General features: G+C 51.7%; 122 protein-coding genes and 1 pseudogene (1 of these 123 running past the window's edge). 84 read left to right on the top strand and 39 right to left on the bottom strand.

From position 1 onward, the window contains the following. Nucleotides 1-182 (top strand): adenine deaminase C-terminal domain-containing protein (locus tag KK083_RS12515; protein WP_317195226.1); only part of this gene is annotated, 182 nt, incomplete at its 5' end. 378 nt (nucleotides 183-560) lie between these two features. Further along, nucleotides 561-1,670, top strand: a complete 1,110-nt coding sequence (locus KK083_RS12510; protein WP_254163576.1) for a methyltransferase — start codon at nucleotides 561-563, stop codon at nucleotides 1,668-1,670. On the opposite strand, the gene KK083_RS12505 is transcribed toward KK083_RS12510, so the two are convergent. The 4 genes from KK083_RS12505 to KK083_RS12490 form a co-directional block, all read right to left on the bottom strand. Further along, nucleotides 1,656-2,750: a sensor histidine kinase gene (locus tag KK083_RS12505; RefSeq protein ID WP_254163575.1), complete on the bottom strand. Its 1,095-nt coding sequence runs from the start codon at nucleotides 2,748-2,750 to the stop codon at nucleotides 1,656-1,658. The genes KK083_RS12510 and KK083_RS12505 overlap by 15 nt on opposite strands. A gap of 212 nt (nucleotides 2,751-2,962) precedes the next feature. Next, nucleotides 2,963-4,051, bottom strand: a complete 1,089-nt coding sequence (locus KK083_RS12500; RefSeq protein ID WP_254163574.1) for a Gfo/Idh/MocA family protein — start codon at nucleotides 4,049-4,051, stop codon at nucleotides 2,963-2,965. A gap of 201 nt (nucleotides 4,052-4,252) precedes the next feature. Next, nucleotides 4,253-4,894 carry a hypothetical protein gene (locus KK083_RS12495; protein ID WP_254163573.1) on the bottom strand — a complete coding sequence of 214 codons (642 nt, stop codon included), beginning with the start codon at nucleotides 4,892-4,894 and terminating at the stop codon, nucleotides 4,253-4,255. Further along, complete coding sequence (locus tag KK083_RS12490; RefSeq protein ID WP_254163572.1) at nucleotides 4,891-5,232, bottom strand: PadR family transcriptional regulator; 342 nt, start codon at nucleotides 5,230-5,232, stop codon at nucleotides 4,891-4,893. Before KK083_RS12490 ends, KK083_RS12495 begins: the two co-directional genes overlap by 4 nt. A gap of 241 nt (nucleotides 5,233-5,473) precedes the next feature. Here KK083_RS12490 and KK083_RS12485 point away from each other — a divergent pair, with 241 nt between their 5' ends. From KK083_RS12485 to susR, 3 genes are all read left to right on the top strand, one after another. Then, nucleotides 5,474-7,978 carry a DUF5686 and carboxypeptidase regulatory-like domain-containing protein gene (locus KK083_RS12485; RefSeq protein ID WP_254163571.1) on the top strand — a complete coding sequence of 835 codons (2,505 nt, stop codon included), beginning with the start codon at nucleotides 5,474-5,476 and terminating at the stop codon, nucleotides 7,976-7,978. Nucleotides 7,979-8,283: 305 nt separating this feature from the next. Further along, complete coding sequence (locus tag KK083_RS12480) at nucleotides 8,284-9,915, top strand: sodium/sugar symporter (RefSeq protein WP_254163570.1); 1,632 nt, start codon at nucleotides 8,284-8,286, stop codon at nucleotides 9,913-9,915. A 180-nt stretch (nucleotides 9,916-10,095) separates the two neighbouring features. Next, nucleotides 10,096-11,676: a SusR family glycan utilization regulator gene (gene susR / locus KK083_RS12475; protein WP_254163569.1), complete on the top strand. Its 1,581-nt coding sequence runs from the start codon at nucleotides 10,096-10,098 to the stop codon at nucleotides 11,674-11,676. A gap of 145 nt (nucleotides 11,677-11,821) precedes the next feature. Here susR and KK083_RS12470 read toward each other — a convergent pair whose 3' ends face one another. Beyond that, nucleotides 11,822-12,304, bottom strand: a complete 483-nt coding sequence (locus tag KK083_RS12470; RefSeq protein WP_254163568.1) for a winged helix DNA-binding protein — start codon at nucleotides 12,302-12,304, stop codon at nucleotides 11,822-11,824. Between the two features lie 245 nt (nucleotides 12,305-12,549). Between KK083_RS12470 and KK083_RS12465 the strand changes: the two genes are divergently transcribed. Together KK083_RS12465 and KK083_RS12460 are read left to right on the top strand one after the other, a co-directional pair. Then, on the top strand, nucleotides 12,550-16,905 hold the full coding sequence (locus KK083_RS12465) for a DEAD/DEAH box helicase (protein WP_254163567.1): 4,356 nt from the start codon (nucleotides 12,550-12,552) through the stop codon (nucleotides 16,903-16,905). Nucleotides 16,906-17,113: 208 nt separating this feature from the next. After that, nucleotides 17,114-18,463, top strand: a complete 1,350-nt coding sequence (locus tag KK083_RS12460; RefSeq protein WP_254163566.1) for an Nramp family divalent metal transporter — start codon at nucleotides 17,114-17,116, stop codon at nucleotides 18,461-18,463. 138 nt (nucleotides 18,464-18,601) lie between these two features. On the opposite strand, the gene KK083_RS12455 is transcribed toward KK083_RS12460, so the two are convergent. Next, nucleotides 18,602-20,188 (bottom strand): sensor histidine kinase, encoded by a 1,587-nt coding sequence (locus tag KK083_RS12455; protein ID WP_254163565.1) that lies wholly within the window; start codon nucleotides 20,186-20,188, stop codon nucleotides 18,602-18,604. A 168-nt stretch (nucleotides 20,189-20,356) separates the two neighbouring features. Beyond that, on the bottom strand, nucleotides 20,357-20,701 hold the full coding sequence (locus tag KK083_RS12450) for a TerB family tellurite resistance protein (protein WP_254163564.1): 345 nt from the start codon (nucleotides 20,699-20,701) through the stop codon (nucleotides 20,357-20,359). A 419-nt stretch (nucleotides 20,702-21,120) separates the two neighbouring features. Between KK083_RS12450 and KK083_RS12445 the strand changes: the two genes are divergently transcribed. From KK083_RS12445 to KK083_RS12435, 3 genes are all read left to right on the top strand, one after another. After that, nucleotides 21,121-23,763 carry a DUF5916 domain-containing protein gene (locus tag KK083_RS12445; protein ID WP_254163563.1) on the top strand — a complete coding sequence of 881 codons (2,643 nt, stop codon included), beginning with the start codon at nucleotides 21,121-21,123 and terminating at the stop codon, nucleotides 23,761-23,763. A gap of 274 nt (nucleotides 23,764-24,037) precedes the next feature. Then, nucleotides 24,038-26,335: a GH92 family glycosyl hydrolase gene (locus KK083_RS12440; protein WP_254163562.1), complete on the top strand. Its 2,298-nt coding sequence runs from the start codon at nucleotides 24,038-24,040 to the stop codon at nucleotides 26,333-26,335. A 226-nt stretch (nucleotides 26,336-26,561) separates the two neighbouring features. Further along, complete coding sequence (locus KK083_RS12435) at nucleotides 26,562-29,075, top strand: ABC transporter permease (protein WP_254163561.1); 2,514 nt, start codon at nucleotides 26,562-26,564, stop codon at nucleotides 29,073-29,075. 70 nt (nucleotides 29,076-29,145) lie between these two features. On the opposite strand, the gene KK083_RS12430 is transcribed toward KK083_RS12435, so the two are convergent. Further along, nucleotides 29,146-30,018 carry an inositol oxygenase family protein gene (locus KK083_RS12430; protein ID WP_262899509.1) on the bottom strand — a complete coding sequence of 291 codons (873 nt, stop codon included), beginning with the start codon at nucleotides 30,016-30,018 and terminating at the stop codon, nucleotides 29,146-29,148. Nucleotides 30,019-30,201: 183 nt separating this feature from the next. On the opposite strand from KK083_RS12430, the gene KK083_RS12425 reads away from it, so the two are divergent. After that, nucleotides 30,202-31,206, top strand: coding sequence for a LacI family DNA-binding transcriptional regulator (locus KK083_RS12425; RefSeq protein ID WP_254163560.1), 1,005 nt, complete (start codon nucleotides 30,202-30,204; stop codon nucleotides 31,204-31,206). A gap of 84 nt (nucleotides 31,207-31,290) precedes the next feature. On the opposite strand, the gene KK083_RS12420 is transcribed toward KK083_RS12425, so the two are convergent. After that, nucleotides 31,291-32,064: a LytR/AlgR family response regulator transcription factor gene (locus KK083_RS12420; protein WP_254163559.1), complete on the bottom strand. Its 774-nt coding sequence runs from the start codon at nucleotides 32,062-32,064 to the stop codon at nucleotides 31,291-31,293. Then, the gene (locus KK083_RS12415) at nucleotides 32,061-35,081 is read right to left on the bottom strand and encodes a ligand-binding sensor domain-containing protein (RefSeq protein WP_254163558.1); all 3,021 of its coding nucleotides are present in this window, start codon (nucleotides 35,079-35,081) and stop codon (nucleotides 32,061-32,063) included. Before KK083_RS12415 ends, KK083_RS12420 begins: the two co-directional genes overlap by 4 nt. A 287-nt stretch (nucleotides 35,082-35,368) precedes the next feature. Between KK083_RS12415 and KK083_RS12410 the strand changes: the two genes are divergently transcribed. From KK083_RS12410 to KK083_RS32765, 9 genes and pseudogenes are all read left to right on the top strand, one after another. Continuing rightward, nucleotides 35,369-38,374 (top strand): SusC/RagA family TonB-linked outer membrane protein, encoded by a 3,006-nt coding sequence (locus KK083_RS12410; RefSeq protein ID WP_254163557.1) that lies wholly within the window; start codon nucleotides 35,369-35,371, stop codon nucleotides 38,372-38,374. Nucleotides 38,375-38,398: 24 nt separating this feature from the next. Beyond that, nucleotides 38,399-40,042, top strand: a complete 1,644-nt coding sequence (locus KK083_RS12405; protein WP_254163556.1) for a RagB/SusD family nutrient uptake outer membrane protein — start codon at nucleotides 38,399-38,401, stop codon at nucleotides 40,040-40,042. 123 nt (nucleotides 40,043-40,165) lie between these two features. After that, nucleotides 40,166-42,373: an alpha-N-acetylglucosaminidase gene (locus KK083_RS12400; RefSeq protein WP_254163555.1), complete on the top strand. Its 2,208-nt coding sequence runs from the start codon at nucleotides 40,166-40,168 to the stop codon at nucleotides 42,371-42,373. A 7-nt stretch (nucleotides 42,374-42,380) separates the two neighbouring features. Further along, nucleotides 42,381-43,562 carry an acyltransferase family protein gene (locus KK083_RS12395; protein ID WP_254163554.1) on the top strand — a complete coding sequence of 394 codons (1,182 nt, stop codon included), beginning with the start codon at nucleotides 42,381-42,383 and terminating at the stop codon, nucleotides 43,560-43,562. A 30-nt stretch (nucleotides 43,563-43,592) separates the two neighbouring features. Next, the gene (locus KK083_RS12390) at nucleotides 43,593-43,796 is read left to right on the top strand and encodes a hypothetical protein (protein WP_254163553.1); all 204 of its coding nucleotides are present in this window, start codon (nucleotides 43,593-43,595) and stop codon (nucleotides 43,794-43,796) included. 90 nt (nucleotides 43,797-43,886) lie between these two features. Continuing rightward, complete coding sequence (locus KK083_RS12385; RefSeq protein ID WP_254163552.1) at nucleotides 43,887-44,543, top strand: PAS domain-containing protein; 657 nt, start codon at nucleotides 43,887-43,889, stop codon at nucleotides 44,541-44,543. Nucleotides 44,544-44,686: 143 nt separating this feature from the next. Beyond that, on the top strand, nucleotides 44,687-45,181 hold the full coding sequence (locus KK083_RS12380) for an RNA polymerase sigma factor (RefSeq protein WP_254163551.1): 495 nt from the start codon (nucleotides 44,687-44,689) through the stop codon (nucleotides 45,179-45,181). Beyond that, nucleotides 45,168-45,356 carry a hypothetical protein gene (locus tag KK083_RS12375; protein ID WP_254163550.1) on the top strand — a complete coding sequence of 63 codons (189 nt, stop codon included), beginning with the start codon at nucleotides 45,168-45,170 and terminating at the stop codon, nucleotides 45,354-45,356. The genes KK083_RS12380 and KK083_RS12375 overlap by 14 nt, the downstream gene beginning before the upstream one ends. Before the next feature lie 16 nt (nucleotides 45,357-45,372). Next, nucleotides 45,373-46,056 (top strand): annotated as a pseudogene (locus tag KK083_RS32765) (prolipoprotein diacylglyceryl transferase); the annotation flags it as partial. 147 nt (nucleotides 46,057-46,203) lie between these two features. On the opposite strand, the gene KK083_RS12360 reads toward KK083_RS32765, so the two are convergent. Next, nucleotides 46,204-46,698, bottom strand: a complete 495-nt coding sequence (locus tag KK083_RS12360; protein WP_254163547.1) for a VOC family protein — start codon at nucleotides 46,696-46,698, stop codon at nucleotides 46,204-46,206. Nucleotides 46,699-46,787: 89 nt separating this feature from the next. After that, nucleotides 46,788-47,603, bottom strand: a complete 816-nt coding sequence (locus tag KK083_RS12355; protein WP_254163546.1) for an AraC family transcriptional regulator — start codon at nucleotides 47,601-47,603, stop codon at nucleotides 46,788-46,790. A 141-nt stretch (nucleotides 47,604-47,744) separates the two neighbouring features. On the opposite strand from KK083_RS12355, the gene KK083_RS12350 reads away from it, so the two are divergent. The 9 genes from KK083_RS12350 (at nucleotide 47,745) to KK083_RS12310 (ending at nucleotide 60,749) form a co-directional block, all read left to right on the top strand. Then, nucleotides 47,745-50,273 (top strand): glycosyl hydrolase family 95 catalytic domain-containing protein, encoded by a 2,529-nt coding sequence (locus KK083_RS12350; protein WP_254163545.1) that lies wholly within the window; start codon nucleotides 47,745-47,747, stop codon nucleotides 50,271-50,273. 42 nt (nucleotides 50,274-50,315) lie between these two features. Further along, nucleotides 50,316-51,542 (top strand): exo-beta-N-acetylmuramidase NamZ family protein, encoded by a 1,227-nt coding sequence (locus tag KK083_RS12345; protein ID WP_254163544.1) that lies wholly within the window; start codon nucleotides 50,316-50,318, stop codon nucleotides 51,540-51,542. A 415-nt stretch (nucleotides 51,543-51,957) separates the two neighbouring features. Continuing rightward, on the top strand, nucleotides 51,958-52,428 hold the full coding sequence (locus KK083_RS12340; protein WP_254163543.1) for an RrF2 family transcriptional regulator: 471 nt from the start codon (nucleotides 51,958-51,960) through the stop codon (nucleotides 52,426-52,428). Nucleotides 52,429-53,315: 887 nt separating this feature from the next. Next, nucleotides 53,316-55,694, top strand: coding sequence for an ABC transporter permease (locus KK083_RS12335; RefSeq protein WP_254163542.1), 2,379 nt, complete (start codon nucleotides 53,316-53,318; stop codon nucleotides 55,692-55,694). A 182-nt stretch (nucleotides 55,695-55,876) separates the two neighbouring features. Then, the gene (locus KK083_RS12330) at nucleotides 55,877-57,469 is read left to right on the top strand and encodes a sensor histidine kinase (RefSeq protein ID WP_254163541.1); all 1,593 of its coding nucleotides are present in this window, start codon (nucleotides 55,877-55,879) and stop codon (nucleotides 57,467-57,469) included. Next, entirely contained in the window at nucleotides 57,459-58,148 is a 690-nt protein-coding gene (locus KK083_RS12325) for a response regulator transcription factor (protein ID WP_254163540.1), read from the top strand. Before KK083_RS12330 ends, KK083_RS12325 begins: the two co-directional genes overlap by 11 nt. A gap of 186 nt (nucleotides 58,149-58,334) precedes the next feature. Next, nucleotides 58,335-59,390 carry a beta galactosidase jelly roll domain-containing protein gene (locus KK083_RS12320; RefSeq protein WP_254163539.1) on the top strand — a complete coding sequence of 352 codons (1,056 nt, stop codon included), beginning with the start codon at nucleotides 58,335-58,337 and terminating at the stop codon, nucleotides 59,388-59,390. A 22-nt stretch (nucleotides 59,391-59,412) separates the two neighbouring features. After that, complete coding sequence (locus KK083_RS12315) at nucleotides 59,413-60,432, top strand: beta galactosidase jelly roll domain-containing protein (protein ID WP_254163538.1); 1,020 nt, start codon at nucleotides 59,413-59,415, stop codon at nucleotides 60,430-60,432. Beyond that, complete coding sequence (locus tag KK083_RS12310; protein WP_254163537.1) at nucleotides 60,420-60,749, top strand: DUF6958 family protein; 330 nt, start codon at nucleotides 60,420-60,422, stop codon at nucleotides 60,747-60,749. Before KK083_RS12315 ends, KK083_RS12310 begins: the two co-directional genes overlap by 13 nt. Before the next feature lie 218 nt (nucleotides 60,750-60,967). Here the strand turns inward: KK083_RS12310 and KK083_RS12305 are convergent, their stop codons facing one another. Continuing rightward, nucleotides 60,968-62,011, bottom strand: coding sequence for a nucleoid-associated protein (locus KK083_RS12305; RefSeq protein ID WP_254163536.1), 1,044 nt, complete (start codon nucleotides 62,009-62,011; stop codon nucleotides 60,968-60,970). A gap of 299 nt (nucleotides 62,012-62,310) precedes the next feature. On the opposite strand from KK083_RS12305, the gene KK083_RS12300 reads away from it, so the two are divergent. The 9 genes from KK083_RS12300 to KK083_RS12260 all read left to right on the top strand — a co-directional run bounded on the left by KK083_RS12300 (nucleotide 62,311) and on the right by KK083_RS12260 (nucleotide 73,939). After that, nucleotides 62,311-62,640: a PadR family transcriptional regulator gene (locus tag KK083_RS12300; RefSeq protein WP_254163535.1), complete on the top strand. Its 330-nt coding sequence runs from the start codon at nucleotides 62,311-62,313 to the stop codon at nucleotides 62,638-62,640. After that, on the top strand, nucleotides 62,637-65,279 hold the full coding sequence (locus tag KK083_RS12295) for an ABC transporter permease (protein WP_254163534.1): 2,643 nt from the start codon (nucleotides 62,637-62,639) through the stop codon (nucleotides 65,277-65,279). The genes KK083_RS12300 and KK083_RS12295 overlap by 4 nt, the downstream gene beginning before the upstream one ends. A gap of 330 nt (nucleotides 65,280-65,609) precedes the next feature. Then, nucleotides 65,610-66,845 carry a porin gene (locus KK083_RS12290; protein WP_254163533.1) on the top strand — a complete coding sequence of 412 codons (1,236 nt, stop codon included), beginning with the start codon at nucleotides 65,610-65,612 and terminating at the stop codon, nucleotides 66,843-66,845. A 61-nt stretch (nucleotides 66,846-66,906) separates the two neighbouring features. Then, entirely contained in the window at nucleotides 66,907-69,120 is a 2,214-nt protein-coding gene (locus tag KK083_RS12285) for a methyl-accepting chemotaxis protein (protein WP_254163532.1), read from the top strand. Nucleotides 69,121-69,144: 24 nt separating this feature from the next. Continuing rightward, nucleotides 69,145-69,597, top strand: a complete 453-nt coding sequence (locus KK083_RS12280) for a chemotaxis protein CheW (RefSeq protein ID WP_254163531.1) — start codon at nucleotides 69,145-69,147, stop codon at nucleotides 69,595-69,597. A gap of 5 nt (nucleotides 69,598-69,602) precedes the next feature. Then, the gene (locus KK083_RS12275) at nucleotides 69,603-69,968 is read left to right on the top strand and encodes a response regulator (protein WP_254163530.1); all 366 of its coding nucleotides are present in this window, start codon (nucleotides 69,603-69,605) and stop codon (nucleotides 69,966-69,968) included. After that, complete coding sequence (locus KK083_RS12270; RefSeq protein ID WP_254163529.1) at nucleotides 69,965-72,001, top strand: chemotaxis protein CheA; 2,037 nt, start codon at nucleotides 69,965-69,967, stop codon at nucleotides 71,999-72,001. Before KK083_RS12275 ends, KK083_RS12270 begins: the two co-directional genes overlap by 4 nt. A 1-nt stretch (nucleotide 72,002) precedes the next feature. After that, on the top strand, nucleotides 72,003-72,878 hold the full coding sequence (locus KK083_RS12265; protein WP_254163528.1) for a CheR family methyltransferase: 876 nt from the start codon (nucleotides 72,003-72,005) through the stop codon (nucleotides 72,876-72,878). An 11-nt stretch (nucleotides 72,879-72,889) separates the two neighbouring features. After that, nucleotides 72,890-73,939 (top strand): protein-glutamate methylesterase/protein-glutamine glutaminase, encoded by a 1,050-nt coding sequence (locus tag KK083_RS12260; protein ID WP_254163527.1) that lies wholly within the window; start codon nucleotides 72,890-72,892, stop codon nucleotides 73,937-73,939. Nucleotides 73,940-74,050: 111 nt separating this feature from the next. Here KK083_RS12260 and KK083_RS12255 read toward each other — a convergent pair whose 3' ends face one another. Next, on the bottom strand, nucleotides 74,051-74,770 hold the full coding sequence (locus KK083_RS12255) for a DUF2541 family protein (protein WP_254163526.1): 720 nt from the start codon (nucleotides 74,768-74,770) through the stop codon (nucleotides 74,051-74,053). A 554-nt stretch (nucleotides 74,771-75,324) separates the two neighbouring features. On the opposite strand from KK083_RS12255, the gene KK083_RS12250 reads away from it, so the two are divergent. Next, on the top strand, nucleotides 75,325-76,116 hold the full coding sequence (locus KK083_RS12250) for a 3-keto-disaccharide hydrolase (protein ID WP_254163525.1): 792 nt from the start codon (nucleotides 75,325-75,327) through the stop codon (nucleotides 76,114-76,116). 671 nt (nucleotides 76,117-76,787) lie between these two features. On the opposite strand, the gene KK083_RS12245 is transcribed toward KK083_RS12250, so the two are convergent. Together KK083_RS12245 and KK083_RS12240 are read right to left on the bottom strand one after the other, a co-directional pair. Next, on the bottom strand, nucleotides 76,788-77,501 hold the full coding sequence (locus tag KK083_RS12245; protein WP_254163524.1) for a LytR/AlgR family response regulator transcription factor: 714 nt from the start codon (nucleotides 77,499-77,501) through the stop codon (nucleotides 76,788-76,790). Next, complete coding sequence (locus KK083_RS12240; protein WP_254163523.1) at nucleotides 77,491-78,534, bottom strand: sensor histidine kinase; 1,044 nt, start codon at nucleotides 78,532-78,534, stop codon at nucleotides 77,491-77,493. The genes KK083_RS12245 and KK083_RS12240 overlap by 11 nt, the downstream gene beginning before the upstream one ends. 390 nt (nucleotides 78,535-78,924) lie before the next feature. Here KK083_RS12240 and KK083_RS12235 point away from each other — a divergent pair, with 390 nt between their 5' ends. The 4 genes from KK083_RS12235 to KK083_RS12220 all read left to right on the top strand — a co-directional run bounded on the left by KK083_RS12235 (nucleotide 78,925) and on the right by KK083_RS12220 (nucleotide 85,920). Further along, nucleotides 78,925-79,794: an AraC family transcriptional regulator gene (locus tag KK083_RS12235; protein WP_254163522.1), complete on the top strand. Its 870-nt coding sequence runs from the start codon at nucleotides 78,925-78,927 to the stop codon at nucleotides 79,792-79,794. A gap of 329 nt (nucleotides 79,795-80,123) precedes the next feature. Beyond that, on the top strand, nucleotides 80,124-81,260 hold the full coding sequence (locus KK083_RS12230; RefSeq protein ID WP_254163521.1) for an efflux RND transporter periplasmic adaptor subunit: 1,137 nt from the start codon (nucleotides 80,124-80,126) through the stop codon (nucleotides 81,258-81,260). Nucleotides 81,261-81,331: 71 nt separating this feature from the next. Further along, nucleotides 81,332-84,475 carry an efflux RND transporter permease subunit gene (locus KK083_RS12225; RefSeq protein WP_254163520.1) on the top strand — a complete coding sequence of 1,048 codons (3,144 nt, stop codon included), beginning with the start codon at nucleotides 81,332-81,334 and terminating at the stop codon, nucleotides 84,473-84,475. Nucleotides 84,476-84,495: 20 nt separating this feature from the next. Further along, the gene (locus KK083_RS12220; protein WP_254163519.1) at nucleotides 84,496-85,920 is read left to right on the top strand and encodes an efflux transporter outer membrane subunit; all 1,425 of its coding nucleotides are present in this window, start codon (nucleotides 84,496-84,498) and stop codon (nucleotides 85,918-85,920) included. 344 nt (nucleotides 85,921-86,264) lie between these two features. Here the strand turns inward: KK083_RS12220 and KK083_RS12215 are convergent, their stop codons facing one another. Continuing rightward, the gene (locus tag KK083_RS12215; protein ID WP_254163518.1) at nucleotides 86,265-88,628 is read right to left on the bottom strand and encodes an ABC transporter permease; all 2,364 of its coding nucleotides are present in this window, start codon (nucleotides 88,626-88,628) and stop codon (nucleotides 86,265-86,267) included. Between the two features lie 220 nt (nucleotides 88,629-88,848). On the opposite strand from KK083_RS12215, the gene KK083_RS12210 reads away from it, so the two are divergent. Then, complete coding sequence (locus KK083_RS12210; protein WP_254163517.1) at nucleotides 88,849-89,778, top strand: helix-turn-helix domain-containing protein; 930 nt, start codon at nucleotides 88,849-88,851, stop codon at nucleotides 89,776-89,778. A 111-nt stretch (nucleotides 89,779-89,889) separates the two neighbouring features. On the opposite strand, the gene KK083_RS12205 is transcribed toward KK083_RS12210, so the two are convergent. Next, the gene (locus tag KK083_RS12205; protein WP_254163516.1) at nucleotides 89,890-90,303 is read right to left on the bottom strand and encodes a DUF1801 domain-containing protein; all 414 of its coding nucleotides are present in this window, start codon (nucleotides 90,301-90,303) and stop codon (nucleotides 89,890-89,892) included. A 45-nt stretch (nucleotides 90,304-90,348) separates the two neighbouring features. Between KK083_RS12205 and KK083_RS12200 the strand changes: the two genes are divergently transcribed. Then, nucleotides 90,349-90,582, top strand: a complete 234-nt coding sequence (locus KK083_RS12200) for a hypothetical protein (protein ID WP_254163515.1) — start codon at nucleotides 90,349-90,351, stop codon at nucleotides 90,580-90,582. Nucleotides 90,583-90,584: 2 nt separating this feature from the next. Here KK083_RS12200 and KK083_RS12195 read toward each other — a convergent pair whose 3' ends face one another. Further along, complete coding sequence (locus KK083_RS12195; protein WP_254163514.1) at nucleotides 90,585-91,622, bottom strand: hypothetical protein; 1,038 nt, start codon at nucleotides 91,620-91,622, stop codon at nucleotides 90,585-90,587. A gap of 402 nt (nucleotides 91,623-92,024) precedes the next feature. Between KK083_RS12195 and KK083_RS12190 the strand changes: the two genes are divergently transcribed. Further along, the gene (locus tag KK083_RS12190) at nucleotides 92,025-94,922 is read left to right on the top strand and encodes a ligand-binding sensor domain-containing protein (protein WP_254163513.1); all 2,898 of its coding nucleotides are present in this window, start codon (nucleotides 92,025-92,027) and stop codon (nucleotides 94,920-94,922) included. Between the two features lie 10 nt (nucleotides 94,923-94,932). Here the strand turns inward: KK083_RS12190 and KK083_RS12185 are convergent, their stop codons facing one another. Beyond that, a complete protein-coding gene (locus KK083_RS12185; protein ID WP_262899508.1) occupies nucleotides 94,933-95,583 on the bottom strand; it encodes a response regulator in 651 nt (216 codons plus the stop codon). A 184-nt stretch (nucleotides 95,584-95,767) separates the two neighbouring features. Here KK083_RS12185 and KK083_RS12180 point away from each other — a divergent pair, with 184 nt between their 5' ends. The 4 genes from KK083_RS12180 to KK083_RS12165 all read left to right on the top strand — a co-directional run bounded on the left by KK083_RS12180 (nucleotide 95,768) and on the right by KK083_RS12165 (nucleotide 102,672). Then, nucleotides 95,768-96,760: a hypothetical protein gene (locus tag KK083_RS12180; RefSeq protein WP_254163511.1), complete on the top strand. Its 993-nt coding sequence runs from the start codon at nucleotides 95,768-95,770 to the stop codon at nucleotides 96,758-96,760. Between the two features lie 235 nt (nucleotides 96,761-96,995). Beyond that, nucleotides 96,996-97,994: an aldo/keto reductase gene (locus tag KK083_RS12175; RefSeq protein WP_254163510.1), complete on the top strand. Its 999-nt coding sequence runs from the start codon at nucleotides 96,996-96,998 to the stop codon at nucleotides 97,992-97,994. A 213-nt stretch (nucleotides 97,995-98,207) separates the two neighbouring features. After that, on the top strand, nucleotides 98,208-99,074 hold the full coding sequence (locus KK083_RS12170; protein ID WP_254163509.1) for a phosphate/phosphite/phosphonate ABC transporter substrate-binding protein: 867 nt from the start codon (nucleotides 98,208-98,210) through the stop codon (nucleotides 99,072-99,074). 547 nt (nucleotides 99,075-99,621) lie between these two features. Further along, a complete protein-coding gene (locus tag KK083_RS12165; RefSeq protein ID WP_254163508.1) occupies nucleotides 99,622-102,672 on the top strand; it encodes a family 10 glycosylhydrolase in 3,051 nt (1,016 codons plus the stop codon). A 46-nt stretch (nucleotides 102,673-102,718) separates the two neighbouring features. Here KK083_RS12165 and KK083_RS12160 read toward each other — a convergent pair whose 3' ends face one another. Beyond that, nucleotides 102,719-104,197, bottom strand: a complete 1,479-nt coding sequence (locus KK083_RS12160) for a preprotein translocase subunit SecA (protein WP_254163507.1) — start codon at nucleotides 104,195-104,197, stop codon at nucleotides 102,719-102,721. Continuing rightward, entirely contained in the window at nucleotides 104,145-105,008 is an 864-nt protein-coding gene (locus KK083_RS12155) for a DEAD/DEAH box helicase (protein WP_254163506.1), read from the bottom strand. The genes KK083_RS12160 and KK083_RS12155 overlap by 53 nt, the downstream gene beginning before the upstream one ends. Before the next feature lie 346 nt (nucleotides 105,009-105,354). Between KK083_RS12155 and KK083_RS32515 the strand changes: the two genes are divergently transcribed. After that, entirely contained in the window at nucleotides 105,355-105,477 is a 123-nt protein-coding gene (locus tag KK083_RS32515; RefSeq protein ID WP_262899507.1) for a hypothetical protein, read from the top strand. A 367-nt stretch (nucleotides 105,478-105,844) separates the two neighbouring features. Beyond that, complete coding sequence (locus KK083_RS12150; RefSeq protein WP_254163505.1) at nucleotides 105,845-108,004, top strand: xanthine dehydrogenase family protein molybdopterin-binding subunit; 2,160 nt, start codon at nucleotides 105,845-105,847, stop codon at nucleotides 108,002-108,004. An 84-nt stretch (nucleotides 108,005-108,088) separates the two neighbouring features. Here the strand turns inward: KK083_RS12150 and KK083_RS12145 are convergent, their stop codons facing one another. Further along, nucleotides 108,089-109,459, bottom strand: a complete 1,371-nt coding sequence (locus tag KK083_RS12145; protein ID WP_254163504.1) for a Gfo/Idh/MocA family protein — start codon at nucleotides 109,457-109,459, stop codon at nucleotides 108,089-108,091. 257 nt (nucleotides 109,460-109,716) lie between these two features. On the opposite strand from KK083_RS12145, the gene KK083_RS12140 reads away from it, so the two are divergent. The 5 genes from KK083_RS12140 to KK083_RS12120 all read left to right on the top strand — a co-directional run bounded on the left by KK083_RS12140 (nucleotide 109,717) and on the right by KK083_RS12120 (nucleotide 116,394). Continuing rightward, on the top strand, nucleotides 109,717-110,973 hold the full coding sequence (locus KK083_RS12140) for an Hsp70 family protein (RefSeq protein WP_254163503.1): 1,257 nt from the start codon (nucleotides 109,717-109,719) through the stop codon (nucleotides 110,971-110,973). A 97-nt stretch (nucleotides 110,974-111,070) separates the two neighbouring features. Beyond that, entirely contained in the window at nucleotides 111,071-111,544 is a 474-nt protein-coding gene (locus tag KK083_RS12135) for a hypothetical protein (protein WP_254163502.1), read from the top strand. 275 nt (nucleotides 111,545-111,819) lie between these two features. Continuing rightward, nucleotides 111,820-115,281 carry a HEAT repeat domain-containing protein gene (locus KK083_RS12130; RefSeq protein WP_254163501.1) on the top strand — a complete coding sequence of 1,154 codons (3,462 nt, stop codon included), beginning with the start codon at nucleotides 111,820-111,822 and terminating at the stop codon, nucleotides 115,279-115,281. Between the two features lie 458 nt (nucleotides 115,282-115,739). Next, nucleotides 115,740-116,198: a DUF6934 family protein gene (locus KK083_RS12125; RefSeq protein WP_254163500.1), complete on the top strand. Its 459-nt coding sequence runs from the start codon at nucleotides 115,740-115,742 to the stop codon at nucleotides 116,196-116,198. A 31-nt stretch (nucleotides 116,199-116,229) separates the two neighbouring features. Then, complete coding sequence (locus tag KK083_RS12120; RefSeq protein WP_254163499.1) at nucleotides 116,230-116,394, top strand: hypothetical protein; 165 nt, start codon at nucleotides 116,230-116,232, stop codon at nucleotides 116,392-116,394. Between the two features lie 221 nt (nucleotides 116,395-116,615). On the opposite strand, the gene KK083_RS12115 is transcribed toward KK083_RS12120, so the two are convergent. Further along, on the bottom strand, nucleotides 116,616-117,785 hold the full coding sequence (locus KK083_RS12115) for a Gfo/Idh/MocA family protein (RefSeq protein ID WP_254163498.1): 1,170 nt from the start codon (nucleotides 117,783-117,785) through the stop codon (nucleotides 116,616-116,618). Between the two features lie 273 nt (nucleotides 117,786-118,058). Between KK083_RS12115 and KK083_RS12110 the strand changes: the two genes are divergently transcribed. Next, nucleotides 118,059-118,478 (top strand): hypothetical protein, encoded by a 420-nt coding sequence (locus KK083_RS12110; protein ID WP_254163497.1) that lies wholly within the window; start codon nucleotides 118,059-118,061, stop codon nucleotides 118,476-118,478. After that, the gene (locus tag KK083_RS12105) at nucleotides 118,475-121,498 is read left to right on the top strand and encodes a T9SS-dependent choice-of-anchor J family protein (protein WP_254163496.1); all 3,024 of its coding nucleotides are present in this window, start codon (nucleotides 118,475-118,477) and stop codon (nucleotides 121,496-121,498) included. Before KK083_RS12110 ends, KK083_RS12105 begins: the two co-directional genes overlap by 4 nt. Nucleotides 121,499-121,730: 232 nt before the next feature. Here the strand turns inward: KK083_RS12105 and bamG are convergent, their stop codons facing one another. Then, a complete protein-coding gene (gene bamG, locus KK083_RS12100) occupies nucleotides 121,731-122,975 on the bottom strand; it encodes a BamG family beta-barrel-assembly machinery protein (protein WP_254163495.1) in 1,245 nt (414 codons plus the stop codon). A 402-nt stretch (nucleotides 122,976-123,377) separates the two neighbouring features. Here bamG and KK083_RS12095 point away from each other — a divergent pair, with 402 nt between their 5' ends. From KK083_RS12095 to KK083_RS12075, 5 genes are all read left to right on the top strand, one after another. Further along, a complete protein-coding gene (locus KK083_RS12095; protein WP_254163494.1) occupies nucleotides 123,378-124,634 on the top strand; it encodes a DUF4270 family protein in 1,257 nt (418 codons plus the stop codon). Between the two features lie 10 nt (nucleotides 124,635-124,644). After that, nucleotides 124,645-125,664, top strand: a complete 1,020-nt coding sequence (locus KK083_RS12090) for a Kelch repeat-containing protein (RefSeq protein WP_254163493.1) — start codon at nucleotides 124,645-124,647, stop codon at nucleotides 125,662-125,664. 237 nt (nucleotides 125,665-125,901) lie between these two features. Then, nucleotides 125,902-126,990, top strand: a complete 1,089-nt coding sequence (locus KK083_RS12085) for a sensor histidine kinase (RefSeq protein ID WP_254163492.1) — start codon at nucleotides 125,902-125,904, stop codon at nucleotides 126,988-126,990. Then, nucleotides 126,987-127,727, top strand: a complete 741-nt coding sequence (locus KK083_RS12080; RefSeq protein WP_317195225.1) for a LytR/AlgR family response regulator transcription factor — start codon at nucleotides 126,987-126,989, stop codon at nucleotides 127,725-127,727. The genes KK083_RS12085 and KK083_RS12080 overlap by 4 nt, the downstream gene beginning before the upstream one ends. Nucleotides 127,728-128,370: 643 nt before the next feature. After that, entirely contained in the window at nucleotides 128,371-128,742 is a 372-nt protein-coding gene (locus KK083_RS12075) for a hypothetical protein (protein WP_254163491.1), read from the top strand. A 91-nt stretch (nucleotides 128,743-128,833) separates the two neighbouring features. Here the strand turns inward: KK083_RS12075 and KK083_RS12070 are convergent, their stop codons facing one another. The 6 genes from KK083_RS12070 to KK083_RS12045 all read right to left on the bottom strand — a co-directional run bounded on the left by KK083_RS12070 (nucleotide 128,834) and on the right by KK083_RS12045 (nucleotide 134,339). Next, nucleotides 128,834-129,532: an outer membrane beta-barrel protein gene (locus KK083_RS12070; RefSeq protein WP_254163490.1), complete on the bottom strand. Its 699-nt coding sequence runs from the start codon at nucleotides 129,530-129,532 to the stop codon at nucleotides 128,834-128,836. A 245-nt stretch (nucleotides 129,533-129,777) separates the two neighbouring features. Beyond that, the gene (locus KK083_RS12065) at nucleotides 129,778-130,146 is read right to left on the bottom strand and encodes a hypothetical protein (protein WP_254163489.1); all 369 of its coding nucleotides are present in this window, start codon (nucleotides 130,144-130,146) and stop codon (nucleotides 129,778-129,780) included. A gap of 75 nt (nucleotides 130,147-130,221) precedes the next feature. Next, nucleotides 130,222-131,394, bottom strand: coding sequence for an STN domain-containing protein (locus KK083_RS12060; RefSeq protein WP_254163488.1), 1,173 nt, complete (start codon nucleotides 131,392-131,394; stop codon nucleotides 130,222-130,224). Then, on the bottom strand, nucleotides 131,354-132,358 hold the full coding sequence (locus tag KK083_RS12055) for a FecR family protein (RefSeq protein WP_254163487.1): 1,005 nt from the start codon (nucleotides 132,356-132,358) through the stop codon (nucleotides 131,354-131,356). The genes KK083_RS12060 and KK083_RS12055 overlap by 41 nt, the downstream gene beginning before the upstream one ends. Nucleotides 132,359-132,371: 13 nt before the next feature. Beyond that, nucleotides 132,372-132,950 (bottom strand): RNA polymerase sigma-70 factor, encoded by a 579-nt coding sequence (locus KK083_RS12050; protein WP_254163486.1) that lies wholly within the window; start codon nucleotides 132,948-132,950, stop codon nucleotides 132,372-132,374. Between the two features lie 186 nt (nucleotides 132,951-133,136). Continuing rightward, nucleotides 133,137-134,339, bottom strand: a complete 1,203-nt coding sequence (locus tag KK083_RS12045) for an MFS transporter (RefSeq protein WP_254163485.1) — start codon at nucleotides 134,337-134,339, stop codon at nucleotides 133,137-133,139. A 427-nt stretch (nucleotides 134,340-134,766) separates the two neighbouring features. Between KK083_RS12045 and KK083_RS12040 the strand changes: the two genes are divergently transcribed. The 3 genes from KK083_RS12040 to KK083_RS12030 all read left to right on the top strand — a co-directional run bounded on the left by KK083_RS12040 (nucleotide 134,767) and on the right by KK083_RS12030 (nucleotide 137,833). After that, nucleotides 134,767-135,294 (top strand): hypothetical protein, encoded by a 528-nt coding sequence (locus tag KK083_RS12040; protein WP_254163484.1) that lies wholly within the window; start codon nucleotides 134,767-134,769, stop codon nucleotides 135,292-135,294. A gap of 203 nt (nucleotides 135,295-135,497) precedes the next feature. Beyond that, on the top strand, nucleotides 135,498-136,199 hold the full coding sequence (locus KK083_RS12035; RefSeq protein WP_254163483.1) for a gamma-glutamyl-gamma-aminobutyrate hydrolase family protein: 702 nt from the start codon (nucleotides 135,498-135,500) through the stop codon (nucleotides 136,197-136,199). 248 nt (nucleotides 136,200-136,447) lie between these two features. Further along, nucleotides 136,448-137,833 carry an aldehyde dehydrogenase family protein gene (locus tag KK083_RS12030; protein ID WP_254163482.1) on the top strand — a complete coding sequence of 462 codons (1,386 nt, stop codon included), beginning with the start codon at nucleotides 136,448-136,450 and terminating at the stop codon, nucleotides 137,831-137,833. A gap of 144 nt (nucleotides 137,834-137,977) precedes the next feature. On the opposite strand, the gene KK083_RS12025 is transcribed toward KK083_RS12030, so the two are convergent. Continuing rightward, on the bottom strand, nucleotides 137,978-138,175 hold the full coding sequence (locus tag KK083_RS12025) for a hypothetical protein (RefSeq protein WP_254163481.1): 198 nt from the start codon (nucleotides 138,173-138,175) through the stop codon (nucleotides 137,978-137,980). Between the two features lie 329 nt (nucleotides 138,176-138,504). On the opposite strand from KK083_RS12025, the gene KK083_RS12020 reads away from it, so the two are divergent. Further along, nucleotides 138,505-140,541 (top strand): glycoside hydrolase family 127 protein, encoded by a 2,037-nt coding sequence (locus KK083_RS12020; RefSeq protein WP_254163480.1) that lies wholly within the window; start codon nucleotides 138,505-138,507, stop codon nucleotides 140,539-140,541. A gap of 73 nt (nucleotides 140,542-140,614) precedes the next feature. Here KK083_RS12020 and KK083_RS12015 read toward each other — a convergent pair whose 3' ends face one another. Further along, complete coding sequence (locus KK083_RS12015; RefSeq protein ID WP_254163479.1) at nucleotides 140,615-141,892, bottom strand: acetyl-CoA C-acetyltransferase; 1,278 nt, start codon at nucleotides 141,890-141,892, stop codon at nucleotides 140,615-140,617. Nucleotides 141,893-142,087: 195 nt separating this feature from the next. Here KK083_RS12015 and KK083_RS12010 point away from each other — a divergent pair, with 195 nt between their 5' ends. Beyond that, nucleotides 142,088-143,047: a sterol desaturase family protein gene (locus KK083_RS12010; protein WP_254163478.1), complete on the top strand. Its 960-nt coding sequence runs from the start codon at nucleotides 142,088-142,090 to the stop codon at nucleotides 143,045-143,047. Nucleotides 143,048-143,293: 246 nt separating this feature from the next. Here KK083_RS12010 and KK083_RS12005 read toward each other — a convergent pair whose 3' ends face one another. After that, the gene (locus tag KK083_RS12005) at nucleotides 143,294-145,264 is read right to left on the bottom strand and encodes a glycosyltransferase (protein ID WP_254163477.1); all 1,971 of its coding nucleotides are present in this window, start codon (nucleotides 145,262-145,264) and stop codon (nucleotides 143,294-143,296) included. A gap of 516 nt (nucleotides 145,265-145,780) precedes the next feature. Here KK083_RS12005 and KK083_RS12000 point away from each other — a divergent pair. From KK083_RS12000 to lspA, 4 genes are all read left to right on the top strand, one after another. Next, complete coding sequence (locus KK083_RS12000; RefSeq protein ID WP_254163476.1) at nucleotides 145,781-147,208, top strand: alpha-L-fucosidase; 1,428 nt, start codon at nucleotides 145,781-145,783, stop codon at nucleotides 147,206-147,208. A 283-nt stretch (nucleotides 147,209-147,491) separates the two neighbouring features. After that, nucleotides 147,492-150,305, top strand: a complete 2,814-nt coding sequence (locus KK083_RS11995) for a TonB-dependent receptor (protein ID WP_254163475.1) — start codon at nucleotides 147,492-147,494, stop codon at nucleotides 150,303-150,305. Nucleotides 150,306-150,471: 166 nt separating this feature from the next. Further along, the gene (locus KK083_RS11990) at nucleotides 150,472-151,107 is read left to right on the top strand and encodes a cadmium resistance transporter (RefSeq protein WP_254163474.1); all 636 of its coding nucleotides are present in this window, start codon (nucleotides 150,472-150,474) and stop codon (nucleotides 151,105-151,107) included. Nucleotides 151,108-151,233: 126 nt separating this feature from the next. Next, on the top strand, nucleotides 151,234-151,749 hold the full coding sequence (gene lspA, locus KK083_RS11985) for a signal peptidase II (RefSeq protein WP_254163473.1): 516 nt from the start codon (nucleotides 151,234-151,236) through the stop codon (nucleotides 151,747-151,749). Between the two features lie 37 nt (nucleotides 151,750-151,786). Here lspA and KK083_RS11980 read toward each other — a convergent pair whose 3' ends face one another. The 4 genes from KK083_RS11980 to KK083_RS11965 all read right to left on the bottom strand — a co-directional run bounded on the left by KK083_RS11980 (nucleotide 151,787) and on the right by KK083_RS11965 (nucleotide 159,336). After that, a complete protein-coding gene (locus KK083_RS11980; protein WP_254163472.1) occupies nucleotides 151,787-152,422 on the bottom strand; it encodes a LuxR C-terminal-related transcriptional regulator in 636 nt (211 codons plus the stop codon). 145 nt (nucleotides 152,423-152,567) lie between these two features. Continuing rightward, a complete protein-coding gene (locus tag KK083_RS11975) occupies nucleotides 152,568-152,999 on the bottom strand; it encodes a hypothetical protein (protein WP_254163471.1) in 432 nt (143 codons plus the stop codon). A gap of 79 nt (nucleotides 153,000-153,078) precedes the next feature. Then, nucleotides 153,079-158,784: an MBG domain-containing protein gene (locus KK083_RS11970; RefSeq protein WP_254163470.1), complete on the bottom strand. Its 5,706-nt coding sequence runs from the start codon at nucleotides 158,782-158,784 to the stop codon at nucleotides 153,079-153,081. 297 nt (nucleotides 158,785-159,081) lie between these two features. Next, entirely contained in the window at nucleotides 159,082-159,336 is a 255-nt protein-coding gene (locus KK083_RS11965; protein ID WP_254163469.1) for a hypothetical protein, read from the bottom strand. 274 nt (nucleotides 159,337-159,610) lie between these two features. Here KK083_RS11965 and KK083_RS11960 point away from each other — a divergent pair, with 274 nt between their 5' ends. Together KK083_RS11960 and KK083_RS11955 are read left to right on the top strand one after the other, a co-directional pair. Beyond that, nucleotides 159,611-160,585 (top strand): AraC family transcriptional regulator, encoded by a 975-nt coding sequence (locus KK083_RS11960; protein ID WP_254163468.1) that lies wholly within the window; start codon nucleotides 159,611-159,613, stop codon nucleotides 160,583-160,585. A gap of 219 nt (nucleotides 160,586-160,804) precedes the next feature. Then, nucleotides 160,805-163,504, top strand: a complete 2,700-nt coding sequence (locus KK083_RS11955; RefSeq protein WP_254163467.1) for a GH92 family glycosyl hydrolase — start codon at nucleotides 160,805-160,807, stop codon at nucleotides 163,502-163,504. 338 nt (nucleotides 163,505-163,842) lie between these two features. On the opposite strand, the gene KK083_RS11950 is transcribed toward KK083_RS11955, so the two are convergent. Then, on the bottom strand, nucleotides 163,843-164,073 hold the full coding sequence (locus KK083_RS11950; protein WP_254163466.1) for a hypothetical protein: 231 nt from the start codon (nucleotides 164,071-164,073) through the stop codon (nucleotides 163,843-163,845). Between the two features lie 43 nt (nucleotides 164,074-164,116). Between KK083_RS11950 and KK083_RS11945 the strand changes: the two genes are divergently transcribed. From KK083_RS11945 to KK083_RS11905, 9 genes are all read left to right on the top strand, one after another. Continuing rightward, the gene (locus KK083_RS11945; protein ID WP_254163465.1) at nucleotides 164,117-165,466 is read left to right on the top strand and encodes a hypothetical protein; all 1,350 of its coding nucleotides are present in this window, start codon (nucleotides 164,117-164,119) and stop codon (nucleotides 165,464-165,466) included. Between the two features lie 828 nt (nucleotides 165,467-166,294). After that, entirely contained in the window at nucleotides 166,295-169,444 is a 3,150-nt protein-coding gene (locus tag KK083_RS11940; protein WP_254163464.1) for a SusC/RagA family TonB-linked outer membrane protein, read from the top strand. Between the two features lie 19 nt (nucleotides 169,445-169,463). Continuing rightward, entirely contained in the window at nucleotides 169,464-170,933 is a 1,470-nt protein-coding gene (locus tag KK083_RS11935; protein ID WP_254163463.1) for a RagB/SusD family nutrient uptake outer membrane protein, read from the top strand. 44 nt (nucleotides 170,934-170,977) lie between these two features. After that, nucleotides 170,978-171,811 carry a lipocalin-like domain-containing protein gene (locus KK083_RS11930; protein ID WP_254163462.1) on the top strand — a complete coding sequence of 278 codons (834 nt, stop codon included), beginning with the start codon at nucleotides 170,978-170,980 and terminating at the stop codon, nucleotides 171,809-171,811. A gap of 190 nt (nucleotides 171,812-172,001) precedes the next feature. Beyond that, on the top strand, nucleotides 172,002-173,189 hold the full coding sequence (locus tag KK083_RS11925) for a DUF5005 domain-containing protein (protein WP_254163461.1): 1,188 nt from the start codon (nucleotides 172,002-172,004) through the stop codon (nucleotides 173,187-173,189). Between the two features lie 46 nt (nucleotides 173,190-173,235). Then, entirely contained in the window at nucleotides 173,236-174,606 is a 1,371-nt protein-coding gene (locus KK083_RS11920; protein WP_254163460.1) for a sugar porter family MFS transporter, read from the top strand. A gap of 106 nt (nucleotides 174,607-174,712) precedes the next feature. Then, entirely contained in the window at nucleotides 174,713-176,506 is a 1,794-nt protein-coding gene (locus KK083_RS11915) for a class I mannose-6-phosphate isomerase (RefSeq protein ID WP_254163459.1), read from the top strand. Between the two features lie 269 nt (nucleotides 176,507-176,775). Next, a complete protein-coding gene (locus KK083_RS11910) occupies nucleotides 176,776-178,758 on the top strand; it encodes a sialate O-acetylesterase (protein ID WP_254163458.1) in 1,983 nt (660 codons plus the stop codon). An 83-nt stretch (nucleotides 178,759-178,841) separates the two neighbouring features. Further along, nucleotides 178,842-179,443, top strand: the 5' portion of a protein-coding gene (locus KK083_RS11905; protein WP_254163457.1) for a GntR family transcriptional regulator. Its footprint extends 160 nt past the window's final position; 602 of the gene's 762 nt are visible here — the first part of the coding sequence; it begins with the start codon at nucleotides 178,842-178,844; its stop codon lies beyond the right edge, outside the window.

Raw genomic sequence — 179,443 nt, 5'->3', positions numbered from 1 at the left:
ACGAGATCGCCCGGCAATACAAGGAGATCGACAGGATGGCCAAAGCCATGGGAAGTACCCTCAGCGCACCCTTTATGACCCTCTCATTCATGGCGCTGCTCGTGATCCCCACACTCAAGCTGAGCGACAAAGGCCTGTTCGACGGCAGCAAGTTCGAGTTCACAGAAGTCTTTTTCGACTAATCCCGCGAATCCTCAAAATCATCATCCAATCAATCCTGTAAATCTTGTTAATCCTGTAAATCCTGGTCAATCCTGGTCAAAGAAAACCCGCCCTTTTGGGGCGGGCTCTTATTTAGCTATAGAATCCGGAACCCGTACTTCCGGACATTGTTGTTCTGAACGAATATAGTGAATTTTAACCAGGATTAAAGGATTTGTTGGATGGACAGGATTAAACCGGATTTAAAGTATTTGCTGGATTGAATTTCTCCGAAGGAGCATCGTCGTCAGACCACTGCGCCCCGGCCCGCGCGCAAGGCAGTGGTCCGACGACTAACCCGTCCAATGCTGGTATAGGGATTTTAACCCGTTCAGCTGTCACACACCATATCTGGCATCATGAACATCGGTCCCTTGGCAGAAAATCTTCTCGAATGGCTGGCGCTGAAAGCTAACCTGGCGCCTGTGCCGCTGGTTCATACGCAGGTGTATTTTGTGTTCTCGCGCGCCATCCTCAGTGCCTTTAACCTGGAGATCTTCGAAACGATGAAGCGTGGGCCACAAACGCTCCATACTATAGCAACCACCGCGGGTCTTGATCAGCGGGCGTTGAGAAGCCTGCTCGAAGTGCTGGTAGCCGCCGGGTATCTGCGTTACCACGATGAGCGTTACAGCCTCACCCGGTTGTCGCGCAAGTGGTGCCTGAAAGACAGCGCCTCCGGTGTTGCCCCGCAGCAGGAATTCAACCGCATTGCCTGGCAGTGGATGGATCACCTGGACGTTTTTCTCAAGACGGGTGCCAGCGTCCGGTTCCATGAGTCGTTTGGACCCGTAGAATGGAAGCTGTACATGGAAGGTATGGAGTGCCTGGCGCGCAGTTTCTCAAAAACTGCTGTGGCCATGGCCCCCGATCTGTCGGGCGCTTCTGCTATGCTGGACGTGGGTGGTGCGCACGGGATCTATGCCGCAGCGTTCTGCGAAAAGTATCCGTCGCTGAAGGCTACCATCCTCGACCTTCCTGAAGCCGTGGAGACGGGTTCCCTCATCCTGAAAAAATATTACAACGGCAACCGGATCGTATACCGCAAGGGCGATGCTACCCGCGACGATTTTGGCGAGCAGTGTTATGACCTCGTCTTCGTGGCCAACGTGATCCATCACCTGAGTGACGCTGAAACAAAGGAGCTGGCAGCAAAAGCAAGAAAGGCACTCCGTGTCGGAGGTTACTTGATCATTCACGAATACCTGGCTCCCGAAGGTCAGGGCCACGCCGAAATCACCGCTGCCACCCTCAACCTTTTCTTCGGCCTCACCAGCGCCTCAGGATGCCGCACCGAAGCGGAGATCAGGAAATTATGTGAGTCAGGAGAATTGAAATTTCTTAAGTCCAGCAGGTTCATCGGAACGAATGGCTATGCGCAGATGGTGTTTAGTCGTCAGACCACTGCGCGCATAGCAGGCACGCGAGACAGTGGTCCGACGACTAGCTCGGTTTCAATTCAACGGTAAACTGAAATAGAACGTCGCGCCCTTTGCCAGCTGTGCTTCGGCCCAGATCCTTCCGCCATGGGCTTCGATTATTTTTTTGGAGATCGCAAGACCGGCGCCCGTTCCTTCAAATTCTTTTTTGCCGTGCAGGCGTGAGAATACTTTGAACAACTTATCCGAATAAACGGGGTCAAAGCCTACACCGTTATCCTTGACCCAGTAAATGTGTTCCGTATTTTGGCGGGTGTAGCCGATCTCGATCACGGGTGTTTCCGTCTTGGACGAGAACTTGATGGCGTTGCTGATCAGGTTGTCCCACACCTGCCGCAGCAGATACGAGTCTGCGAACGTTTCGCCCATCGGCAGCACATTGAGCTTTGTATTCGATTTTAGTTTTTGATTCAGCAGCACGTGCTCCACCAGTTGATGCATATTGAACCGCTGTTTGCTCACGGCGAGCGTGCCCAGCCGCGTGAGCTCCAGCAGGTCGCTGATGAGCTCATCCATTCGGTTGGAGTTCTGTTGGATGATGTTGATGGCGCGTTTAGCGCTGTCATCTAGTTTGGGATAATGCTCTTCCAGCAAGATGGCGCTGTAACCATTGATCGCTCTGAGGGGAGCCCTGAGATCGTGCGAAACGGAGTAGGAGAAAGCATTGATCTCATCGTTTGCCTTTTGCAGGGCCTGAGTCACCTGCTGCCGCTTGGTTTCCGATGCCTGAAGTGACTCCTTCAGCTTTTCAAGGGCGGTGTTGCTGGAAGCTACCCGTTGACTTACATCGGAAAGCTGATGTTTTAGTTTTTTGATCAGGTTGTGATAACGGATAATAATAACGATCAGCGCCATTGATAATACACTGGCGAGGGCCAGCATAATGACAAAGGGAGCGTTCAATACCGGACCATCATTATCAATCTGTTGCTGATTTAAACGGGCTTGTTTTCCATTGGCACCGCCAACCAGCGCCATCTGTTGCGATTTTTCTACGCTATAAAATGGAGACGACAACAATTGTGCGCCAGCATCCGGAGCAGGGCACATCATGGCCAGCATGTAAAATACGCCGATGTATAGAATCCGCCGCAAATACCTCTTTTTCATGAATGAATACCGCAAGCTAATCACGGTACCAGCTATCCGGCAAAAAATCACGCGCCTGATTAATGAGTTACCGGTTGCCAGTTGCCGGGTAGCCAGTTCGGTGCGGTGCAATTGTCAAGTAACAGTGATACGCTCAAGCCTTGAGCTTACCTCGGCTCGTTGACATTAACACGAACCCAACCGGTAACAGGCAACTGGTAACTGGCAACCTTTCATCCTATCTTGACTTTCCTGTTCTCCGCCACCGACCTGTAGATCGCTTCCACCACCCTGATATCTTTTAACCCTTCTTCGCCGGGTACCATCACCGGGGTTTTGTTGATGATGGCCAGGGCATCGTCGTCCATCTGGCGGGCTTGTTGATTGGGAATGGTTGCGTTGAGGTTCTTTCCATCGCTCGTCGTGCCCCTCACACCGTTGTAGGCCTGGAAGGGTGAAAGTTTGTACCATCCTTTTTCGCAGGTCACCAGCAGGTCGTTCATTCCTTTGCCGAAGCTTGTTTCACACTTCGCCGTGGCGCCGCCAGGAAACTCGAGCTCGAACGCCATGGTCTCATCCACCTCTTTATAGATCTCCGGACGTGTGGTCGACTTGTGAGCGGTGACGGCTATGGGCTCGAGGCCTGTGCTGTAGCGCGCCGCGTTGAGCGGATACACGCCCATGTCGTACATGGAGCCGCCACCCATGTTCTTTTTTTGCTTCCAGTGATCGGTGCGCGGATCGAAGTAGCCGGCAGCAGCTTCCACCTTCAGTATTTTGCCATAGGGGAGGTCTTTCCTGAACTGGATGATCTGCTTCGTATTCGGTTCGTGCTGTACGCGATAGCCGATGCTGAGCTTCACCTTGTTCTTGTTGCAGGCGTCGATCATACGCTTGCATTCCGCTTCGGTCATCGCCATCGGTTTTTCACACCACACGTGCTTCCCGATGCCGGCGGCGCGCACTGCGTATTCAGCATGCATCGACGGTGGAAGCACAATGTAGATCACATCGATATCGGGATTGTTGGCGATGGAATTGAAATTCTCATAATTGTAAATGTTCTTATCGGGAATGTTGTATTGCTGCTTCCACTTTTCAGCTTTGGAAGGCGTACCGGTTACGATACCGGCCAGATAACAATGTTGGGTGAGCTGCAGCGCCGGTGCAAGCAGGTCTGTGCTGTAGTACCCCAGGCCTACCAGCGCCACGCCAAGCCGTTGCTTCTGATGCTGCCGGAGGATGCCGAATGCATAAGGACTGACGGCCATCGCGGCCATACCCGAAAAGGCGTGCGAGATAAATTTTCTTCTGCTTGTCATGATGTCGATCTTTTAAGTACGGTTAAGGAGAAACCGGTCAACGGTTCATGACAATAATTTACGAAAACAAGTCCATAGTACATAGTCTGTTAGTCCACGATCCACAGTCGACAGTCCACGGCCGTATCCCCAGTGATCTCCATTCGGCGCGAGGAATCCCCAGATGACGGTCTTCGAAGGCGAACTGCTGTGGACCGTGGACTAAACCGCTACCCGGTACTTCCTTACACAATAGAACGGCACGTAGATCATGCCGAGGATGGCCGTGATGATGAAGAGCTGGTCTCCACCGGGCATGTGCATCATCTTGAAGAAAACCGCGTTGACGAACGATTCGGTGCAAAGGAAGCCGATGATGAATGCAAAACGGGTGATGGCCAGGCTCATGCTTTCGCCGGATTCACGCACGGCCATCCTGTAATGGTGAAGCCAGTACCGGGGCAGGATGAACAGGCACATAGCGTACTGGTTGACGAAAGCGAGCTCCGCGATAAACGGCCACGCATATTGATTGAGCAACCTGATGCCCTGAAGCAGGGTGGTGACAAAGAAAAGGATCATTACCAGCGATTCGGCGATAACAGCAAATTTTTTCATGATGATGGTTTTTTTTAGTGATATATAATTGACTTCAACCTGAATGCGCTTCAGGCCTCCGGTGGGAGCGAAGTCCTCAAATACTTTTTCAAAGGCATCCTCGAAATTTCCGCCGCCCTCCATTTCCGCTTCAATGAGGCAGCAGAGATGATCCAGGATGTCGTGTTCGAGGTCTGTGCGGTTTATACCTTCCTGCCTGACCCTTTCGCGGATGTACTGGATCTGTGCTTCGGTTAACATGTTCATATGCTCAGGTCGGTCTTTGCCTTAAACAAGGTGTTCATGGTCTTCAGAAACCGGGAGAACTCCGCGATCTGCTCTTTTGCTTCGGCGTTCCCCTGGCGCGCCAGTGAGTAGTATTGCCTGTCACGCCCGCCAACTTTCACCGTTTCCACCTTGAGCAGCCCGTCTTCCTTCAGCTTGTACAACGCCGGGTACAGCGATCCTTCCTTGATGATCAGCTGCTCGCGGGTCATCGACCGGATGGTCTGACATATCTCGTAACCATACATTTTGCCGTGCTCCGACAGCAATTTCAAAATAATCGGCCGCAGCGTGCCCCGGATCAGTTCTTTTGAATACATAGACGAATATACTATGGTTGTCTGGGTATTGCAAGGTTAGCCAAAGTTTTTTTAGGTCCATGGTCGATAGTCGATAGTCCATAGCCATAACGCGTAAAGTCCACGTGGCGTGTGACACCGCATGCCATGGACTATGGTCCATCGACCATGGACTTTCCCCTCATGTTTCAAAAAGAGTCTTCATCCCGTACAATAATTTTCTATCGAAGTAGTTTTCATATCAAAAGAAACCCTAACCCCTTTGAAGATCTCTCTCAGTCGTTGCAGGCGATTGCTCGTGAGCAGTTCGATCGTCTCTTTTTTATCCACAGGTGCAGCCGCACAAAACATCAGCGGCTACGTCACCGATGAGCACAACAATCCCGTTCCGTTTGCCAACATCTTTATCAAAGAGCTGCAAAGTGGTGTAGCCTCCGATGACAAAGGACATTACTACCTCACCATCGATCCCGGCATTTACAACCTTGTGGTCACTTCTGTCGGCTTTCACACGCAAACCGCCCAGGTCATTGTGAGGGATAAGCCGGTGACCCGGGATTTTAAACTGCAATCTTCCAGCGTAGAGCTTAACGAGATCGAGATCAGGGTGCGCAGGAGAGACCCGGCGTATGAGATCATACAGAAAGTGATCGATAACAAGGAGAAATACCTGAAACAGGTGAGCAGCTCCAGGGTCAATGTTTATGTGCGTGCAGGCGAAACAGTAGACGATCGCAAGAAGAAAAAGGAACAACCCGAAGAAGCCGACGACCTGAAGAAAGAAGGCCCGCCGGAAGATCCCTTTGAAGTGGCCAGGAAAAAAGAGGAGGCGCGGTTGCAGAAGATCAACCTTGTGGAAATGCAGCTCGTTCTGAATTACCGTTACCCGGATCAGTATAAAGAGGAGCGCACCGCATTCAAGCAGTATGGCACCAGGGATGGACTCTTCATTCCGGTTTTTAGCCGCACGGATTTCAATTTCTATCACAACCTCGTAGACCTCAAGGGCATCTCGGAAATTCCCATGATCTCGCCCGTGAGTCGCACTGCCATACTTTCGTACCGGTTCAGGCTCGAGCAGACTTTGAAAGAAGGGAACCAGACGGTTTATAAGATCAGGGTGACTCCCCGGAAAACCGGTGACGCTACCGGCAGAGGCTACCTGTTCATCAACGACAGCACCTGGAACATCAACAGGCTCGAGCTCACGCTGCACAAAGGCGCGTTAAAATTCTATGATGACTTCACCATCAGGCAAACCTATCAGGAAATGGATAGTGGCCTCTGGATCCCCACACGCCAGGAGTTTGTGTACGAGACCACATCCGGTGCGAAGCTGTTCAGGGGAAACACCGTGCTGATCTATTCGGATTATAAAAAAGATCATGTCTTCCCGCCAAGGTTCTTCGGCAATGAAGTGGCTGTTACTACGAAAGAAGCCTATGAGCGCGATTCAACATACTGGAACGATACAAGGCCTGAACCGCTTACCGCCGATCAGCAGAAAGTAGTTGCTTACAGAGACAGCATCGAGGCTGTGCGCAAAAGCAAGGCGTATATCGATTCCATGGCAGCGCGCTACAACAGGATCACGGTGGGAGAGGTGTTGTATCACGGTGTGGGGTTCCGCAATGAAGGGAAGAAAAGCAACCTATTCCTTCCTTCGTTGGCCAACCTCATCGGCTTCGAGATCATCGGTGGCTTCAGGATCGCTCCCTATAGCCGGTATTTTCGCAGCTTTGAGAATGGAAGAATGTTGAACATCGGCACCAGTGTGAGCTTCGGCCTCAAGAACAAAGACGTGAATGGCAACCAAGGTATATGGGTGCGTTATAATCCTTACCGCCTTGGCGATGCGTCTATGCGGTTTGGCAGGGAGTTCCAGTCTATCAACAGTTTTGACGCCTACCTCAACCAGCTCCGCATTTCGAATTACATTCTGCATGAGCACGTCAACCTGTTTCACCGCATCGAGCTGCTCAATGGACTTTACGTGAGCAACGATCTTGTGTTCAGCAACCGGCGATCATTGCATGGTTATGACAACACGTCCATCATCAACGAGGTGATCAAGGAAACAGACCCGCTGTTGTTCGAAGACTACCAGGCGCTCATCACCAACACCCGGCTGGCCTATACGCCGGCACAGAAGTTCATGACGGAGCCCAACCGCAAGGTGGTGCTCGGCAGTCGGTATCCCACCTTCATCTTCAATCACCGCAAGGGCTGGGACAGGGTCCTGACCAGCGATATCGATTTTGATTATATCGATTTTACCATTGACCAGCGTTTGCTGCTCGGCACGTTGGGAAACTCGCGGTATACCCTGATGGCCGGAAAGTTTGTGAACAAACGCGACCTGCGTTACGTCGATGTGAAACGTTTCCGGCAATCGGACCCATACCTGTATTCCGATCCGATGTATTCCTTCCAGTTGCTGGATACATCGCTCTTTGCCACAGACTGGTTTGTGGAAGGGCATTACATCCATCACTTTAACGGCGCCATGATCAACAACATTCCCCTGGTGAAAAAACTCAAGTTACGAACTGTTGCCGGCGCGGGTTTTATGTGGATCAAGCAGAACGGTTTTCGCCACGAGGAGGTATTCGGTGGCGTGGAGCGCGTCTTTAAGATCGGCGCCCGGCGCAGGCTCAAGCTCGGCTTCTACGGTGTGCTTGCCCAATCCAACTTCCTGCCACCCCGTGCAGACTGGAAGATCTCGTTTGATATTATTGATACCTGGAAACGGGAGTGGAGCTATTGAAGAGTCCACGGTCGACGGTCCACGGACCACAGCATTCGCTCCTCGCGGAACGAGCCGTCATGCTGAGCGAGGAATGCAGGTAGCATGTGGGAGCGAAGCATCCCCTTCAGGCGAAGTGCTCAAGTTGAGGCAGATGCAAGAATTAAGTATGCGGTAAGCACGCGCAGCCCATCGCTTGTTCAACGCTCAAGGATGAACAACTTCGAAGGGACAAATGCCGTGGACCGTCGACTGTCGACCGTGGACTCTTGTGGACTTTTTAAAAAAGATCATTATCTTTAAAAAATCCACTAACGCCACTTTGAATGCACCAGCTCCACTTTGCCGACTACACGGTTTTCCTGATCTACTTCATCGTCGTTGCTACCTACGGCGTGTACATTTATTACAAGAAAAAAGCGAAGCAGACCAGCTCCAAAGATTTTTTCCTGGCTGAAGGCTCGCTTACGTGGTGGGCTATCGGGGCATCGCTCATCGCCTCTAACATTTCAGCAGAGCACTTCATCGGTATGTCGGGTTCCGGTTTTGCGCTGGGGCTGGCCATCTCCACCTATGAATGGATGGCGGCGGCCACACTCATCATCGTGGCGGTGTTCTTCATTCCCGTATACCTGAAGAACAAGATCTACACCATGCCGCAGTTCCTTTCGGTGCGGTACAATGATACCGTGAGCACCATCATGGCCATTTTCTGGCTGCTCGTGTATGTGTTTGTCAATCTTACCTCAATCATATACCTCGGCGCGCTCGCCATCAACGCCATCACGGGCATCGCTTTCAGCACCTGCATTGCAGGCCTGGCCCTGTTCTCCATCGCTGTTACGCTCGGCGGAATGAAAGTGATCGGTTACACAGACGTGATCCAGGTGGCTGTGCTCATCCTCGGCGGCCTGGTAGCAACTTACCTTGCGCTGAACCTTGTTTCCGAACAGTTCGGATATGGATCGGATGTGCTGATGGGATTCCAGCTCATCGCCGAGAAGGCACCCTCTCATTTCCACATGATCTTCGATTCAGACCATGCTTATTATAAAGACCTTCCGGGATTATCAGTGCTGATAGGAGGGATGTGGATCAACAACCTTAACTACTGGGGATGCAACCAGTACATCATTCAGCGTGCCCTGGGCGCCGACCTGAAGACAGCCCGCAGCGGCATTCTGTTCGCGGCCTTTCTGAAGTTGCTCGTGCCTGTTATCGCCGTGCTTCCAGGTATCGCAGCGTACGTGCTCTACCAGCAGGGAATGTTCCAGGCAGAAATGGTCAATGCCGAAGGTGTGCTCAAACCTGACCACGCGTATCCCACATTGCTCAACCTGCTGCCGATAGGTTTGAAAGGACTCGCATTTGCCGCGCTCACGGCCGCCATCGTGGCTTCGCTCGCCGGCAAGGCCAACAGCATCGCCACCATTTTTTCGCTCGACATCTATCACAAATACTTCCACCGCGATGCAACCGAGAAACAACTGGTGCTCACAGGACGCTGGACTGTAGTGATCGCCATGTTGCTGGCGTGCCTCGTGGCCCCGGCCCTGAGCACGCTCGACCAGGCTTATCAGTTCATCCAGGAGTACGTTGGGTTTATTTCTCCCGGCGTGCTGGCCATCTTCCTGTTGGGATTCTTCTGGAAACGGACCACGGCTACGGCAGCCCTCGCCTCCGCACTGCTTACCATCCCGCTCTCGACCCTGCTGAAATTCCTCCCGTACTGGACAGACGGCGCTTTCCCCGATTACCCTTTCCTCGACCGCATGTCCATCGTCTTTGTATCGCTCATTGTGCTCATGGTATTGATCAGCCTGCTTGACAAGAGAAGCAAAGACCAACCCCGCATCATCGTGATCGACAAATCCATGTTTCGGACCTCACCAGGATTTATTGTTGGCGCTGTCCTGATCGTAGGGATATTGACGGCTTTGTATACGGTATTCTGGTAAGAAAAGGAGTAAGGAGCAAGTAGTAAGTAGTAAGTCGTAAGTAGGCTACGAACGGAAGCTGTCACAAGTTCATTTCGAGAGCTACGAACGCCCTTCGTACAGCGCTCAACGATGAACTCACACCGCGCTCCTTACTCCTTAATTCTTACTCCTTACTCCTTTTTAATTTCACTATTAACTATGTATTTAAGTAGCAAAACGATAAACTCACCGAAGATCTTTTTTTTAGTACTGATCTATATCTCTGCCACTTCCTCACTGTGGGCTGCGCAGACCGACTCGTTGCTTCAGGCGCTGAACGAAGTGATCGCTGAAAAAGAATCATTTACAGAAGCGAAGGAAGAACGGATTGCGGCGTATCACCGCGCGCTCCGGTCGGGCAACGATCACAACCGGTTCCAGATCTTACAGGGGCTGTCGGAAGAATACAAAACCTTCATTTATGATTCCGCTTTCGCCTATACCATCAGGTTGCAGCAGGAAGCTTACCGGCTGGGCAGTGCCGAGAAGATCGCTTACGCCAAGGTGAAGCTGGCGTTTATCCTGCTGTCGTCTGGTATGTTCAAGGAGACACTCGATTCGCTCGCCACCATCCGGGTGAAAGGTCTTCCGGACAGCATCCGCATGGATTATTATTCCATTCTCGCGCGTGCCTGCTATGACCTGGGCGATTTTGACCGCGACCGGTTTTACACACCCATTTATATAGCCAAGGGAAACGCTTATGTAGACTCCGCCCGCAGCCTTTCGAAGCCCGGGGACTACGCTTATCTCTATCTGAACGGATTGAAGAGCCTGAAGAATGAGAACACCGCGATGGCGCTGGCCGACCTCACTGAGCTGCTGGACAGTTACACGCTCACGCACCACCAGCTGGCGGTCACAGCATCCACGCTCAGCTATTATTATGTGCTTCACAACGAACCCGAGAAGGCGATCGATCTTCTGGCGCAGGCGGCGATGGCCGATATCAGGTCAGCTACCCGCGAGACGTCGGCGATGTCTGCCCTGGCCGAGCTGCTTTACAAAAAAGGCGATATTCTGAATGCATACAACTATATCCAGCAGGCCATGGAAGATGCTGTGTTCTATGGGGCCCGGCAGCGCAAAGTGCAGGTGGGATCGATCCTGCCCGTGATCGCGGCAGCCAGGCTTACCAACGTGGAGGAACAGCGCAGAATGTGGCTCGTCTACTCCACAGCGATCACCCTGCTTTCCGTGCTGGTCATTGTGTTCGCCGTCATCACGTATAAGCAGCTGAAGAAACGAAAGGTGGCGGAAAAAGCTCTACAAGAGGCCAATAAGATCAAGGAAGAGTACATCGGCTATTATTTCAACGTCAATTCAGAGTACCTCGGAAAGATCGAAGCCATCAAGAAAGCGGTGGAGATGAAGCTGATGACGAAGAAGATCGACGACATCCGCTTCGTCATCAATGACATCAACCTGAAGAAGGAGCGGGAAGCGTTGTACAACAGTTTCGACAAGGTGTTCGTGAAGCTGTTCCCCGACTTCGTCACCATTTTTAATTCCTATTTCCGGGACGAAGACAAGGTTGTGCTGAAAGAAGGGCAGCTTCTCAACGCCGAGCTGCGCATCTTCGCGCTCATCCGCATGGGTATCCACGACACCGAAAAAATTGCCCGCATCCTGGACTACTCCATCAACACCATTTACAACTACAAAGCCAGGATCAAGGGGAGATCGATCGTTCCCAATGAAGAGTTTGAGAAAAAGATCATGATGATACACGCGTTGTAAGGAAGCACGAGGTACGAAATACGAGGTACGAGGGAAATGCACGCACCTTACATTGTTCGTGCTGCTACATCGTACCTACTTTCTATACAATGAAACCCGCCGGTACTCACGTACCGCGTACTTCGTACCTCGTACCTTTTCGAAATCACACCATTAGTGTAAACGAAGACTTCGCACCCCTCTGATAGCACCTTTGGCCTTCTTCGGTCAATTGAATAACGATGGAGTCTTTGGGATGGCGGATCTCGATCAGTCCCAGCTGTTCGAGCTGGCGCACGGTGTCGAGCGCTATGGAATATTGTTCGATCTTGTGTTCAAGAATGTTGATCAGCGGTTTCGAGCCCCCGGCTTCTCCCAGGCCCCCGATGAGCTGGCGAAGCTTTTCGCGTACATATACGGGATTGATCTGCTCTATGCCCATGATGGAGACCTTGCAGGCGACGTCGCCGTTTTCATAGATCCATCGTTCTCTGATCCAACCATTGTCCGATAAATAGTCGCTGAACTCAACCGGGTCGATCCTGTATTTCCGGGAGATCTTGTTGATAGGATATATAACCGCCGGCCCTTTCAGGTATTCGGAAAATAAATACGTGAGCGCCTCCCGGGCGGCTTTTTCCAAGATCATAGGCTAGGGGTTACGGGGCTTACCAGGCGAATATCGTGATCTATCTTCAATTTTTTAAATCTTCTCGCCGAATATTCTGGTCCATCCTCCTAAAGTAGGATGTATTTATGCCCTGATGGCAGATTCCCTGAACTTTGAAGTTTAAACTTTAAATTTTAAACCTTAAACCTTAAACTTAAAACTAACCCCACTTGCTCGCCCGCTCAATGAAATTATTCCTGCCTTATTTTTGTAATTTAGAAATCATGTCCCTTACGCTGTTTCATAGTGCAGTGGCTGCGTGGTTTGAAAGGAGCTTCAGGCAGCCTACAGAGGTTCAAAACCAGGCGTGGAAGGCTATCAAGTCTTCACAGAATACGCTTATTGCCGCGCCCACAGGATCAGGCAAAACACTTTCCGCCTTTCTTTCGGCCATCGACGACCTGGTACGCCAGGGTATCGCCGGAACGTTGCAGCCCGGTACACAGGTAGTATATGTTTCACCACTCAAAGCGCTGAGCAACGACATTGAACGCAACCTTCAGTTTCCCCTGGATGGCATCAAACAAGAGCTTGAAAGCCGGGGACTACCCGGTGCCGATATCAGCGTGATGGTGAGAACAGGCGATACACCGATGGCAGACCGGGCCGCCATGGTCAAACATCCGCCCCACATTCTTGTCACCACCCCCGAATCGTTGTACCTGCTGCTCACCAGCACCAACGGTCGCAAAATGCTCAGCACGGTTCATACGCTGATCCTCGACGAGATCCACGCCATGGTAGGCGACAAGCGGGGCTCGCACCTCTCGCTTTCAGTGGAACGTCTTGAAGCCCTCATCGGCAGAAAGCTCCACCGCATCGGCCTCTCCGCCACGCAGAAGCCCGTGGAGCAGGTAGCGCAGTTCCTTTCCGGCAACACTGCCGATTGCCACATCATCGACGCAGGCCATGCGCGCAAGCTCGACCTCTCCATCGAGATCCCGCGATCGCCGCTCACGGCCGTGATGGCCAATGAAGTATGGACGGAGATCTACGACAGGCTCATCAACCTCATCTCAAGCCACGAGACCACGCTCATCTTTGTCAATACACGCCGGCTCGCGGAACGGTTGTCGCATAACCTCAACGAAAAGTTGGGACCGGGTTTTGTGCTGGCGCACCATGGCAGTATGTCCAAAGACCTGCGCTTCGACGCGGAACGCAGGCTGAAGTCGGGCAACCTGCGCGCGCTGGTGGCCACCGCTTCCATGGAGCTGGGCATAGACGTGGGTTCTATCGACCTCGTATGTCAGATCGGCTCGCCACGCTCCATCGCTGCTTTTTTACAGCGGGTGGGGCGCTCGGGGCACAGCGTGAACAAGACACCCAAAGGCAAACTTTTTCCCCTCACCACCGATGAGCTGGTGGATTGCGCCGCCATCATGGACGCCATTCAGCGGGGTGAGCTCGACCGGATCATCATGCCCGAAAAACCACTCGATGTGCTGGCACAGCAGATCGTAGCGGAGACCTCTTGCCAGGAATATACCGAGGATGAATTGTTTACCCTGGTTAAAAAAGCATATCCTTACCGTGATCTGAGCCGTTCGGAGTTTGACGAGGTGATCGTTATGCTGTCAGAAGGTTTTACAGGCCGCAACGGCAGGAGAGCAGCGTACCTCTACCACGACATGGTGAACGGACGCATCAAAGCCCGGAAGGGCGCACGCCTTACCGCGATCATGTCAGGCGGCGCCATCCCTGATAACTTTGAATACGAGGTGATGCTCGAACCCGGCAACGTCTTCCTCGGGACGCTCAATGAAGACTTTGCCATCGAAAGCATTCCCGGCGATATTTTTAAACTTGGCAACAACTCCTGGAAGATCCTGAGGATCGAGAGTGGCAGGGTACGTGTGGAAGACGCTGCAGGCCAGCCTCCGAACATCCCGTTCTGGCTGGGGGAGGCGCCGGGGCGTACGAAAGAGCTTTCTTTTGCTGTCTCACGCTTGCGCGAAGAAGTGATCTCCAGGCTGGGCAACCTTGAAGCCCTGGAGCAGGACCCGGACCACCCGGATAACACCTGGAAAAAAGATGCCGTAGACTGGCTGGTGCATGAAAAGAAACTGACGCCCGAAGCGGCAGACCAGCTAACGGATTACCTCGGTGCGGCCAAGGCGGCGCTGAAGGTGATGCCCACGCAGCAGAATATTGTGATGGAGCGTTTCTTCGATGAAGCGGGTGACATGCACCTGGTGATCCATTCACCTTTCGGCAACCGCATGAACAAGGCCTGGGGACTCGCCCTGCGCAAAAAGTTCTGCCGCAAGTTCAACTTCGAGCTGCAGGCCGCCGCCAACGACAATGCCATCATCCTTTCGCTCGGGTCTACCCATAGCTTTCCGTTGGAAGAGGTCTTCAGTTATCTCAGTCCCGAAACCGTGCGCGACGTGCTGGTGCAGGCGATGCTGGATGCGCCCATCTTCGGTATTCGCTGGCGCTGGAATGCATCACGTGCACTGGCCGTGATCCGCAGAAGGGCAGACCGCAAAGTGCCGGCACAACTTCAGCGCATGCAGTCTGAAGACCTGGTGGCACAGGTATTCCCCGATCAGCTGGCATGTCTGGAAAATATTCCCGGTGAGCGTGAAGTGCCCAACCATCCGCTGGTAAGGCAGACCATCCACGATTGTCTGTATGAGGCCATGGATATCGAAGGACTGGAGGACCTGCTGCGCAAGATCAAAAAGAAACAGGTGAACCTGGTGGCGCGCGACCTGAAAGAACCTTCGCCACTCGCCTACGAAATTGTGAACGCAAGGCCCTATGCCTTCCTCGACGATGCGCCACTGGAAGAGCGCAGAACACTGGCCGTGAGAAGCAGGCGGTCGCTTTCACCTGCAGAAGCCAATGACATCGGCAAGCTCGATCCCGAGGCCATTGAAGCAGTGCAACGCGAAGCATGGCCGGAAGCCACCACCGCAGACGAGCTTCATGATGCGCTCTTGTTATCAGGATTTATTACCCGGCAGGAGGGAATTGAAAACCAGTGGGAGACCTACTTCTATGAGCTGGTGACCGCGGGCCGGGCTACGGCGCTCGCGGGCAAACAGGTGCTGTGGGTAGCGACGGAACGTGTTCCCTATATGACCGCCGTGTACCCTGACCGTACGCTCGAACATGCCGTAACAGTACCGGAAAAGATCAGGCAGGTGCCGGCCGACAAAGATGCGCTGACGGAGCTGATTCGCGGAAGGCTGGAGATCATGGGCCCTGTAACGGCCGAGACACTGGCCGGCCTCATGGACCTTTCCACCGGCACCATCGACCTTGCGCTGCTCAGGCTCGAGAACGAAGGTTTTGCTTTCAGGGGAAGCTTCAGCGGCCCCAATACCAACGAATGGTGTGAGCGCAGGTTGCTGGCACGCATTCACCGCTATACCATCAGGAAACTTCGCAGCGAAATCCAACCTGTTTCCGCTTCGGACTATATGCGCTTTCTCTTTTCGTGGCATCAGCTGGGAGAGGGAAAACAACCCCAGGGCCCCGTGGCGCTCGAGCACGCCATCCAGAAGCTCGAGGGGTATGAAGCTCCGGCGGTGGCGTGGGAAGCCGACATCCTGCCGGCGCGCATCGATGCGTACGACCACCAGTGGCTCGATATGCTCTCCATAGCCGGAAAGATCTCATGGGGGCGCTTCCGGATCGCCTCTTCTGCCGGCAAAGACAAAAAGGCAAGCAGTCCCATCCGTACCACGCCGGTAGCCTTTGTAAACAGAGCGCACCTCAACGTATGGAAGAACATCCAGTTCCACCCCGACGACTCCGAAAGCAACGGCCTTTCAACGAAAGCACAGCAGGTGCTGGCCGTGCTGCAAAAGCATGGCGCTTCATTCTTCGACGACATCGTTTACAAAACGAAGCTCTTCCCGTCACAGGCCGAAGATGCCCTCGGTGAGCTGATCGGCGCCGGCCTCATTACGTCTGATTCTTTTACAGGATTACGTGCCTTGCTGGTGCCCGACAAATACAAAACTAATGCAGGCCATAGACGCGATGTGGAGATCTTCTCCATGAACTATGCCGGCCGTTGGTCGTTGTTGCACGATGTGCATGAGCCTGAAGCGCAGAGAGATGAACGCGGCGCACAGCAGGATATCGAGACCATTGCCTGGGCCTTGCTCCGCCGGTATGGTGTGCTGTTCAGGAAGCTGGCCGAACGTGAGAACCTGGCGCCGCCCTGGCGTGACCTTGTGCGCGTGCTCAGAACCATGGAAGCACGTGGCCAGATCCGCGGCGGACGATTTGTGGAAGGGGTCTATGGTGAGCAGTTCGCGTTGCCCGAAGCCATCGTGGAGCTGCGCAACACCAAAAAGGATACGAAGAAAGACGTGCTGATCTCCATCAGTGCTGCGGATCCGCTGAACCTCACGGGCATCATCACCCCCGGAAGACGCATCCCCGCATTCTCCGGCAACAGGATCCTGTACCAGGACGGTGTGCCCGTAGCCATCCGCGAAGCCAAAGAGATCCAGTTCCTCATCGAGCCCGATGCCGAGAAGAAGTGGCCGCTGCAACACGCGTTGGTGCAGCACCATGTATCACCCAAATTGAGGAAGTACCTGGGAGTGAGCTCTTAGAAACGAGGGAGGATTTGGTTGCCAGTTGCCAGTTACCGGATAGCCGGTTTGGGAGTGCTTCGGCGTTCGCGATATCATCTACGATCTATACACCATGAACAGAAACTGAGTAGATAAAAACTAACACCCGCCCAGAACCGGCAACTGGCAACCGGTAACCGGCAACAACTTCAAACTTCAAACTTCAAACCTTAAACCCCCACCTCCTTTGACCCCAGACCCCTACCACATCACGGAGAAGACCATCAAACCTCCGCCAACAACTTTTATTGGAAAGCTCAAGCACCTCGGTCCGGGATTTATTCTTTCTGCCTCCATTGTGGGGTCGGGTGAGTTGATCGCAACCACCACGCTGGGCGCGAAGGCGGGCTTCACGGCATTCTGGATCATTGTGATCAGTTGCCTGGTGAAGGTGGCCGTGCAGCTCGAGTTCGGCAAGCACACCATCACCACCGGAGAAACTGCCATGCAGGCACTGGGTAAGCTTCCCGGCCCCAGGTTCGGCAAAGGGCGCTGGACGGTGTGGATGATCCTGCTCCTGATCATCTCCAAGGTTATTCAGCTGGGCGGCATGATCGGCAGCACGGCCATTGTGCTGAACATGCTGTTCGGTGATGTGCCTGTTTATGTGTGGGTGTTCATCGCCGCGCTCATCACGTCCATCCTCATTTACAAAGGTTATTACGCCATGGTTGAAAAGTTCTCGCTTTTTATGACGGCCATGTTCACGCTGCTCACGGTCACGGCGGTATTCGCGCTTCGGTACACACAATTCAGTTTTACTTTTGCCGATGTATGGCATGGCCAGCAGTTCTCGCTCTCGGGTGCTATTGTGGGGGTGGCGATCGGCGCTTTTGGCATCACGGGTGTTGCCAGCGATGAGATCCTGGCTTACAACTACTGGTGCCTGGAGAAAGGATATGCGGCTTACACAGGTCCCCGGCAGAACAGTGAGGAATGGCGAAGCCGCGCCCGGGGCTGGATCAAAGTGATGTACCTGGATGCCATCATGGCCATGGTGATCTACACGCTGGTGACCGCGGCATTTTACCTGCTCGGCGCTGCCGTACTGCACAGCATGGGCGTAGTGCCTGAGGGCAATGCGCTGATCGAGACCGTTGCCCTGATCTACACAAAGTCACTTGGGCCGGGCATCAGGACCGTTTATCTCGTGGGGGCCTTCTTCGTGCTTTACTCGAGCCTCTTCGCAAGCCTCGCCGCCTGGACCCGTATGTACTCCGATATTTTCGGTCAGCTTGGCTGGATCGATTTTTTCGATCTGCGGCAACGCAGCAAAGTGATCGCTGTGCTGGCGTGGATATTTCCACTCTGCTGGGCGTGCATCTATCTTTTCATCAAGCTGCCCGTGCTCATGATCCTTTCCGGAGGATTGGTAGGATCGGTGCTGCTGTTCCTGATCGTTTTTGCCGCCCTGCATTTCCGCTACAAACGACAGCAGATCGCAAGACCTGGTGTGCTGTACGACATCGCCCTGTGGATCAGCATCATTTCGATCTTCGGCGTGGGAGTATATGGCGTGGTGAAAATCGTTGGCTAGTTGCCAGTTACCAGGTAGCCGGTTTAGGAAGCGCTTCGGCATTCGCGTGACAGCGATGATTCTATACGCCCACGAACAGAATCTGAAATAGACTAAGTTAACACTGGCCAGAACCGGCGACTGGCAACCGGGAACCAGTCACAACTCCGCTTCATTGCATGGAAACAACAACCTGAACACAGCACCTGACCCCGGTTTTCCTTCTGCCATCACGTAACCATGGTGGATCTCCATCACTTTTTGAACAATGGATAGGCCTACGCCGGAACCTGCATACTCCTTGTGTCCGTGGAGCCGGTGGAAGAGCTGAAAGATCTTGTCGGCATCGTCGCTACTGAACCCGATGCCATTATCGGCGACGGTAATGCACTGGAATTGTTTTTGATTGAGCTCCGGCGCCAACCTGAAGCCGGAGTTTGCCCCGGTGACCAGCTCCGCCGTGATGGTGATCCGTGGCGCAGTATCATGCTTCGAGAACTTGATGGCATTGCTGATCAGGTTTTGAAACAACTGTCTCAGCTTTACAGCGTCTCCGCTGACGGGATATAATCTCCCGACCTCCACGCGCGCATTTTTTTCGAGCATGGTTGTCTCAAGGTCTGTAAGCACATCGGTGATGATGGCAGCGGGATCCACAACTTGCCGGCTGTGCGCGTTACGCGATATTTTTGCATACGCAAGCAGGTCATCGATCAGCTGGCGCATTCTTTCCGAAGCCGTCTGCATTCTTCTAACGATGTCTTCCCCGGCTGTGCCAAGCGATGCACCGTGGTTGTTCTTCAGCACCTCACCGAATGATCTGATCTTGCGCAGCGGTTCCTGCAGGTCGTGGCTCACAACATAGGCAAACTGCTCGAGCTCCTGGTTGGAGCGTTCGAGATCGGCGTTTGCTTCGGTCAGCTCCTGTGTACGTTCCTTCACTCGTTTCTCCAGCTGCGAGGCGATCTGTTTCTGATCATCTATATCGGTCGTTGTGCCGAACCATTTCAATACGTTCCCTCCGGCATCCCGGTAAGGATAGGCCCGGCTGAGATGCCACTTTACAGCGCCATCTTTCATCGGCATGCGGTGTTCCTGTGCGTAGCTTTCACCCGTGGAAATGGCGCGCTTCCACGCTGTGTCCACCAGAGGTTTGTCTTCGCCATAAACGAGATCCTGCAGAGCTACGCTGCCCGGCACAAAGCTTTTCGCGGCGGCGAATTCCCAGATCCTTTTGTTGATGTAGGTTATCGCTCCGTTAGCATTTGTGATCCAGACGAGCTGTGGCATGGCGTCAGCCATCTGGATGAGCTCCAGCCTGCTCTCCTCCGTTTTTTTGCGGGCAGACACGATGTCCGTTACGTCATGGCCGAAGATCATCACGCCGTCGATCCGGCCCGGAGAAGGGAAGAATGGCGTGAATACGAAATTGAAAAAGAAATGGCTCGTTATATTCTCTTTGATCACCTCCGCCCTGAACTCGTTGAGGTAGTGGGTTTGGCCGGTGTCATAAACCTTTTCTACTATTTCAAAAATGTGCCTGCCTTCAAGCTCAGGCCAGGCCTCCCGCATGGTTCGCTGCATCACATCGCGATAGCCCCACCATTTCGCCAGGGGAGGGTTGAATATCTCGCACCTGCCTTCTCTGCCCCGCAGCACGCAGATCAGCGCCGGGGCATGTTCGAACAGGTTGCGCACATTACTTTCAATGGCATCGCCCGCGGGCGACTTATCCACACTTTCCATTTTGACGTAGGTGTTTATGACAGGTTGTCGTAAGAAATAAAGATCCGGCAGCATCGGGCATTGACGAGGTAAAGCCGCTGCCGTAAAGGATTTGAAAAAAATAATGCCCGGTAAAAAAGGCAGACTATCCGTGATGGTGGCTGTGGACGTATTGCCGAAGAGCGCTGATCATCCCTTGTATTTTTTCAGGATCACATCGAAGTCTTCCCTGCTGAAGCCCAGCTTGCCGGCAACCATGCCGATAAGATCGAGCTCCGCGGGCGCAAACTCTCCGTCTACCATCGCAACTTCGATCATTTCACCGAGCTGTTTCTCCCGTTCTTTCTGGTTTTGCGGGATGAGGTATTTGTATTCGTTGGCCTTTTGCAGCATCACATTGAACCGGTCAAGCGGAATGCCCTGCTCGTAGGCGATCTTCGAAAGTGCGGCTTTTTCAGTATCCTGGATCTTGCCATCTGCGGCCACTAGCGAGACGAGATTGCGGAAATGCTCAATTCTGGTGGTGTCTGTCATAGGAGTGGGTTTGGGGTTTACTTAAAGATAGGGATATTAAACGATTGATTTATATCGGTTGAAAATTTGAAGTTTAAAGTTTAAAGTTCAGGTCAGGTGTTTTCTCGACGGAATGCATCCAATGGATGAACAAAACAGTCATGCAGACACCACAAAACTTGAAACCTTAAACCTTAAACTTGAAACTTGAAACCTTAACTTTAAACTTGAAACTTGAAACTTTAAACCCTAACCTTCCGATTTCAAACCTTATCCGGTTCTTCCACAATAAACTTCCTCATTCATTATACTAACCACCCCGCCATCCCGTTAAAGCAAAAGAATAGTTCGCAGGTCTGACAACTTCCCTCCGTTGTTATGATGAAGATGATTTGTAGCTGCTAAAGGAGCCAGATAAACAGCACAAGGAAAATCCTTTCATGACCCTAAACCCCCTCATCGCCGGGCTGCTCATAGGCTGCAGCCACCTGTTACTTGCACAGGCGCCCGACACCCTCAAATCTTATACAACAGCGCATGTGCAGGGCGAGCCACCGCACATCGACGGACAACTCAACGATGCCGCCTGGCAGCAGGTGCCCTGGGGTGGCGGTGATTTCAAACAGATCTTCCCCAATAAGAACAAGCCAGCTTCGGTAAAAACACTTTTCAAGATCCTCTACGATGCCAAAAACCTCTACGTAGCTTTCAAATGCTACGACCCCGAGCCGGACAAGATCGTCAGCCGGATGTCGCGCCGCGATGGCTTTGAAGGCGACTGGGTGGAGATCAATATCGACAGCTACTATGATAAGCGTACGGCGTTCTCTTTCACCCCTTCTGTGTCGGGCGTGAAAGGTGACCAGTATGTATCCAACAACGGCGATATCTGGGACAACAGCTGGGACCCGATCTGGTACCTGAAGACCAGCATCGACGCCGAAGGCTGGGTAGCCGAGCTTCGCATACCACTCAGCCAGCTTCGGTTTGCCAACAAACCTGAGCTTATCTGGGGCCTGCAGATTCAGCGTAATTTTTTTCGCAACCAGGAAAACTCGGTGTGGCAGTACATTCCGCCGGAGATCGGGGGCTGGGTGCACCTGTTCGGCGACCTGAAGGGCATAAAAGGTATCAAACCCCAGAAGCAGTTGGAGATCCAGCCGTATGTGCTGGCCAAGACAGAAACGTTTGCCGAAGAAGAAGGGAACCCGTTCAGAACAGGTCACGCGTCAGCGGTAGATGTAGGGCTCGACGCCAAGATAGGCATCACCAGCGATATTACGCTTGACCTCACCGTGAACCCTGACTTCGGCCAGGTGGAGGCAGACCCTTCGCAGGTAAACCTCTCCGCCTTCGAGCTCTTCTTCCAGGAACGGCGGCCATTTTTCATCGAAGGCAACAACATCCTCGATTTTCCCCTGAACCCCTGGTTCAACAGCAATAATATTTTCTACTCACGCCGCATAGGCCGCACACCGCAGACACCTGCTGAAACGGATCCCGAGGATGATGACGATGACGTGACGGAACATACGCAGGTGATCCGGCAGACCACCATACTGGGCGCGGCCAAGCTCACAGGCAAGAATAAAAAAGGATTTTCGTGGGGGCTGCTGGAAACTGTTACCGCTCCGGAGTTTGCCAAAACCGACAGCCTGGGCGTGAGAGGAAGGCAGATCGTGGAGCCTACAACAAATTATTTTGTGGCACGGGCACAGCAGGACATCAACAAAGGCAATACCGTAGTGGGCGGAATTTTCACCGCTGTAAATCGCGATATCAAAGATCAACGCCTGCGCTGGCTCCATGACGATGCCTACACCGGCGGACTGGACCTGGTGCATCACTGGAAAGCGCGCACGTACTATGTCAACGCCAGAACGTTCACGAGCCATGTGCGGGGAAGCGCGGAAGCCATTACCAGCACGCAACGATCGTCGGAGCGTTATTTTCAGCGACCCGACAACGATCATGCTACTGTGGATGAGCAGCGTCGTTCGTTGACGGGAACCGGAGGCACGCTGGTGATCGGCAAAAAGAACGGCAACCTGATCTCAGACCTGGGCCTTGCCTATTCGTCTCCCGCGCTGGAGCTGAACGATGTCGGGTTCCTGGCCCAGACCGACAACATCACGCAATGGTGGTGGATGCAATACCGCGTGCAGGAGATACGTGGCTTTGCGCGATGGCAGCGATACAATGTGAACCAGTCGGCGGAGTGGGATTTCGACAGGCGTAACCTGAATGAATGGTACAACCTGAATGCGCATGTGCAGTTCAAAAATTTCTGGCGCCTCAGCATGGGCTCCACTTACCAGGTGCGTCGCGCTTCCAATGCCGACCTGCGCGGTGGTCCTGCGCTTCGTTACCCCGGATCGCTCGATTACTGGATCTTTGCCACCACTGATTCACGCAAGAAGTTCTATGTGGTGGTGAATCCGCAATGGCAATGGGGTTTCGAACATTATTTACGAAGTGCCAACCTCGATTTCGAATTTGTGTACAGGCCTGTGAATGCCCTCAACATCTCTCTGGCGCCGAGCCTGGGCTTTAACAACAACCAGATGCAGTATGTGGCCACCAGCGATGTGAATGGTGAGAACAGGTATGTGGTGGGAGAGATCGATCAGACCACAGCGCGTCTCACCATGCGCCTGACGTACATGATCACACCCAACCTTTCATTGCAGTATTACGGGCAGCCCTTCGGTACCTCGGGAAAGTACGACAGGTTCAAGTACATCACCAATTCTACCGCCCGCGCCTATACGAGCCGTTATGAGCAGATCTCCAGCCATTGGCTTACGCCGGATGAGGATGAATATCAGGTGGATGAGAACAGCGATCTTGTGGCCGATTATAATTTCGACAAACCCGATTTCAACTTTGGTCAGTTCCGCTCCAACATGGTGATGCGGTGGGAGTACATTCCGGGATCCACTTTCTTCCTTGTATGGACCACCGAAAGGAACGGCGAATTCTATGATCAGTCCGGCCCGCTCTACGAACGGTACCGGTTCAACTTCAGCGAGAAGCCGTACAATATTTTCCTGTTAAAGTTTACGTACCGGTTTGTGTTGTGAATTGGTCCACGGTCGAATCATATCACCAGGCTCAAGACGAATTCACTTTCAACTTGTTGCCAGTTGCCGGTTGCCGGCGTGCAGCGTGGACCACTCCTGCGATTTTCAGTTCATTGGGTGCTGCTTCTACCTGCAACTTGTCTCTCACGGTTATTTGAAATGAACACCAAACGCGGATGCCTACCCCCACCTCAACTGGCAACCGGTAACCGGCAACCGATCACCGGCAACTGCATTTTTTCACTACCTTCGTCCCCAAATAAAAACCCTGTACATGAAAATCATCGCCATTGTTCTTTCCTGTTTATGTTTCATAACACTCAAGGCTCAGACCACAGACCCAGCCGACCTGGTAAATCCTTTGATGGGCACGGCGTCGAAGCCCAGCCTCTCGACCGGTAACACTTATCCGGCCATCGCGCTGCCCTGGGGAATGAACTTCTGGATGCCGCAGACGGGCAGAATGGGCGACGGCTGGGCTTATACTTATAACGCTGACCGCATCCGGGGTTTCAAGCAAACACATCAGCCCAGTCCCTGGATCAACGACTACGGACAGTTTGCCGTGATGCCCGTTACCGGAAAGCTCCGGTTCAGTGAAGACGAACGCGCAAGCTGGTTTTCGCATAAAGCAGAAACTGCGCGACCTTATTATTACAGTGTTTACCTGGCTGACCATAACGTGACCACGGAGATCGTGCCCACCGAACGCGCCGCCATCTTCAGGTTTACCTTCCCGCAAACAGACAGCGCTCATATCGTGATTGATGCCCTCGATAAAGGATCATACATCAAAATCATTCCGGAGGCGAACAGGATCATCGGCTTCAGCACAAAGAACAGTGATGGTGTGCCTGACAACTTCAGGAATTATTTTGTGATCGAGTTCGACAAACCTTTCAACGCCACCGCAGTATGGCGCGGAAAGCAGGTGCAAAAAGATAAACGCGAATATGCACTCGAAAGGAATTTGCTGGAATACGAAGGAGATCAGGCAGGAGCCGTGCTCACGTTCAGGACTAAAAAAGGGGAGAAGGTGCACGCCCGCATCGCCTCGTCGTTCATCAGCCATGAGCAGGCAGCGCTGAACCTGAAAGAGCTCGGTCGCGATGATTTCGAGACCCTGAAACAGAAGGCGAAAGCTGCCTGGAACAAGGAGCTCTCACGCCTGCAGCCAGAGGGAGGTTCTGAGGAGCAGGTGCGCACGTTTTATTCGTGCCTCTACCGCGTGCTGTTGTTTCCCCGCAAATTTTACGAAACAGATGCGGCAGGAAAAATAGTGCATTACAGTCCTTACAACGGCAAAGTACTGCCCGGATATCTTTTTACCGATAACGGATTCTGGGACACGTTCAGGGCTGTGTTCCCCTTCTTCAACCTGATGTATCCTTCCCTGAATGCACAGATCATGGAAGGCCTTGTGAACACCTACAAAGAAAGCGGGTGGCTGCCGGAATGGGCGAGCCCGGGCCATCGTGATTGCATGATCGGATCGAACTCAGCCTCCATCATCGCAGATGCTTATTTGAAAGGAGTCAGAGGTTACGACATCCAGGCGCTGTACGAGGGTATTTTGAAGAACACCGAGAACGAGGGCCCCCTGAGCTCGGTGGGACGCGAGGGCGTTGCTTATTATAACAAGCTCGGCTACATACCTTACGATGTGAAGATCAATGAGAATGCAGCACGTACACTGGAATATGCATACGATGATTTTACCATCTGGCAGCTTGCGAAAGCATTGAACCGCCCGCAGGAGGAGATCGACCGTTTTGCCAAACGTTGCCAGCACTACCGGAACCTGTTCGACGCCGAGACGAAGCTCATGCGTGGCCGCAACAGCGATGGCACCTTTCAGAAGCCCTTCAATCCGTTCAAGTGGGGCGATGCCTTTACCGAAGGCAACAGCTGGCATTACACCTGGAGCGTGTTCCATGATGTTGAAGGACTGATCGGGCTGATGGGTGGAAAGAACGAGTTTGTGAAGATGCTCGATTCGGTCTTTGTGGTGCCACCCGTTTTTGATGAATCGTATTACGGCTTCGTCATTCATGAGATCCGTGAAATGCAGATCATGAACATGGGCAACTACGCACACGGCAACCAGCCCATCCAGCACATGACCTACCTCTACAACTATGCGGGCCAGCCGTGGAAGTCGCAATACTGGCTGCGTGAAGTGATGAACCGTTTGTATGCAGCAACGCCCGATGGCTATTGTGGCGATGAAGACAACGGCCAGACCTCGGCGTGGTATGTGTTCTCTTCGATGGGCTTTTATCCCGTATGCCCGGGAACAGACCAGTACGTGATCGGTGCGCCGCTCTTTAAAAAGATGACCTTACAGCTGGAGAACGGGAAGAAGATCGTGATCAGGGCACCCGATAACAACGCCGCCAACCGCTATGTGAATTCCGTTTCGGTTGACGGGAAGCCTTATTCGAAGACCTGGCTGAGCCATGCCGCGCTCATGAAAGGGGCTGTGATCGATTTTGGCATGTCAGCGAAGCCTAACCTGCAGCGTGGCACCCGGCAGGAAGATGTTCCTTATTCATTTTCGGGACAGCGGTGATGCAGTTAACCTATTGTTACCCGCCTGTGGTCGCCAACCTGTAAAACCGTTCCTTTATTTTAGTAGGAGATTTTAGTTAACGTGTGCCCAGGATAACGCCTTTACGGGATCCTGGGTACGCGGTTTTTTATAGATGCCCTCCCACAACTCTTTGGGCGTCCGCGCGTTAGAACGAGAATCCGGCTGTTTCATTCTTTGGGTTATCACGTTAAATCCCCCTCAAGCTATGATCTCCAGTTATCTCAAACTCGCGTTGCGCCTGCTGGCCAGGAGCCCGCTCATGTCATTGATCAACGTGCTGGGCCTCGCCGCCGGCTTCACCGTGTTTTTTGTGCTGTGGCCTTATACGCGACATGAGCTCGCCAGCGAGCAGTTCATCCGCGACTACGATCGCATCGTTCGTTTCGGCATCGTATGGAATCAGCTGAACAAAAACGATGAATGGAGCAGCGATGTGATGGCAACCTCACATCCCGGGGTGGCGCATACCATCGGGTCTGAGTTCACTGAAGTAGAATCGTTCACCCGTGTATTCTACCAGCAGAATTTCACCCGCGCCGGCATGCCGCACGGCAAGGACTTTACGGCCGCTGTTATCAACACAACAGGAGAGAAGGTATTGTTTCAGGGTGAGCATTTCGCATACGCCGATCCTAACGTGTTTTCCTTTTTTGGCCTGCCACTGGTTTCAGGCGATCCGGAGCAGGTGCTGGCCGAACCGGGGTCGCTGGTGGTGTCTGAAGATTTTGCCCTCCGTCATTTTGGTCATGGATCGCCCATAGGCAGACAGTTATTCATACACGATACCGTGGTGTTCCACATTACCGGTGTTTTCAAAAACCTTCCGGCCAACACACACATGAAGCTCGAGGCGGTGGCATCGGACATGCTCATCCGGAAAAAGATCGATGTAACTCCTTTCACGGCGGAGGCGCACACTTATTTTAGATTGCGGACGGGAACAGATCGCCTCGCGTTGGAGAAGAGACTTAACGGATTTAACACTCAACACTGGGAACCGGTGGTGCGTGAGTCAGGATATAATACGTCACGGGTAAAGCTGAGCTCGTATCTTCAGCCGCTGCAAGACATACCTTTTTCAAAATTCTCGGGCGACCATCACTTTGCCAAATCACGGGACACGTTGCGCTTCCTCAATGTGGTGCCGCTCATCATCCTGGCGATGGCCTGGATCAACTATGTGAACCTGATCATGGCATCCCATGGAAAAAGGATCAAGGAGCTGATCACGCGAAAAAACGCGGGCGCGCGCCCCTTGGATTTTATCAGGCAGTTTGCGCTGGAGTCATTGCTGATCAACGTTATCGCATGCCTGCTGGCCGTTGTGTTCATTAAGCTCTTCCGGTACCCCCTCCAGGTTTACCTTCATTTTTATGTGCCTTCGCCCGCAGACATTCCAGTGCAAACCGCACTTGTGATGACCGCTATGCTGGTGACGGGTATTTTCGCGCCAGCGGCGTATGCTGCGCTGGTCACCCTTAATCGCACGCCCCATGCTTTGATGACCTCCGTGAAATGGAAGAACAATGAGACCGTTCTGGGAAAGACCCTGGTCGTCTTTCAGTATACATCAGCCATCGTGCTGGTGGTTTATGCCTTCGCTGTCTACCGGCAGCTCGATGCAGTGCTCAACAGCTCCATGGGCATCGACAGGCGTGATGTGGTAGTGATCGATGCACCGGCCAACGCGAGCAGGAAAGACCTGGATTTTTTCGTGCGTCAATGTGAGACGTTTGCCGGGGTGGAGCAGCTGACCACCAGCACGCACATTACCGGTGACGATGCCTGGTCGGTAGTGGTTTTCTGGAAAGAAAGTGATAGCCGTGCTTTCCTGGCGCACAGCACCGGGGGCGTGGATGCAGGCTTCATTCCTTTCTACGGCATCGAGCTGGTGGCCGGCAGAAATTTCTCTGCTACCGGTATCGGAGACTCCTCCGCCATCATCGTGAGCGAGGCCATGGTTGAATTTCTCGGATTATCCGATGCTGCACAGGCCGTCGGGAAGACACTCTCCGTATGGACCCGGCGCGGTGAAGAAAAACAGGATGCCACGATCGTTGGTGTGATCAGGAGCTTCCAGGAAAAAACCTTGTTCAGGCATGTGGAGGCAGACCAGGATCGCGATGCCCTGGGCCACAGTCGTATCATTCTGACGTATGGCAGCGCACTGACAGGTTTTCAACGGCACAAGATCTCCCTTCGCATACCACACAAAAATCTTGATAGCACGTTGGCCGGACTGGAGACCTCCTACAGGGAATTATTTCCCGGCAAGCTTTTCCGCTGGAGTTTTCTGGAAGACCACATGAACCGTCACTACAGCTACGAAAAAGTGACCCGTAACCAGATCATCGTTTTTACTGTGCTCGCCATTTTCATTGCCTGTCTTGGACTTCTTGGCGCTATTGATAACAAGGCGCTACAGAAGCAAAGAGAGGTTGTGATCCGGAAGGTGTATGGCGCAAGCATGGTGGATGTCAGTGGTATGCTCATGTTGTCTACGGCGCGGCACATGACGCTTTCCGTGGTGCTTGGTATTCCGCTGGCCATCTATCCTGTGCGTCAGTATCTCGCCAAATTTGCCCCGGGCTTTTCATTCGGATGGTGGCATTACGCCATCCCGGTGCTGATATTGATCGTGATCCTGCTGGCCACCGTATCGTCTGTGCTGCTGAATGCCGCGCGAAAGAACCCGGTGGATGTGCTGCGGCACAATTGACCTCAATGAATAAAAAAAGGACGCCGACTCCACATCAGCGTCCCGAAGGTAGATTGATTGAAAGTAATGTCTAGAATTTAAGCACCGGTGGCAGGTATTTGGCCACGAGGTCTTCATAATAAGGCTTGAGTGCTTTCCAGTCCGGCGGATTCGGGTTTTTCGAATACAGGTCGTACGGATTGAAAAGGTCCACGAACTTGAACATCTCATGGTCATGCTCATCCATCAGGTGCTCGTAGGCGTGCTCGCGATGCTGGGCGTAGAATGAGTGATAGCGCAGCATGTACAGGCCCTGTTCAGGCAGGTGATCTTTCATCATCTGGTATACATACTCGTCGTGTCCCCATGACATGTGTACGTTCCGCAGTCCGCAGTTAGGGGAGTAGACCCCATATTTTGTGTTGTAGCGGCTGTCGGTACTATCTGCGTTGTATTGAAAGAACTCAGGATAAACGATCTTGTCGGAGTGTTTGCATCCTACCGGGAAGGTGTCGCCTACCACAGCCCATTGCGGCTCGCCGAAGAGGCAGAGTACTTTACCCATGTCGTGAAGCAATCCTGTAAGCACCATCCAGTCGGGGTGGCCGTCTCGGCGGATGGCTTCCGAGGTTTGCAGCAGGTGCTGGAGCTGGTCCAGGTCGGTATCCGGATCGGAATCATCCACCAGCTGGTTCAGGAAGGTGAAGGCATCCCAGATGGGCATTTCCTTACGGTTGAACTGAAGGTATTCTGCCCTTTTCTGCAGCACAAAATCATACGTCTGATGCGTGTGGTTGAGCCTGTAGAATTCTTTTACCGTGTCGCGCACCGGGGTCTCGTAGTTCCGGTATTCGTCCTTCGATTTTCCCGTGGCGATCGTTTCAGGATCGGGGTAGCGTCTGAGGATATCGTCTTCCCACTCGTCCAGTGATTTCAGCGGGGCATTCTCTTGCTGTATGTTCATATATTCAGTGTCTTTGATTCAAATCCTCAGCAGTAATCACTGGGCCTCCGTGGTCTGTCGACCGTGGACCGTGGACTGCCTTTTAGTATTACGAACTTCCTAAATATTATTATGCATTGCAGCAGGCCGGTTCTTTTTATTTACGAAACCGGTTTCGTAAAATAGCTGCTCAGACGCATATCTATGGGCATAACCATTCGAAAAATCGCCAAAGACCTGAAGCTGGCGGTCTCCACCGTATCAAAAGCCCTGCGCGACAGCCATGAGATCAGCGACGAAACCAAGCGCCTGGTGTTTGAGCACGCCAGGAAACTGCAGTACGTGCCCAACCCGTATGCCGGCAGCCTGAAGAACAGGACTACCCGGAACATTGCTATTGTGCTGCCCGAAGTTGCCGACACTTTTTTTTCCAACGCCATCAACGGCATCGATAGCGTCGCCCAGGCAAAGGGTTATCATGTGATGGTGTACCTCACCCATGAAAGCCGTGAGCGCGAAGAGTCGATCCTGGAAGAGCTCCGCAGTGGCCGGGTAGACGGCATCCTGATCTCTGTATCGGTAGGGGTGAAGCGCGACAGTGCCGTACATGCGCGGCTGGCACAGGATCTGCCCCTGATCTTTTTTGACAGGGTGTGCGATGAAGTAGCCACCGCCAAAGTGCTCACAGACGATTTCGAAGCTTCTTACAAGGCCACCACACACCTGATCTCGAAGGGGTGCCGTGAGATCATCTTTCTGGACACCGCAGCAGGCCTCTCCATTACCGACCAGCGCAGGAGCGGTTTTCTCAAAGCACTTGCCGATCATGGAATCAAAAATGGCGACCGTCATGTAGTGCAATGCAGCGAAGATGAGAACGAAAGCCTCGATACCATACAAAAGGTGCTGCGCAGAAAAAACAAGGTAGATGGTGTAATCGGCTCCGTGGAGAAGCTCGCCATCCAGACCTATACGGCGTGTCATGCCTGCGGACTGTCGATCCCACGCGATGTTAAAGTACTTGCCTTCTCCAACCTGCAGATCGCGGCACTGCTGGCACCACCACTCACCACCGTTGTGCAGCCCGCATTCGAGATGGGCAAAGCCGCGGCCACACTGCTGTTCAAGGCGCTCGCCAGAAAGGTGGACCTGCGCACAGAACGCATCGTATTGCCTTCCGTGCTCCACGAACGCGAATCGACTCAGTAAGGTACGAAGTACGAGGGACGAGGATCTTCCTCCGATCGAAGCACTCACATACGTACTTCGTATTTCGTACCTCGTACCTCGTACCTACTCTGGTTCTTCCTTCGTTTTAGACGATCCAATACCAATGCTGTTCGACCGGATCCTGTTCAGAAGATCGTCGCGGAAATTCTTGCCGACTTTCAGCTCGATATTGTTCACCTTTACGGTATTGCCTTCGAGCGCGGTGATGCGGTTGAAGTTGACGATGAACGAGCGGTGGATCTGCACAAACTGTTCGGAGGGTAAAATGTCGAGCAGCGCTTTCAGTGAATGATAGATGGTATAATTTTCATCCTTCAGGTGGATCCTCACATATTCATGCAGGCTTTCAATGTAGAGGATGCTATCAAGGCTCACGCGGATGATCTTCTGCGGTCCCGTTTTGATGAAGAATGAGTTTCCTTCCATGCCAGCGATAGGAGAGGGGCTGGTCTTTGCCTGCTGCTCCGCTTTTAGCTTCAGGTCGATCTGGTCTTTGGCCTTGTTCACGGCCTGGAGGAAACGTTCGAAGTAAATGGGCTTCAGCAGGTATTCGATCACGTCGAGCTGATAACCTTCCAGCGCATGTTCCGAATATGCTGTGGTGATGATGATCTCGGGCTTGCGCTTCAGGGTTCTGATAAAGTCGATGCCGTTCAGGTCCGGCATGTTCACATCGAGGAACACCAGGTCTATCTTCTGCTCCTGCAGCAGCGGGATGGCTTCGAACGCGCTTTCGCAGAGCGCCGCCACCTCCAGGTATGGCACTTTCTGTACATAGCCGTCCAGGAGCTGCCGTGCCAGGAATTCGTCATCAATGATGAGGCATTTCAACTTCAATCCAGGTGCATTTTAAGTTCCACTTCGAATATACCATTATTTTTTCCGATGCGCAGGCTGTGTTTTGCGGGGTATAGCAGCGTCAGTCTGTGCTTCACATTGCCGAGGCCTATGCCTTGCCGGTCAGGGCCTGCGGATTTTTTTTCGCGGAAAGAGTTCTTCATCGTGAGCAGCAGAACCGTGCGGCTGATGATAAGCTCTGCGTGAATGAATCCCTGCGCGTTCACGTTCAGGTCGCCATGCTTGAAGCAGTTCTCCAGGAAATTGATGAGCAGCAGCGGAGCGATCTTCAGTCCGTTGGCATCGCCATGCACTACCATAACGGCATTCAGCTTCCGGTGACTCTTCAGCTGGTGCAGGTCGATATAGTTCTGCAGGTATTCGATCTCTTTTTGCAGCGGCACAAGGTCTGCATTGCAGTCGTAGATCATGTAACGCATCATGTCTGAGACCTTTCCCACCATGGGTGCCGCATTGCGCGAGTTCACCTGGCACAACGCGTAGATATTGTTGAGTGTATTGAAAAGAAAATGAGGGTTCACCTGGCTTTTCAGAAAATTCAGCTCCGACTCCAGCTGGATCGACTTCATGCTCTGTTGTTTTTTAACGACGGCGATCCGCCAGCGGTAGGCGAACACCCCCAGGGTTAGCAAAGCCAGGGTGCATAAGGTGATGAACCACCAGGTGGCATAGAACGGTTTTTCAACAATGATCTTCAATGTAATGGCGTCGCTCCATACACCATCGCTGTTCGAAGCGCGCACCTTGAAGTAATACGTGGCCGGTTCGAGGTTCGTATAGTTGGCAAACCGCACATTGGCGTCGCGGTACGTCCACTGCTTGTCAAATCCCTCCAGCATGTAGGCATATCTGTTCTTCTGCGGGTTTACGTAGTGAAGGGCAACGAACTCGAACGAGATAGAGCGCTGACCCGGTGTAAAGGTGATCGCGTCATGTGCCTGCATCTTTTGCCTGATCTCTTCCAGGCCGAATGACCTCACTTCCGAGAGAGGATTGTCAAAGGCCTTGACGCCGGTGATGCTTACCTGTGGTGGATTGGGATTGTCAGGAACACGATCGGGATGGAAAATATTCAGGCCATTGATGCCCCCGAAAAACATCAGGCCATCGCTGTTTTGATAAAATGCGTTTTCGGTGAACTCGTTGCTTTGCAGGCCGTCGCTCACATCATAGTTCCTGAACCGCTTCTGCAAGGGATCGAACTTACCGATTCCCTTCGTGGAGCTGAACCACAGCTGGCCATGGCTGTCTTCCATAACGCCGTAGACGAGGTTGCTCGGCAGGCCGTTATTCACCGTATAAGTTTCACAGCTCTTGTCGGCCACGTTGAAGTGACAAAGTCCGTCAGCTGTTGCCAGCCAGACATTGCCATGGCTGTCTTTAAATACATCGAAGATATTGTTGGAGGGAAGGCTGGCAGGGTTTTCAGGAGAGGAGTGAAGCGTGGTAAACATGTTCTCTCCCTTGTTGAAGATGCTGATCCCTTTTTCACCCACCACGATCCAGGGCGTTCCGGAAGCGTCGAGCTCGAGCTCTCGGATATTCTGGATCGAAAATCCCTGGTGCAGTGACGCGGCCTGCGATATGAATGCATACTGGTTTGTTGCCGGGTCAAAGTGCATCACAAGATCCCACGCCGCCATCCAGAGGCCTTGCTGCTGATCGCCTTTGATGTCATACACCCTGACCTCTTCGTCGTGTTCGCCTTTTGGATGATAGGGGATGAAGTCATCGGTGGCAGCGCGGTACCTGCTGAACCCATTGTAGTGGCCTGCCCACAGGTTCTGGCCTGCATCTATCCAGAGCGAGCGGATAAAACGGTGGCCGATGCTATTGCGTTTGCCTGGCTCGGGTCGGTATACCTTTCCCGTTTTTCCAAAAGCATCGATGCGCACGAGGCCCTGGTCGTTCGTTCCTGCCCATATGTTTCCTTTTGCATCCTGCGTGATGGCTCTTAGCGTGCCCAGCTGAAAGGCACCGGAGGTTGTTTCTATGCTCTCGATATGATCGAACTTGTATTTATACTGTGCATATCGATATAGCCCTTTGTTCCGGGTACCGATCCATACTACGTTAGACCGGTCTTCGTATACGTCATTGATCTCCTCGCTCGTCACCTTCTTGAATTTGTCGTCGGTGCGGAGATGGCTGAAGAATTCAAAGCCGTGCGGCTGTTCCACGGCTGTGTAAAGCCCGTCATATCTTGTGGCGATCCAATACCTCCCTTCATGATCCTTCATCACCTTACGGATCATTATTGTGCTGACGGTGAAAGGGCTGTTTGCCTGTTTCAGGTATTGCCCGAAGGCGTCCAGCAGTGCGGAATGCGTGTCATCGTGGTCACCTTCGGACAATGGCCCGGAGCTGTTTAGCAGATGAAAGCTGTCGTCTGCGGCATCATACCGGAGTGTGTTGCCATGCTGTGAGCAAACGTACAAGGTGCTGTCGCGCTCGCCAATGAAGTCGAGCACGTCGAGCTCGGCCCCGGCAGCCTGCTCGAGATGGTAGGTGCTGAACTCATCCTTTGCAGGAGTATACCGTATGATGGTGCTGGTGAACTCATCGTACAGCCACAGATGGTGCTGGTGATCTTCGTAGATCGCCGTGATCCTGTTGTTGGAGATGCTGCCCTTTTTCTGGTGATCGTGCTTGTAAACGGTGATGCCGTAGCCATCGTAGCGGTTAAGCCCGTCAAGCGTTCCTATCCAGAGCACGCCGTGACTGTCCTGAAAAACAGTATAAACGGAATTGCTTGAAAGCCCTTCGGCGATGCTGAGGCGATCGAAACGGATCTGCTGTGCCTGCGTTGACGTGCACGCAGCACAAAACAAGAAAACAGTTAACGAGGCGATGATGACAGCACCTGTCAAAGGCGACGCAACTTTTGCGAAGCAGTTTGTTATAGGCGATGCGCGCAGACCGGTACATTCCGTTCGTTGAAGAAAAGCAGCCGTAGGTATGCCCGGAACATGATGTTCGGTGAAAATATTTTTCAAATGCAGCATTTTAAACTAAATCTGTAAAAGTATTGCTGAGCACTTCAGAAAAAAAGATACTACATATTTAACAGCTTACGAGGAGAATTTGATGATGCCGGCATTTTTTATTTTTCAATGCATGACCCTTCGTTGAGAACCGCGTGAAGATCTTCTGATGACACATCGTTCGCTTACGAAACCGGTTTCGTAAGTAAAGTACAGACCACTGTAATGCAATGTGTTGTATTCTTTCCAAGTTTGTATTAAGTGTTGTTTTGACAATTAATTCCTAACCCAATACACTTATGAGACAATTATACGCATGGATCCTTTTATGTTGCATGATGGGCCTTCCCTATGCAGACGCTGCAGCGCAGAGCCAGCTGCAGGTGAGCGGGAAAGTCACCTCGAATGACGTTCCCGTGCCCGGTGTTTCCATTCACGTGAAAGGCACAACATCCGGTGTTGCCACAGACGCCCAGGGCGAGTATGTTATCCTGCTGAACGACAACAACGCAGTGCTCGTATTTTCATTCATCGGTTATGTAACGGAAGAAGTGCAGGTGAACGGAAGAACGGTGCTGGATGTGGCGATGACAGAAGACATCACCACGCTGAGCGAGGTTGTGGTGGTAGGATATGGTACCGACTCCCGCAGGAACCTGACCAGCACGGTCACCACTGTTAAACCCGACGAGCTGAACAGAGGTGCTATTACAGATGTTGGTCAATTGCTTCAGGGTAAAGTTCCAGGTTTGAATATTACGGCCAGTGGAGATCCTAACAAACCCGCGGCGGTGATTTTACGCGGTGCTTCCACGATCAACAGCTCGCAAGGGCCCTTTTATGTCATCGATGGCATCCTGGGCGCTGACATAGCCACGGTAGCACCTGATGACATTGCATCGATCGATGTGTTAAAAGATGCCGCAGCAACCGCGATCTATGGAAACAGGGCTGCTAACGGTGTGATCATGATCACTACCAGAAGGGGGAAAGGTGATATGCAGGTATCTTATAGCGCTTACATCGGAACAGAAAAGGTTTCCAACCAATTAGACATGATGGACGCGGCTCAATTGACAGCTTTTAATTCAAAAAACGGCCAGGCATTTACACCTGCCGATGATAAAGGTGCGAATACAAACTGGCAAAAGGAAATAGAAAGAAGCGCTGCCTTTTCACAAAATCATAACCTTTCCATTGGAGGCGGAACCGATCGCGGCAGCTATCATGCAAGTTTAAATTACCAGACCAAGGAAGGTATATTGTTGAACAGCGATATGAAACGTGTTATTGCACACTTATCGTTGGAGCAACGCGCGTTGAAGGATAAAGTAAAATTTGGATTGAATGTGACGAATTCAAATACAGATAACAGCGACCTTGCTTATCGCAATACCATTTTACTGCAATCAGCATCCTACCTGCCTGTGTCACCGGTGAAAAATGCCGATGGTACTTACTTCGAAAATTTTGTTAAGTCAGGGTATTACAATCCCGTTGCCATGCTCAACCATAGCGAGATGGGAACCAAAACAAATCTGGTGACAGGAATTTTTACAACCCAGGTTCAACTGCCTTTTGGCCTTACCTATGATATCAATCTCTCTTACCAGAATTCGTCGTACCTGTTCGGATCTTATCTCGATAAATATTTCACATCCAAGTATAATAACATGTACGATAACCCGGATCCAGGATACAGCGGACATACGTTGCAAACTTTTGGTGTTAATGGCCAGGCTACCAGAAGCGCTTACCAGGACAGCAAGAAAATTCTGGAGACTTTTGTGACCTGGAATAAGGAATTCGGCGATCACAACATCAAAGCGGTTGTAGGTTACACATGGCAGGATAACGTGATAGGAGATGGCTTTCAGGCAACCACCAGTAACTTTCCGGTAGATGACACGGGTTATAACAACCTGGCGTTAAGCAATCCCAGCACATATAATAGCGGCTTGTATTTTAGCGGAAGCCAGGCTTATCAGCGCACCCGGTTGATTTCAGATTTCGCAAGGTTAAATTATAATTTTAAAGACAAGTATTTGTTGCAGGCCTCCGTCAGAAGAGATGGAAGCTCTGTTTTTGGCAAGAACAACAGGTGGGGCACGTTCCCTTCTGTAGGTGCTGCGTGGAGGATCAGCCAGGAAGCATTCATGCAAAACCAGCAGCTCTTCGGTGACCTGAAGTTGCGTGTGAGCTACGGCGTTACTGGTAATTCATCAGGCTTTAACGCCTATACAGCTCAATTTATATCGGGTAGCGCAGGCACATATTATTACAACGGCGTTAACCTTACCGCTGCCTATGGACCGACGCAGGCTGCCAACTTTGATCTGCAATGGGAGAAAACAGCCACTGCTAATATTGGCTTGGATTTCGCCATCTTCAACGACAGGGTTCATGGATCGGTGGATGTGTACGACAAGAAAACCACCGATATGATCTATACCTATAGGGTCGATCCCATGGTTGTTCCCGCAGGAAGCATTGTAGCCAACGGTGGGTCGTTAAGTAACAAGGGTATTGAGCTGAGCCTGGACGCCGCGATGATCAGCGCGGGCGATCTTACGTGGAACACAGGCCTGGGTATTACGCATAATAAAAATGAGATCACAAAATTAACCAGCCCTGCGTTTATTGGTGGCGATTCTGTTAACGTGAGTTTTCCTGAAGGCGGTGGTCAATCAGGCGCGTCATTACAACTTTTAAAAGAAGGTTATCCGCTTGGACAGTTCTTTACGCTGCAATATGCGGGTAAAAATGAGGCGGGTGTTTCACAGTATATTGACAGCAATGGTGCGATAACAACCTCACCGCTGAGAACGGATTATCATTACGCCGGCAATGCCCAGCCAAAATTGTTACTGGGTTGGACCAACAACTTCCGGTATAAGCGGTTCGATTTGAATTTCTTTATCAGGGGTGTTTTTGGTAACAAGATCTTCAATGCCACCCGTGCTGATCTTTTCAGGCCGTCTACAGCGATGACCACAAATATTTTAGTTGATGCTGCGAATGAGTCGCCTGCCGACGGTAATGCCTATAAATATTCCACACGATTTATTGAAAGTGGTGACTATATAAGATTCGATAATGCCACCCTGGGGTACAATGTTAAAATTGCGAGCAACTATATAAAGACGCTGCGGATATATACATCGGCCAATAACCTTTTTGTGATCACGAAGTTCAAAGGCGTTGACCCTGAAGTAAATCAGGGTGGAATAGCGCCCGGGGTGGACTACAATAACTTCTACCCTAAGACCCGTACTTTCTTATTGGGCGCGAAAATTTCTTTTTAATCGGAGTACCTAAAACATTGGATTATGAAAAAGATAACTAAATATATTTTTCCCATACTGATCTTCAGCGCATTGATAGCGTGTCAGGATTTGGATGTACCGATCACCACACAATTGACACCGGATGTTTTTCCGCGTGATTCAGTTCAGTTTATTGCGGCCTCCGGACAGGTTTATGCAGCCTTAAGAGGGAACTATGCTACAGAGTATTTCTTTCAGCAATGTTACAGTACGGATGAAGGCATTATGCCAGCGAGAGGAGGTAACTGGTTCGATGGCGGACAGAACAAAGAGATGCACTATCACAGCTGGACGAAAGACAATGGTTATGTGAATGGCAACTGGTACTGGTTATCTGCCATTATAGGTATGGCAAATCAAACGTTGTCGATCTTGGGGACCAACGAGCCGGAAAGCGCTTTTAAAAATACCAACCTGGCGGAGATCAGAATGGTGAAAGCGTTCGCCTATTTTATGCTGATGGATAATTATGGTAACGTGCCCATTATAAAAGGATATGGCGAGCTGTACCAGCATCCAACAGTTCCAAGAGCAGAGGTGTTTAAATACATTGAAGATGAGATCAAGGCCTGTTTGCCATACCTGAGCACAAAGAATGATGTTTCTACTTATGGGCGTCCCAACTACTACACCGCTCAGGCTTTATTGGCGAAAATGTATATCAACGCTTTAGAGTACACCGGAACGGAGCGGAACAATGATTGTATTGCAGCCTGCGATGCTATCATCAGCTCCGGTAAATTCAGCTTAGCGTCAATAGCAGACTACCTTGTGATGTTCTACCCAACCAACGGACCGACATCGCCTGGAAGTAAGAACGAATTTATTTTCGCGATACCGTTTGACGCCACGTCGGTTGGCAACGTCGGCCGGTCTGCAAATTATAAGGCGCGTTATGATGTGCCGCGCTCTATGGGAAAAGTGGCAGCAGGAGCCGGTTACAATTATTTCAACATTCCCTATACGCCGGGCGGCCCTGCCAGCACCCTGCCAGAGTACTATGCATACTTCAACGATGCAAACGATGTTAGAAATAAACAATGGTTAACGGGCCTGCAATACCTTCCCAATGGTGTGACGCCACTGAACATCACTACCACTAAGGCAGGTTATGATGCCATTGCTTACCCGGGTGATAATACACCGTATACGTTCCAGCTGAATCTTGTGCCCAATATTACACTGAGACAATCCGTAGAATTATTTGATTGTGGTAATGATGAAGTGGCCTGGAACATGGGGTACCGCAATATCAAATTTTATCCGGATGCCACATCCACCAGCAGAAATCAGAACAATGATATTCCTGTTTTCCGTTATTCGGATATTATTCTGATGAAGGCGGAAGCTATCCAGCGCGGAGGTAACGCAACGCTTGGCCACACGCCTTTATCGTTGGTCAATATGTTAAGAGCTGTTCGCACTACATCGGCAGCGTTGGGCAGCGTAACACTTGATGACATCTATGCGGAACGTTGTCGTGAGTTTGCCTGGGAAGGATGGCATCGAAATGACATGATCCGTTTTGGAAAATATGAAGGAACATGGGGATTCAAAACCAGCAGTGATCCGAACAAACGGTTATTTCCCATCCCTACAAATGCAACAAGCGTGAACAAGTTATTGTCACAAAATCCAGGTTATTAAGACGCTGGTGCAGAAGGAAAGATTGAGTGGGTGTGGAGAAACGGGGGTGGCTTCGGGGTTACGTGCCACCCTTCGTTTTTTCGATTGCACTTTTACCGTTATCAATGAAAATTCAATTGATCCATGAGATTGAACGTACGCCTGAATATAATTTTTACCTGCGCGCTGCTGTGCTTATCTGCAAGCTCATGGGCCCAGCACGAGGTCCGGTCGGCAAAAGCGTTGATCAGGCGTGTAGTGCCTGAATATGCCGATAGGTTCGTGGTGGAGTTGCTGCCATCGTCGTCGGGCGATGCATTCGAGATCGAAAGCAGGGACGGCCTCATTATCCTGCGCGGAAGCAACGGTGTATCCATTGCCTCGGCGTTGTATTATTATATTAAAGAATATGGCCATGGGCAGATCACCTGGAACGGCATCAACATCAACCTGCCGGATCCGCTGCCACAAGTTCCTGCGAAAGTGCGTCGCAGCAGCCCCTATGCATACCGTTATTACCTCAACTATTGTACGTTCAACTACAGCATGAGCTGGTGGGACTGGCCGCGCTGGGAGAAGGAGATCGATTGGATGGCGCTCCACGGCATCAACATGCCACTGGCCATTACGGGGCAGGAATACGTCTGGCAACAGGTATACCGCGACATTGGATTTTCAGACGAGGAGCTCCGGGGATTTTTCAGCGGACCTGCCTACTTCGCCTGGTTTTGGATGGGCAACCTCGACGCATGGGGTGGACCGCTGCCACAGAAGTGGGTGGAGAGTCACAAGGTGCTTCAGCAAAAGATCGTGAACCGTCTGCGCGAGCTTGGCATGAAGCCCGTGCTCCCCGCCTTTACCGGTCACGTGCCGCCATCATTTGCAAAACGTTTTCCGTCGGCGAAACTGAAAAAAACGAATTGGGGCAATGGGTTTGCCGATACCTACATCCTTGATCCGGAAGATTCGCTGTTCGCCGTCATTGCCCGGAAATTCCTCGAGAAGCAAAACCAGGTCTATGGCACCGACCACCTGTATTCTGCCGATACCTTCAATGAGAACGAGCCTCCCTCTGATGAACCTGCATATCTTTCATTGTTGGGCAAGCGGGTCTATGAAGGTATGAAAGCCGCCGATCCGCAGGCCACCTGGGTGATGCAGGGCTGGTTGTTTTACAGTGACCGGAAGTTCTGGCATGCACCGCAGATCAAAGCGTTGCTTGGCGCCGTGCCTGACGATCGAATGATCATCCTCGACCTCGCCGCCGAAATCGAGCCGGTCTGGAAACGCACGGAGGCGTTTTATGGAAAGCCCTGGATCTGGAACATGCTCCACAACTTTGGGGGTAACATCAGCCTGTTCGGGCGTATCGATGGTGTAGCTTCGGGAGCATCGCTCGCCTTGAAAGACACGACTTCAGGGAAAATGAAAGGTATAGGACTCACGATGGAAGGCATTGAGCAGAACCCTGTGCTATATGAGTTGATGACGGATCACACCTGGAGGAACGAGCCCATCGACCTCGATGCGTGGCTGCCCGCCTATATTCAGAACAGGTACGGAAGCCAGGACAGTCACGCCCTTCAAGCATGGCACGTGCTGAGACAGACGGTGTACAACGGAAAGGATATTCGCGATGGTGCCGAATCGATCATCGTGGCGCGCCCCACCCTTGAAGCGGAAAGGCGCTGGGCGAAAACACGGCTGAATTATGCCCCGGCAGACCTGCTTCCCGCATGGGACGAGCTGTTGCTGGCTTCACCAACCTGTAAAAAATTTGATGGCTACCGGTACGACCTGGTAGACGTTACCCGCCAGGTACTTGCCAATTATGCCTTGGTGCTTCATGCCCGCGCAGTAAAGGCTTTCAACGAAAAAGACCTTGCTGCTTTCTCCACGCACAGCAGCCAGTTCCTTTCGTTGATGAGTGACCTCGATAAGCTGCTGGCTTCCCGCAAAGATTTCCTGCTGGGACCGTGGATCGTACAGGCCCGCAGCTGCGGCAAAACTCCGGAAGAGCAAAACCTGTATGAACGCAATGCACGCAACCTGATCACCCTCTGGGGCGGTGAAGACAACCGCCTTCATGAATATGCCTGCCGGCAGTGGAGCGGCCTCATCAGCGATTTTTACAAGCCACGTTGGGAACAGTTTTTCCAGGTACTGCAATATTCTTTGAAGAATAAAACGGGACCGAACCTCGACAGCTTTGAAGCAGACATCAGGAAATGGGAGTGGCGCTGGGTAAATGCCCGCAAGGATTTTCCGACACAATCATCCGGCGATCCTGTTAAGATCGCGCAGCAGCTCCATGACCGGTACAGAACTGTGATCGAAAGCTCTTATAATTGACCGAACGATGGAGAAGCCAGCGCACGTGATTCAAGCCCAGGCAAGCGAAAAAAGCAACAGCGTCACAGACGCGCAACGTTTCCTTTCCCTCGATGTATTTCGTGGCATCACCATCTGCCTGATGATCATCGTGAACACACCAGGCAAAGGCGCTCCACTTTATTCGTACCTGGTACACGCCCGGTGGTTGGGCTTTACGCTGGCCGACCTGATCTTTCCTTCTTTTCTTTTTGCTGTCGGCAACGCCATGAGCTTCTCGGAGAAGAAACTGGCCCGGGTTCCGGAGACTGTTTTTCTAAGCAAAGTGATCCGGCGTTTCGTGCTGATTTTCCTTGCAGGATATCTCATGTACTGGTTTCCGTTCTTCACTCCGTTGCCGGACGGCGCATGGGTGATGAAACCATTCAGTGATACCCGCATCATGGGTGTTCTTCAACGCATCGCCATCTGTTACCTGAGTGCAGCATTGCTGGTGCGTTACCTGTCGCAGGAAACCACCGTCATCATCGGCGCCTTGCTGTTGCTGGCCTACTGGGGTGTGTTATATATGTTCGGCGATCCCGGAGCGGAGTTCACAATGGGAGGGAACGCCATTGCCAGGCTTGATATCTTCCTGCTGGGCGAAAGCCACATTTATAAGAAAGATGTGGTGCCCTTTGATCCGGAAGGCATCCTCAGCACCTTGCCCGCGGTGGTCAACGTGCTGATCGGTTATTGGGCAGGACTTTTCATCCAGCAAAAAGGGAGGTCCTTTGAATCACTTGTCCGCATGATGATAGCAGGCCTGCTACTGGTAGTCACGGCGTTGGCGTGGGATCTTGCATTTCCCATTTCCAAAAAGCTTTGGACAAGCTCCTTTGTGCTGTATACCACGGGCATCGATATCCTGGTGCTGTCAGTGCTCATCTACTGGGTGGAGATCAGGGAAAGGAATTTTGCCACCCATTTTTTTACCGTATTTGGAAAGAACCCTTTGTTCATTTATCTCCTGTCAGAGTTGCTTTACATCGTGCTGATGATGGTCAGCCTGCCTTCGGGTGAGCCGGTTTTTGAATGGGTGAGCGTGGCTGTTTTCCAACGCCTGTTACCCGGTGCCGCAGGGGCGCTGGCTACAGCCATTTGTTTTATGATGGTTTGCTGGTGCGCAGCATGGTGGCTCGACAGAAGGAGAATTTATATCAGGATCTGAAGTTCGTTCAGGGGAATGTTAACAAGTGTTATGATAACCGGTGCTGTGATCAGAAAAAAAATATTGTCTTCGATTTTATTATTCATCGCCACTGGTGCCCTGGCCAGCAGCAACATGCAGACCAGGTTTATCCGTTGCTTGTTCCGCATCCGTCATTCCGATATTGTTAACGGCGGAAAGCTGGTGTTGCAGATGAGTGATTTGCCGGAGAAGGGGTGGGGTGAGAAAAATTAAGGCGTAAGAATTAACCTCCTTCGCTGAAGCTTCGGCGGGCAAGGGAGTAAGGGTAAGGAAAGTTAAGGCTAGTTGGTAATATAGATGGTTATGAAAAAGTCAGTATGTGAGCAGTGCTCTTCTGAGGCCATGGAGTTTCAGGAGCAGGCGAAGCGATCGGACCAGATCATGAGGGCTATATGCGACAGTACGCAGTCGTTTATCATTCTGATCTCACTGGATTTCCGGATCATATTCTTCAATAAAAGGGCGTTACATTTTAGCAAGCTGCAATACGGAAAAGACCTGCAGGTAGGAGACAGCTTTATGAGTTATCAACGCGACGGCGAAGAGGCCGTGTTCATGACCTTCCAGGATAATTTTTCACAGGCTATTGCCTCCGGATGTCCCGTTACCACTGAACGCGAGATGCGCTATCATAACCTCACTGTCTGGATACGCACGGAATATACGCCGGTTTATGACAAGGGGAAGGTCATAGGCGTAGCGCTTCGGATCGTGGACATCAGTGAGCGCAAGAAGAAGGAGCTGCAGATCGAAAAGCAAAACGAGCAGCTGCGCCAGATCTCATGGATCCAATCGCATAAAACGCGCCAGCCCATTGCCACCATCCTCGGGCTCGTGCATATCCTTGACAAAACATCGCTCACGGAAGACAACCGCAAAATCATTGCCATGCTGGAGAAAACAGTAACACAACTCGACATGGTGATCCGCGATACCGTGATCAGGGCTAATTCGGTTTGAGAAGAAGCCAGGAGTAAGAACTAAGAATCCCTGGTCGGAGGAAGCACTTTGTATATCCTGCCTTCCCCCCCCCAAAAAAAAAATTACTCCCCTCTGTGACATTTATGCCGGATTGGTCACTAATAATAGTAAGACCTGCACCCATGGATCGAGACAAAACGGTTTTCCTGGAAGTAATAAAAACGCATCAGGGCATTATCAACAGCCTCTGCCACGTTTATTACAGGCTTGAAGAAGACAGGAGAGATACCCGGCAGGATATCATTCTGCAGCTTTGGCGGTCGTTTCCCACGTTCAGAAATGAGTGCAGCGTCAGCACGTGGATCTATAAAGTAAGCCTCAACACCATCCTGTCGAAGATCAGGAAAGAAAGGCGGTCAGTGCCACAGGAGTCGCTTTCTGATGCGCACGAAGGTATCACTGCCGCGGCAGACGATACCCTGCAGCAGCTGATGCAGGTGATCCATTATCTCGAAAGTACAGACAAGGCGATCGTGATCCTCAACCTGGAAGGGTACAGCCACAAAGAGACCGGCATCATGCTCGGCTTCACGGAAACGAACATCAGCACGCGGCTGAACAGGATCAGGACGAAGCTTCGGGAGCTCTATAACACCAAAGACCATGAACTTAAATAGATTCAAACCCGCATGGAGTCAGTTCAGGCTTATGAACAGCCTGCCTCCGATAACGGACGATGAAGTACTGCATATCATCGAAACACCGCACAACCGGATGGCTACCATCTTTCGCAGCATGATCCGCCATACCGCCATGTATTCTTTTCTCATCGTCTGTTGTCAGGGTTGCTGACTGATCTGCCAAAGCCATGAAATACCTTTACATTATCTGGGATATAGACCCGTCAATTTTCCCTGGCCTCGAAATACCGCGGTGGTATGGCATGCTGTGGGTGCTGGGTTTGCTGCTGAGCCATCAGGTTATGGAATACGTCTTCAAGGTAGAGCGTCGTACATCGGAAGCGTTCAATAGCCTGACGATCTACCTGCTCGTGGGTACCTTTCTCGGCGCGCGGCTGGGGCATATCCTGTTCTACGATCCTTTATATTATTGGTCTCATCCCATCGAGATCCTGCCCATCAGGCTTGAACCGGAGTTTCAGTTTGTGGGATTGGCTGGTCTCGCGAGCCATGGAGGTGCTATTGGCGTATTGATCGCGATCTACCTGTATTGCCGCAGGTATCACGAGCGTTACCTGTGGATGGTGGACAGGCTGGTGATCGCCGCGGCCATCACCGGAAGTTTCATACGATTGGGGAACCTCATGAACTCCGAAGTGATCGGCACACCTGCCAATGTTCCGTGGGCTTTTGTCTTCATGCGGGTTGACAATGTACCACGGCATCCCGCCCAGCTTTATGAAGCGATCGTCTGCGTGATCCTTTTTGTCGTATGCTTTCGAATATGGTATAAAAGGAGAGATGTCATCGCCGAGGGAAGGGTCACCGGCATTTTCCTCGTCACCCTTTTTACCCTGAGGTTCGCAGGTGAGTTTCTGAAGGTGAGCCAGGAGCCGTTCGAAGATCACCTGGTGCTGAACATGGGACAGTATCCCTTTTATAATGGCTGGCTTTTTTCTATTGCTCAGGCCTTCGCGAAACAGCAACGCCATTTGCTCATAACTTCACGCTACGCTCCACTATTCCCTGGGCAGATATTTTTCCCAATACCCGCTGGCAGGCTCGATCTGCTCCACGATATCAACATAGAGTCCGTTGGGATCCGTGAGTCCGAAGCGGACCTGGCCCCAGTCTTCCTTTTTCAAATGATAAGTGATGGGGGCGTTCCTGTTTTTAAGCTTGTCATAAACAGCAGCGGCGTTCTGTACCTGCAGTGTAAGGAAGCTGCCCCTGCCGTTAAAAGCGCCGTACGCGGGAGGGGTGGAGGGATGTGTTTCATCGATCAGCGCGAGGCTCATCTTCCGTTCGCCCTGCGATTGCATGTAAACAAACCAGGAGGCTTCGAAAACGATCTCGAAGTCGAGCCACTTTGTATAGAATTCTTTGGTAGCCTTCAGGTCTTTGGTAATGTAAACCGAATACACGTCCTGGTATTCAATAAAGGATTGGGTGTCTTGTGCAGAAGAAGTCATCGCCATAAGGATTAAAAATGGAACAGCAATAAGTGCTTTCATGTGGTCTTGATGTTTAAGCAGCACAAATGTGCAGAACACCCCGCAGCGGATATTGTAAAAATCGGACATGACAGATTATTTCCGCTGATCTATGGGGCCAGTGCTTTCAGGGGCGGTATGCCATATAATGCCTTGAAATCGCGGATGAAATGCGACTGGTCATAATAGCCCGCATCGTAATACAGCTTATCCTTTTTCAGGGAATCGCGGGTGATGTTTCCGCCGAGGAGCTTCTGAAACCTGACGATCTTGTTGAATTCTTTGGGTGCGGCGCCGACATAAAAATCGAACAACCGTCTCAGATGCCGGGGACTGACGGACGCTGAAATGTCTTTTTCGATATTCACGATACCGCCCGCTTGCAGGATGGTGCCCAGCGATTCCGCGAACCTGAGGTCGATACTGGCTTCTTTCGAAAAAACGAGCTTCTTAAAATACTGATCGAGCTGTGACCTGATGCCCGCGATGCCGGATGGATTCGTCATCAGGTCTTTCAGGGCTTGATACGCACGGGGTGTCACCGCGCTGATGTACTGACACTGGTTGGTAAGCTCGGACGCTTTGATATTATAGAGCAAAGGGAACGCCCCGGGAAAAAAGCGGATGCCGGCATACCGGAAGCTATTCTCCAGGGCAAAAGAAGTATAACCTGATGAAAATCCCATCACGAAGTTCTCTTCCGGCTGATCCATGTCGAAGAACAGGTCGATGCAGCCGTCAGCTACCGCGTTGTACAAAAAAGGTGAAGACAACGGCCGCACGCTTTCCAGTTGCCAGTAACAGCAGAGGTAGCCCGATAAAAGCGCATCGGGGGCGAGCTCCTGGTAGACCACGTCAGCGCCGCCTTCCCTGAACCGGGGTTGCACCGGGCGAAAGAACCTGCTTAAGGAAGTGAGCGCGTCCATGTTTACGAGTGTACTGTTATCAGCCGGTAAAAATACGGATTTGGCGGAAAACACTCGTTCTGAAGACCGGCGCTATTTTGATCTCGCCGGTTCAGGGGAACGGCAGCCTCATTGCGTCAATACAGATGTAAACACAAAACCATGACAAGATTATTCCTGCCCGTTTTTTATTTCCTGGTGATCACCGCCTTCGCACAGGTCAACCCGTCACTCCTGGAAGTCGATCGGCACAAGCTGGTGTCGCGTGCAGACCTTACGTACGATAAGCCCGTGAGCAGGAGCGAAGAGGGGCTGCCGGTGGGCAACGGTGTGATGGGAAGTCTTGTATGGACAACACCCTCGGCACTTCATCTTCAGCTCAACCGCGTGGATGTATTCGCCAACAACTCGGGCTCCGATAATTTCTACGAGCGTCACACAGATTATTGCAATGGTCTCGGCTTTGTGGATGTGGAGCTGAACAATGGTGTCAAGGAAATATTTTCCGGCAACACTTTCAAACAGCACTTGTCCTGTTACGATGGGCTCACCTCGGTAGCGGGCAATGAGGTTTCAGCGGAGGTGCTGGCCTGGCAGGAGCAGGATGTGATGGCCATCCGGATCAGCGACACCCGGGCTAATCCACTTCCCATTCAGACGAAGCTTCGTACGCTGCGCCCGCCCGTTACCAGGAAGGGTAACCACCAGGCGATCTCTGCTGTAAAGGTCATCGGCAACCGCATCGTGCTCACGCAAGAATTCAGGGAAGGAGATTATTACTGTGGCTCCGCTGTGGTGATCGGCGTGACCGGCCGCGAAAGCAGGGCAGAAGTTGAAAACCCGTCCACCGTGATGTTATCAGCTGACGGCGCAAAACAAGACCTGACCATACTGATGGCCAGCGCGGCAAGCTTCGATCCTGCGGAAGACCTCGTCGCTGCGGCTACACGCAAGCTCGATGCGGCCATAGCGCTCGGCTTCGAGGGCATCAGGAAGTCAAGCCAGCTTTGGTGGCAGGATTTCTGGAAGCGATCGTTTATTTATTTACAAAGCGCCGATCAGGAAGCAGACCTCATCGAGCAGCATTACACCTATTATTTATATGTGATGGCGTCGAGCTCGCGTGGCAAATACCCGGCGAAGTTCAACGGCATGCTGTGGACTACCGGTGGCGATGAGCGCAAGTGGGGCAACCTCTATTGGGGCGCGAATCAGAGCTGTCTCTACAATGCCCTGCTGAACACCAACCACCTGGAGCTGATGGACCCGATGTTCAATATGTACACAGCCGCGTTCAAGGGATTCGAAACGGCGGCGCAGCAACAGTGGGGAAGCAAGGGTATTTTTATTCCCGAGACCGTAGCCTTCGACGGACTTGTGCCCATGCCTGAAGAGATCGCCGCAGAGATGCGTGACCTGTACCTGGTGAAAAAGCCATGGACAGAACGCTCGCCGCAGTTCACAAACTTTGCTTATACGAAGATGCCGTTCCTCAGCCGCTGGAACTGGAAAAAAGATGAGGGATGGAAGAACGGTGTATGGCAGACATCAGACAAAGGAGGGGGAGCCTTTGGCCATGTCACCCACATTTTCTCACGTGGCGCCAAAATAGCCTACCAGTACTGGCTGAAATATGAGCTCACCCGTGATGTGGCGTGGCTGCGCAACGATGCTTACCCCATGCTGAAAGGAGTGGCCGAGTTCTACCGGAATTTTCCCAACGTAAAAAAAGAAAACGGCAAGTATCACATTTATAATGTCAACGACAACGAGTCGATCTGGGGCGGCCACAATACCGTTGAGGAGATCGCCTCGATGAAGGGTATTTTTCCCGTTGCCATCCGCGCTGCGGAGATCCTGAATGTTGACGCGGAGCTGCGCGCCTCGTGGCAGGAGTTTGTGGATCACCTATCACCCCTGGCTTTGAGTACCGATCTGCCGGGCTACACGCAGGGCAAACCTGTGGTATGGATCCGGTCGTTGCGGCCCTGGATTCAGGGCAACGGTGAGCGCATCCCTGATCCCAACACCATGCCTGTGTGGTTCTTTGACCTTTGCACGCTGGAAGCCGACGAAAGCACACGCGCCATCGCCAACCAGACCTTTGATGCCTATTTTCCATCAGGCATCAGCGAGAAGTCTAACATCTATGTGCTGTCGAAGCTTCCTGTTGCCGGTGCCGTGCTGGGCCGGACGGAGGCCACCCGCTACCTTGTGCCGAACCAGATCCGTACGGCAGAGATCGAGGTGATGCCTAACCGTATGGATATGCGCGAAGGATTTCAGACCACCAGTGTGCAACGCCTGGGCCGTGCGGCGGAGGCATTGCAGTTTGCCCTCTGCCAGAGTGTTCCATCAGCCCCGGGTAAAGATCCCGTGATCCATGTTTTTCCGGCCTGGCCCAAACAGTGGGATGCCCGTTACACCTTGCTGGCACGCGGCGCATTTCTGGTAACTTCTTCCTATACCGAAAAGAACGGGGTGGAGTTCGTGGAGATCACTTCGCAGGCCGGTGGCGAGTGCCGCATCCGTAATCCCTGGAAAGGAAGTGACGTCACCATCTACCGGAACGGCAAACGACTCATGGGAACGAAGAACGACCTCATCACCTTCTCCACAACGAAGAACGATCACTTCCTGATCCTGAGAAAGGATACAAAGCCTGACCAATTCAGACAGAAGGTACTTTGAAAACAGAAACAACGGACTATATTTAAAGCTTAATCTTTAATTATGAAGTCCGCGCCGCTGTTCAATTCTCTTTCCCTGTTTTCAGTCATTGTTTTGCTTGCAGCCATCACTGTTTCCAGGGATGTTTGTGCGCAATCTAAAAATGGTATCGTCACTGGTGCCGAGCAAACCGACAGTTATCTCTCGTACCTGAAAGGCAAGCGGGTGGGCATGGTGGTGAATCAAACTTCTGTGATCGGAAAGAAGCTCAGTGTTGACAGTCTCATTACACTGGGTGTAAACATCAGCGCCATTTTCGGTCCCGAGCATGGCTTCCGCGGCAACGCCAGCAACGGCGCCAAAGTTGATGATGAGGTGGACCCCAATACAGGTATCCGCATCATCTCGCTGTACGGCAAAAAAAGAAAACCGACGAAAGAGGATATGGACCTGGTTGACATCATGGTGTTCGATATCGCGGATGTCGGCTGCCGGTTCTATACCAATATCAACACCCTCGCTGATGTGATGGAGTCGTGCGCGGCAAATGGCAAAGAGCTGGTGATCTTCGATCGTCCTAATCCCAATGCCTATGTAGATGGCCCTGTGCTTGACATGACACTGACCTCGGGCATCGGCAAATTTCCCATCCCCATCACCCACGGCATGACCATCGGCGAGTTCGCGCAGATGATCAACGGCGAAGGATGGCTGCCCGGGAAGATGCAGTGTAAGATCAACGTCATCAAAGTGAAGAACTACACCCACGACATGGCGTACACGTTGCCCGTCAGGCCTTCGCCGAATCTGAATACCCAGCAGTCAATATTACTTTATCCTTCCCTTTGTCTCTTCGAAGGCACGATCATCAGCCAGGGCAGGGGAACCTATATGCCCTTCACGGTGCTCGGCAACCCGGAGCTGAGCAGCAAGAAGTATAAGTTTTCATTCACACCGGTGAGCATACCCGGCATGAGCGAAACACCCCTTCACATGGACAAAGCCTGCTATGGACTCGACCTGCGGAAGTACAATGCGGAGAAGCTGCGCGAAAAAGGAAAGATCAACCTCGCATGGTTGATGGAGATGTACAAGGCGTATCCCCACAAGGAAAAATTCTTTGACTTCACGCAGAGCAAACAAATGGGCAACTTCGACAAACTGGCGGGTACACGCAGCCTGAAAGAGCAGATCATCAAAGGTGTTTCTGAAGACGAGATCAGAAAAAGTTGGGAACCGGGATTGTCGGCTTATAAGGAAATGAGAAAGAAATATCTGCTGTATCCATAGCATCCGTTGATCTTCAGGGTCAAATCAGCGTCGGCGTGCGCGTGGCGATTCACGAGGGGCGGTGTGCAGGCAAGAGCGTACGCGTAATCCATTATTTTTTCATTATGCTGTTTGCGCCAACGCCGACACGGTTGTACATCATAACCGGCCGTTTTTGAGCGGGGAGGAACGCGCATCATTCTGATAATAAAATTTAATTACCTTTGCAGGAATATTGTTGAAATTCGGATCGACAGCGTTAAGAGCGGTAAACTTTCCAGGAATAAACGCTGTTTTGTCAGTTGCAAATGCGATCTTTATCAAGCTGCACAAAAGCGTGTTAGCGAAAAAAGGAGTTAAAAAAGCTACCCCGCTATGGCCCATCCACCATGGACCCATGGAGAGTTGATTTGAAAACTCATTACCCAAACCCAATATGTTATCAAAAAAATGCCAGTACGCACTTCATGCCCTGCTTTACATGGTGGAGCATGAGGAATCCGACCGCCTCACGATTCATGAGATTGCGGAGCGCAAGAATATTCCCAAGAAGTTCCTGGAGAATATCCTGATCAACCTGAAGAACGCCGGCATTCTTGGCAGCAAGAAAGGAAAGTTCGGAGGGTATTACCTGAAACGTAAGCCAGCCGAAGTAAGTGTGCTTGAAGTCATTCGCCTCATCGATGGGGCCGTGGCTATGCTTCCCTGCGTGTCGCTTAACTTCTACCAGTCATGTGGCCGTTGCGAAAACGAGGCCACCTGCAGCATCAATCGGCTGTTCAGCGCCGTGCGTGATGAGACCCTGAAGATCCTGTCGGGCAGCTCGCTGTCAGACCTCCAGCATTTGTCATTGTTACCGCCGGTTACTCCACAACCGGTAAATCCGCTGGCCGAAGAAAAAGTATAACCCCCTTCAGTCGTCAGATCATCAGCAGGACTCCACACCTGCGACGTGGTCTGACGACTTACTTCCCGCTCCATCTTTTCGCTGCAGCTGCATTGTCCCAGCGCCACCCAGATAATAATAAAGACAAGCACCGTACCCAGGCAGCCACCGCCCAACTTCTTCGCGCCATACCCGGCGATCAGAGCTCTAAAAAAATTGTTCATGTTTTGAAGTTTGCCAGCATCAGGGAAAAAGTGATGCCAGCTACGGGATCCTTCGCTCGCGCATTGCCCGCCCACATCACCGCACAGGATTCCGGTTTCCTGGGAGGGACTGCTGTGGTCTGTAGACCATGGACTGTCACCTCTTAAACCTCCACCGTCGCCTTGAAGACACCTGGTTACGAACACAGAATGCTTCACCAAAGACTGCCTTTTACAACTCTAACTATCACCTTATAACTATCTGATCCGTAATTTTTTATGCATGTTTATTCAGGCCAGGACTGTAAACGATGTAAGTTTTCAGCACTTCGTGACAAAGCATAAAAAAACCATTTTCTGCTTCATTTTCGCCCTTTTTACATGTCTAAAAGCAGTTTTTTCAGTCCTCCGGCTCATCTCGCTACCATCCTCTCAAATTCTCACCAAAGAATCTTCTGTTTGCATTTATAAGTGCTTAATCCTCAGCAAAATTTATCGCCATTGTTAAACTCAACCAATAAGTAAATCCGAAGCAGCCGTATCCTAAGTCAATCTCAACCTGGCAACCTGAACTCCCAACTTTAAACTTCAAACTTTAAACTTTAACCGCCCTCTTCCAACTTTCTCACCGCCCAAAACCGGCAACTGGCAACCGGTAACCGGCAACTCACCTCCCGCGTCCAATCCGCAAAACCCACCATCACCATGATTACAAACTACCTGCTGATCACCTTCCGTAACCTCATGAAGAACAAGGTCCCCGTTTTCATCAACGTGCTTGGGTTAGGCATCGCCATTGCGTGCTGCATCGTTGCCTACCTCAACCTGGATTTCAACCGGCGCTTTGACCACAACCATGTGAACACCGGAAACATCTACCGCATTCAGGCGTGGCATCACTACCAGGATCAGCACAGCCGTTATGCCGTGGTACCTCACGCGCTTGGCGGGATGGTGAAGCAGAACATTAATGATGTGGATGAAGTGGTGCGGTATACCATGGCCGGCACCAACGTCAGGATTGGCGACGAGGTATTCAGCACCGCGGTGGCTTACGCCGATCCCGCCTTCTTTGACTTCTTTACTTTCGAGCTGAAGGCGGGCGCATTCACTTCGTTCCGCGATAAAAGCCACATCTTCATCAGCGACGAGCTTGCCCGCAAATATTTTAAAACCGAAGATGTGGTGGGCCGCCAGCTCACCCGCATCGATAAGGGCGTCCTCAAAGAGTTTGTGGTCGGTGGCGTTTTTAAGCAGCAGCCGCTCAATTCCAGCTTCGCCTGCGAGGCCGTCACCCTGTGGGATAATTTCTTTGATGAAACCGGTTCGCCCGACACGGACTGGAAAGGTATGAGCACCGTGTTTATCCGGATCAACGATCCCTCGCGCACAGATGCCGTAACACGACAGCTACAGACTTACATTGCACCGCAGAACCTGGCCCGTGCAGACCTGAAGCTCAGCGCGTACTATCTCCAGAACTTCAGCACACTCGCGGCCAGCTTTTATGGCGAAACCTGGCTGAACGGCGAGCAGCTCCGTTGGGGATTCCCTCCATCGGTGATCGCCGGCCCGGGCCTGATGGCAGTCTTCCTGCTGCTGCTTGCCTGTTTCAATTTTACCAACACCACGGTAGCCCTGTCGGGACGAAGGCTGAAGGAGATCGGTGTTCGCAAGACCATGGGCGGCGCAAGAAGACAGCTAGTCTTTCAGTTTTTGGGCGAGAGTATGGTGTTGTGTTTTTTTGCGTTGATCACGGGGCTGCTGCTGGCCGAAGTGCTGGCGCCGGCCTACTCGAGTCTCTGGCCTAACCTCAAGCTCACCATCCGCTACACGGAAAATCTTTCGTTCTTCTTTTTCCTGGTCGTCATGCTGTTGTTCACCGCACTGGTCGCCGGCACCTATCCCGCGTTCTATATCACCTCATTCAAACCTATCGCCATTCTGAAAGGAAAGCTGAGGTTCGGCGGCACCAACTGGTTTACCCGCACCCTGCTCACGTTTCAGTTCAGTATTGCACTGGTGTGCATCGTGCTGGGCATCGGCTTCATCAGGAATGCGGCGTACCAGCGCGACTATAGCCTGGGTTATGCCAAGCAGGGAGTGATCGTAGCGAATGTTGCAGGCGCGCAGGAGTTCAGGGCGTTCCGCAATGTGTTGATGGCAAACAAAGATGTCATCGCCATCGGCGGATCCAAAGACCATGTTTCGGACCGGTATTACAAAGGACCTGTGAAGTTTGAAGGAGCGGAGCACCAGGTGGAAGTGGTAGACATCGGCGACGGCTACCTGGAAGCCATGAACATAAACCTGCTTGAAGGCCGGGGCTTCCGGCAGGATTCCGAGACCGACATCAGGGAATCGGTGCTCGTCTCGGAGACCTTCGTAAAACAGTACGGGTGGACAGGGAGTGCGTTAGGGAAACGGCTGCTGTGGAAAGACTCCATTCAACTTTATGTGATAGGGGTGGTGAACGATATCCTGACCGATGGATTCTGGAAACCCGCGGGTCCGGTGATGCTTCGGTATGTGGCGCCGGAGCAGTATACCCAGATCGTGGTGAGCACCTCGGCTGAAAAGATGTCCGCTATCAATGACCTGATGAAAGCGGAATGGAAAAAGATCTCGCCGAACACCCTCTATAACGGAAAGTATACCGATGGCAACATGTGGGTGTCTGAGATGATCAACAACAATGCTGTGCGCATCTTCGGTTTCCTGGGGCTGATGGCGGTGTTGATGTCGGCTACGGCATTGTTTGCGCTGGTGTCGCTCAACATCCTGAAGAAAATGAAAGAGATCGGCGTGCGCAAAGTGCTGGGCGCGCCGGCGGCCAATATCGCCAGGGTGATCAACCAGGAGTTCATCATCATCCTTTCCGTTGCTTCGCTGCTGGGCGGCGCCGCGGGTTACGTCATGACAGACAAGCTCATGGATGCCGTGTGGGAATATTACCTGCGCATTGAGCTCTCAGCACTCGCGGCAGCCATCCTCTCCCTGTTTGGGGTAGCGTTGGTCACAGTAGGGTATAAGACACTGGCGACCGTGTTTATGAGTCCGGTGCATACGTTGAAGGACGAATAACAGTCCACGGTCCACAGTCCACAGACCACAGCCGGGTGTGCGAAGTCATCTGGGCGTACTTCATAGAAATTACCCTCGTACGGTTTAAAGACAAAGCCAGTCGCCAAAAAGTCTATGTAACCCTTATTGCCGTGGACTGTCGACTGTGGACTCTTTCGTCCAAAAACGATAGCTTTATCCGCATGAAAAACCCCTTAAGGCGGATCACTGCTGTGTTCGTGCTCATCGCGTTGTTGCCGGTGACCTTTATTGTATATGAGCTTACCTCGCTGAGCGAGAACGAGGAGATCGTGCGCGAGATCTACGAGAACCAGCTGGATGCCATCCTCTTTTCTGTGAACCAGTACTCCGATGACGTGATGAACAGCTGGGCGAACCAGATCAGCAATGTGCTGGGCCATACGGAAGATACCACCAGGCTTTACCCATTGCTGAACCGGTTCAACGCGGTGGACTTCATTTATTTTTCAGACCTGAAGGGACGTTCTTCAGTGCTGGCATCGGGTGGTGACCGCAAACAGGCGGAGCCCGTGCGGCTGGCGATGGATGGACTCGTGGCGGCGAACAAGGACAGGATCGACAGGCTCGTCACCTACCAGGAGGCGGGCTTCCGGAAAATGGAATCCATCGATACGCTGATCGCCGGCAGCCATGTTCCGGTGTTGTTCATCCTGGATGAGGGCAGCACCGGTGTGCTGGGCGTGATGCTGGTCAGCCTGCCGCGCTTCATCGAAGATATGCTGGGTCCCAAGATGCAGGCAATATCACAGGAAAGATTTGTGATCGCTGCTTTTAATGAACGCAACGACTCGCTGGTGTATTCCACGGTGTCGGTAGATCAGGATACCACAACGGTTGCGGGTATGGGCGGCGCGCTGAAAGAGGCAGCGCAGAAGAAAGACCTCTGGCTGTTGCCGGGATATTACCTGACCATCTCCCTGGTAGGTGTCACGCTCGACGACCTGGTGAATGACCGGCTTACTACCACGCTGGTGATCCTGCTGCTGCTCATCCTGATCCTGGCAGCGGGCATCGTGTTCCTGTACCGGAATATCAAACGCGAGCTTTCCCTTTCACAGGCTAAATCCGAGTTTGTTTCCAATGTGTCGCACGAGATCAGGACTCCCTTATCGCTGATCAGCATGTATGCCGAAACTTTGGAGATGAACCGTGTAACGGAAGAGAAGAAACAGGAGTATTATAGTGTGATTGCCCGTGAAACCAACCGGCTGTCGCGCATCGTGAACCGCATCCTCAATTTTTCGCAGGTAGAAGCCAACCGGAAAACGTATGACTTCAAGCCTCTGCAGCTGAACTATCTCTGCAGCGAGGTGCTGGAGTCTTATTTCTTCCAGTTCAGGGATCGCGGTTTTGAAGTGGAGTTTGTAAAAGATGAAGACCTGGCGGTGATCACCGGCGACCGTGACTCCATCATGGAAGCCATCGTCAACCTGATCGACAACGCGATGAAATACAGTCGCGACAAAAAACACATCCGCATCAGAACGATCGCCGAAATATATTACAGTACCGTGGAGGTAAAGGACGAAGGTATCGGCATCGCCAAGAATCACCAGCATGAAGTATTCGAGCAATTTTACCGTGCGCCCATCGGTGATGTTCACAACACCAAGGGTTCGGGGCTGGGGCTTACGCTGGTGAAAAGGACCATGGAAGCGCATCGCGGAAAAATAAAATTGGAAAGCGCGCTGGGAAAAGGCAGCACATTTCGTCTATCTTTCCCCACAAAAAACATCAGACGCCATGAGTCGTAAGATCCTGATCGTAGAAGACGAGCCGAACATGGGCCGTGGCCTTAAGGACAACCTCGAGTTCGAAGGATACAACGTTGCGCTGGCGGCAGATGGCGCTGCCGGACTGAAGATGATCCTTTCCGAACACTTCGACCTGATCCTGCTCGACGTGATGATGCCCGAGATGTCAGGGTTCGATGTCTGCAGAAAGGCACGGGAAAAAGGCATCATGGCACCCATCGTGATCCTCACAGCAAAAGGAGAGGAGCTTGACAAAGTGCTTGGGCTTGAGCTCGGTGCCGACGACTACATTACCAAGCCGTTCAGCTTACGCGAGCTGCTGGCCAGGATCAAAGCCATCCTGCGCAGGGGTGCCGCTATGAGCGAAGCCAGGGAAACAGACGAGCATCGCATCGGCCGGCTTACGGTGAACTTCAGCTCCTTCACGGCACACGATCTCACCGGTCCCATCAAGATGTCGCACAAGGAATTTGCCATTCTCAACTACCTGCTGCAGCACAAGAACGAGATCATTTCACGCCACGACCTGCTCGAAAATGTATGGGGTTACGAAGAGTCGCCCACCACGCGTACCGTAGACAACTTCATCGTCAAGCTCCGTCACAAGATCGAAGACGACCCCAATGTTCCCCGCATCATCCTCACCGTGCACGGAACAGGCTACAAGCTGCTGCACTGACCCCACCGTCATCGCTTCGCTCGACACCTCCCCTGTGATACAGGGGAGGCCAGGAGGGGTTCGATCGATCGACTTCTCCCATACGAAGTAGGGGAGGCCGGGAGGGGTTGGGGTGGTGACAACTTTTTACATTTCTTTACCCGCAAATGACACCCAGCGGCGCGATTCTCCCGTATTTTGAGCTAAATGATGAAACTCTCAAAACCTGCAAAAGTTACTGTACTGGTCCTGATGCTTTCCGTATGCCTGGGCGCCGGAGACTGCAACGCACGGGAAAAGAAAATGAGCCTGAACGGTACCTGGCGCTTTATATTGGGCGACAATATGAAATTCGCGCGCCCCGATTACAACGACTCCGACTGGGAAAAAATCTTTGTGCCTTCATCCTGGCAGGAAGAAGGGTTCTATCACTACAATGGCTATGCGTGGTACCGGAAGACCGTTGAGTTCGAATCGACCAGCAAAGATGTGTTGTACCTTGAGCTGGGGCGCATTGATGACTCAGACGAAGTATATTTCAACGGCCACCTGATCGGCTCCATGGGCGGATTCCCTCCTGACTATTACACTGCCTGTACCGTTGTGCGCCGGTATTTTATTCCCGCGGAGCACATCAATAAAGGAAAGAATGTGATCGCCGTAAGGGTGTACGACGAGGGCGGTGTAGGCGGCATCATTGGAACAACCACCGGCATCTATAACTATAATAACTTTACAGAGAACAGCTTTACGCTGCTGGGCAACTGGAAGTTTCAGCTGTCAGATGACCCGAAATGGTCTGCCGAGAATTTCGATGACACCGGATGGGAGCACGTCACCATACCGGCACCCTGGGAGGCACAGGGCTTCAGGGATTACGATGGCTTTGCGTGGTACAGGAAAACTTTCAGGCTCCCCGCCAATTTTCAGAACAAAGATATCGTACTCCTGCTTGGGAAGATCGATGACCTCGATGAGGTTTTTATCAACGGAAAATATGTTGGCGGCACCGGTGACATTCAACGCAAACGGGTACTCCATGAAGATTGTACGCGCTACAGAACGTACTCCATTCCCGATGGGCTGCTGAAGCCGGGAAAGAACAACGTGGTGGCTGTGCGGGTATATGACCAGGGGGGTCGGGGGGGGATCTATGAGGGTCCGCTCTCGCTGCTGCCGCGAACTGAATACAAACAGTTCTGGAAGAAATACCGTGACGATAGTTTCGATTTCAATGAATGGATCTCTTCTTATTTTGATTGACCGGAAAGAAAAACAGCATATTGTGAAAAGAAGATGGAAAATGTACTTTTTTCCCCTGTTTGTGATGGCCGCGCTATCGGGTACGCATCGGGCCGCGGCTATGGTGGGAGAAAAATGGAACATGGTGATAAACCTCAGGGGACAATGGAGATTCAACATTGGCGACAACCTCAAATGGGCCGACCCGAAATACAACGACAGCAACTGGGAGAGCATTCGTGTTCCTTCAAAATGGGAAGATGAAGGATTCTATGGTTATAATGGATATGCCTGGTATCGCACGAGCTTTCAGGGCAGCGAGCTTCAGAACACCTGGGCCTTCAATATTTTTCTCGGTTACATAGACGACACCGACGAAGTATACCTGAATGGCCACCGCATCGGTTCATCGGGGTCCTTTCCTCCTAAATATCGCACAGCTTACAATGCTTTCAGGAACTATGCGATCCCCAGTGAGTACATCAACTTCTCCGGCAGGAATGTGGTGGCTGTAAGGATCTACGATTCAGAGGTGGCCGGTGGGATCATTTCAGGCGACGTTGGCATCTACACCAATGACGACGACAAGGCGCTGGCCCTGAACCTGCGTGGCGTGTGGGACTTTACACTGGCCGACCGAACCAGAAGACCACAGAACGGCCGCGGTGGCATCGAACAACTGACGCCTCCGGCAAACGCAAACTGGAGCAAGATAGCAGTGCCCAGCAACTGGGAGAACCAGGGATTTCAGTATGATGGCGGTGCTTGGTACCGCAAGCAGTTCACCGTTCCCAAATCACTGGCAGGCGAAGATCTCGTGCTGCTGCTGGGGAAAATAGACGACTATGACCAGGTGTATCTCAACGGAAAGCTGGTGGGTTTCACCAACAACTGGGAGAAACAACGTATGTACACCATCTCTTCCGATGTGCTCATCCCTGGCGCGGTGAATATAATTTTGATTTATGTGTATGATGAAACAGGACTCGGAGGGCTGTATGAAGGTCCTCTGGGTCTCATCAAACAATCTGACTTTACACGCTACATGAGATGGAGACGATAAAAAATGTTCCGGAGCGCATCGTGACCCTGAATGCCGACGGAACGCGTGGTTCTGTGCTTTCGAAAAAATACTACGAACGCATGCGTGAGTTCATCATCTCCGCATTCGACTCGGCGCCGGAGATCGCGTTTACCGACCTGATGGCTGGCATGACACAGTTCCATGTCATCGAGCCGTACGAGAACGCCGTCTGGCATCTGCTCAAGGTGAAACAGGACCTTCAGGCACGTGGTATCTTAAGAGTAAGGTTTATCGGCTTCTCTCCGAAACAACAAATGCTGCGGCTCAACCGGAAAGCGGTGATCAGTAGTCGGTAATCCAGCGATCAGTAATTGGCAATCAGTGAACAGGAGCCATTACCAGGTTGCGGATTACCGTCTACCGGTTACCGTTAAAGGTTTAAAGTTAGAAGTTTAAAGTTAAAAGTTGTGCTTCGTTTCCAATGTTCCATCAGCAAGACGGTTACGTTGACCCAATACCGCACTAACTTGAAACTTCAAACTTGAAACTTCAAACTTGAAACTTGAAACTCGCCTCAACTCTCCTGACTATAGTAAATCTTATAATACTTCCTCCCATCCTCATCCACACCTCTTTCGATCAGGTCCCGGTCGCCGTGGATGTAAATGTGGAAGTTGCGGTCGAGCTTGAGCACACTTTTGAATACTTTAGACTGTCTTTTTACGGCAGGAGAGGAGATGTCGAACTCAGGCACGATGCGGAGATCGTTTTCGTCCTGAAACTCGTCTTTGAACTTGCGGAATGAGTTGATCACCGAGTCGTGTTCAAAAACGGTTTTGGCAAAATCCTGCTCGTTGAACTGCTCGTTCTTTTTGAAATAGTCGATGGAGCGGTTCAGGTAATCGATCTGGTCGGCCTTCGTTACTTCGAAATCTTCGTCGAGGCGTTCGGTCACGTAATTCTTGGTCAGGCTCAGGAAGTTCTGCGTCTGGAAATAATTGTCGGCCACGGGTTTCAGCTTCAGGAACTCGTCTTTCCAGTATTGTGCTTCGCTGGCGCTTTGGCTATCGACAATGCATACCTTGAATCCTTCATCGGCATCCACGTTAAAGATGAGGCATCCTTTGTCCAGCTTTTTAATGTTCACCCCGTTGTCGAAATTCACCTGGTAGCTGGCCTCTTCTTCCACCACCTTCAGAAAGGTGTCTTTGTTCTCCGATTTGAAAATGCCGATGGCGTCGGTCATCTCGTTGTTGATCACGCATTCATCAAAATACGCAATGTACAGCTCGCCACTCTTTATTTTAGGATGGTTGGAATACTCGTACAGAATGTTGGCAATGTCTTTGGACTTCTTCACAAAACCCCGCGTGGACTGGAACAGATCGTTGGTGATGGTATAGATCTCGTTGAGCTCCAGTGACGAAACATGGTGGAACCTGTAATAGACAGGGTCCTTGAACTGCGACAGAAAGTAAGAGTTCAAAATATTCGATAATTCTTCCTGCCTTTTGAGGTCTATCAGCTCATCGGAGAGCTGCACACCGTCTTCCAGCAGCTTGTTCCCTACCTTGTGAACGATCAGTTTGCTGAGCGAGGTATTTGCCGGATCTGTCATGTCTTGGTTCTATGATAAGCCTGCAATAATACTATTTTCTCTTTACTTATACGTTAGGGAGTACTTCAGGAAAAGAAGCCAGGAGTAAGGAGCCAGGAGTCAGGAGGGCTTCGTTCGCAGGGGTTTTTTACCTGCGCGATTGGGCTTTCGAGAATCATGTTAGGATTGAGAGGTAATTTTATCTGGTGATGCTTTTTTTGGCACGTAACGCACTGTCCCGCACCACGGCATACAAAAATCTCCTATTTGTTATGAAAAGTAGAAACAAATGTACTTCCTTTGCGTATCAACACCTTAACATGAAAGGATACATCGGAGAGTTCGAAGAGCTTGTTATGCTTACCGTGGCTGTGCTCGGCGATGACGCCTATGGCGTTTCTATAAAAGAAGAGCTCGAAAGCAGGGCAGGGCGGAGCATCAGCATCGGTGCGCTGCATTCTACCATCGCCCGGCTGGAAGAAAAAGGATTCCTGAGCTCATACCTCGGCGGCGCCACACAGGAACGGGGCGGACGACGCAAACGCTATTTTCAACTGACGCACGCCGGCAAAAGCTCCCTGCACGACATCAAGAACCTCCGTGACGACCTCTGGAAAAAATCTAAAGCCAACCTTGCACTTGATTTATGAGCCAACAGCAGAAGACAACCCCACCGGCATGGCCGAAGCATTTTTTTGAATGGTATTGCGGGCCGGAGATCGCCGAAGACCTCACCGGCGACATGGACGAGCTCTTTTATCAGAATGTAAAAACAAAGGGACGTTTCAAAGCACGTTTTGCCTACTGGCTCCAGGCGCTCTCGCTCATCTTCTCTTACGCTGTGAGAAAACGCAAACGTTTTTACAAAGACAAATATGGCTCCGACACCTATCACTCCGTGGCCATGTACAAAAGTTATGCGAAGATCGCCTTTCGCAGCCTGGCCAAACAAAAGACCTTTTCGATCATCAACATCATCTGCCTTTCTGTGGGCATGTCGGTGGGACTGCTCGCGTTAGCAGCTTTTGTCGATGTAATGGAAGTTGACAAATTCCAGGTGAACGCAGACAGGATCTACCGCGTCACGTCTACCGTAGACGATGGCAGCAACATCAGAACCTATGCTACATCACCGGCGCCCCTCGCCGAAAAACTGAGGAGCGACGTGGCAGGCATCGAGGCTGTTGCCGAAGTGAACAGAGATTTCAATCCTGAGATCGTTCAGTCGGCCAACACATCGTTGCCCCTGCAAGGTTACTACGTGAGCGAGAACTTCTTCAGCGTATTTTCATTTCCATTGGCGGAAGGTAATGCAGAACACGCGCTGGATAAACCTTTCAGCATCGTGATCACACAATCGGCTGCCCGCAAGCTGTTCCGTTATAACCAGGTGGTGGGCAAGACGCTGGAAGTGAAAGGCCTGGGTGTGTTCGAGATCACTGGTGTGGTGGCGGATTATCCCCGTTCACATTTTTACTTCGAGGCGCTGGCATCGTACAGTACCCTCGCCGTGTTGGAACATCAGCGGAGGATCGAACCTTCGCTCGAGGATTGGGAGCCCGTATCGCCCCATTATACCTATGCACTGTTCAGCCCCGGCACATCGTCGGAGCAGCTTATGCCAACGCTTGAAAAAATAAAAACAACCGCTTATGATAAGGATGCGAAGCAGAAAGTAAATTTTGAGTTGCAGCCTCTGGCCGATATTCCCATGTCTGACCTTTACCGGGAAGTTGGATTGTCATGGGGTTATGTGCCGCTGGTGATCTTCTTCAGCCTTGCATTGCTGGTGCTGCTGCCGGCGTGTTTCAATTATGCTAACATCGCCATTGCCCGCGCGCTGAAACGTGCCAAGGAGATCGGGCTGCGGAAAGTTTCAGGAGGGCAATCGAGGCACATCTTCTTCCAGATGGTGATGGAGACGATCATATTGTCCGTGATCTCCCTCGCTGGCGCCATGCTGCTCTTTCACGCCATCCGTTCACAATTCATCGGCATGGTGGTTAACCAGGAGAGAGTGTTCAGCCTCGAGGTTACGCCGCTTACATTCTGTGCCTTCCTGGTCTTCGGCATCATCACAGGTTTTGTAGCGGGTGTGTTGCCGGCGTCTTACTTTGCGAGGCTCAATCCTATCCAGACCCTTCGCAATTCATCGCAGAGCGGCAAGCTCTCGAAGATCTCCATCCGCAAGGGATTGATCGTAACGCAGTTCGCCTTGTCGCTGGTCTTTATCCTGGGTGTGGCCATCATTCTGAAACAGTACAGCTATGCGCTCCATTATGACGTTGGCTTCAAAAAAGAGAACATACTCGACATCCCCTTGAAAGGTGTCGATCAAAAGATCTTACAAACGGAATTGTCAAAGCTTCCCGAGGTCGGCACCGTATCACTGTCGTCTTCTGTGCCCGGCAACTGGGAAGGCTCGGCGGCATGGGTGAGGTCGTCTGCCGAAACGGATTCGATGCAGGTGTTCCAAATGTTCGTAGACCAGCATTACATCGATAACCTTCAGATCAAAATGCTGGCGGGCGAGGGGTTTCCACCAGACGCGTCAGCAAGAGAAGCGTACGTGATAGTGAATGAAACGTTTTTGAAAAAATTCGATATCAGCACTCCGTACGATGCGCTTGGCCGGACCTTTATTGTGGACGATGAAAAAACGCTGCAGGTGATCGGCGTGGTGAAAGACTTCAATTTCATGCCTTTGCAAGAGGCGATCGGGAGTTTCTTCTTCCGATGTGATCCCGCGCAGTTCGCGTTCGCCAACGTATCGTTAACGTCAGACGATATACAGCAGTCGCTGGCGCGGGTTGAAAGTGTCTGGAACAAACTGTCGGACCAGAAGTTCGAAGCGCGTTTCCTCGACGATGAGCTTGAAGCCGCGCTGGTCTCTTTCCGGTCCATGATCAAGATCTTCGGTTTTCTGGGTGCGCTGGCCATCACCATTTCGTGCCTGGGCTTGCTGGCGGTAGTGATCTCTGCTGCCGAAAGCCGTACCCGTGAGATGGGCATCAGGAAAGTATTTGGGGCTACGGCTTCCAACCTTGCGTTTGCGCTCTCCAGCGGGTTCCTGAAGCTCATTGCCCTGGCCGTAGCCATCGCCACGCCGCTCACCTGGTTTCTTTTTGACAAGGTCTTTCTCAGCATATTCTATTACCGCGCCAACATCGGCTTCGCAGAGATCGCCATCAGCATTGTGCTGTTGTTTGTGCTGGTGATCGCCATCATCGGCTCGCAGACGGTGAAGGTCGGCCGGATCAACCCCGTAGAAACACTTAAGTACGAATAATTAAGTACGAATAATGATTTGTCTAACCTCATCCCCAATTCTCCTCTTAAAAGAAGGGTCAAGGGGGATGAGGTTTAATCTCCATCGGCTTACAAGCCATTTGTAATGTTGTTTGTTAGACAACTATCACCTGGACTCCGGCGTGAAAAAGTTGTCTTTTCGTCAAATTCCTACCTGCGTTGAGTTTGATTCCTTTTGCCCGCCCCGGGCACATCCGAACGATCTATGTTTGCTGCCGGTTAATGTTAATTAAATGTTAAGATAGAGTTATTTGAATGTTTCCTGATTCATGCCTATAATGGCATGATTTTCAGAACTTTAATTTCAAACATGGAGAGAAAAACTTTACAACTACTCGCAATTATCACCCTCTCGCTATCGCTCACCATTGCCCACGCGCAAGTGAATTCACCCGTTCATTTTTTTGCCAAGAAGCAGAAAGGTGTAGGCCTGGTCACCGCAGACAGCACCTTCTCGCTGCAGTTCCAGTTCAGGATCCAGAATCGCGCTGCCTATGTGTCGGCATCAGAAAATGATCTCGCGGCTGAGTCGTTCGAGTTCAGGGTGCGGAGGTTGCGTTTGAAGTTTGAAGGCTTCGCTTATCATCCGAAGCTTACCTATTATTTCCAGTTATCAGTTTCGCGCGGCGATATGGACTGGCGGAACCTCGACAACTCCGCGGCAAACTCCAGCCCTAACATCGTGCGCGATGCGATGATCTTCTACAGCCCTACAAAAAAATTGAAGCTTGGCTTCGGGCAGACCAAACTTCCGGGCAACAGGCAGCGGGTGATCTCCTCCGGCGATCAGCAGTTTGCCGACCGCTCTATTGTGAACGCCGCCTTCAACATCGACCGCGACTTCGGGTTCTTCGCGCACTATACTGAAAATTTCTTTGTACTGAGGGGTGCCATCACTTCCGGTGAAGGAAGAAACTCGCTCAACTCCAACAAAGGGCTCGCGTATACAGGAAGGATCGAGCTTTTGCCGCTGGGAAAATTCACAGGAAACAACGATTACCAGGAGGGCGATCTTGAACGGGAGCCGAAACCCAAGATCTCCATTGCCTACACCCACAGTGTTAACGATCTGGCTGTGCGCCAGGCAGGCACGTTGGGCAACGACCTGTACGCTGCCCGCACCCTGCGGACCCATGAAGCGGATATCCTTTTCAAATACAACGGCTGGGCATGGTATAATGAATACATGCAAAGAGATACTCACAGCCCGGTCACGGTCAATCCCGCTGATATTACAAAAACACGTTTTGTAAATGTGGGGAAGGGATACCTTTCGCAGCTGAGCTACCTCTTCAAAAACAACTTCGAAGTAGCCGGCAGATATTCTGCTATAGTGCCCTTTTCTGCGTTGTACAAAAATCCGGACTTCCCGACACTGGCGGAGAAAAAGCTCGAACAGGTTGAACTGGGTGTTACCAAATACCTCAACGGCCACCGCGTAAAAGTGCAGGGCAACGTGATCTACGGCAACCGCACAGACCTTGCCACAAACACTTCTGCCGGGGGCTTCTGGTCAGCCATCTTCCAGGTAGAGCTTGGTATCTAGTCTCATATCTCATATCTCATGTCTCATATCTAAATGTCTTTAATCTCAAACCTCACATCGAATGAAATTTCAACTTAACAAGATCAAGGGCAAGCTGCTGCTGGCCTTTGGTGCTGTGCTATTTCTGTCCAGCATACTGGCCGGCTGGGGATACTATTCCATTGACCATGTGCTGGAGATCCGCGGCATCAAGGAGGATTTCAAGAACATCAACGAAGTGGTGCTCAAGATGCGCAAGGCCGAGAAAGATTTCCTGATGCGTGATATCAAGAACGTAGAGTTCATGTCTACCGGAGAAAGCGGCTACGTGAAGACGATCGATCAATACGTTCAGCAGGAAGATTCGCTGATCTCGTTTTTGCTCGAAAGCAAATGGTCGGAGACGCTGAACATCCGCGAAGATCTGGTGGCGCTGCACGAGAGCCTTGCAGGATACAACAATACCTTTAAAAAGATCACACAGGCATACCTCAAACGCGGGTATCTTGACTATGGCGACGAAGGCGAGCTGCGCAAGGCGATCCGCGATGTTGAACAGTCGGATTACAGGGTCGACATGGTGCGACTGCTTACCCTGAGAAGGATCGAGAAAGATTTCTTTATCAGGAAAGATATGGAGTATGTAGACAAGTTCCATGAAGAGATCGAAGGGTTGAAGGCCACGCTGCGCAACAATATCATCCGTGAAAAGATCGAGACCTATGAGGCCAAGTTCAACGACGTAGTGAAAGCAGAGCAGGCCATCGGCTTTACGGAGACCACGGGACTTATGGGCGAAATGAGGGCCAGCATTCACAAGATCGAACCCTTGCTTGACAAGCTCGAGAAAACCGTTGAAGTGCGCACAGAAGAGATCACTTTCAACACCACCATGACCTTTGCCATCGTTTTCCTGATCGAGCTCGTGCTCGGCATCACGCTGGCCATCCAGTTCTCGCGGACTTTGACAACGAATATCCTCACTATTCGCGAGGCCGCGGTGAAGCTCTCACAAGGTATCATTCCCGATAAGCTGAACATCAAAAGCACTGACGAATTGGGTGAGACCCAGCGCTCGGTGAACGATCTCATCAGCAGCCTGAACGACAGCGTGGAAGTGGCGAACCTCGTTTCAAGAGGAAAGCTGTACAGCGCGCAACAGGCCGCCAAAGTAAAATTGAAAGATGGCGAGCTCGACAAAGCACTGAAGAACATGATCAGGAAGCTGAGCGAGACCGTACAGGATATTACCAAGGGTGCAGACGAGATCACCTTCGGGTCATACGAGATCAGCAAGAGCTCGCAGCTGGTAGCCACAGGCGCCACAGAGCAGGCCAGCTCATTGGAAGAGATCTCTTCATCGGTAGAGCAGATGGTAAGCAATATCAACCAGAATGCAGACAATGCATCGCAGGCGGAAGAGATGACCAAGGGCGCTGCCGAAAAAATGAAGCAGGTGCGTAATGCCACGGCATCCACGTTCCAGTCTATACGCGACATCACCGAAAAGATCGAGATCATCAACGAGATCGCTGACAAGACCAACCTGCTGGCCATCAACGCAGCCGTTGAAGCAGCACGGGCTGGCGAGCACGGAAAAGGTTTTGCCGTGGTGGCCAATGAAGTGCGCAAGCTGGCGGAGCGGAGTCAGAAATCGGCAGTGGAGATCATTGACCTGTCGCGCAACACCATCCGCGAAGCCGAGAACTCAGGCACGCTGCTAGATGAGCTGGCGCCGGATGTACAGAAGTCGTTCAACCTGGTGCGGGAGATCTCTTCTTCCAGCGCCGAGCAGCGCTCAGGAGCGGAGCAGATCAACGCAGCCCTGGCACAGCTCAACCAGGTGACCCAGCAGAATGCCTCTTCGTCAGAGGAGCTTGCCTCGGCATCCACCAATTTCAATAATCAGGCTGAAAAGCTGAAGGACACCGTATCGTTCTTCAAGCTCGACAAGAAAGGGGAGGTCTCTTATCAGCGGGAACGGATCGTAAGCCAGATCGAACAGCTGAAGGCCATCCTCGACGAGACCGACAGCGAAGGAGAGAATGGACATAGCAAGCGCAAAGTAAAGGCGGGAGAGAAACAGGAAGCCACCAACGGCGTGTCATCCAACAGTAACAGGCCGCAATCCCCGAAGCACAATGTAAAAACGATCCAGGTGGAAGACGACGACATGCCGGGAGGCCCTTCCATCCAGCTCGACGACTACGATTCAGACGAAGGCTTCAATGGCAAGTTCACGGATTATGACGGAACAGACAGCAATGGCGAAGAATCGGCAAAGCCTGGTAAGTAATCACAAGCCTAAAGAACCAAAGCTATGAAGCAGATACCTTGCCTGCTCTTCTCTCTGAACAAAGAGCTTTTCGGCATCGATGTGGAGAATGTACTGCGGGTGATCAACCTCGAGAAGCTGATGAAAGTGCCCAAGGCTCCTGACTTTATCGCAGGTGCCATCAGCCTTGAAGGCAACGTGATCCCGGTGGTAGACCTGGCCAAAAAGATTGCGCTGGGGGAGACCGTGATCGACAAACGTACCAAGGTCATCATCCTGGAGGTACATCACCACGAAGATGTGATCGACGTAGGCGTGCTGATCGACGAAGTGATCGACGTGATCACCATCCAGGAATCAAAGCTGTTGCCGCCAGTGCTGGAGCGTATGGGTTTTGATACACAAACGCTTGACGGTATGTATAAGGTAGAAGAGGATTTTTACATGATCCTCAATGCCACAAAGGTGTTCGAAAAAGAACTTGCAGTACTAATTTAACCCCCATGAGTAAAAATATCGTTGTAGCGGAAGATTTCAACGTTTCCCGCAAGATCATAGTAAGCACCCTTGCCAAAGAAGGTTATTCCGTGATGGAAGCGGCCGATGGCAATGAAGCGGTGCAGCTTTTCGACGGAAGACCCATCGACCTGCTCATTACGGACTTCAACATGCCCAACATGAATGGCGCCGAGCTTATTCAGAAAGTTCGCGCCATGGAGTCGTACACTTACATACCCATCCTGCTGCTCACCACGGAGGTGCGCGAGGAAAAGATCCAGCAGGCCATGGACGGCAACATCACCGCGTTCATCAAAAAACCCTTCGAGACGCAGGATTTTCTCAAGATCGTTAAAAAGGCCCTGCGATGAACGCGGATTTCCATCAGGAATATATTGAAGAGGCAAAACAGCTCCTGAAGGACCTCGAGCAGGCACTGCTGCAGCTCGAGAAAGATCCGGAAGACGCTGATATGATCAACAACATCTACCGGTACCTGCACACGTTGAAAGGAAGCGCGGGCATGTTCGGGTTCAAGGATGTTGAACGTCTCTCGCATGAGCTGGAGAGTGTATATTCCGATGTGCGTGACGGCATTCGTCAGCAGGACGATTTTATCCTGGACCTGACCCTGCATGCCGTGGATGTGCTGGCCGACCTCATCGATGGAAAAGATTCGGGCAAGCAGGCGGAGAAGATCATTAAGGACATTGAAAAACTGAAGGAAGACGATACAGCAGCTTCTGCGAATCACGCAACGGCTGGTGGCGCGGCAAACAACAATAAAGCGTACGCCATTATTCTCAGGCCGGAAAAGAACATCTACAAACGCGGGCTGAATTTTCAGGCCATGCTGGATGAGCTGCAGGAGCTGGGCGCATCGGAATTTATGGTCCATGATGAGACCGTTCCCTTCGAGAAACAGCTGGCCGACAAGGAGGTCGTTTCATGGTTCGAGATCCTGCTGGCCTCGAAAGCCGGCCTTGAAGCCGTGAAAGATGTGTTCCTTTTTATGAAACCGTCGGAGTATACGGTGCTTGAGATCACAGATGCAGGACTCTTTTCTTCCGAACCATACCGGAAACACATTCAGCTTGACGCGCATCAGATCGAAGACCGCCTGAAGATGGTGGAAGCGCTCATGCCCGGGTTTTTGAACGCCCCCGAGGCGCAGCACACGGAAGAGCCTGAAACCGTTTCAACAGCGGTGCAGCAGGGCGAAGCAGCTGAAGAAGATGAGTCGCTGGATAAGATCTCACGCAGGTCGCGCAAGGGAGGCCACGTCAGTGTGTCTACAGGAAAGCTCGATCAGCTGATCAACGTGGTAAGTGAGCTGGTGATCTTCCGGTCGGAGCTCTATCATTTAATGGGCGGCGGTCAGAACCCGGAAGTGGTGGAGGCGATGGAGAAGCTGGAACGCTTAACGCTGAGGTTGCGTGATTCGGCCTTCAACATCAGGCTGGTACCGCTGAATATATTAAATGTAAAGCTCGAACGGTTGATCCGCAGTGTATCCAAGGCGTTGGGTAAGGAAGTGGAGTTCATTACCGAAGGCCTCGATACAGAGCTCGACCGCAGCATGATCAACGCGTTGGAGGCTCCCCTGATGCACATCATCCGAAACGCCATAGACCACGGCATCGAAAACCCCGAAGAGCGCGAAAGAAGGAACAAACCGAGAAAAGGGCTGCTGAAGTTCTACTCGTACAACAGCGGCGATCACGTCTTCATCCAGCTGCAGGACGACGGCAACGGCATCGACTTCGACAAGATCAGGGCCAAAGGTATCGAGAAGGGGTTGTTGACCAGGAACCAGGCCTATTCCGAGAAGGAGCTGATCAATGTGATGATGGCTCCCGGTTTTTCAACGGCAGACCAGGTTACCACCGTGAGTGGCCGGGGTGTAGGCATGGACGTTGTAAAAAAAGATATTGCGGCCATTCGCGGCGATATCGAGGTGAGCACAGAAAAAGGCCTGGGCTCCATCTTCACGCTCCGGCTTCCGCTCACGCTCACCATACTCGATACGCTGGTGGTGAGTGTGGCAGACAACAAATACCTGATCCCCATCAATGAAGTTGAATATTGTTACAAGGAAAGTCACGCCAGGCTCTTCAACAAAAAGAGCAGGCAGATCAGTTACGACGGCCTCCTGATGCCGTTTGTCTCCCTGCGTGAATATTTCGCCATAGAAGATTTTCCAGAGCAGGAGACGGTGATCATCATCAACAAGAACGATACGAAGGTGGCTGTGGTGGTAGACGAGATCATCGGCAAGCTGCAGACCGTTTATAAACCGCTGAACGAGCTGCTGACCGGAGTGGACTGTTTTTCGGGCACATCGATCCTCGGCGATGGCAGCATGGCGCTGATCCTCAATGCCCTGAAGCTGAAGGATTCATAACATGAGTGAGAAGACGCCACCGGCTTTTGACGATTCGCATCCCGCATATGGGAAGATCAGCGATGAGCAGTTCAGCTTCCTGACGCAGTATCTTTCCAATAAATACGGGCTGCGCATCCCCCGTGAAAAGAAAGTGCTGCTGGAGTCGCGGCTCGTCAAACGACTGCATGCGCTCAAGATGACGTCCATTGCGGCGTACATCGATCACGTTTTCAAAACGGAACACGCTGACGCGGAATATCAGTTGTTCGTGGACCACATCACCACCCATAAGACATTTTTCTTCAGGGAGAATTACCAGTTCGAGTTTCTGAAAAACCTGTTACCCGACTACTACAGGCGCCTGGGTTCAACGCGTCAGGTGAATATCTGGAGCGCGGGCTGCTCCACGGGAGAGGAAGTGTACACGCTGGGCATTGTGCTGAACGAGCTGCGGAACGATATGCCTTCCCTCGATTACAGGATCGTGGGCTCCGATGTTTCCGTACCTTCGCTGAAAAGCGCCGCCAAAGGAGTGTTCTCATCGGAACTGGAGAACATACCTGACCGGATCAAAGAAAAATATTTCACGGTTGTGCCGGGCCGCAAGAACCCTTCGCTCAGGTTTAATTCCCCCGAGGTCACCAGCCGGATCAGCCTGGGTGTGTTGAACCTGAACAACAAACAGTACAACCTGCCATGCCATTTCGATTTTATCTTTTGCCGCAACGTGATCATCTACTTCGATGCCCGCACACGCAATGAAGTGCTGGAGCGGATCGTAGCCAGGCTCAAGCCGGGAGGGTATTTGTTCCTGGGACATTCTGAAACCGCGCTCGGCACAACACTTCCGCTGAAGAGCATTCAGCCCACCATCTACCAAAAATTGATGACCTAACCGGAACGCCCGTGATCAAAGTACTGATTGTTGATGATTCCGCGCTCGTACGGCAGACCTACAGGAGCCTGTTGGAAAGCGACCCCGAGATCAGGGTGATCGGCACTGCCAGCGATCCCTACATTGCCGTGCAGAAGATCCAGCGCGAAAAACCGGATGTGATCACGCTCGACATCGAGATGCCACGCATGGATGGCCTTACCTTTCTGAAGAAGATCATGATACAGGCACCCATGCCGGTGGTGGTGATCTCCAACCAGACGCTGAAGGGTGCTGACGTAGCGCTCAAAGCCCTCGAGATGGGTGCTGTGGATGTGATGGCAAAACCCAACCTCTCCGGCGAGCTCGAGGTAGAAGAGTCGCGGATCGTGCTTGTGGACAAAGTGCGGTCGGCATATTTTGCCAGAAAGGGAGCAGGGCAGGAGCGTGGCCCGAAAGCCGATGCTGTTGCGAATAGGGGTAGTGTTGTGCCACGGCAATACGCTGCCTCGGCGGGTACCCTGATTGCGATCGGTGCCTCTACGGGAGGAACAGATGCCCTGAAGACCTTTCTCCAGGCGTTGCCGGAAAACGCGCCACCCATCATGATCGTTCAGCACATGCCCGAGAAGTTCACAGCCAGCTTTGCCAAACGTCTTGATGATATGTGCGCCCTTACCGTTAAAGAAGCGGAAGACGGTGAACCTGTAGAACGGAACACAGCCTACATTGCCAGGGGCAGCTACCACATGGCACTCCGCAACCAGAACGGACGCACCCTGATCAGGATCTACCAGGGCGAGCTCGTGAACCGGCACCGGCCCAGCGTCAATGTACTTTTCAATTCTGTTGCTGAGGTGAAAGGCAAACATGCCATCGGCATCATCCTTACAGGCATGGGCGATGACGGCGCCACCGGCATGCTGGCCATGCATCAGAAAGGTGCCTATACCATTGCGCAGGATGAAGCATCGTGCACCGTTTTCGGAATGCCACACAAAGCCATCCTAACGGGCGGGGTATCAGTCATACTGCCGCTTAACGAGATCGCAGGGCATGTACGGAGTCTGCTGGAAGTCTAAAATTACAAGTTTAAGGTTTAAAGTTGTGCCCGATCACGAAGCCGCACCTCCAACTTCAAAACCTCCAACTTCAAACTTTAAACTTCAAACTTTAAACTTAAACTTTTCAACTCATTCATCCGGTTTATCCTTCATCTGGCTTTTCAGAATAAACACCTTTTTGCCTTCATCGTTGATGTAGTAGAACTTGGCGTGTTTGTCGATGTAGATGGTTTTCCCGTCGGGAGCTACCTTGTCTGCATAGACCTTGTCTTTGATGCCGGCGCCAATGTTACCGGCGGTTTCAGCCACCTGGTCGCCGGCTTTATCCGATCGTTCTTCAGCTTCCTGCGTTGCGTTTTTGCCAGCGTCTTCGGCATCTCTTTCAGCTTTTTCCCGCTCTTTGCGATAAGCATCCGACTCGCCTTCGAGTCCTGTCTTGAGGCCGTAAAGCTCTACCGCTGCTTTGTCATTCTGGGCGTTGGGCAGAGTCTTATAGGTGAAAGCCACCTTTTGAATATCCCGGTAGGGATTTTTTAAGGGAAATGCGCGTGTTTCTGCACCTGCCTGGAGCTGATGGTCGACTTTGATCTCCTCCATGTCGCCACTCTCGTAAAATACCTGCAGGTGTAGCAGGTTGATGGGAGCATCTGTAACCTTTAATTTGATAGATGAAAACTCATCTGCACCAAGCACTACGATGGACTCGGTTTCAGTTTTAAAGCTCGCGGTGATCTCTCCGATCTTGCGCCAGCCCGGTTTATTATCTGTTACCACAGTCGGCTTTTGCGAGAAAGCAGCATTGACCAGCACAAACAACAGCACCCATGATCGAACAAATGCTCTTTTCATAATGTTTTTGGTTTTGTTCGGCCATGGCCATCAAAAAAGATGTGCCTGTGCGGTATGATGGCCAGATACCAGCTTCCGTGGCTGTTCCCAAACCACAAACGGGTCCCGATCGGGGAAACTGCTGCTTACCTGCTTCAATACGTAGAACCGACCGGCAAAATGCCCCGGATAAGAGCATAAATAGCCCGTATTTGGTGACATTTTGGAATAAAAAAAGAATAATTAGGTATTAATTAGAATCCCACGGCATAGTACTTTTTAGGTATACATTCATTACATTTGTCCCATAAGATTAAAGTTTTAGAGAGGGTCTTTCTTTGATCTTATTGAAACCCCGGAAGCTGTCTGGGGTTTCTTCTTTTTAAGGGTACCGGCCCCGTTTTTTTGCCACAAAGCCACTGAGAACCATAAAGCCCACAAACGAAAAGGCCCAAATACGCGAATCCTCCTTACTCCTTACTACTTGCTCCTCCTGACTTCTGACTTCTAGCCCAAGACACTCATTTCCCCCCTAATCGCTATATTCCGCACTTTAACCAGCAGTCACTATCACTATGAAAAACTCAATGCTATTCGCGGCACTACTAATGCTCTTCGCCTGCAGTCCCAAGACAGAAACACAGCAGCAGGAGAATGAATGGATCTCCTTGTTCAACGGTCGCGACCTCAACGACTGGATTGTGAAGATCCACCATCACGACGTTGGTGAGAACTTTGGCAACACCTTTCGCGTGGAAGACGGCATGATTAAAGTACGTTACGACCAGTACGGAGATTTCAACGACCAGTTTGCCCATCTCTACTACAAGCAGCCGTTCTCGCATTTTCACCTTGTGGTGGAATATCGATTTACCGGCGAGCTGCAGCGTGGTGCCCCGGACTATACAATTCTCAACAGTGGTGTGATGTTCCATTCGCAGGATCCGCGCAGCATGCCTAAAGAGCAGAACTGGCCCATTTCAGTGGAGATGCAGTTCCTGGCTGGCCTCGGCGACGGCAAGCCGCGCCCCACAGGCAATATGTGCTCACCCGGCACCGAGATCGTATATCAGGGAGAGAAGTACAACGGTCATTGCCTGAACTCAACTTCCAAGACCTATGACAAAGATGAGTGGGTGCGGGCAGAGCTGATTGTGTTAGGCGATTCGCTCATTACCCACATGATCAATGGCGACACCGTGCTGCAATACAGCAGGCCTTCCATGGGCGGTGGTGTGGTGCAGGGTTACGACAGCACCCTCTGGCAGGAAGGAAAACCGCTGACCTCCGGATTCATCGCCCTGCAAAGCGAAGGTCAACCCATCGACTTCCGAAAAGTTGAATTGTTGAATTTGAAGGGGAATTGATCTATCCTCTTATGTTCTTCACGTTTTTTGGTTTGAAGTGAAAGGGCGGCCATTCACGGCCGCCATTGCCCGGTTAACGACAATTCCCATCATAGAAAAGATAATTGCTGGTCCAGCAGCAAGGTGTTGCCCCATTTTCTCCTGCGGGTGCGGCTTTTGCCCAGGGTCATACCGGATTTCTTAACTTCAAAAGACAACGTTATGGATACGCGTTATTTCGCTACGTCAAAATACGAAATAGTCAAGGAGCTTCTCAGGAGTGCCGGTAGCGGAAACGCCCTCGGCATTTGGTCACCCACACTCGGCAATGGTATGTTTCTCTGCTTCATCAAACAAGTTTGGAGAGACGAAGACGAGGAAGATGTAGTGGTCATTCTCCGCGACAATGAGCTCACTGGTGTGGAATTGCAGACCCATGTATTGTATCTGCACGAGATTGAAAGAGTCTGTTCTTTTAGTTCTTCACCCGATGGTATGAGAAGTAGTAAGGAGCCAGAAGTAAGTAGTAAGGAGCCAGAGGTAAGGAGTAAGGAGTCCGGCCAACACAGGTAACGCAAGGATTTAAGCCGCAGGACTCTGAATCTCTTTTCCTGGAAGTACCCCTCCTTACTACTTACTACTTGCTCCTTCTGACTCCTGGCTTCTGACTCCTGACTTCTAGTTACCGACACCTACTTCGGAGAAAACACATCCATAAACCGCTGTCGATAAACACGTCCTACCGGGATCTCTGCGTTCCCGATCTTCAGCGTGTCGTTGCGAAACGCTTTCACCTTGCCCAGTGAAACGATGTACGATTTGTGAACCCTGAGGAATCTTCCTTCGGGCAGCTTCTCTTCCATGTAGCTGAGCCGCAGGTAGGTGATATACGATTTTTCTTCCGTGATAATTTTAAGATAGTCCTTGATGCTTTCCATGTAGAGAATATCCTTCAGGAAGATCTTCACCTGGTCTTTGTTCACCTTGATGAACATGTAAGCCTGGTCGAAGGCATCGGTAGCGACGGCATTGTCGGGCGTCGATGGTTTGGGGAAATAGTGATGATATTTGGCGATGGCTTTCAGGAAACGTTCGAACGAAATGGGTTTTACAAGATAGTCGAGCACGTCGAGCTCGAATCCTTCGGAAGCATATTCGCGGAAAGCGGTGGTGAGCACTATGCGCGGCCCGCGGTGAAGCGATTTGATGAGCTCCAGTCCGTTCATGCCCGGCATCTGGATATCGAGGAACATGAGGTCGACAGCATTCCGCTGCAGGAAGCTGAACGCTTCGATCGAGTTGCTGCACTGGCATACGATCTTCAGGTCGTCAACCTTGGAGATGTATGAGGTCAGCAGTGCCCGTGCCGGTGGCTCATCATCGATGACCATACATTTAATTGTCATGCGTCAGGTTTTTGATTTTTAGTATGGACAGGTAAGATTGCTGCTCGCGGATGCACCGGAGCTCATGCGCTTCGGGATAAATGATCTCCAGTCTTCGTTTTACGTTCTCCAGCCCGATGCCGTTCCGGTGTCCGTTCTGCCGGTGTTCGCCGGAGAGGCTGTTCTCGAATTTTACGGTGAGCCAGTCTTTCTGCAGCGAGATGTCAACCTGGATCCAGCAGTTTCCGGTGGCAGGCGTGACACCATGCTTGAAGCAGTTCTCGATGAGGGGCAACAGCAGGAGGGGACTGATGTTGAAGTTATCGATGGGGTCGAACACATTGACGGAAACATCGAGGCGGTTGCCATAGCGGATCTTCTCGAGCTCGATGTAGTTGTTGATGTGCTCCAGCTCCTTGGTGAGGGGTATGGTACGCGATGTTCCGTCATACAGGTTGTAGCTGAGGAACGACGACAGGTGATGGATCAGGTTCGGCGCCTTGTCATGGCGTTGTAAGGTGAGCGAATAGATGTTGTTCAGCGTGTTGAAGATAAAATGCGGATGCACCTGCGACTTGAGCACGGCCAGTTCCGCTTCCACTTTGGCCTGCTTGAACTCCTGGGCCAGCCGTTGCTGTTCATACCACGCCTTGATGAAGTAAAACATCGAATACAGTCCTACGATCAGGTACATGCTCACGCCTTCGATGATCAGCTTGGGCAGAAACACATACGACATCGTGGTGTTCCCTTCCGGATAATACAGGGGATAAGTATAATAGTAGTTGAATGCCCTGCGCAGGAATACGAACGCCACCATGCTCACAATGAGGCCTGCCCAGAAAAGCCGCTTCCTGTTTTTCAGGTAATAATGTTTGAAGAGCACATGTACGGTGAACATGGCTCCCGCGAAGGTGACTGGTACAATGACGATGGCGTTGATCAGGTAGCGCCTGTATTCACAGGCAACCGCTGCGTTTGCCAGCCATTCGTATGCGAAGTACAACAGCCAGAACTGAACGTTGAACAGGATATCGTTCTTCCGCGAATTCATCTATCGCCATTAACTTTAAATGTATCCATCCGGTGACGCCAGCGCTTGTTTTTTAGACAAACTACCAAAATTTCCATACAAACGCCATGAATGGTCCACCGTCGATGGTCCACAGTCCACAGCAGGTGTGTCAGGAAGGTACGAGGTGCGATTTACGAGGTACGAGTCTGCTACTGCCATCAAGAGCGAAGCACCGCTCGAGTGACTTCACACCCGCGGCCGTGGACTGTCGACCGTGGACCGTGGACTCTTCCACAACACCTCTGTTCGATTGAAACTCAAAAAAAAGACGTCACCCAAAATCCTCTTATGAAACTTTTCTCCCACACTTTCGCATTATACATTGCGGAGCGGTATGTGAAGACGGAACCAACAAACAATCTTTTGCCAATGCCAGTAACAGATACCATCATTCCCGTTTATAATTTCATCGCGTGCGCCGGTGGTAAAGATTTTGCCATCATCAAGTCAGAGCCCGATGAGATCTTCACGAGCCTGCATTCACCTCACCGTCATGAAGGTTACAGCATCACGTTACTGCTGCGGGGTAGCATCACTCAATTTATTGATTTTGAGAAGTATACGATCACGGCTCCCGCAGTGATCTCTATGACTCCCGACCAGATCGCCCAGATCGTAGGAACTGAAAATTGTGAAATGATCTGCATCTCCTTTAATAAAGAATTCCTCATCACCGAGATGATGGGATGGATCGCCTGCTGGGAATGTATGTTTGGCCACGTAGTCATGGATATCGAAGAAGGTTATGTGCGGGAGCTCAAGACCTACGCAGACCTGATGCTGGAGGAGTTCTATGGCGACAAGCCGAAAAAAGAAGTGGTGATCCGTAACCTGCTGAGTGCCTTCATCATCTCGTGCGCGCGCATCCGCGGTGAGCACCTCGTGGTGATGCAGATGGATGCCATGCAGAACAAGCTGGTGCATCAGTTCAAATACCAGGTAGATCTCCATTTCAGGGAGAAGACGCAGGTGGCGCAATACGCCGATATGTTGTATGTCACGCCCGGGCACCTGAACGATGTGATCAAATCGGCGGTGGGTAAAACTGCCAAACAGGTGATCGATGAGAAGCGGATCGCCGAAGCCAAACGGTTGTTATTCTGGGGCGATCAGAATATGAAAGAGATCGCGTGGCAGCTGAAGTTCGAAGACGACTCTTACTTTAATCGTTTCTTTAAAAAACATACCGGACATACACCTTCACTTTTTCAGCGCATGATCCGTGAAAAGTACAATTAATCCCCGCATAAAGTAAATTCAAAAAAAGTTTAAGCGATTACTTTTACTTCGTAAACTAAAAACATGAAGATAATGGTATGCGATATAAAACTTTTTAAGCTGTTTTTTCGTGTAAAGCAAACCCGAAGCTATTACCGGACGATTGCCATGATCAACACAGCAGAATAAGCGCGGTGCTCTCGCACTGCCGTAAGATCCACCAAAAAAGGTTTTCTACCTGATCCATCCGCCTTCAAAAGAGGTGGATTAAACTCTTTTTTTCTTTAACCAACCTAACAAATGTTATGAGCTATACTAACAATCAACGATATACCGGTCGTCTATTATCTATGATAGGCCTGCTGGGAATCCTGGTAGCAGCGGAGAGCTGTACCACCTCATCGGGAAACACCGATGGCCAGATGCCGCTGCCCATGCTTCCTGTGCTGACACTCAACAACCTGTCTGCCACTACTTACCGCGAATTTCCCGCCACGGTGGAAGGCAAGGTCAATGTTGAGATCAGACCGCAGGTAGATGGTTATCTCGAGCAGATCTTCGCCGACGAAGGTGCTTATGTAAAAGCAGGCGCGCCCTTATTCCGCGTCAGCGATAAACCTTACCGTGAGCAGCTTGCCAACGCCAATGCAACACTGCTGGCCGCGAAAGGCAACCTTGAAAAAGCCGAGCTCGAAGTGGAGCGCCTTACGCCGCTGGTGCAGAACAACGTGGTGTCAGAGGTGCAGATGAAGACTGCGAAGTCAAGCTTGCAGACTGCCAGGGCAACCGTGGCACAGGCAGAAGCCATGGTGAGCAACGCGCAAATCAATGTTGGCTATACGCTGGTGAAAGCGCCTGTGAGCGGATACATCGGCCGCATCCCCCATAAGACGGGAAGCCTCGTGGGCAGGGGTGAAGCGCAACCGCTTACCGTGCTCTCAGACATCCATGAAGTGTACGCATACTTTTCCATGAGCGAGGCCGACTTCCTTCAGTTCAAGGAAGAAGCACCAGGCAACACCATTGAAGAAAAGATCGGTAACCTGCCTCCCGTGGAGCTGGTGCTGGCCGATGACAGCGTCTATCCCGAAAAGGGCAGGATCGAGACCGTGGATGGCCAGTTCGACAAGACCATGGGCGCCATCACCTTTCGCGCGGTGTTCCCCAATTCAAAGGGACTGCTGCGCTCGGGCAACACAGGACGGATCCGCATCCTGAAACAATACAAGGAGGCGCTGGTAGTGCCGCAGGAGGCTACGTTCGAAATGCAGGACAAAGTGCTGGTGTTTGTGGTGGCCGATAGCAACAAGGTTGTGAGCCGGCCCATCGCCATCGGCGACCAGAGCCGCAACTATTACTTTGTGAAAGACGGCCTGAAAGCAGGAGACCGCATCGTTTACACAGGCCTTACCCGCCTGCGCGATGGCGTGACGATCGCCCCGCAGGTGATCTCGATGGACAGCCTGATCAAAAGTAAACCGCTGTAATTTCCTGAAGTAGTCTTTTTAACCTTTAAACCTTCCGTGGCCACGCGCCGCGGACCTAAAACTTTTTGTCTATGTTAAAGATATTTATAGAACGACCGGTTCTGGCAACGGTGATCTCCACACTGCTGGTGTTGCTGGGATTGCTGTCGCTGATGAACCTTCCGGTGACGCAGTTCCCGGATATTGCACCGCCAAGCATTCAGGTGGCGGCCGTGTATCCCGGTGCCAATGCCGAGGTGGTGGCCCGTTCAGTAGCCACACCGATAGAGGAGGCTGTGAACGGTGTGGAGCACATGACCTACATGACCTCCACGTCGAACAACGATGGTACCATGATTCTCACCGTTTATTTCAAGCTCGGCACCGATCCTGACCTGGCTTCGGTCAACGTTCAGAACCGTGTGTCGAAGGCCATGAGCATGCTGCCCGCCGAAGTGGTGCAGGCCGGTGTTACCACACAGAAACAGCAGAACAGTATGATCATGGTGGTGAACCTTGTGAGCGATGACAAGATGTATGACGAGACGTTCATGCAGAACTACGCCAAGATCAACATCGTGCCCGAGATCCAGCGTGTGCCCGGCGTAGGGCAGGCCATGGTATTCGGTTCCAAAGACTATTCCATGCGCATCTGGCTCCGGCCCGATCGCCTTGCCACCTACGGCCTGTCCGCACAAGAGGTGCTGGCCGCCATCCGTGAGCAGAACGTTGAAGCCGCACCCGGACGTTTTGGCGAGAGCAGCCAGGAATCATTCGAGTACGTGCTCAAATACAAGGGAAAGTTGAGCGAAGGCAACCAGTATGAAGACATCGTGCTGAAGGCGAACGCTGACGGATCGCTGCTGCGCCTGAAAGATGTGGCCCGCATCGAGCTCGGTTCTTTTTCCTACACGCAGAACACTACCGTGAATGGCAAAGACGGCATTGGCATCGCCATTTTTCAGACCGCGGGCTCAAATGCCAACGAGATCCAGATCGCCATCAATGAGCTGATGCAGAAGGCGTCGCGCGATTTTCCGAAGGGCATCAGCACCTTTACGATCTACAGCACCAAAGAATACCTTGACGAATCCATCAAGCAGGTGATGGAAACACTGGTGGAAGCTTTCATCCTGGTGTTCCTGGTGGTATTCATCTTCCTGCAGGATTTCCGGTCCACGCTCATTCCCGCCATCGCGGTGCCCGTGGCCATCATCGGTACGTTCTTCTTCATGCAGGTGTTTGGATTTACCATTAACCTGCTGACCCTCTTTGCGCTGGTGCTCGCCATCGGCATTGTGGTTGACGACGCCATTGTGGTCGTTGAAGCCGTGCACGCCAAGATGGAGCGCACCAAAATGAAAGCAGGCGCCGCCACGCTCGAATCGATGCGTGAGATCTCCGGTGCTATTATCTCCATTACGCTGGTGATGTCTGCCGTGTTTATTCCCGTAGGTTTTATGCAGGGGCCTGCCGGCGTGTTCTATCGCCAGTTTGCGTTTACCATGGCCATCGCCATCATTATTTCTGCGGTGAATGCGCTTACATTAAGTCCGGCATTGTGTGCGCTCTTCCTGAAGCCGGCACATGGCCATGACCACGGCGAGAACAAAAAATGGAGTCAGCGGTTCTTCACGGCTTTCAATACAGGCTTCACCGCAGTGACCGAAAAATACATCGGTAGCCTGCAGTTCCTGGTAAAACGCAAGTGGATCACCGTTGCAGGCCTTGCGCTGATCACGCTGGTATCGCTGTGGATGCTGCGCACAACGCCTACAGGATTTATTCCCAACGAAGACCAGAGCTTCTTTGTATACTCCATTACCACGCCGCCAGGGTCTTCGTTGCAGCGTACGCGCCAGGCCGTTGACAAGGTGGAGCAGGTCATGAAAAAACTGGATGCCACCAACCATTACCTGAGCGTGGCAGGCCTGAACCTGATGACGTCGTCGTCGAGCTCGAACTATGCCGTGGGTTTTGTGAAGATGAAACCCCACGACGAGCGCGGCGCCGTAAAAGATATCAATCAGATCATGGGTATGGTGCAGGGAGAGCTGAGCGCCATCAACGAGGCCGACATTTTCACCTTCACGATGCCAACCGTCCCCGGCTTCAGCAACATGGCGGGCTTCGAGGTGATCTTGCAAGACCGTACAGGCGGATCGTTGCAAACCCTGAATGAAACGGCACAGGGCTTCATCGGCGAGCTGATGAAACGCCCGGAGGTCGCTTACGCCTTCACCACGTTCAACACCGGCAATCCGCAGTATATGCTCAACGTTGACGAGAAGAAGGCGAAGCAGCTTGGCGTATCGGTCACCGATGTACTGCAGACCATGCAGGTATTCTATGGAAGCACGTTTGCCTCAGACTTCAACCGCTTCGGCAAGTTCTACAGGGTGATCGTTCAGGCCGACATTCCTTTCCGCGACGATCCTGCTTCCCTCAAAGGTATGTTTGTGAAGAACAGCTATGGTGAGATGGTGCCGTTAAGCACGCTGGTAACACTGAAACGTGTTTTCGGTCCCGAGACCGTAACGCGCAACAACCTCTTCACCGCGGTTACCATCAACGGTGTGCCCAAGCCCGGGTACAGCTCCGGTGATGCCATCAAGGCTGTGGAAGAAGTGGCTGCGCAGTATCTGCCCCGTGGTTTCAGCTATGAATGGTCGGGCATGACCAAAGAGGAGATCGCGTCCAGCGGACAGGCCGGATTCATTTTTGTGCTCTGTCTCGTCTTCGTGTACTTCCTGCTGGCGGCGCAGTATGAGAGCTATATTCTTCCGCTGTCGGTGATCCTGTCGATTCCATTGGGCATCTTCGGCGTGTTCCTGTTCATCAACCTGTTTGGTATAGACAACAACATCTATGTGCAGGTGGGCCTCATCATGCTCATCGGGTTGCTGGCGAAGAACGCGATCCTGATCGTGGAGTATGCGGTGCAACGCCGAAAGGCAGGCATGGACCTGATCGCTTCCGCCATCGAGGCTTCGAAGCTCAGGCTTCGCCCCATCCTGATGACCTCTTTTGCTTTCATCGCCGGTATTCTTCCGCTGATGAGCGCAAACGGTGCTTCGGCGCTCGGTAACCGCTCCATCAGCACCGGTGCGGCAGGAGGTATGTTGACGGGTGTGGTGCTCGGCATCTTCGTGGTGCCGGTGCTGTACGTCATCTTCCAGTATCTGCAGGAAAGGGTCAGCAGAAAACGGGAGACTGAAGTTGCAGAAGCAAACTGATATTTTAAAACGGACTGATCATGCAAAAGCATAAGACATATCATACAATACCTTATATAACGGTCTTTTTAATGGCTGCCGTACTGCTGGGATGTTCGGTGGGCCGTAATTACAAGCAGCCCTCACTGGCGCTCCCCGAAAAGTATAACGCGGCGGTCTCCGCTGACAGCAGCCTGGCTACACGCTCGTGGAAGGTATTCTTCCAGGATACAACGCTCGCGGCACTGATCGAGCGATCGATCGCGCACAACTTCAACCTGCAGCTGGCCATCAAACGTATCGAGGTCTCGAGGTCTTACTCGCGGCAGGCACGCGCGGCGTGGCTTCCCGCCTGGAATGCCCAGGTGGCAGCGTCTACGGTGAACCCATCGGAGAACAGCCTCAACGGCATTAGTCTCAGCAATTTTCTCCATGTAAAGCACATTGAAGATTATACGCTGAGCACCGGTATTTCGTGGGAGCTCGATGTGTGGGGCAAGATCCGCCGGCAGAAGCAGGCCGCGCTGGCCGACTACCTGCAAACCTATGAAGCAGGACGTGCCGTGCAGACCAGCCTGGTGGCGCAGGTGGCCGATAGCTATTACAACCTGTTGATGATGGACGAGCAGCTCGCCATTGCGCGGCGCAACGTATCCTTGAGCGACAGCCTGCTCAACATCATCAGGCTTCAGAAAGATGCGGGCGAGGTAACGGAGCTCGCCGTTCAGCAGGCGCAGGCGCAGCAACAGACTGCGGCGTTGCTTGTACCTCAGCTCGAGCAAGCCATCACCTTACAGGAAAATGCCATTCACCTGCTGGCAGGAGAGCTTCCCGGTGAAGTAGCGCGACAGCTTGCGCTGAGTGACATCGTCATCGGAGAAAACCTGGCTACCGGCGTTCCTGCCGATCTGCTGCGGTTCCGCCCAGATGTGCGGGCCAGCGAGCAGGCGCTCATCGCTGCCAACGCCCGTGTGGGAGTAGCGCAGGGCAACATGTACCCGGCGCTGAGCCTCACCGCATCCGGCGGACTGAACGCCTACAAGTCGTCAAGCTGGTTTACAGTACCCGCATCGTTGTTTGGTACCGCTGCAGGAAACCTGGTGCAACCCATCTTTCAGCGCCGTGCCCTGAGAACGCAATTCGAGGTGGCTAAAATACACCGTGAAGAGCAGGTGATTGCCTTCAGGCAGTCCGTGACCACCGCCGTACATGAAGTCACCAATGCGCTGATAAAAATTGACAAGCTTGCCACACAGCAACAGGTGGCCACGGCCCGCGCGCAGACACTCGACCAGGCTGTGACCAACGCGCAGCTTCTGTTCAGAAGTGGCATGGCCAATTACCTCGAAGTGATCACCGCACAAAGCCGCGCGCTGCAGGCATCGCTCGAAAAGAGCGCCATTACACGACAGCAATTGAGTGCGCGTGTGGAGTTGTATGCGAGCTTGGGGGGAGGGTGGAAGTAGAGTCAGATGATCGGTGATTGGTGATCGGTAATTGGTGATTGGTAGCCCCTGGTCTGGTTCGTAGACTATCCCTTCGAGGGCTTTTCAGGTGGTAGTGCTTTTAAAGGTAGCACGCCTCTTGTACAACCCTCGAAGGGTTGACCGAGCGGAGCCCGCACTTGTTGGGTGCCCGCCCACCGCCCTTGTTGGTGTTCTTCACCGACAAGCGGATGAACGATGAGCTTAGTTAGTTGCCAGAAGTGAGGTCATGTGTTGTCTTTGTAATCAGGGTTCAGACAGCCATGACTCACTTTTTAGAACAGCCCATAACGTTCGTTAAATTAAAATCGGCTGTAAGTCATGGACTACTCAGCCCTCAACACCTCCGTTGGATTTACCAACGCGGCTCTCATGGTTTGGAAACCCACGGTGGCCAGGGTGATGATCAGCGTGAGCGCACCTACGGCCATGAATACCCACCAGTAAATGGGTGTGCGATACTCATAAGATTGCAGCCATTGATGCATCATCCACCAGGCAAGGGGAAACGCTACAACGAATGAAAGCGTGACGAGCCTGAGGAAGTCCGTCGAGATCAGTGTGGCTACGCTGTTTGCGGAAGCCCCCAGGATCTTTCTGATACCGATCTCTTTTGAACGCCGTTGTGCAGTGTAGGCGGCCAGCCCGAAAAGACCCAGGCACGAGATAAAGATGGCGAGCGCACCGAACATGCCCGCAAGCTTCTGCACGAGCGCTTCAGTTTTAAACAGTTTGTTGAACTCCTCATCCAAAAACGTGTAGTCAAAGGGATACTCTGGGTTATGTTCCTTGATCACACTTTCTATTTTGCCCAGGCTGGCAGGCAGGTCGGCAGAAGCTTTCAGCCTGATGGTGAGATACCGGTAGGATGAGGGATTGCACGTCATGATCACCGGCGACGGAGCCTTGCTGTACATATTTTCATAGACAAAATCACTGACCACACCGATCACCTTCATCTGGCGGTCACCAGCTTTGATGACGTCACCTACCGGTGATTTGTCACCCATCAGCTTCGCCAGTGTCTCGTTGACCAGGATGTTGTCGGTGTCCCGGTCCGCATCCGGGTAGAAGTCGCGACCCTCCTGGATCGTCATGTGTAATGTGGAAACAAATTCCGGTGTAACGGCTTCTGTGACGATAAGCACATTTTTGTTGGGATCCTTTCCCTGCCATGAAAGGCCATCGCTTCTGTACCATCCCAGCCTGATCACGGGGTTGATGCTCAGCGCTGCGTTCTCTGCCGCGCCCGAGCGTACGAGCTCGTTCTTAATAGCATTAAAGTGTTCGATCATGGAACCACGCACGTCCATGTAGATTACATGGCTTGTATCGTATCCAAGATCGCGTTGCCTGGCATACTGAACCTGCTGGTAAATGATTACCGTGGCCACCATGAGAATAATGGATGCTACGAACTGCACCACCACAAGCCCTTTCCTGATAAAACCAGATCCTGCATCACTACTTGCTTTTATACCCTTCAACACATGTGTCGGGTTGAATGATGAAAGATAAAACGCAGGGTAGCTTCCTGCCAGCAATCCGCAAACCAATGTGATCACAGCCAGTGTGCCGGTATGCCAGGGGTTGGTAAGCTGGATCGTTAGCTCCTTGCCGACAAGTGAATTGAATGCCGGGAGTGTACAATATGCGATCACGATGGCGATGAGCACGGAAACGAACGCGAGCATGACTGACTCGCCGATGAATTGGGAAATGAGTGTTCTCCTTGCAGCCCCAAGTGTTTTTCGAACACCAACCTCCTTTGCCCGTGGTCCGGAGCGCGCCGTGGCCAGGTTCATGAAGTTGATGCAGGCCACCACCAGGATAATGCAGGCGATGGCTGCGAAAAGTTTTACATACTTGATCTGCCCTTCATTATCCCGCACGCCGTTCGCAAAATGATTGTAAAGATGCCAGTCATTCATGGGGAAAAGAAAGCAGGAGACACCATTGCCACCTTTTTCTTTCAACAGGGTTGTGAGTTTCTCATTGATCAGGCTTACGTCAGCACCGGGATATAGCTCCACCACCGTAGGGGCAGCGTTGGCATCCCAGCGTTTCAGCCAGGGGAATTTGTTTTCCAGCAGATCGAACCGCGCAAGCCAGTCGGCCTGGAAAGAAGAATTGGGGCGGGGATCTTGTATCACACCTGTGATGGTGAATAAGGCATCGTTGTCCATCTTGATGCTCTGGCCTACCACATCGGCTGTTTCAAAGAATTTCAGCGCCATACGTTGGGTAATGACCAGCGCATGCAGGTCGTTCAGGGCTGTCTCCGGGTCTCCCTGCACGAATAGGGGCGCTACTATTGAAAAGAAGGTGGAGTCGACATAATCTCCTTTTTCGTACAGTGCTTTGTCATTTACCGTAAAGAGCATGGGAACCAGTCCGCTGGTAGTGCGTGAGGCATGTTTGATGCCTGTGATCTCGTTCCTTAAAACACCTGCCATAGGACCGGGCACTACGTTGACGGTAGATGTTACGCCATCGTGAACCTGGTTTTCCATCACACGATAAATATGATCGCGCTTAGCAACGTCATGATCGAAGGTGACCTCATCTTCCACCCAAAGAAAGATCAGCGATGCGCACGCAATACCAATGGCCAGCCCTGCAACATTGAGCGCTGCGTAACCGCGATTCTTCCACAGGTTCCGCAAGGTCGTTTTGACGTAGTTCATCATAGAAGATCAGGTTTGAAACCTGGTTACTGGAATCAGTTCGAAAGGTTACAGGGAGAGTTAAAAGTTTAAAGTTTAAGGTTTAAAGTCCGCGCCGTTTTCCGCCGTTGTTGGTGTTCTTCACCAACAACGAGATTTGGAACGCGGGATCCAAATACTCCGTATATTTGTTTTCACCCGCATACGGCCGTGGTCTGTGGACCGTCGACCGTGGACTTTTCCCATGAGAAACAACAATATCCCGATCCTCAAAAGTGCCTCCTTCGGTAAGGAGTATTTTAAAGATAAGTATGCAAAGCCGGCTTTACCTGCAGGGTCGTCTTTTCAACACTTCGAGATCAACCGCCGCTGCCTGTGGAAGAACAGCATCGAGCCACATCGCCTTGATTTTTACATGGTATTTCTTGTCATAGAAGGAGAAGGCATCCATACCTTCGGCCTGAAAGACCATTACATCAAAAAGAACATGCTGTGCTTCGTCAGCCCTGATATGGTGAGCGCGTGGCAATCGGAGTCCAACGAGCATCAGGGCATCTTCTGCACCTTCTCCGACGACTTCTTCAACCTCGGCAGCGTAAACCGGCAGTTCCTCAGCAGCCTTCCTTTTTTCCAGATCGATGGCAATGCTGTGCTGAACCTCAACGATGAACAGGCCGATTATTACCTGCTGTTATTCAAACAGATGCTCGATGAATATGAGCACAGGAACGAATTCTCCGACAACATTCTGCGAAGCCAGCTGCACGTGCTGCTGAACAAGGCCTATGCGCAATACAGTATGGAAGCTGTTCCCGCGGCGACTACCGATCACGCCGGCCTGCGATTGCTGAAGGCCTTCACTGCCTGCTACATGCGTGACTTCAACGTGATCAATGCAGGCAATACCATCGAGCTCAAGACCGTGGCAGCCTATGCCGATGAGCTTGGCGTTTCACAAAATCACCTCAACGACACCATCAAGGACATCACCGGTAAATCTGCCGGGCAACTGATCAAGGCACAGCTGATCAAGCAGGCCACCATGTGCCTGAAGCATTCCGAAAAAAGTATTAGCGAGATCGCGTACAGGTTGGGTTATGATGACCCTTCTTACTTCGCGCGTTATTATAAAAGTCAGACGGGAAAATCGCCCTCGGAATTCAGAGCGGTATAAACGTTTTTTTTAACAACCCTTTGAGGGCTTTTCAAAAGGCAATGCCTTATTTAACATAGCGCAACACTTTGCATAACCCTCAAAGGGTTGAGTTAGGTCGGGGTGGCAGGTTTATTTTAACCTTTCCAGCACTCCCTTGCGTTTTACGATATTCTTGTAATCCCATTGAATCTCCCTGGACTTCTTCAGCCATCGCTTCAGGTCTTTGGTGTTTATCTGTTCGGCAGCGGTATACCGGGCTTCAGCGGCTTTGAAGCTGCCTTCTTTTTGAAGCGATTCTTCATCGAAAGATTGACCACTCCAGAACAAAAGCCGGATACAATTTTTCAATTTGCTGTATCCGACAACCGGGTTGCCATCCAGGAACCAGACGGGATGTGCGTGCCAGATCTTATTTTCCGCTTCCGGTAAGCCATTGCTGATCTCCTGCGATAGAAGATCGCAGATATCCCGGTTTTCATCGGATTGAGCTTTGTTGTACGCTTGAATGTCTTTACTGATAGTACCTGTTGGCTTTGTGGGCATAATGGACCATGATTTGATGTAGCGCGTCAGCTGCGTAAATTGTCATTGAAAAGTACACAAAGCATCTGGCAGGACCAAACAGCACCCGGCAATATGAAGACCGCCATTGTTATGGGCACAAGTCACGTACATTCCCAGACGCCCCGCGTAAGACCTTGCGCCAGCACAGGAGTGGGCATGTTGGTGAAGAATACCAACATGGGCTGCGAACATGGGCTAAGAGTCCAGGTTGAGCGGCGCTATGAGGATGCTGTAGGCAATCAGATCCCTGCAGCCTGATCCTACATGATATAAGTGAAGGCGTAGGGTGCCGCAGCATTGTGCATCGTAACCGTTCCTGTCGAGTACCCTTCCCACTTTTTCAAATCGAAAGTTGCACGCTTCTCTCCGTAAAAGTCGGGAGGACCGGCAATCAGCACATAGAAGTCTCCTGCAGAAATGTACCCAACGGTTGACGCACTGATGTGAGCAAAGTAGCCATTGTAGGGAACACCGGGGGGACCCCACATGGCATCCTCATAGTTACATTCATTGCTCGGCTGGTGGAGTCCATAATAGAACCTTACTCCATCAACATCGATGTTGACGGCAACAGAATAAGGTTCGAAGGCGTTAACCCAGGATGAACCACCCTGTCGTAAATTTTTGCATCGCAAATATAACCTCGCGTGCATATGAATATCACCGCACCCATTGGCTGGCAATGATGTCTGTTCAACTGACGAAACCCACTCAATAACAAATTTTCGCTTGCCAGCCGGCGAGTCAAATGTATGTTGCGTGCCCCCAACCCCGATATTGCCATTATTCCATGCATCGAAATAAATACGTTCGTTCGAGCCCTCCGTATTATTTAATACCTCGGAAAGTATGATGCCAGTCCAGGGAGACCTGGCAATATCTCTTTTGTCGGTGAGCTTATTGTATTCATTCACGTCCATGAAATATTTGGTCTTGTCGTTGAAGTACATCACCACTTCCCCGATTCGAACGCGTCTCTCATTATTAAGAACAAGCCAGTGAGCGGGGGTCAGGTGCGACAGGCCTTGCGTTTCAATGAGCTTGTCTGGATTTGTTACATCACTTAAAAGGTTGGATAGCGGTGTAAACCTGAACTGATTTGTCCATGCTTTCTGCTCAACGGGGCTCATCCTCTCAATTGCAAGGAGCGTTTTCGAATAGACCTGTTCAGACGCGAACACGAGCATTCCGTCTTGTACTTCAATATCGGCAGGGGCACGATCGACTGTTATAAGTTCATCCTGCTGACAGGATATGAGTCCAATCAAAACGAGGAGTGTCAGGATTTTTCTATACATAGAAATTTGATTTATTTCTTCAATTTACACCTGCCCGTGCGGGGGGAGCAATACCTCGAAAGAAGTAAATCCGGAAGGTAGCGTTTGAATAAATTATACTTAATGGGTATCCCCGTTAACGGTCGGAACAAAAACCGGGATTGCTTCATATCGATGATCCTTTCGGAGCACAACTGCCGTGCTATTGTTTTCAGGTACCGGTATCCTTCGGGATCTTAAAAAGATGGGATTTGGGCGTGTGAGCACCTTCAACGTACAGGATATATGCTTAAGTTCCTTTTGCGAAAAATCAATATTTTCGTTCTGCAGGATGCAGTCACTTCAAAAAGACGATCTTGTTCTACAGTTGACACAGGATGGGCCTTCCACCAGCCTGATTGTACAGTATTTAAATGGCCGTTTATGATGCCAGAAGTCATACAATTATTGAAGTTCAGGTTACGCTGTTCCGTGTGGAGCGTCTGTGCATTGACGGCGCTCATGCTGCTTATAAATGTTGTGCCGGGCCTGGCGCAGGACGTTAGTTTTAAAATTTACAACGACCAAAACGGGTTGCCCAGTGCTGAGGTTTATAAAGTATTTGAGGATCACGACGGTTTTATCTGGTTTGCAACTGACAATGGTGTGGTGCGTTTTGACGGGGGAGAGATGAAATTATTCAATTTATCGAACGGACTGGCCGATCCTGTGGTGTTTTCGATCCTTGAAGATTCAAAGAACGGTTTGTGGTTCCGGACTTTTTCCGGAGCAACTTCCGTTTACAGGAACGAAAAAATGACTCCGTATCCATTTAATACCCGACTCAAATCGATCATTAAAAAAGGTTGCGATTATTCGATCGTGCCGGATAGCACCGGCGTATTGCATATCGGAACCTGTGGCATTGGAACGATGAGCGTTACACAACAAGGAGATGTTGAGCAGGTTCCCGGTGAACCTGGGGTGATTTATCTGAGGCACATAGAAAACAACAATTATATTCTCAGTGGTTTGTCATTGCATGCCAGACCAATTTTTTTTTCACATAATGGTAAAAAGCACCGGCTTGATCTCACCGGGGAAGAGACCATTTTCTTTTGCCATCAGTTCTGGAAAAACCGACTATACTTTTCTACCGGAACACGGATCTTTCAATATGACGGCAGCGTTTTGAAACAGGTTTTATTAACGAAGAAAAAGATCATAAGCCTGTCTACTGACAAAGAAGATAACTTATGGATCGGCTTTTTAAATGGCGGTGCTACGCGGTTTTCGGATGCTTCTCTTCAACGTCCCCTGGAAATGACCTCTCTTCAAAGTCATTCAGTTTCATCTGTTCTGCAGGATCGGGAAGGGAGTTTATGGTTTTCAACACTGGATAGGGGAGTGTTTTGCCTGGTAAATCCTTATATCAGAAATTTTTCCCTGATGAAGGACTTGAAAATTGCCGACGTGCTGCCGGGTCATGAAAACACCGTTGTTGCCTTTGACAATGGCACCATTATTTGTATTGATCATAAGACGAGAGTTAAAAAGTGGTTGATAGATGTGCACGAACCTGTCATTTCCGGCTTGTTCGACAGCGTACAAAACTGCATCTGGATCTCAACAACACGTCATACATTCCTGATCGATCCTTCCGGCAAGATCCTCAGAAAGATAGGGTATGCTTTCGGCGCAAGAAATTTTATTGGCGCAAAAAAAATTATTCGGCACGGGAATAAGATCTGGGGAATTAACGTGCATGGTGTTTACGTGCTTGATCCGAATGGCAATTTACTTCGTGCAAAGGAAATTGATTTCAGATGCAGAAATATAGCGGTAGATCAAAATAGGATTTACCTGGCAGGCATCACGGGATTGTATCAGTCGGATACATCACTTTCCACATTAGTTAAGATTGGCGCGTTTGAAAATGATAAAGTTTCAGGCATTCTTCCCCTTGGAAGCGAAAAGTTTCTGGTGGCTACCATCGGCAATGGATTCAAAATAGTGGAGGATAAAAAAGTAATTGCGTATGGTGTTAGCCAGCAACGGTTACCCTTTGAGAACATTTATTCTGTTTCCGTAGACAGCGCGATATGGATGGCCACCGAAAAAGGCCTTCTTCGCGTTGATCGTGAACGCCTGGTGACCCAGGGATTTTTTACCTATGATTTTTTGGATAAATCTACGGGGTTGATGAGTGACAAGATAAATTTTGTCGCCAGAAATGGCAATGAAACCTGGTGCTTTATAAATGACGGTTTTTCTGTTTTTGAAGATGGAAAAATTAACTTCGCCAACAAAAACCCTTTACCCAGGCTCAATAAGGTCACTATCAACAACAACCCGGTTAGCCTCAGCAGGCTGGGCGATTTAACACACCTGGAAAACAACATCTGCTTTGATTTCGGATTTCTCTCTTTTACTAATAGAAACATTTATATCCGTCATAAGTCAGATCAAAATGAAAAACAGTGGAACTACACCCGCGATTTCTTGATCTCTTATTTTTCGCTCTCCCCGGGCCGCCATGAGATCGATATTCAATACTCGACCGATCGTATGCACTGGGAAAGTATCCTGATGCAGCATATCTATATTCGTCCGCCATGGTGGGAAACAGTTTATTTCAAACTGGCGGTCCTGGTTCTCATCGGCTTGATCTTCTTCAGTTATTTCCGGTCGCGATATAAAGGTCGATTGTTGGAACTGGAAGCGCAAAATAAGCTGCGACTTGAAAAGGAGCGAATTGCAAGAGATCTTCATGATAACATCGGTTCCAAGCTTGTCTCATTGTCGTTGGGTTTGAACGACGTTGTTAAAAAATATGACATACCGCCTCGGCTGGCCGATTCGATTTACAACAATGTCAATACTACTGTTACTGAGCTGAGAGACACGATCTGGGCGATTCAAAAAGAAGGTATCACCTTTTCACAGTTTTTTGACAAACTGAGGAACCTGGTTTGGCGGTTACGTCAAAACGGAGAAACAATCCGATATGAATTGAACATTGACGTAGCGGATGAGTCCACTATACTAATGCCGATTCAGGCACTGAACCTTTACCGTATTGTCCAGGAAGCCATTGCCAACAGTCAAAAGCATAGTGGTTGCGATACCCTATCGATAAGCATTTTTCATGGAGGTCCGGGTAAACTTTTCTGCTGTAAGGTGAGAGACAACGGCAGTGGATTTATCGCCGAAATGGATTCAAAGGGGGAGAAGCATGGCCTGCAAAATATGCATGCTCGTGCAGCTGAAATTATGGCTGCCCTCGAGGTTTCATCCAAGATCGATGCAGGAACCCAGGTCACCATATCGCTGAGCCTGTAGAACGTACCGCCTATAACTTACTGATCTTGTTAAGGGCTTCAATTTTGTTGTTGACCTGTAGCTTTGAAAAAACATTTTTCATATGCTTTTTCACTGTGTGGATGCTGATGAAAAGCTCTCTGCCAATCTGCTCATAGGTATGCCCGGTCTCTACCAACCTCAGTACATCCAGCTCACGGTCTGATAATAGATCATTCTTTTTCACCCGCCCGTCTTTTTTTGCAGCTTCACGCGATAACAACGTGATGGTCTTGCGTGCAATACTTGGCGACATTTGCGAGCCTCCGTGGTAAACATCTATAATTGTTTTGAGGATAAAGGAAGGTTTTTCGTTTTTTAGAAGATACCCTAACGCGCCTGCTTTGAATGCTTCGAAAATGAGCTCATCTGTATCAGATATGGTGAACATAACGACATGAATTTGGGGAAACAGATCTTTGATCTTGCGCGTTGCGTGAATTCCCTCATCTATGGTGCCCATGTTTATGTCCATAATGATCACGTGGGGGTGGTCTGCCGGGTCTGTGCGCTGAAGCTCACGGTAGTAATCAAAACCACCATTGCGCACCACTACCGACTCTATTTCATAAAATTCCAGTAGTTCTTTTTTCAGCGCCTTTGCCAAAACATCATCATCGTCGATAATAGCGAGCCTGATCATTCTACAAGGTAAGACTCCTGGATCAACAGGGCAATACCCCTTTAGGATACCTGACGCGCGCTTCGGGAGATAAAAATCACCCTTTATGAGAATTTTTTGTCTCTGCTATAATTCGAACCTTGTAGCATAGCTACTCCGTAGTGCGCGCTCCGGATATCTTTTTATAGGTCTAAAAAAACAAACTATGAAAAAAACATCTTTAATTCTGATCACTTTGCTTTGCGCCCTGGCCTGCAGCGATCCAGGTGTCGATCCTCAAAAAGCAACATCCGATGTAAAGGTCATCGACGGGCGGTTGGTCTTCTCGAGCGAGGAGGCACTCATAGCGGCTTTTGAAAAACTTCAAAGTGGCGATGTCGTTGAAACCGCAAATTGGGAACGAGGTCACACGTTCAACTCGCTTAAAACGGCCCTTGAAAATGACATAGACAATGGCGATCTCACGCGAAGCTATGGTGAATATCCATTGAGCCATCAGATTATCCTGAATAGCGACGGAATTGTACAGGCCGGAGAAGAAGTTATTTTGTATTACGGAGAAGCTAAATACTACCTGCCTGTAGCGAAATTCAATGCTATCAAGGCGACCAGGGACATGATCCCGTTGGCAGAAAGGAAAGGCGTTTATAAAATTGTGAGGATTGAAAACGGCTACGCTGAAAATGCGCGACAGATCTCGGCCGACCTTGCCGGAAACGTTGGAACCGGAGGAGACCAGTTCCAATTCACGTTAGGTGACGGAAGCGAGCGGAAGTACATAACAGAGCCCGTGTCCACCTACGAGACGTTCGGTGGCCAACTGGGATGCAGTCCATACTACGACACACGCCTTACCTTATACCTGAGACTCAAACTTGAGGGAAGGGTGAACAGCCGAAGAAGCTGGTCAGCGTGTCCGGATGTGAGAACTGTTAGTTGGAACGTGAGCACTCCCAGCATGAGTTGTTACGCTTATCCTCCCTGCTCTCCCTTTGCGGCTTCCATTCCTGTTACTACTTATTATTCGTCCGGGTCTACCAGTAATGCAACCAGCAACATCTGGGTGCCCCTTGCCAGCAGCAGGCAATGGCTTGAATACGAGACATCAACATATTCTGGATATTGGGCCGGCAGTATTTCCGGAACTACCTATCAAAGTCAGAACAACGTGTCTGTTCCGCATACAGTCTACTTCTGATTTTTTGCGCACTGCTTAGGGGGACATATGGTAGCCATTGATTTTCAATGGCTACTATTGTTGTAAGATTGTACCAGCCCAGGAGGGAGACATGCTGGCAAATGGACAAGCGAAACAGGGTGGCGTCTTTTGTCCAACCTGTAAAAAGTACCAGCACAACCGTACAATCTCCTGAAAATGCGCGGCCGTTCTGATCAATTTTGAACTTCAATAGTTAATCAAAACAGATCAGAAAATGGAATATCGGCAATTAGGACGGTCAGGACTGAAGGTTCCTGTACTGAGTTTAGGCACAGGTACGTTTGGTGGCACCAATGAATTCTTCAAACGGTGGGGAGAAACAGATATCAATGAAGCCCGCAGGTTGGTAGACATCTGCCTGGAGCACGGTGTAAATTTCTTCGATACCGCCAATGTTTATTCGCAAGGTGCGGCAGAAGAGATCCTCGGCGCGGCGCTCAAGGGCAGACGCAACAATGTGCTGATCGCAACGAAAGCAACGTTCGCGGTAGGCGATGGGCCAAACGATAAAGGATCATCGCGTTATCACCTTATCAGGGAAGTGGAGGCGAGCCTCAAACGGCTGGGCACAGAGCACATCGATGTGTATTTCATGCACGGGTTCGATGCGCATACTCCCGTGGAGGAGACCCTTGCGGCGCTCGATCACCTCGTGGCCAGCGGCAAGGTTCGATACATCGGCTGCTCTAATTTTTCGGGGTGGCAGGTGATGAAATCGCTCTCGGCATCTGAGCGACTGGGACTTGAGCGATACGTGATCTACCAGGGTTACTACTCCCTCATCGGCCGCGAGTATGAATGGGAGCTCATGCCCATGGCACAGGATCAGGGCCTTGGACTGATGGTGTGGAGTCCGTTGGGATGGGGAAGGCTCACCGGAAAGATCAGGAAAGGTCAATCGCTGCCGGAAGGACGCATCAAGTCCGGTGGCGCGGCGGGTGGCCCGGAGGTTACAGACGAGTTTCTTTTTGCAGTGATCGGCGCGCTCGAAGAAGTTGCCGCTGAAACCGGAAAGGAAGTTGCACAGGTAGCCCTCAACTGGTTACTGCAGCGTGCCACAGTTTCAAACATCGTGATCGGCGCACGCAATGAAGCACAGCTGATCCAGAACCTTGGCGCAGTAGGCTGGAACCTCACCGCGCAACAGGTCAGCAGGCTGGATGCCGTCAGCGCGTTGAAGCCCGTTTATCCGTATTGGGTGGGAGCGAGGTGAGTAGTTGACAGTTGACAACCGAACAGTTGACAAAGCGTTTGAGCCAATGTGATCAGGCTCCGGTAGGGAAGGCTCTTAGTGCCAGAACTGTCACGCGCCACCGGCTTCTTTGAATCGGCAGGCGGATCGCAATACGGTCTCTGGCTATTGTCAATTGCTTTTTGTCAACTGTCAACTGGTTTTCGTATCATTGTAAACACTATGACATTGGCTATGATACGCTTCAGGTTCCCCGTTTTGTTTCTCATGTTGTTGATGCTGAGCATGCATGCTGCTGCCCAGTCCGGTGAAACTTTCAGCTTTTACCTGACGCCTTCCATGTCGGCAGAGCTGTTGAGCAGCAAGGGATCTTTTATCACCGATTTCCTGAAAAAGGAAACCGGGGTTTCCATCGAGATGAAGATCCCCAAAAACTATGACGAGCTGGTGGATAATTTCAAATCGCAGAAAACGTGTTTCGGCATGATGAACAGCCAGAGCTACGTCATCGCCAACAGCCGGCACGGTGCCGTGGTCAAGCTGAGAACGATCCGCTTCGGTCACTCCACTTACCAGGGAATGATCATCACGCATGTCTCTTCTGGCATTAAGAGCGTCAGGGATATTCAGGGCAAAATCATGGCCTACACCGATGAGCTTTCCACTTCAGGTTACCTGTATCCGAAAAAGATCCTGGAAAAAAATAACGTAAAGCCTTCCAAAGAGTCGTTCCTGCTGAAGCACGATGAAGTGGTACGGCAGGTCTATGAGCGAAAGGTCGATGCCGGCGCCGCTTTTTTTTCCATGCCCTCCGCTAATGGGGCTATCAACGACGCACGCAGCCGCATCAAAGATAAATATCCTGACGTAGAGCAGAAGGTGATCATCCTGGTGAAAACGGATCCTATCCCGAACGATCCCATTGCCTTCTCAAAAGACTTCGATCCCGTAGTTGCCAACAAGATCTGCATGGCATTGCTGAAGCTGGCACAGGATGCGAAAGGAAAACAAGCGCTGCTCGATCTCTACGGCGCCGAAGGTTTTGTGAGAGCTTCCGATGCCGACTACAATTCCATTCGCCAGGTGATGGGCGCGAAATAAAAAGGAGCCAGGAGTAAGAAGCCAAGAGCCAGGAGTCGCGCTTTACAAAACGTGCTCTTGTCAGATCAAGCTTACTATTTTATTTAAGAGTGATCCATCGCTTAAAGCCGCGTAAGGTTGCATGATTTATTGTAAAACTGCAATAACTTGAAATAATTACGCCGATTTTATTGCTAATTCTCGAAAAATACTGCAAATTCATGCACATAAAGTCGCAACTGCAATAGTTTTTAAGCCATGGGGTTGTTAGGCTGAATGGATATTTCTGCACCATTCAGCAGGCTGGGGGAGTGCTAATCAGCAGGCAGTACGCATCCCGATTGCTATCGGGACCGATGGTCATCGGAAACAGTAGGCAAAGCCGTAATCAATCAGTAGGCAGTAGGCAATAATCAGTAGGCAATGTGAGTAAACCTTCACTGACGTTTTTCTAATTGAATGGGAAAACGGTAGTGATATTTTCACGCCACTATTGCCTACTGCCAGATAGCTGAAAGCTATCTGATTTTGCCTACTGCCTACTATTCCAAATTAACCTAACAACCATATGAGAAAACGTCTACCTGTTTTTCTAGCACTCATTTTAATGTCGTTCTGCGGGTTTGCCCAGGCACCGAAACGCGAGATGCGTGGCGCGTGGATAGCAACCTATGCCAACATCGACTGGCCTAACCGCTCGCAGCCTCCTGCGCTTCAGCGTGCGGCCTTCATTTCCATCGTTGATCACCATAAGGCTACGGGCATGAATACACTGTTCATCCAGATCCGGAGCCAGTGCGATGCCATGTATCCCAGCGCCATCGAGCCGTGGTCAGCAGACCTTACGGGCACGCAGGGAAAGGCGCCGGTGGATGTGAGCCTCGTTGACGGAGCTACCACCGTATGGGATCCGTTGCAGTTCATGATCGACGAATGTCATAAGCGCGGCATCGAGTTCCATGCGTGGATCAATCCCTATCGTGCCGTGGCCAACTACAACCAGATCAATTCATTCGCTGCCACACACGTAGCCAAGCAGCACCCCGAATGGCTGCTCACCCAGGGAACGCTTCGGGTGCTCGACCCGGGATTGCCCGCCGTGCGCAATTACATTACTTCGGTGGTGGTTGACATTGTTAACCGTTACGATGTAGACGGAATTCACTTCGACGACTACTTTTATCCGCCCGCAGCAGGAGCCGGCGTTACACCTTATAATGACGACGCCACCTTCGCTGCAGACCCACGCGGTTTTACCGTCCGCGGCGACTGGCGCAGGGATAATGTGAACATCCTCATCCGCGGCCTGAACGATACCATCCAAAGTGTGAAGCCCTGGGTGAAGTTCGGTGTTTCGCCTTCAGGCATCTATCGCAACAGCACGAACCCTGCTATCGGTACGCCTACCAGCGGACTGGAACACTACACCACGCTTTTTGCAGATTCACGCCGCTGGATCCAGGAGGGTTGGGTTGACTACATCGCGCCGCAGGTATACTGGTACATCGGTCAGCCCGGTGCCAACTACAGCGTGATCGTTCCCTGGTGGAACAACAATGCATATGGTCGCCACATCTATATCGGCATGGCCGGCTACAAGGTGAACGACCCGGCACAAGGCGCTAACTGGGCCAATCCTTCCATGATCCCCAACGAAGTGCGCATGAACCGCAGCACCGCGTACCCCAATATCTACGGACAATCCATTTACAATACCAGTAGCCTTCGCAGCAGCTCGAAGCTCGGCTTCCGCGATTCGTTAAGGCTGAACTTCTACAAAAAACCTGCGCTGCTACCAGCCATGCCGTGGCGCGATAACATGGCACCTGAGCCGCCCACCTTGCTCGCCGGCGTGCAGTATGGAAGTGATTCAGTGGTGCTCACCTGGACAAAACCTGCCGATGCGCTGAACGAGCTCGACAAAGCCAAAAAATTTGTGATCTACCGCGGCGAGAATCCCGTGATCGATATCACCCGCGCTGAAAATATCGTGGCGATCACATCCACCGACGTCGCCACTTTTAAAGATGTGGCGTTACCTTCCGATACCACATATTATTACACGGTTACTTCGCTCGACCGGTTTCACAATGAAAGTGTGCCGTCTAACGTCACCGATTACGCGGCCCCGGCCATTGCGTGTGGCGGCTCCCAGCAGCTGAATGCCGACCTGGTGTGCGCTGCCGTGCTGCCTGATTACACAAACCTGGCGGTGGTGAGCGACGATGTGTCACCGGTGCATGAGATCATCGTTACCCAAAGCCCGGAAGCTGGCACGGTGGTCAACGGGCTGGAGAATGCAGTAGTGACCTTAACGGCAACAGACGCGTCTGGTAAATCGTCGTCGTGCAGCTTTGTAGTAGAGATCAAGGATGTTACACCGCCCGTTGTCAGCGCGGTGGAAGATATCATTGCGCAGACCGGCGAGGGACATACAACCTGCGAGCAGGTGGTGACCTGGACAGAGCCTGTGGCCACGGATAACTGCGCCGAAACACTGGCCTACTTCAGCCGCAGCCATGCACCTGGGTCCTCTTTCCCGGTAGGAACAACTGCCGTTACTTATGTTTTCAAAGACGCCTCCGGCAATGAATCGACCCGCTCGTTCAATGTTACGGTTGTTGATGATACCGAACCGGTGATCGTTACGAAAAATATCTCCCGCGCGCTGGCCAATGGCACGCTGACCATCACGGCTGCCGATGTGAACAATGGCTCGTGGGACAACTGCGGCATCGATGCGGGTAGCCTCAGCGTTTATCCGAATACATTCGACTGTACGAATATCGGCGCGAACACGGTGACCCTGATTGCTGCCGATGTCCATGGCAATACGCATTCCGCCACCGCCGTGGTTACTGTGACCGGCGCTGTTCCGCAGCTGGGCATCACCCTGGCAAAATCTGACAACACCTATACGGGATTGCCTGCCAACACACTGGCGCTGGGCTACGGTGCACAGAAGCTTACCCTCATTGCGTCGAACAGCACGCCATCGCAAGGGACTGCTTATGTATGGACTCCTGCGGAAGGTTTGAGCAATACCAACGCGGCTGCGACGGTCTTCACACCCGCTGCGGAAGGTCACTATGAGTTCACTGTGACGGCCACCAATTCTTTCGGCTGCGCTGCATCGGCTTCCACCGAAGTCGAAGTGATCGACGTACGATGCGGTAACAGGAACAACAAAGTGGAGGTATGCCTCGAGCTGTGGCGCCACACCACCCAGCTGTGTGTTTCACCGCTGGCAGCGAAAGTGCTGTTGAAGACCGGTGCCACGTTAGGCGCTTGTGATCCTGCCTTCAGCTTTGCCGCTGATGACGAAACGAATGCCAGGACCGCGGTGGAAGAAGATGCGGCTGTGCTCAGCGGTTTCCCGAATCCTTTCACGCATGCGGCGGTGGTGCAATTCCAGCTGCCCAAAGCGGAGCAAAATGTTTTCCTGGAGCTTTACGATGTGTTTGGCAACAGGCTTGGACGTTTGTATGAAGGCGGCGCCGAAGCGGGAAGGACCTATACCTTTACCGTTGACGCCGAGGGCATCGCCGGAAGGTTCTTTGTTGCCCGCCTGGTCACATCGCGCGAAGTATACAACTTTAAGATGGTGAGAAAAGAATAAATGAAGCTTTCCCCGCGCTGAACCTTTACCCAGCGCGGGGAATATCTTAATCTTTCCGCTTCGGCCATCCAAACATTTTCATGACCATCATGAGGGGGCCTGCCAGGAGATCGACCTGATGGCCGATGCTGCCGAGCATCAGCGCTAACGGATTTTTAAATGGATTATCGTTTACCAGGTAGGTCCATGTGGAGGACGGGCGTTTTACTTCAAGCTCGGAAACATTGATACTACCCGGGTCGCGAAGCTTGTCTTCAAGGTCTTCCATCAGTTGCCGGAACATCGCATCGGAACTTTTATAAAACTCCTGCAGCGGATTCTTCCCGGCCATGCGCTGCCAGTGAATTCCTTCCCGCAGCGCTGCAATATCGTTCATGTAATGCGACCACAGCAGATCATGCTGAAAGAGGTTATATTCTTTTAACCGTGTTTCTTCCGAAAGGAAAATGTCCTGCCTCCTGTTAAAAAAGATGATGCGTTGTTTTTCAATGAAATGCGCATATTGATGAACGTTGAGCCGGATCTCGTAAAGCTGCGCTTCAATAATACGTTGCGCCTGCGCGATGCTTCTGGTGATGGTGGCGTGGCGTATCGGCTCATCCTGCCGCAAATTTCTGAGCTGTTCAGGCAGCAGGCTCTTGAGTCTGTACCTGGTCATCAGGTCATCCTCCATGCTGATGATAAATTGTGAAGAGCCCGGGTCGCCCTGTCTTCCGGCACGTCCTCGCAGTTGATAGTCGATGCGAAGGTTCTCGTGTCGGTTTGTTCCAATGATGTGCAAGCCGCCGGCGGCCACAATTGCTTGCTTTGAGCGCTGCTCTCTGCCGCCCAGCATGATGTCTGTGCCACGCCCTGCCATGTTTGTGGAGATCGTGACTGCGCCTGGCATTCCGGCCTGCTCGATGATGGCTGCTTCCAGTTCATTGTTCTTCGCGTTGAGCACGGTGCTGGGGATACCATGTCGCTGCATTTCCGCCTGCAGCTCTTCCGATTCTTTTACGGTTAATGTGCCTATCAATATGGGCCTGCCTGTCTGATGCACCTTTTCTACTTCTTCAATGATGGCCTTTACTTTCGCCGCTTTATGAGTCAAGATCCTGTCGGGATGGTCGATGCGCTGGCAGGGCTTGTGCGGCGGGATCACCGTAACACCGAGGCCGTAGAAGTTCGCAAATTCTTCGGCAGCATGCTGCGCCGTGCCGGTCATGCCTGAGATTTTCGGATAACAATTCATGAGATGCTGCAGCGAAATGGAATTCAGGATCCTTCCCTCAGACTGTACCACCAATCCTTCCTTCGCTTCCACCGCCGCCTGTAACCCGTTCTGCCATTTCCTGTCTTCCACGATCCTGCCGGTAAATTCATCGACCAATTTTATGCGTCCGTCTTCAATGATATAGTCAACATCCCTGCGAAGCATGGACCGGGCCTGCAGCGCGAGGTTCACGGCGATGAGCAGATCGCGATGGTTGTCATCGTACAGATTCTGAACAGAAAAAAAAACGCTCTGTTTTTTCAATACCATGGTCGGTCAGAAAAACATTCCGCGCATATTCGTCCAGCATAAAATCACGGTGGAGCGCGAGGCTCGAAACGTACCGGGCAACCTGGTGATGATCCACGGGTTGCCCCTCTATGTTGCCGGCAAAGACCAGCGGATTCCGGGCTTCATCTATCAGGATCGCGTCGGCTTCATCTACAATCGCATAATTAAAATCGCGCAAAATGATCTCGCCCGGTTCATACGCCATGCAGGACCGAAGGTAGTCGAACCCTACTTCCTTGGCGGTGCCATAGGTGACATCACAACGGTAGGCAGACCGTTTCTCCGTGGCGGGCATGTTTTCCTGGATAAAGCCAACAGACAATCCCATGAATTCATAGACAGGCCGCATCCAGTTGGCGTCGCGTTTGGCGAGGTAATCATTAAAGGTAAGAACGTGCACACCTTTGCCGCCCAGGGCATTCAGACAGGCTGCAAACACTGCTACCAGCGTCTTGCCTTCGCCGGTTTGCATTTCAATGATATTTCGCTGGTGGAGGGCGATGGCTCCCAATACTTGTACCCGGTAGGGTGTGATGTGCAGTGTTCGTTTGAATGCTTCGGCGACAATGGCGTAGAGCCCGGTCATGTGCGCATCCGGGGATTCGCCCGCGCGCACTTTTTTTCTGATGACAGCGGTCATCCGCTTTAATTCCTTGTCGGTTTTGGCAGCCATTTCGCTAACGAGCTGAAAGGTCTGTACCAGCGGACTTTCGTACGGCTCGACATCTTTGGTAACCGAGGTCTGTTTTAATCTATGGAGAAAAGTTTTGATCTTCTTAATCGCTTCCATTTTACATTCAGTTGAAAATTTAACATCGTTCATCTGCATGTCCTGTCAGGACAACAACTGATGCAGCGGCAAAGATCCTGCGGAAGGAATAGAATGACGGAAGGATCTACGCTACATCGACCGGTAAAACGAACGCGTCATCCTCACCTGAATTTTGATGCGGAATATTAAATAACCTGCTATGGTTATGGGTAGCGTAAAATGGCCGGCTATTGACCGGACCAGTGTTGTGTATGATTAATGAAGAGACGCCGAAGTGTGGTGAACGAAAGTGCGGAGTGAAAATGCAAGCTGTTGCATCGTTTCCCGGGATGACTTCGGAAATGGATAAAACAGGAAAGACTGAATGGCTCGCCGCATCAAATGTAAGCTCTATGCGATAAAGGATCTTACGGTCACTGTGGCCAGAAAGAATATCACTTTCAGGCAGGTCAACGTTCAATATGCCCGCAACCACTACCAGCAGTAGAAAACTGTTGACAAATGAAGTGATACCTGTTTTAACGTGCGTATGCATAATTCATCATCGCCCAACTGTACTGCTTCAATGATCTTACCAGTTTTATAGTCGAGGAGAAATTGTAGCAAATTGGCAGTCTCAGGGCAGCACCAGACCGTTATGGCAGTTAAAATAAAGTCTGTCGTTATCGAGACTGACCTTCCTGACAGAATTTGGTCTAACCTTTCATCAATTCACCCGTGTGTTTCGTATTCCTGCGTATGCTTCTGGTCAATATCATTTCCAGTTGATTCAGCAGACACTTTTCTTTGATCTGTATGAGCGGAACCGTGCCGGCGGAGCTCCGCTTAAAAAGGAAAGTCTTCAGCAACACACCATGAGGAAATCAGCTAACATCAACCGCAGGGATTTTATCAGAACAGGTGCGCTCGCCGCGGGTGGGCTGCTGATCTCTTTTAGTGTGCCGGCTCGAGGCCTGCGCTCCTTATCGGACACACCTTTGGCGAAAGTGGCGCTCAATGCTTTCCTGCATATAAGCGAAGACAATAGTATTCACATCATCATTTCCAAGGTGGAAATAGGGCAGGGGGTCTGGACCACGTTACCCATGCTGATCGCTGAAGAGCTTGATTTTGACTGGAGCAAGATAAAAGTAGCGCATAGGCCGGGTGGTAAAGGAACCGATTTTGCGGAATCGGTCTATGCGTTGTCCACCGGTGGCTCGGACTCAACCCGTTCAGAATTTGACCGGTATCGCCTGGCAGGAGCAACGGCCCGTACCATGTTAGTAAGCGCTGCTGCAAACCGATGGAATGTTGCGCCGGAAGCGTGTCGAACGGAGAACGGTTACGTCATCAGCGGAGACCGGAAGCTCAGCTACGGTGCAATAGCGTCCGACGCATCGAAGCTGCCCGTGCCATCGGTAAAGCTGCGTGAACCTGCGCAGTGGAAATACATCGGCAAACCTCAGAAACGACTCGATACGCCAGACAAGACCAGTGGCAAAACGAAGTACGGCATCGACATCCAGTTCCCAGGCTTACTCACGGCAGTGGTGGCCTATCCGCCTGTTTTTGGAGGCAAGGTGAAGACGCTCGATGCCGCGCGTGCAAAAGTTGTGCAGGGTGTGCACGATGTACTAGAGATCCCGGCAGGCGTTGCTGTGCTGGCTGATCACTATTGGGCGGCGAAGCTCGGACGCGACGCACTTCAGATCGAGTGGGACCATGGCGCTGTTGAAACCGTTACCACTACTGCACTGGAAGGAGAATATAAAAGGTTGTCCCGTACCGCGGGGCGAATCACACAACATAGGGGTAATGTGGAACGTGCGCTCAGCCAGGCCGTGGAGGTTGTTGAAGCTGAGTTCACGTTTCCTTTCCTGGCCCATTCACCGATGGAACCCTTGAATTGTACGGTAAGGATCACGCAAGACAAATGTGAAGTATGGGCAGGCACACAATCGCCTTTGATCCACCAGGCCGAAGTGGCGGTGTTCCTGGGCCTGAAGCCCGAGCAGGTTGAGTTCAATACACCCGCGATCGGCGGAAGCTTTGGAAGACGTGGCACCTTCAAGGACGACTGGATGATGGACGCGGTGCACATCGCCAAGGCAAGCGGAAGGGCGGTGAAGTTGGTGTGGTCGCGGGAAGACGATATCAGAGGCGGATATTATCGTCCTTTTTATGTTCATAGAGCGATCATTGGCATCGGCAGTGATGGATATCCGCAGTCGTGGCGGCACCACGTGGTGGGACAATCCCTCTTCGGTGGCACGATCCTTGAAAACGACATCGCCCCCAATGGCATCGACTACAGCTCGGTTGGTGGTGTGCATGGCTCACCCTACCTTACAACTATTCCCGATCATTCGGTGGAACTGCACACTACAAAGATCAATGTGCCGGTGTCGGCATGGCGATCGGTGGGGCATACTCATACCTGCTTCGTGATGGAGTCGCTGATCGATGAGCTGGCAACGCTTGCGCGGAAAGACCCCGTGGACTACCGGCGTACGCTGCTCAAAGATCACCCCCGCCACCTGGCCGCCCTCAACCTCGCCGCGGAAAAGGCAGGATGGAGCAACCCCATGGCTGCAGGCCGGTTCAGGGGCGTGGCTGTGCACGAGGCCATGAACAGCTACGTTGCACAGATCGTTGAATTATCGGTGGTTAATAAGAAGATCCGCCTACACCGCGTGGTGTGCGCCATTGATTGTGGACTGGCCGTGAACCCGGATGGCGTTCGCGCGCAGATGGAAGGAGGCATCGTTTATGGACTTACGGCAGCCTTGTACGGGGAGATCACGCTGGAGCAGGGAAAGGTCACGCAAAGCAATTTCCATAACTACCGCATGCTGCGCATCAATGAGATGCCCCAGGTTGAAGTGCATATTGTGCCGTCTGAGGGGCCCATGGGTGGTGCAGGCGAGCCCGGTGTTCCGCCTATAGCGCCTGCATTGGCCAACGCGCTGTTTGCTGCAACGGGGAAGAGGGTGAGGAGACTTCCTGTGAATCTTGAAAAGGAGCGTGAGTAAAGGTACGAGATACGAGGTACGAAGTACGTGGCGCCCGGATCGAAGAAGGCATCGTACCTCGTCCTTCGTACCTCGTACCTAATTCTACACCTTCTCCGGATTCGGGTGCACCCACGGTCCCCGATAGGCGCGCTGCAACAGTTTGGTGGCTTCGGGGTCGCCGGTCACTTCGCGTTTTTTGGGATCGTAAACCAGGGGCCGTCCCGTTTTCATGGAGAGGTTGGCCAGGATGCAACTTGCTGTGGAGATATGTCCCTGCTCGATATCGGCGACAGGTTTACTTTTTTCGTCGATGGCTTTCAGGAAGTCGAGCATGTGCAGCCTCGTGGCGGGGGCGGCATTCAGCTCGATGCGCTCTTCCGTCAGGTCTTCCGGATATTTTTCTTTTTCGTAGACAACATCTTTATGGATCTTTTCTACTCCTTTCCCTTCCGGGATAAAGTCATATTGCATGGTGCTGGCCGCCAGCGTTCCTTTGTCGCCATAGATCTTGAAGGCCCAAGGATACTCGGGATCGGCAGGTGTGCCCCACGAACGGTGCTGCCACACGCAGTTGAGTCCGTCGTATTCGAAGATCGCCGTCTGTGTATCGGCGATATTTGACTTGCCTTCTTTCTGAACGTAGATGCCTCCCGTGGAGCTGATGCGCTTAGGCCACCCGAGGTTGAGCATCCAACGAACGGAGTCGAGCATGTGGACACACATATCGCCCATGATGCCGTTGCCATACTCCATAAAGGTGCGCCACCACCGGATGTGGGGAAGCCCATCATAAGGACGCAGCGGCGCAGGACCGGTCCACATTTCATAATCGAAGAAATCGGGCACAGGTTCTACCGCCGGATTGCCATTGGCGCGCATGTGATAGTAGCAGCACATTTCAACGTGCGACACTTTGCCCAGCAGTCCTGCATCAACGATGTTCTTCTTGGCATCGATGAGGTGTGGCGTGCTTTTGCGTTGCGTGCCCACCTGCACCACACGGTTGTATTTGCGTGCGGCGGCAACCATGGCTTCTCCTTCCATCACATCCACGCTGATGGGTTTCTGAACGTATACGTGCGCCCCGGCTTTCACGGCATCGATGGCCTGTAGCGCGTGCCAGTGGTCAGGAGAACCGATGAGCACAATATCGAGCTGGTTCTCTGCCAGCATTTTCCGGTAATCGCCATAAAGCTTGGGAACCTTGCCGGACTTCTGGCGCTGTTTCACAAGGTTGCCAGCCGCGTTGAGCAGATTTTTATCGACATCACAAAGCGCCACCACTTCAACCGGAGCTACCTGGATCAGCCTGAACAGATCACTTTTGCCATACCATCCGGTGCCGATCAAAGCCACCTTGCGGGTTTGCTGCGGGTGGATGATATCCATGCCATAAGCGCCCAGCGTAGTGAGGGCCAGTGATGCCGAAGCTCCCTGCAGGAAGCGTCTGCGGTTGATATTGAAGTGGTTCATCGATTGGAATAAAATTGATTGCGTTGGAACCTAAAATAGGAGGAATAAACAGGATTGGCAACCGTAAAGTCCACAGACCACGATTTACGGGAGGTACGAGGTACGAAATACGAGGTACGATGAATGCAGATCGGGTGATCGTACTTCGTATCTCGTACCTTTTCCGATCACTGACTTTTTTCACAGAAAACTTTCTCCCTCACCAATATCCCTTATATTTGCACCCCCTTTTCCCAACACCACTAACATTCCATCCCATGGCTCACTTATCCTGCGGCATCGATTTTGGTACCTCTAACTCCAGCATTGCCATTGCAGAAGGTGACACCGTCAGCCTGGTGCCGGTGGAGGATGTGCAGGTCACCAAACCCAGCGCCATTTTCTTTCAGAAGAAAGATAATGCTGCCAGCTTCGGCAGAGCGGCTGTTAAAATGTTCTTCGACCGCCACGAGGGCCGTTTTATGCGAAGCCTGAAACGTGTGCTGGGCACTTCGCTGATGAAGCAGGGCACACTTGTCAACGGCAAGCTCATGAAGTTTGACAGGATTATCGCCCTGTTCCTGAAAGAGTTGAGAAACAAAGCTCACCAGCATACAAGCCGTGAGATCGACAATGTGGTGATGGGACGGCCGGTGCACTTCGTGGACCATGATCCGGAAGCGGACCGGCGCGCTGAAGACGAGCTGAGGACCATCGCGGAGATGGTTGGCTTTAAGCATGTAGCGTTCCAGTTCGAGCCCATCGCGGCCGCCTTCGCGCACGAAGTAAACATAAAAGGTGAGAAGCTGGCCATCGTGGCGGACCTCGGCGGCGGAACCTCTGATTTTACAGTGATCAGGCTGTCGGACCAATACCTCGGCAGAGCAGACCGGTCTTCTGATATCCTGGCCAACACCGGCGTGCGCGTAGGAGGGAACGATCTCGATAAGGACCTGAGCTTAGAGGTGATCTTGCCTGAGTTCGGATACCGGAGCACGTACGGCGACAAAAAGCTGGAAGTGCCCCTGAAGCTTTATCACGACCTGGCTGAATGGAGCAAAGTGAATTTCCTTTATACACCCAAGATCGTTTCGCAGACCCGGCAGCTGCTCATCCAGTCGCACGACAAAATAAAATTCCGAAGGCTGCTGCAGGTACTCGAAACGGAGACCGGGCATTCGCTGCTGGCTGCCGCCGAAGACACCAAGATCGCGCTCACGGCCCAGGAAAGGTATGATGCATCGTTCGGTTTTGTGGAGGACGGCCTTTTAATACCAGTGACACGCGGACAGTTTGAAGACGCCGTTCAGCACGAAGTAGAAAAGATCTCGAATGCCGCCGCGCAGTGTCTGAAGCAGGCCATGATCAGCAACGATGATATAGAGCTTGTGATCCTTACCGGCGGAACCACCGAAGTGCCGCTCGTGCAACAGACGTTCAGACAGATCTTTCCGAAGGCAGCCCTGGCCGACGAAAACAAACTATCGAGCGTGGGACTGGGCCTGGCATACGACAGCCGTAAGAAGTTTGCTTAGAGAACGAATCGTACCCATTCGCTGATCGGCATTTTTGTAAACGTATTCCAACCTCCCGCCTGGTAGTCGTGTCAATTAGTTATCAAACTACAAACACATGATGATGAAAAACCTCTTCACAAAAATCTTCGCCTTATTGTCCGTTCTTATTGTTAGCGCCTGTGGCGAAGACGGGCCTGATTTCCTCCCGGTAGGAGATACCCTGGAAGGCGCGTGGATCATGACTGAGTATGGATACTCACCCGGTGCGGGTTACGTTACCAAAGAGGTGCCTACCGATCCCGCCAAGACCATCACTTTTAGAATTGATGGTACGCTGACGTCTAACATAGACGAATTTTCAACGTATCCATACTATCTGATTCTGGAAGATCCTCACGATCCCGGGCACAAATTGGTAGGGCTGTTCACCACAAAGCCCACGACAACGCCTGACATTAACACCGTGTCGCGATTATACCACATCAGTTTCACAGAAGACCTGTTGAAGCTGAGCATGCGTGGCTGCATAGAAGGTTGCCACGTAGGGCTGAAGCGAACTGCACATTCACGCTCCGGCGATGATCAATAGCAGGTGCTGCAGTATTGGTCTGCTAATGCTTATTTTCTAATTGCCTGGCTGGTTCCAGGCATTTTTTGCATTCTCGTCAGCTATTGTTTTTTGGGCAACGGCATTAATTTCAAAATTGTAGTAACATGTAAGAGGGTAAGTCTGTTGTCCTGACGGTAGAGTCCTGTACTATCCTGTGCTTTTGTGCTTGTTTGTGATCCGAAATTGCTTTTTTATCTTCGGTTTGCGACTATTGGCCCCGGTTTGCTATCTTGAAAAGTTAATAGCCATTCAGCATGAAATTATTTGCCACGACTTCGACGATCCAATGGAAAGCTTCCGTTGTTCTCATACTTGCCGTTCTGTTGTTGCCAGTTGCTTGCAGCGACCAGGGGCCTGCAGACAAGCGCATCAAACAGATCGACCCCCAAAAAACCGCTGAGATGGCAAAGGCCATCGAGGCTACCGTCACACCCCAGCTCGCGGAAGGGTTCACACTCAAATTGTGGGGTGTCGATTCCCTGGTGGCGGATCCTGTCTCCATCGACATCGACGATTACGGAAAGATCTATTATACCCGCACCAACCGTCAGAAGAACTCCGAGTTCGATATCCGCGGTCACCAGGATTGGGAGATTGGCTCCATCGCCCTGCAGAACATCGAAGAAAAACGTGCGTTCCTTCACAAGGTATTGTCTCCCGAGAACAGCAAGAAGAACGAGTGGCTGGCGGACCTGAACGGAGATGGCTCGCACGACTGGAAAGATATGACCATCGAGAAAGAGCATGTCTACCGCCTTGAAGATACTTCAGGCGATGGCGTTGCAGACCTTTCACAATTGGTGATGGAAGATTTTAACGACGAAGTAACGGATGTAGCGGGCGCCATTCTGGTGGAAGGCGAGGACCTCTTCATCGGCGTAGGCCCGGACCTCTGGCGCATCAAGGATAAAAATGGCGATGGACTCGCCGACGAAAAGACCTCTATTTCTCATGGCTATGGCATTCACATAGGATTCGGAGGGCACGGTATGTCGGGCCTGGAGATGGGTCCCGAAGGCAAGATCTACTGGCAGATCGGCGACATCGGATTCAACGGCACAGGTCCTGACGGACAGAAGTGGGAGCACCCGAACAGCGGCGTGATCGTGCGGTCTAACCCCGACGGAAGTGATTTTGAAGTGTTCGCTTACGGCAACCGGAACACCCACGAGTTTGTATTCGATGAATATGGAAACCTGATCAGCGAAGACAACGACGGAGATCACCCTGGCGAAAAAGAACGCATCGTATACATTGTCAACGGCTCGGATACTGGCTGGCGCACCAACTGGCAGTTCGGTAAGTACAGGGACCCTGACAACAATACCTATAAAGTATGGATGGATGAAAAAATGTATCTGCCTCGCTTCGAAGGCCAGGCTGCATATTTCACACCCACCATCGCCAACTTTGTGAGCGGCCCTACCGGCATGTTGTATAATCCGGGCACGGCACTGAGCGAAGAATGGAACAACACGTTTTTCGTAGGTGAGTTTGTGGGCAACCCTTCACGTTCGGGCATTCATGCTTTCAAGCTCAAACCCAAGGGTGCCGGCTTCGAGCTGGGCGAGAACAAGATGATCCTGAGCGGCGTGCTGGCTACGGGCATCGACTTCGGTCCTGATGGCGCCATGTACCTGGCCGACTGGATCGATGGCTGGGACACCAAGAACCACGGCCGCGTGTGGAAGCTGGATGTCTCCCAGGGACTCAGTGAGGCGCGCAAGCAGACCCAGACCCTGTTGGCGGCCGACTTCAGCAAATACGAAGAGGCACAACTGAGCGACCTCCTGAAGCACGCCGACATGCGGGTGCGGCAGAAAGCCCAGTTTCAGCTGGCAACACGCGGTGAAGACGGCCTCGAGGTGTTCAAACAAAACATTGCGCAGACAACCCATCAGCTGGCAAGGGTTCATGCCATCTGGGGTATCAGCCAGTTTGCGCGTAAAGATCAGAAGCATGGCGCGCTGTTATTGCCGCTGCTGAAAGACGGCGATCCCGAGATCAGGGCACAAGCCGCGAAATGGCTCGGTGACGTACGATACAAGGAGGCAGGTGAAGCTTTGCTGCCACTGCTGAAAGATGAAAACAGCCGCGCGCGTTTCTTCGCGGCAGAAGCCGTGGGAAGGATCGCGTATGAACCTGCCATCGAGCCTGTCATTGCGCTGTTGAGGTCCAACAACGATGAGGATACTTACATCCGCCACGCAGGAAGCCTTGCACTGGCACGGATCGGGAAGGCGGAACCTGTTGTTGCCCTGGCGAAGGATACGTCACGTGCCGTGCGGATCGCCGCGGTAGTAGCGCTCCGTCGCATGCGCCACGTCGGTATCACTAACTTCCTGAATGACAAGGATGAATTCATCGTAACAGAGGCGGCACGGGCCATCAACGATGATCTTTCCATACCGGAAGCGTTGCCCGCGCTGGGCGACCTGCTGCCGCAAACAAAATTCACCAACGAAGCGCTGATCAGGCGCGCCATCAGCGCCAGCCTTAGAACGGGCACCGATAAGTCTATGCAGAACCTGATCCTCTATGCGTTGCGTGAAGACACCCCTGTAGCGATGCGCGCAGAAGCTGTCGACGCCCTCAGCACCTGGGCCAAACCTTCTGTGCTCGATCGTGTAGACGGACGATACCGTGGCGAGGTGAGCAGGGATGCGGCACCGGTAAAAGAAAAATCATTAGACGCGCTGACAAAGCTGACAAGTCATAAGGAATTCTCTTTGCGTCTGCGCGCCGTGAAAGCCATTGGCAAACTGAAGATCGATCAGGGAGTGCCGCAGCTTTTCACCCGCCTGAAGACCGATAGCGAACCCGAAGTAAGGGTAGAAGCACTCCGGGCGCTGGCAGCCATGGAAAACAACAGGATCGATGAAGCCATCAGGCAAGCGCTCTCTGACAAGGACAAAACAGTGCGCATCGCCGGCCTCGACCTGCTGGCCAAAATGGACATGCCGAAAGACCTGATGGTATCACTGTTATCGGAGGCCATCAACACGCGCACAACAGAAGAGAAGCAAACCGCGCTGCTCACCCTTGGTACCCTGCCCGTGAAGCATTCACAAAAAGTATTCGAAGGCTTGCTCACGAAGCTCTCAAACGGAAAGCTGCCAGCCGAGATCCAGCTCGAGCTCGCCGAGGCGATCGACAGCACGCACTCACAACCTTTGATCACGCGATATAAAGAGATCAGCGCGAAGCTGTCACCCGATTCACTGGCCGCCGCATACGCAGGGGCCCTGGTGGGAGGAGATGCGGAACGTGGCAGGAGGATCTTCTTCCGCAACCAGACCGCACAGTGTATGCGTTGCCATTCTTTTGATGACATCGGTGGCAATGCAGGGCCCCGCCTGAACGGTGTAGCAGCAAGGCTCACAAGGCCACAGATCCTGGAAGCGCTGATCACCCCCAGTGCGCGCATAGCCCCCGGGTTCGGAACCGTCACCCTGGAGTTGAAAGATGGCGGAAAGGTGAGTGGCATCCTCCAGGAAGAAAAGCCTGCCGGCCTCGTGGTGAAAGTAGGCGACAAACCCGATACACTGATCCGCAAAGACCTGATCGCCAAACGTACCAACGGTGGCTCCAGCATGCCTCCTATGAACCTGCTGCTAACCAAAAAGCAGATCCGCGACCTGGTAAGCTTCTTGTCTACCCTGAAGGAAGAAGATGTGAAAAGAACAGCCAGCACCGGACACGGCACGGGGCATTAAAATACAAATCGAAAAAATATCACGAAGCCAGGTTTATACCCTGGCTTTTTTATTTCGGATCACTGACGTGGTTGATCTCAAGCAGTACATCATAAAATGGTACAGGTATTCTCCCTAATGAGATGCATGCCGTGTGCTCCAATTGGCATGGTATTAACGGCATGGACATTGGTTTGTAGAGGAAAAATGCCGTTTATCATCTGTATTTAATCCTGCAAATCCTGTAAATCCTTTAATCCTGGTAACAAGTGTATTGCGTTCTGATCTAGATGCCGTGTCATCTTAAAATACCAGATAGTTTTTGCTACAGGTTTAAACTTTGCATTTATCTTTAAGTGGTCGGCAGGCTACAAAGGATAGCCATAAGGTTATTTATGTCGTGCATTTTTGCCTGAAGACTCAGAAAAAGTAATTGCGGCACAGTATGGCCGTGGACTGTCGACAGTGGACCAACTAACATGAACTTGGAGCGATATCCGATCAAAGCCAGCGCCGATTTTCAGGAATTCAAATTTATCAGCATCGGCCCAAAGGGTGAGATCAAGAAAATGGTGCGGTTTACGGAAATGCCTGTTGCAGATTCTGTTCTGAGAATTTACAACCTGGCTTTCGGCGATTACAGTGAGGAGAAGGAAAACCTTATCGATGATCTTATCGTATCGGATAATAAAGACCCGCAGCGGATCCTGGCAACCGTGGCAGAAGCCGTGATCACGTTCACGAACAAGAGGCCCGGTGCGTTTGTTTTTGCGCAGGGAAACACGCCGGCGCGAGCAAGATATTATGCTATGGGAGTGGCTGCGAATTTACCCGAGCTTGAAAAAATGTTTGATATCTGGGGAACACTGGATGGTAATGGATGGGAGCTCTTTCAGCGGAACAGGCGTTACGAAGCACTCTTGGCAAAACGTAGATAATTTTGTAATTTGCATCTATAAATACAGCGCTATGATAGAAGTAATCAAGATCGGCGATCGCACCATTACGATTGAGGTTGACAAAAACATGAAAACTCATGAGAACGATCCTTTTGTCATCCGGAAGAACGAAGCAGCTGCGGCATTTTTAAAGAAGTGTGGCGTGCCGGAGCCTTACCGGAAATCGCGTCAGTGAGATTACAATCGAAAAATATAACGAAAGCCAGGTTTACCGCCTGGCTTTTTTGTTTTCAGACCGCGATCGACGGTCCACTGACCACAGCAGTAGGGGTGTCATATCCACTTCCTAACCACAGTTCAAAATACGATCCTGACAGCTACTTAGAAACGAAGCATAGACAGTTGACCTCACACGATCGTCTGTGGACTGTCGACTGTGGACCGTGGACTTTGCATTCATTTCTTCAGCTCAAGTTTCTGCGCATGCTTCTGTGCTTTGAGGGCGAGTTCGGTGGCGAGGAAACAATGCTCCTGGGTCATAGCAGTCTCGGTACGATTGAGGACATCGTTGACGAGCTGCTCGCCAAAAGGCAGCGGCTCCTGGCTGCAGTCGATATAACGGGTCTCTTTCTGGTCCACGAGAAACAGGTGATTTCCACCATCGCGCCCACCGATGTCGATGTTCTTGCGGATCTCGATGTAGCCGTCTGTGCCGAGAATGGTGAGGCGGCCGTCGCCCCAGGTCTTGAGGCCGTCAGGGGTAAACCAGTCTACACGGATGTATCCGCTTCCGCCATTGCCCCGTACGGTCACATCGCCGAAATCTTCAAATGCCGGGTATTGAGGATAATGAACATTGCCGGTTTGAGAGGCCACTACGTCAGCTTTGGTAGAGCCCGTGAAGAACAGGAACTGATCGAACTGATGGGAACCAATGTCACAGAGAATGCCTCCGAAGAATTTTTTATCGAAGAACCATTCGGGCCGTGACTTCAGGTTGAGGCGGTGAGGACCAAGCCCGATGGTTTGGATCACCTGGCCAATGGCGCCGGCTTTCACCAGCTCGCCCGCTTTTACAGTGGCTTTGTTCTCGAAGCGTTCGCTGTACATGATCGAATAGATCCGTTTGGTCTCCTTCTGCACTTTTCTTGCTTCTGCGAGCTGTTCCAGTGTGGTGATGCCAGGCTTGTCCACCATAAAATCCTTACCATGTTTCATCACACGAATGCCCAGCGGTGCGCGGTCTGCAGGGATGGAGGCGCTTACTACCAGCTTGATGGTATCATCTTCCAGGATCTCCTTTTCGCTGCTGGCGAGCCTGGCTTGCGGGTAACGCTTGGCATAGGCTGCCGCAAGATCGGGTTCCTTGGCATAAAAAGAGACCAGCTCGCCTCCGCCGCGGATCACAGCTTCGGTCTGTCCGTAAATGTGGCCATGGTTGAGACCTATCACGGAGAAGCGGATGGTGGCTGTGCGCCCAGGCTCTTTCCGGCGCTTACCTGTTGTATCCGGTGTGGCATAGGTTCCGGGAGCTGCCGAAATTTTTGAAGGCAGGGTCGCTGCCGCGAGACCGGCAACGGTTGTTAGTGACTGCCTGATGAACTTGCGCCTGTTGTTATCCTGCATGGTGTTAGTTTGATTTTCATACGATAATAAAAGAATGGCCCTGAAAATCCAATGGGGTTTATATCAAAGGAAGTGCTTTATCCGTTCGTGTCGAGGGACAGCCCTCAAGGGGTTTAAACCCTTTGAGGGTGATTTTTAAACGGCTGGTAAGCTTTTTTACATAGATATTCGAGATTGGTTTGTCTATGGAATGAACTGATTTGGCTACACAGTGCAGGTAAGTGGGAATCTTTAACAGTTTCAGGCGTTACATAGCGTATATTGGCGGGATATATGATGAGAATTTTCAAACGGTTTGTGCTTCTTCTAATCTTCACGGTTTTGGCTTACGGATGCCATGCGCAGCAGGAAACTTCACTGAAAACACTGGTGTTGTATGATCCTTTGTTCTGGCGTCACGAGCTGAGGCTGGATTCCCATCAATCCAGGAAGATCACCGATATCAACCGCGAGTATTATGCGAGGCTCATGGCGGCGGTTTCAGAGATGCCCGGTGACCGCACTGCGCTACAGCTCACTGTAGCCCGGTGCCTGCTGAACCGGAGCCAGAGTATCTGGGAGACCTTTAATGCCAAACAAAGAAGAAAGTGGAGAAAAATATGGCGCGATCGTTTCCGCACGAGCGATCCGATGGCGTCAAACCATCAATCCAAAGCCGCCAGGCAATCTGTGGGATCAATCATGACGCTATGATAAAACAATATGCGGTTGGGCTCTTTACTGTGATTTTCGTTTGCTGTGGCATCTTTCAAACGTTAGCGCAAGACCGCTGCGGCACTGTTGAAATGACCCAGCAGCTCCGCGACAAGAATTTGTTGCGCGAAGATGATAACAGATTTGAAAGCTGGATCGGGGAGCGGCGCAGAAGCCGTGCCAGCGGCCGTGTGCAGTCAGGTCCGTACCGTATTCCCGTGGTGGTGCACATCATCCACAAAGGTGAGGCAGTTGGCACGGGAGTGAACATCTCTGACGAGCAGGTGCGTTCACAGATCAAGGTGCTCAACAGGGATTTTAACAGGCTCAATACCGATGCCTCATCCACGCCATCGGAATTCGCAGGTGTGGCAGCGAAGCTTGATATCGAGTTTGTGCTGGCCAAACAAAACCCAGCAGGCGAACCTACTACCGGCATCGTGCGGGTGAGGGGATCGAAAAACACATGGACGGTGAATGATGACGCCACCCTCAAAGCCCAGAGCTACTGGCCTGCAGAAGACTATCTCAACCTTTGGGTTACTGACCTCTCGTCAGGATTGTTAGGGTATGCGCAATTTCCTGTGTCGAGTCTCGCAGGCCTGGAGTCTGCCGAAAATAACCGCCTCACGGATGGCGTGGCGATCGACTATACCGTAACAGGCAGCCTGGACGATGGCAACTTTAATCTTACCTCTTCTTTCAACCGCGGAAGAACTGCCACCCACGAAGTAGGGCACTTTTTCGGGCTGCGGCACATCTGGGGCGATGACAATGGCCTGTGCGGTGGCAATGGCGACTATGTGGCCGATACACCGGACCAGGGAAACAGCACCAGCGGCTGCCCGTCACACCCACAGACTGCCTGCTCCGTGCACACCATGTTCCAGAATTATATGGACTACACCAACGACGCGTGTATGAACCTTTTCACCAGTGGCCAGGCTGATCGTATGATGACGGTCATCGAGAACAGTCCGCGCAGGGCGAGCCTGCTGGTCTCCGATGGCGCCGATGATCCATCGCCCGTGCAGGACGACCTTGCCATACGCTCCATCACAAGTCCGGTGGAGAACATTTGTGCGGGGAGCGTCGTGCCCTCGATCCGGGTGGTGAACGAAGGAACCAACCCTGTGACTACTGCGCGAATCGAACTGTATGTCAATGGAGTCGTGAAGGAAACAAGGGACGTTGTGTTCAACAATCCCGTGGCGGTAGCTGCTGACGCACCGGTCACTTTTTCACCGTTGTCGCTGGCTACCGGATCGAATACAGTGAAAGTGAAGCTGATCAAGACCAACGGTGCCTCGGATGGCAAAACTGATGACAACGAAAAAAGTGTGACCGCTTTGGTTCCTGAGAACATCAGCATGCCATTCACGGAACGATTCGTCACGCAGCCCGCGGCATGGAAGCTTGGCAATGCCGACGGACTCACCGCCTGGAGTGTGCGAACAGCCACGAAAGAGAACGCCTCCAATACAGCGCTTTACATGAAATTCTTCAATGCCTCCGAAGCTCTGGGAGCGGAAGATATTGTCTTTACACCAGTGGTCGATCTCTCGTCAGCAACAGATCCTTACCTGGCTTTTGACGTTGCCTACGCAGGGAATCAGAGTGCAGCCGATGGACTGAAAGTTTACGTGATCACGGATTGCAGCAATAGCCTGAGCGGCGGAAGTCAGGTCTATTCGAAATCGGGCAGCGCGCTGGCCACGGCGCAGAACTCCGGCATTGCCTTTGTGCCTTCGGGTGAAAGCGACTGGCGAAAAGAGATCGTGAGCCTGCGGGACTATGCAGGTCTGTCGAACGTTCAGCTCGCCTTTGTGGGCGTCAATGCACGCGGCAACAACCTCTACCTCGACAACATCGCGGTTACGGGAAGCGCCGATGCGGATGCGGCCATCACGGCCATTGTGAGTCCTTCGCCGGTGCGTTGCGATAGCGCCGTTGCACCGGTGATCAAGGTAAAGAATACCGGAGAGGTTGCCGTCACAAGCTTCAAGATCACCGGTATGGTGGACAATGTACAGCAGTTGATGGTCATCTTCAACGACCTTGCCATCACGCCGGGTCAAGAGCAGGAGATCACATTGCCGGGCATCATCCTCAGCCCTGGCGAGAACAGGTTCACGACCACGCTCTCGGAGACGAACGGTTTTTTTGACAAGAACGATACCGACAATCGTAAGGAAGTGATCTCGGTGCTGAACAAGGCATCGGACCTGATCCCCCTGCGCCAGTATTTTGACGATGGCAGTTATGCCGATCAGTGGACCATCACCAATCCCGCCGATGGCATGCGTTGGGAGACAGTGGGCACCAACTATGGCCAATCGCTCTATTTCAACAGCGATCACAATATCAATATCGGTGACGAAGCGTGGCTGGTGAGTCCGGTGCTGGATTTCACACAGACGAATGTGGCCAGCGTGTTCTTCGACCTCTCATACCAGAATGCGGATTTTGGAAGCAAGAAAGAAGGCGCGAGGGAAGTCTTTAAAGTGCTCGCTTCCAAAGATTGCGGCAGCACGTACGAGGTTTTGCTCAGCGAAGATGCAGGTGTGCTCACAGGTATGGATGCCGCTGTTACGGAAGTTCCATCGTCGGAAGCGCAGTGGCGGAGGCAGTTCGTGAACCTGAGCAGCCTGGCGGGAGAAGGCCAGATGAGGATCGCCTTCGTGGTCAGCAATGGCCATGTCAACGATCTTTACCTCGATAATATTGAGTTCTATCTTTCTGATAATCCGGCACCGCAGTCGGTAGATCAACCCTACAGTGTCTACGGAACCGATCCCAGCGGGCCTGCGGAATTCTACATCACTTTCAACCTTTCCACCAGGCAGGACGTTGCCTACGCGCTCATCGATGTTACCGGCAAGCAGGTCACCAGTGGTAACCTGTCCAGTGTGCTCAACCAGACCTACACCATCGATCCCAAGAACACACCACAAGGGATCTACGTCATGAGGCTCCGAATTGGGGAGCAGCAATATTCAACGAGGGTGTTTCTAAAGTAGATGTTCCCAAGTGGATGTTTCCCGCAGATCACGCGGATAGGCGCAGATTGATGCAGCGATATCTACGTGTGTCAGCAAAATCGCAAGAGCTTAAGAGCAGCAACAGTATTTGACAGAACCTATCTGAGATCATCGTCGTCGGGATGACGCAGATAAAATATAGCTATTTCAGTAGCGTATCTGTATCTGCGTTCATCTGCGGAATCTGCGGGAACCAACATTAACCCTCACTCTAATCAAATTTCCTCCTCACTCCCCACAGATCCCTGATCACCACATCGATTATCACCTTTTGGGATTTTTGCAGGATCAGGTTGTTTTGGGTGGTGCCCAGCTTATCGAACGAATACGTCAGGTTGATGGAGGATTTTCCATCGAAGACAGGAATGGAGAGACCTGCGGAGAGTCCCCAGTTCGGGAGCGACAATCCTTTCAGATTGAGATAATAGTTTTGCCAGTAGAACCCTGTTTTAAAGGACAGTACGTCCAGAAAAGTTTCACCACCCGGGTTGCCCAGGTAGGCGTATCCGGCAGACATAGTCCACGTGTCAGAAAAGCGCAGCTCTTCGTTGTCAGGGAATTTACCTTTTGTCCATTGCTCGAACCTGACGTCGGAGGTGAGGATAGATCTGCTGGACTGTAACGAGATACCGCCGCCCACAGTGGGAGGCAGGGTGTATTGAAGGCTTTTTTTGGTCCAGCTGTTCAACGTGTCATTGAGCTGATCATAGAGGGCCGCTGTGCTTTTTCCTGTCAACGAGAGGCCGTTGTTGTAAATGGCACCCAGCGTCACCGTTCTTTTTCCGAAAGGAATGCTGTATTGTACACCGAAGTCGGCGTCGAACTTGTTGGTGTAGATCTTATTATCGAGTGTAAGCATGTTCGGGATAGAGCGCGCGGCTACCGACTCTGTTTTGTGGATCGATCCGAACAGGAACGAGAGGTTTACGCCCACCGATAAATTCTTGTGCAGCATGAACGAGTTTCCCCAGTACAGCTGGGTGATGTTACCGGAACCCTCATAGGTATAATTCGCTTCTTCACCTGCGCCGAGCTCCTGCTGATTGGTGATGGTATACGAAACACTGCTGAAGGGCGACAAGCCGAAGGTAGATGCCCAGCGCGGCTTGAACTTGAACCAGTAGTTCAGGTTGTTAAGGCCCCCATTGCTTTGTGATTCCGTCATGGTGCTTTTGGCATAACGGTTGGATTCAACATAGAATCCAGCTTCGAAAACATGACTCACGGGCGAAACGATGGCGCTGTACGAGGCCGGGTTCGCGGCATTGATGTTCATGGCATCACGAACGGCAATGCCAGTTCCGCCCATAACACGGTTGAGTGATGCGGTGCGTTTGTTCAGCATGCCCAGTCCATATACAGAGTAAGGAGAGCTGAACGTGTTCTGTCCCAGCAACGTGTGGTAACAGGCAACTAACAAGAGCAAAGACAACAGTGGCAGTGCGCGGTATTTCATTCTGACAGGATAAATGCCGAAAGCTACGGCGTTAAATTTTAATCGCCTGCAGCATTGAGATCATTTCCCGGAGTGTGACTACGAATAGCAGGTTTGTGTCTATCATCGCGCGTATTCTAAAAAACATCGCTTTAGCCTGCGTATGAAAGTGCTGTACTCATAAAATGCCGCCTCGTAGATACATTGACGGAGATGGTCTACTCTCCTTGGATAAAGCGCTGGCACCTTCTTCCTTTGGGATCAGGATTTACAGGATTATGGGATTTACTGGATTAAACCAGGATTTACAGGATTACAAGATTTACAGGATTTAGGATGTGTAGAAAAAATAAAATGCTGTCGCACGAAATGGAGGGACGTACCAATTCTAATCCTGCTAATCCTGAAAATCCTGCTCTATGGATGCTGGTACTCCTTTTTTGTTTCTCCTGTGGCTCGGACTCGTCTCGCATCGGGCTGGATGTTTTTGGAGGAGGATCGCTGGATGCGTCGTATATCGATTCGGCTACGGTCAGGATCTCGACCGTGAAGTTCGATAGCCTGATCACCAGCAGTGCAGACCGCATCCTGCTGGGCTCTAACAAAGATGCACGTCTCGGTCGCATCACAGCGCTGTCGTACCTGCAGGTGAGCGTTGCCGATGTTGATGTGCTCGATGACCCCAAGATCGCGTTCGATTACCTGGCCCTCGTACTGCCTTATGACGGTTACGCTTATTATGATACAACTGCAGCCATGACCCTCAAAGCTCATTTTGCGCTGGAAGACATCGAGCCCGGTAAAGACGACAACATCTACAACACGAGCCGCTTCCGCACCGATCCGCTGCCTGTGGGCTCCGTGACCTTTGTGCCCCGCCCGCATCAGCAAGACTCCGTGGAGATCCGATTGTCTTCTTCGTTTGGCCAGAGCTTTTACCAGAAGGCAGCAGCCGGCGACGAGGAATTCCAATCCAACGAAGAGTTCCTGGAATACCTGAAAGGGTTTGCCATTATTCCTGATACCACTGGTTCCTCAGGGATCATCGGTTTTAAAAACGTGTCGCTGCGTTTATACTACTACGACCGCAACGTTGTGCCCGCTGAGCAGAAGTCTGTTTCTTTTACGGTGAACACGGCCAACACCTCAACCCGGATCATTGCCAGCCGCGACAATCCCTACCTCAAAAGCTTCCGCTCGTACAAGGACAAAGTGAGCTCGGTGTACACCCATGACGAGTCCTATATCCAATCAGGGGCTGGGCTTGCGCTGCGTATAGACATGCCGTACCTGCGCGACCTGAAGCAGCTCACCAACTTTTATGTTACACGGGCCATCCTGGATGTGTATACCGTTCGGCGGTCATACAATGGTTTAACGGCGCTGCCTGAAACGCTCAGAATGTACATGGCAGACCGTCGTAACGATATCTACAGCGCTTCATCGTATGAAGTGTCATTGCTGGAAGATACCGATCTGCAGCGCGACACCCGGTATTCGGTAGATGTTACCGGTTTTGTGAAGTCGCAGATGGAGCTCCAGGCATTCAACGAGAACGGCCTGCTCTTTCTCCTGACCGACAAGGATTTCAGGCTGGGCACAGACCGCATTTATTTTCACAGTAAAACCCATGAATACCAAACGCGCTTAAGGATCTATTATGCAACTGTTAACGAATAACCTGAATTCTATGAAATACCGGATCTTCATGCTTCTCCTGGTCGCTGTCAGCCTTTCTTCGTCTTGCGCCGACCCGGAAGAAGAAACCACCTCTATTGGCAATTGGACCAAAACAACACCTTTCAAGGGGCGGCCAAGATCGGGAGCCATTTCATTCACCATCGGTTCGAAAGCTTTTGTGGGACTCGGCTACGACGGTGACGAGTACATCACTGATTTTTATTCCTACGATATCAACACCGGTTACTGGGAGAACAAAAAAACATTTCCCGGAACAGCGAGGGAAAGAGCGGTGGCCTTCTCCATCAACGGAAGGGGATACATCGGCCTCGGATACAATCGCGAGCTGACCAAGGAAGAGCTTGGTGATTTCTGGGAGTATAATCCCGATACGGATGCCTGGACTCAGGTTGAAAGTTTCGCTGGCACTGCTCGGTACAATGCGGTGGCATTCGCCATCGGGTCGAAAGCTTATATCGGCACAGGTTATGACGGCGATAAATACAACAGCGACTTCTGGGAGTTTGATCCCACCAGCACACCCATGTGGCACGAGATCAGGAGCTACCCGGGTGAGAAGATCGAAGGTGGCCTTGCGTTTGTCATCGATGGCAAAGGATACGTTTGCACGGGCCGGAACAATGGATCTTACAATACCGGCTTCTGGCGCTTCGATCCCAATGACGCGGGCTGGACAAAACTTACGCCTGATTCCGATGATGACGACTACTATGATGAATTCAAGCTTGGCGTTTTCAGGCACGATGCCGTGGCCCTGGTGATCGGTCCTTATGCCTACATTGTGGGCGGCGTTGCTTCGAGTGGAGCCACAGACAGGAGCGTGTATCAGTACAATTCACAAACAGGCGAATGGGATGACCGTACCTCTTTCGAGGGATCGGCGCGAAGCCTCGCGGTTGGTTATGTGCTGGGTGAACAGGCTTTCGTAGGCACGGGCCAGAACGGCACGAGCCGCTACGACGACATCTGGGAATTCAAACACCTCGAGGAGTATGATGAAGATAACTAGATTGAAAGTTTAAAATTTAAAGTTTAAAGTTTAAAGTTGGGGGGACCCGAACTTGAAACCTGAAACCTGAAACTTTAAACTGTAAGAGCTCTTTCAGATTCATAGTTCATTTTAGTTAGTTTTGGTGGATCTGAAGCCCGTCGGATGACAGTGTGGTTATCGGGAACCGTTGAATTGATCATCACGACGGGCAACTTTTCGGAGAAAGCACTTATATTGCTCAAAGCTCAGTTTCGAATGTTCAAAAAAGGAGTGGCTAACAGGATATTGGTAGTAGGGCTACATGTCTGTGGATGGGCGCTTCTTTTTTTATTGCCCTATGGATTTTCTGCCCGCCACCATACAGGAAGGCCGCCAGACGACCGTGGGCCAGGCCCCGACAGAACCGAGTTCCTGGAGCGGGCTGCCCAACAGTTTGATCCCACCATTTTCCGGTACGAGGCGCTGGTGACCAATACGTTGCTGGCCCTGTTCTTCTACGCCAACATGTTCGTGCTCATTCCCAGGGTGCTCAATCGCAAGGGATGGCTTCCATACCTGGGCGTGGTGATGCTGTCGTTCATCGTTTATGCATCGGCGGGTTATGCTTTCCGGTCGCTCTTCCTGCCGTTCCCGTTCCGGTTTGCGCCGCCGTTCTTCATCGGCATGCCGTACTTCCTGATGGTATTCGGACTGAGCCTGGCGCTCCGCATTGTTCAGGACAGAACGGACTTCGAGAACCTGAAAAAGGAACAGGAAACGGAAAGGCTGAAATCGGAGCTGTCATTTCTTCGCTCGCAGGTGAGTCCGCACTTCATGTTCAACGTGCTGAACAGCCTGGCCGCCCTCGCCCGTAAGAAATCAGATCAGGTTGAGTCGGCCATCATCCAACTTTCTGAGCTCATGCGCCACACGTTGTATCACAGCGACAAAAAGGTTAGCATCGAGCAGGAGGCGGAATACATTCGCAACTACATCAACCTTCAGAAACTTCGCTTCGGCAGCGTGGTAGACATGCACTTCCATGTGGAGCTGCTGCGCAAAGACCTGGAGATAGAGCCGATGCTGCTCGTGCCCTTCGTGGAGAACAGCTTTAAACACGGTGTGGGCCTCATCAAAGATCCGATCATCATCATTACGCTTGGGGCCACTGAATACCAGATCAATTTTTCTGTGCGAAATAAATTCAATCCTTCCGGCACCGAAACCAAGGATTCCAGCTCCGGTATCGGCCTCCAGAATGTGAAGCGGAGGCTCGATCTGCTTTATAAAGACCATTATTCGCTCGAAACGAATATCGTTGAAGACCATTGGTACGTTACAGAACTAAAACTGATCGTAAAATGATGACCTGCATTGCTGTTGACGATGAGCCCCTGGCGCTTGACCTCCTGGAAGACAATATCAAGAAGATCCCGTTCCTGAAGTTGCTGAGAACGTGTTCCAATGCCATTGAGGCGAACCACTTCCTGCAGGAGAATCCTGTCGACCTGCTGTTTCTCGACATCCAGATGCCAGGCATTACGGGCATCCAGTTCCTGAACGGACTTTCCAAGAATCCGCCGCTGGTGATCTTCATTACCGCTTATGAGAAATACGCCATTGAAAGCTACAACCTCGATGTGGTGGATTACCTGCTGAAGCCGGTGTCGTTCGAACGTTTTCTCAAAGGTGTGAACAAAGCGTACGAGCAGTTCAACTTCAGGAAGAATCCCCCGGTGCAGGCCAGCGCTTCGCCTGATTTTTTATTTGTGAACTCGGAATACAACCTGGTAAAGATCGATATCCAGGATGTTGTTTACGTGGAAGGGTTGAAAGACTACATTAAAATATTCCTGCTCTCATCGCCAAGGCCGGTGATCACGCGCATGAGCATGAAATCCATGGAAGAGAAGCTGCCCTCAGATCAGTTCCTCAGGGTGCACAAATCTTTCATTGTGTCGCTGAAGAAAATTGTCTCCATCAGAAAGGGGAGGATCAACCTGCTGAAAACCCAGATCCCCATCAGCGACCACTACAAAGAAAATCTTTACCGCATCGTTGATCCTTCGAACCTGCAGTCGAAGGATAGTGCAGCGAATTGAAATGCAGAACGCAAAGGTCGGAAAGAAATCGCAAAGGAGGAGCGTTCCCGTTTCGCCCGTTATCCTGAAGGGTGGTCTGTGGGTAAGAGTGCGTGAATTCAAAGGAGCGGTTCGATGCTTTGCATTCCTTCGCGGGCTTTGCGCTTCTTGGCGGCTTTGCGTGAACTGGTATTTCTGCGCTGCGTTCAGTACGATCACGTTGTCTGTCGATAAAATCGCGCCGGTGATCTACACATTTCAACTGTTCGACTAAAATCCACCGGACAGAAAACATAAACGGCCATTTGGTGCGTTATAATGTCACGATCGGTTTTGTGAGAGGGGTCTTTTTCCGATCGCGGCCCTTGCCAAAGTAATTTGAGCAAGGGCCTTTCTTTTTGGATCAGTCCACAGTCCACAGTTGACGGTCCACGGCAGTTAGCGGCATCGGGAAAAACAGGATTGCTAACGTACGTTGTACTCTTCTAGTGCCTGATGCCAAATTCCTAATGCTTTCACTACACTGTACTGAGTTAACTTCACGAATCTAACTGTGGTCTATGGTCTGTCGACCGTGGACTGTCTCAACATAACCCCGCTTCGTCTCTTTCATTTCCTTCTGCCTGCGGATGTTCGTAATGTTGCTCGTACTTTGAAAGCTCTTATGATCAACAGAAGTTTTTTGCTGGGATTGCTGCTGGTGGCATCTTCCGGCCAATTGATGGCGCAGGAAGACGAGAAGTCAACCGGTAATACCAGTCGGCCGTCCATTAGCAGGAAGCTCGGCCTGGCACAGAACACGCCTGATCCCGTGTCGCACAATGAGCACACCATGATCCGCTACAGCGCTATCGATGCCTATGAGCGTTATATTTTTGTCAACGATGAAGCAGGCAACCGGGTGATGACCTTTAACGATCTGAAAGATGAAGGTGAGATCAAAATTGACGCCAGCCGCCTCGCTCCCGGAACCTATCGCTACGCACTTGTAGTGAATGGGAGAGTGGTAGAGCGGAGGAAGATGGTGGTGAAATGAGTTGTAAGTTATAAGTTTAAAGTTTAAAGTTAGGGAGCTCCAGATAAAGCGTGATGCTCTCAACTTTAAACCTGAAACTTTAAACTTTAAATCAAAACCCTCCCAACGAAATTCCAAACGTCGCTGTGTTGTTATCATGCTCATCAGGTCCTTTTCCGTTCTGGAAGAGTGTTGACAGGTTGTAATATCCGAAGATGCTGAAGTTGCCCGTGCCGATCTTGCCGTAGATGCCGTAGCGGTAGCGGTTGAGATTCCAGTTCCTGCGGATCTTTTCTTTGACGACTTCGTCGTCATCGTCGTATTTCAGTTTGGTGAAGGAGCTGACCAGCACGCCGCCGCGGAATCCGGCAGCGATCTTCAGGCTGCGGTTGGGGTTCTCTGGGTTGCTGGTATACCGAAGCTCGAGCGGAACATCGAGGTAATTGGTGATGAGCTGTGATTTGGTCACGGCCAGGTTGCTTTTACTCAGGGTGAGCAGGTTGGTTCCCGATTCGTAGTCGAGCGTGTAGTTGTTCCTGAATTTATAACGATCCATACCAAGTCCCAGGCCGGGTGCAAAGGAGAACCGTGATCTCAGAATGCGCAGATCGTATTGGTAATATACGTTCAATGTACGAGAGCCCCAGAAGCCGGTGCTGAAATCGCCGGAGGCGTTAGTAGACCTGTTGAGCCCGAGCTCTAGCAGGAAAGTTCCGGGAAGATCCGGCGGACCTTTCCGCTTGGGAGTATCCTGTGCTGTGGAAGAGAACGCCGCGATCAAAAACAGAACCTGAAGCAGTGATTTTTTCATGATAGTGCTGGAATAAGTCAAGATTGAAACGGTGAAACTATCCCGCTGCAACCTCTGAAAGAAATCGATTAGATGAAGGGTGAACTCTCAGAGACGTAAGGGATGGATCAGTCGACAGTCCACGGTCCACAGATCAGGGGATCCTTCGTTCATGTGTTTCCGTTGCACAAGATTCGGCTCAGGATACCGGTTTCAGAAGGAGAAATGCCGTGGACTGTCGACCGTGGACTGTGGACTCTTCCCTCTCACTTCAAATTCTCACCCTTAAGGTGTCTCCACGCGTCCTTCTGTCGTTCGTTGAGCAGCTTCATGATAGTGCGGTCTCTCTTCTCGGTGATGGCGCGCATCTCGTTGCTGAAAACATCGGTGTCGCGGAAGCTGGCGAGATACACTTCCGAGATGCGGTCGTAATACAGATAATTTATTTCGGAGATCTGCCGGGCCTGGTGTTCGCTCAGGCGCAGTACATCGGTGAGCTCTGAATTGACATATTCTACCATAAGTCTTCGCTCTCCATACTGCTGTTCCCAGCGCATGCCGATTTGGGTTACGGCGATAATGGCCAGGATCAGAAAAGTCAGAAAGGCTTCCATGATGCGGGGTCGATCTTTCACTGACGTTGGATTTTAGGTGATAAGATTGTTTTATGGCTCTTATTACCTAAAAGACAGGCAAAGGAAGGCCTGCCACTATTTACGTTGAGAAAAATTTAAACGAAGGGCGACGCCGGCTTCCCAGCCGATCCGCGAGTAGGTATTTTCGGTATAGATGGCCAGCATTCTCACGCCTGAAGGTTGTGAGGGCTCTACCTGGTAGTAGTAGTCAAATCTTGTTGTAGTCTGTCCTGCCTGGGCCGGGGAGGCCATGGTGGCAAGTTCTATGGATTGAGCAAAATAATCCAGGCGCCGCATCACCAGGTGACTGAACGTTGGCCCTACGCGCACGCTGATCTTTTCATCCACGGCGTACTGCAGCATCAGTTTCAGCTGATGTTCGCCGACCTTCATCCTGCTGCCAAATAAAATGCCTTTCTGACTAATTATATTGCGCTCATCCTGGCGAAGCACGCCATAGGTATAGGAGGGGTTCAACGAGAAATTGTGTGACAATAGAAACGAGCTTCCAAGTCCATAGGCAGTCATCGTACCCTCTTTCAGAAAGCGCCTTCCCAACGTTACATAAAGTGACCTCACCCCGAGCTGCATTTCGGGCCCGGCGGAGTAATTATTCACGGCCAATCCCAGCGAGAAGAACCAACCGCGGTGGCTATTGTTCACGTTGATCTTGCGCAGCTCGCGCATGGGTACTTTGGCCAGCAAGCCGGTATCGAAGTAATGATGCAGACGTTCTTTAAAATACTCCCGTGACAAAAGCTCACCCGGATCTTCCGTCAGTTTCAGGGAAGGTGAAGCAAAGGCCACGATATGCCTTTCGTCAATGTCAGGTGCAGGCTCGATTTTTTCAGGTGCTGAAGGCTGCTCAACGGGCTTGGGTCGGCTCGCAGCTACTTTCGGCGTTGCATTTCGCAGGATGATCACATAGCTGTCACGCCTTTTGAAGGTCAGGTTCATCTGCTTTCCCAGCATCACAAAAACTTCTTCCAGTGAATGGTTCCTGAACGATGCGGATACTTTTTTTCCGGTTTCGATCTTGTTGGAGCTGTAAATGAAGTTAAGCCCCGTGACCTCAGAGAGCTTGTTGATGAGATCGTCAAAGCGCATCACGCCTTGTTGCAGGGTGATCTTTTTATCAGGTGATGGTGTTAAGGCCTGACCAAGGACGAAAGACGAGATCAGCAGGCATGATACAGTGATCGTAAGCTTACGGACAACCTTCTCCTCCCAAGATAAAGACTGAGTCATTTCGCGCCACTGAAAGATTAAGCGATTCTGCTATCAAAGCTAATAAATTTTCGGCAGAATCGGTGTCGAACGTGGCCGTTAACCTGCAGTTATAGATATTCTTGTTTGAAACAGTAATGGAATAGGGGTAGATCTTGGCGAGGTCGGCCATCACCCGGGTCAGGGGGGTGTTCCGGTAAACCAGCTTGTGGGTGGCGTATCCCCAGGCATTGGCGTCTACGGAGTTGATGACCTGTATCGGCGCCGTACCCGTTCGCACAATACCCCTCGATCCCGCTTCCAGGTAAATGGTATCCCTTGCCGTGTACACCATCACTTTACCCTCCTTAACACCTACTTCCAGGGTGTCTTTCGTCACCACAACGTTAAAGGCTGTGCCGATGACCCTGATGTTGGCCAGGTCGGTATGGATAATGAATGGCTGTTCCGGATTGCGCTCAACCCTGAAGAAAGCCTCGCCGCCAAGGAGGTGGAGCTCGCGTTGCCGCGTTCCAAACGTTTCAGCATAGCTCAGCACGCTGTTGTGGTACAGTACGGCCGTGGAATGATCTGGGAACGCAACATCACGAAGTGAATCCTGCGTGGTGACAACAATCATTTTTGGATTATTGAGGTCGTTGCCGCCATACTCCAGCATTAACACACCGATGGTGACGATCGCGATGGTCACCGCGGCTGCAATGGCTACTTTGTATCGATTCAATTCAAAGATGCCAAACGACGGCCTGCGCACGGTGTCTATGCGCGCGGCCACGTTCTTCCACGCCTGGCCGGAGCTTACGGCACGCGACTTTCTGGCGGCATGAGCCTGTTCCCAAACCTCCTGCATCTCGCTGAAGTACGAGCGGTTAGCAGGTTCGAGCAGCCAGTTGTGGAGCGCCATCGCTTCTTCCGGCGCGGCTTCTCCTGCCAGGTACCGGGCGATAAGCTCGTCTTTTATTTCAATGTCGTTTTGGCTCTTCATGTCTTTCCGTTTTTTAAACGATGTGGTCTTTCAGTTTCGACCTTAATATCTTTAGCGCTTTGCTGATCTGATTTTCAATGGTGTTCACGGAGATGTTCAGCCGGTCCGCGATCTCGGCATACCGCAGCTCTTCGTACCGGCTCAGCATGAATATTCGCCGGCACTGCTCTGGCAACTCATTGATCACTGCCTTGATGTGTCCTTCCAGCTCTTCCGGAAATACTTCGGGATGCTGAACCTGGTCTTTTGCCTCGTGCGAACCATATTCCTGGTGTTTCAATTTGATCTTCCGGTGGTCCAGCAGGTTGATGCACTGATTATACACGGCCTTGTACAGGTAAGCGCGCAAGGTATGCTGCACATTCAGCGCTTCCCGTTTTTCCCAGATCTTGATGAAGGTAGACTGCACCACGTCTTCGGCTTCGTCCATGTCTCTCAGCACCGTGAAGGCATACTGGCAAAGATCGGGATAACACTGGTCAAACACGGCCCTGAAGGCGTCTCTGTTTCCGTTCCGGATAGCGGGTATCATTTCCTGGTCAGTGATGGCAATGACACGCTTTTGCTCCGGATCAGGCATGTGGTTCTTCATTCGTTACCCTACAGACAGTTGAAAATCAGCTCACCACTATGGTAATTTCGTATTTTTTGACCGCCCGCCAGCGATGGATAGACCGGTACAGCAAAATCGGAGATCAGCAATCGTAAAGCAGCGATCAGCTTTAGCTTCGAGGTGTGAGCCACGGGCTTCGAGACGGTGCTCCCTCGCAACTTGAAGCTAACGGCTCGAAGCTCCCTTTTTCCCGGGAAGCATCGCTACCGCCACGGTTCCGATCACCGCCAGCACAATGAGCGCGGCAAAACCGTTGGCGTAACTTCCGCTGCGATCGCGAAGCCATCCTGCGAGCATGGGGGCAAACGCTTCGGCCAGTCCATCGGCCGTGATCACCAGCCCCATCACGCGGCCCATCACCCTAACACCGAACAGCTCGGCAGCCATCAGGGGAATGATCATATAATCACCCCCCAGCGCCACGCCAAAGATAAAGGCAAAAAGGTAGATCACACCGGGCACGTGGGCGAAGTAAAGCATGGGAATGGATCCGGCCACCAGCGCATAGATGAGGATCATGACGTATTTTTTTTGAATACGGTCTGACAGCCAGCCCATGAGCAAACGTCCCACAATGCTGGCAACGAGCACAATGGAAAGCACGTTGGCCGCCGCCTCCTGCGTATATTTCAGGTCGATGCTCAGGAACAGTTTCAGGTTCTGCCCCGTGCCCGCCACCGCGCCGATGGAGCACATGCTGCCGATCATCAGCAGGTAAAACGGCCATCCTTTCAGAATTCCTCCCAGCGGTGCTTTCGCTGCATCGTGTTTGGTTTGCTGCGCGCCTTCAGGATTTTCCTTCACGAACCACGCCATGGGGAATGCCAGCACGATCATGATCACGCCGAGGATCATCAGCGCCTCACGCCAACCGAAATGCAGGTTGAGCCACTTGGCCATCTGGGGTACCAGCGCGCCGCCAACGCCGATGCCCAGGTAGACGATGCCCATCGCTTTGCCCCGTGCTTTGTCGAACCACCGCGAGATGAGCACCTGGTTAGGTAAAGGCCCTCCAAACATGTAACCCAACGCGTTGAAAATGTAGAACAGGTAAAACTGCCACAACGTGGTCATCATGCTCAGGCCGATGAGCGCCAGGCCACCCATCACAATGCCGGTGAGCAGTAAACGCCGCGGCCCGAAACGGTCAATGAACCATCCTGCAATAAAACCGAACAGTGGACCTACAATGATCTTTCCGAAAGCATTGCCCGAGGTGACCGTTGCCCGCGTCCAACCGAACTCTGTTACCCAGAAGTCATAGAAGAAGGGAAGGCCATAGAACATGATGCCCACCAGTGAGAACAAGCTGAGGAAGCCTGTGGCGGCAACCTGAAACTGACCTTTGCTTAACTTTCCGGATTCCATTGTTTATTGTGGTCTTCGCTTTCTTTTCTTAAGAGTCCATAGTCGATGGGCATTCTCCCTTCGAAGGCCGTCATCCAGAGCGGTGGCACTGTGATGGGCTGTGCGAGCGAAGGATCCCGGAATCTTACTGCATATCTAATTCGGGCACCGCTTCTATGCGCGTGCACCTCCTTACAATGGGATTCCTCGCTCCGCGCAAGCATCCCGCATTCCTCGCTCTGAATGACGGAGACGAATCACGGCTATGGACTATGGACCATGGTCTATGGACTCTTTCCAATCTATATAATTTAAACCAGAAATCACCACGGCTGTGTCTGCCTATTTTTGGAAATGTGTTGAAAGGACGCAACTTTGTGCAACAGATGTCACGTTGTTGCGCAGCGATTTTTTGTACGCGTGTGCCAATCATTTAAATTGTGAGCCTATGTTCGGTTTATTTAAAAGCTCTTCTCCGGGTTTCAAGGTTGTTGATAAGATCTGGATGAGCAAACAAGCCAAGCTGAATGCCTGCGCGGCCATGTTGCAGTCCAATCCTGATTGTCTGTTCATTGCCTGGTTCGAGGAAACTGCCCGGGAACTGCTGCAAGCCATTGGCCACCAGGAAAACAAAGTGATCATGGCGCGTGATGCTGCGGCCTTCAACAGGCAGGGCCGTATGGTGATGTTCGTCGAACATTATCCGTTGCCGACGGTTGAGCAGACCTTGTTTGCAACCCTCAACATGAAAGAGATCCCCGTGCTCACGGCGATGGACGAGCCTTTCTTCGCGCCGTTCAATCCGGAAAACATGATCAGCCTGATGCAGAAGATGGGCATGAAAGAGCATGAAGTGGTCAGCCATTCGATGGTAAGCAAATCCATCCGTCGGGCGCAGGAGGCGATCAGCGAGCGTACCAAGACCGACCATCCGGCAACATCACAAGCGGAATGGTTTTCGCTGAATGTGAGGTAGAAAGCCAGTCCACAGTCGATAGTCCATGGTCCATGGTCCATGGCCGGACAGAGCTGCGTTCCCCTTGGGGCCACATGATACCGAGGCAAGCTTGGTCTTGCCGGTTAAACGTCATGCTATGGACTATTGACCATGGACCATCGACCAGAGAAAACTTTGTACCTTGCACACAATGAAATATTAACCGTTTATTGAACATAGGAATGAAACCCATCACCATCGGCATTACCGATTGCAGCAAATACCCGAATTATGAGCAGTGGATCAGGCAGGAAGCTGATACGGAAGTGATCAGGCTCAGCTACAAGGAGAACAATTTTGCCGACATTGAAAGATGTCAGGGCATTATTCTGAGCGGCGGTGAAGATGTTCACCCGCGCTTCTATAACAAAATGGAATACCTCGAATATTGTGACGAGATCGACGAGCGTCGCGATGAGTTCGAGTGGAAGGTGCTGGAATATACTGAAAGCAAACAGCTTCCGTTGCTGGGCATTTGCCGTGGCCTTCAGATGGCGAACGTGTTCTATGGGGGCACACTCGTTCCCGACATCCCTTCTTTCGGCAGGTTTAACCATTCGCGGTTTGCGGACAAGGATCGTTACCACACGGTGCAGGTAGACGCCAACAGCATGCTGCGAAAAATAGCAGGCTCCGAGATCGGCGAGATCAACAGCGCGCATCACCAGAGCGCTGAGCTCATCGGCAAAGGCCTGGTCTCAAACGCGTTGTCACCCGATGGCATCGTAGAAGGCATCGAACGGAAGAACGGTGCTGGAAAACCTTACCTGCAGCTGGTACAGTGGCACCCGGAGCGGATGACGGATTTAGGGAATCCGTTTTCGAAGAATATTAAGCTCAGTTTCCTGGAAGCAGTAAGAGAAGGAGTAAGGAGTAAGGAGTAAGGAGTAAGGGATAGAAGCCAGGAGCCAGAAGTCAGGAGTCAGAAGCGGTGGAGTAAGGATTCGGGGCGAGCGGCGACAACGTGCGGCGGGTTGTGCGAGCGAAGGATACGATTGCTCGAACCAATGTTGAAGAGGCACCGTAATAGACTAACACCGTAACCAACCGGTAACTGGCAACCGGCAACTTTAAACTCCAAACTTTAAACTTGAAACTTTAAACTTTAAACTTTAAACTTCAAACTTCAAACTTGAAATTTAACCTCCCAGACATGCAGATCATCAACCCCGCTACAGAAGAGATCATCAAAGACATCGCAGAAGACACCAAAGAAAGTGTTGGTGACAAGTTCCGGTTGCTGAAGGCTGCGCAGGCCGGATGGCATAGCGTACCGTTGCAGCAGCGTGTTCAGGTGTTGAAGAACTTTTCTTCGTTGCTGGAGCAGCACATCGAGGCGCTGGCGTCGGTGCTGACATCGGAGGTAGGCAAGCCGTTGCAGCAGTCGCGTAATGAAGTGAACGGCGCGCGGGCCCGCATCAAATGGCTTACCGAGAATGCAGAAAAATACCTGTCTGAAGAAACGATGACCGTTGACAAAGGCCTGGAAGAGAAAATTGCATACGAGCCGCTGGGCGTTGTTTGTAATATCTCCGCCTGGAACTATCCTTACCTGGTGGGAGTCAACGTTTTTGTACCGGCGTTGCTGGCGGGAAATGCGGTGATGTACAAACCTTCTGAATACGCCACCCTCACCGGGCTGGAGATCGAAAAGTTACTGAAGCAGGCGGGCGTGCCCCGCGATGTTTTTCACGTTGCCATCGGTGGCCGGAACACCGGTGAGTACCTGCTCGATCTTCCCTTTGATGGTTATTTCTTTACTGGCTCGTATAAGACAGGAAAATATATTTACGAAAGAGTGGCGCCGAAAATGGTTCCCTGCCAGTGCGAGCTTGGCGGCAAAGATCCGCTGTATGTGGCCGACGATGTTGCAGATATCAAGTCCGTTGCAGCCGCCACCGCCGATGGCGCCTTTTACAACAACGGGCAGAGCTGCTGCGCCGTTGAACGCATCTATGTACATGAGAAGGTCTATGACCGCTACGTCGATGAATTTGTGAAGGAGGTAAGCACCTGGAAGAAGGGATCCCCCACGGAGCAAGGCGTGTACATCGGTCCACTGACCCGCAAAGACCAGCTCGTGGTGCTCGATAACCAGATCACAGAGGCCACGCAGAAAGGCGCCACCGTGATAGCAGGCGGCAACCGTATCAGCGGAAAAGGTTATTATTTCGAGCCCACGGTGGTCATCAATGCGAACCACAACATGAGCGTGATGCGTGAAGAATCTTTCGGTCCGGTGATCGGCATCATGAAAGTAAAAGATGACGACGAAGCCGTCACCCTGATGAACGATACGGACTATGGATTGACCGCTTCCGTCTATAGCAGCAGCCAGGACCGCGCAAAAAATATCCTGAGACAAGTGAATTCGGGAACGGGTTACTGGAATTGTTGCGACCGCGTGAGCGCCGCCGTTCCCTGGAGCGGAAGAAAACACTCCGGCTTCGGCTCAACCCTCTCGCACGCAGGCCTCCGCGCCTTCACCAAACCGAAGGCGTACCAGTTAAGAGGTTGAATCGGTTACCGGTTGCCAGTTGCCGGATGGCCAGCACGCATCCGTCAAATCATTAGTGGTGACATAAAGTTTCTGCTTACTTCATTACACTGAAAGTTGTCACAACACTGTTCTAACCGGTAACCGGAGACCGGCAACTGGCAACTACTTCTTCGTCGTATGGATCACTATCCTTGAAAGATACTTATCCAGGTCCGCGTAATTGACCAGCGATATCCTATCGATCTGGCGTGTATTGATGTTATAATAGATCTCTATAAAATTCGAATTCAAAGCGTATAAGTGGATCCAGTAGTCGTAAAACTCTATGGACTCCAAATATTTTCCGAACTCAGCGATCAAAAGGGCTTTATCTGTAAGCGGTAATTCGTTAAATCTGACTTGGTGTTGCATGGCTCAATAAGAACCTGATTTTTACCCTTCTATCACGGTCCTTCCCACCTTAAATTAAATTTTCGTGCCAGCCATCTGCAGGGATGAAGGATTTTTGATTTTTCCGAAGACCTGCAATTATGCCCGGAGAAAGTAAGATTTTAATGGTCAATGCTCAGTTAGTAAATGTGCAATTGGAGGATACCTGTATCCATAACCGGACGTTGCGAAGAACCTGCATTTTAATTTGCACATTTGTACATCGATCATTGACAATTCTTGCCTAAAATGCCCTTATTATGAAACCCAATATCGCGGAAACATGGAAACACCTATTCTACCTGTGTTCACTGTTGTCTGCTGCAACCGTGCAGGCACAACACCGTGATTATCCCATTCAAGCTGTTCCTTTCACGAATGTAAAGCTCAACGACGGTTTTTGGATGCCACGCATCAGGATCAACCATACGGTAACCATCCCGGCGTCATTTGAGCGGTGCGAGAGCACGGGCCGCGTTAAGAACTTTGAAATGGCCGCCGCCAGAAGTGGTAAATTCTGCACCGTTTATCCTTTTGATGATACCGATATCTACAAGACCATTGAAGGTGCTTCTTTTTCGCTGAGCCTGTATCCGGACAAGGCGCTGGAATCTTATATCGATACACTCATCATCAAGATCAGCAACGCGCAGGAACCGGATGGATATCTCTATACGGCCCGCACCATCAACCCGGCGGAGCCACATCGCTGGGCTGGCAAGGAGCGCTGGGAGAAAGAGCGCGAGCTCAGCCATGAGCTTTACAATTCAGGGCACCTCTACGAAGCCGCTGCCGCTCATTACCAGGCAACCGGTAAACGTTCACTGCTTGACATCGCCCTGAAAAATGCGGACCTCGTCTGTGCTGTGTTCGGTCCTGACAAGAAGCATGTTGCCCCCGGGCATGAAGTGATCGAAATGGGGCTGGTGAAATTATACCGCATCACGGGCGCGCAGAAATACCTCGAAACCGCTAAGTACTTTATAGATGAACGTGGCCATTACAGCGGGTATGATGCCACCAGCAAAGACCCGTGGAAAAACGGCGCTTACTGGCAGGATCACAAGCCCGTGGTAGCGCAGGACGAAGCCATTGGCCACGCCGTTCGCGCTGGTTACCTCTACGCCGCCATGGCCGATGTAGCCGCGCTCACAGGCGACGCTGCCTACCTGAAAGCCATTGACGGCATCTGGGACAACGTGGTATCAAAGAAGATCTATGTGCAGGGTGGCATCGGCGCCATAGGAGACGGTGAACGTTTTGGCGACAATTATCAGCTTCCCAATGCCACGGCCTACAACGAGACCTGCGCCGCCATTGCCAACGTTTATTGGAACTACCGCATGTTCATGCTGCACGGTCATTCCCGTTACATGGATATCCTGGAGCGATCGTTGTACAACGGACTGATCTCCGGCGTGGGACTGGATGGAAAATCGTTCTTCTATACCAATGCCATGGAGATCACAAAAGGCGAGGGGCACAAAGACCGTGAGGTGGAGCGCTCAGGCTGGTTCCCGTGTTCGTGCTGTCCCACCAATGTAACCAGGTTGATCCCTTCTATAGGAGGATATGTTTATGGGAAAAAGGACAACGACCTGTTCGTGAATTTATTCATCAGCAGTAACGCCACGCTGCAGATCAACAAAAGAGACGTATCCATCATCCAGGAAAACAATTATCCGTGGAATGGGAACCTGCTCTTTCGCATCGATCCGTCAGCCGCTACACCATTCGCACTGAAGCTGCGCATCCCTGGCTGGGCAGCCAACGAAGCCGTGCCTTCTGATCTTTACCGGTTTGCTGCCCCGCTTCAGAAAAAAGTGGAAGTGAAAGTGAATGGAAAAGCAGTAGCCTATACCGTTAATAACGGTTACGCCACCATCAGCCGTACCTGGAAAAAAGGCGACGTGGTAGAGATGGTGCTGCCCATGGAAGTAAGGAAGATTGTGGCCAATCCTGAAGTGAAAGACGACCTTGGCAGAATGGCCCTGCAACGCGGCCCTCTGGTATACTGCGCCGAGTGGCCCGACAACAACGGCATGGTGAGCAACATCATCGTGCCTGCCGATGCCAGCTTCACCACCGAAGCACGACCCGATCTGCTGAACGGCATCACCATCCTGAAGACAGAAGCTTCCGCAGTGATCATCGACAGCGCTTCGAACACCGTCTCCACGCAACGCCAGCCCTTTACCGCCATTCCCTATTATGCCTGGGCTCACCGTGGAAAAGGAGAGATGATGATCTGGCTACCGACGTCTGTCAAGCAGGTCACGCTAATATCGAGGGAATAGAGTAATCGGTAAGTGGTAATCGGTAATCGGCAGTTCGGTACTTGATCACCGATTACTGGTTACTGTTTACCGATCACCTTTCCAATATCGCCACCACACCCATCCCACCTCCGGTACAGATAGAGATCAGGCCGCGGCCACTTCCTTTCTGGTGCAGCAGCTTGGCCAGGGTGGCAACTGTACGCGCGCCGGTGGCACCGAAGGGATGACCCAGCGCCAGGCTTCCACCCTTTACATTCATCTTGCTGCGGTCGATCGCACCGAGCGCCTTTTCCAGGCCCAACACTTTGCGGCAGTATTCCGCGCTCTCCCATGCTTTCAGCGTGCTCAATACCTGGCCGGCAAACGCTTCGTGGATCTCATAAAAATCGAAATCCTGTAACGTAAGATTGTGTCGGCGCAGCATGCGTGCAACGGCAATGGTAGGGGCCATCAGCAGCCCTGCGCCCTGCACATAGTCAACCGCCGCGGCTTCTGCATCTTTGAAATAAGCTTGCACGGGCAGGTTGTTTTGCCGGGCAAATTCTTCGGAGCCCAGCAGTACGGCGCTTGCCCCATCCGTAAAGGCGGTGCTGTTACCGGCGGTCATGGTGCCAGCTTCACTTTTATCGAACACAGGTTTCAGCTTTGCCAGCTTCTCAAGGGTGGTATCGCCACGCACGATGGTGTCGCGGGTGGCATTTTTGAAGGGCGTCACAAGGTCGTTGTAAAAACCTTCCTGGTAAGCCCTGGCTGCCTTCACGTGGCTTTCGTAGGCAAGCTGGTCCTGCTCTTGCCGCGAGATCTTCCACTCCTTCACCATCCGTTCGGTGTGCTGGCCCATAGACAGTCCGGTGCGTGGTTCCACGATGCCGGGGTATGCAGGCTTCAGATCGGAGGGACGGATGCGCAGGATCTTCGACAACCGCTCGCCGAAACTTTTGGCGTTGTTGATGTCGATGAGCTTCCAGGCCAGCGCACGTTGCACCATGATGGGCAGGTCGCTGTTGGTATCGCTGCCGCCGGCGATGCCACTGTCGATCTGGCCCACGGCGATCTTCAGGGCAATGAGGTTCACCGTTTCCAGGCTGGTACCGCAGGCGCGCTGTACGTTGAATGCCGGTGTATGCGCATCGAGGCCGCTGCCCTGTACAACCTCCCGCGCAAGGTTCCATTCGATGGAGCTTGTCATCACCGCACCCAGGGAAACGTCTCCCAGCATGCGCCCTTCGAGGTTGCATTTTTTAACAAGGCCCCGCAGGGTAGCGATGAGCATCTCCTGGTTGGTGGTACGGGAATATTCCCGGAACGATCTTACAAAAGGAATGCGCTGACCACCGATAATGGCAACACGCCTGGACTGATTTTGCATGACAGATCTTTTTAATCTGACAAGTTAATTGTTTCGCCTAATATGCAAAAGACGGTTCCGGATACCGGCAGTACGGTGGGAGGGAATCATTTTTTAAAGATCATAGCTTAATGCCCGAGACCTTGGATTGTTCCGGAGCCTCTGCTCTGCCATCTCCCGCGTCGTAAAGCTGTTTCTTAACCCTTTATACACTAAATGAACCTTTTTGGAGCTGATCCCATACCCTTACACACCATCCAAGATGTGGAGCAAAGTATACCCAATATCATTCTTTGGGCCGCACCGGCCATGTTCCTGTTTGTGCTGATCGAGTACCTGATCGCTTATAGCCAAAGCAGGAAATACTATGAAAAAAAAGAAACGATCGGCTCCATCCTCGTGGGACTGGGGAACGTCACCATCGGCGTTCTGATCAAGACCTTACTGCTGTACGTGTTTATCGTCATTTACAATCTCATACCCTGGCGTATGGAATTCTACTGGTGGACATTTGTACCCTGTTACATCATCTTTGATTTCTGCAGTTATTGGGCACACAATGTTTCGCATCGCCTTCGCTTTTTCTGGGCTACGCATGTGGCACACCATTCAGGAGAGCATTATAACCTGACGGTTTCCTTCAGGCTCAGCTGGGTCCAGTATATCAAGATGATCTTTTTTCTGCCTGTTGCCTTTATAGGTTTTCATCCCATCATCATTTTTATTACAAACCAGATCGCCGTGCTGTTCCAGTTCTGGGTACACACGGAATACATCCGCAAGATGCCCCGGTTCATCGAATACATCTTCGCCACGCCGTCCAATCACCGCGTGCACCATGGCTGCCAGGAAAAATATATCAATAAAAATTACGGCGCCACCTTCATCATATGGGACCGTATCTTCAAAACGTATCAGCCCGAAGAAGAGCAGGCAGTATACGGCATCACACACAACATCGACCACAAACATGACCCCGTTCATATCAACTTCCATGAATATGCCGATATGATCAGGGATGTGAGAACAGCAACGAGCTTGAGGGAAAAGCTTTTCTTCATTTTCGGAAACCCGTCGAGCATTGCACGTTTCAAAGCAGAGAGAAATGCAGTTCACGCAAAGGGCGCAAAGAAGCGCAAAGCACGCGAAGACTCGCTTCGAAGCCCGTCATCCTGAGCGACGCCAGTGTGATGGCATGTGAGAGCGGATCGTTACTGCGTACTTATTCGAGCGCTTGGCACTTTGTTATGCACGCTGTTAAATGGGGATCCTTCATTCGCGCTCCCGATAGCTGTCGGGACTTACGCTCAAACCACCATTCATGATGACGGTGAAATTTAAAATCTTTGCGACCTTTGCGTGCATTTTCTTTGCGTTCTTTGCGTGAACCTGCATTGGGTATTTGACCGACAACCGGAACGGTTATTCAGACAGAGGATCGGGTAATACCGGGATATCGGGCTTTCCAACCTTGCGCTGCGCTTCCGGCGGGGCTGGCGACTGTGTTCCAGGTTTTACCCAGCAGTTCTTTTCAAAATCCCATACCCTTACCACTTTGGCAGGATTTCCCACCGCGACACTGTACGGAGGGATATCGGTGGTGACCAGGGCATTGGCTCCCACGCGGCAATAACGGCCCAGCACAAGAGGCTCGCCATTTTTTTTGCCCATGATCACTGTTCCCGTACCGATAAAAGCATCTTCTTCCAGGATCACCGGGGCACGCCAGGCCGGTTGGTGATGGTGCGGCGAGAGCACATCGCTTCCATGGTGCATGCCGAGGATGCGCACATACTGCGACAGTCCCACATGCTTGTGCAGTGTTACCGGTCCGATGATGATACATCCGATGCCCGTATGCACTTCGTCGTGGATGATCACATCGCCCATGCCATTGTTGATCACAACACCCTGCTCTACACGGGAGTACTTACCTAGTTTATACTTATTGAAGGGCGAAAGGTCGAGCCGCGAGCCCCAGCTCACACCACGGCGGAAATATTTCGGGAAAATGAGCCACAACCAGACGTACCACTTCACCCGCGATCCGTTGGGCTTGCGTCTGAAGATGAGCGACAGCACGAGCTTCTTCAGGCGCGGATTGTTCTTGATGCGTTCTTTTAATGAACGTGCGTTGCCGGTCTTTCCACCAGGCTGTGGAGGTGCTGCGGCTTTTTGTTGTAGCTCCTGGCTGATCAGGTTACTGAAATCTTTCGCCCGGTTCTCCCACGTGTGCTGCGAAGCGGTGGTGATGCGTGCCTGGATCTTTTCTTCGGAGTCGGTAGCGTAGGTCATGAGTACAGCTTTTGCAAAGTCCTGTGGTGAGTCTGCAACCTGGATCACTTCTTTCAGGTCACCGAGCACATCAGGGTTAAAGTTTGTGGAGACCACGGGTTTTCCCGCGGCCAGGTATTCGTAAAGCTTCAGTGGATAAATGCCTTTGCCGGCTTCATCGCACCGGAAGGGAATGATGGCCACGTCGAAACGTTTGACCACGGAAGGAGCCTCGTCGTGTGTGAATGCGCCGGTGAAGTGAACACGCGGGTCGTCCATGAACTCGCGGGGTACATATTGTTTTTCAACGGGGCCTGCCAGCACCAGTCGCCAGTCGTGAAGAATATCGAGCACCTGACGTAGCAACGTGAAGTCTGTACGCCGCTCGATATTGCCAAAAAATCCCATCACTTTTCCCTGCACGCCGGCAAGCTTCGGATGCAGTGGAACGGTCGATGCCTGCGCGAACAGCTTGAAGTTGGCGGCGTTGGGCACGAGAAAACTTTTTGAAAATCCCTGATCGCGGAAACGCTGCTGAAGCGCCGGGGCCGTAGAAATGATCAGGTCGGCCTTCCGCGCGGCCTGCGCCTGGAGGTAAGGTCCATGCCGCAGTGTAAAACCTTTTACCATGGGATCGATGCAATGGTAAACATTCAGCTCCTTGTTTGGCGATAGAAAAGCGTGCAGCTTCTGAAAATAAAAGTTGAACGAGTTGACATAGATCACACTGCTCACCGCTTGAGCCTTCAGCACACGATTGGCCCTTTTGACAACGAGGCGGTGATTCCATGCCGAGAAAAAGTTGTAGAGTCTGCCTTTGGGAAGAAAATTGACGGGCCACACAAAAGGCGGAAGGATCACCGTCACCCCATCTTTCACAAAACTGCTGCTTTCAGAAGAATAAGCTTTCAACCGTTTCTTCACAGCGGGCTCCCGGAAGCGGGTAAGCAGGTCCATAAACGTATACGGATGGTCCATAAAGAACACCCGGTTGCCGCCCGCCAGCTGAACGGCGATCTGCCAGGGAGTGGAAGTGTACTTTGCATCGTGCCGGGGCAGGGAAAGAAAAAACAGGACTTTATTCCGAAGCACCGCGGATTCGTTAGTGAGATCAGCCATAAGTAGTTTATCCTGACCCGGAGGTAAAATTTTTATACCCGCTTTTAATGTAGTAATCAGTAAATGGTGATCGGTAATCGGTGGGCGTAATCAGTAAAATCGGTTAAGAATGCCAGTGTGCTGGTACACAGGAAATTGCGCACAGAAGGGTGGGAAGGAAGCGATGGATTAAAGCGCCATCAGCTCCTGGATGACGACGATCGCCACCAGAATGCCAACAAACACCAGGGCAACCCTGATCTGGACCTGAACCTCGGATTTGAGCTTTTTATAACTGATCATGGCGGTAAAACTACAATGAAAGCGGCTGAACGGAAATGGTACTTTTTTACCAAAATGAATGGTAGAATGTTACTAAAGACGGTGATCGGTGACCGGTAATCGGTAATCAGTAATCAATGATCAGTAACCCGATTACCTGATTACCGAATACTGATTACAGATTTGATGAGCGGTTTAGGGATTCAGGCGTCATCTTACGTCTGGTACATAAACAACAAAGAAAAATCAGCACAGATGAAAAAAGTCTTACTAACCGCACTGATCATTTCGCTCGTCACGAGCGTACTTCTTGCACAGACCGATAACCGTGATGAGCGGATGGCATGGTGGCGGGAGGCCCGTTTTGGCATGTTTATTCACTGGGGTGTTTATGCCGTGCCTGCCGGAACCCACAATGGTCAGGCGATCGGCCGCATTGGCGAATGGATCATGAACCGTGGAAAGATCCCCGTAGCTGATTACAGGGCCTATGCGAAACAATTCAATCCTGTGAAGTACGACGCCGATGCCTGGGTAAGGATGGCCAAGGACGCCGGCATGAAATACATCGTGATCACCGCGAAACACCACGATGGCTTTGCGCTGTTCGATTCAAAAGTGACTGATTGGGATATGGTGGATGCCACACCCTACGGCAAAGACCTGATCAAACCGCTGGCAGAAGCCTGCCGGAAGCACGGCATCAAGCTCGGACTGTACTATTCACATGCGCAGGATTGGGGGAACCCCGGTGGTGCCGTCGCCAGAAAGCTCACCAAAGAAGGTTGGGCCAACCCTGACTCCGCCCGCATCGATGCCTATACGGCTGCCAACAGCGGACACTGGGATCCGGTGCAAACCACCAAGACCATGTCGCAGTACATTGACGACATCGCTGTGCCCCAGGTAAAAGAGATCCTCACCAACTATGGAGATATCGCTGTGCTGTGGTGGGATACACCTACCGGCATGACGGACGAATATGCCGAGAAGCTCAATGCCCAGCTCGCCCTGCAGCCGAAGATCATCACCAACGATCGCCTGAAGCGCCCGAATTTTCCCGGCGATTACAAAACACCGGAACAAAGAATTCCCAAGCTCGATGAGCTCGACGGCAAAGACTGGGAAACCTGCATGACCATGAACGGCACCTGGGGTTACAAAAGCTACGACAACAATTGGAAAAGCACGGAGACCATGGTACGCAACCTGATCGATATTGCTTCCAAGGGAGGTAACTACCTGTTGAACGTAGGCCCGAAAGCCACCGGTGAATTCCCGGAACAAAGCATCAAAGCGCTGAAAGAGATCGGTGCGTGGATGAAAGTAAATGGCGAGGCGATCTATGGAAGCAAGTCGAGCCCGCTTCAGCCCCTCAGTTGGGGACGTTGCACCCGCAAAGAGAAGAACGGAAACACAACACTTTATCTCTCTGTTTTTGAATGGCCCGCTGACGGAAAATTGGTCGTGCCTGGCCTGAAAAACAAGGTGTTATCTGCCAGGTTGCTGGCGGGTGGCAAGTCATTGAAAACAAACGTCGATGATCAGGGTGTTATCATCGAAGCTGGAAACAAATCTGTCGATCCCATCGCCACCGTGATCAAGCTCGAAGTGAAAGGTCCCGTAGCGAGCGCAGCTTTCAGCGGTGAAAAGAAAGCCATGGAAGCCGGCGAAGTACATTAATTGGTTGCCAGTTGCCAGTTACCAGTTTAGTGAGGTGGTAATGACAAGGCCTGTGCTTTGCTCATCAGTTCGGAGTACCGAACTTTGAAGTAACACTGCACTAAACTGGCAACTGGTAACCGGTAACTGGCAACTTTTCTCCCTTCAAATTTCCCTCAACATTGTTCCTTAATTTGCACGCGTTGTTAAATCCTCTGGTCCTCTCCATTAGCCGATGACACGATAAAGCTCAGATCATAGAGGAGATTAACAGATATTTGTAACAGATTACGGATCATACCTGATGTTTGAAGAGATGCCTGGCCTTACGACTAAATCCCTGCTGCTGATCATTGTCCTGATGGCGATTGGTTATGCCTCGTCGGCGCAAACCTTCAGCGTGTCCGGTACCATGATCGACAGCACTGCCAGGGAACCGCTACCGGGTGTTGCCGTAGTGCTCAGGTCTGTACGCGACACCACACAGTGGAAAGGCACGTTGACAGACATCGATGGAAATTTCAGATTCGAAAATGTTGCCCCCGGTGGCTACCGGCTGAAAGCAACCTACATCGGATATACCACCAGGCAAAGATTCATCAGGGTGAGAGGGGAGAATATCGAGATCGGTCCGCTCATGATCTCGCAGTCGGCCGTGGCGCTGAAAGCTGTGGAGGTAACCGATACGCAGATCCGCGTGCAGCAGAAAGGTGACACCCTTCAATACAATGCCAATGCATTCAAAACAAGTCGCGATGGCAACGTGGAAGACCTCATCACCAAAATGCCGGGCATCACAGTAGACGGCAGCGGTGTAAAGGCCCAGGGCGAGAACGTTCAGCAGATCCTCGTTGATGGCAAACCCTTCTTTGGCGACGATCCGAACATCACACTCAAGAACCTGCCCGCCGAAGTGATCGACAAGATCGAAGTGTTCGACCGCCTGAGTGAGCAGGCCCAGTTCACCGGGTTCGACGACGGGCAAACCCGCAAGACCATCAACATCGTTACCAAGAAAGGTGTGAGCAGGGGAGACTTCGGGAAAATTTACGCGGGCGCGGGAGAGAACGGACGATACATCGCTGGCGGAAACATGAACGCCTTCAAAGGTGCGCGCAAGCTTTCCGCGATCGGTCTCACCAACAATATCAATCAACAGAATTTCAGCAATGAAGACCTGCTGGGCATCTCCGGCAACAGCACCTCGTCAGGGGGAGGCCGCGGTGGTCGTGGCGGAGGCCGGACCAATGGTGGCGGGAATAATAATAACAATAGCAGCAATTTTCAGGTGGGTCAGCAGAGCGGGATCTCGACAACGCATGCCATGGGCCTCAACTACAGCAACGAGTGGAAGAAGGTGGAGCTCTCAGGCAGTTATTTCTTCAACAAGGCAGACAACGACAGAAGAACATCGCTGGAGCGAACTTTCATTGCCCAGCGCGACAGTGGCCTGGTTTATACCGAGCGCAACAGGGCCACCAGCACCAATTTCAATCACCGCCTGAACCTCCGCCTTGAATACGAGATCGACTCGGCAAATTCATTGGTGGTCACGCCGGCATTCAGCCAGCAGCGCAACCGGTCGCAGTCTAACCTGGGCGGCGATTACCTGACCAGCGAAACGCAGGAGCGCCACCTCGACAATGGCAACTATGGTTATAACACGGGTTACAACTTTTCGAATAACGTGCTGTTCAGACACCGTTTTAAAAAACGAGGCCGCTCAGCGTCCATCAATGCAACGGTAACCCTGAACGACCGTGATGCCGACTCCGGTCTCCGCTCGGTCGACGACGATTTTCTCAACGACACCACGGTGCGCATCGATCAGCACGCCGATCAGATCACCTCCAGCGACACGTATTCTTCCAATGTTGCCTTTACGGAGCCTATCGGCAAGTCGGGCCAGTTCCAGGTCAACTATACACTCTCGCTCACCAAAAGCAGCACCAGCAAACAAACATTCGACATCAACCCCGAAACAGGCGCCAACCTCACCCTCGATACGCTGCTGACCAACGTGTTCGAGAATACTTATCTCTCCAACCGCGGCGGTGCCAGCTACCGCTACAACAAGAAGCGGTTCAATTTCATGACCGGGTTGAATTTTCAATACGCCGACCTGGCCAGCACCCAGGATTTTCCGCAGCCCTTCGAGCTTCAGCGCTCGTTCGAGAACCTGTTACCCCAGGCCATGCTCAATTACAAGTTTTCGCAAGGCGCGAACCTGCGCTTCAATTACCGCACTGCCACCAATGCGCCTACCGTATCGCAGCTTCAGAACGTGGTCAACAACCGGAACCCGTTATTCCTGCGAAGTGGTAACAGCAACCTGAAACAGGATTATCAGCACACTTTCACATTGCGTTATGGAAGAACCAACTTCAAGACCGCGTCGAGCTTTAATGTGTTCCTGTTCGCCAACTATGTAAAGGATTATATCGGCAACGCTACCTTCCGCGCCGAGAAAGATACTACGGTAAATGGTGTCAGGCTCAGCCAGCGCGGCACACAGCTGACGTATCCCATCAACGTGCCTGAGAACTGGAACGCCAGAACGTTCATTACTTTCGGTGTGCCGATGTCGGCCATCAAATCGAACCTGAACCTGAACACGGGATTCAATTACAACCGTACGCCGGCGCTCATCAACGGCAGGACCAATCTTGCGCACAACTATTCCCTCAGCGAAGGCATTGTGCTGGGTAGTAACCACGAGGCGATCGATTTCACCGTCTCTTACACGGCCAACTATGTGATCGTCAAGAACACGCTGCAAACCAGCTCCGATAACAATTATTTCACACACCTCACATCGCTGCGGCTTACATGGCAACCCTGGAAGGGAATCGTTTTTAATTCCAACCTGGTGAACACCGTCTATACCGGCCTCGGTGAAGAATTCAACCAGAGCATCTGGTTCTGGAACGCGGCCATCGGCTACAAGCTGCTCAAAGACAAATCGCTCGACATCCGCATCAGTGGCTTCGACCTCCTGAATCAGAACCGCAGCATCAACCGCGACGTGACCGAAACCTACATCGAAGACAGTCAGACCAACGCCCTCACACGCTACTACATGCTCATGATCACCTACGATCTGCGCAAGTTCAAATAGAGATATGAGACTTGAGTCCCGATAGCTATCGGGATGAGATTTGAGACTCGGGTTGCATTATCTCATGTCTCATCCCCGAAACTATTTTCATACTGAGTTTCAGCGTGAAATCCGTACCTTGTTCCCTCAAATCCTGTTTATCCTGTAAATCATTTAATCCTGGTCGATGACTGAAACCGTGCTTACGGCGTTTATCGCATTCGTTTCTACCAATATCGATGATATTTTTATCCTGATGACCCTGTTCACCCAGGTGCCGCATTCGCTGGAGCGGCGAAGCATTGTTGCCGGACAGTACATGGGCATCATCGCGCTGATCTTATTGAGCATCGCCGGAGCGCTCATCGGTATCGTGGTGCCCCTGCCATACATCGGGCTTCTCGGGTTGTTCCCCATTTACCTCGGCGTAGCCAAGATCGTCAGTCACGTGAAGAATAAGGCAGATGATGACGAAGGCAATGCCCTAACAATAAAAAAACGCAAGGGAGGACTGCTGAGCAACATGATCGGCCAGGAAGCATTCGGCATTGCGGCCATCACCATCGCCAATGGTGGTGACAATATCGGTATCTATGTTCCGCTTTTCGCGAAAGCATCGCTGCCCGAGTTGGGCATCACCACCCTGATCTTCCTGGCGCTGGTGTATGTCTGGCTCGCCATTGCGGCGTATGCCACCAGCCATCCCGTGGTAACGGACAGGTTGAAAAAATATAACCATATTCTCTTTCCGGCGGTGCTGATCGGGCTTGGGGTCTACATTATCATTGATAGCGGTACTTATCGATTTGTAACACAGCTGTGAATCGCGAGCCTCGAGCCTCGAGCTTTGAGACGGTATCCCCCTCGCAGCCGTGGCTAGCAGCTTGCACCTGTCTACCGATGTTCTTGAACAAAAAATTACTATCTTGGTTAACCAATAGCCGCCAATATGAATGTAAAAGGGATCTTCAGGATTTTGCTGGTATTTGCATTACTGAGCATGAATGTCGGATGTGATCAGATCTCGAAAAAGATCGTCAGGGCGCGGGTCGCGGATGACGAGCGCATCGGTTTGCTAAACCATTACGTGACCCTGACCAGGATCGAGAACAAAGGCGCTTTTTTAAGCCTTGGATCTTCGTTGTCGCCGGCGCTGCAGGTAACGCTGCTCACTTTTTTACCACTTGCCGTGCTCGTCCTGGCGCTGGTGTACGTGCTCACACGCAAGGAACTTTCTTCCCTTTCGCTCACCGGTATCTGCTTCGTTGTAGGAGGTGGCATCGGTAATATCTACGACCGGATCGTTTATGGCTCCGTAACGGATTTTTTACATATCAATTTTGTGATCTTCCAGACCGGCATCTTCAATATGGCCGACGTTTCGATCATGACCGGCATGCTCTTCGTTTTGTTGGATGCGTATTTAAAAGATATGAAACGCAGCAGGAGCAGCCTCGGGTCCTAAGCTTCGAGCTGTTAGTCGGTAGCCCCGTAACCAGAAGTTAATAACTCGTAACTACTCTTTCCCTGAGCGCTTTCACCACGGCTTCTGATTTCGAATGGACCTCGAGCTTGTCATAAATATTTCTGATGTGCGAGCGAACCGTATCGAGCGCGATGTTCAGACTGAAGGAAATGGCTTTGTAGGTTTGTCCGTTCACCATCAGCTGCAGGATCTCCGTTTCGCGCCGGGTAAGCGTGCTGCTCAGCACAACAGGACCGCCCCCGGGAGGTAGCGCTTTTACAATGTGTTTTACCAGCGCAGGACTGATGGGCACACCACCTTCACAGGCATCGCGTATGAAATCGATGAGTCGTGGCAGCGTGGTCTTCCGTACCAGGAGATAACCCGCTGCTCCCAGTGCCAGGCATTGCAAAACAACCGCGGGGTCTTCCGTTTCCGTGAGCACGATCACCCTGGCTGTGGGTGCATGTTTCCTCATCTGCACGAGCATATCAATTCCATTTCCAAGCGCGATGTCGAGCAGTACCAGGTTGGGTTGTGTCAGATGAACCTGCGCTTCCAGCTCCACCGATTTGTGACAGGCACCGGCAACTTTGAAACCTGCAGTATTATCGATAAAGAATGACAGCACATGCTTGTAATGGTCAGGCTGGCAAAGGAACACTCGGGTCATTTTGGAAGAGTTAAATTGGTTGCCAGTTGCCGGTTACCGGATAGCCGGTTTCGTGAGGTGTTGAAATCACTTTTCGGTTTCTGTTCAAGTAGAATTGAAACACAATTGTGATATCCGAAGCTCATCCGAAACCGGCAACCGGTAACTATTTTGTCATCATAAAAGCATACCGTCCGCTAACACTGTTCGATCTGCCGGCAGGGGCGGTGTATTGAAGCTCCAGCAAGACGGTAGTTGAGGTGAGCGATTTTACACTAACCAGCACGTTGTCATCACGACGGATGTTGAATAAACCATTGTCTCCTGCTTCCAGTGTGAATGAACCACCGGCAGGCCAGAGGGGAGGCGCGGGGTTGATCACGGCGTAGTTCTTGCCTGTGGAGAAGGTGATCGTCATTCCCTTGAAAGCATTCGTAACGTCTTTCTGGTCTACCGTAACCTGTCCTGCAATAAGGGTCCACGCGCCGTTGAGGTCTTTCAGAAAAACTTCTTCTTTGGATTGGGGTTCATCGTCGCAGCCAACCAGGGTACCAATGGCCAGCACCGCGATCATGAGCATCATTCTATAGATCTTCATACTTTGTCATGTTTTTGAGAGAAAATACCCGTTCGAAATCTTGCACGTGATCTCTCCCGGGTATTCAGCTCAGGTTAATTTATCTTTTTACAATACGTTGCGTAGTGATCACACGGGCGCCCAGGTTCACCTGCACCACGTACACCCCTGAAGGCAGGGAGCTCACGTCGATGTTGTGTGTGAACGCATCTGCCTCGCGAACGGTCACGTTCATGTTTCTTCCGTGAAGATCCGTCACACGAACAACGCTGCCGCTGGCGGCCACTTTCGTTTCTACCACCAGCAGGTCGGTAGCCGGGTTGGGGTAGGCGCTGGCACTTCTGTCGGGCGTGAACTCGGCTTCCGTGATCAGTCTTACCACAAGCTTTTGGTTTACCGCTTCCGCCGATGCGTATACGTCGTTACCAGTCTGCGCTGCGGTGATGATCGCTTCACCTTCGCCTACGATCGTTACAACATCACCGTTGATGGTGGCCACAGCAGTGTTGCTGCTGGTGTACGATACAGGCAACCCTGACGATGTTTTTGCATCGAGCCTGAAGCTTTCTTCACCCAATGTTTTTTCCATCAGTGCATCAAAAACGATCTGCTGCACGCCCTTCGCAATGACGAGGGTACGGTTTACCTGCGGCGCGGCATTGTAGATATCGTTTCCTTCCTGCGAAGCGGTGATGACCACGGTGCCCGGCTTTTTGACGACCACCACATTGCCATCGATGGTGGCCACCGTGTTGTCGCTGCTGGTGAAGCTTACACCCAGGTTTGAGCTTGCGCTTGCGTTCAGCACAACGTTGCCCTGATCGAACGTTCTTTGTGCGAAGGTGGCAAACGTGATCACCTGGCTAAGCTTCTCGTTCACTGCAAAAGTTCTGATCACATCCGCTGCAGCTTTATGGTTCTGATCGCCGGCCTGACTGGCTTTTACGGTAACCGTTCCGGCCTTGCCCGTAAGACTGATCTTGTTTCCTTCAACAAGCACCGCTGGGCCTGCCACTGTATACGTTATTGCAAGGCCTGACGAAGCGCTGGCACCGATCTCGAAATCCTTATCATTCACATTCTTGCTGCCGATGGCAGGGAAGATGATGTGCTGGTCTGCCTTTTCAATGGTCAGTATGCCGTTGCTATAGCTCACGAAGTCGTAGTTCGGATCGCTGCCGCCAGACAGAACGATCGGGTAGGTTCCGACATCTGAACGCTCATCGACTTCAGTAGAAACGTCAGGCTTCACCTTCAGATCTTCGACAACGTCCCCATTCCTGAAGCCTTCATAGGTGAGCAAGAACACGGGATTCGCATCTCCATATTTCCGGCTTGCATCAGCGACCTTCACCGATAGCGGCGCCTGGGTTACAGTAAGTGTACCTGATACATAAGTGATCTGGTAATTCAGTGCTGCGGCACCAGCAGATTGTATGGCGTAGCTTCCGGCATCGCTTTCTACGGTAGCAGTTGTTGTTGCCACGGGCAGTGCTGTGAGATCTGCTTTTGAGTCATTAAGTCTGAATCCTTCATAGGTAAAGGTGAAGGCCGGGTTGGAGTCGCCGTACGTACGTGTTTTGTTTTCAGCCGTGATCGTCAGGGGAGCTTTCGCCACCGTGAGCGTACCGTCTGCATAGGAGATCTGGTAGTTGTTATCGCTGGCGCCAGCCAACTTGATGGGATAGTTGCCTGCAGGTGATGAGGCTATTGCATCCAGCAAAGTGTAAGGCTGGCTATCGATGACGCTGTTGTCGTCTCCATTTTTGAAACCGCTGAAGGACCAGGTGAGGGGAGGATTGTTCTCTCCGTAAAGGCGCGTCTTGTTATGGGCCGTGACGGTAAGCGGTGCCTTGCCGATCTCGAGTGTGGCCTGGAGCGACGCAGCGGCGTAATTCGCATCTTCGGCAACATTGACCTGCAGCGTTACCGTGCCTGCCTTGAGGATCGTGACCGTGTTGTTGCTGATGGTGACCTCACCGGTAACGCTGAACGCCGAATACGTGATGGCGCCAGTTGAGTTGGCGCTGGCATTCAGGTTGAACGGTACATCACCGTAAGTTTTGGTGAGGTTGCCGAAGTTGGTAATAGAAGCCACAGGTTTGTTGCTGATGGTCAGGGTGCCTGTCACCATCGGGGCAGCATAGTTGATGTTGCTCAACCTTGCTTCAACAGTATAGGTGCCAACGTTTACCGGTGTTACAGTGGAGGCGCCCTGTTTGTAAGTGATGGATACACCAGACAGGCCTGCGGGCTCGGTGCTCACCGTAGCTGCCTTGGCCTGGCCGTCATAGGTGTGGCTGAGGTTACTGAGCGAGAGTGTGGCGTCTGCCTGGGTGATGGTGAGGGTGCCATTCTGATAGGTGAGCGCATAGTTGTCGGAAGCAGCGCCACTGGACGTAATGGGATAGGTTGTACCCGCATTGCTCGTTACCGTTGCTGTTGTTGCGGCGGAAGGAAATGTGGTCAATGCCGCCAGCGCATTTTCGCCATTCACGAGACCCGTGAAGGTGAAAGAATAAGAAGCAGGGTTTGCCACACCATATTTTCTCGAAACGTCGTCGGCTTTGATGGTCAGGGGCGCTTTGTTGATGGTGAGCAACGCGGTAGCCGTTCCCTGGTAATTGGCATCGTTCACCGTAGCGGTAATGTTGTACTGGCCCGCTTTGGTCGGAGTAGCCGATACACCTCCCTGGCGGTATTCGAAGGAAACCGTTCTTCCGGCAGGTGTGGTGGTAGCAGTTGCGGCTTTTACGGTGCCGTTGTAAGTGTGCGTGAGGTTGCCGATGCTGATCGTTGCCGTGGCCTTGTTGATCACCAGTGTGCCGGTGGCGGATCCCTGGTAGTTGTTGTCAGTCACCGTAGCCGTTACGTCGTAACTTCCGGCGTTCGCGGGATAGGAAATGAGTGTTCCATTCTGGCGATACTCGATCACTACAGTTTTTCCTGAAGGAGTGGTGCTGTAGGTTGCGTATTTGACCGAACCATCATACGTATGGGTGAGGCTGCTCAGGTTAACGGCGGCCGTGCCTTTGCTGACGATGAGCATTCCTGTAGTCGTTCCCTGGTAGTTGTCGTCACTCACAGTAGCCGTTACGTCGTAGCTTCCGGCGTTCACGGGATTGGCAATGAGTGTTCCACCCTGGCGATACTCGATCGCTACAGCTTTTCCCGAAGGAGTTGTGATGTAGGTTGCTGATTTGGCTGCGCCGTCATATACGTGCGTCAGGCTGCCCAGCGTGATACCAGCTGCGGCCTTGTTGATGGTCAGGACAATGGTCTTCGAGGTCGCAACATGGTTTGCGCTTTCTGCCACGCTGGCTTTTAGAAAGACAGAGCCTGCCTTTACGATCGTTACAGTGTTGCCCGAAAGCGTAACGTCGCCGGTGCCGCCACTCTCTTCACTATAGGTAATAGCCCCGGTGGAATTAGTGGTGGCGTTGAGCGTAAATGGACCTTCGCCGTAGGTTTTGGAGAAGTCGTTAAAGTTGTTGATCACGGGCGTCAGCTTACCGGAGACCGTAAGCACGTCAGAGGCTGTTGGTGCCGTGTAATTTGTGTTGTTCAGGGTTGCTACCACGTTATACTGGCCGATAGCCTGCGCATAGCTGGAATAAACGCCGTCCTTGACATAACTTACGCTGACACCTTGCAATCCCGCGGGACTGGTTGTGACCGTGGCGTATTTCGGTGTGTTATCGTAATAATGCTGGAGGTCGCTGAGGGTGAGCTGGGCAGTACCCTTGTTGATGGTCAGCTGGACATCCTTGTAAGCTGCCTTATAATTGGCGTCTTCCGCAACACTCGCCCTGAGGAACACATCACCGGCCTGCGTCAGCGTAACCGTGTTCCCGTTCAGCGTTACGGATCCTGTGCCTCCCACCACCACACTGTAGGTGATGGCGCCTGTGGAGTTGGAGGTGGCATTCAGCGCGAACGGAGCTTCACCGAAGGTATGGGTGAAGTTGGAGAAATTGATCTGGGGAGCCGACTTCGCCTGCAGCACCTGCAACCGGTGGTTCATCTGGTCTGCAACGTAGATCTGGTTCTCGTACAAAAAGATCCCGGAAGGATTGTTGAATTCTCCATCACCAAAACCGAAAGTGCCGAACTTCCGGATGAAAACACCTTCACTGGTCAGCAGCTGGATCCTGTTATTGCTGTTTTCCACAACGTAGATATTCCCGCTGGCATCCACGGCCACATCCTGGATGCGATCAAACTGGCCGTTGCCGGAGCCTTGTCCCGCGCCCGTAATGGTCTTGAGCCAGTTGCCGTTGCCATCGAATACCTGGATCCGGTAGTCTTCTGCTACATAGATCTTGCCCGATGCGTCAGCACCGATACCGTTGGGTGTGGTGAACTGGCCATTGCCTGTTCCTTGCGTACCGAAGTTGCGCACAGGGATCCCTGTGGCGGCATTAAATACCTGAACGCGGTAGTTTCCTCTGTCAAGCACATAAAGGAGATTGTCAGATCCTGATTTCACCACTACAAGATCGCCAGGTGTATTGAGCTGGCCCGGACCTGAACCTGAGGCTCCTATTTCATATTGAAAACCGCCAATGCTGTTGTATACGCGGATCTTGTTGTCGACCGGATTTGTAGCGTATACTTTGTTAGACTCGTCCACTGCGATGCCCTCCACGGCGTAACCTTCACCGAACTTGGATTCGTAGGCGTTGCCGAACGTAACGTTGAAGATCTGGATGCGCTTGTTCTTTTTATCCGCCGCATAGAGAAAGCTGTTAAGCCTCGCCATGTTCTGCGGATAATACAGCCTGCCGTTAGCGGTTGTGTTCTGGCTGAATTTGCTGCTGAACGTGGGAAGTCCTGTGCCGCCCCCGAGGAAAGTAGAGATCGTACCGTTCACCGGGTCACACGCCCTGAAGCCATAGGTAACAGTTGCCAGATCCGAGATCGCGTTGAACTGGCCGTCGCCGGTACCTGCCGATCCTACGATGCCCAAGAAGGCGCCAGCAGTTGAAAAAGCCTGGATCCGTTTGTTACCGGAGTCGGCAACAAAGAATTGCATCACGCCGCTGCTCGTGGTCACGGTGCGGATACTGGTAGGGTTGTTGAACTGCCCGTCACCGGTGCCTGCCGTTCCGAACTGGCCCAGGTAAGCACCGTTATAGTCAAAATACTGCACCCTGTTGTTGCCTGCGTCGGCAACGTAAATGCGCAGCTGGAATGATACATCGGCTGAAAACACACCGACCGGGTTGTTGAGCTGACCATTCCCCGAGCCATACGTGCCAAATTTGCGTATAAACGTGCCGTTGGAGTTGAACAGCTGTATGCGGGCGTTACCCTGGTCAACCACGATCACCTGGTTGTAGCTGTCAACAAAGATCCCTTTTGGGGTGTTGAATTGGCCGTCGCCGGAGCCTTCTGAACCGAATGCGTACAGGAAGGAGCCGCTGCTGGCGCTAAAGACCTGTACGCGATGATTGCCGGAGTCAACCACATAGATCTTGGAATTTGCCACGGCAATGCCGGAAGGGGTCCGGAATTTTCCATCTTCTGTTCCATATCCGCCAATGGACACGGCCACCTGTCCACCGCTGGTATACCCGATGACCCTGTGTGCCTGCTCATCGATTACATAAACACCATTATCTCCGAAAGAGGCCACAGGCCTGTTGATAATTCCATTGGAGTATCCGATGACCTGCTCAAACACCTGCGCCTGTACTCTGCAGATACTCAGGCAACAGAATAACAAAAACAAATACCTGGTCTTTCCTACCAGGGGCACAATCAGCGATCGGCTGTGTTTAACACTGCTCATAAGATCCATCATACATCGTTTGGGGGTTATTAATAGATAGCAATTATTCGATACACAAAAATTATCAGGGGACGCGACGGTCCGTTTCATCATTGATCTGGTGTTGCAAAATTGGTTGTAGCTGAATTCTCCGAATGTGTCAGATCACGACATTCTTACAGGCCATTGCGCCAATACGCAGGTATAACCTTTTATGGTTTGGGTGCCGAAGACGGTTGAAAGTGAAGTGCTTGCTCATATCTTGTTTGTAGCTCTGCACAAAATTGGGCGAACCTGTTGGCCTGAACAGACGTAAAACGGATTATCCACCTACGCAAACCGGATTATCTGGCGTTGCACCTGTTTTATTGCAGTGCAATCGCCCGTTCCGACCGCCACCCATACATGGTCGCCACTCACGGCAATACCAATAGCGCTTTGAAGGTCTGTGAAAGCATTGGTCCAGGAGCTGCCGTTGTTACTTCCTGATGCATTCGCCTCACATAGTACGTACTTTGCGCTCGCGGAAAAAGCCAGCAACAAAGCGGTAACCCACATTCCGCAAAGCCTGTAAAATTGTATCATAGATGATAAAGGGTTAATTTGTTCAATCCGTAGTCTATACGGAAGAGCACGGCCGGGAGACCGCCGAAAAAGGGCCGTTTTGGCGGATTGGGCTTTCGGCTTGATAAGTGCAGGCTGTAAGGAATAAGTGATGGGTTGAAAGTCCACGGTCGACAGTCCACCGACGTGTAGTGTGGGTTTTCAGAGGTGGGTTATTGATCTGGGAGGGCTAGCTGGCTAACGAAATAAACAATTGGTGTAAATTGCGCCATTCTTAAAAGACATTACGCCAAATATGCATTTTCAGGCATCTATCCTTCGCAATCACATTTACAGCGCAGCAAACCACGGAGCGAATTTTCATGAGCTCTGCAGGCGTATCAATATTTCGCCTGAGCAGCTGAACAATGCCGAGGCCATGATCCCTTCGGAAATTGGAGGGGAGTTCTGGGCACATGCTGTTGAAATGACGGGAGATGAGTTTCTGGGCCTTCACATGGGCAGCGAAAGCAACAATACTGAATTTGGCATGTTGGGCTTCCTGGCCAAAAGTTGCCGCACCCTTGGCGACGCGATCACCACAGTATGCCGGTACAACGATACCATATCAGGAGAATTCATTTACTCACTGGTCGTTACAGGCAACAGGGCGGTGCTCACCATTGAAGCGGTTCCGTTTTATGCCGCGCAATTCCCCGTGGCCGCACAACAAGCGGTAGAGTATGCTATGGCCGGATTTACAAGAGCTTTCCACAGCCTAAGCGGAAAAAGCGCCAATCCCGAACACGTGGAGCTGCGTTATCCTAAAAGAGACATAAAAGAGTATGAGCGGATCCTGAGATCGTCGGTGACCTTCCAGGCGCAACGCAATGGTATTATCCTTGACAAAAGTGTGCTGGAAATACCTGTGATCAGCTATGACGCATCGCTCTTTGCCCTGTTCAACAGCCTGCTGGAGCAGAAACAACAGGCACTACGGTCGCAGGCAACCCTGAGCGAAAAGGTGAAACGCATGTTGCTGGTGAATTTTAAAGGCCAGGTGCCGCACGTGGATATCCTGGCATCCGAGATGTGCATGACCGCGCGCACCCTGCAGCGGAAATTATTGGAGGAGAAGACGAGCTACCGGGCCATCTGTAATGAAGTAAGAAAAGAAGTGGCAACAGGCCTGCTCGGCCAGGCAGCCTCCCGGAAAGAAGACATCGCCGCATTGCTCGGATATGCCGATGTGAGAACATTCCAACGGGCGTTGAGCAGCTGGAGTAGGTGACGTCTTTAGTCCATGGTCCATGGTCCTTAGTCCTTAGTCCATGGTTGTAACGTGTAAACTCAAAGACGACTCTTTCGAGTCAAGGAGCGGAATCTTGCTGGTTCCTTCGCACGGCAATGGTCCATGGACTATCGACCATGGACCCATTTAAACCGTTTGCATAAATCGAATTTCGTTTGTACCTATGTTCATACATATTTGGACATAACGTCACTACCCATGAAATACAGGTTTTTCAGATATGCAGGCATGCTTCTGCTGATCATAGCGGGAGGCCAGGCGCAGGCAACACCCGATAACATTGCGCCGAAAGCTACCGTCACCGCATCTACATCGCTGAGCGCGGCGTATCAACCTGGCAATATTGCTGACGGCATCATCGGGGTGCCGGGCAAAGGTGAGTGGGCCTGCCTGGGCGACACCACAGACTGGGGATACATTCGCTTTCCGTGGATCCAGCTTACCTGGAACGAGCCGCAAAGCATCAATCGTATCGTACTGTTTGATCGTGCATCGGCAAAAGATCATATCGCCGGCGGCAAACTTCTCTTTAGCGATGGCAGCATGGTCTGGGTAAACCAGATCCCCAACGACGGCACAGGCAAGGAGATCCGTTTCGAAGCGAAGACCGTAACATGGGTGAAATTCATTACCACCGATGGCACAGGAAGAGACCTTGGCTTTTCTGAAATAGAAGTGTATCCCAGCGAATCACAGTATAGCGATTATGTTTCATGGGTGGATCCATACATTGAAACGAACCGCGGACGTTATTTCTTTTTTATCACGGGCAGCCGTCCGTTCGGCATGGTGAGCGCGGCGCCGCATACCCGCAACAAGAATCAGAATGGCGGTGGATATAATTATAATGAGAATGAGATCCTCGGCTTCGGGCAGATCCATGCGTGGATGATGTCCGGTATCGAAGTGATGCCCGCGTCAGCAACGGTTGATCCGTCAGGAGGAGAGCAGGCCTGGAAATCGAAGTTCTCGCACCAGGACGAAATTGTACAACCGGGCTACCACCGCGTTTACCTGCAGGACCACAAAACCTGGGTAGAGCTCACGGCCACCGAGCGTGTAAGCTTTTATAGATTCCGTTTCACAAAAGATATGAAAGCCCAGGTGCTCACAAATCTTGGCGGCTACCTCAGCAACAGCACCATGGCGAATGCCGATGTGAGAAAAGTCAGCGACCGCGAATTCGAAGGATCGTTCAGCTCCGTGAAACGCTACTGGGGCGGTCCTAAAGATGTGAGGATGTTCTTTGTAGTTCAGTTCGACAAGCCCCATCGCCTGGATGGGTGGAAAGGCAAAACCAGGCAGACCAATATCAACAGCATCAGTGGCGACAGTGTGGGTGTTGCAGCCCAATACGATGTGAAAGCCGGCGACTTCGTGCAGATGAAGATCGCCATATCGTACACCAGCATCGACAATGCGCGCAAGAACCTGCAGGCCGAGTGCACTACCTGGAGCTTCGACGAGGTGAGAAACGAATCAAGAAAGATCTGGAACGAATGGCTGGGCCGTATCAAAGTGGAAGGCGGCACGTATGCGCAGAAGATCAAGTTCTACACGGACCTCTGGCACGTATTGCTGGGCCGGCAGAAGATGAATGACGTTTCCGGCGATTATCCAGACCGCACCACCGGCAAACGCGACGGAAATTTTACCGACGCCATCTTCAAAGTGAAAACACTGCCGAAAGATGAGAACGGCCAGGTGAAATACAACATGTACAGCTCCGATGCATTCTGGCTCACGCAGTGGAACCTCAACATTCTCTGGGGGCTTGCATGGCCTTCGGTTCAGGATGATATGTCTGCTTCCATGATCCAGTATGCTGACAATGGCTACCTGCTGCCACGCGGCCCCAGTGGTGGCGGATACTCTTATATCATGACGAGCAATCCCACGTCTGCGCTGATCGTGAGCACCTACATGAAGAACATGCTCACCAAAGTTGACGCCGGTCACGCCTACGAGGTGATCAAAAGAAATCAGTTGCCGGGGGGTATGCTGGGCAGCGCGGACGAGATCAATTTTTACACGAAGAACGGATGGTGGCCTAACAATGTGGGCATCACCGCCGAAGCCGCTTTCCAGGACTGGAGTGTGGCGCAGATGGCGTTGAAGATGGGTAAGAAAAAAGATCATGACTTCTTCATGAAACGTTCTGAAGGATGGAAGAAATGTTTCAACCCGAAATGGAAGCTGTTGTTTCCCAAAGATGAGAAGGGCAGGTTCATGCACGACGATCCGCTGAGCGGACACGGCTGGGTGGAAGCCAACGCATGGCAGGGAACGTGGTCTGTTTCGCACGACATAGCAGGTCTATCGAAGCTGATGGGCGGAAACGATACGCTCTGCAGCAAGCTGAACTATGCCTTCGAAAAAGCGGAGCCGAGCGATTTTGTTTTTGCGTACACCAGCGGTTATGTGAGTTATGCCAATCAGCCCGGATGCTCCAATGCACACGTTTTTAACCACGCAGGCAAACCTTGGCTCACGCAGTATTGGGTGCGTAAAGTAAAAGAGCAGGCGTACGGCGGTACAACGCCCGACCTGGGGTACGGCGGTCACGACGAAGACCAGGGGCAGATGGGTGGCGTGAGCGCGCTCATGGCCATCGGACTCTTCAGCTTGCAAGGCAACGCCTCCGTTGTTCCCACCTACGATATTACGAGTCCTGTTTTCGACAAGATCACCATCGAGCTCGATCCGAAGTATTACAAAGGCAAACAGTTCGTGATCACCACGCACAACAACAGCGCGGCGAACATGTACATCCAGAAGGCAACGCTCAATGGCAAACCTCAGGATAAGTTCTGGTTCACACATGAGGAGTACGCCAAAGGAGGGGCGCTGGAGATCTTTTTAGGGCCGGAGCCGAATAAGGGGTGGGGAGTGAAATAGGAGTAACCCACCTTCGCTATCCCCGCGCTGATGCCCGTCGCGGGCTATGATGGGTGAAAGGAGTAAGGAGTAGGAGCCAGGAGTCAGAAGCCAGGAGTCAGGAGGGGAGGCTCGCAAAGGCTGTCATCCAGAGTGCCTATACAGCAGAATGCGGTAGTGATGATGGAATGACGTGTGCGTTTGCTTTCATGGCTGGCATTTCAAATTACGGCTTCAGGAGGCTCCTATGGAGCCGTGCAGGTAAATTGATCCGTTTTCTATAGACAGAACACTCCTATGGAGTGAAATGCGTTCAGCTCCGGATGGAGCTGCCTGTTTATAGAATTGATAGTTGATTCTTACTCGGCTCCATAGGAGCCTCCTGTGGGCACGTCATTGGGAGCGGTGGCGGCGCAGTAGGTGGTGCGAGCGAAGGCTCCCCGGATCATCACGATGTATTTGCATCGAAGGAAATCTTCCGCCGTGTTTTGAAAGCCAACCATTTTAATAGACATCATTTCAACCCGGCTCAGTCCGGAAAGAAGCTCCTGCCGGTTTAGTAAAAGTGAATAGAAAAGGTTAACTTCCATTAAGCCTGGTCTTTTCACTAACCATCATCCAAACCACCCACCCATGAGGACCGAGATGTTATTGAATTCCAATATCCTTCGAGGAAGGTTATTCATTGCTTTTCTGATCCTGATTCCGTGCATTTCGCGTGCGCAGGATTCACTGGCCAATAAATCTGATGAGATCTTTGATCTGTCGCTGGAGGAGCTTTTGCAGATCAAGATCACGGAGCTTGACAGAAGCCTGAAGCTCTACGGATATATCAACACAAACGCCGAGCAGCAATTCAATTTTCCCAGCGTTGGACCTGATGGCGCTACTATGAAAGAAGACGACCCGTTTGCATGGGTGCCTGTAAAGGCTTTTCACCTCTATGGCTCAGCTTACCTTGCGGAGAATATTGACGTGCTTTTCAACCTTGCTTACAATGACGAGGTGATTGAAGTGCGCAATGCCTGGGGCAACTTTAAGATCAGAAGATCGCTTCAGGTCAGGGTGGGAAAGATGTACCGCAGGTTCGGATTGTATAACGAAAGGCTTGACCAGATCCCTACGTTCACCGGCATCGAGCCTCCCGAGATCTTCGATACAGACCATCTTTTTGTGACCCGAACAACCAACCTGATGGTTCACGGCAACTGGAACGTGGGCCTCACCAATTTTCAATATTCGCTCACTACAGAGAACGGCGAAGGCGGCGCTGCGAAAGGTGTGGTTCCGCTGGGCTGGGACCTGCGCGCAAAGTCCGACATCAACTCATGGGTGTTGGGTACTTCGGGATTTAAAAGCAGCATGAACAGCAACAACACAACATCAACGGTGAGCTTTGGCGAGGGATCACCCAAAGGAGGGGTGCTGCCCTGGATGGATGGCGACAACTTCTTTCTTACAGGCCTTTTCGGCGAAAAACAGCTCGGCAGGCTGAACATCCAGGCTGAATACTGGATCGCCCGGCACGACGCCCTCCGTAATCCGGAGCACGTGTTAACCATGGTTGCGGAAGCAGGCATCAACCCGCAGCAGCGCCAGCGGTTCCTGGGCAGCAATGCGGGGAAGGCCAATGATCAGCTCACCACAGCCGATGTTGTTGTACCCGTCAAGTACAATGTAAAAACGTACTACATCCGGCTCGCCTATAACCTCGACTCAAGCATCGGCCAGTTTGTTCCTTACCTGTTTCTCGACTGGATGTCACACCCGGAAGTCATCAATAACAAAACTTACGGCGGAGACCGCGAAGCCGGATTGGCAGACGATGGCATTTTTACCAAGACCTCCGCCGGCGTTGTGTACAGACCGATCCCTGCGGTTGCCATCAAGCTGGATGGAAGTATCCATAGCCAGAAATTCAATGGCGAAAGTGTTCAATATCCTGAAATAAGATTGGATTTTTCGTGGGCGTTTAAGAATTGAGTTGTGTAGTCCACAGTCCACGGTCTTCCCTTGGTTCCGTCATCCTGAGAACTTATCCAGCAGAGCGCTGCAGTGACAATAAGAATGACGTGTGCGTTTGTTTTCATTGCTGGCATTTCAAATTACGAATCAGGAGGCTCCTACGGAGCCCAAGCGGATAAAATTGATCTATTTCTATAGACAGAACACTCCTACCGGAGTGAAATGCATTTTAGCTCCGGATGGAGCTCCCTGTTTATAGAATGGAAGATTGATTTATATTGGCTCCATAGGAGCCTCCTGTGGACACGTCATTGGGAATGATGGATTGAGGGCTGGGGATGCGCGAATGAAGGATCCCCGTTTGACAGCGTGCTTGCGAAAGTGTTATGCTTTCGAATTAAGTGAGCAGTAAGCTTCCTGGGGATCCTTCGCTCGCACATCACGCCGCAAACCACTACTCTTAATGACGGGATAAAGGGTCCGTTGGACTATTCAAAAAAAATATAAAAACATACACGTCTTGCCACAGCACCGTCTTCCATGCAGGTTGTGTTTACAGGCGGATAATCACATTACGGAAAAAATCAACGTGCTTTCGGAGGCAGAATTCTTACATCCTGTGTGACGAGCGGCCGTGGGCGGTTTCTTATGGAGAATGCTCAAAATGGCCTTTTTTGCGCATTCAATCGTTTTAAAAAAATCTTAATTCCCTTTTTTGTTGTCATTTTTTTACTGACTTTTGATTTGTTCATATGTTCATACATACTATCCAGGGACTTCCCGAAAGAAGCCGGTCATAGCTGTATGGACATGACCCATTTACCCTACACATTTAAATAATTGTATATGAAGAGAAAATTCTACCGCGATGTCTGGTTGATGGCCATGGCCGTCTTCCTCTGCGTTGAGGTGTCATTCGCCGCCGGTGCTTCATTTGTTCCTGCTGTTGCCATGCAGGAGAAAGTGGTGACCGGTAAAGTTACTTCCGCCGATGGGGAGACCCTGCCCGGCGTGAACATCCTGATCAAAGGACAAAGCGCCGGAACCGTGACGGATGCCGATGGTAACTATAGCATCGCTGTTCCCGGACCCGATGCTGTGCTTGTGTTTTCGTACATCGGCTTCTCGCAAGAGGAGATCACGGTGGGCGGTCAGTCGGCCATTAATGTAACCATGACTCCTTCGCTTGAGACGCTTTCTGAAGTGGTGGTGATCGGTTATGGTGTGGTTAAAAAATCCGACCTCACCGGCTCCGTATCTTCCGTGAAAGCTGACGAGCTGAAGGCTGTTCCCACAACCTCGTTCGACCAGGCGCTGCAGGGCAGGGCTGCGGGTGTGCAGGTGATCCAGACATCCGGCCAACCCGGCGCAGAAGCGTCGATCCGCATTCGTGGTGTGAGCTCCATCCTCGCTGGCAATGAACCGTTGTATGTGATCGATGGTATGCTGGTGAACAGCAGCACCAATGACGTAACTCCCGGTGGCGGCATCGGTACAAACTCGCCCCGCATCGGACCGCTCTCGGCTATTAACCCGAGCGATATCGAATCCATCGAGATCCTGAAAGATGCTTCCGCAACAGCGATCTACGGATCACGGGGAACAAATGGTGTGGTGATCATCACTACCAAAAAAGGTCATAAGGGTACGAACTCCGTTAACTTTGACAGCTACTATGGTGTGCAGGAGATCTCTCATAAAGTAGACCTGCTCAATGCCCAGCAGTTTGCAGAGCTGACGAACGAAGCCAGGCTCAATGCAGGGCAAACTCCTGTATATGTGAACCCGGCTAACCTGGGCAAAGGCACAGACTGGCAGGACGAGATCTTCCGTGTTGCCCCCATGCAGAACTACCAGCTTTCATTCTCCGGTGGCGATGATAAAACACAATACCTCATCTCCGGCGGATACTTCGACCAGGACGGCATTATCCTGAATACGGATTTTACCCGTTATACTTTCAGGACCAACGTGAGCCGTCAGATCAGCAAACGTTTTTCTGTAGGAACGAATTTCTCTTATGCCCATACCAAAGGAAACACCACCAGCACCGGCTTGCAGGTATTCACACCTGGCGTTGTTGGCGCGGCCATGGGCATGAACCCTATACTGCCAGTGTATGATGCCACGGTAGAGGGTGGTTACACATACGAGAACGATCGTGGTACCGTGATCGGCAACCCGGTAGCGGAAGCGCTCGAGCATAAGGCGCTCAGCACCAGCACCAGGCTTCTCGGCAACGTGGAGGCCCGGTACAAGTTCACCGACGCGCTGGAGTTCAAAACTACCTTCGGTATCGATGGTGTGTTTGCAAGAGACAGAAGCTTCGCGCCCCGCTGGCTTAAGTCGGCCCAGGGATCGAAAGGGGAAGCTGGCATCGCTACCCTCGAGGCCATGACATGGCTGAACGAGAACACGCTGACCTACGACAAGAACGTGGGCGAGAAAAGCAACATCAACGCTGTGGTTGGTTATACCGTACAGGAGTTCAACAACGAACGCCTCGCCAGCTATGTTTTCGATATCACCGATCCACGGATGGGTTATCACAACCTGCGCGGCGGCACCAACGCACAACCGCCTACCAATGGCGAAATGCGCTGGAGCATGGTCTCTTACCTCGGGCGTGTGCAATACTCCCTGAACAGCAAATACCTGTTTACGGTAACGGGCAGGGTAGACGCCTCTTCCAAGTTCTCGAAGAGCAACAAGTATGCTTTCTTCCCGTCAGCAGCTTTTGCATGGCGCGTGTCGGATGAATCGTTCATGGAGAATATCGATGTGATCTCCGACCTCAAGCTGAGAAGCTCCATCGGTATCATCGGAAACCAGGCCATCAATCCTTATGCATCGCTTGCCCTGGTGGCACCGTATGGCGAAGGAGTTTTCAACAATGGTCCTACCGCCATTCCTTATTACAGCAGCCAGCCTTCCAGCTACAGCAACCCGAACCTGAAGTGGGAAACCACCCGTCAGTTCAACGTAGGTCTTGATGTAGGACTCTGGGAAGACAGGGTTACGCTGAGCGCCGATTATTACAAGAAGTATACCTATGACCTCCTGCTGAACACACCGATCCCCGTTACCTCGGGATTCAGTGAAACGGTGCTGAACATCGGCAACATCGAGAACAAAGGTTTCGACCTCGAGATCAACACCATCAACACCACGGGTGCTGTGAAGTGGAACACAGGCTTTAACTTCTCTACGTATAAGAACAAGATCACCAAGCTGGCCACCGACAACGATGTGATGCTGGGCTCAGGGTTGATCCTGCGTGAAGGCGAATCGATCGGTACATTCTATGGCTACCAGTTCCAGGGCATTTTCCAGACGGATGAAGCGGCCAGCAGCAGCGCTGTGCTCAACAGGCAGCAGAACGTGCCTGGCAATGAAGACACCCGGGCCAGGGCAGGAGACAGGCAATACCGCGACGTTGTTGCAGACAATGTGATCAACGAACAGGACAGGACCATCATCGGCAATGCGTTGCCTGATTTCACCTGGGGATTGAACAACACTGTTTCTTACAACAGGTTTACCCTCAGCTTCTTTATCCAGGGTTCACAAGGCAATGATATGGCCAACCTGAACCTGCTGGCGCTGGAAGATTTCAGGGGCACACAAAACGTTTCTGCGGAAGCAGGCCTCAACCGGTGGACACCGACCAACCCCAGCAACAAATATCCCCGTGCGCTGGCCAACCAGACCGTGGATGTGGGTACGTTCTCATCGGCCATCATCGAAGATGCTTCTTATGTGCGCCTGAAGAACATTACACTTGGTTACGACCTGCCTTCATCCGTGCTTGAAAGAGCGCGTGTGAAGAACCTGCGGGTATATGTGAGCGCGACCAACCTGGTTACCCTCACCAACTACAGCGGTTATGATCCTGAAGGCAGCGCTTTGGGAACCACTACCGCGATGCCGGGTGTGGACCAGGGACGTTACCCGCTTACCAAAACGTACCTCGTCGGGTTAAACATCGGATTCTAATCACAAAAGCATTGTCAATATGAAATTCTTAAAACATATAAAGATAGCCGGTATGTTCACGCTTGTGGCGTTGCTCGCACCGGGTTGTCAGGATTTTCTGGAAGAGAATCCTAAAGACAGGGTTGCTACCTCCAATTATTACAAGACCGAGCAGGACGCGATCTCGGCAGTGAACGCAATTTATGCGCACCTCAACTCACAGAGTGGCGATACGTTCGGTGGTGTTTATCACAGCAATTTCTGGATCACCATGGGACTTGCTTCTGACGAGATGAACAACAACCAGGCTGGCGCGGTGAACGAAGAGCAGTTGTCTAACTTCGCTTACTCTCCCCAGAACGGTGTTGTTTTCGATGTGTGGAAACAGCACTACAAAGCCATCACACTGGCCAACATCGCCATCGAAAAGATCCCTGCCATTAAAATGGACGAGACGCTGAGAACAAGGCTGGTGAACGAAGCCAAGTTCCTCAGGGCGTTGCTGTACTTCAACCTGGTGCGCATGTTCGGTGAGATCCCGCTGTTGCTGAAAGTGGATGAGCCCCTCACACCCGGCGCAGCCAAAGTCGACGACATCTATGCACAGATCATTAAAGACCTGTCAGACGCGGAGGCCCTTCCGGCAGATCAGGCCGAAGGCAGAGGCAGGGCAACCTCAGGCGCGGCCAAAGCCATTCTCGCAAAGGTTTACCTGACCCGCAAAGACTGGGCGAAGAGCGCTGCGAAATCGAAGGAAGTGATCGATTCACATAAGTATGAGCTGTGGGATAATTTTGCCGATGTGTTCAAGATCCAGAACCGCGGTGGCAAAGAAGCGATCTTCTCGGTTGGCTTCGGCGATGCCGGTGGTGCCATCATCTTCTGGGAAGTGGCCCAGTTCCATGTAAGGTTATTACCACAGGCACTGGCAACAGCGAAGATCACTACCAATACACTGGGATGGCAGGTGCCCACCAACGCACTGGCCACCGCTTATGGCGCAGGCGATGAAAGAGGTGCCGTAACCGTATTCAACAGATTCAACGAGACCGTCGCCGGTACAGCTTACAATGTTCCATTCGACAAATATTATTTCAGGAAATATTGGGATGTAACCGTGCCGGGTGAATTCACCAATGCACAGTCGGCCAATGATTTCCCTGTGATCCGTTATGCCGATGTGCTGCTGATGTACGCCGAAGCCCTCAACGAGGTAACTGGTGGTTCAGCGGAAGCGCACACGTACCTGAACATGGTACGCGACCGCGCCGAGCTGCCTGACCTGTCAGGATTGAGCCAGGCAGCGTTCAGGGATGCCGTGCTTCAGGAGAGAAGACTGGAGCTTGCGGCAGAAGGCCATCGTTGGTTCGACCTGGTGCGCACGGGTAAGCTTGAAACGCTGGTGCCAGTGTCAAAGCCGGGCGTTGTGCCGCAGAGCCGGTATAACCTGTTCCCCATTCCGCAACGCGAAAGGGATCTGAACACCAATCTCCCGCAAAACGATTACTAGACAAAATTTCAGTGATTGGATATAACATCTAAAAACTTAACATCATGAGATCATATCGTCAACTATTCATATACGGCGTCATGGCGGTCTCTGCCTTCTTCGCCTCCTGTGAAGATGACACAGAAACAAACGCCGACGATCTGTCGCTCCCGCTCAGCGTGGCAGGCAGCAACATCAAGGCTCCCGGAAACGGGCAATACAGGCTGAACACTTTATCGGCCGAGAATGTCGCCGTAACAGCAGCGATCGCTTCCGCGGAAGTGCGGTCGTTCACCATCACCAAAAAAGTGAACCTGGTGACGGACCCTACATTCGGTCAGAATGGTGTGCTCACGGTGAATCCGTCATCGTTCAGCGCCGGATATGTTTTCAATTACCTGGCGCCGACCAGCGATATCGATAAACTGGTAGGTTTTACTTTCCACGTAGAAAAGACCGATGGCTCTGTTCTGGAAAGCGACCTCACGCTGGTGGTGACGTTGTCGCCCCGCGATAACATTCCTACCAAAAGATGGAACCTGAAATCGAAGATCTGGGTAGACGGTGGCAACCTTGAAGACCTGAAGGATTGCGAGAAGGACAATTATTATTTGTTCAATGCCGACAAAACTGCCACGCAGAAATATGGTGCCAATGCCTGTACTACCGGATGTGACGGATGCTGGCAGGAGAGTACCTGGGAATTGAGCGAAGACGAAAAAACCTTTACGATCAAGCTGTACAATCTTTTTGCGCCAGACCAGACCAGGACGGACGTGTACCGGGTGAAAACACTGACCACGGAACGCCTGGAGATCGAGATCGATTACGACCTTTCAGTGTTCGGCCTTTCCACGGAAGAAACGTTCCTCTTCAAGCTGGAAGCCGCTCCGAAATAGACCATGTAGCCCGTCCTTGCTCCGGCAGCCTCAAAAACTGCCGGAGCTTTTTTCTGATGATGGGTTTGCCGGCCCCCCGCCGCGCCCATCCTGCCGTAAACCCGTTCAGAGAAATACGACACCTTACGCTTGTTCATATGTTCATACATACTATCTTTAGATGTTCATAACCGGTATCAACCTTATCAACATGAAACCTTTGATCACCCTTGGCCTGGCGGCATCCCTGTTGCTCGCGTCCTGCTCCCCGAAGCAGGAGCCCACGCAGGATCCCCTGGAAGTGAAATTCCGCGTGGAGCGCGCCCCCGAGTGGACAGCCCTCTTCAAACGCTCTCAGGGATGGTTTGGTGGCGACGGCATCTTTGCCATTCCCTACAGCGGTGTTGACAACGGCACTGCCGCCAGCGACAGCACCCTGTTCCTGTTCAGCGACACCATGGTAGGCGAGATCAAAGACGGCAAGCTTCAGCCGGGTTACAAGATGGTGAACAACTCCGTGATGACGCTCAGGGGCACAGAAGCCGCTGAAGCCAACGTGAAATTCATGGTGAACAAAACCGCCGCGGGTGAGCCTGCCACTGTCTTTGTTCCCAAAACACCCGCCACGCAGCAGGGTGACTACTACTGGCTGGGCGACGGATTTGTGAGCCACGCCAGCAAAAACATGTACATCTTTGCCTACCGCATCCGCAATACGAACACCAAAGACGACTTCCCTTTCCGTGAGGTGGGCAATTCGCTGCTGGTGATCCCGCAAGGCAGTAAGTTCCCGTTTGAAGACCATCGCCAGCTCGACCTGCCTTTCTCTTACCAGGAAGGATCGACCTTCAATACGTCTTTCGGTGTTGGCGTGCTTGACAACACTGCCGAAGCAAAAACGGCAAGCCCCGACGGATTCATTTATGTGTACGGCATACGGGGCAGCGCCAAGGAGCTGGTGGCGGCAAGAACGAAACCGGAAGCCATCGAAAGTTTCACCGAATGGGAGTTCTGGAACGGCAAAGACTGGTCAAAGAACTTCAATGAATCACAACCTATTGCTGACAGTGTCTCCAACGAGCTGAGCGTAACACCCATCGGTAACAACAAGTATGCGCTGATCTATACCTATGGCGGTATCCTGCCCACCATCTACATGCAGGTTGGTGCAACGCCTGTTGGTCCGTTCGGTCCGCGCTTAAGGGTATGGGATGTTACGGCAGACCTGGAAGATAAAGACCTGTTCAGCTACAATGCGAAGGCGCACCCGGCCATTTCCAAACCCGGGGAGCTGCTGGTGAGCTTCAATGTGAACAGCTTCAAGTTCGCGGAGATGATAGAAAAGATTCCCAACCTTTACCGGCCACGGTTTGTAAGAATTGTTTTTGAGAAGCAATAATTTGCATAATGACAAACTTATTGCATCACCTTAAAAAATAAACACCATGGAAACTGCTGTAAAACATCAGGCGCCCACCACCCAGGGATTTGTTCTCAAAGTATCAGTCGTAGCAGCCCTCGGCGGATTGCTGTTCGGATACGACACTGCCGTGATCGCGGGAGCGATAGGTTTCCTGCAAACGAAGTTCAACCTTTCTCCCGCCATGGTAGGCTGGGCGGCTAGCAGTGCCATCTGGGGCTGTGCCTTCGGTGCCATGTTTGCCGGGTATTTCAGCGACAGGTTCGGCCGCAAGAAAGTACTGCTGGTCACCGCTGTGCTGTTCTTCATTTCGTCGCTCGGCGCTTCGATCCCCACCGACCTCACCCAGTTCGTGATCGCACGGTTCATCGGCGGCCTGGGCATCGGCGCTGCCTCCATGCTGTCGCCACTGTACATCTCGGAGATCGCACCGGCAAAGAGCAGGGGCACCCTTGTGAGCCTCTATCAGCTGGCGATCGTGATCGGTATTAACCTTATTTATTTTGTCAACCTGAAGATCGCCTCCCTCGGCGACGCGGCCTGGAATGTTGACCTCGGCTGGCGTTATATGCTGGGTTCCGGCGTGATCCCTGCATTCCTGTTCCTGGTATTATTGTTCCTGGTGCCTGAAAGTCCGCGCTGGCTGGTGAAAAAGAACCGCGACGCTGAAGCCCTCGATACGCTTGAAAAAGTGAATGGCAGGGAGCAAGCACTGGAAGTGATGGCGGAGATCAAGGCAGCGCTTTCAAGCGAAACTGGTACGGTCAAAGAGCTCTTCGGGCGGGGATTGCGCATGGCCCTGATCGTTGGTGTGGTGCTGTCGCTGTTCTCGCAGATCACAGGCATCAATGCCATCATCTATTATGCGCCCGAGATCTTCAAGAGCATCGGCTTCGCTGCAGAGTCCGCATTCTTCCAGACGGTGCTGATCGGCGTTATCAATACGCTGTTCACCTTCATCGCCATCTGGCTGATCGACCGCGCAGGCAGAAGAACGCTGCTGCTCTGGGGCGTAACAGGCATGATCATCTGTTTGCTCGGCACCGGCATTTGCTTCTACTTCAACATCACGCAAGGGCCGTGGCTGCTCATTTTCATCCTCGGCTACATTGCGAGCTTTGCATCTTCGCTGGGACCTATTCCGTGGGTGATCATGTCTGAGATCTTCCCAACAAAAACACGTGGTATCGCCATGTCGTTCTGTACCATCATCCTTTGGATCGGTGTGCTGTTCATCACACAGTTCACCCCCATGTTGCTGGAAAGTATCGGCGGCGCTTTTACCTTTTGGCTGTTCATGGTCAACTCCATTATCCTGCTGGTTTTCACCTGGATGAAGATCCCCGAAACCAAGCAGCGCACACTGGAAGAGATCGAACGAAGCTGGAAACACTAACATAAATGATAATCAGTGATCGGTGATCAGTAATCAGTGAAATACGCAATTACCGAATACCGAATACCGAATACCGATTACCGAATACGGATTACTAAACTAGAATATGACCTCTAATTTTGATAAATATCCTTCGATCACCGTCAGTGAGAACAGCAGCGAATGCATCGTGGGCTGGAGCAACATCTGTTCTCACCTCAACCAATATCATTCATCCCTGAAGAAAGAACGCCTCGTGGTGGCCATCGATTGTTACCACGGTGTACATCACGCAGAAATAGAAAAAGCATTGCGCGCAGGATTGAAGCATGACGCCTTCTTCAAAAGCACCGATGCCTTCAAGTCCGAAAAAGAGGTGACCGAAATGGTCTACCCCGACGTGACCGACGACCGCATCTTCGGATTCATGACCGAGCTTACCATCGACGAATACTTCGATGAAGCGAAGCTGGCCACACTCCGCAAGCAGATCGACGCTGTCAAAGGCGGCATCATTGTAATCTACGGTGAGGCTGCAGCTTTTGCGGCACGGCAATGGGATAACCTTGTATACCTGGACATGGCCCGCTGGGAGATCCAATTGCGCATGCGGCGTAACGAGATCAGCAATCTCGGCGTAACGAACAATACAACAGAGTTCGCGCTCCAGTACAAGCAGGCGTATTTTGTCGATTGGCGCGTGCTGGACCGCCACAAGCGCAACGTGATGGACCGCTGGGATTTTGTGATCGATACCAACAAGGCAGGCGAACCGAAAATGGTGAAAGGCGCTGCCGTGCTGAAAGGTATGGAGATCGCCTCACAAAGACCGTTCAGGGTGGTTCCGTTCTTTGATCCGGGACCGTGGGGCGGACAGTGGCTGAAAGAAGTTGCCGATCTCGACAGGTCTGTGATCAACTTTGCCTGGGGCTTCGATTGTGTGCCCGAAGAGAATAGCCTGTTGCTGAAGTTCGGTGATGTGGTGTTCGAGATCCCTTCCATCAACCTGGTGTTCAAACAACCGAAGGCATTGCTGGGTGAGCAGGTGTACTCGAAATTCGGAGCCGAGTTCCCGATCCGTTTTGATTTTCTCGATACCATGGACGGCGGACACCTCAGCCTGCAGGTGCACCCCACTACAAAATACATCAAGGAGCATTTCGGCATGGACTATACGCAGGACGAAAGCTACTATATGCTCGATACCAAAGAGGATGCCGTTGTATACCTCGGCCTGAACGAAGACGTTGACCCCGAGGATATGATCAGGGAGCTGAAGGAAGCGCAGAACGGCGGCGCCGGTTTTGACGCGGAAAAATATGTTCAGAAGTGGCCCGTCAAAAAACATGACCACGTGCTGATCCCCGCGGGTACCGTACACTGCTCCGGGCGGAACGGTGTGGTGCTCGAGATCAGCTCTACGCCTTACATCTTTACGTTCAAGCTGTGGGATTGGGGCAGACTTGGCCTCGACGGAAAACCGAGACCGATCAACATCAGTCACGGTGAAAAAGTGATCCAGTGGGACCGCAGGAAGGAGTGGACCAAAAAGAACCTGATCAACCGTGTAGAAAAAGTAGCGGAGGGCGATGGCTGGATCGAAGAGAAAACCGGGTTGCATGAGTTCCAGTTCATCGAAACACGGAGACACTGGTTCACCAAGAAAGTATCACATAATACGAATGGCGGCGTGAACGTCATCAACCTGGTAGAAGGCAGAGAAGCGATCGTGGAAAGCCCGACAGGAAAATTCAAGCCGTTTGTGGTCCACTATGCCGAGACCTTCATTGTGCCGGCAGCGGTGGGTGAATACACCATCAGGCCGCACGGCGAGTCGGAAGGCAAGCAGTGCGCGACACTGAAAGCATTTGTCAGAGTGGAGGAGATTAAAAATGGTCACCGTCACCATTTGGGAGGATAATTATCTATGGATGCCTGCGGTAGCTGCGAAACTTTTTTGGGTTAGGGAAGCAGTTATCGCGGGTTGTCCACAGACCACGGTCCATAGTGAAGGTACGAGGTACGATTTACGAGGTACGATTTGGCGTGCTTCCGGGGAACATAGTTAAGCTTCGAGCAGCCCTTTGAGGGTTGTAAGTGATACATTTAAACTTTGTGCGGTGAACCCCTCAAAGGGTTGATCCCAACCTTAAACGGTGGGCTTCTCCGATTGAAAACGTAATTAGGAACATGACTCATCACTCAAAACTATATTTCTTTTCATGTCTTCTCATGTTGAGCGCCTTCGCTTCACGTGCTGACGTACGACTACCGCAAATTTTTCAAAGCAACATGGTGTTGCAGCGGGATGTGCCCCTCAACGTGTGGGGCTGGGCATCGCCGGGAGAGGAGGTTACGGTGACGTTGAGCATGCGCACGGCGTCTGTTAAGGCAGGAAAGGACGGCAAGTGGCTGGTGAAATTGCCGGCGCTGGCGGCGGGTGGTCCTTACGGGATGATCGTGCAGGGCAGGAACAGGATCGTGCTCGCTGACATCCTCATCGGCGAAGTGTGGCTCTGCAGCGGTCAGTCTAACATGCAGTGGCGCATCGACCAGACCGGCTTCCAGGAAAAGGATACAACATTCATCCAGGCCAACCAGGTAAGGCTCTTTACCGTGAACATCGATACGGACTATATGCCCCGCGACGATGTGAAGAGCAGCGGATGGAAGACCTTGAGCAAAGAAAATGTGAACGCATTCTCTGCCGTGGCGTATCACTTCGGCAAATACCTCCAGCAGCAGCTGCAGGTGCCGGTAGGACTGATCAGCGACAACCTGGGGGCTACTGCGGTGGAGACCTGGATGAGCAACGAGGCGCTGATGCAGTTTCCGCAGTTCGGCGAAATACTCGGTCCCATTGTAAAAGAAGGAAAAAGTTTCGCGGCGCTGAATGCCGACTTTGAAAAGATCAAGGGCGACTGGTACAAGAAATACTACTACAAGGGCATTGGCATCGATCAGCAATGGTTCAGGCCGGAGACCGACCTCGCAGACTGGAAGCCGATAAAGGCATCGGGTAACACCTGGGAAGCGGAGCCCGACCTGAAAGACCATGACGGCGCCGTGTGGTTCAGAACAACCTTCGACCTGCCCGACGACTTCAAACAGGAGAACTTCTCCATCGGCCTGATGCAGATCGACGACTACGACATCGCCTGGGTGAATGGCATCAAGATAGGAGAGACCTATGGCCGCCATAACCACCGTAATTATTCCGTTCCTACTAATACGCTGAAGAAGAAAGGCAACGTGCTGGTGGTGCGGGTATTTGATACCGGTGGCATCGGCGGGTTCACCACGAGCCCATTCTGGGGCAACAAGATCATGTGGGGCGACTGGTTGTATAAAAAGGGCGAGGCCATTGATGCGGCCAAGTTCCGCAAGCCCATGCTGCCCAATGCCACGCCGTTCTCATCGCCTGCTGTGTTGTACAATGCCAACATTGCGCCGCTCACCTCATTCGCCCTCAAAGGTTTTATCTGGTACCAGGGCGAGTCGAACGTTGACCGCGCGGAGGAGTACCGGGCGTTGTTCCCTGCGCTGATCCGTGACTGGCGGAAGCAGTGGGGCATGGGAGACCTTCCGTTTCTGTTCGTGCAGCTGGCCAACCACTATGAAGAGCAGCCCCAGCCCACCGAAAGCAACTGGGCTGAGCTGCGGGAGGCGCAGGCCATGACATTAAAATTGCCCAACACAGGCATGGCGTCGGCCATCGATATCGGGGAGGCTGGCGACATCCATCCCAAAAACAAGCTCGACGTAGGCAGGCGTCTGGGCATGGCCGCCATGAAGACCGCCTATGGCAAAGACATTGTTTCGGCAGGGCCGTCGTTCCGGAAAATGACCATCGCGGGTAACCGCATTACCCTGGAATTTGATAACATTGGGGGCGGCCTGATCACCAGGGACAAGTATGGTTATGTGCGCGGATTCCAGGTGGCGGGTGAGGACCGTAAATTCTATTGGGCGAAAGCTTCCATTGAGGGCGACAAGGTGATCATTATGTGTAAAGAGGTGGCCCAACCGGTGGCGGTGCGTTATGCATGGTCTAACAACCCCGGACCGCTCGACTTCTATAACAAAGAGGGATTGCCGGCAACACCTTTCAGAACAGACCAATGGAAGGGTGTTACCGCTGATCAGGTGTTCCGGGAAGGACCGCGGTTCTAGAACAGGATGGTTTCAGACGTTCGCAGCGGGCGGCATTTTGTTCTTAAACCTGCGGCGTTTAACTTTAAATAATATTGTTACCTATGGCTGTCAAGGCGAAGAAGGCAAGCGCTTCAATAGACTTCAAGATCGATCATAATAGTCCCATCCCGCTTCATGTGCAGGTGGAGAACCTTCTTCGGAAACTGATCGACAGTCCGGCGTACCAGGGCGGCAAGCTGCTGCCGAAGGAAGTAGAGCTGTCGAAACGTCTGGGCATTTCCCGGAACACCATCCGCCAGGCAACCAATAAGCTCGAGCACGAGAATCTGCTGGTGCGCAAGAAGGGCGTGGGCACCCGGGCCATTAAAAAGACGGTGAGCACCCGCCTCAACAACTGGCTCAGCTTCAGCGACGAGATGCACAGCAAGGGTATGGAGTTCATCAACTACGACATCAAGGTGAGCTGGATGAAGGCCGACGAAGAGATCGCCACCGCGCTGCAGATCGAGACCGGCAAAAAGGTGCTGAAGATGACCCGGCTGCGCGGCCTAGACAAAGGACCTTTCGTTTATTTCGTTTCCTACTTTCATCCCCGTGTGGGCCTCAGTGGCGAGGAAGACTTCTCGCGCCATTTGTACGAGATCCTGGAACAAGATTACGCCACCGTGCCCTCCATCTCCAAAGAGAAGATCAGCGCCATTGC

Origin of the sequence: Chryseosolibacter histidinae, assembly GCF_018598225.1 — a bacterium.
Classification (GTDB): Bacteria; Bacteroidota; Bacteroidia; order Cytophagales; family Cyclobacteriaceae; genus Chryseosolibacter; species Chryseosolibacter histidini.
The sequence above is the reverse complement of the archived record's forward strand: the minus strand, read 5'-3'. Positions and strand labels throughout refer to the sequence as shown.

What these genes read in the sequence shown, in the direction of transcription:
- KK083_RS12265 (WP_254163528.1), top strand. Translation starts at nt 72,003, where the DNA reads ATGAGTGAGAAGACGCCACCGGCTTTTGACGATTCGCATCCCGCATAT.
- KK083_RS12320 (WP_254163539.1), top strand. Translation starts at nt 58,335, where the DNA reads ATGATGAAACTCTCAAAACCTGCAAAAGTTACTGTACTGGTCCTGATG.
- KK083_RS11970 (WP_254163470.1), bottom strand. Translation starts at nt 158,784, where the DNA reads ATGATGGATCTTATGAGCAGTGTTAAACACAGCCGATCGCTGATTGTG.
- KK083_RS12060 (WP_254163488.1), bottom strand. Translation starts at nt 131,394, where the DNA reads ATGACTCAGTCTTTATCTTGGGAGGAGAAGGTTGTCCGTAAGCTTACG.
- KK083_RS12160 (WP_254163507.1), bottom strand. Translation starts at nt 104,197, where the DNA reads ATGGTATTGAAAAAACAGAGCGTTTTTTTTTCTGTTCAGAATCTGTAC.
- KK083_RS12070 (WP_254163490.1), bottom strand. Translation starts at nt 129,532, where the DNA reads ATGAAAAAATCACTGCTTCAGGTTCTGTTTTTGATCGCGGCGTTCTCT.
- KK083_RS12120 (WP_254163499.1), top strand. Translation starts at nt 116,230, where the DNA reads ATGATAGAAGTAATCAAGATCGGCGATCGCACCATTACGATTGAGGTT.
- KK083_RS12135 (WP_254163502.1), top strand. Translation starts at nt 111,071, where the DNA reads ATGATGATGAAAAACCTCTTCACAAAAATCTTCGCCTTATTGTCCGTT.
- KK083_RS12000 (WP_254163476.1), top strand. Translation starts at nt 145,781, where the DNA reads ATGAAAAAAGTCTTACTAACCGCACTGATCATTTCGCTCGTCACGAGC.
- KK083_RS12490 (WP_254163572.1), bottom strand. Translation starts at nt 5,232, where the DNA reads ATGTATTCAAAAGAACTGATCCGGGGCACGCTGCGGCCGATTATTTTG.
- KK083_RS12005 (WP_254163477.1), bottom strand. Translation starts at nt 145,264, where the DNA reads ATGGCTGATCTCACTAACGAATCCGCGGTGCTTCGGAATAAAGTCCTG.
- KK083_RS11910 (WP_254163458.1), top strand. Translation starts at nt 176,776, where the DNA reads ATGACTCATCACTCAAAACTATATTTCTTTTCATGTCTTCTCATGTTG.
- KK083_RS12240 (WP_254163523.1), bottom strand. Translation starts at nt 78,534, where the DNA reads ATGAATTCGCGGAAGAACGATATCCTGTTCAACGTTCAGTTCTGGCTG.
- KK083_RS12185 (WP_262899508.1), bottom strand. Translation starts at nt 95,583, where the DNA reads ATGATCAGGCTCGCTATTATCGACGATGATGATGTTTTGGCAAAGGCG.
- KK083_RS11965 (WP_254163469.1), bottom strand. Translation starts at nt 159,336, where the DNA reads ATGATACAATTTTACAGGCTTTGCGGAATGTGGGTTACCGCTTTGTTG.
- KK083_RS12375 (WP_254163550.1), top strand. Translation starts at nt 45,168, where the DNA reads ATGAACTTAAATAGATTCAAACCCGCATGGAGTCAGTTCAGGCTTATG.
- KK083_RS12510 (WP_254163576.1), top strand. Translation starts at nt 561, where the DNA reads ATGAACATCGGTCCCTTGGCAGAAAATCTTCTCGAATGGCTGGCGCTG.
- KK083_RS11980 (WP_254163472.1), bottom strand. Translation starts at nt 152,422, where the DNA reads ATGACCCGAGTGTTCCTTTGCCAGCCTGACCATTACAAGCATGTGCTG.
- KK083_RS12085 (WP_254163492.1), top strand. Translation starts at nt 125,902, where the DNA reads ATGTTCAAAAAAGGAGTGGCTAACAGGATATTGGTAGTAGGGCTACAT.
- KK083_RS12245 (WP_254163524.1), bottom strand. Translation starts at nt 77,501, where the DNA reads ATGACAATTAAATGTATGGTCATCGATGATGAGCCACCGGCACGGGCA.
- KK083_RS12045 (WP_254163485.1), bottom strand. Translation starts at nt 134,339, where the DNA reads ATGGAATCCGGAAAGTTAAGCAAAGGTCAGTTTCAGGTTGCCGCCACA.
- KK083_RS12500 (WP_254163574.1), bottom strand. Translation starts at nt 4,051, where the DNA reads ATGACAAGCAGAAGAAAATTTATCTCGCACGCCTTTTCGGGTATGGCC.
- KK083_RS12435 (WP_254163561.1), top strand. Translation starts at nt 26,562, where the DNA reads ATGATCTCCAGTTATCTCAAACTCGCGTTGCGCCTGCTGGCCAGGAGC.
- KK083_RS12360 (WP_254163547.1), bottom strand. Translation starts at nt 46,698, where the DNA reads ATGAAAGCACTTATTGCTGTTCCATTTTTAATCCTTATGGCGATGACT.
- KK083_RS12050 (WP_254163486.1), bottom strand. Translation starts at nt 132,950, where the DNA reads ATGAAGAACCACATGCCTGATCCGGAGCAAAAGCGTGTCATTGCCATC.
- KK083_RS12015 (WP_254163479.1), bottom strand. Translation starts at nt 141,892, where the DNA reads ATGCAAAATCAGTCCAGGCGTGTTGCCATTATCGGTGGTCAGCGCATT.
- KK083_RS12380 (WP_254163551.1), top strand. Translation starts at nt 44,687, where the DNA reads ATGGATCGAGACAAAACGGTTTTCCTGGAAGTAATAAAAACGCATCAG.
- KK083_RS12155 (WP_254163506.1), bottom strand. Translation starts at nt 105,008, where the DNA reads ATGGAAGCGATTAAGAAGATCAAAACTTTTCTCCATAGATTAAAACAG.
- KK083_RS11975 (WP_254163471.1), bottom strand. Translation starts at nt 152,999, where the DNA reads ATGAAGATCTATAGAATGATGCTCATGATCGCGGTGCTGGCCATTGGT.
- KK083_RS11955 (WP_254163467.1), top strand. Translation starts at nt 160,805, where the DNA reads ATGAAATACAGGTTTTTCAGATATGCAGGCATGCTTCTGCTGATCATA.
- KK083_RS12310 (WP_254163537.1), top strand. Translation starts at nt 60,420, where the DNA reads ATGGAGACGATAAAAAATGTTCCGGAGCGCATCGTGACCCTGAATGCC.
- KK083_RS12350 (WP_254163545.1), top strand. Translation starts at nt 47,745, where the DNA reads ATGACAAGATTATTCCTGCCCGTTTTTTATTTCCTGGTGATCACCGCC.
- KK083_RS12075 (WP_254163491.1), top strand. Translation starts at nt 128,371, where the DNA reads ATGATCAACAGAAGTTTTTTGCTGGGATTGCTGCTGGTGGCATCTTCC.
- KK083_RS12290 (WP_254163533.1), top strand. Translation starts at nt 65,610, where the DNA reads ATGGAGAGAAAAACTTTACAACTACTCGCAATTATCACCCTCTCGCTA.
- KK083_RS12285 (WP_254163532.1), top strand. Translation starts at nt 66,907, where the DNA reads ATGAAATTTCAACTTAACAAGATCAAGGGCAAGCTGCTGCTGGCCTTT.
- KK083_RS12385 (WP_254163552.1), top strand. Translation starts at nt 43,887, where the DNA reads ATGAAAAAGTCAGTATGTGAGCAGTGCTCTTCTGAGGCCATGGAGTTT.
- KK083_RS12335 (WP_254163542.1), top strand. Translation starts at nt 53,316, where the DNA reads ATGATTACAAACTACCTGCTGATCACCTTCCGTAACCTCATGAAGAAC.
- KK083_RS12505 (WP_254163575.1), bottom strand. Translation starts at nt 2,750, where the DNA reads ATGAAAAAGAGGTATTTGCGGCGGATTCTATACATCGGCGTATTTTAC.
- KK083_RS12440 (WP_254163562.1), top strand. Translation starts at nt 24,038, where the DNA reads ATGAAAATCATCGCCATTGTTCTTTCCTGTTTATGTTTCATAACACTC.
- KK083_RS12465 (WP_254163567.1), top strand. Translation starts at nt 12,550, where the DNA reads ATGTCCCTTACGCTGTTTCATAGTGCAGTGGCTGCGTGGTTTGAAAGG.
- KK083_RS11935 (WP_254163463.1), top strand. Translation starts at nt 169,464, where the DNA reads ATGAAATTCTTAAAACATATAAAGATAGCCGGTATGTTCACGCTTGTG.
- KK083_RS11920 (WP_254163460.1), top strand. Translation starts at nt 173,236, where the DNA reads ATGGAAACTGCTGTAAAACATCAGGCGCCCACCACCCAGGGATTTGTT.
- KK083_RS12040 (WP_254163484.1), top strand. Translation starts at nt 134,767, where the DNA reads ATGTTCGGTTTATTTAAAAGCTCTTCTCCGGGTTTCAAGGTTGTTGAT.
- KK083_RS11995 (WP_254163475.1), top strand. Translation starts at nt 147,492, where the DNA reads ATGTTTGAAGAGATGCCTGGCCTTACGACTAAATCCCTGCTGCTGATC.
- KK083_RS12095 (WP_254163494.1), top strand. Translation starts at nt 123,378, where the DNA reads ATGCTGGTACTCCTTTTTTGTTTCTCCTGTGGCTCGGACTCGTCTCGC.
- KK083_RS11945 (WP_254163465.1), top strand. Translation starts at nt 164,117, where the DNA reads ATGAGGACCGAGATGTTATTGAATTCCAATATCCTTCGAGGAAGGTTA.
- KK083_RS12215 (WP_254163518.1), bottom strand. Translation starts at nt 88,628, where the DNA reads ATGATGAACTACGTCAAAACGACCTTGCGGAACCTGTGGAAGAATCGC.
- KK083_RS12115 (WP_254163498.1), bottom strand. Translation starts at nt 117,785, where the DNA reads ATGCAGGATAACAACAGGCGCAAGTTCATCAGGCAGTCACTAACAACC.
- KK083_RS12110 (WP_254163497.1), top strand. Translation starts at nt 118,059, where the DNA reads ATGATGAGAATTTTCAAACGGTTTGTGCTTCTTCTAATCTTCACGGTT.
- KK083_RS12235 (WP_254163522.1), top strand. Translation starts at nt 78,925, where the DNA reads ATGCCAGTAACAGATACCATCATTCCCGTTTATAATTTCATCGCGTGC.
- KK083_RS12080 (WP_317195225.1), top strand. Translation starts at nt 126,987, where the DNA reads ATGATGACCTGCATTGCTGTTGACGATGAGCCCCTGGCGCTTGACCTC.
- KK083_RS12125 (WP_254163500.1), top strand. Translation starts at nt 115,740, where the DNA reads ATGAACTTGGAGCGATATCCGATCAAAGCCAGCGCCGATTTTCAGGAA.
- KK083_RS12495 (WP_254163573.1), bottom strand. Translation starts at nt 4,894, where the DNA reads ATGAACATGTTAACCGAAGCACAGATCCAGTACATCCGCGAAAGGGTC.
- KK083_RS12275 (WP_254163530.1), top strand. Translation starts at nt 69,603, where the DNA reads ATGAGTAAAAATATCGTTGTAGCGGAAGATTTCAACGTTTCCCGCAAG.
- KK083_RS12195 (WP_254163514.1), bottom strand. Translation starts at nt 91,622, where the DNA reads ATGTATAGAAAAATCCTGACACTCCTCGTTTTGATTGGACTCATATCC.
- KK083_RS12105 (WP_254163496.1), top strand. Translation starts at nt 118,475, where the DNA reads ATGATAAAACAATATGCGGTTGGGCTCTTTACTGTGATTTTCGTTTGC.
- KK083_RS12180 (WP_254163511.1), top strand. Translation starts at nt 95,768, where the DNA reads ATGAAAAAAACATCTTTAATTCTGATCACTTTGCTTTGCGCCCTGGCC.
- KK083_RS12035 (WP_254163483.1), top strand. Translation starts at nt 135,498, where the DNA reads ATGAAACCCATCACCATCGGCATTACCGATTGCAGCAAATACCCGAAT.
- KK083_RS12130 (WP_254163501.1), top strand. Translation starts at nt 111,820, where the DNA reads ATGAAATTATTTGCCACGACTTCGACGATCCAATGGAAAGCTTCCGTT.
- KK083_RS12280 (WP_254163531.1), top strand. Translation starts at nt 69,145, where the DNA reads ATGAAGCAGATACCTTGCCTGCTCTTCTCTCTGAACAAAGAGCTTTTC.
- KK083_RS12410 (WP_254163557.1), top strand. Translation starts at nt 35,369, where the DNA reads ATGAGACAATTATACGCATGGATCCTTTTATGTTGCATGATGGGCCTT.
- KK083_RS12355 (WP_254163546.1), bottom strand. Translation starts at nt 47,603, where the DNA reads ATGGACGCGCTCACTTCCTTAAGCAGGTTCTTTCGCCCGGTGCAACCC.
- KK083_RS12190 (WP_254163513.1), top strand. Translation starts at nt 92,025, where the DNA reads ATGATGCCAGAAGTCATACAATTATTGAAGTTCAGGTTACGCTGTTCC.
- KK083_RS12390 (WP_254163553.1), top strand. Translation starts at nt 43,593, where the DNA reads ATGATAACCGGTGCTGTGATCAGAAAAAAAATATTGTCTTCGATTTTA.
- KK083_RS32515 (WP_262899507.1), top strand. Translation starts at nt 105,355, where the DNA reads ATGGCTCGCCGCATCAAATGTAAGCTCTATGCGATAAAGGATCTTACG.
- KK083_RS12210 (WP_254163517.1), top strand. Translation starts at nt 88,849, where the DNA reads ATGAGAAACAACAATATCCCGATCCTCAAAAGTGCCTCCTTCGGTAAG.
- susR (WP_254163569.1), top strand. Translation starts at nt 10,096, where the DNA reads ATGTATTTAAGTAGCAAAACGATAAACTCACCGAAGATCTTTTTTTTA.
- KK083_RS12090 (WP_254163493.1), top strand. Translation starts at nt 124,645, where the DNA reads ATGAAATACCGGATCTTCATGCTTCTCCTGGTCGCTGTCAGCCTTTCT.
- KK083_RS12175 (WP_254163510.1), top strand. Translation starts at nt 96,996, where the DNA reads ATGGAATATCGGCAATTAGGACGGTCAGGACTGAAGGTTCCTGTACTG.
- KK083_RS11940 (WP_254163464.1), top strand. Translation starts at nt 166,295, where the DNA reads ATGAAGAGAAAATTCTACCGCGATGTCTGGTTGATGGCCATGGCCGTC.
- KK083_RS12255 (WP_254163526.1), bottom strand. Translation starts at nt 74,770, where the DNA reads ATGAAAAGAGCATTTGTTCGATCATGGGTGCTGTTGTTTGTGCTGGTC.
- KK083_RS12145 (WP_254163504.1), bottom strand. Translation starts at nt 109,459, where the DNA reads ATGAACCACTTCAATATCAACCGCAGACGCTTCCTGCAGGGAGCTTCG.
- KK083_RS12340 (WP_254163543.1), top strand. Translation starts at nt 51,958, where the DNA reads ATGTTATCAAAAAAATGCCAGTACGCACTTCATGCCCTGCTTTACATG.
- KK083_RS11990 (WP_254163474.1), top strand. Translation starts at nt 150,472, where the DNA reads ATGACTGAAACCGTGCTTACGGCGTTTATCGCATTCGTTTCTACCAAT.
- KK083_RS12400 (WP_254163555.1), top strand. Translation starts at nt 40,166, where the DNA reads ATGAGATTGAACGTACGCCTGAATATAATTTTTACCTGCGCGCTGCTG.
- KK083_RS12205 (WP_254163516.1), bottom strand. Translation starts at nt 90,303, where the DNA reads ATGCCCACAAAGCCAACAGGTACTATCAGTAAAGACATTCAAGCGTAC.
- KK083_RS12445 (WP_254163563.1), top strand. Translation starts at nt 21,121, where the DNA reads ATGACCCTAAACCCCCTCATCGCCGGGCTGCTCATAGGCTGCAGCCAC.
- KK083_RS12140 (WP_254163503.1), top strand. Translation starts at nt 109,717, where the DNA reads ATGGCTCACTTATCCTGCGGCATCGATTTTGGTACCTCTAACTCCAGC.
- KK083_RS12345 (WP_254163544.1), top strand. Translation starts at nt 50,316, where the DNA reads ATGAAGTCCGCGCCGCTGTTCAATTCTCTTTCCCTGTTTTCAGTCATT.
- KK083_RS11915 (WP_254163459.1), top strand. Translation starts at nt 174,713, where the DNA reads ATGACCTCTAATTTTGATAAATATCCTTCGATCACCGTCAGTGAGAAC.
- KK083_RS12330 (WP_254163541.1), top strand. Translation starts at nt 55,877, where the DNA reads ATGAAAAACCCCTTAAGGCGGATCACTGCTGTGTTCGTGCTCATCGCG.
- KK083_RS11960 (WP_254163468.1), top strand. Translation starts at nt 159,611, where the DNA reads ATGCATTTTCAGGCATCTATCCTTCGCAATCACATTTACAGCGCAGCA.
- KK083_RS12250 (WP_254163525.1), top strand. Translation starts at nt 75,325, where the DNA reads ATGAAAAACTCAATGCTATTCGCGGCACTACTAATGCTCTTCGCCTGC.
- KK083_RS12305 (WP_254163536.1), bottom strand. Translation starts at nt 62,011, where the DNA reads ATGACAGATCCGGCAAATACCTCGCTCAGCAAACTGATCGTTCACAAG.
- KK083_RS12055 (WP_254163487.1), bottom strand. Translation starts at nt 132,358, where the DNA reads ATGAAGAGCCAAAACGACATTGAAATAAAAGACGAGCTTATCGCCCGG.
- KK083_RS12455 (WP_254163565.1), bottom strand. Translation starts at nt 20,188, where the DNA reads ATGGAAAGTGTGGATAAGTCGCCCGCGGGCGATGCCATTGAAAGTAAT.
- KK083_RS11925 (WP_254163461.1), top strand. Translation starts at nt 172,002, where the DNA reads ATGAAACCTTTGATCACCCTTGGCCTGGCGGCATCCCTGTTGCTCGCG.
- KK083_RS12010 (WP_254163478.1), top strand. Translation starts at nt 142,088, where the DNA reads ATGAACCTTTTTGGAGCTGATCCCATACCCTTACACACCATCCAAGAT.
- KK083_RS12325 (WP_254163540.1), top strand. Translation starts at nt 57,459, where the DNA reads ATGAGTCGTAAGATCCTGATCGTAGAAGACGAGCCGAACATGGGCCGT.
- KK083_RS12300 (WP_254163535.1), top strand. Translation starts at nt 62,311, where the DNA reads ATGAAAGGATACATCGGAGAGTTCGAAGAGCTTGTTATGCTTACCGTG.
- KK083_RS12405 (WP_254163556.1), top strand. Translation starts at nt 38,399, where the DNA reads ATGAAAAAGATAACTAAATATATTTTTCCCATACTGATCTTCAGCGCA.
- KK083_RS12430 (WP_262899509.1), bottom strand. Translation starts at nt 30,018, where the DNA reads ATGAACATACAGCAAGAGAATGCCCCGCTGAAATCACTGGACGAGTGG.
- KK083_RS12230 (WP_254163521.1), top strand. Translation starts at nt 80,124, where the DNA reads ATGATAGGCCTGCTGGGAATCCTGGTAGCAGCGGAGAGCTGTACCACC.
- KK083_RS12150 (WP_254163505.1), top strand. Translation starts at nt 105,845, where the DNA reads ATGAGGAAATCAGCTAACATCAACCGCAGGGATTTTATCAGAACAGGT.
- KK083_RS12165 (WP_254163508.1), top strand. Translation starts at nt 99,622, where the DNA reads ATGAGAAAACGTCTACCTGTTTTTCTAGCACTCATTTTAATGTCGTTC.
- KK083_RS12020 (WP_254163480.1), top strand. Translation starts at nt 138,505, where the DNA reads ATGAAACCCAATATCGCGGAAACATGGAAACACCTATTCTACCTGTGT.
- KK083_RS12470 (WP_254163568.1), bottom strand. Translation starts at nt 12,304, where the DNA reads ATGATCTTGGAAAAAGCCGCCCGGGAGGCGCTCACGTATTTATTTTCC.
- KK083_RS12225 (WP_254163520.1), top strand. Translation starts at nt 81,332, where the DNA reads ATGTTAAAGATATTTATAGAACGACCGGTTCTGGCAACGGTGATCTCC.
- KK083_RS11950 (WP_254163466.1), bottom strand. Translation starts at nt 164,073, where the DNA reads ATGGAAGTTAACCTTTTCTATTCACTTTTACTAAACCGGCAGGAGCTT.
- KK083_RS12480 (WP_254163570.1), top strand. Translation starts at nt 8,284, where the DNA reads ATGCACCAGCTCCACTTTGCCGACTACACGGTTTTCCTGATCTACTTC.
- KK083_RS12270 (WP_254163529.1), top strand. Translation starts at nt 69,965, where the DNA reads ATGAACGCGGATTTCCATCAGGAATATATTGAAGAGGCAAAACAGCTC.
- lspA (WP_254163473.1), top strand. Translation starts at nt 151,234, where the DNA reads ATGAATGTAAAAGGGATCTTCAGGATTTTGCTGGTATTTGCATTACTG.
- KK083_RS12295 (WP_254163534.1), top strand. Translation starts at nt 62,637, where the DNA reads ATGAGCCAACAGCAGAAGACAACCCCACCGGCATGGCCGAAGCATTTT.
- KK083_RS12450 (WP_254163564.1), bottom strand. Translation starts at nt 20,701, where the DNA reads ATGACAGACACCACCAGAATTGAGCATTTCCGCAATCTCGTCTCGCTA.
- KK083_RS12395 (WP_254163554.1), top strand. Translation starts at nt 42,381, where the DNA reads ATGGAGAAGCCAGCGCACGTGATTCAAGCCCAGGCAAGCGAAAAAAGC.
- KK083_RS12170 (WP_254163509.1), top strand. Translation starts at nt 98,208, where the DNA reads ATGATACGCTTCAGGTTCCCCGTTTTGTTTCTCATGTTGTTGATGCTG.
- KK083_RS11930 (WP_254163462.1), top strand. Translation starts at nt 170,978, where the DNA reads ATGAGATCATATCGTCAACTATTCATATACGGCGTCATGGCGGTCTCT.
- bamG (WP_254163495.1), bottom strand. Translation starts at nt 122,975, where the DNA reads ATGAAATACCGCGCACTGCCACTGTTGTCTTTGCTCTTGTTAGTTGCC.
- KK083_RS12425 (WP_254163560.1), top strand. Translation starts at nt 30,202, where the DNA reads ATGGGCATAACCATTCGAAAAATCGCCAAAGACCTGAAGCTGGCGGTC.
- KK083_RS12220 (WP_254163519.1), top strand. Translation starts at nt 84,496, where the DNA reads ATGCAAAAGCATAAGACATATCATACAATACCTTATATAACGGTCTTT.